The following is a 228,985-nucleotide window of genomic DNA, read 5'->3' as shown; positions in this document are numbered from 1 at the left end:
AAGCCGGTCACCCTCGGTCTCGACCTCAAGGGCGGCTCTCATCTCGTGCTCGAAGTCGATGCCGCCGGCCTGCGGCAGGCCCGGCTGAACACGCTTCTGGATGACATTCGCGGCGTGCTGCGCACCGAGCGCGTGCCCGTCTCCTCCGCCCGCATCGCCGGCGACGCCATCGTCGTCACGATCGCCGATGTGGACGCCCGCGGCCGCGTGGCTCCGAAGATCAACGCGCTCGCCGCTCCCGCAAGCCCGCTCGGCTTCGGCACGTCGTCTTCCGATATCGACGTCACCAGCACTGACGCCGCCATTACCGTGCGCCTGACCCAGGCCGGCCTCGACGAGCGCATGACGGCTGCCGTCGATCAGAGCCTCGAGATCATCCGTCGCCGCGTCGACCAGGTCGGCGTCGCCGAACCGCTCATCCAGCGCGTCGGCTCGGACCGCATCCTCGTCCAGCTGCCGGGTCTGCAGGACCCGACGCGCCTGCGTCAGCTTCTCGGCTCCACCGCCCAGATGAGCTTCCACATGGTCGACCAGACGGTCGATCCGAACGGTGTCGCGCCGCGCGGCGTCGATATCCTCGTCGGCGCCAACGATCCGGCGAAATATGCCGTCGAGACCCGCGTCGCCATTTCCGGCGAGCGTCTTGCCGACGCCAAGGCTGGCTTCAACCAGCAGACCAACGAGCCGATCGTCTCCTTCTCCTTCGACGCACAGGGCGCACGCCAGTTCGCCGAAATCACTCGCGACAATGTCGGTAAGCCCTTCGCCATCGTGCTCGACGGCAAGGTGCTGACGGCACCCGTCATCCGCGAGCCGATCCTTGGCGGGCAGGGCCAGATCTCGGGCAACTTCACCGCCCAGGAAGCCACCGTTCTCTCCGCACTCCTGCGCTCGGGCGCTCTGCCGGCGCCGCTCACCATCATCGAGGAACGCTCCGTCGGCCCGAACCTTGGCTCCGACTCGATCCGCATGGGCATCTTCACCGGCATCGCCGGCTTCATCCTCGTCGTCACGCTCATGCTCGTGCTCTACGGCTCCTGGGGCATGATCGCCAATATCGGCCTGCTGCTGCACACGATCCTGACGATCGGCGTGCTCGGCATGCTCGGCTCCACGCTGACGCTGCCCGGTATTGCCGGTATCATTCTCGGCATCGGCATGGCGGTCGACGCCAACATCCTCATCAACGCCCGTATCCGGGAAGAGACCGCAGCCGGTGCCGGCGCCATGAAGGCGCTCGATGTCGGCTTCAACAAGGCCTATGCCACCATCATCGACAGCAACGTCACGACGCTTGCGGGCACCGTGCTGCTGTTTGCCTTCGGCTCCGGCCCGGTCCGTGGCTTCGCCGTCACCATGATGCTCGGCATCGTCATCTCCATGTTCACCTCCATCACCGTCGTCCGCCTGATGATGCGCGAAGTGGTTGTACGCCGGAAGATGAAGAAGCTCGACATCCCGTGGCTGTTCGGCAAGGTCCGGCATCTGCCGCACTTCTCCTTCATGCGCGGCCGCTACATCGCCATCGCGACGTCGGCCTTCCTGTCGATCAGCTCCATCATCCTGTTCTTCACGCCGGGCCTGAACTACGGGATCGATTTCGTCGGCGGTATTCAGGTGGAGACCACGTCGAAGACGACGCTCGACCTGCCCAAGCTGCGCGAAAACCTCGAAGGCCTGAACCTTGGCGAAGTCGCGCTGCAGGAATTCGGCCAGGGCACCTCGGTTCTCATCCGCGTTCAGCGTCAGCCGGGCGGCGAGCAGGAACAAACGGTCGCATTGAACGCCATCAAGGGCGCCGTCGCGAGCTCCATTCCGGATGCCTCGTTCGAGCGTACGGAAGTGGTGGGTCCGACGATCAGTGCGGAGCTTGCACGTTCCGGCTTCCTCGCCGTGTCGCTCGCCATGCTCGCGATCCTGATCTACATCTGGTGGCGGTTCGAATGGCACTTTGCCGTGGGCGCCATTGCGGTTCTGCTGCTCGACATCACCAAGACCATCGGCTTCTTCGCGCTGACGGGGATCGACTTCAACCTCACGGCCATCGCCGCGGTGCTGACGATGATCGGCTACTCCGTCAACGACAAGGTCGTGGTCTACGACCGCATGCGAGAAAACCTGCGCAAGTACAAGTCGATGCCTTTCTCCGAGCTGATCGACATGTCGATCAACCAGGTTCTCGCGCGATGCATCTTCACCTCCATGGCGACGGCCTTCTCGCTGGTTCCCATGGCCATCTGGGGCGGCGACGCGGTGAAGAGCTTCGCCTGGCCGATGATCTTCGGCGTCATCGTCGCGACCACGTCGTCGATCTATATCGGCGGCCCGATCCTGCTGTTCCTCAGCCGCTGGTGGAAGGACCGGGAAACGGCCCGCGCGGCGGGCCTCCCGGGAGAGCCGGTCAAGGGCTGAGGCATTTCCAGCCGCAGCGGGATCGCTGCGGCTCCGGGCCGTCCGCCCGACAACGAAACGTCATGAAAATTTCACAGGGCGGCCCATCGGGCCGCCCTTTTTTCGTGCGAAGAACACACTAGATTCGTCGTGCCCGTTGGACGTTCCCGCAGACACGATCGAATCAGCATAGATTTCCGAATAATGGCGGAATATGGAATGAGACTATCGATAACGGCGCCTTTGAGAGTTATTTTGGAATGAGATTGCGTCAGACATGATTTTGTAATTGACTTCCGGTATAGACTGCATTAGTTTCAAATCATCCGCAGAGACCACGGTCGGCGGTATGTTTCCAGAAGGCCCGTTTGGAACGGGTAGAGCCAGAGGAGAGTGCATGTTCGACATTGACCGTACCGCTTCCCTCCGCGGCTCTCGTTCCCTGTGTCGTAAAGCAGTGGCAGATCGGTGGATGTGTTCGCTTTCGCGAATGTGACCCCGGCATAAACCATCAAGACTTGCGAAACTGACAGACACTCCCGCCTTTGGCGCGGAAGGAGCGTTCACTATGGAAAAGAACACCATCAACGCGAATGCGACCGCCAACCGGCAGGTCATTGAGATCAACGGCGAAGCTGTTGGCGTGGTCGTACCCGATGCCGGCACGCTGAAGTTCGTCGCCGTGAAGTACCATGTCTGGGAACTCGACGCGCAGCGCTTCGCCACCGCAGACGCTGCACGCCATGCGGTCGTCGCTCATCTCGCGGGTGCTCGCGCACGGCCCGGCCGACTGGCTGAAATGGCCGCCTGATACTGGCTGCCATGCCCTCGATCCATATTCTTGCTGCTTTCCCGGTAAAAACCTCGCTCCGGGGTGCGCTGCCTATGTCTGGAATGCGCCAAACGTGATAGTGTGGCGCGGCAGCACGCCTGAATTGTCGGGTGTAGGCCTCTCAGGACGAGCACGCGGAATGTTGACGAAAAAGGGTAAGTACGGATTGAAGGCGTTGGTTGATCTGGCGCATCTGGATCCGGGTGAGACGGCGTTCATCACCGAAATTGCGACCCGCAACAATATTCCGAAGAAGTTTCTCGACGCGATCCTGCTCGAACTGCGCAATGCCGGCTTCCTGAAGTCGAAGAAGGGGCCGGGCGGCGGCTATTCGCTGTCGCGTCCCGCAGCCCAGATTCGCATCGGGCAGGTGGTGCGCACGCTGGACGGCCCGCTGGCGCCGATCCGCTGTGCCAGCCGCACGGCCTACGAGGTCTGCGACGATTGCAACGATCCCGAAACCTGCGAAGTGCGCCGCTCGATGACCATCGTCCGGGATGCGATGGCCGATATCCTGGATTCGATGACGCTCGAAGATTTTATCGCCAACCCCGAAAAGCACCGCGTGGCGCTGCCGGACGAAACGGTGGTCCAGCGCGTCAGCTGAGCTTTTTTGCACGGCGCCGCACAGAGGCGCTTTTACCGGGACGCAGCGATATGGCTGACTTGGTACGTTGAGGTTTACGCGTTGATCTTTCCCCGCGCAGGGAGTAACCCGCGTTGAGATTGCCGGGAGAGATACAATGAGCCTTAGATCGATCGATGCCAGCCTGACTGAGGACAGCGCGATTCTCGACTCCATCGGACGCTCGCTTGCCACCACGGTTGACGGCGTCAATGCGCTCGCCACCAGCTTTGCCAATGATGCGGTCTTCGCGCGCAATCTGGCCGATGCCGTGACGCTGATTGCCGATCGCAATGGCCGTGTCGTCGTCTCCGGCGTCGGCAAGAGCGGCCATATCGGCCGCAAGATCGCGGCCACCATGGCGTCCACGGGAACGTCAGCCTATTTCGTGCATCCGACGGAAGCCAGCCACGGCGATCTCGGCATGATCACCTCGGACGATCTGCTCATCCTGCTGTCGTGGTCGGGCGAAACGGTCGAGCTCGGCAACATGCTGGCCTATGCCCAGCGCTTCAAGGTGCCGGTGATCTCGCTGACCTCGAACCGCGACAGCCTGCTCGCCCGCCATTCCACCGTGCCGATCGTCATTCCCAAGGTCAATGAAGCCTGCCCCCACGGACTGGCGCCGACCACCTCGGCGCTTCTTCAACTCGCTGTCGGCGATGCGCTGGCGATAGCACTTCTGGAGCGCCGCGGCTTTTCGGCCGAGGATTTCAAGACCTTCCATCCCGGCGGCAAGCTTGGGGCGCAGCTTCTGCTCGTCGGCGAACTCGCACATCGCAGCGATGCCATGCCGCTTCTGCCGCTCGGCGCGCAGATGGGGCAGGCGCTGATCGAGATGTCCTCCAAGGGCTTCGGCGTCGTCGGCGTCGTTGGCAAGGACGGCAAACTTGCGGGCGTCATCACCGATGGCGACTTGCGCCGCCATATGTCGGACGGTCTCCTGCAACAGACGGTCGAGGCGATCATGTCGGTCAAGCCGCGCGTGATCTCGCCGCAGCTGCTGGCAAGCGCTGCCATGCAGGTCATGCAGTCGAGCAAGGTAACGGTGCTTTTCCTGGTCGATGAAACCGAGACGCCGGTTGGCATCCTGCACATTCACGACCTCTTGCGCGCCGGCGTCGCGTGACGGTTAAGGTCGCGGTCGTTTGACCGGGCGCTTGCGCGGCGGCGGATCGATGAAGGCATCGGGCTCGTTGACATCGCGCGCGAGAAGACGTGCGGCAATCGCCTCCGCACCGGCATCCGTCCCGGCCTTCGAGTAGAAATTTCCCCGAACCTGAATGGCGGCCGCGACGAGCCGGAAGAAGGCCGTGCAGACATCGGCATCCGGCAGGCGCGGCGTGCGCCAGAAGGCATCGAGCGGCTGTTGATCCGTCAGCCTGTCGATGTCGAACATCGCGACGCCCAGTACCTTCACCGGCTTGCGTTGCTGCAGCGCATGCAGCCCGACGGTGGAGTTGACGGTCACGATGCCGGCGCTGAGCCCGATCAGCGCGGCGAGATCCCCGCCATCGAGAAACGAGACGCGTGAACCGAGCCCGAGGGCCGCAGCCTTTCGCGCGACCGTTCCGGCCCAGTCGACAAGGCCGTTGTCGAGCGGATGGATCTTCACCGCGAGCCGCGCGTCAGGTGCGGCAAAACGCGAAAACGACGTCAGGACCTCGTCGATCGCCTGCTGCTGGTCGTGATAGGGCGAATGCACCCGAAGCTGGAAATCCGTCTGCAGTTGCAGGGGAAAGATGAACAGGGGGCCGTGTCCCGCTTCGAGAGCCGAGATCGTCGCCTGCGCTTCCCGTAGGCGCCGTTTCTCCTGCACGAGCCTGAGGATCCACCCTCCATATTCCAGCAGCGGATGGTAGAGCGCGTGGCGGCGATAATGCGGGTAGAGGAACCACAGAAACGCATTTGGCAGATTGTAGAGCAGGTCGTAGGCGGCTTCCGCCAGAAACGTCTGGGAATACCTCCGCGTCCAGTCGGGTTCGGGCACGTCACGGGCTGCCCGCAGGATGTGGTCGGGATCATCCGGAAAGTGCGAGTTGGTGGACATGCCGTCACGCTCGAGCGTCAGCCAGTCCGGTCGCAGGTATCCCATCTCGATGACGTAGATGTCGATCGAGAGCCGCTTCGCAGCCTCCGTCGCGACCCGGTGGTAGGGGCGTTCCTCGCCCAGAAGGACGAGGTCGGTCACGCGGTGGCGCGTCAGAAAATCGGCAATCCAGCCAGCCCACGCCTCCGGGCGCCCCCGAAACGCGTATCCGCCGCGCCGGCGCCAGAAGATCCGGTCGCCGATATTGAGGTTCACCCGCAGGCAGGCATGCCCCTGAGCTTCCAGCCGGTCGGCGATCTTCATGAAGAGCGGCGACGACGGTCCTTCGAGAAACAGGAACACCCGCTGTGCCGTGCCAAATGCGTGCGTGCCGCCGAGGGTCATCGCCGCCTAGTCCAGCTCGTCCTTGTGAAGGTTCGCATGCTTCAGCATGGCCTTCAGCAGGTTCCAGGGCTCTTCGTTGCGCGGGAACACGGGCCCCTGCTGCAGCGTGCGGGCCGCCGCCAGCGGCGTGATGAAATAATCGGTGCGCGGGTCCGGGAAGGGGTCGGCGAAGGATTTCAGCAGCGGCGCATGGTCGCCGTAGAACACGAGCCAGACCGGCCGGTCGAGCTTGTTCAGATGATCGACCAGCTGGCCGAGCGCCCTGTCCGACTGCTGCAGGATCTCCAGATAGATACTGACGGGATCGCTATAGCCGGGAACGCGGCCGGGCTCCCACGGGCCGTGATTGGCCATGGAGGCGACGAAGATGAAGCTGCCCTTGTCGTCCTTTTGCTTGTCCACTGCCTCAATCACCTTGCGCGTCAGCGCGGTATCGGAGACATAGGGCCCGTCGCGCGCCGGATCGTGATCGAACGCGTCCAGCATCGTCATCTCCTCGAAGCCGAGCAGCGGCATCGCCTTGTGGCGGAGGAAAAACGTGCGGTCATAGGGGTGAATGAAGTGCGTCCGCCAGCCTGCCTTCTTGAGCTTCGTCGGCCACACGACGTCAGTGTAGTGCCGTGCCCGGAGATAGGGGTAGCTGGCATCCACATGAATATCGTCGGGCTGCAGCCCGCTCAGAACGGCAAATTCGGTGCGCAGCGTATACCCACCCTCGAACACCGTCGCGATGCGTCCCCACTGCGTAGAGAGCTTCTGCAACCGGTCGATGGTCGGAAGGCGAATGGAGTTGACGCCGTAATGGCGCATGTCGAGGAAGGACTCCGACTGCCAGACGACGACGAGCGGCGCCTTGTTCTCCGCATCATGCCCGATGAGGTCGTTGACGGCGGCGAAGAAGGCGCCGGAAAGCTCGTTGACGATCTTCTCCCGGCGGACGCCGAGCCAGATGATGAAATGGAACACGACGGAGGAGAAGGTGCCGAAACGGACGGTGCTGACCTTGGCATCGGGCTTGCCGACGAGCCGCTGCACGAGGTCCGCCGTCGGCGTGTTGACCGGGCCCCAGAAGAGCGAGATCCAGGGCAGGGCGGCGGCGATGACCATCACCACGACATAGAACGGCTCGGCATGGTTCGGGAGCACGTTCGGCTCGAAATACATGTAGAGGCCGGACACGCCGAAGACATAGCCGAAAGCGACGAACCAAAAGACGATGTTCAGGGAGTTCGCATAGAAGATCGACTTGTATTTGAAGACATCCGCCACCAGCGCGATGTCGGAAAACACCAGGGGTTCGCGGATGAACCGGAACTTGGCGCGCGAGATCGCGGTGAAGATGATGAAGAAGCTCATGCAACCAGCGGCACCATACAGCGGGCGCCAGGAGATGGCGAAGAAGAACGCATAGATGATGGCGACGACCGGCATGCGGGCTATGCCGTCACGCAGCCCGTGCCACACAGTCCTGTTTGCCGGCATGTTGCGGCGGCGCTCGCGCGCGGGCAGAGCGAACCTGTCGGTGAACCACGCAACGAGGAACGAGAGCGTGAAGCAGACGAGGATCAACGAGACCGGATGATCGTGAAGCTGGAGCGATGTCGACGGCAAACGAAACCCTTCAATATCGCGGCGTGAGCGCCGTCACGTCGCGCCCGAGTTCTAGAGGCAATCACGATGGGTGACAAGCGTTGTCACGGTTCCGTTACTCTCTGTAGGCGGCGAATCTGCCGGTCGAAGTGCCAGTCGATGAGGGGGCGCACGAGCGGAGCGAGCCTCCCGAGCGCGAGAAGCGTCAGCCCGAAATAGATGTCGAAGCGCCCGCGATCGAGTGCCAGCACCATGTGGGTCGCCACCTGCTCGGCGCTCCAGGGCTTGACCTGACCCATGATCACCTCGGCTTCCGCCGGACGTGCTGCGCGTTCCCGCTCCAGTTGTGGTGTCTGGGTGTCGGGCGGGAAGCAGATGGAGACCGTGACACCCTTCGGCTTTGCTTCCGATCGCAAGGCCTCGGCAAAACCCCGCAGCGCGAATTTCGATGCGCAATAGGCGGCATATCCGGGAATGCCGATCAGCCCCGCGCCGGATGAGACGAGCATGATACGCCCCCGTCCGCGTGCGCACATCTGCGCATAGACGGCACGAACCGCATGGACGGAGCCGGAGAGGTTGACGGCGATCTGGCGATCGAAGTCGGCCTCCGTCTGGTTTTCGAAAGGGGAGGGCTCCACAATGCCGGCCGAGCAGATCAGGATGTCGCAGGGACCGGCTTCCGCTTCGCAGGCACGGATCGCCGCGCCCACGGTGTCCGCATTCGCAACATCCGCCGCGGCGATGTGAACGCGCCCTTCGTTTCCCTCGCGCAGTGCGATTTGCGCCGCTTCGAGCGCCGCCATGCCGCGCGCGATGAGAGAAACGCGATAGCCGCGATGAACATAGATCCGTGCGACGGCGAGGCCGATACCGCTCGATCCACCGGTGATGACCACATGTGTCATGCGACGCCCAGCGGTCTGGACGCGTGCGTCACCGAAGACCGTCGCGCCCGTTTCACCGGGCCGCCAGCAGTTTCATCATCTGCTGGATGTCGATGGAAGCCAGCCCGAAATTGCGGTCGGTCAGGTCTTTGAGCTTCTCCGCCGTCAGCGCCACCGTCTTGCGGATCTGCTCTTCGGTATGCTCGCTGGTGATGAAGAAGCGCAGGCGCGCCAGGCCTTCGGGCACGGCAGGGTGAATGATCGGAAGCGCATTGACGCCGGCCGCCAGGAGGTCGTTCGAAAGCTGCACCGCCCGCAGGCTGTCGCCGACGAGAACCGGTACGACGGAGAAACCGGCGCTGAGCCCGGTGTCGAGACCGGCTTCCTGCGCAAGCTTCAGGAACAGCGTTCCGTTGCGCCGGAGGGCTGCGGCACGCTGCGGTTCGCTCTCCAGAATATCGAGGCTGCCGATGGCCGCGGCCGTCAGCGCCGGTGCGAGGCCAACGCTGTAGACGAAACCGCCCGCCGTTGCCTTGAGAACGGACGCGAGCGCCGCGTTGCCGGCGATATAGCCGCCACAGCTTGCCGTCGTCTTCGACAGCGTGCCCATCCAGATATCGACCTCTTTCGGGTCGATGCCGTAATGCTCGAACGTACCGCGACCGCGACGGCCGAGAATGCCGAGGGAGTGCGCCTCGTCCACCATCAGCCAGAAGCCGTATTCCGCCTTGAGCTTGAGGATGGCCGGCAGGTTCGCCACGTCGCCATCCATCGAATAGATGCCTTCGACGACCACCAGGATGCGCCGGTAATCGCCGGACACCGTCCGCAGCACCGTTTCGAGGTCCTGGGCGTCGTTGTGCTTGAACAGACGACGCGTGGCGCCCGAAAGCTTGATGCCGGCAAGGGCGCTGTTGTGGATGAACTCGTCATGGACGACGAGATCCTTCGGGCCGAGCAGGCAGCTGATCGCCGCGACATTGGTCAGGTAACCGCTAACGAAGCAAACCGCAGCATCCACGCCGTAAAAGCGGGCGATCCGCTCTTCCAGCTCGCCATGCACCGGGCGCTCGCCGGCCACGAGGCGGCTGGCCGACGCCGAAATGCCATAGGTGCCGATCGCCTCGTTCGCCTTCTCCAGCACATGCGGGTGACGGTTCAGGCCGAGATAGTCGTAGGAGGCGAAGTTGATCAGCTCGCGACCATTGATGATGGTCGTCGCGCCGGCCGCCGTCGCATGGGCACGGTAGAAGGGATTGTCGATACCGAGCTGCGCGCTCGCCGCCTCCTGCGTCTGCACCTGCTTGTACTCCGGCAGGTCCTCGAACCGCATCTGCGTCCGGCGCACCGGTGTCGGAACCTCGCGTTCGGAGCGGGCCATCCGGTTGCGCTCGGACGACTGATGCGTGTTGCGCATCCGGTCGAGCAGGTTCTCCCGGATGCTGCTGTTCATCTTCGATGCGGCAGGTTGCCGGTCGTCGCTCATTGGCTTGCAGCTTTCTCCGGAGACGTCGCCTTATGGCGCTGGGTCAGTTCGCTCAGGATCTTGTCTTCCGTCGGCGGCTCTTCCTCGTCGCTTCCCTGGTCGCGCTTGCTGACCTTTTCGTACAGCTTGTGCGCAACGTCCCCAACGGTCGTATTGTCGGCGACGCCCGAGAGCGGCATGTCAAATCCCGTATTCTGCTGGAAGCTGATGCCGAGTTCAACGGCCATCAGACTGTCCAGCCCGATTTCCTTCAAGACCTTGTTCCGGGAGATCGTATCCTTGGAAACCCGCAGAATTGCGGCGATTTCGTTGGCCACAAGCTCATAAAGCAGATCTTCGCCCTCCTGCGGCGATTTGCCCTCGATCATAGCGACGAGATCGAGCGTGCTGCCGTCGCTGCTGCCGGTGTGCTGGTCGGCGGTGCGCATCACCACCTCGAACAGGGGCTGGCGAACGACCGGCAGATTGCGCGCGGCCGCCCAGTCGAACTCGGCAACCATGGCGGTCGCGGCATTCACCGTGCCGGGGTCGGCAACGATATAGGCTTCCACCTGGTCGAGCGCCGCCTGCGCTTTCAGCGCGGTCTTGCCGATGCGCTTCGACAGGATGTCGTTGACCTCGGTATTCTGCGCCAAATAGCCGGTATCGGCGATCGCGCCGAAGCCGATGGCGAGACCCTTCAGCCCCGCTGCCCGCCGCGCCCGCGCCAGTCCCTCGAGATAGCCGTTGGCCGCGACGTAATTGCCCTGGCCAGGATTGCCGACCAAGGTCGTTGCCGACGAGAACAACAGGAAGAGGTCGAGATCGTCCTTCCGCGTCAGGCTGTCGAGCACGGCAGCGCCCTTCGCCTTGGTGTCGATGACGGGGCGGTTGCGCGCCCGGTCGAGATTGGAGATCAGCGCATCGTCAAGCACCATGGCGGCATGAATGATGCCCTTCAGCGGGCCTTCGCGCCGCAGCGTTGCGAGCATCGCAGCCGTCGCATCGACATTGGTGATATCGCAGGCGTGAACGCTGGCAACGACGCCCTTGGCGTCCCAGCGCTGAATCGCATCCAGCGTGTCCGCATCGGCCACACCGCGACGGGTGGTGAGCGCGATCCGGCGGGCACCCTTTTCCACGAGCCAATTAGCGGCGGCAAGGCCGAAGCCGCCGATACCGCCGACGACCAGATGCACGCCGTCGCCGGACACCGTCATCCGCGCGCCAGCGGCTGCCGAAACGGAATCCCGGCCGGCAACAGGCGGAAGCACGACGATCTTGCCGATATGCCCGGCATTCTGCATGAGGCGGAAGGCATTGCCGATCTCGTCATGCGCGAAGGCACGATAGGGCAGCGGCACGAACTTGCCCTCTTCGAACAGCTGCCCGACCTCGGCGAAGATCCGCTTGGTCAGGTCCGGCTGGTTGACAAGCAGCTGGTCGGCATCGATGCCGAAATAGCTGATGTTCCGGCGGAACGGGCGAAGCCCGATCTTGCTGTCGGCAAAGTAGTCGCGCTTGCCGAGTTCCAGGAACCGGCCGAAGGGTTTGACCAGCGACAGGCTCTGCTCCATCGCCTCGGCAAAGAGCGAGTTCAGAACGAGATCGACGCCCTCGCCACGGGTCACGGCGCGAATGTCCTCCACGAAGGACAGCGAACGCGAATCGAAGACGTGATCGGCACCCAGCATCGTCAGGAAGTGACGTTTTTCGCGGGTGCCGGCGGTGGCGATCACCTTGGCACCGGCATGCTTTGCCACCTGCAGCGCTGCAAGACCGACACCGCCGGCCGCGCCATGGATGAGGATGGTCTCGCCGGCGCGGATGCGGCCGAGTTCGATCATCGCATAATAGGCCGTGAGGAAGGCGACGGGAACCGTCGCGGCGGCAACCGGGCTGACCGTTTCCGGCAACCGGGCGATGCCGGCGCGCGCGACCACGGCATGCGTCGAAAAGGCGGCCGAGGCCATGGCCATGACGGGATCGCCGATGGCAAGGTCCGTGATGTCACTGCCGAGCGCGACCACATGGCCGGAAAGCTCCATGCCGATGGTCGCACCGGCAAATCCGTCCTCCAGGGCCTCTTCCGGAAGAAGGCCCATGGCCCACATCACGTCACGGAAGTTGAGACCGGTGGCCGCGACTTCGACGACGACATCCGTCGGGCCGGGTTCCGGCAGGCTGGTGGCTTCCCACGCGATGCTGCCGACCTGCGAGGCCACACGCTGGCGGATGGTTGCAGCCTCGAACGACTGCGTCTGGCGAAGGGTGCCTTCGACCGGGCCGGGAACGGCACGGATCTCCTGCGCATGACCGTCGATGACGGCCCATTCGCGGTTCTCGTGTTCACTCTCGATCAGCGCTGCCGCAAGAGCGAGCACTGTCTCGACTTCAGACGGGGTCGCAGCGGGCGCGTCGACCGCGTGAAGATCGATCAGGTCGTATTCGTTCTGGAGAACGCGGCAGAAGGTCCAGACGCCGCTGTTCAGCGCAGACGTTGCGGCGACCGGCGATCCGCCCGGAGCAACCAGTGCCAGGTGCGGACGCTCGTCGCCCGTGGGTTCACGATCCGCATGATGCGCGCGGACGGCTTCGCCGAAGGCACTGAGCGACAGGACGATGGTCTGCAAATGCTCGGAATCCTCGAGCGTGTCCGCCGACGGCGCAGGCGACAGGTAGACCGCCCGGATGGCGCGCCCATGAAGCGCCTTGAACGCTTCGAGGAGCTGCACCTTGTCGGTCTCTTCGCCCGTGAGCGTCACGGGCACGATCGCACAGTCGGAAATGGATGCCGGCAAGGCGGCGGTCGCAGCCGCTGTCCCGAGCACAAGGATTGGGTGGTGCGATACGGGTGCCGAAACGTCTGGCGAGGCTGCGTCGAGCGCAGATCGGCCGGCTCTCGCCTCAAGCGCGATCAGCGCGCCATAGGCCCCTTCGCGATCATCGACGACGATATCAGCGAGCCTCAGGTCGGAAAGACATTTTTCCCACTGCGGTGCGGTTGCAAACCGACCGATCGGGAATTCCGGCGACTGGCTTCGGGCAAACCATCCGTCCGTCAGGCCATAGGCGAAATCGCTGAACACGGTCGGCGCTGTCGTCACGGCGATGAAGGCGCCGCCCGGGCGCAGGGCGTGACCGAGAATGCCACGAAGCGACGGATCTTCGTCCGCCAGGGCAAACAGCATCTCGGAGGCACTGACGACGATATCGACTGTCTTGACCGACGTGAACGCGTCCTTCTTCAGGACGGAGACGCGCGCATCGTCTTCGAACGCGATTTCAAGGTTGCGTTGCGCATTGTCGCGCGGCTCGATCACGGCAAGGCTTGCGCCATGGCGCACGGCAAGAGCCGCAAGGCGCCGCGTGAAACTGGCCGACACGGTGCCAAGCTCGATGATGCGAAGGCCGTTTTCGGCCGACGAGAGAGCCTGCTCCAGTGCCGCGTACACCATGTCGGTCCGCTGGCGGGTGGCCAGCGAGTGGACGGCCTGATGATCGAGCGTGGCCTCGCTGATGAAGCTCGTCGTCTGAACGACGGTGTCTTCGCCGCCCTGGCCGGAGAGTTCCGTAGCATAGAGCGCCGACAGGCGATCGAGCGCTTCCGTGTAGGCATCGTTGATCAGCACGGCCTCGACGGCGCGTGCGGCATTTTCGGCGTAGAGTTCCTTCAGGATTTCGCTGACCGGAGGCAGCGCGAAGTCCGCCGCCACTGTCCAGCGATTGTCGGTATGCTCTGCAAGGCCTGCATCTCCGAGAACGACGAGGCAGTTGCTGAGGAAGCAGCGGAAGCCGACATCGCCGGGCAGAAGCCGCATGTCTACCTGGTTGCCGCCGCGCGCGAGCTTCAGCGCGATTTCGTGGCAGGCCCGGTAGATGGCCGCGTTGAAGAGCAGCGTCGTGTTGTCGATCCCGTCGCCGCCATCGGCCGGCAGGAGGACAGCCGGCAGTGGTTTCGGCTGCGCGGGCCGCATGGCTGCCAGTGTATCGGAGGGCACGGCCTCGTAGTGGTAGGACAGCATGTCCAGCGTCTTGTGCTGGCGCAGATAGGTCCGGCGGAAGCGGCAGTCGTCGAATGCGGCGACGAGCTTGCCGTCCTCGCCGTAAAAGCGGAACTTGGCCTTGATGGAGTTCGCGCTGACACGCTCCACCTCGGCGATCGCCCGCTTGATCACCTGGCCCGAGGCTGCAAGCCGAACCGAGCCGAACCGAACGGGGATATAGGGTGCGCCGCCAGCTTCGCCGGTAAACCGGCCAAACAGCGCCACCATGCCGTGGAAGGTCGCATCGACGGAGATCGGATTGAGGCTGTAGGACACGAAGGGGTGTCCCGCCTCGGACGGCGTCTTCAGCTCGACATCGATGAACCGTTCGCCGAACGCGACGGCTTTCGACAGCAGCTGGAATCTCGGACCGTAATCCAGTCCGAACTGCCGCGCTGTCTCGTAGGCCTTCGCCGCAAGAACGGTTTCCGTCTTTTCGAGACCCTTGAAGTCAGGCCGGATGTGGTCGTTGCGCGCGATCGGCTTGCGGCAGCGGGCAACCGCATGCACCGCCCAGTCGTCTTCCGTCAGGCGCTCGCGCGAGCGGATTTCGATGTCGCCGGTTTCCGGTGACAGAAGCGTCGAGAGCTCCATGATCCTGGTGTCGCCGAGTTCCAGCGGGCGTACGATTTCAAGATTGGTGATCTCGACCTCGCTGGTGCCATAGAACTGCTGCGCCGCGGAGATCGCGATCTCGATGAAGCCGCTGCCCGGCAGGATGGACTTTCCATCGACGACGTGTTCGGCGAGATCCGGAAAGAGATGTCCGTCGATATGGTTCTTCCAGCTGCCACCGTTCAGATCGGCGCGCCAGCCGGCAAGCGTATAGGGAACGCGGGAGCCGCGGCCGAAGAGGTCGGCGCTATCGCTGGTGACGGCCGGCCGGAGTTCGGTCGGCTCGAACGGCAGCAGCGGCAGGCGCACGGACGCATTCCGCTTGCCGAAGAGGCGTGCCGGATTGCAGTCGGCACCATGCGCGATGGCGCGGGCCATGGCGCGCGACACCGGGTCGATCCCCTTGGCCGCAACTTCCTTCAGCAAGGTGGGCACCACGATGCCCGGCGCGGTCGCCGCCTTGATCGTTTCCTTGACGTAGGACGACAGGATCGGGCGTGGCGAGATTTCGAGGAACAGCGTGCAGCCGAGCGCGATGGCCGCTTCCGTCGCGGCCTGGAAGCGAACCGGCTCGCGCACGTTCTTCCACCAGTAGTCGACATCCAGCTGAGACCCGTCGAGGCGCTCGCCGGTGACGGTGGAGAGATAGGCGATCTCGGTGGTGCGCGGCGCCAGGTCCGGAATATCGCCCATGAAGGCTTTTTTGGCCTGGTCGATGATCGGGTGGTGGAACGGGTAGTTGATGTCGAGGATCTGGACCGGGATCTTCGCCTTGCGGGCGGCATCCCGGAACGCGGTCACTTCGGCCACGGGCCCCGAGATGGTCACGGAGTTGCGGGCATTGACGGCGGCGACGCAGACATTGGCGATGCCGTGCTTCTCTGCGAAGGCCTGAGCGGCTTCGTCGCCGAGCATGACGGCGGCCATGGTGCCTTTGCCGGCCAGCAGGTCCTGATGCAGCGAGCGTTTTGCGACGATCGCCACCGCATCGACCAGCGACAGGGCGCCGGCCGCATAGGCTGCAGCGATTTCGCCGACGGAATGGCCGAAAACGGCCGTCGGCTTGATTCCCATGGCAACCAGCGAATCCGACAGGGCTGCCTGCACCGCAAAGAGCAGCGGCTGGGCGATCTTGGTGTCGGCCAGCTTATGGGCAAGGTCCGGATCGGTCAGCAGCGCTGCGAGATCGAGGTCCGCGTGGAACTTGAACAGAGCGCTGATCGAGGTGAAGCACTGGCGGAAATGCAGGTTTTCGCGGAAGGCGTCCGCACCCATGCCGGCCCACTGCGAGCCGTTTCCGGAAAACACGAAGGCGACCTTCGCATCCCGCGTCACGGCTTCGCCGGTCTCGCCGAGATCGGACGCCGGAGCTTCGATATGGCTCGAAATAGCGCGGATGATGTCTTCGGGGTTCTCGCTGCGTGCCGCAAAGCGGTGGCGCATGGCCGTGCGGTTGGCACCGGACGCGGCGATGATGGCACGGGCTTCCTCGCGGGAGGCCTTGGCGAAGGACGACTTGTAGGCGCGCAGAAGCTCTTCGAGGCTGCTCGCCGTATGGGCGCTCGCCATGAACATATGACCGGAAGCCGCGTTGCGCTGGCGGTCTTCGGATACGGGCTCGGGATCGGAAATCACGACATGCGCATTGGCGCCGCCGAAGCCGAAGGAGTTGATGCCGGCGAGGCGCGCGCGCTTGCCGCGCAGAAGCTCGATCGGGTTCGCCGTGACGCGCACGTTCAATCCGTCGAAGTCGATGTTTTCGTTCGGCGTATCGAAATGCAGCGATGCCGGGAGATAATTGTTCTCGAGCGCCATGACGGCCTTCAGCATGCCGAAGAGGCCGGAGGCGGGCTCGGTGTGCCCGATATTCGACTTGATGGAGCCGATCGGTACCGGCGCGCGCCGGTTGGTGCCGATGACCGTGCCGATCGACCAGACTTCCGCCGGGTCGCCGACCTTGGTGCCGGTCCCATGGCCTTCGACGAAGGCGACCTGGTTGGCGTCGATATTGTTGCCTTCGTAGATCGACCGCAGCAGGGCTGCCTGGGACTCGCGCGACGGCAGCGAAATGCCGTTCGTGCGGCCGGCCGAGTTGGTGCCCGTCGCGACGATACGCGCGTAGCTGCGATCCTTTTCCTGCCGGGCCCGATCGGAGCGGCGCAGGACGAACACGACGCCGCCTTCTGCACGCACATAGCCAGCGCCGTCATTGTCATAGGCGCGGCACAGGCCTTCGGGCGACAGCATGCGCGCCTGCGCAAAGCCGACGAATGGCAGGGGATGAGCGAGAATATTGATGCCGCCGACGATGGCGGTGTCGATCTCTCCGGCATTCAGCGCCCGCATCGCCTGATCGAGCGCGACGATGGAGGACGAACAGGCCGTATCGATGGTCATGGACGGGCCGCTGAGCCCGAAGATGTGGGAGATCCGGTTTGAAATGACGGACAGCGTATTGCCGGTCATGAAGTAGGGGCCGGCAGCCGCCGGGTCTTCGACCGTGAGGTTCGCATGGTCGAGGCTCGACGCGCCGACATAGACGCCGACATTTTCGCCCTGGAGCGAGGTCAGCGAGATGTTGGCGTCTTCGACCGCGCGCCATGCCAGTTGCAAGAGAACGCGCTGCTGCGGATCCATATACATGGCTTCGCGCTGCGACATGCCGAAGGCGGCGGGATCGAAACCATAGATGTCGTCGATCACCCCAGCGGCAAACGAATAGGTCTTGCCGGGGTTGCCCATCTCGGGATGCCAGAAGCGAGCAAGGTCCCACCGATCCGATGGAATCTGCGTTACCGCACATTTGCCCTGCCGCAGAAGCCGGAAAAGCGCTTGAGGCGAATCAGCTCCCGGAGCGACGCAGGCGCGCCCTATGATTTCTGCTGTCATCTTTTATCGAACGCTCTGAACTGTCTGCGGTGTGACTTGCTGATTGCACTTGGGTCCCGAAAAATCAATCAGAACTTCTCCTGGATGGCAGTCCCTGCCTCGGGACTCGGACACAATGACTCTGTGTATGTGAGGTATAACTAAAACAAATATCGTGGATATATGCGTCTAAATTTTCAACTTTACGGCGCAACAGCCAGCGCCTTGATGAGTACAGCAACAAGCGGGCACGTTTGTCGAGTGATTCATTTTGTTTTCTACCGACCATAAAAGAAGAAAGACCTTCCTTGCATGAATGGAGGATGAATGTACTTCAAACAGGCGGTGGATGACCTGAAAATGTGCAGGTTTTAAGGCCTGCTGGATGGTGCCGACCGACAGGGGCCTCATGCGTATGGCCCGGGAATCCGCCCCCATGCCAAGCCTCTACGCGGCGGTGGTTAGCAGAAGGCCTCCCGCAATGCCATAGGATAGAGGCCTTCCCAGGGCCAAATGCTGCAATGCGGGATACAGGATCGAGCGTGGGGCGCGGTACGCATGCTCCGCGATCAGATCGTTACCTGTTCGCCGAGCTCCACCACCCGGTTTGCCGGCAGGCGGAAGTAGTCGGAAGGGTCGATGCCGATGCCGGCGAGCGCGATGTAGAGGCGATCCTGCCACTTGGGCAGACCGGAGTTCGGGTCGCTGATCAGGTTGCGCCGTCCGACATAAAACGACGTTTGCATGATCTCGAACTTGAAGCCTGCCTTCTTGCAGAGACCCAGCGCCTTGGACACGTTCTGGTCGTCCATGAATCCGAATGTGATCTGGATGCGGAGGAAGCGATCGGAAATCCGGACGAGTTCGATGCGGGACGCAGGCGGCACATAGGGCGTGTCGGCGGTGCGAACCGTCAGGATGACGTTCTGCTCGTGCAGGACGTGGTTGTGCTTGATATTGTGCAGCAGCACCGCCGGCGTCTTGTCGGGCACGCTGGTCAGGAACACGGCCGTGCCGGGAACGGCGACCGGGGCGTGATCGGACTTCTTCTCGATCGACCGGATGAAGGTTTCGAGCGGGATGTCGTTGCGCGCAGTCTTCTCGCGCAGGATCATCGAGCCCTTCCGCCATGTCCACATGATGACCATGATGGTGGCCGCCAGTAGGACGGGCACCCAGCCGCCATCATGGATCTTGAGGAGGTTGGCGGCGAGGAAGACCGTTTCGAGAAGCAGCAGCGGCAGGAGAACGGCGCCGGCGGCAACGGCGCTCCATTTCCACACCGAGCGCAGGAACTGGAACGCCATCAGCGTCGTCACCACCATCGCGCCGGTGACCGAGATACCATAGGCGGTCGCCAGCGACTCCGAATCCCCGAAGGTGAAGATGAGCACGAGAACCCCGACGAAGAGCAGCGTGTTGACGGCGGGAACGTAGATCTGCCCCGTATTCGTCTCGGAGGTGAAGGTGATCTGAAGGCGCGGGAGGAACCCGAGATGAACGGCCTGACGCGCGAGCGAGAAGGCGCCGGTGATGACGGCCTGGCTGGCGATGATGGTGGCAGCCGTGGCCAGAAGCACGATCGGCAGCAGCGCCCAGTCGGGATACATCAGATAGAACGGGTTTTCCGCTGCCTCCGGATGCGCCAGCACGAAGGCGCCCTGGCCGAGATAGTTCAGCGCCAGCGACGGGAAGACGAGGATGAACCACGCGACCTGGATCGGCTTGCGGCCGAAATGGCCGAGATCGGCATAGAGCGCTTCGGCCCCGGTGACGGTGAGGAACACCGCGCCGAGCACGATGAGCCCGACGAAGCCGGCATGGGTGATGAACCAGACGGCGTTGATCGGATTGAGCGCTTCGAGGATCGTGTAGTCGTCGCCGATATGCAGGAGGCCGCCCCAGGCCATGGCCAGGAACCAGAGAACCGTGATCGGCCCGAAGAAGTTGGAGACGGCAGCCGTGCCGCGCGACTGTACGGCGAAGAGGCCGACCATCATCGCGGCTGAGATCGGTAGGACGTAGCCGCTCAGCGCCGGTGTCACGAGCTTCAGCCCCTCGACGGCGGACATCACCGACAGCGCCGGCGTGATCATGGCATCCCCGATGAACAGGGCGGCGCCGATGATGCCCGCGAAGAACAGCACCGGCATGTAGCGGCCCGTCTTCTTCATCAGAAGGGCGAGAAGCGACAGCGTGCCGCCTTCGCCGTCATTGTCGGCGCGCAGGAGAAAGAGGACATATTTGAAGGTGACGATGATCGTCAGCGTCCAGACCATCAGCGAGATGAGGCCGATGACCTCGTTATGGCTGATGCCGTCATGCGAGAATGGGCGGAGCGCTTCGCGAAACGCATAGAGCGGGCTGGTTCCGATGTCGCCATAGACGACGCCGATGGATCCCATGAGCAGGACGAGAAATTTCTTCGTGCCTGCGGTGTCCTGCTGGGCAGGGCCGGCGGATGCGGTCATGGAATGCCAGACTTTCCTTCACGTCTCGCACCGGGCAAGACACGTTGCGTGCGCGAAACAGCTCGCTCGATACGTCCGTCTCGAGGCGCCAAGCGCCGTCTGTCACGGCGCCTGCGAGCCCAGGCGGACACTGTATCCCTGCCGTTTCGAACACACCGTTACAATTATTGTCCGGTCGCGAGCAAGCCCGAAGACGCGCCGCCCGTCGGCATCCCGAAATCTTGGCACAGGAGCGCTTGCGCATTCTGTTGCGCTGCACAAGAATAGGCGAATGCGCCACGCCGATCTCACGATCCTCGTCATCGATGAAAATGCCATCCGGTCCTCGATCATCGAGGAGGGCCTGCGCGAGGCCGGGCATCTCAAGGTCACGGTGATCCACGAGGTCAACGGCGTTGCCCGGATTATCGAGACGCTGAAGCCGGATGTCATCATCATCGACCTCGAAAATCCGAACCGGGACATGATGGAGCATCTCTTCCAGCTGACCCGCACCGTCAGCCGCCCGATCGCCATGTTCGTCGATCGTTCGGATACGGCCTCGATCGAGGCGGCCGTCGATGCCGGCGTTTCCGCCTATATCGTCGATGGGCTGCGCAAGGAGCGGGTGAAGCCGATCCTCGACATGGCCGTCAGCCGGTTCAACGCGTTCTCCAGGCTGCAGCGGGAACTAGCGGAAGCGAGATCCGCGCTCGAGGAGCGCAAGGTCGTGGAACGCGCCAAGGGCATCATGATGAAGATGCGCGGTCTCTCCGAGGAGGAGGCGTTCACCCTGTTGCGGCAGACCGCCATGAACGAGAAGAAGAAGATCGCCGATATCGCGCAAAGCGTCGTGACGGCGGCGGGTCTGCTGACATGATCGCTGCGTTCCGCTGCCGCCCCACAGACCGGAGGATACGCCCATGACGACAACGCTGATCTCCCCCGGCGCAGCGTCTGCGGCGCCCGGCGCTGCCCTTGCGGCACCGGCACGCGGTGCGAAGAGCGAGGGTGCACGCGTCCTCAGGGCCGGCTTCATTCCGCTTGTCGATGCTTCCGTGCTGATTGCGGCGGCCGAATTTGGTTTCGCGGCCCGCGAGGGACTGGCGCTCGACCTCGTGCGGGACGTGTCCTGGGCCAATGTGCGGGACCGCCTGGCATTTCGCCAGTTCGACATTGCCCATATGCTCTCGCCGATGCCCGTTGCCTCCATGCTGGGGCTCGGCTCCAATCCGTCGCCGACGATCACGCCGTTTTCGCTGGGGCGCGGCGGCAATGCCATAACGCTCTCGACCCGGCTCTTTGCCCGCATGCGCGACGCAGGCGCGCCGGAAGGCGCCGATGCGCTCGCGCATGCAAGGGTGCTCCGCCGCGTTCTCGACGGGATGCGGGATGCCGGCGAGGCGCCGCCCACCTTCGGAATGACCTATCCGTTCTCGTCTCACAATTACGAGTTCCGCTACTGGCTCGCCGCCGGCGGCATCGATCCGGACCTCGACGTGAAGCTCGTCGTCGTTCCCCCGCCGTTGACCTCCGATGCGCTGGCCGCAGGCGCCATCGACGGCTTCTGCGTCGGGGCGCCCTGGAATATGGTGGCGTCTGAACGCGGCGTCGGCCGCATCGTCGCCGCCAAACAGGACATCTGGCCGTCGGCGCCCGAAAAGGTCATCGGCATGCGGCCGGACTGGGCGGAGAGCCATCCCGAAACCGTGTCCCGCCTGCTGGTCGCGCTGGATGCCGCCGCCCGGTGGTGCGACAGGGGCGAAAACCACGACGAACTCGCAGCGCTTCTCGCGCAGCCGAACTACATCGCCGCTCCGGTCGATATCATCCGCCGGGTGCTCGCCGGCGAGTTCAGCCTCGATGATACCGGCGAGCGTCGGGTGATCCCGGATTACTTCACCTTCCATGGCGGCTTTGCGAACTATCCCCGGCCGAGCCACGCGCTCTGGACCTATAGCCAAATGCTCCGCTGGGGGCAGGCCGAGTGGTCGCCGGCGCTGGCGGAAAAGGCCCTCTCGGCCTACCGGCCCGATCTCTATCGCGCCGCTTTGGGTACAGGCCCCGCCGATGCCGATCTCAGGGCGGAAGGGACATCCTTCGGCGACCGCTTCATGGATGGCTTCACCTTCGATCCTCAGGCCATCCCGGATTATGTCGCCGCCTTTCCCGTCCGCTACGAGCGGGTTGCGGGCTCCTTCAGCGACGACGCCTGATGGTGACGATGCCGTTTTGCGATGCATGCATTTCGCTGCGTTGCAGGCATGTGGCTAGAAGATAAGCAAAGAGCAGATTGGTTATATTTCAAGCACGATCATGATTTTCTATTTGAAACAATCTGTTGATCAGGTTTCCAGCACTTGGCACGCCACTTGCTTGTAAGACACTGCTCAGTCAACGGCGATTGAAGCGAAAGAGCGCAAGACGCGCTCACCCAATGACACCGACGTCGCAAGGTTTTTGCTCCGGAGCTTCAGGCTCCTTGAGATGCATTTTCCGAGCGGCGTTTTTTTGTGCCGAAATTTCCCCGCTTCCGCCCGTTTCACCAGAGGATATCCTTCGATGACCCGCATTCCGACCCCGTCCCTGAGCCGCCGCTCGATCCTCAAGACCACGGCCACCGCAGCGCTCCTCACGGCCATGAAGGCTGCTTTCCCCAGTGGCGCCTTTGCGCAAGGCGCAGGGCCGGAAACCACCAAGGCAACGCTCGGCTTCATCGCGCTGACGGACAGCTCGCCACTGATCATCGCCAAGGAAAAGGGCTTCTTCGACAAGCACGGCATGACCGAGGTGAATGTCGTCAAGCAGGCGTCCTGGGGCACAACGCGCGACAATCTGGTGCTCGGCTCGGCCGGCAACGGCATCGACGGCGCGCATATCCTCACCCCCATGCCCTACCTCATCTCGGCCGGCAAGGTGACCCAGAACAACCAGCCGCTGCCCATGTCCATCCTCGCCCGGCTCAACCTCGATGCCCAGGCGATCTCCGTCGGCTCGGCCTATGCGGATTTGAAGGTCGGCATCGACTCGGGCGTGCTGAAGGAAGTTTTCGCCAAGAAGAAGGCCGAGGGCACGGCTGCCAAGGTCGCAATGACCTTCCCCGGCGGAACGCACGATCTCTGGATCCGCTACTGGCTGGCCGCTGGCGGCATCGATCCGGATACGGATGTCGAAACCATCGTCGTTCCCCCGCCGCAGATGGTCGCCAACATGAAGGTCGGCACCATGGACTGTTTCTGCGTCGGCGAGCCGTGGAATGCGCAGCTGGTCAACCAGGGCATCGGCTACACCGCGGTCAACACGGCCGAGATCTGGGACAAGCACCCCGAAAAATCCTTCGCGATGCGCAGCGACTGGGTCGAAGCCAACCCGAATGCCGCCAAGGCGCTGACCATGGCCATCATGGAAGCCCAGCAATGGTGCGACGACATGGCCAACAAGGACGAGCTGGCCGCCATCATCGGCAAGCGTGCCTGGTTCAACGTGCCGGCCAAGGACATCGTCGGCCGCCTGAAGGGTCAGTACGACTACGGCAACGGCAAGGTGGTCGACCAGAGCCCGCACCTCATGAAGTTCTGGGCCGACCACGCTTCCTACCCTTACCAGAGCCATGACGCCTGGTTCCTGACCGAGGATATGCGCTGGGGCAAATATGCACCGGACACCGACATCAAGGCGCTGATCTCCAAGGTCAACCGCGAGGACATCTGGCGCGCCGCCGCCAAGGATCTCGGCATCACCGACGTGCCCGCCTCCACATCGCGTGGGCTCGAGACCTTCTTCGACGGCAAGACCTTCGACCCGGCAAACCCGGAAGCCTACCTGCAGAGCCTGTCGATCAAGCGCTTCGCCTGACCGGACCCGATGGGCCGGCGCTGGTGGCGTCGGCTGCAACCCTCATTCTCAGGAGACCGGCATGTCCGTCACCAATCTGAACACGGCCCCCGCCAAGGCAAAGCCGAGCGCCCAGGTCGTCACCTTCTCCGCGCCGGCCAAGCGTCCGGCCCCATCGCAGCTCATGCGGCGCCTCTCGGCCATTGCAGGTGATCTCGTGCCGCCGCTCGTCACGCTGCTCGTGCTGCTGGCCGCCTGGGAGCTCATCTGTTCCTCCCCGACATCGAGCCTGCCATCTCCGACCCGGGTGATGGCCGAGAGCTGGGATCTCATCGTCCACCCCTTCTACATCGGTCAGGGCACCGATCAGGGCATGGCCTGGCACATCATGGCCAGCCTTCAGCGCGTGGCGGTCGGCTATGCCATCGCCGCCGTCGTCGGCATCGCCATGGGCGTGCTCGTCGGGCAAAGCCAGTGGGCCATGAAGGGTCTCGACCCGATCTTCCAGATCCTGCGCACCGTGCCGCCGCTTGCCTGGTTGCCGCTATCGCTCGCCGCCTTCCGGGACGGCAATCCCTCGGCGATCTTCGTCATCTTCATCACCGCGGTCTGGCCGGTCATCATCAACACCGCCGTCGGTATCCGCAATATCCCGCAGGACTACCAGAACGTCGCCAAGGTGCTGCGCCTTAACCAGTTCGAATATTTCGCCAAGATCATGTTGCCGGCCGCCGCTCCCTACATCTTCACGGGCCTGCGCATCGGCATCGGCCTGTCGTGGCTCGCCATCGTCGCGGCAGAGATGCTCATCGGCGGCGTCGGCATCGGCTTCTTCATCTGGGATGCGTGGAATTCGTCGCTCATCAGCGACATCATCGTCGCCCTTATCTACGTCGGCGTCGTCGGCTTCTTCCTCGATCGCTTCATCGCATTCATCGGCCGCCTGGTCACCCGCGGCACCGCAACGGCCTGAAGGAGGACGTTCCCATGGCAAAAAGCTATCTCTCCATCGAACTGGTCGACAAGTCGTTCGAGCGCAACGGCCAGGTCTCCGAAGTCCTCAAGCAGGTCTCGCTCGGCGTCGAAAAGGGCGAGTTCATCTCGATCATCGGTCATTCCGGCTGTGGCAAGTCCACGCTGCTCAACCTCGTCGCCGGCCTGACCAAAGTCACCAGCGGTGCGGTGCTGCTCGAAAATAAGGAAGTCTCCGAGCCCGGCCCGGAGCGCGCGGTGGTCTTCCAGAACCACTCGCTTCTTCCCTGGCTCACCGTCTACGAAAACGTGTCGCTTGCCGTCGACAAGGTCTTCTCCCGCAAGAAGTCGAAGGCGGAACGCCATGACTGGGTCATGCGCAATCTCGATCTTGTGCAGATGACCCATGCGAAGGACAAGAAGCCGTCCGAAGTCTCCGGCGGTATGAAGCAGCGTGTCGGCATCGCCCGTGCGCTCGCCATGGAGCCGAAGGTGCTGTTGCTCGACGAGCCCTTCGGCGCGCTCGATGCGCTCACCCGCGCCCACCTGCAGGATCAGGTCATGCAGATCCATGCGAAACTCGGCAACACCGTGCTGATGATCACGCACGACGTGGACGAGGCCGTGCTGCTCTCCGACCGCATCGTCATGATGACCAACGGCCCGGCGGCCCGCATCGGCGAGATCCTCGACGTGCCGATCGCCCGCCCGCGCAACCGCATCGAGCTGGCCACCGACCGCAGCTACCTGAAGTGCCGGGAAGCCGTCCTGAAATTCCTCTACGAGCGCCACCGCCTCGTGGAAGCCGCTTGAAGGAGAGGATGACATGAAACAGAAACTGGTCATCATCGGCAACGGCATGGCGCCCGGCCGCATGCTGGAAGAACTCTTCGAACAGGCCCCCGGCCTCTACGACGTCGTGATCTTCAACGCCGAGCCGCGCGTCAACTACGACCGCATCATGCTGTCGCCGGTCCTCTCCGGCGAGAAGCTCTACGAAGACATCGTCATCCATGGCGACGACTGGTACGCCCGCCACGGCGTGACGCTGCACAAGGGCGCGAAGGTCACCGGCATTGACCGCACCGCCAAGACCGTGACCTCGGCGAACGGCGTCACCGAGAGCTACGACAAGCTGGTCATCGCGACTGGCTCGCTGCCCTTCATCATCCCCGTGCCGGGACACACGCTGCCCGGCGTGCTGGCCTATCGCGATCTGGACGATGTCGAGAAGATGCTCGATGCCACCAAGCGCGGCGGTCGTGCCATCGTCATCGGCGCCGGCCTGCTCGGGCTTGAGGCCGCCTACGGTCTCAAGCGCCAGGGCATGGATGTCACCGTCATCCACATCATGCCCACCATCATGGAGCGCCAGCTCGATCCGCCGGCGGCCTACCTGCTTGAAAAGGCCCTGAACGATCGCGGCATCGAGATCATCACCAAGGCGAACACCAAGCGCATCGTCGGCGAGGACAAGGTCGAGGGCATCGAGCTTGAAGACGGCCGGGTGATCGAAGGCACCATCGTCGTGATGGCCGTCGGCATCCGCCCGGCAGCCCAGCTCGCCAAGGATGCAGGCGTCGTCACCAATCGCGGCATCGTGGTGGACGACGGCATGATGACGTCGGACGGCTCGATCTACGCGCTCGGCGAATGCGCCGAGCACCGCGGCGTCTGCTACGGCCTCGTCGCACCGCTCTACGAAAGCGCGAAGACACTCGCGGATCGGCTGATCGGCGGCGCGTCCGAGTATCGGGGCTCCGTCGTCAACACCAAGCTCAAGGTCACCGGCATCAACCTGTTCTCGGCCGGCGACTTCGCCGAAGGCGAGGACCGCGAGGAGATCGTGCTGCGCGACGCCACCGCCGGCGTCTACAAGCGCCTCGTGCTGAAGGACAATCGCATCGTCGGTGCCGTTCTCTACGGAGAAACGGCCGACGGCGCCTGGTTCTTCGACATGATCAAACGGGGAACCGACATCTCCGAGATGCGCGATACCCTTATTTTCGGCCAGGCCTATCAGGGGGGCAGCCCGCTGGACCCTACGGCGGCCGTTGCAGCCTTGCCGGATGATGCGGAAATCTGCGGCTGCAACGGCGTCTGTAAGAGCAAGATCGTCGGCACGATCAACGCCAAGGGCCTGACGTCGCTCGACGACGTGCGCGCCCATACCAAGGCCTCCGCCTCCTGCGGCTCCTGCACCGGCCTCGTCGAGCAGCTGATGGTGCTGACGCTCGGCGACAGCTACAACCCGGCGGCCGTCCAGCCCATGTGCAAGTGCACCGATCTCGGCCACGACGACGTGCGCCGCCTGATCGTCGCCAAGGGGCTCAAGACCATTCCGGCCGTCATGCAGGAACTGGAGTGGAAGACCTCCTGCGGCTGCGCCAAGTGCCGGCCGGCGCTCAACTACTATCTCGTCTGCGACTGGCCGGATGAGTATGCCGACGACTACCAGTCGCGCTTCATCAACGAACGCGTCCACGCCAACATCCAGAAGGACGGCACCTATTCCGTCGTTCCCAGAATGTGGGGCGGGGTCACCAATGCTGGCGAACTGCGCGCCATCGCCGACGTGGTCGACAAGTTCGAGATCCCCATGGTCAAGGTGACCGGCGGGCAGCGCATCGACCTTCTAGGCATCCACAAGGAAGACCTGCCGGCCGTCTGGGCGGATCTCGGCAAGGCCGGCTTCGTCTCGGGGCAGGCCTATGCCAAAGGTCTTCGTACCGTGAAGACCTGCGTGGGCACGGACTGGTGCCGCTTCGGCACGCAGGATTCGACCGGGTTCGGAATCCGGCTGGAGAAGTTCATGTGGGGCTCCTGGACACCGGCCAAGCTGAAGCTCGCCGTGTCCGGCTGTCCGCGCAACTGCGCGGAAGCGACCTGCAAGGACATCGGCGTCATCTGCGTCGATAGTGGCTACGAGATCCATTTTGCAGGCGCTGCCGGCCTCGACATCAAGGGCACCGAAGTGCTGGGCCTCGTCGCCACCGAAGACGAAGCCCTCGAACACATCGTGGCGCTGGCGCAGATGTACCGCGAGCAGGGCCGCTACCTCGAGCGCATCTACAAATGGGCAAAGCGCGTCGGGCTGGACGAAATCCGCCGCCAGATCATGGGCGACGCGGAAAAGCGCAAGGGCTATTTCGACCGCTTCGTCTTCTCCCAGACATTCGCACAGGTCGATCCCTGGTCGGAGCGCGTTTCCGGCAAGGACAAGCACGAGTTCAAACCCATGGCCGTCGTCGGCATGGCGGAAGCGGCGGAGTGATGGCGATGGAAACGAAGAACATCCGGGAAAGCGATGCGGCCGGTTTCGAGGCTGGTTTGGGCGTCAACTGGGTCGATATCGGCACGATTCACGACATTCCCCTGCGCGGTGCCCGCTGCGTCCGTACGCCCCAGGGCCGCATCGCCGTCTTCCGCACGGCGGACGATCAGGTCTTTGCGATGGAGGACCGCTGCCCCCACAAGGCCGGCCCCCTATCGCAGGGCATCGTCCACGGCACATCTGTCACGTGCCCGCTGCACAACATGGTGATCTCGCTCGAAACCGGTCAGGCGCAGGGTGCCGACGAAGGCGAGGTTCGCACCATCCCCATCCGCAACCGCGACGGCCTCCTGTCGATCGCGGTCGATACTCTCAGTCTCCTGGTCGCGGCGGAATAGGGGCCGGTATCAGCCCCTCATTCCCTGCCGGGACCTTCTCCCCGCAGGCGGGGAGAAGGGACATGCGGCAAGCGCTTGCTTCTATCTCGAAGGCTCATGATCGAGTCTGAGCCCGTGCCACAAATCCCTTCTCCCCGCTTGCGGGGAGAAGGTGGCGGCAGCCGGATGAGGGGCTACCCCTCGCGTCAACCTTGGGAAATATCGATGCCCGTAGAAACCAAGACCACCTGTCCCTATTGCGGTGTCGGCTGCGGCGTCATCGCTCGCGTCGAGGAGACCGGTGCGGTTTCGGTGCGGGGCGATCCCGATCATCCGGCGAACTTCGGCCGGCTCTGCTCCAAGGGCTCGGCGCTCGCCGAAACCATCGATCTCGACGGTCGCCTGCTCACGCCGCACATATCAGGCGCGCCTGCATCCTGGGATGCGGCGCTGGATCTCGTTGCCACGACGTTCGCTGACACCATTCGGCAGCACGGACCGGACTCGGTCGCCTTCTATGTCTCGGGCCAGCTCCTGACCGAGGACTATTATGTCGCCAACAAACTGATGAAGGGGTTCATCGGCTCGGCGAACATCGACACCAATTCCCGCCTCTGCATGTCCTCCTCGGTTGCCGGCCATCGGCGTGCCTTCGGGTCGGATACGGTGCCGGGCACCTATGCGGATATCGAGCTTGCCGATCTCGTCGTCCTCACCGGCTCCAACCTCGCCTGGTGCCACCCGGTCATCTACCAGCGCCTCGCCACTGCCAAGGCCGCGCGGCCGCAGATGAAGGTGGTCGTCATCGATCCGCGCCGCACCGCGACGAGCGATATCGCCGACCTGCACCTGTCGATTCTGCCCGACGGCGACACGGCCTTGTTCGGCGGCCTGCTCGCCGATCTTGCCACGAGAGGCATGCTCGACCGGGCTTTCGTCGACGATCACACGCAAGGCTTCGATGCGGCCCTCTCCCACGTCGCAGATCTCGGCATCGCCGACGTGGCGGAAAGCACGGGGCTCGATGCAGCGGATATCGAAGCCTTCTACGCGCTGTTTGCGGCCAGCGAGCGCGTCGTCACCTGCTACAGCCAAGGGGTCAACCAGTCTTCTTCCGGCAGCGACAAGGTCAATGCCATCATCAACTGTCACCTCGCCACCGGCCGCATCGGCAGGCCCGGCATGGGGCCGTTCTCGCTGACCGGCCAGCCGAATGCCATGGGCGGACGTGAGGTCGGAGGCCTTGCCAACATGCTCGCCGCTCATATGGCGATCGAGCGTGCGGAGGATCGCGACACGGTCCAGCGCTTCTGGCAGTCGCCTGTCATCGCCGACAAGCAGGGCCTGAAGGCCGTCGATCTCTTCCGCGCCGTCGCGGATGGCCGGGTGAAGGCGATCTGGATCATGGCGACCAACCCCGTCGTCTCCATGCCCGAAGCAGATCTCGTACGGGCGGCGCTGGTATCCTGTCCCTTCGTCGTCGTCTCCGACGTCATGGCCGAGACCGATACGACGGCGCACGCCCATGTGCTGCTGCCATCGCTCGGCTGGGGCGAAAAGCACGGCACGGTCACCAATTCCGAACGCCGCATCTCGCGCCAGCGGGCGTTTCTGAGCGCACCGGGCGAGGCGAAAGCCGACTGGTGGCAGATGGCTGAGGTCGCCCGGCGCATGGGCTTTGATACAGCTTTTGATTTTGCCGGCCCTGCCGCCGTCTTTGCCGAGCACGCCGCACTCTCCGCCTTTGAGAACGAGGGAAACCGCGATTTCGACATCGGCGCCCATGCCGATATCACGGTGGATACCTACGACGCGCTCGCGCCCTTCCAGTGGCCACAGCCAGCCGGCACGGCCCCGAATGCGGCCGACAGCCGTTTCTTCGCAGACGGTCGCTTCTACCATCCGGATGGCCGGGCGCGCTTCGTGCCCGTCATCCCCGCCCGGGATCAACGGACGACAGCGGCACATCCGTTTGCGCTCAATACCGGCCGTATTCGCGACCAGTGGCACACGATGACGCGCACCGGCAAGACAGCGCGCCTGACCGCGCATTTCGCCGAACCCTTCGTGGAGATCCACCCCGACGATGCCAAGGCGCTCGGTCTGACGCCGGCCGACCTCGTGGTGCTGGAAAGCCCGCAGGGACGGGCGGTGCTGCGCGCCCTCGTAACCCCGCGCCAGAAGCCGGGGCACCTGTTTGCGCCCATGCACTGGAACGACCAGTTCGCCTCCGCCGCCCGCATCGATGCGCTGGTGCCGGGGCTGGTGGATCCCGTGTCCGGTCAGCCCGCCTCCAAGCATGTCGCCGTCGCTGCCGCCAAGCTCGATGTCGGGCTCTACGGCTTTGCCATCTCGGTCGAAAAGCCCGAAATCTCCAAATCCTCCTCTCATCCGCTCGCCTATCACGCTCTTGCCCGGGCTGCCGGTGGCTGGCGGATGGAGTTTGCGGCTGCACCCCTGCCTCTCGGGGAGGAGGGCGGGGTGCAGGATCGCGACTGGACCGGGTGGAGTGTCGAAACGCTCGGCATTCCCCCCGGACTTGAACCCCTCGGCTACCGCGATGCCGTCACCGGCCATATCCGGCTGGCCTTCTTCGATGGCGAGCGGCTGCTCGGCGCCGTCTTCCTCAGCCCGCGCCCCGTGGCCGTCGCCAGAAACTGGGCCATTGCCCAACTCGGCGCCGTCCATTCCGATCTGCGGCGCCGCTTTGCGGTCGTCGCGGGCCGCCCGGGCGCCGAGGCGGTCGATCCCGGCGCCACGGTCTGTTCCTGCTTCAACGTCGGCATCAACCAGATCGTCACCGCGGCGGCCGGCGGATGCTGCACGGTCGAAGCCATCGGCAAAGCCCTCAACGCAGGCACAAACTGCGGCTCCTGCCGCGCAGAGATCAGGGAGATCCTCAATGGAACGCGTATCGCTGCTGCCGAATAACGCTACCGTCTCCTGCGAGGGTTTGCCCTCAAGGTCTACCCCTCGCGTCGAGGCGCTGGCAAAGCTTCCCGTCTTCTGGGGTCTGGAAGGCAAACGCGTCGTCCTTGCCGGCGGCACGGAAGGCGCGTGCTGGAAGGCCGAACTTCTCGCGGCCTGCGGCGCGGAGGTTCACGTCTACGCACCCGACGACACGCTTTGCGACGTCTTTGCCGATATGCTCCTGCTTCATGCTGAAGACAGCGCGGCAGGTCGGGCGCGTGGCACCTTCGTCCACCATCCACAGGCGTGGACCGCAGGCATCATGCCCGGTGCCGCTCTCGCCATTGCCGATTGCGAGGAGGAAGACGAGGCGCGCGCCTTTTACGAGGCCGCGGTCGCTGCCGGCGTGCCGGTCAACGTCATCGACAAGCCGGCGTTCTGCCAGTTCCAGTTCGGCTCCATCGTCAACCGCTCACCGGTCGTCGTCGCGATCTCCACCGATGGCGCCGCGCCGATCCTGGCGCAGGCGATCCGCCGCCGCATCGAGACGCTGCTGCCGCAGAGCATCAAGGGCTGGTCGATGCTGGCCCAGTCGCTCCGCGACGCTGTCAGTGCGCGTCTGCATCCGGGCCCGGAGCGGCGTGCCTTCTGGGAGCGCTTCGTCGATCGGGCTTTCACCAGCGTGCCGACACCCGAAAGTGCCGCGGACCTCGTGGCCGAAGCCGATCGTCTGGCCGCCGGGCGCAAGGAGACGCGCGGTGGACCCGGTTTCGGCAAGGTCACGCTGGTCGGCGCCGGCCCGGGCGATGCGGAACTGCTGACCTTGAAAGCCGTCCGCGCGCTGCAGGCCGCAGACGTCATCCTGTTCGACGATCTCGTCTCCGGCGATGTGCTGGAGCTGGCACGCCGTGAGGCCAAGCGCATGCTGGTCGGCAAGCGGGGCGGCCGCACCAGTTGCAAGCAGGAAGACATCAACGCGATGATGGTCACCTTTGCCAAGGCCGGCAAGACCGTGGTGCGCCTGAAGAGCGGCGATCCCATGGTGTTCGGCCGGGCCGGCGAGGAGATCGCCTGCCTGCAGGCGCACGGCATTCCGGTGGAGGTCGTGCCCGGCATCACCGCCGCCAGCGCGCTCGCCTCTCGCCTCGGCGTGTCCCTGACCCACCGCGACCACACCCACGCCGTCCGCTTCATCACGGGCCATTCGCGCAAGGGCTGCCTGCCGACCGATGTCGACTGGCGCGCCTGCGCCGACCCGCGCACCACGACCGTCTTCTACATGGGCGGCCGCACGGCCCCTGCCATTGCCGAGCGCCTGATGGCCGAGGGCATGTCCGGTGACATGCCGGTGGTCATCGCCTCCAACATCAGCCGGGCTGAGGAACGGCGCTGGCATGGCACGGTATCGACCATGCACATCGGCATCTCCGAGATCGGCTACGACAATCCGGTCCTCATCGGCGTCGGCAGCGTCTTTCCCAAGGCGTCCGCTGAAAGCCATGTAGTGGCCCCGGACGACAGTGCGGATTTCCAGCCACAGCGGATCGCTATTTAGCCGGCGACATATCATCGCTTACGGCGATGGCGGTGCCATCCCCACGCGGATCATGCGCACCGTCGAGCGTGCCATCCGCGTTCACCCGAATGATGCCCGCCTGTCCGGCGATCGGGCTTTGCGCGGGCAGGGGCGACAGCAAATGGCCGCGTGAGGCAAGCGTTTCGAAAACCGCCTCGCCTGCATCCACTTCGAGCTTCAGGCTGTCGCGGCTGTCGGAAAAGGTCTTGCCGAGAAGAAACCGCGGGCCGGCAAGCGCCTGTGCCGGATCTTCGCCGAAATCGATCAGCCGGGTGAGAAGCATGGCCAGCGTCTGCGGCTGCCCGTCGGCCCCTTGCGTTCCGTAGATGAGCGTCGGGCGCCCGTTGCGCAGGCCCATGCCGGGGTTGAGCGTGTAGAAGGGCCGCTTGCCCGGCGCCAGCACATTGGGATGGCCGGGATCGAGCGAGAAGGCGGCACCCCGGTTTTGCCAGAGAATGCCGGTATCGCCCACGACCACACCGCTTCCCCAGTCGAAATAGGTGCTCTGGAGCACGCTGACGCTGCGCCCCTCGGCATCCGTCGCGCCGAAGAACACGGTGTCGCCGGTGCGAAACACATGCGGCCAGGCCTGAGCCTGGGCGATATCGATAGCCTGCGCCCGGGCGGCGAGATGGCCGGGGTCGAGAATCGCATCGACACGCTGCTCGCTGACGTCGGGATCGGCAATCCCATGCCGGTCGAGAAAGGCCTGCTTCACGGCCTCGACGCAGAGATGCAAGTGATCGGCGCTTCCGGCCTCAAGTTCGGTTAGGTCGAAATGCGCGAGAATGCCCATGATGGCGAGCGTCGTCACGCCCTGCGTCGGTGGCGGTGGCGCCAGCAGTTCCACGCCGCGATAGACGAGGCTTGCCGGTGCCTCTTCCCGCGTTCGCGTCTCTGCTAGATCCGCTGCTGTCAGCGGAGATCCGGCCGCGCGCAACCCGTCTGCGATCGCCTGCGCCAGCAGCCCTTCGTAGAAGGCACGCGGCCCATCTTCCGCCAGCCGTTCGAGCGTGCGGGCAAGCTGCGGCTGGCGAAAGATCGCACCAACCTCCGGAGCAGTACCCCCGGGCATGAAAACCTCGGTAAAACCCGGCCAGCTCACGGCCTCCGCCTTGCGGAAGTCGAGCCAGAAGGCCTGCGACGCCGTGACCGGAAATCCGTCCTTCGCAAAGCCGACGGCATCGTCCAGCAGGCTGGCGAAGGTTCGCGTTCCGCCCCAGTGCCGCACGGAGTAGGCATGCGCATGCCCCCAGCTGTCCACCACGCAGGCGCTGGTCAGCGTCGAGCCCGCACCGCGAAGGGGAATGCCGGCCTCATTTCCGCTTCGCGCGGGCAGTTGCCGCGCCGCCTGCCCGATGCCGAGAAAGCAGGTCCGCCGGCCATCGGGATCGGCAACGATCCACACGGCATCGCCGCCAAGACCGCAGAAGTGCGGGTAGAGCACGGCAATGGCAGCGCCTGTCGCGATACAGGCTTCCAGCGCATTGCCGCCCTCCCGCAACACCCGTGCACCGGCTTCGCTTGCCAGAACATGCGGACTGGTGACCATGCCGTCGCGCCCGCGCGCAGGTTCCTTGCCCGCCATCCCAAACGTTTCCGTGGACTGCTGCCCGCTCATCGATTCATCGCCATCTCCGGCCTTGCGTTCCCGCGAAAACCCGTTTCAAGTTCGCCGATCCCTAGAGCGCCACGCGTTCATCTGAACGCGCAAAGGTCGCTCTACACTTTGAATCTATAGCATTTCTTGTTCAGGTGAATCGGCCTGAACAAGAAATGCTATGGGGTCTGCACCCGAGCGATCGCGAGGCAACAATGACCATCGATTTCGTGATCCGCAATGCCCGCCTGCAGGGAAGGGAAGGCGTAACCGATATCGCGTTCGAAAACGGCGTCATAGCCGGCATCGCCGAAAGCGCAACGCGATCCTTCGTCTGCGACGCGCCGGAACGCGATGCCGAGGGCCATCTCCTCTGTCGCGGCCTTGTGGAAACCCACCTGCATCTCGACAAGGCCGGCATCATCGGCCGTTGCACGCTCTGCACCGGTACGCTGGCCGAAGCCGTGGCCGAGACCTCGCGCGCCAAGGCCGCCTTTACGCAGGCGGACGTCTACGCAAGGGCCGCGGATGTCGTGGAGCAGGCGATCGTCAACGGCACGAACCGCATCCGCACCTTCGTCGAAATCGACGGACGCGCCGGCTTCCGCTCGTTCGAGGCGATCAAGCAGCTCCGGGCCGACTACTGCGCGCTGATTGACATCGAGATCTGCGCCTTCGCGCAGGAAGGTCTGACCAACGATCCGGGCACGCTGGAGATGCTGGATGCGGCGCTGCGGTCCGGCGCCGATCTCGTCGGCGGCTGTCCCTATACCGATCCCGATCCGCAGGCGCATATCGCCGCCATCTTCGACCTTGCCGAACGCCACGGCGTGTCCGTCGATTTTCATCTGGATTTTGATCTCGACCCGGAAGGCTCCAACCTGCCGACGGTCATCGCCGAGACGCTCCGGCGCGGGTACCAGGGCCGGGTCTCCGTCGGCCATGTCACGAAACTGTCCGCGCTGCCGCCGGAGGCATTTGCGGAGATCGCCCGGAAGATCGCGGAAGCCGGCATCGCCGTCACCGTCCTCCCGGCGACCGACCTCTTCCTCACCGGCCGCGCCGCGACGCATCTCGTTCCCCGCGGCGTCACGCCGGCCCACCGCCTCGCAAGCCTCGGCGTGCTCACCACCATTTCCACCAACAATGTGCTGAACCCGTTTACCCCGTTCGGCGACGTCTCGCTGCTGCGCATGGCCAATCTCTACGCGAATGTCGCGCAACTGGGCACGGAGCAGGCTCTCGCAGGCGTTTTCGATATGATCACGGTCAACGCGGAACGCCTGCTCGGCCTGAACGCCCTGCCGCCCGCCATCGGCGATCCCGCCACCCTCGTCCTCCTGTCGGCCCCCTCCGCCGCGCAGGCCATCGCCGGCCCGGCAACGGCCACGGCCGCCTGGAAGAATGGCCGCCAGACCTTCGAGCGCCCGCCACCCCAGCTCTTCCGTCCTATCTCGACAGTCTCACGCCACTGAAAGCGCAAACGTCCCACGGGAGAACAAGGAGCACGCCATGAGCGACAAGACGACAGCCGACCAGACATCGACGAACCCGACCGCAATCGACCGCGTTCCCGCGCGACTACGTGAGGCGAGCAGCACGCAGGCCGCCGAAGCCCCAGGCAACCCGCCCTTTGCAAGCCCGCCTCTCACCGAAGCCGACGCCGGCCTCCTGCGACAAACCTTCGACATCGCCCGCCGCGCCCAGACCCACGGCAACATGCCCTTCGGCGCGCTTCTGACCGGCCCCGAAGGCGAGGTGTTGATCGAAATGGAAAACGGCTACTTCCCCGACCTCGACGCCACCGCCCATGCCGAACGCCTGCTCGCGACCGAAGCCTCCAAACGCTACCGCGAACCCTTCCTCGCGACATGCACCATGTATTCCTCGGCCGAACCCTGCGCCATGTGCGCCGGCGCCATCTACTGGACCGGCATCGGCCGCGTCGTCTACGGCCTCTCCGAACACGCCCTGAAAACCCTCACCGGAGACCACCCCGACAACCCCACCATGGACCTCCCCTCCCGCACCGTTTTTGCCGCAGGGCAGAAGGCGATCGCGGTGGTGGGCCCGTGCCTGGAGGATGAGGCTGGGGCGGTGCATGTGGGAGCTTGGTGAACGGGCTGGGCTGGACGTATTGGACGAGCGAGATCAGTGATCCGCCACGACGCAAAACTGCAGAGTAACTTTGGGGAAATGGTGCCCGGAGGCGGATTTGAACCACCGACACGCGGATTTTCAATCCGCTGCTCTACCAACTGAGCTATCCGGGCATACCGGCTTCGAAGGTCTTTGCAGACCGTGGGGCTTTGGTTTTCCCCGGGAAGCGAGCGGGGTTATAACATCTTGTTCGGAGGTGTCCAGCGCCAGATGGCGTTTTTCTGACAGAAAATGCGTTTCGGGATCAACGTGTTGATAGAATTCAGGTTCTTGATGGGCTTCGGGATGCGAAGGGCCCGTTCGGCAAGGCCAAGGAGGCGATATTCCAGGATCGCATTGGGGGAGAGTGGCGCGCGAAGGATGATAGCCGGGCGTTCTGAAAGCGATGACGGTCATCGCGGCCCGAATGGCGGATCACAACGCAAGCGCACCCTTCATCAGGCGGTACGATCTATTCGTCGTCGCGCGTACTGTTCTGGAGCGTGTCGTCGGGGTTGTCCTCGTCCTGCGAGACGGGGATGGCGTAGGCGCCGGTCAGCCAGCGGCTGAGGTCGAGGTCGCGGCAGCGGTTCGAGCAGAAGGGGTAGTGCTCGCGGTGGGACGGGCGGCCGCATTCCGGGCAGGGCACGGTCTTGCGCAGGGGGGCGACGTTGGAGGCGGGTTTGGCCGATGTGGTGCCGGCGGCGTTTGCGGTGTCGTTGGCAGGCTTGGAGCCGCGTGGGGACTTGGGGGTGTCGTTGCTCATGGTGTCATCCTTCGAGCCAGGCATCATGCACGTTGAAGCCCTCGCCGGAGAGGAGGGCAACGGTTTCGGTCAGGGGCAGGCCGACGACATTGGTGTAGGAGCCGACGAGTTTCACGACAAAGCTGCCGGCAATGCCCTGAATGGCATAGCCACCCGCCTTGCCGCGCCACTGGCCGGAGGCGAGGTAGCTTTCGATGTCGTGCGAGGTCAGGCGGCGAAAGCGGACCTTCGTGTCCACGACCTTCTGTCGCACGGAACCATCCGGCGTGACGAGGCAGATGCCGGTATAGACGCGGTGGCTGCGGCCGGAGAGAAGGGTCAGCGCCGCCGTGGCCTCACTGACGCTCTCGGGCTTCTGGAGGATACGCCGGCCGACGCTGACGACGGTATCGGCTGCCAGCAGATAAGCGCCGCGCGCCTCGTCCATGCCCTTCAGCGCCGCCGTGGCCGCACGGGCCTTTTCGGCGGAAAGCCGCCAGGCAAGCGAGCGCGGATGCTCGGTGCGCCGCGGGGTCTCGTCGAGATCCATCGGCATCAGGCGTTTGGGCTCGATGCCCACTTGGGCGAGCAGCTCGACGCGGCGCGGCGAGCCGGATGCCAGGATAAGCGTCTGATCGTGTGCCATCGTCTGTCGTTTCCCGGATCTCTCCGCAAGGATCTCGACCGGAACCGGTTTCCAGGCACGAGCACCTGCGGCAGGCTACGTTGCGGAGCGGTGTGGTGCAGTCGACATTTGCGTCGAAACGGCGTTCGCAAGAAAATGGAGCGTCTTAGAGGCATCCCCTCGCGGGCGCCGTGGAAAGCCGGGCTGCAGCCCGATTGCGACCGAACCGCCGTAAACGGCAGCTATTCCATGGCCAGCGGTGCTTGCCCTGCCTGTGCCGCCCGCTTTACTTGAAGCGGTAGGTGATGCGGCCCTTGGTCAGGTCGTACGGGGTCATTTCCACCAGCACCTTGTCGCCAGCGAGAACGCGGATGCGGTTCTTGCGCATGCGGCCGGCGGTGTGGGCGATGATTTCGTGTTCGTTCTCCAGCTTGACGCGGAACGTCGCATTGGGGAGCAGTTCGGTTACGACGCCCGGGAATTCGAGGACTTCTTCTTTCGCCATTGACGATTTGTCTTTCCGAGTTTCATGAAGGCACTGGGCCTCTTTAAAAAATTTGCCGGAAACTACACAATCACCGTCCGTTTGTGAACAGCGGCGTTCCGGTTTTCGATCTTTCCGTCAGCAACCGGGGTTCGGCAACGGCAAAACGGCGTCTTTCGACGCTGCAGGCCGGGCACGATGGCGTCGACGAGGGTCCGTGCGGCCGCCGGAGAACGGTTGTCCTCGCATGCGCGGCTGCGCGTGACCCGCTCTATGGCATCTTGCGCGGCGATTGTCCAAGCAAACGATGCCGGATGAGCGTTTCCAGATGGTCGCGGACGTCGCGATAGGCCGCAAGGATCTGGTCGCGCGTGCCGCGGGTGGCCGTCGGGTCCGCCGTCGGCCAATATTCCACATCCACGGCCATGGAGCGGGTCAGTTCGAGCGCGGTGTGATGGGCCTCCGGGGCGAGGGTGACGATCATATCGAAATAATCGTCTTCGAGCTGGTCCAGCGTATGCGGCTCGTGTCGTCCCGCAGTCAGGCCCAGCTCGTCCAGCACGACATCGACGAAGGGGTCGCGTTCGCCGGTCTTTACGCCGGCGGATGCGATATAGGTGCCGGGCGGTAGCAGCGCCTTCGCCAGCACCTCGGCCATGGGCGAACGGATGGCATTCATGCCGCACATGAACAGCACCGATCGGGGTGGACTGGCGCCGTCGTCTCGCGGTTCAAGCCCCGGCGCCATCGCCTATCCCCGCCAGTAGAGCACGCAGACGAGGGTGAAGAGCCGGCGCGCCGTATCGAAGTCGAGCTTGATCTTGCCCGAGAGGCGATCCATCAGCGTTTGCGAGCCCTCGTTGTGAATGCCGCGCCGGCCCATGTCGATCGCCTCGATCTGGCTCGGTGTCGAGCTACGGATCGCCTCGTAATAGCTCTCGCAGATCATGAAGTAGTCGCGCACGATCCGCCTGAACGGCGTCAGCGACAGGATATGGGTGATGACGTCGCCACCGGCCTCCGTGGTCACGACGAGCACGAGCTTGCTGTCCATCAGCGACAGTTTCAACCGGTAGGGCCCGCCATCATGACCGATCGGCTCGAAACTGTTCTCCTCGATCAGGTCGAAGATCGCAACCGCCCGCTCATGCTCCACATCGGGCGTCGAGCGGCCGATCGTCTCGTCCAGCACCACGTCGCAGAGGCGAAAGGCGGGCAGCTGGCTCATCCCGCCTCTCCAAGGTTGAGGCGGATCGCGACGGAGCGCGCATGCGCCTCCAGCCCTTCCGCGCGGGCAAGCGCGATGGCGGCGGGGCCGAGGTCGCGCAACTCGTCCGGCCCGAGCCGGAGGATCGAGGTGCGCTTCATATAGTCGAGCACGCCGAGGCCGGAGGAAAAGCGGGCCGAACGGGCCGTGGGAAGGACATGGTTGGAGCCGCCGACATAATCGCCGATGACCTCGGGCGTGTAGCGCCCGACGAAGATCGCCCCGGCATTGCGGATCTGCGGGATCATTGCATCCGCGTCGGCCAGCGCCAGCTCGAGGTGCTCGGCGGCGATCCGGTTGGCGAGCTCCGGCGCGGTCGTGAGGTCCTCGACCAGAATGATCGCGCCGAAGTCGCGCCAGCTGCTGCGTGCCGTCTCGGCCCGGGGAAGCGTGGTCAGCTGCCGCTCGACCGCGCGCTCGACCGCATCGGCGAAATCGACGTCGTCGGTGATGAGGATCGACTGCGCGCTAGGATCGTGCTCGGCCTGCGCGAGCAGATCGGCCGCAATCCAGTCGGGGTCGTTGTCCTTATCCGCGATGACGAGCACTTCGGAAGGACCGGCGATCATGTCGATGCCGACGGTGCCGAACACCTGCCGCTTGGCCGCCGCGACATAGGCATTGCCGGGGCCCATGATCTTGGCGACCGGCGCGATGGTGGCCGTGCCGTAAGCGAGAGCGGCGATGGCCTGGGCGCCGCCGATCCGGTAGATCTCCGACACGCCGGCCATGCGAGCCGCAGCCAGCACGGCGGGATTGATGTTTCCGGCCAGTGCCGGCACCACCATGACTACGCGCGGAACGCCTGCGACCTTGGCCGGCAAAGCGTTCATCAGAACGGAGCTCGGATAGCTCGCGGTTCCCCCGGGGACATAGAGGCCGACGGCATCGATCGGGGTCCAGCGCGAGCCGAGACCGACACCCATGGCATCGGTATAGATGTCGTCCTTCGGCAGCTGGCGGGAATGGTGCGCCTCGATCCGCACGGCTGCGACCTTCAGTGCGCCCAGCACTTCGGAGGGTACGGCCTCGATGGCGGCGTCAATCTCTTCGGCTGTTACGGCCATGGGCGTGGTGGAGAGGTCGAGCTTGTCCCACTTCAGCGTATATTCGACGAGCGCCGCATCGCCCCGCTCGCGCACGTCGGCGATGATCCGGCGCACGGCGAGGTCGACATCTTCGGACACCTCCCGCTTGGTGGTGAGAAAAGCCGCAAAAGCGGCCTCGAAATCGGAAGCGCGATGATCGAGGCGAATGGCCACTGGGTCTTTATCCTTCGTGTCGGCTGACGTCGTTGAAATGCGGGCCTATCAAGCAAACCGGCACCGTTCGGGTCGTCGGCCGCACCGGCCGCTCCCCGTCAGGCGCGGGCCCACACCGTCTCGGCTTTCCGGCTCAGCTTTCCGGATGATGGGGCCTGAAAGCGGTTTCCCACGCCCCGCCGGTATCCGCAAGCTGTACCTCGATACATTCCACATTCAGCGCGATCGTCGCGTCGCCGGCCAACACCAGTTCCAGCACGCCATCCGGGCCTTCGCCCTTCGGCTCGAACCGCAGCGCAAGCAGCGAGAGCACGGCATCCGTGTCCGTTCGCGAAAAGCCGATGGAGCGCACCGATGTCACCCGGTGAAAACCGATCACGGCGCGGCGGCGCTCATTCGTCTTCTTGTCTGCGGTTCCGGTTTTCCCATCAACCGTCTTTTCCCAGACGAAGCGGTTCACCACCAGGGCAAAGGTGCCGGTTCGCGGCGCATAAGAGATGCCCTCGACCTTGAAGACCGCATCCTGCACATGAGCGGAGACGATCTCGAGGTCCTGCGCGTCCAGCGCCATGAGCTTCAATGTGTCCATGCGATCCTACCTGTGCGGTTCTGCCTGCCGGGCCATCGGGTTCCGTGGTCCTGTAGCAGAGATAGGTCGCGGCTCATCCTTGCGCAACGGGCCTTGCGCAACGGGCCGTGCGCAACGGGCCGCGACCGGCATCGCATCAGTCGGTGACGCGCTCGACGATGGCGCCGCAACGGGTCAGCTTTTCTTCCAGCCGCTCGAAGCCGCGATCCAGATGATAGACGCGCGAAACGGTCGTATCGCCTTCGGCCACGAGGCCCGCAATGACGAGCGATACGGAGGCCCGAAGGTCGGTCGCCATGACCGGCGCACCCTTGAGGCGCGGCACGCCCTCGATCTTCGCCGTCTGCCCGGACAGCGTGATGCGCGCGCCGAGGCGGGCGAGTTCCTGCACATGCATGAAGCGGTTCTCGAAGATCGTCTCGGTGATGTGCGAAACGCCACTGGACCGCGTCATCAGGCCCATGAACTGCGCCTGCAGGTCGGTCGGGAAGCCGGGGAAGGGATCCGTGACCACATCGACCGGCTTGATGCCGCCGCCATTGCGATAGACCCGGATGCCGGTTTCCGTCGGCGTGATCTCCGCGCCGGCGCGGCGGATCGCTTCCAGCGCCGTATCGAGCAGGCTCGCATCGGTCCCTTCGAGGATCACGTCGCCGCCGGTCATGGCCACGGCCATGGCGTAGGTGCCGGTTTCGATACGGTCGGGCAGGACCCGGTGGCGCGCGCCCGAAAGGGACGTGACGCCTTCGATGGTGATGGTAGAGGTGCCGGCGCCGGTGACCTTTGCGCCCATGGCATTGAGGCAGTTCGCGAGATCGACCACTTCCGGCTCGCGCGCGGCATTGCCGATCGTCGTCGTGCCATTGGCAAGCGTCGCCGCCATCATCATGACATGCGTCGCGCCGACGGAGACTTTCGGAAACACATAGCGCGCACCGATGAGGCCGCCGGTCGGCGCCGTCGCATTGATATAGCCGCTGTCGATCTCGATGTTCGCACCGAGCGCGGCAAGGCCCTCGATGAACAGATCGACCGGCCGCGTGCCGATGGCGCAGCCGCCCGGCAGCGATACGCGGGCTCTGCCCTCGCGCGCCAGAAGCGGGCCGATGACCCAGAAGCTCGCCCGCATCTTGGAGACCAGCTCATAGGGTGCCGTGGTATCGACGATGTTGCGGCAGGTGAAGTGGATCGTGCGGGCATAGCTTTCGCCCTGCCGCTCGCGCCGGCCATTGACCGAAATGTCGGCGCCGTGATTGCCGAGGATGCGGATCAGCTGCTCGACATCGGCCAGATGCGGCACGTTTTCCAGCGTCAGCGTGTCGTCCGTCAGGAGCGATGCGATCATCAGCGGCAAGGCGGCGTTTTTGGCGCCGGAAATCGGGATGATCCCGTGAAGCTCGTTGCCACCGGTAATTCTGATGCGATCCATGATCGGTCCTCGTCAGGGCTATGGAGCCCCTGAATGATAGATGTGCCGTTCGTCGGCAGGAAAGACGGCTTCCATAAAGCAAGCCACGGCAAATGAGAAGCGACCCGCAGAACGCCGAGGCGCAAGCGGGTGTATCGCCAATGCTGGAGTCCTAAAAGAAGGGTACCGCGCGCTATTATCTCAAGGATTCGTCCGGATTTACGGCAGGATGCCGGTTTGCTCAACAATCGCGATCGGCATCGCTCGCCCTCTCGCACGCGATATCGGCAACGCGATCCGATTCGGTTTGCGTCGAGAATGGCTTCCCTTCTATTTTTCCGCCGAACCAATGCCTCCGACAGGACGGTCGCCCTCGGTCGTCGAAGCGGCATCACGGGACGCCTCACCGCCGGCCGCCGGCAGCCCCGCGGCCTCGTCGGCATCGCCCGCCCGCCGGGCACGCCCCTGCTGCTTGCGGCGCTGAAGGTTCTCCCGCAACGTCCGCGCCGCCCGTTCCCGCCGAGCCTGCGCCTGCCGCTCCGCCTCACTCATCCCGTCGCTCCCCTCTTTGCCTCACGTTATCGCCTGCACTGAACGATCGATGGTACCAAGGCTACCTATCACTGCTTTACCAAGCAGCCTTCCTACGAAATCACCACGCTTCGCGAAACCCGCGTCCCGCCCTGCCGTCATTCAAATCCGACCAAACACAAGAAAACCGCACCATCCGCCTTGCGCTCCCCGAAAACCTATGGCAATAGGCCCTCGCTCCGACACGGTCGCCAACACGCCGCCGCTGTTTTCAGTGCTGCTATAGCTCAGGGGTAGAGCACTCCCTTGGTAAGGGAGAGGCCGAGAGTTCAAATCTCTCTAGCAGCACCATTCTCCCCGACGAACTGATCAAACAAAATCCAGGCCCACCGAAGTCGCGTGCCGCGTACGATCCCGCCGTTTCAGGTGTCGAGTCGGTCCCTGAACACGTCTGCGGCCTCACCGACGACGGTGATCACGCAAAAAAAGAGCCGGCTTTTGACCGGCTCCTTCTCAGGCTTCACGAACTGTTTCCGGCGATCAGAAATCCATATCGCCCATGTCGTCGCCCATATCCGCACCGACATCTTCCGCCGGAGCTTCCGCCTCAGCCGGCGTTTCCGCCGCGTTGGCTTCGTTGCCGGAGAACATGCTGCCGATGGCGCTGCCGAGCAGCATGCCGCCGGCGACGCCCATGGCGGTCTGGGCGGCACCCTGCAGGAAGCCGCCGCCGCTGCGCTGGCCCTGCTGGGCCGCACCTTGGTTGCCCCAGGGGCTATTCGGCTGGCCGTTGGGCTGGCCGGCCGGCGGCTGGCCCATGGCCGTGCCGGTTTGGCCGTAGGCGCCTTGCTGCGGCGCTTGCTGTCCGTAGGCGGCGGCGGGTGCCGCGCGGCGGGCAGGGGTGGCCTGGCTTCCGCCGCCGAACAGGCTGGAAAACAGCCCGCCGGAGGAGCGGCTTGAGGACTGGCGCTCCAGTTCCTGGATGCGCTGCTCGGCTGCGGCAAGGGCCTGATCCTGCACCACGATGGTCTGCGCCATCAGGTAAGGGGCCGTCGGCTGGGCCGCGATCTTCTGGCCGATGAAGGCATTGGCCTCCTGATCGAGCTGGCCGGATTGGCGCTCGACCTCGGCAATGCGGGAGAAAAGCCCGTCGATCGCCTGGCGGTCATTGCTGTCCATGGTGATGTGTCTCCGTGATCTCATACGCAACAGGGTTGTTGCAGGGGTCTGGTCGGATAGGGCCCTCCCGGCCATCGAGGCCGGAAGGGAAGATATGTCGACTATTCGCGCTCGCCGGTGAAGTTCAGCAGGAGCTGGAAGATGTTGACGAAGTTCAGGTACAGCGACAGGGCGCCGAAGACGGCGAGCTTCTGCTGCGATTCCTGGTCCATGTTCTCGGCGAACTGTGACTTGATGTTCTGCGTGTCGTAGGCGGTCAGGCCGACGAAGACGACGATGCCGATCACCGAGATGGCGAACTGCAGGGCCGACGAGCCGAGGAAGATATTGACGACCGAGGCGATGACGACGCCGATCAGGCCCATCATCAGGAACGAGCCCATCTTCGACAGGTCGGCCTTCGTCACGTAGCCGTAAAGGCTTGTCGCGCCGAACATGGTCGCGGCGATGAAGAAGGTGCGCGCGATGCTCGTTCCGGTGAATACGAGGAACACGGACGCGAGCGACAGGCCCATGACGGCGCAGAACGCCCAGAACATCGCCTGTGCCGCGCCGGCCGACATGGTCTGCAGGCGGAACGACAGGAACAGCACGAAGCCGAGCGGTGCCAGCATGACGACCCACTTCAGGGGCGTCTGGAAGATCGGCACGTAGAGCGCCGGTGTCGTCCCGACGATGAAGGCGACGAGGCCGGTGACCACGAGGCCGAGGCCCATATAGTTGTACACCCGCAGCATGTGCTGGCGCAGGGCCTGGTCGAGGAAGGCGCCGCTTTGCGCCGTTGCGCCGTAACTGGGGCCGGGATTGCTGAAGCTCATCGAGGTTCTCCTTGATAGATGAGAAAGTGTGAATGGCTCTGGCGCCGGGCGGGCCAGAGGTCAGTAAAGGGTTTTAGACAGGCGCTCCGCCGTCTGCGCCAGCTTGGCCTCGCCTGTGGTGCCACCGGGCGCGGCCACCAGCGCATAGGCCACGTCGCCGATCTGCCAGTCCGCCGCCTCGATGCCGTCGATGGCGTAGGTCTTGACAGGCCGCACCGAGAACGCCCCGGGGCGCACGGCAAAGAGCGACATCTGCTCCTTGTCCGGCGTGCGGATCGCAAGCTCGACGCTCGGGCCGAAGCGTGAGGGGAACACCTGAACGTCCACCACGGTCCAGCTTTCGGGCAGGGCCGGCATGATGATCGCCGTCGCCGCGCGAATGTCCTCGCGGTCGTAGGTCTGCACCTCCGGCTGCGATGTCATGGTCTCGCGGATCTCCGCCGTGCGGTGGGCGCGAACGGCCTCTTCCACATGCGCGGGTGGCGGCTCGGATGCCACGACCTCGGTCACCTGGAACGGACCGAAGCTCGTGCTGGCAACCCAGCCGGCACCCACGAGAAGGGTAACCGCCGCCACCTTCTGCAGCTGCTGACTGACGCGGGGAAAGCGCAGGCCGCTTTCCAGCCGGCGCGCCGCATCCCGGGTTTGCCGCGTGCCGCCGGGATCGACGGTCGCCAGCAGCGACAGACGCAGCTCGCCGCGCAGATGCAGATCACCCATCACCCGGGCAGCGGACTCCGGGTTCTGCGCCAGATGCGCCTCGACCTGAAGCCGGCGCTGCGGCGTCAGCTGGTTGTCCACATAGGCATCGAGGTCGCTGTCGAGGATCGGGTCAGCCATGGTCATTGTCGGTGCCTCCAACGATCTTGAGGTGGGTCGGCGTGCGATCTTCCTCGAAGGCGCGCAGGCGGGCCCGCGCGCGGGAAAGGCGCGACATCAGTGTCCCCACGGGAATATCGAGAACGCGCGCGGCGTCCTGGTAGGACATCTCGTCGATGGCGACGAGATGGAGCGCGGCGCGCTGCTCTTCGGGAAGGCTGAAGAACGCCTCGCGCAATTGCCCGAGACGAACGACATCTTCCGCACCGCCATGATGCAGGCCTTGCGAAAGCAGAGCCGCTTCCTCCACGCGCCGCGTCTGCGAGCGCTTGCGGCGCAGGCTGTCGATATGCGTGTTGTGAAGGACGGACATCAGCCAGGTCCGCAGGTTCGCACCCTGACGAAAGGTCGGCCGGCGCTCATAGGCGCGCATCAGTGCGTCCTGCACCAGATCCTCGGCATCGTCGGGATTGCGTACGAGCGAACGGGCATAACGCCTGAGAGCGCCGAGCTGGCCGATGACATCGAAGGGGCTTTTCCTGTCGTCCATGTGAGATATACGCATGGCGATGGCGCTCTATTCCATGCCTTCCGAAATATTTTTCGCAAGCGCGAGATTCCGCGAAGGAATCTTCGCATCCGCTAATGGACAGCGGTTCACACCTCTGTCATGAGGTTTATTAACGCGTCGATGATATGCTCACGAAATCAGGGGCCTCGGCACTTGGGGATGGAGAGGCCTTGGAGGAGGCCGTTCCGGAAACGCGATAAGTCGATCGGGAAAAATTGCGCGGCATGCAGAGGCATCGGCCGCGCTGAGGGAGGAGTTGAACATGGCCACACATATGATGCGCACGCTGTTGAACACCATGGCGTTCCTCGCCGTCCTGACGGTTCTCGGTCTCTGGGCTTTCCTGTAGGGTCCTGTCGAGGGCCTCCCGAGACGAGAGATCATCTGACCTCAGGGATAGAGATAGTGCCTCTCCCAAGCGTCATGCGGGATCTGGCTGCCGATCTCATATTTGAACGATCGCACATCGATGTGATCAGGACCGGTGGTGCAGCGGAATTTCAGCCGATACCATTCTCCCTGGCTGCGAAAGACGGCGCCGGGCGCGGTGATGGTGTTGGTGGCCGTCACCGGATCGCCGAACGCGTAAGCGATGACCTTATCGGGCCGGTACTGCGTCTTGTCCTTGTTGATGCGCTCCATCGCTTCCGTATCGCAGCGCTGCTCCAGCCGTGTGGCGGGATCGAGTTTCTGGAACTGGCGAACGAGCGTCTGATCCATGGCGGCAGCCGAGGTGGCGGTGCATGCCGCCAGCAGAGCCGACAAGGCAATCCTGTTCATGCGTTGATTCTCTCACTATCGGTCGGAACCGCCGCTTCAAGGCAATTTTCTTGGCCATTCGATGGCTGAAACAAGGCGGGGGCAGCGGTCGGCTCGAATGTGCGTATGAAATGACGCACACGCAATGGCGTTAGCCGTTGTTTCGAAAGGTCTTTTCACGAGCCTCCGCAATCCGCCCGATTTATGTCGAGGCGGTCACGTCGATCCACTCTGCTCCGGTGATGTCGGCCATGCGCTCGGGCGAAATCCGCACGGCGGCATTGGTGGCGCCTGCCGCCGGCACGACGATGTCGAAGGCGCGCAGCGAGACGTCGCAATAGACCGCAAGCGGCTTTGGCAGACCGAAAGGGCAGACGCCGCCCACCGGATGGCTCGTCTCTGCTTCCACGTCGGCAAGGTCGAGCATCCGGGCTTTGGTGCCGAACCGCGCCTTGAATTTCTTGTTGTCGATGCGCGCTTCACCGCCCGTGACGATCAGGATCACCGCGTCTGCGACCCGGAGCGCCAGTGTCTTGGCGATCTGCGCCGGCACGACGCGATGTGCCGCCGCCGCCATGGCAACGGTCGCCGTGCTCTCGTCGAGAACGATGACCTCGAGGTCGGGCGACTTCTCGGCCAGGAAGGCGGTCACGGAAGATAGGCTCATGAGGCTGTCCGCTCTCTCAAAGGTTCGTCGTTTGCCAGCCTGTGTCAGGCGCTGACACGAAAAGGCGGGCCGTTGAGCCCGCCTCCAGCATTGCTGTCGCCGATTTTTTCAGTCGTCGTTTGTTGCGTCAAGGTCTTCCGGGCGCGTGCCCTCCTGACCGTGCGGCAGGTAGCCGTGGCTTGTAAACCAGTTCTCGAGAATGGCGGCGATGGCCGCGTCGCGGCTGTTGATCTCCGGATGGTCGGAAATGAACGACGCGAGGGCGGCTTCGATTTTGGGGTCTGTCGTGCTGGACATGATGCCTCTTCCTCAGGCTCGTTTGATCACGCGGATGAGCACAAGCAGGATGATCGCGCCAAGGGTCGCATGGATGATGGCCGCGAGAATACCGCCGCCGATCACGAAACCGAGACGCGGGAACAGCCAGCCTGCGATGAAGGCGCCGATGATGCCGACGATGATGTTGCCGAACAGGCCGAAGCCGAAGCCGGACACGATGAGGCCGGCGAGCCAACCGGCCACTGCGCCGATCAGGAGGAAGATGAGGATGCTTTCGATACCCATGGATGGTTCCTTTCCGAATGGATGAACCAGGAGATAGGGCAGCGCGCGCGCCGGGTTAGATCTTCAGCAACAGGAAATGTTGAGATGAAGATTGTCCCGAAGACGGCTCAGAGGATGCGCGAGGGAAGCGCGACGCGGCCGTCGTCGATGTTGAGAAGGACGGAGATGGCAACGAGCGTCAGGCATGCGATGAGGGTGGCGCTCAGTCCGAGAACAATCATTGCCCGTTTCCTTTTCGCGTCATCATCATGATGTCCGCTGGATCCCTCCCTGGAAGACGCGCACGATGCCGGAACGACCTCATCGCGCCGTCCAAGACGCGGTCGCCGGGCAGCTGGGTGTCGCGCCGGAAGTGTCCTCTTTCTATGCGCGCGAGACCACGGCCACAATTGCGAGGAATGGGGGATGAAAACCTGTGCCGACAGGCGTTTGCGCCCTTTCCGGCACGATCTTTCAGCGTTCTGTGGATTAGGGAGGTGGCGTTAACTTTCAAGCAAGGAATTAACCATAAACATGGTCCCTACACGTCGAAGCGGGGACCCCTTAATCCCCTCCCGGGCATGATGCCGATCCGACGAGCCGGTCCCAACCCGGTATGTGACGTTAACGGGGCCTATGCTCCGTTCTCGGACAAGCAGGCATCATATGGCGCCATCGGGCGCACATTCTCATTTCATTCGGCAGGCGGTGATGGTCACCGGCCCTGACGGGAGACATACCGGGACCGGGGACAAACGTGGGACAGGAAGCCGTGGCAGACCAGAACCGGAGGGCGCAGGCAGGAAGCCTGGTCGAGCGCCTGCGGTTTGCCGGGCTGGATTCCAGCGAAACCGACATCCTGCGTCGTCACCGCCAGGCCCTCCAGCCGCAGGTCGATCTCGCTCTGCGCGACCTTTTCCAGCGCCTTCAGACCTTCCCCGAAGCCTCGCGCCATTTCTCCAGCGACCGTCAGATCGACCGGTTGCACGACCTCCACGCCTCTCATTGGGGCGTGTTGACGGATGCGCGGTTCGACAGTCTCTATGCCGAGCGCGTCAAGGTGCTGGCCGATGCGGAAAGCCGCATGGGCCTCGATCCCCGCTGGCAGATCGCCGGCCACGGCGTCATCCTCGAGCGGCTGATCGTCTCCGCCATCGAGGCGTTCTGGCCGAAATCCATGCTGGCGACCGGCAAGGGCAAGCAGCAGGAACTGACGGACCTTATCTCCGCCCTCATCCGCACCGTCTTCGTCGATACGGAAATCGGCGTGACCCTTCGCTTCAACGAACAGCGCCAGACCCATCAGCGCCAGCTGGCGGAAACGCGCGCGACGTCGGAAGCCGAGTTGCTCGCAGCCTTCACCGGCATCGCCGAGGCACTGGCCGCGGGCGACGTCTCTGCGCGCACCCCGGCCGACGTGCCGGAAGCGGCCGTGCCGCTTGCCCGGTCGCTGGATGCCGCCCTCGACACGATCGAGGCGAACCTGCGCAATCTGGACACCGGGATCTCCTCTTCGGCCACGGCCAGCGAGACAATGACCGCGGGAACCGAGCGTCTGGGATCGGCCGCGCAATCCGAAGCGGCGGCGCTGGATTCTGTTGCCGAACGGCTGGAAGCCCTCGTTATCAGGGTTCGCGACAGCGCACGGGAAAGCTCCGCGGCTGAAAAGGCCGTTGCGGCGACGGGACATTCCGTCGAGCGCAGCGGCGAGATCGCCGGTCTTGCGATTGCGGCCATGGCCGACATCGAATCCTCCGCCGAGAAGATCGGCCAGATCATCGGCGTGATCGACGAGATCGCCTTCCAGACCAATCTCCTCGCGCTGAATGCCGGTATCGAAGCTGCACGCGCCGGCGAAAGCGGTCGCGGTTTCGCAGTCGTCGCCCAGGAAGTCCGGGCACTCGCCCAGCGTTCCGGCGATGCGGCCCGCGAGATCAAGCAGCTCGTCACGGGCACCAAAGCCCAGGTCGATGCCGGCGTCGAACGCGTCGGTCGCACGCAGGCCGCCATCGGCAGCATCGTCGAGCAGGTCCACGGCATTCAGTCGGCCATCACTGGCATTGCCCGTCAGTCGGGTGAGGATCTGTCCAGCCTCGAAGACCTGCGCACCGAGATCGGCCGCTCCGGCCGCGCGCTTGCCGGTCTCACCAGCGATGCCGAACGCACGGCGGCTGCCGGTCAGACGGCGCGCATGGTGACGATCGAGCTTGGCGAAACCATTCGCCGCTTCACGCTGCGCTCCGCAAACACGGGCGCACGCGCGGCAGACAAGATGATGGCCGCCGCCACGCCGCCGCGACAGGCTCTGCCTGCGCAGGTGGCGAGGGCGGAGGCTTTTCTCGAAGACGAGGACGACATGGCCTTCGGGCGCGTGTCGGCATGGGGGCGATCATGACGATGTTCCCGGCTCTGCGTCCATGCCCGTTCCGCCTGCGTGACACCGGTCCTGCCGGCCATCGCAATGCGGACGGTTTCGTTCGACAGGTCAATCTCCTCCAGGTGACACAAGGAAAGGCGCCGTGATGGCCCCAAAGAAAGCCGCATCGAAGACGCTCAATCTCGCGCCGGTCCTCGACCTCAATGAGGCCAGCGTCCTTCATCGCAAGCTGACGGAGATGCGCGGCAGCAACATCGTGGTCGACGCTTCGGCCGTGGAGCGGGTCGGAGCGCTCTGCGTCCAGGTGCTGATGGCCGGTGCCAAAAGCTGGGAAGAGGACAAACACGCCTTCACCATTTCCAAGGTGTCGGACGCTTTCACCAAAACGACGCAGCTCATCGGGGTCAATGTCGACCATCTGATGGCTAAGGAGATCTGAAAATGAAGAAGAAGGTTCTCACCGTGGACGATAGCCGGACGATCCGGAATATGCTCCTCGTGACGCTCAACAATGCCGGTTTCGAAACCATTCAGGCCGAAGACGGCATCGAAGGTCTCGAAGTCCTCGAAGACTGTAATCCCGATGTCATCGTCACCGACATCAACATGCCCCGCCTCGACGGCTTCGGTTTCATCGAGGGCGTCCGCCGCAACGAGAAGTACCGCGCCATCCCGATCCTGGTCCTGACCACGGAAAGCGACGCGGAAAAGAAGAACCGTGCCCGTCAGGCCGGAGCGACCGGCTGGATCGTCAAGCCCTTCGATCCGACAAAGCTGATCGACGCCATCGAGCGCGTAACCGCTTAAAAAACCCTCGCCAGGATTCCAGCTATGGATATGAATGAAATCAAAGAGATCTTCTTCCAGGAATGTGAAGAACAGCTCGCAGAACTGGAATCCGGTCTCCTTCGTTTGAATGACGGGGATCGCGATCCGGAGACGGTCAATGCGGTCTTTCGTGCCGTTCACTCCATCAAGGGTGGCGCGGGCGCCTTCGGGCTGGATGATCTGGTCTCGTTCGCTCACGTGTTCGAGACGACACTGGATTGCGTTCGCTCCAACAAGCTGGAACCCACGCAGGAGGTTCTGAAAGTCATGCTCAAGTCGGCCGACGTCCTGGCCGACCTGACCAACTGCGCCCGCGACGGCGGCAGTGTGGATGAAGCGCGCTCCAAGCAGCTGATCCGCGAACTCGAAGCACTGGCCCACGGCACACCCCTCCCGGGAGCCGCAGAGGCTCCCGTGGCCAAGGCTGCCGCCAAGCCCGCAGCCGCCAAACCGGCGCCGGCTGCTCCCGCTCCGGCTCCAGCCGCAACCAATGACCAGGGCTTCGTGCCCGTCGCCTTCTCGTTCGACGACTTCGGTGACGACGCCGCTGCCGAACCGGTCGCGATGCCGACTTTCGAGATCTCCTTCAAGCCGAACGCCGATCTCTATCGCAAGGGCAACGAGGCGACGCTGCTCCTGCGCGATCTCTCCCGTCTCGGCGAGATGAGCATTCTTTGCGACATGGACAGCCTGCCGTCGCTCGATGGCCTGAACCCGGAAGACGCCTACTTCTCGTGGAAGATCTCGCTTCGCACCGACAAGGGCGAAGATGCGATCCGCGGCGTGTTCGAATTTGCCGAATGGGACTGCGAACTCTCTGTGGCCGAGCTTGCCGAAGGCGAGCAGCCGGTCGCGGTCGAAGGCGACGCCCCGATGCAGGCCGTACCCTTCGATCTGTCGATCCTCGACGAGGAGCATGAACATCCCCTCGGCGTGGTCGAGGAAGAAGAACAGATCGCCGCCGGCGAGCGCGAAGCCACGATCACGGCGCTCGAAACCGCCAGCAACGTTCTGAACCTTGCCAGCGCCGCCGCCAAGGCTGCCGATGCGAAGCAGGCGCCCGCTGCAAACGCCGCCAGTGCGCAGCAGGCCGCAGCCGCAGGCCAGACGATCCGCGTCGATCTCGATCGCGTCGACCGCCTGATCAACCTCGTGGGCGAGCTCGTCATCAACCAGGCGATGCTGTCGCAGAGCGTCATCGAGAACGACGCCAACGGCACGTCGTCGATCAATATGGGCCTCGAAGAGCTGCAGCAGCTCACCCGCGAGATCCAGGACTCGGTCATGGCCATCCGCGCCCAGCCGGTGAAGCCCGTCTTCCAGCGCATGGCCCGTACCGTGCGCGAAATCGCCGACATCACCGGCAAGTCGGTGCGCCTGGTCACCGAGGGCGAGAACACCGAAGTCGACAAGACCGTCATCGACAAGCTCGCCGAGCCGCTGACGCACATGATCCGCAACGCGGTCGATCACGGCCTGGAAATGCCGGAGAAGCGCATCGCGCTCGGCAAGAACCCGGAAGGCACCGTTCGCCTGACCGCCAAGCACCGCTCGGGCCGCATCATCATCGAACTTGCCGACGACGGCGCCGGCATCAACCGCGAACGCGTCCGCCAGAAGGCGATCGACAACGACCTGATCGCGGCCGACGCCAACCTGTCGGACGAGGAAATCGACAACCTGATCTTCCACGCCGGCTTCTCGACCGCCGAGAAGGTCTCCGACCTTTCCGGCCGCGGCGTCGGCATGGACGTGGTCAAGCGCTCCATCCAGGCGCTCGGCGGACGTATCAACATCTCGTCGAAGCCCGGCCAGGGCTCCGTCTTCACCATGAGCCTGCCGCTGACGCTGGCCGTGCTCGACGGCATGGTGGTCACGGTCGCCAACCAGACGCTGGTCGTGCCGCTGACGGCCATCGTCGAAACGCTGCAGCCGGATGCCGCCTCGATCCATTCCTTCGGTGCGACACAGCGCCTGATCTCGATCCGCAACTCCTTCTGCCCGCTGGTCGATGTCGGCCGGATCCTCAACTTCCGCGCCACGCAGGCCAATCCCGTCGAGGGCGTGGCGCTGCTGGTGGAATCGGAAGGTGGCGGTCAGCGCGCGCTGATGGTCGATGCGATCCAGGGCCAGCGCCAGGTCGTGATCAAGAGCTTGGAGGCGAACTACACACACGTGCCCGGCATCGCCGCGGCGACCATTCTCGGTGACGGCCGCGTGGCGCTGATCCTGGATGTGGACGCCGTGGTCGCCGCCTCCCGCGGCCAGCCCCTCAGGCTGGAATCAGCCCTGTCCGCTGTGGGATAAGCCATGACGACGCTCGCAAACACCATGACCAGCGGTGCCCGCGAACTGATCGCCTTCAGGATCGGCGACCAGGAGTTCTGCGTCGATATCATGTCGGTGCGCGAGATTCGTGGCTGGACGCCTGCGACGTCGATGCCACATGCGCCGGGCTACATGCTCGGCGTCATCAACCTGCGGGGCGCGGTCCTGTCGATCATCGATCTGGCAGCGCGCCTCGGAATGAACCCGGCCGAACCGACCGTTCGGCATGTCATCATCGTCGCTCAGTCCGGACAGAGGATCGTCGGGCTGCTGGTCGAGGCGGTGTCCGACATACTGAGCGTGACGAACGACAACATACAGCCGACGCCCGATGTCAGTTCCGACTTCGAGCGAACCTTTGCCCGCGGCATCTTGGCCATCGAGAAGCGCATGATCTGCCTGATCGAACTGGACGCCGTCTTCCCTCACACCGAAAGCGAAGCCGCATGAGCAGAATGGCCGCCTTCGACACGAAAGCGTCGCCCGACGAGTGCCTGGCCAGCGGAGAATATCCGCTGACGCGCCGCGATCTTTCCGAGATCGCAGCGATGATCTATGCTGATGCCGGCATCTATCTGAACGAGACCAAGGCCTCGCTCGTCTATTCGCGCCTGTCGAAACACATCCGCAATCTTGGGCTCGGTGGCTTCCGCGAGTACTGCAACCTCGTGTCGTCCCCAGCCGGTGCCGCCGAGCGCCGGGACATGCTCTCGCACCTCACCACCAATTTCACGCGGTTCTTCCGCGAGAACCATCATTTCGAGCATCTGCGCGACACGGTCCTGCCGGGACTGATCGCGCGTGCCAAGGCCGGCGGCCGCGTGCGCATCTGGTCTGCCGCCTGTTCCGATGGGCAGGAGCCCTATTCGATCGCGCTGACCATCCTGTCGGTCCTGCCCAATGCGGCAGAATACGACATCCGCGTCCTGGCGACCGATATCGACCCGAAGATCCTCGCGATCGCCCGGGCCGGTGCCTACGACATCAACGCGCTGGAAACGGTTACACCGCAAATGCGCAAGCAGTTCTTTTCCCAGACCTCGGTCAACGGCCGCGAGAAGTGGCAGATCGACGACAAGGTCAAGCGGCTCATCACCTTCAACGAACTGAACCTGATGGCGCAGTGGCCGTTCAAGGGTCCGTTCGACGTGATCTTCTGCCGCAACGTCGTCATCTACTTCGACGAGCCGACGCAGATGAAGATCTGGTCGCGGTTCTCGACGATGCTGGATGGGGGAGGGCACCTCTATATCGGTCACTCCGAACGCGTCTCAGGCGATGCGAAGGCCGTGTTCGACAATATCGGCATCACCGCCTACCGCTATACCGGCAAGCACGGGGGAGGCCGCTCATGACCGCGCCCGCTCGCGTCCTCGTCGTCGATGACAGCGCCACCATGCGCGGTCTCATCACGGCCATCCTGAATGCCGATCCCGCCGTCAACGTGGTCGGTCAGGCGGCTGATGCCATGCAGGCGCGCCAGGCCATCAAGGATCTCGATCCCGACGTCGTCACGCTCGACATAGAGATGCCCAACATGAACGGTCTCGAATTCCTCGAGAAGATCATGCGGCTGCGCCCGATGCCCGTCATCATGGTCTCCACGCTGACGCACAAGGGCGCGGAAGCCTCGGTCGCGGCGCTTGAGATCGGCGCTTTCGACTGCGTCGGCAAGCCTTTGCCGGGCGATCTGCACCCCTTCGCCGACCTTGCCGAAAAGGTGAAGGCGGCGGCGCGCTCGCAGCGCAAGTTCATCATATCCGGCAACAAGGTCGCAGCACCGAGTGCCGCGAACACCAATGCGACGGCGGTCGACTACCGGGCCGCCCGCCGGATCATCGCCATCGGGTCCTCCACCGGGGGGGTGGAGGCCCTGATCAACGTCTTGCAGAAGTTTCCGAAGAACTGCCCGCCGACGGTGATCACCCAGCACATGCCGGTCACCTTCACGAAGAGCTTTTCGGAACGTCTCAACCGGCTCTGCGCCCCGACGGTCGAAGAGGCTGTCGACGGCGCCAGGCTTGAGATCGGCAAGATCTACCTTGCCCCAGGGGGCGATCGTCACCTCCAGGTGGTCAATCCGTCGGCACCGACCTGCCGGCTGATCGACCGGGAGCCTGTCAACGGACATCGCCCGTCCGTGGACGTTCTGTTCGATTCTGTGGCGGATCTCGCCGGACGCAATGGCATTGGCGTCATCCTGACGGGCATGGGGCGCGATGGCGCCTCCGGCCTTCTGCGGATGCGCCAGGCCGGGGCCCGGACGTTCGGCCAGAATGAAAAGACCTGTGTGGTCTATGGAATGCCGAGGGTGGCCTACGAAATAGGCGCCGTCGAAATGCAACTGCCCCTCAACTCCATCGGGGAGGAAGTTCTGAAATGCGCCGCGACCCGAAGGGAAGGAACTGAATAAATGTCTATCGCCGAAAAAATCAAAGTGCTGATCGTCGACGATCAGGTTACCAGCCGGCTTCTGTTGGGCGAAGCGCTCCAGCAGCTCGGCTTCAAGCAGATCACCGTTGCCGCCGATGGCGAGCAGGGGGCCAAGATCATGGCGCAGCAGCCGCACCATCTCGTGATCTCGGACTTCAACATGCCGAAGATGGACGGCCTCGGCCTGCTTCAGGCCGTTCGCACCAATCCGGCAACCAAGAAGGCCGCCTTCATCATGTTGACGGCTCAGGGCGACCGTGCCCTCGTCACCAAGGCTGCGGCACTGGGCGCCAACAACGTCCTGGCCAAACCCTTCACCATCGAAAAGATGCGGGCGGCGATCGAAGCCGTGTTTGGAGCACTCAAATGACCTTAGACGCTGCGGTTAAGCGCGTGCATGTCATCCAGGGCGAGTACAAGGTCGTCACGGACCCGGACGTGGTTCTTTCGACGATTCTCGGCTCCTGTGTGGCTGCCTGCATGCGTGATCCCGTGGCAGGCGTGGGCGGCATCAACCATTTCCTGCTGCCCGGTTCCGCCGAAGCGATGTCATCGGGAGGAGACGCCACGCGATATGGCGTCCATCTCATGGAATTGCTGATCAACGGACTTCTCAAGAAAGGCGCGCGGCGCGACCGTCTTGAGGCCAAGATCTTCGGCGGCGCCAAAACCATTGCACGCTTTTCCAATGTCGGTGAGCAGAACGCCCTGTTCGCCCGCCGCTTCCTCCAGGACGAAGGTATCCCCATCGTCGGCGAGAGCACGGGCGGCGAGCACGGCCGCAAGCTGGAATACTGGCCGGTCACCGGCCGGGCCCGTCAATACGCCCTGACCGGCGTCGAGACGCAGAAGACCGTGGCCCAGGAGCAGCGCCCGGTCCCGGCTCCCAAGCCCGCAGACAATTCGATCGAATTCTTTTAATCAGCAACCGCGCCGTCCGGCGCGCGGTCAGGGGACATCATATGCAGAGCGAGCGAAAAGAGCACCCCGGCGACATGGACGAGGCCCTGCCGGACGTAATGATGCGTGTCGTCTCGGAACTGCACGACGTCGCCTATCTCATCGAGCGGATCGAGCCGATGCTCGGCGAGATCGCCGGCGATCCGCAGGCCAATGCGGCCCACCGCATCCAGGTGCTGCAGGGCATCGACCTTGCGGTCCAGAAGACGCGCGGGCTGGCCGAGTTCATCGACACCATCACCGCGGCGCTTCCGGAATCCTGGCTGGTCGATATCTCCACGGCGCTGAACCTGGTGAAGCTGGCGGATATGCAGAAGTCGCTTGCCAATGGCCTGCGCCACGGCCATTCGCAGCCGCTGACGGAAGCCGCCGGCGATTTCGAAGCCTTCTAGCAAAAACGACCGTCTCCAGGCCAAAAACAGCGGCAAAACGCACCTCCGGTTACAGCCGAAGGTGCGTTTTGCCGTTTTAGAATCTCTCGAAATACTGACGCTCGCGGGGGCGAACGACAAGTTCGCGCAAGCTTCGCATCCTATTCTCCAAACGGGTCAGATGGATCTATGCCCGCATTTGCGAGAGTTTTCGCCAGATGCGGCCGGATCGGATCTCAATGTTGGGACTGCGCAATGAAGCTTCGTCCGTGCAATCTCGCACGGTGAAGTGCGCTACTGGGTGCGAAACAGAATGAATCTGTTAGAACAACTTTCGTCGGTCACGAAAAATTTGAAGAGCCTGGGGCAGGGCAAGCTGATCGCGCTGGCGGCAGCAGCCTTCGTAACGATCGGGCTCGTTCTGGCAGCCGGGCTCTACGTCAACAAGCCGGCCTACGAGACGCTCTACGTCAACCTTGAATCGGGCGACCTGAACCAGGTCAGCATGGCGCTGGCCGAGGGCGGTATCCCTTTCGACGTCGGCACGGATGGCAAGAGCGTTCAGGTTCCGGTCGGCACCACGGGCAAGGCCCGCCTGTTTCTCGCCGAGCGCGGCCTGCCCAACAGCGCCAATGCCGGTTACGAACTGTTCGACAATGTCGGCTCGCTTGGCCTGACGTCGTTCATGCAGGAAGTCACCCGGGTCCGGGCCCTGGAAGGCGAAATCGCCCGCACCATCCAGCAGATCTCCGGCATCGCTTCGGCCCGCGTCCACATCGTGATGGCCGACCGCGGCAGCTTTCGCAAGACCGAGCAGAAGCCGACCGCCTCCGTCATGATCCGCGCCAGCTCGACCATCGGTCGCAACGCTGCAGCCTCCATCCGCCATCTCGTCGGCTCGTCGGTTCCCGGCCTGTCCATCGACGACGTGACCATTCTCGACAGCGCCGGCCAGCTGCTCGCCTCCGGCGACGATCCGCAGAACGGTGCGATGAGCCAGTCGCTCTCCATCGTCCAGTCCGTGCAGGGCGAAATCGAGAAGAACATCGACAAGGCCCTCTCGCCCTTCCTCGGCGTCGACAACTTCCGCTCCAGCGTCACCGCACAGCTCAACACCGATACGCAGCAGGTTCAGGAGACCACCTTCGATCCGGAATCGCGCGTCGAACGTTCGACACGGGTCACCAAGGAAGAGCAGAAGTCGAGCCAGCAGCAGGCGGACAATGCTGCGACCGTTCAGCAGAACGTGCCGCAGGCAGCCCCCAAGAGCGGTGGCGCCGGGCCGCAGTCAAACGATCAGGCCGAGAAGAAGGAAGAGCAGACCAACTACGAGATCAATTCGAAGACGGTCGCCACCACCAAGAACAGCTACAAGGTTGAAAAGCTCTCCGTCGCCGTCGTGGTCAATCGCGGCCGTGTCGCCGCCATGGTCGGCGAAGGCGCGGACCAGGCAAAGATCGACACCTATCTCGCCGATATGCAGAAGATCGTGGCGTCCGCCGTCGGCATCGACGCGGCCCGCGGCGACGTGGTGACGCTGACCGCCATGGACTTCGTCAACAACCAGCTGCTCGATACGCCGGTCGAAGGCCCGAGCATTATGGAAACGCTGACGCGCAATCTCGGCGGCATCATCAACGCCCTCGCCTTCATCACGGTCGCCGTCCTCGTGGTCTGGATGGGCCTGCGTCCTCTGGCCCGCTCCATGGGCTTCGGCGGACCGGGCACCCTCACGGAAACCGAGGCCGTCGGCCTCGAACTCCCCGACTTCTCGCCGGCCCCGGGGGGTGCTGCAGGTGGTGCGCTCATGGAAGGTTTCGGTTCGGATTTCGGCTTCGACAGCACGGACGACCTGCTCAGCCTTGGCGAAGACGGCGGCGACTTCAACCGCCGCGTCAAGGAGGGCCCGGAACGGCGGCTGGCGCGTATGGTCGAGATCAACGAGGAACGCGCTGCCAAGATCCTGCGCAAATGGGTCGCAGAAAAAGCCGCCTGAGGCCAAAAAACAAAGCAGACGAAAAAATCCGCCCCTTCGGCGGATTTTTTTCGTTCGGACCTGACAGTGGCATGACAAAGAAACGGCGGTGGCTCGTCTGCCGGTCGACGGGCCTGGAAAGGTCCGGGCGACGATGGCCGGAGTCTTCATGTCGTTTCCGCAGTGTCCTGTCTGCGTCGCCAGAGTCGCCGCGGCGCACCGGGGATTCCTCTATTTAACCATTTGGTTATTTTTTTATGTGGAAAGACGACTTTGCTTGCTTGCGGATGCTCTTCGACTCCGGGCGCGGGAAAATTGATTGTGTCACTTCAAGAAAAATTCTTCCAGAAACTGGTATAGTTGTCAAAGTTGCTAGGTGTGTGCTTACGGGCTCTCCCTATTGTGCTCGAAATCGTTTTGGTGCAATTGCGCAACATGATCCCCTCAAATACAAATCCGATTCGCCACTTGATTCATTGGACGCGCATTTTCAGCATGCTGACGGCTCTGAAAAACACGATTTCTCTCCGGTTCCGGCTCTGAGAGCCCATGATGTCGCAGAGAAAAATGAGCATTAACAAAGCGATAATTTGTTTGTTCTCGTTTGTTCACGGTCGGCGACGGTTCTGTGATGCTGCATTTACGAATCACTTCAGGTTATTAACAAAAAGTAAATCCCGATAAGCTGGCAGTAGTTTTTTGAGTTCGGGCCTGTATAGTTTTAACAGTGATTCGCATGATGATGTGTGCTCGCCGGGGAATGCGGATCCCCGGCCGTGTCGCTGCCCTCCGGCAGCGCGCGTGCGCAGATCGCATGACCGGATCCACACGGGGAAAATATCATGGAAGCTCTTCAGACGGAGATTGCGGGTCGATCTGTGCCGGTCGCCTCGATGCGAACGGCAATGGGCGGATCGAGCCTTGCTGTTCACGCCGGCCAGCCGGCGCCGGCAAGCTCGACCGGTCACCCTGCTGCAAAGCGCCAGCTTCTGGAGAAGCTCGGCGATTATGCGGCGCGCGGCCAGCTCAACAAGGCGCTTGCGGCCCTGACGGATTATGTCGGCGCCAGCCATTATCTTCTCGCGCGCTACGACCTGTCGCAGGATAGCGGCCTCGACTTCGTCATGGTTTCGGATTGGCCCTTCGATGTGGTCAAGCGGCTGGGCCAGGTGATGCAGGGGCTTCACGCCAAGACCAACGAGCAGGAAAAGTGCCTGTCGCTGCTGCATCCCGTCTTCATGCGTCTTCCCGAAGAGGCCGTTCTTGGTCGCGGCATCAGCCGCGAATATTGCGCCATCACCTTTTCCATCGGCCGGCTCCGGCTGTCGCTGATGCTGCTCTTCCCGCAGGACCTGATCCTGTCGCGGGAAGGTCTGCGTGACATCGGTCTGCTCACCGGTTATTTCGCCAGCCTCGCGCGCGAAACGTCGCTGCGCTCGGAACGCGATTTCGACCTGACGGAACGCGAACTCGAATGCCTCTCGTGGATCGCGGAAGGCAAGACCAGCGAGGAGATCGCCCTCATTCTTGGCATCTCGCGCAATACCATCAACAACTACATCACCAGTGTCATGCGTAAGACGGCGACCAAGACGCGCTCGGAAGCGATTGCCTGCGCGGTCCGAAACAACCTCGTATAGGAACGCCGATGGTCATCTATATCCCAGGGGGTCGAAGCGGCGATGACAGCCGCAACGGCCGCCAGACCCGGGCCTCGCGTACAGCCACTCTGGTCGCCCGCCTGCAGGTGATGCAGAAGGATATCGAAGCCCGCAACTTCGCCGTCTTCCGAATGAACGGAAACGGCCTGCCGGCGTCGCGCAAGCTGACATGCGTTCTCGACAACTGGGGAACGGCGGCGGAAGAGATGACGCATGACGTCGTCTCGACCTATGGCGACGAGATGAAGCAGCACCTCGATATCTCGCTTCTGCCCCTCCTGTGGAACGGCGCAGACAATCGGCAGACGGCGGAGACGATCGATTTCGACCGCTTCGTGCTCCGCATGAAGTCGCGCACGCTTCCCTATGCCGGCATCGCCTTTCCCGTGCGCCTCGGCGCGCAGGGCAATGGCTACGTCGCCTTCATGGCGCCATCGCTCGATCTGACCAGCGAGGTTATTCTCGATCTCCACGGTCGCAGCTGCCACGTCATGACCGATCTGTTTGCCTCCGACGAGCGCCGCCTGCAGCCGGCCGAGGCGCTGAGCGAACGCGAGATCGGCTGCCTGCAGATGGCCGGGGACGGGTACATCAGCGAAGAGATCGCGGAAAAGATGGGCCTGTCGGTGCACACCGTGAACGCCTATCTGGGTGCGGCCACCGCCAAGCTCGATTCCGTCAACCGCATCCAGGCGATCGCCAAGGCGATCCGCCTTGGCTATATCAGCTGAACTGCCGGTTCCGGCCCGCTTTTAGAGCATTTCCAGCCGAAGCGGGATCGCTTCGGCGTCGGACAATGCGGCAAAAAAACAGCTCTAGCTGGCCATCGCCGTGGGATAGGATTTGATGAACTTGGCCGCGTCCAGGCTACGGGCGAGGAACGCCGTGTTCTCTTCCGGATCGACGGACGGCTTCTTGAAGGCGATATGGTTGATCTCGATGGCGGCCGAGTTGTCGCGCAGCGCGAGTTGCGCATAGACGGTGACGCCATCGGGCTTCAGTTCGAGATCGAGCACGATTTCCGGATTGCGATTCCAATCGAGCATGTAATTGCCGCCAATGCCGAAATTGACGGTACCCGGAACGAAGTAGAGCTCGGCCGCCGACGATACCAGGTCGGCGAGGCTGCCGTGCGATTCATAGCGCAGGAGCGCAATGAAGTCGGCGGCATCGATGAGACGAAGTTCGGTCGCGACCGGACGGATGGCATCCGCAACGATCTTTTCGCGCTGTTCGGAATATTCGCATTTTTTCATCGCAATCAGTTCATCCGTGTCGGGTTCGATTTCGTTGCGTAGACCCGGTGGATGAGTTCGGCGACCGCCTTGTAAAACACCGGTGGAATGACACTATCCACCGAGACTTGCGCAAACATTGAGCGTGCGAGGGGCGGGTCCTCGAAGACGGGGATGTTGTTTTCCTCCGCAAGGGCGCGAATGCGCAGCGCCACGAGGTCCTGCCCCTTGGCAACCACGACCGGAGCGTCCCCTTCTTCCCGGACATAGCGTAGCGCCACGGCAAAGTGGGTTGGGTTCGCAATCACCAGCGTTGCGCGCGGAACGGAGGAAATCATTCGACGCCGCGCACGGTCGCGTGCGATGGAGCGTAAGCGAGCCTTTACAATAGGATCGCCCTGCGTCTGCTTCATTTCCTCCTTCACCTCCTGCTTCGTCATGCGCAGCTCGCTGTGCCAGTGATGCCGCGTCCAGAAAAAGTCGGCGATGGCGATCGCCGCCGTCGAAAAGAGGACGACGTTCATGATCTTGTTGAAGTCGCGGCCCATGATCTCGAAGATCGTGATCGGGTCCGAGAACATCGCGTCGAGCGTCGCGTAGAAATCGTCCCAGAGTGTCAGCGCGACGATGCCGGAGATGACGGCGATCTTGAAGAAGGATTTCGCGAACTCCACGAGGCCGGGCAGGCTGTAGATCCGGCCCACCCCGGCAATCGGCGAGATCCGGTTCAGTTTCGGGGCGATTCGGTCGAAGACGGGGCTCGGCAGGTTCTGCAGGATCGACGATCCCACACCGAACGCGATCATCAGCACGAACACCGGCACGACCAGCGCGCCGGAGGCCCAGAGGAGCTTCGATATCAGGGCGGACGCGTCGTTCGACGTGGTGATTCGCCAGGCGTCCGGCTGCTCGAACACATCCTTCAGCGCTTCGGCCATGCTGCGGAACCCGTCCGGCAAAAAGAAGACCACATAGATGTAGATGGCGAGCGTCGAGGCGAACATCGTGACCTCGCGGGAAAACGGCACGTTTCCCTTCTCGAGGGCATCGTTGATCTTTTTCTCGGACGGCAATTCGGTTTTGCTGTCTTTATCCTGATCGTCCGACATGAAAACGGCCCTTCACGATATCGCGCCTGTGCCGGGACCGATCATCTCGTGCCGGCTGGCTTTGTCGCCGATGTTGTGGGCTGACGGGCACCGTCTGGCAAGAGCCTCGTCTTTCCCCGTCTTCCAAAGGTCGGTCCAGCCGGCCTTTCGGGAGGCAGCGCGTTCCGAAATGCGAAAGCCCGCCGCAACGCATGTTGCAGGCGGGCTTTGGAGATCTCGGGGTCGACCAGTTTAAGCGGCAACGGCTTCCTTCGGCTTCAGTTCGATCTGGCCGCTGGCGGCCAGGCGAATGGCTTCCTGCGTGACGGAGCGGCGCGCAACCGCGATGTCGCGCGGATTGATCCCGGCGTCGCCCGAACTCAGATCCGACTCGATCATGCGGCGCTGGCGGGCGCCGATCGAGGCGAGCACGCTTTCGCGCATCTCCATGCTCGAACCGCGGAGTGCCATGGTGATGATGTCGCCGGCGATATCGTTGAACAGAGCCACGCGGCTCTTCTGCGGCATAAGCAGGATGTCGTCGAACAGGAAGATCTTCGGCCGGACCTTCTTGACCGAATCCGTGCTGATCGATTCGAGCGAGGCGAGCAGCGTGTCGACGTCGCTCTTCTCCATCTCGTTCATGACTTCGGCGATCTTGACCGAACCGGCCGAGTTGCGCTCGGAATCCATCTGGCGCAGCAGTTCGATGACGCGCGTCTCGATGATCGCAGCTGCCTTCGGCGCCACGTTCTTCATGTTGACGGTTCGGTTGATAATGTCGGCACGTCCGGCTTCCGGCAGCTGCAGCAGCACCTTGGCGCCGAAGGTGGAGGGCATCATCGACAGGATGTAGGCGATCGTCTGGGGATGTTCTTTGGAAAGATGCTGCGAGACGAAGACCGGATCGGCATCCTGCAGCCGGTCCCAGATGCTGGTCTCGTAGGATTGGAACGCCGTGCGGCGACCGAGAAGACCATCGACCTCGTCGGGTGTCAGGCCCTCTTCGAGGATGGCCTCGATCGCCTTGGCATTGTCCATCAGGCCTGCACCTTCGGTGAACAGGTCTTCGAATTCGTTGACGAGGATTTCGAGCTCGTGCGGCTCGATGGATCGCAGCGTCTGCGCGGAGGCGATGATGCCTTGCAACTCGCTCTGCGTGAAGAATTTCAACAATTTCCCGGCAATCGGCTTGCCCATGCTCAACAGCACGGCCGCAGCCTTGTCCATCTGGGTCAGGGGGCGCGTCAGCGCCGATGCTTCGAAATCGTCGTAATCCATCATGGATCCTTCCTGTGCGGCGTCGCTCTCGGTCACGCCGCCGAAACGCTTTTCATCTGCTGCGGTTGTCTCCAGGCCGTGATGGCCCGGAAGGAATGCAGTGCCCTTGCGGGATGTGAAAGCCGGCCATCATGACCGCCTTTCTTCAGTCTCATCCGGCCCTCAGGCCTTCTTTCCGCTGTTGACCTCGATCAGCCTGACGCCGAACCGGGTATCGTCGTCCTCGAGAACCGTGATCTCGCCGCGGCCGATGACCCGGCCGTTGACCATGATCTCGACCGGCTCGCCGATCTTGCGGTCGAGAGCGATCGTCGCGCCCTCCGTCAGACCCATCAGGCCGGAAACCTGCATCCGGCTGGATCCGAGCACGATCTGCACATCGATCGGGATGTCCATGATCAGATCGAGATTGCCATGCATCGTGGCGCCGGCCGTTGCCGAAGGCGTTGCGAAGCTGTCGTCGAACGAGGTGTCGCCAAAGGCCGTCGCGGCACTTGGCGCAGGCTCGGCAAAGCTGCCGGCAAACGGGTCGTCGTCGTCGCCGATCGCGCCGAAATCGCTCATGAAGTCGGGAGCCGCCGCCGGGGCCGCGCCGAAGTCCATGTCGAAGTCCGTCTCCGCAATGCCGCCCTCGGCATCCGTTTTCAGGACGCCGCGCAGATCGTCGATAGCCTGATCGAGCTCGGCATCGCCGGTGACCGCGCTCTGGTCTTCTGTCAGTGGTGCTGTCTTGGGTGCCATGTCGAGAGTATTCCAGTTGAAACTTGCCCCAAGCCTGTCGTGGCGTGGGGGACCCGTGGATTAGCGCGTGAGATGCTGAAGAAGTTCGTCTTCCGTGCCGTACGTGTCCTTGACCCGCACGGTATAGCGGGCGCCCGAGCGTCCGAATTCGCAGACATAGAGATCGCGACCGTTCGCCTTCACATCGACGCGGACGTCCTTCGGGTCGTGGAAGGGGATGACGTCGCCGGGCTTGAGCTGCGTGATCGCGGCGAGGGTCAGTTCCTCGAGCTTGATATGCGCCTGCAGCTCGACCATGGAGCGGCGAACCTGTTGCTCGACCTGTTCGGCCCAGGCCGTCTTCTGGCGGCGCGCCTGTCCGATGCCCTTGGGAAACACGATCGTGGTTTTCAGCAGTGTCTGCTGCGGCACGAGGATCGAGAATGTGGACAGGACGGGCCCGACGCCAAGGGTGATGTTCACGCAGGCCGCGTAAACGTCCTCGGCATCCTTGTCGGGCGCCGGCCGGCTCTCGGCATTATAGGCCTTGCCGACGATCGGCTCGAAGCCGCCTGCTGCATTCACCGCGGATTTCAGAACGCCCGCGACCTTTTCGAAGACGATGGCCGCCACGTCGAGCTCGATGCCCGACAGGTTGCGCGGCTTCGGCTCCTCGATGGACTCGGCCGGCGAACCCAGCAGCATTTCCATCATGGTGATGATGGCCGGGCTATCGCAGCTGATGGTGAAGTCGCTGCACCAGTTGCGCAACAGACAATCCGAGAGTGCCACCCCGTCGCCGAGCTTGCGGATCAGCGCGCTCTTCAGGCCCGTGTCGAACCCGGCATAGCCGATGGTCAGGTCGAGCCCGGTTTCGCTTTGCAGCAGATCCGGCAGGAACTCGCCGAAGACCTGGCCGAGATCGGCGCAGATCTTGCCGATGGTCTTGTCGTCGCCGAGCGCGCCGGTCATGCGCGCCAGCAGTCTGCGATCGAAGGAGTAGATGTTCTCGCTGGTCATGGATCAGGCCGCCTTGCTCTCGCCGCCACCGCCGGGGTTCATCATTTCCTGCTCGACCGCGTCGATCGACGGACGCTCGTAGGAGGAAATCGTCTTGCGGCCGTATTCGAGCGCCACCTGCGGCACGGAGCCGTTCATGTAGGCGAGGAGCGTCTGCTTGACGATAATGTAGAGGCGGTTCTGCTTTTCGCGCACATGCTTGACGTTGGCGATCAGCGGGCTGACGATGCAGTAGGACAGGAAGATGCCGAGCATGGTGCCGACGAGGGCGGCCGCGATCTTGCCGCCGAGAACTTCCGGGCTCTCGGTGATGGCGCCCATGGCCTTGATGACGCCGAGAACGGCCGCGACGATGCCGATGGCGGGGAAGGCGTCGCCCATCGTTGCCAGCGAATTGTACGAATGCATCTTGTCGTGGGTGATGGTGTTGATTTCCTCGTCCATCAGCGCCTCGATCTCGTGGCTGCGGGCATTGCCGATGATGATGAGGCGGACGTAGTCGCAGATGAAGGCCGTCAGGTCCTTGTTCTTCAGAACGGTCGGTGCCGACTGGAAGATCGCGGATTCGTCCGGGTTGTCGATGTGGCTTTCGATCTCGTTGCGCGACTTGGTGCGCAGGTCGCGCATGAGGCTGTAAAGCACGCCGAGCGTATCGAGATATTCGCGCTGCTTGGGTACCTTGTGCTTGAAGGCTTCCACGAGCGCCTTGCCGGCGTCCTTCACCGTCTTCATGGAGTTGCCCATGATGAAGCCGCCGATGCCGGCGCCGCCGATGATCACGAGCTCGAACGGCTGGTTGAGAACGGCCATGTGCCCGCCCATCGCAATGAAGCCGCCGAGAATACAGCCCATTGTCATGACGAGTCCGATGATGATGTTCATGTCTCTACCTGCCGCAGTGGTGGATTGTGGGGTCCATCCCTAGGGTCCGATGCTTGCGTGAGGCTGGTTGCAACCCGCGGAAAGTTCGACAGGTTCGCGCAAGGAGCATGGTTCAGCTTGGCGGTGAACAGAAGCCGGCCCCAAGCCGTGCGCTTCGCCTTCGGGGACATGCCGTGACCACCACCTTCACCAGCTACAGGCAGATAACGGCCGACCTGACGACGTCGCTGAAGCGCGTCACGGAGAAGCCCGACGTAGCGCGGGAAACCGAATATTATCTCGCCCATATCGGTAATGTGAAATCGATCGACGACTTCTTCGCCGATCCGCGCCTTTACGATTATGCCATGAAGGCCCATGGCCTCGAAGACATGGGCTATGCCAAGGCCTTCATGCGCAAGGTGCTGACCGAAGGTGTTGCCAGTGACGATGCCTTCGCCAACAAGCTTTCCGACAGCCGCTACACCGATCTCGTGAAGTCGCTGAACTTCGCCGCGGACGGCGCGGCCGCCACCGCCTCCGACAAGGCCCGCAAGGGTGTGACGGAGAAATATGCGCGCCAGACGCTGGAGCAGGATGCGGGCGAGGATAATGCCGGCGTTCGCTTGGCCCTCTATTTCGAACGCATGGCGCCCGGCGTCACCAATGCCTTCGGCCTCCTGGCCGACGAGGCGCTGGCGCAGGTCGTGCGCACGATCATGCAGGTCCCCGACGCCTTTGCCGCCGCCGATATCGACAAGCAGGCCGACGCCGTCTCCAAGGCGATCGACCTCAAGGATCTGCAGGATCCGCAGAAGATGTCGAAGCTGATGGAGCGCTTCACGGCGCTCTGGGAGCTGGACCATGCCACGAGCAATTACGATCCCCTGGCCCTTTTCGGCACGCAGAGCGGCTTCGGCATTTCGTCCGATCTGCTCCTGTCCATCAACACTTTGAAGCTCGGAGGTCGATGAGCATGCAAACCGGTCTGTACGTCGGCGTTTCCTCGCAGATTGCGCTTGAAAAGCGCATGAACACCCTGGCCGACAATGTCGCCAACTCCACCACCGTCGGCTTTCGCGCCACGGAAGTGAAGTTCAACACCGTACTCGGCGATACCCGGCCGACCAAGGTCGCTTTCGTCGGCGAGGGTGCGGAGTTCCTGAACACCTCGTCGGGCGGTCTGTCCCATACGGGCAATACGCTCGATGTCGCCATCAAGGGCGATGCCTGGCTGTCCATCGAAACACCGGCCGGCCCGGCGCTGACGCGCGACGGACGTTTCTCCCTGACCGAAACCGGCGATCTCGTCACCCTGCGGGGTTACCCGGTTCTCGACGCGGGCGGTGCTCCCATCCAGCTGAACGCCAATGCTGGCGAGGTCGTCATCGGCAACGACGGTTCCATTCGCCAGAACGGCAACCAGGTGGCGGCCCTCGGCCTCTCCGAGGCCAACTTCGCCAACGGTTTCCGTCGCTACGACAATTCCTCCGTGATCCCGACGACCGCTCCGGAGCCGGTCGTCGATCGCATGGACGTCGGCGTAATGCAGGGCTATGTCGAGGAATCCAACGTCAATCCCGTTCAGGAGATGTCGCAGCTGATCACCGTCTCGCGTGCCTTCGAGAGCATCGCCTCGCTGCTGCGCGACAGCGAGACCTCGCTGGATGAGGCGATCAAGACGCTCGGTGGCAGCAAGTGACCGTCATCAGCGACCAGCCGCTCGACGTCCGGCAGGCATCGACGGCATTGTCGGCGCTCGCCGGTCTCGTCGATCGGTACTCCAAAGCCGAACATGCCGTTGCGCCCGGCGGCCATGTCCAGACCATTTCGCCCGGTCACTACACCGTCAGCGGCCTGTCGCGCCATGTTCGCCTCGGCGAGTTCGTCGCCCACAAGAGCGCGACCGGCATCCATCTCGGCGAAGTCGTCAAGGTCGAGCCGGAAACCGTTGTCGTCTGCCCGATCGAGCCGGGCGAGCCGATCGGCATTCACGACACGGTCATCCGCAAGGGCGCCTTCCGCGTCGCCCCGACCGCCAGCTGGTGCGGCCGCACCATCAATTCGCTCGGTGAGCCGATCGATGGCCGCGGGCCGATGATGCAGGGCGACGTCCGCCGCGCCATTTCCACCTCCGCGCCGCCGTCCATGACGCGCCAGCGCGTCGAGCACGGCTTCCGCACAGGCGTTCGTGCCGTCGATATCTTTTCGCCGCTCTGCCTCGGCCAGCGTCTCGGCGTCTTCGCCGGCTCCGGCGTCGGCAAATCGACGCTTCTCTCCATGCTCGCCCGCGCCGATGCCTTCGACCGCGTCGTCATCGCGCTTGTCGGCGAACGTGGCCGCGAAGTGCGCGAATTCATCGAGGACACGCTCGGCGACAATCTGAAGAAGTCGGTCGCCGTGGTCGCCACCAGCGATGAGAGCCCGATGCTGCGCAAGATGGCGCCGCTGACGGCCATCACCATCGCCGAGCATTTCCGAGATCAGGGCGACAACGTCCTCCTCATCATCGACAGCGTGACCCGCTTCGCCCACGCCATCCGCGAAGTGGCGACGGCGTCCGGCGAGCCGCCGATCGCGCGCGGCTATCCCGCCTCCGTCTTCACGGAGTTGCCCCGTCTTCTCGAACGCGCCGGTCCCGGCCCCGAAGGCACGGGCACCATCACGGCGATCATCTCGATCCTCGTCGATGGCGACAACCACAACGACCCAATCGCCGACTCCACGCGCGGTATTCTCGACGGTCACATCGTCATGGACCGCAGCTTGGCCGAAGAAGGCCGCTATCCCCCGATCAACCCGCTGTCCTCCGTCTCGCGTCTCGCGCGCAAGGCCTGGACGCCGGATCAGGAAATGCTGGTCTCGCGGCTGAAGTCGCTGATCCACCGCTACGAGGAAACCCGCGACCTCCGCCTCATCGGCGGCTACCGCGCCGGCTCGGATCCCGACCTCGACATGGCTATCAAACAGGTGCCGGTCATCTACGACATCTTGAAGCAGACACCGGGCGAACGCCCTGCTTTCGACGCCTTTACCGACCTCGCCAATGCGCTGAAGGCCGGAGCGGGCGGACAGCAGGCGCGGCGCTGACGACGGGAAGGAGGCCGGCATGAACGACATGGACGCAGACGAAATCGTCAGGCAGCGCAAGCAGAACGATCGCATGCCCATTTTCGACAAGGCGCTCGTCGGCACGGGCATCGCCCTTGCGGGCCTTGCCATGTTCTTCCCGTGGTACGCCTTCCTCAATCAGGAGAAATTCGCGCTTCCCGCCCTCTGGAACGGCGCCACCCGGGATCTTCCCGAAAAGATCGGCACGCCGGGCATGGCGTCCGCCCCGGAGGCCTCTCCGTCTGAGACGCCGCAGACACTGGCTGCGGAAACCCAGGCAGCCGTCGATCGGCTCATCACCGCAACCGTGCCCGCGCCTGCAGCGAAATCGGGAGAGCCCGCCGAGCCGATGCTCGACCAGCCCTTGCCCGGATCGATCACCTTCAAGCTCGTCCACGTCGCCGGCGGTCGCGCCCTGATCGAGGATGTCAGCGGCATGTATATCGTCCGGGTAGGCTCGCCCTTGCCGGACAACAGCCGGCTTGCCACGCTCGAGGAGCGCGATGGCAGCTGGGTGATGATCACGTCCCGGGGAGACGTCTTCAAGGCGGAATGACACGTTCCGCCCTTCCTCATCTTCCGCTTGCATGATGCTTGCACAGGCTCGGCCATCGCCATCGATGGCTTGCAGCGCCATTTGCGTTCTCGTGAACCACTTGGCGCTCGCCCGGAGCCTCGCCATGACGGCCTTTTCACAGTTTGGTCGAAGGCCGTTTTCGTGCGCTCTCACGCGCCGAAAGCCTGCAAATCCGCGCCAGTCCCACGCAAGTTTACAAGCCTAGTGTCTCCAGCAACAAGCATGGAGTCGCATGATGCAACCTATTCAGCTGTTCGAACTGGCATCGAGGCAAGCGCAGTGGCTCGCCGTCCGCCAGAATGTCGTCGCAGGCAACATCGCCAACGCCAATACGCCACACTACGCATCGAAGGACATCAAGCCCTTCGATAGCGTCATGAAGGAAACCGGCTTTCAGCTGGCAGCCACCAATCCCGCGCATTTTTCGAGCGGTCCCATGAGCAACCAGATCACCGAGACCTCGCTGATCGACGATGGCGAAGTCCAGCAGTCGGGCAATAGCGTCGAGATCGAGAAAGAGCTCATGAAGTCCGGCGAGGTGAAGCGGGATTATGAACTCAACACCGGTCTCGTGAAGTCCTTCCATCGCATGATGCTGATGGTCGTCAGGAAGTAATGGCCATGGATCCTCTCGTCTCCGCTCTCAAAGTCGCAGCCTCCGGTCTCGAAGCCGAGTCCACCCGCCTGCGCATCGTGTCCGAAAACATCGCCAACGCCCGCTCGACCGGCGATACCGCCGGTGCCGATCCCTACCGCCGCAAGACGATCAGCTTTGCCGCCGAAGTGGATCGGGCCAGCGGGGCTTCGAGCGTCGAGGTCCAGAAGCTCGGCGTCGATCAGTCCGACTTCAGCGTCGAATTCGACCCGGGCAACCCGGCCGCCGACGACAAGGGCATGGTCAAGCTGCCCAACGTCAACGTGCTGATCGAAATGGCCGACATGCGCGAAGCCAACCGTTCCTACGAGGCCAACCTGCAGACCACCAAGCAGGCGCGCGACCTCATTTCCCAGACAATCGACCTTCTGAGGGCTTCGCAATAATGATCGACGCAATCAAGACCATCGGTGCCGCGCTCTCTTCCGCCACCGAAAGCACCACGAACGCCACGAGTTCCGCAGCCTCCATGGCCTCGCAGGCGCTCGGCAGCACGTCACCGGCCGGGCAGAGCTTCTCGGAGGTCTTCAGCGGCATGGCATCGGAGATGAGCAACTCGCTGCGCTCCGCCGAAACCTCGTCCATCGCGGGGATCAGCGGCAAGGCAAACACCCGCGAAGTCATCGATGCCGTCATGAGCGCCGAACAGTCGCTTCAGACCGCCATCGCCATCCGCGACAAGATCGTCACCGCCTATCTCGAAATCGCCCGTACACCGATCTGAGGCGCGGATCTAAAGGAATAGTACCATGAAGGCTCTCTCCATTGCCGCCACCGGCATGAACGCCCAGCAGCTCAACCTCGAAGTGATCGCGAACAACATCGCGAACATCAACACGACGGGCTACAAGCGGGCGCGCGCCGAGTTCTCCGATCTTCTCTACCAGACCGAGCGTGCCGCCGGTGTACCCAACCGGGCAAACCAGGCGGTCGTTCCGGAAGGCGCCAATGTCGGCCTCGGCGTCCAGACCTCGGCCGTACGCAACCTGCACATCCAGGGCAGCCTCGTTCAGACGGGCAACGATCTCGACATGGCGCTCGTCGGCCGCGGCTGGTTTCAGGTCGAAACGCCCGATGGCGAGACGGCTTACACCCGTGCCGGTGCCTTCAACACCAATGATACAGGCCAGCTCGTCACCATCGACGGCTACACGGTCGTCCCCGGCATCACCATTCCGCAGGGGGCCGCACAGGTCACGGTCAGCACGTCCGGGCAGGTCATGGCGCTCATCGACGGCAGCAGCATTCCCCAGACGGTGGGCCAGCTGACGATCGCCAACTTCATCAACGAAGCCGGTCTCGCGCCGCAGGGCGACAACCTCTTCAAGGAAACGCCGGCATCGGGTGCCGCCGTCGTCGGCTCGCCGGCCGATCCGGGCTACGCCCAGATCAAGCAGAAGTATCTCGAGGCGTCGAACGTCGATCCGGTCAAGGAAATCACCGACCTCATCTCCGCGCAGCGCGCCTACGAGATGAACTCGAAGATCATCCAGGCGGCCGACGAGATGGCCTCCACGGTCAGCAAGAACCTGAGATAAGCGGCGAAAACGCGAAAGGAGCGGCAGACATGATGTTTCGCCCGATGAACAGGCTGGGGAAGGAAAGGTTGGCGGCGCGCTTCGTGCAGCACGCCACCCGGCGCCTGCTTGCCACGATGCTGTGTGCTGCCGCCTTTTCGACGATGACGACGACCGGCGCGAGCGGTCAGGCCGGAAGTCAGAGCAGCAGCCAGAGCGGCGCCCGGACCGCCTCCAAGACGGCCGTCATCCCCACGGAAACCATCTATCCCGGCCAGACCATCGAGGAGACGCACCTGCAGGTGGTCGCCGTCACCAATCCGGACCTGTCGGGCGACTATGCCTCCGGTCTCGATCAGGTCGTCGGCAAGGTCACCAACCGCACGCTTCTCGCCGGCCGCGTCATCTTCGTCGCCGGGCTGCGCGAGCCTTATGCCGTGGAACGCGGCAAGGCCGTGCGGATCGTCTATTCGAACGGCTCGCTGACCATCACGGCCGGCGGCTCGCCGCTCGACAATGCCTCGGTCGGCGACCTCATCCGTATCCGCAACACCGATTCCGGCATGATCGTCTCGGGCACCGTCATGGCAGACGGCACAGTACACGTGGTGGCAAAATGATCGTTTCCATGGCACGGCGCCTCATCGCGGTGGTTGCGGCGCTGGCTCTCAGCCTGCCGCTCAACCTCACCCTCGGCGTCGATACCGCATTCGCCGCAGCCCGCATCAAGGATGTGGCCTCGCTGCAGTCGGGCCGCGACAACCAGCTGATCGGCTACGGCCTCGTGGTCGGCCTGCAGGGCACGGGCGACAGCCTGCGCTCCTCGCCCTTCACCGAGCAGTCGTTGCGTGCCATGCTGCAGAACCTCGGCATCTCCACGCAGGGCGGCGAATCCCGGTCGAAGAATATCGCGGCCGTGCTTGTCACCGCCAACCTGCCACCGTTCGCAAGCCCCGGCAGCCGTATCGACGTGACCGTAGGGTCGCTCGGCGACAGCACCTCGCTGCGCGGCGGCACGCTGGTCATGACGTCTCTGTCGGGTGCCGACGGACAGATCTACGCGGTGGCCCAGGGGTCCGTCGTCGTCACCGGCTTCAGCGCCGAAGGCGATGCCGCGACGTTGCAGCAGGGCATCACGACGGCCGGCCGCGTGCCGAACGGCGCCATCATCGAGCGCGAGCTGCCGGCGAAGTTCAAGGACGGGGTCAATCTCGTTCTCCAGCTCCGCAATCCCGACTTCTCCACCGCCGTCGGCATGGCCGCGGCCATCAACCGTTATGGGCGCGGACAGTTCGGCGGCCAGATCGCCGAAGCTCGCGACAGCCAGACCGTGGTCATCGACAAGCCCAAGATGGCCGATCTCGCCCGCCTGATGGCGGATGTCGAAAATCTCGTCATCGAGACGGATGTCCCCGCCCGGGTCGTCGTCAACGAGCGGACCGGCACGATCGTCATCGGGCAGGACGTGCAGATCTCGCCGGTGGCGGTGAGCTTCGGCACGCTGACGGTGCAGGTCACCGAAACGCCGACGGTCGTCCAGCCCGAACCCTTCTCGCGCGGAGAAACCGCCGTCGAGCCGAACACGCGGATCGACGCTACCGAGGCCGGCGGTAAGGTCGCCATCCTCAACGGATCCAATCTGCGCACGCTCGTCTCGGGCCTGAATTCGATCGGCGTGAAGCCGGACGGCATCATTTCCATTCTCCAGGGCATCAAATCGGCCGGTGCCCTCCAGGCGGAGCTCGTTCTGCAATGACCGCAACACACACGCTTTCCCCACGCCTGCGCCAGCTTCTTATCGGTGCTGCAGCCACGCTCGTCCTGACGATCCCGGGCGCCTTCGCCCAGGAGGTCGCCGCACCGTCCGGCACGGGTGCCCCCCAGGGCGGCGAGATTCAGCAATTTTGCACCAACATTGCGGATGCCGCCCGCGACCAGCGCTACCTCCTGCAAAAGCAGCAGATCGAACAGTTGCAGGCGGGCGTCGACGAGCGCATCGCGCTTCTGGAAAAGAAGCGTGCGGAATACGAGGACTGGCGCAAGCGTCGCGACGAATTCCTGAAGCAGGCCGAGCTCAACCTCGTCGATATCTACAAGACCATGAAGCCGGACGCAGCGGCGAGCAAGCTCACTCTGGTCCGCTCGGAAATCGCCGCCGCCGTCATCATGAAGCTGCCGCCCCGCCAGTCGAGCCTCATCCTCAGCGAGATGAGCGATGAAAAGGCGGCCATTCTGACCAACATCATTTCCAGTGCCGCCGATCCGAACACATCGAAGGAACCGTCATGAACATTCGCCTTTCGGCCGCTCTGGCTGCAAGTCTTCTGACCGGTTGCCAGTCGTCGCTGCACGACGTCGGTCGTGCCCCGGCCATGAGCCCGATCGGCAGCGGCCTGCAATATACGCAGACGCCGCAGCTCGCGATGTATCCCAAGGAGCCGCACCAGGTGGCGAGCGGATACTCCCTGTGGAGCGACCAGCAATCGGCGCTCTTCAAGGACGCCCGCGCCATGAAGATCGGCGACATCATCACCGTCGATATCCGCATCGACGACAAGGCGAGCTTCGACAACAAGACCGACCGCAAGCGCACCAACGACAGCGGCTACAATGTCGGCGCTGCCGGCAATTCCCAGACGAGCGATTTCGCCTGGAAGGGCAATCTCGATTACGGTTCCAACACCTCGACGAAGGGGGAGGGGACGACGGAGCGCTCCGAAAAGCTCGTCCTTCTCGTTGCCGCGGTGGTCACCGGGGTGCTGGAGAACGGCAACCTGCTGATCAGCGGTTCGCAGGAGGTCCGGGTCAACCACGAACTCCGCATCCTCAACGTTGCCGGTATCGTCCGGCCGCAGGACGTCGATGCGAAGAACATGATCTCCTACGACAAGATCGCCGAGGCCCGCATCTCCTATGGCGGCCGTGGTCGCCTGACGGAAGTGCAGCAGCCGCCCTGGGGGCAGCAGGTCATGGACATCATATCGCCGCTCTGATCGCCGCTGCGCAGACCCGCAAGGGTGGGCAGGAAGCGGATCGGACGGACATCTGGAAGGCACAAGCGAGGCTCTGATGGACGAGATCGAAGGCGGCGCACCGCCGAAAAAGAAAAGCGGCATGGTCATGACCATCGCGGCGATCGCCATCGTCTCGGTGCTCGGCGCCGGCGGGGGCTGGTTCCTCGGGGGCATGCTGGCGCCCGAACCGCTGACCTCGGACGAGGCGCGGGTACTGGAAGAGGCAAAGGCTACCATCAAGGCCCGGGAAGCGGCGGAGGCGGCCAACGAGGCAGCTCCGGCGGGCGGCGAGCATGGCAAGGCCAAGAAGGAAGACGAGGAAGGTCTCCCGAAGGCCTCGACGGAGGCCAATGGCGTTCTCCAGCTCGACCCGATCACCACCAACCTGTCCTATCCCACGGAAAACTGGATCCGGCTGGAACTGGCGCTCCTTTTCAAGGGCACACCCGACGTCGCCATGGCGCAGCAGATCCACGAGGATGTCGCCGCTTATCTGCGCACCGTCTCCCTCCAGCAGATCGAGGGCCCCCGCGGGTTTCAGTATCTGAAGGACGATATCCAGGAACGGGTTGACCTGCGCTCCGAAGGGCGCGTAACGAATGTGATCTTCAGAACATTCGTGGTCCAATGATTCGTCTGGTCGCATTCATAGCCGCCATGGTTGCCATGACGGGGATCGCAGGGGCCCAAGGGTTTCCCTCCCAGATCTTCAACCAGCCGATCGACGGCTCCGCGGCCTCGTGGATCATCCGCACGTTCGGGCTCCTGACGATCCTGTCGGTTGCGCCCGGCATCCTCATCATGGTCACGAGCTTCCCGCGCTTCGTCATCGCTTTTGCGATCCTGCGCACCGGCATGGGCCTTGCGACCACGCCGTCGAACATGATCATGGTCAGCCTCGCGCTGTTCATGACCTTCTACGTCATGGCGCCCACCTTCGACCGTGCCTGGCGCGAGGGCGTCGATCCGCTGATCCAGAACCAGATCACCGAGACCGAAGCGCTCACCCGCATCAGCGAGCCCTTCCGCGAGTTCATGCTGGCCAATACCCGCGACCGGGACCTTCAGCTCTTCGTCGATATTGCCCAGGAAAAAAACCAGACCGTGGTCGTGGATGGCCGCGTCGATCTGCGTGCCGTCATCCCCGCCTTCATGATCTCCGAGATCCGGCGTGGTTTCGAGATCGGCTTCCTGATCATGCTGCCCTTTCTCGTCATCGATCTGATCGTGGCGACCATCACGATGGCGATGGGCATGATGATGCTGCCGCCGACCTCCATTTCCTTGCCCTTCAAGATTCTCTTCTTCGTCCTGATCGACGGCTGGAACCTGCTCGTGGGCAGTTTGGTGCGCTCGTTTAACTGACCTTTGCGGCGTGGTTAACCAAGTATTGCGCAGCACGGTATATTTAGTCTTAATGGCTTTTTCAAATACCTGTTTTCATTGATTAATTTTCCGGAGCCGCGTCGTTTTGTGGCCCGTCGAACCCGTGCCCCAAAAAGGTGGATTTAAGCAAATCGCAAGCTTTGACTGCGATATTCACCCTACATGACGGGTTTGGTTCTCCTGAGGAATAACAGGTACCGAGTGGCATGATGCCGAACCGTTATCACCGGTAAGTTAGTCCGGTATGTCCCTAAGTTTTTTGTTTTTTGTACCTTAGAGGGACAGTCTAATGACGAGCATCAATACCAACGTTTCTGCAATGGCAGCACTCTCCACGCTGCGCACGATCAACAACGACATGGAGTCGACGCAGTCGCGCATCTCCTCCGGCCTCAAGGTCGGCCAGGCTTCCGACAACGCCGCTTACTGGTCGATCTCCACGACCATCAAGTCGGACAACAAGGCGCTTGCAACCGTACAGGACGCCCTCGGCCTCGGCGCTGCTAAGACCGACGTCGCCTACACGGCCATGGACGCTTCCATCAAGGTCGTCGACGAAATCAAGGCCAAGCTGGTCGCTGCCAGCGAGCCGGGTGTCGACAAGGCCAAGGTTCAGAAGGACATCTCGGAACTCCAGAACCAGCTGAAGTCGATCTCCAAGTCGGCCGCCTTCTCCGGCGAAAACTGGGTTCAGGGCACTGCAGGCGCGACGAAGAGCATTGTCGGCGGCTTCAACCGTGACTCGAGCAACGCCGTCAGCCTGACGACGCTGGATTTCGACACGACGAAGAGCCTCCTGGTCGAAGTCGACGCAAGCGGGGTCCCCGCTGTTGGTGGTACTGCAGGAAAGTTGACGACCGACATCGCCGGGCTTGCTACAGCCAAGAGCGTCCTGACACTGGATATCTCGACGCTGGATACGTCCGAACTTAAGCTCGCGATTTCCGGCGTGGACAAGGTCCTGCAGGGCATGACCGATGCCGGCGCCGATCTCGGCGCTCTTAACAAGCGTATCACGTTGCAGACGGACTTCGTCAGCGACCTGACGGCATCCTTCACGAAGGGCGTTGGCCGCCTTGTCGACGCCGACATGAACGAAGAATCGACCCGCCTCAAGGCTCTGCAGACGCAGCAGCAGCTCGGTATCCAGTCGCTCTCGATCGCCAACTCCGACGCACAGAACATCCTGTCGCTCTTCCGTTAATCGAAGCGGAAGGCCTGTAAGGGTCTGGACAAAACGAAAAATAGAAAAGGCCGCGTCTCGCAGGAGGCGCGGCCTTTTCTGTCGTCTGATTCGATTTTTTTTCCGCTTTAGCTGTTCCTTAACCCTGATGGTGTTTTCTGTGGTCATCGAAACAGCGGGTTAACCAAGAGATTTAACACGTTAGCAGGCATGAAGCTGGCTGCTGTTTCCCGGTAAAGGCCGGAATGTCCCTTCCATATTTTCCTGTTCAAGAGGGGCAGATTACAATGACGAGCATTCTGACAAATTCTTCCGCAATGGCGGCACTCTCCACGCTGCGCCAGATCGGCTCAGACATGGAGACGACACAGGGTCGCGTTTCCTCCGGCCTCAAGGTCGGCGTCGCCGCCGATAACGCCGCATACTGGTCGATCGCAACGACCATGAAGTCCGACAACAAGGCACTCGGAACCGTCCAGGACGCGCTTGGCCTGGGCGCTGCAAAGACCGACGTCGCCTATACGGCGATGGACTCTTCGATCAAGGTCGTCGATGAAATCAAGGCCAAGCTGGTCGCTGCCAGCGAGCCGGGCGTCGATAAGGGCAAGGTTCAGAAGGAAATCACCGAGCTCCAGAACCAGCTGAAGTCGATCTCGAAGTCTGCCGCCTTCTCCGGCGAGAACTGGGTTCAGGGCACCGCAGGCGCAGTGAAAAGCGTTGTTGGCGGCTTCAACCGAGACAGCGCCAACAATGTCAGCTTGACCACGCTGGACTTTGACACGACGAAGAGCATCCTGATCGAGGTTGACGGAACGACGGGTCTGCCTGCTGCCGGTGGCACTGTTGGAAAGCTAACGACCGACATTGCCGGACTGGCCGTACCCAAGAGCGTTTTGACGCTCGATATCTCGACGCTGGACACTGCGGAACTGAAGCTTGCCATTTCCGGTGTCGATAACGTTCTCCAGGACATGACCGATGCCGGCGCCGACCTCGGCGCTCTCAACAAGCGTATCGACATGCAGGCCGATTTCGTCAACGATCTCAGCTCGTCCTTCGAAAAGGGCATCGGCCGTCTGGTCGACGCCGACATGAACGAAGAATCGACCCGCCTCAAGGCCCTGCAGACTCAGCAGCAGCTCGGCGTACAGTCGCTCTCGATCGCCAACTCCAACTCGGAAAACATCCTCTCGCTCTTCCGTTAAGAGACCAAGGATACGGCGCTCCGGCGTCGTTCGATCCGACCAGGCAAAAGCCGCTCTCGCAAGAGGGCGGCTTTTTTCGTTGTCGAACAGGGACTTAACGAATTCGTCATCTTCGTTTAAATCTGTTCATGAAGATTGACGCACCGGCGCGTCATTTAAACCTTTGTTAACCATAACGGGATTAAATCATTCTTAACACGACGAGCTGCCGATCGGGTAAATTGGGCAGTGTGCATGACGCCGTTTCGTCGCAGCAGGCTTTCAGCCGCATGTCCCCGACGTTTTGACAAAAGGGCAAACCCCAATGACCAGCATCATGACCAATGCCGCCGCAATGGCGGCTCTGCAGACCCTGCGGACGATCAATACCTCGATGGAAGAAACGCAGGCGCGTGTCTCCTCGGGCTACCGCGTCGAAACTGCAGCCGACAATGCCGCCTATTGGTCCATCGCAACGACCATGCGCTCGGACAACATGGCGCTTTCGACCGTACAGGACGCGCTGGGCCTCGGCGCCGCCAAGGTCGATACCTCCTATTCGGCCATGAGCTCCTCGATCGACGTCATCAGCGAGATCCAGTCGAAGCTCGTCGCGGCCAGCGAGCCGGGCGTCGACAAGTCCAAGATCAACAAGGAAATTACCGAGCTGAAGAACCAGCTCGCCGCCGCCTCGCAGTCCGCCTCGTTCTCCGGCGAAAACTGGCTTTACAACGCCAATACGGCCGCTGTCGGCGTCAAGTCGATCGTTGGTTCCTTCAACCGCTCGTCGGATGGCTCGGTTTCCGTCACGACGCTCGACTACGATACAGCCACGTCGATCATGATCGACCTGAAAGATCCGTCGCGCGGTCAGTTGACCAAGGACATCACGGTCGATCAGCCGGACGGTCTGGGCGGAACGACGTCAGCCACCTACCACCTGATCGCTGCACAGGGCGGCGTCGCTGCGCCTGGCACAGTGATCGAACTGAAGACCTCGACGACGCCGCAGGAAATTGCGGGGATGCTTTCCGCGGTCAATTCGATCCTGTCCGGCCTGACGGACGCGGCCTCGACGCTCGGCGCCATCACCAAGCGCATCGACCTGCAGGAAGGCTTCGTCGCCAACCTGATCGACGTGATCGACAAGGGCGTCGGCCGTCTGGTGGATGCCGACATGAACGAGGAATCGACCCGCCTGAAGGCGCTGCAGACGCAGCAGCAGCTCGGCGTCCAGTCTCTCTCGATCGCCAACACCAATTCCGAAAACATCCTGCGCCTCTTCCAGCAGTAAGCCGAGACAAGGCCTCCCTTCGCGGGGAGGCTGTCATTCGCCGGAGCCGCGGTCATCGGCTTCGGTGGATCGGTTGGACCGCGCTATTGCCCGAGCGCGGTCCAACACCCTTCAACCCTCGCACAAGTTTGACCCGCTAGTCTCCTCTCGCAGCCCCGTCTCTGGCCGTGCCCTTTTCAGGCGCGCGGTCGAGGCAGAAGATCCCGCTTGTCGCGGGAAGGGGCCGCCGGTGCATCCTGTCCTTGCACTGCCGCTTGCAGCCTTCCGGATCCCGTTCCGCCTGTCTGCTCAACGAGATGTCCGGGCTCTGCTGACACGGCACGGGCCCAGAAGGAGACGGTCGGACGTGCCCATGACCCGTTGTTTCGGCCCCGAAAGCCTGTTGTTCCCAGCCTGCACCGCCACCATGCGCACCGATGCGCAGCGGCCGATGCCGGAGATGCAACGATGACGGCGCCGCTTTCCCGATATCTCAAGGATTTCAGCGCGCCCAAGGTGGACCTGACGCGCGTGCCCAAGACGTATTTCCACGAACTCGAAGAGCCGATCTCCCGCGATACGCGCCCGGTCGCGAAGCAGCCGCCGGAGCCGGTCATCGATATCGAGGCCGAACGCCAGAGCGCCTATGGCCGCGGCCGCGAGCATGCCGAAATGGAAATGCGCGCCCGCCACCAAGCCGAGATCGCCGCCTTGCGGGCCGAACATGAAGCCGAGTGCGAGACGATTCGTGAACGACTGGAAAACGAGGCCGCCGCGATGATCCATCAACGCTTCAGCGAGATCGGCTCGCTGCTCGCCGACATGATCTCCGAGCAGACGGCCCAGGTTCTCGCGCCGATCCTGCAGGAGCAGCTGACCGAAAAGGCCATCGAGTCGCTCGCCATCGCGATCCGGCATTCCGTCGATGGCGATGCTGTGAAGATCACCGTGCGCGGCCCGTCCCGGATGTTCCAGGCGCTCGAGGCGCGTCTCTCCGACACGGAGGTGACCTTCCGCCACGTCGAAACGGACGACATCGACCTCTCCGCCGAATTCGGCGATTCGATTCTGATGACCCGGCTATCGGCCTGGGCTGATACCGTGCGGAAAGTGATAGCATGAGCGAGAGCAACAGCCATCACGGCAAGAATGAAATCATCATCATCAAGCGGCATGCCCCTGCCCATGGCGGCAGCCATGGGGGCGCCTGGAAGATCGCCTATGCCGACTTCATGACCGCCATGATGGCATTCTTCCTGGTTATGTGGCTGATCAACGCCTCTAACCCGAAGACCAAGGCCGCCATCGCCTCCTACTTCAATCCGGTCCAGCTGACCCAGCAGGAACCGGCGGAAAAGGGCGTCAAGGCGCCGGCGAAAGACGCAAAGGGCGAGGAGACGCAGTCGCGATCCAAGGTCGATGGCGACCAGCCGAAAAGCGGCGGATCGGCCAAGACCGGCGAGGATGAAGCTGCGACATCGGGCGAGGAAACCAAATATTCCGACGCCGATTTCTTCGAGAATCCCTATTCCGTGCTGTCCGAGATCGCCAACGAGGTCGGCCGCGAAACCAATATCAGCTCGAAAGGGGACGGCGGAGCCTCGACCTCCGGCCCGGCAACGGGTGCCGAGGGCGGAGAAGCCTATCGCGATCCCTTCGATCCGGATTTCTGGACGAAGCAGGTCGAACTGAAGAAGATCGCCGACGCCGGTTCGAGTGCCGCCGACAAGGCGGGCAACGGTGCTGCGGAGAATATCAGCGACGGCAAGAGCGATGCCATGGCGGCTGCGAACGATCCCGCAACCCCGAAGGCCGCGCCGTCTGTTGCCGAGACCAAGGCTGCGACGGATCTGAAGGAGGCCATCGAGAAGGAGATCGGCGCCGCCGCCGGCAAGCTTGCCGAAGGCCTCATCGTGACGCCGACCGAAGGCGGGCTGCTGGTCTCGATCAGCGAGCAGAGCGATACCCCGATGTTCGGCCTGGGTTCGGCCGTTCCGGAGCGCGCGACGGTTCTCGCTATGGAGAAGATCGGCAAGCTGCTCTCGACCCGGACCGGCGCGATCGCCATTCGCGGCCATACCGATGGGCGGCCGTTCAAGTCGGGTGGCTACGACAACTGGCGCCTGTCGGCCGATCGCGCGCAGAGCGCCTATTACATGCTGATCCACGGCGGCCTTGCCGAAAACCGCGTCAGCCAGATCAGCGGTTTTGCCGACCGGCGCCTGCAGGTTCCGACGGATCCGAACGCGGCTGCAAACCGGCGCATCGAGATCCTCGTCCAGACGAACCAGGGCTAGGCCATGAAGAAGGCTCTCCGCTCCGTTCTGCTCGGCGCATGCGCATCGCTCGTCTCGCTGTCGGCCGTTTACGCCGCAGGCAGCGAAGACGACAACCTGCCGCCCTACAAGATGATCCGCTCGCTGCAGCACGTTCAGGACAGCGTGGTGCATGGCGATCTCTCCTCGGCCGATATGCAGCAGTTCATGCTCGGTGCCATCGAAAAGCGCCTGATGACGGCCGATCGAAGCGTCTTTGCGGATCCCCGCAATGTGGACGCGGCGCTGATCTACGCCATGAGCGGGGGCAACCCGAAGACGCTCGCCTACCTAGCCAGTCGCGACATCGACGGCAATTTCGACAATCGCGTCACCGATGCCCTGAGCCATTACCTGAACGGCAAGGGCGGTCTGATCGTGGAGATCATGTCGAAGACGATGGACGAGTACAAAAATGCGCCGATCGGACCGTATCTTTACCTCGTCTATGGCAATGCGGTCGCTCAACAGGATCCCGGCAAGGCTGTGAAAGCCTATGACTGGGCAAGACTTGTGGCACCGGGCACCAATATCGAGGAAGCAGCCCTGCGCCGTTCCCTCATGCTGACCACGCGTGCCGGCAATGTCGACCGGGCGCTGGCGTACTCGCTTGCCTATACCCGCCGCTTCATGACGTCGCCTTATGCGGGCCAGTTCGCGGATATCTTCGTGGAGCTTGCGGTCGCCAATTACGGCGATGAAAAGCGCCAGAAGATCGAGGAGATCCTGTCTTTCATGGACAAGCCGCGCCAGCGCGAGATCTTCCTGCGGATTGCGCGGAACGCTGCCATTGCAGGGCTGAAGCCTCTGACGAAACTTGCCTCGGAACGCGCAGCGGCGCTATCCGCTGCGGCGGATATGGAGCCGAACGCTCTCGCCACGTTCTATTCCGGTCTCGTAAATGTGCCGTCGACCGGCATCCTCGACGCCGTCAAGACTATCGAAGCCATTCCCGATGCCGAACTTTCTGCGCGCGATCGCAGCTTGAGGGAGGCAGCCCAGGCCGTTGCACGGGAGGTGCTGCGTGCTCCGGTTGCGGATGTGCAGGCCAGTGCCGACAGTTCAGCACAAGCCAGCGCTGATATGCTGGCTGCACAAACGCCATCTCCCGAAGCCCTGTCGGGATCCGGCAGCAGCGACAGCCCCTTTGCAGCCCCCGCGACGCCAACGGCATCCGAGGCTGCGCCCGCCGAGCCCGAGACATCGGCTTTGACGGATATCGATCCGGCGCTGGCGACGTTTCTAACGAGCGGGAAGAGCAAGCTGGGCGAGATCGACGCGCTGCTGCGGGAGGATATGTAGACATGAGATCCCTTGATGACGCGCTGCCGGCAGCCAAAGCTGCCCGCGCGAATGTTTCTGCCGTCAAGAACCGCCCTGGCGAAGGCGAAGGCGGCGCAGCCTTTCGCAAGACGTTCGCCGATCTCGGGCACGCACGGGATACGAACGCGAAGACGCACGCGTCGGCCGGCCACACAAAGACTCAGCCGGATGAGCCGGCACAAATCACGACAACCGGTTCGTCTGCACACACCAGACAGGTCGGCAAGGCGGATGCTGTGCAAACGCGCACAGCCGAAGACTTTGCTTCGACATCGAAGGACGCTGAGGCAGAGTCTGACCAGACGCCACATGCATCTGTCGCTCACGGTGCAGGCGCATCGAAGGATAGGAATTCGGCTGTCTCGTCTGCGACTCCTGCCGGGAAGACCGACGCGCTCGCTCTCCTGTCTATCGTGACAGCACCGCAATCTCAGGACGCAGACGGCGAAGCAGCCGTTCCGCCATCCTCGTCCGACGAAGCGACAAGCGAAAGCCAGACGGCGCTCCCCAAGACGACACAGACGGTTGCGACCGCAACGCTTTCCGCCACCCTCGCGCTGAAAGCTATCAAGGCCGACCCAGAAGCAGATAGCGCCGGAACGGCTGCAGGTGCTGCGACAGTGCCGGCGGACGATGAGAAAAAGGTCAGAGCCGGTAAGAGCCCCAATACGGCAGAACCGAAAGTGGCAGCTCCGATTCTTGTCGAAAAGACGCTTGAGACACTGACGACGGCGGTCACATCCGAAACGGTGCAGAAGCCGGGATCCGACGCGCCTGCCACCGTGCGTGTGGCAAGGGCGCCCGCCGGGTCGACATCAACCGATGCACGGACAACGGCCGGGAACCAACCTCCCGCAGTGGTTGATTCAGACTCTCTTCCAGTCCTGGCGATACCTGCGCATCTTCAAGCTGTTGCCCCTGAAAAGATCGGCGTGACCAAGGCATCGGACGTTGTCGAGCCTGCTGCTGACAAGCTATCTCCGCACGTCGCAGCATCGTCTCTCGTGCGCCAGACAAAGCAGGTAGCGACCGAGACGACGCCGGAGCCTGCGGAGGATACCGCAGCAGCAGCACCCGCCCCAGAGATGGATATTCGCAGCCTCATGGCCATTCTCGGCCCGGTCACGGCACAGCCGGCGGTGGATGCGTCCGCCAAGGGGGAAAGCAGCGAGTCCGAGGTGAGAATGCCGGGCCTGAAGGTGACGGGCGACAGGGCAAGCATGCCCATGGCCTCAATGGCCGCAGCCGATTCATCGGCACTGCCGACATCGACGGATGGCACCGATCAGGTCTTCCGCTTCGCGCGGGCGGATGGCAAAGTGAGCCCGATCTCTCTGCGAGCGGATGCCGACCGGCCCGCTTCCACGGCATCGAACGATCAGGCGAACACCAAGACCGAGACCGTCATCGTGCTGGATGCCCGGCGCTATCTCGGCATCGCACCGACGCTTGGCAACCCGTTACCGATGACGGCCAACGCCCAGGCGGTTGCCGCCGCGATCACGGGCAATGGTGATCCGACGCAGGCGCTCCAGGCGAACACAGGTTCACAGGCCGCCACCGGCAAGGTGGTCAACACGCTCAAGATCCAGATGCACCCGATCGACCTCGGTCTCGTCACGGCCACGTTGCGCCTGCGCGACGACGAGTTGCAGATCGATCTTCGTGTTCAGACGGGCGACGCCTACCGGCAGCTCACCAACGATCAGGATGCGATGATCAAGGCGCTTCGCGCGCAGGGCTTCCAGGTCGATCAGGTCAATGTAATCTTCACCCCGTTGGACAGCGCCGGTGGAAATGACGGCTCGGGGCAACCGCAGAGCAACCAGCAGCAGCCGTCGCAGAACGGGCGGGACAGCCAGGGCGGCCTTGCGGCAGGCAATGGCGGAGAAGGCCGTAATGGCGGCGACGGCCGCGATGGCGCGGCGGGACAGCGGAGTGCAGATGACGGGCGGACCAGACAAGACACGCTTCGTGAAACGCCTGCGGCACCTCAGCCTGGCCTGTCTGACGAGCTTTATTTCTAGTGCTCCCATGGTCGCACACGCCGCATCCGGCTCGGATGCCGGCCTGTGCGAAAGCCAGATCGTCGCTGCAGCCGCCAAATACGGCATTCCCGAAGGCATCCTTTATTCGGTCGGACTGACGGAAACGGGCCGCAAGGGCTCGCTGCAGCCTTATGCCATGAACATCGATGGCAAGGCCGTGTTCGCGTCGAGCGCAAGCGAGGTGCTGCAGAGGTTCGAGACGGCTCGGGCAGGGGGTGCAAAGCTTATCGATCTCGGTTGTATGCAGATAAATTATCGCTACCATGGAGAGAATTTCACCTCACCCGAAGCGATGCTCGATCCGCGTGCAAACGTCGAATATGCCGCACGCTTCCTTGCAAATCTCCATGCCCGCCACGAGACCTGGACCATGGCCGTCGCGCGGTATCATGCCGGTCCGAACAACGATCCTGCCCAGAAGCGATATGTCTGCCGCGTGATCGCAAATCTGGTCGCGACAGGTTATGGAAAATGGACGCCGAACGCCGCGTCCTTCTGTCGTTGAATGTCCGTTAATAACAACCTATACGATTTTAAACCGATGATTTGTTGCAATGCACGTGCAGGTTCTTCGTTGCAAAAATAAGGCACGTGCAATGGCGATCATTAACACGCGTTAACCTTTCCACAGAATTAATAGTCGGTGTATCGAAATGAGCCACTACATCTTGATCAAATCGGTGCGGGGACCCTGAGCTAGTACCATTTCTACCCACCAAAAGCCTCTAATTGTGACGAGGCGCCACGATTCGTACCAATGACGTATTGGAAAACACCATACTGATTCGGAGCGGACGAATGATCGTAGTGGTTGATGAACGTGAACTTGTAAAAGATGGATACACCTCTCTCTTCGGACGGGAAGGCGTACCCTCCACCGGGTTTGATCCCAAGGAATTCGGCGACTGGGTCTCCACCGCCGCCGACAGCGATATCGATGCTGTCGAGGTGTTCCTGATCGGCCAGGGCGAACGGGCCATGACGCTTCCCCGCGCCATCCGTGATCGTTCCACAGCCCCGGTCATCGCCATCAGCGATACGCCGTCGCTGGAAGCCACGCTCGCCTTCTTCGACTGCGGAGTCGATGACGTCGTGCGCAAGCCGGTCCATCCCCGCGAGATCCTCGCCCGTGCAGCGGCCATCCGCCGCCGCCTCAAGTCCCTGTCCAACTACACCGATATCGGTGCGATCCGCGTCTTCTCGGACGGTCGCGATCCCGAGATCGAAGGCGATACCTTCGCCTTGCCGCGCCGCGAGCGCCGCATCCTGGAATATCTGGTCGCCAACCGCGGCCGTCGCGTCTCCAAGTCGCAGATCTTCAACGCGATCTATGGCATCTTCGACGAAGACGTCGAAGAGAACGTCGTCGAGAGCCACATCAGCAAGCTGCGCAAGAAGCTGCGCAAGAAGCTTGGCTTCGATCCGATCGATAGCAAACGCTTCCTGGGCTACTGCATCGACTGGAGCTGAGCCTCCAACGTCTACCCCGGTTTCCAAAGGAGCCATGGGGTCTTTCGAAAGCGAACGACGAGGGTTCGCAATCGGGAGACGCCATGGCTCCTTTTCATTTCAGACGGCTGATTTTCCTCAGGAAATTTCGTTCGATCCTTCGTCTCTTCAGCCGGGATGGGCAGCCTGAACAGGTTCACGCAAGGCTTGCTTCCTAGTGTCGCCAAGACGAACGAAACGAGGATTGGACATGAGTCTCTTTGGAATGATGCAGACCGGCGGTTCCGGCATGAACGCACAGGCCAACCGCCTTAGCACCGTCGCGGAGAACATCGCGAATGCCAGCACCACTGGCTACAAGCGCTCATCGACGGAGTTTTCCTCGTTGATCCTGCCAGCCACGGGTGGAAGCTACAATTCCGGTGGTGTCGAGACGAAGGTTCGCCGCAGCATCGAGAACGAAGGCGCCACGGTCACGACGACCTCCGGCTCCGACCTGCGGATCAACGGCGAGGGCTTCTTCGTCGTATCGGACGCGACCGGCAGCCCTTTCATGACCCGCGCCGGCGCCTTTACCAAAAACGAAGACGGCAACCTGATCAATTCGGGTGGTTACGCCCTTCAGGGTTATGCCTATGTCAATGGCCAAGCGCCGACGGCTGTCGCCAACAGCTTCGACGGTCTGACGAACATCAATCTCTCGTCCGGGGGCCTGACGGCAACGGGCACGACGGTTGCAGCCTTCGGTGCAAACCTGGACTCACGGACGACGGCAGGTGCTGATGCATCCACGACCTCGTTGAGCGTCTACGACACGCAGGGCAATGCGCGCGTCCTTGATATTTCCTACACGAAGAGCGGGACCAACGCCTGGAACGTCGCCGTGACGGATCGCGCCAGCGGTGACTCGCTTGGTACGACCACGATGGCCTTCGGAGAAGACGGCAGCCTGACGACGTCGCCGGTCACGGTCACGACGGCCGAGAAGACGTATGCTGGCGCCAAGCTCAACGAGATCACGATCGATCTGTCCAAGACGACCCAGCTGGGTTCCGCCTTTACGCCGGTCCCCGGAAACAAGGACGGGAACGCGCCGAGCGCCGTTGCCGGCTTCGAGATCGACAAGGAAGGTATCGTTTACGTCCGATACGCAAACAACGATCTGGATCCCCGCTATCGCCTGGCCCTCGCAACGGTCCAGAGCGTCAACAACCTCGAGCCGCAGACCGGCAACGTCTACCTGGCAGGGGCCTCCTCCGGCGAGGTTTCCGTCGGGTACGCAGGTACCGGCCAGTTCGGCGGGGTTCAGGATAACGCTCTTGAAGGCTCCAACGTCGATATCGCTGACGAACTGACGGCGATGATCGAATCCCAGCGCAGCTACACGGCAAATTCCAAGGTCTTCCAGACAGGCGCCGACCTTCTGGACGTCCTGGTCAACCTCAAGCGCTGATCTAGAAAAGGACGGGCTCCGTCATGTCTCTCGCTTCTGCCATTACCACGGCTCAGACGATCTTCAGCAATACCGGCAAGCAAACGGCCATCGTATCGCAGAACATCGCGAATGTCGGCAGTGCCGACTACTCGCGTCGTCTCGCCATGATGGGCGTAGACAACGACGGACAGCCTTATCTCAAGGTGCAGCGCGCCCAGAACGACGCGCTGTTCAAGCAGACCGTTGCCAGCATCTCGGACGATGCGGGGCAGTCGAGGCTGTTGTTCGGTCTCCAGCAGATACAGTCCGCCTTTGGCGGCGCGGATTATCCGACGTCGCCATCGACCTACATGACTGCGTTCCGCAGCAGCCTCCAGACGTTTGCCGCGTCGCCCAGCAGCATTACGATCGCCAGATCCGCCGTGGCGGACGCGCGAGACGTTGCAAACGCTTTGAACTCCGCCTCCACAGTCGTCGATCAGGTCAAGGCGACGACGGACAAGGAGATCGGCGAGCAGGTCGTGCAGCTCAACGAATATCTCTCGGCCTTCGAGAAGGTGAACTATACCGTCATCGGAATGCTGGCCAATGGCAAGGATGCGAGCGATGCGCTCGACAAGCGGGACTCGCTCCTGAAGTCGATTGCCGGCATCGTTGGCATCTCGACCACCATGCGCCAGAGCATGGATACCGTCATCTATACGAGCGATGGCAGCGTGCTCTTCGAGACGTCGGCACGCAAGGTCGAACTGGTCGGCAAGGACGGGTCTTCGTCTCCGCCGTTTCATGTGGAGATCGACAATGAAGAGCTGAAGCCCGGCACCGGTGGCAATACCACCGCGCAGGGAACGCTCGCGGCTCTCTTTCAGCTGCGCGACGATATCGCACCCATGATGCAGAACCAGCTGGACGAGATCGCCCGCGGTCTCATCGTCTCCTTCCGCGAGACGGACCAGACGATACCGGAGGAAAACCGGGAGCCGGGAGTGCCGGGTCTGTTCATCGACTCGAGCAGCACGGACATGCCGACGGCAGGCACGATATCCACAGGTCTCGCCGGACGCATCAAGATCAACGCTGCGGTCGATGACAATCCCATGCTGCTGCGGGACGGCGGTTTCAACAACACGTCCACCTCAACGAACTACACCTACAACAGAGACAGTGTTGCGGCCTATACCGGTCGCCTCGACGGTCTCATCGAACAGATGGGAACGCCGCAGGCGTTCGACGCCACGGCGGATATCGGCGGAACCGCAACCGTCATGGGCTATGCCTCCAACTCGATCGGCTGGATCGAGCAGCTGCGCAAGGCGGCAACGTCTGCCGACGAGACCAAGGGCGCCATGGTGGCGCAGATGCAGCAGACTCTGAGCAACGAAACCGGCGTCAGTCTCGACGAGGAATTGTCGCTGATGCTCGATCTCGAGCAGTCCTACAAGGCGTCGGCAAAGCTGTTGACCACGGTGGACGAGATGCTCAAATCCCTGCTGGACATGGTGAGATAAGATGAAGACGTCATTCATTTCCAATCTGGCGGTCCAAAACGCACTGCGGCTCAGCGTCCAGCGCGGCCAGTCTGAAGTCGTCAAGCTCCAGCAGGAAGTAACGACCGGCATTCATGCCGATCCGGGTGCGGCTCTTGGTTCCAGCGCGGCGCGGCTTGTCAGCCTGAAGGACGAGCTGCAGCGCCTGACCAACATTAAGGACACGAACGCACTCGTAACCCAGCGTCTCTCGACATCGCAGCTTGCCGTCGAATCGATGCGCAAGGCGGGCGAGGAAATGAACACCACGCTGGTGGGTAGCATGGGCGTCGACGACGCCTCGCGGCTTGGCAACACGAAGACGGCGCTCACCTCGACGTTCAACGCGTTCTTCGTGGCGGCAAACTCGCAGTCAAACGGAGAATACCTTCTTTCCGGTCTTAATTCCGACGCCAGGCCGCTGACGCCTTATGCAGAGAACGCGGCCGCCAAGCAAACTTTTGCCGATGCGTTCGAAAGCTTCAAGCTGGAGAACAACAGCAATCCCGCCAACGCGACGATCACGGGCTACCGCGACCTTTCCGCCGATCAGATGAAGGACTTCATCGATCGCAAGATCGTGCCGCTCTACGTGGGCGATACGAGCGCCGGTGAAAAGGCGGTCCCCGATCAGTGGATGACGGATTGGTCGCAGGCCTCGGACAAGAATGTCCAGAGCCGCATTTCCGGATCCGAAGTCGTATCGACGACGACGAACGCCAACGAGGCGGGTGTCCGTAAGATGGTGCTGGCCTCCATGATCGCCGACCAGCTGCTGACCGAGGATCTCTCCAGCCAGGCGCGCCAGGTCGTCAACCAGACGGCGCAGAACTATACCCAGCAGGCGATTTCCGGCTTGATCAGCATGGGAAGCGATCTCGGCACGTCCGAGGGGCGCGTCGGCAAGGCCAATGCGTTGCTGGACTCCCAGACGAAGCTGCTCACCACCCATGTCAGCGACCTCGAGGGTGTCGATCCCTATGAGGCGACCACGCGGATGAAGGCCCTGATGACGCAGATCGAGACGTCTTACACGCTCACGTCGCGAATGCAGCAGTTGAGCTTGATCAATTTCCTCTGATGCGAAGAGGCCTTAGACAAACATGAGGGATGTCTGAATGTATCAGTTTTCGTATGCCGAGATCATGGAGGACGGCGTTGCCGACTCCAAGGATCGTGAGCGACAAGTCCTCGACCGTTCGATAGCACTTCTCGCATCTGCCAGCCTGCAGAAGGGGTACTCCCGAGAAGCAATCGAAGCGGTCTACTACACGCGGCGCCTCTGGATCCGTTTCATCGAGGATCTGCGCGCGCCCGACAATCAGCTGAACGAAGAGCTGCGTGCCAATCTCATCTCCATCGCCATCTGGATTCTGAGCGAAACCGAGAAGATCCGCAAACGCGAATCCTCGAACTTCCAGGGCATCATCGACATCACAACCATCATCAGGGATGGACTGAAATGAAAAGCACACTGCGTATCTCGCTGAAGTCGGGCGAACGGATCTTTGTGAATGGCGCCGTTCTGCGGGTCGATCGCAAGGTGGCGGTCGAATTCCTGAACGATGTCACCTTCCTACTCGAAAACCACGTCCTCCAGCCGGAGGACGCGACCACCCCGTTGCGTCAGCTCTATTTCATCGCCCAGATGATCCTGATCAATCCGGAAGGTGCCGAGCAGTCGACCATCATGTTCCGCAAGTCGATCGTCATGCTGCTGAATTGCTTCAAGAACGACGAGATTCTGTCTGAACTGAAGCGCGTCGACGGTCTCGTCATGCAGGGTCGTGCCTTCGACGCCCTGAAGGCGATCCGCGGTCTCTACCCGATCGAGGACAAGATCCTCAACGCCCAGGAAATGGCGCCGGCGATGATCGAACACATTCGCAAGGAGATTGCACCATGGCGGTAGCTATTCCGGTCGGCGCTGCGGCAGCGACCACCACGACGACGAACACCACGGCCAAGGACGCGGCAACCGCGTCCACCAAGGCCAGCCTCAACTATGACAGCTTCTTGAAGCTGCTCGTCGCCCAGATGAAGAATCAGGATCCGACGCAGCCGATGGATAGCACCCAGCAGATCTCCCAGCTCGCGACCTTCTCCCAGGTCGAGCAGACCATCCAGACGAACACCAATCTGGAAAGCCTGCTGCAGCGTACCTCGCTCTCGGAAGCCAATGCCGTCATCGGCAAGACGGTGACGAGCGCGGACGGCAAGACGACTGGCGTGGTCAAGGAGGTCACGCTATACTCCGACGGAATCGTTGCGCTTCTCGAAAACGGCACCAAGCTTCCCATCGGTCCTGGGGTTTCGGTAAAGTAGCGGTCTCGGTCCAGGAATTGGTCCGATCCTCCGTGGTGAAGTGATACTGCAATGAATGAGGCCGACGCTCTCGACATGGTTCAGACGGCAATGTGGACGGTGGTCGTGGCATCGGGCCCGCCCGTTCTCGCCGCCATGATCGTCGGCCTCGTCGTCGCCCTGATCCAGGCGCTGACGCAGGTTCAGGAAATGACGCTGACCTTCGTTCCGAAGATCCTGGCGGTCCTCGTGACCGTCGCCATCGCCGCGCCGTTCATCGGCTCGCAGGTCTCGATCTTCACCGACATCGTCTTCTCCCGCATCCAGACCGGCTTCTGATCCCTCTTCGGGATCACGCAAGGCATCGATGGCGCCGTCCGTTTCGCGTCGCCAGCCATCCCCGCGCAAGCTTGGACACCTAGAACTGTCGGCATATGGGGCGACAGGTATGAATGTCGCCCGCCTCTCATGACGAGACGGACATTCCGATGGCACAACCTCCTGCAATAGTAATCCCCAAGATCGCCCCGAATGGGCGCGATGTCGGCTTCGCGCTCGGCATCGTCGCGATCCTGTCGATCCTCTTCCTGCCGATCCCGCCCTTCCTGATCGACATGGGTCTGGCCTTCTCTATCGCCTTCTCCATCCTCATCCTGATGGTGTCGCTCTGGATCCAGCGGCCGCTCGATTTCTCGTCCTTCCCGGTTATTCTGCTGATCTCGACCATGATCCGCCTCGCGCTGAACATCGCGACGACGCGCGTTATTCTCTCGCACGGGCACCAGGGGCACGATGCGGCCGGCGGCGTCATTGCGGGCTTCGCCGAACTCGTCATGGGCGGCGACTTCGTCATCGGTCTGATCGTCTTCCTTATCCTGATCACGGTGAACTTCATCGTCATTACCAAGGGTGCCACGCGTATCGCGGAAGTCGGCGCCCGCTTCACCCTCGATGCCATTCCCGGCAAGCAGATGTCGATCGACGCCGACCTGTCGGCGGGCCTGATCAACGAGAAGGAAGCGCAGCATCGCCGGCGCGAGCTGGAGGAGGAAAGCTCCTTCTTCGGCTCCATGGACGGTGCCTCGAAGTTCGTGCGCGGCGATGCGGTCGCCGGCCTTCTCATCACCGGCATCAACGTGTTCGGCGGCATCATCATCGGCTATTTCCGCCACGGCATGTCGATCGGCGAAGCGGCGGACGTGTTCGTCAAGCTATCGGTCGGCGACGGTCTGGTCTCGCAGATCCCGGCCCTGATCGTCTCGCTGGCCGCCGGCCTTCTCGTGTCGCGCGGCGGCACCTCGGGCTCCACCGACCAGGCGGTCGTCGGCCAGCTCAGCAACTATCCCCGCGCACTGATGGTGGCGGCGGGCCTTTTGGCCATGCTCTCCATCATCCCTGGTCTGCCCTTCATTCCCTTCGCCACGCTCGGTGTCGGCATGGCCGCCATAGCCTATATCATCCCGCGCCGTGCTGCAGCCGCAAGTCAGCTGAAGCGCGAACAGGATCTGCAGACGGCAGCCCAGGTCAAGGACAGCGAGAAGGACAGCGTCAAGTCCGTCCTCAAGACCGCGGAAATCGAGCTGCTGCTCGGCAAGCAGGTCTCGACCCGCCTGCTCGGCGCCCATCAGGAACTCGCCTTCCGCGTTGGCAAGATGCGCCGCAAATTCGCCAGCCAGTACGGGCTCATCGTTCCCGAGATCAAGGTCTCCGACGACATCGCCGTGCCGGACAAGGCCTACCATATCCGCGTCCACGGCACGACGATCGCGTCGAATACGGTGCGTGTCGGCGAAGTCATCGTCGTCACTGGCGGTGGCCGTCGTCCGACGGTTCCCGGCGACGATATCCGCGAGCCCGCCTTCGGCATGCCCGCCGTCTCGATCCTCGAAACCTTCACCGAAGACCTCAAGCGTGAGGGCTTCCACCCGATCGACAACGTCTCCGTCGTGCTGACGCACCTGTCGGAAGTCATCCGCAACAACCTGCCGCAGCTGCTGTCCTACAAGGACGTCAAGATCCTCATCGAGCGTCTCGATCCGGAATATCGCAAGCTCGCAGACGAGATCTGCACCTCGCACATGTCATATTCGGGCCTGCAGGCCGTGCTGAAGCTGCTGCTTGCCGAGCGCGTCTCGATCCGCAACCTGCACTTGATCCTCGAAGCGGTCGCCGAACTCGCCCCGCATGTCCGCAAGACCGAGCATATCGTCGAGCACGTCCGCGTCCGCATGTCGCAGCAGCTCTGCGGCGATCTCTCCGACAACGGCACGCTGCGCGTGCTGCGCCTCGGAAACAAATGGGACATGGTGTTCCACCAGGCGCTGAAGCGCGACGCCAAGGGCGATATCGTCGAGTTCGACATCGATCCGCGCCACCTCGAGGAATTCAGCGAGGAGGCGACCCGCGTCATCCGCGAACATCTCGACCGCGGCATGCCGTTCGTACTGGTATCTTCGCCCGAATCCCGCTCTTATGTCCGCATGATCATCGAACGCCTGTTTGCCACGCTGCCGGTCCTCAGCCATGTCGAGCTCGCAAAGGGGCTCGAGATCAAGATCATCGGCTCCATTTCATGATAACAGACCCGGAAGGCACGGTGCTGGCGCTGTTTGCGGCGTTCTGCCGTATCGGCGCCTGCATCATGGTCATGCCGGGTTTCTCGTCGGCCCGCGTCTCGGTCCAGATCCGCCTCTTCACGGCGGTCGCGATCTCTATGGCGATCCTGCCGCTGATGTGGAACGACATCTATCCGCAGATCTCCGGCAAGGGTCACACCTATATCTATATCATCACCACCGAGATCGTCATCGGCAGCGTGATCGGCCTCATCGCCCGCTTCTACGCGCTCGGCCTCCAGTTCGTCGGCACCGTGCTCACCATGATGATCGGTTTCACCGCGCCGCCGGCCAGTGACGTGCTGGAAGACTCCTCGGAAAACCAGGTGACGAACATGATCTCCTTTGCCGGGCTCATGGTGCTCTTCATGCTCGATTTCCATCATGTGATCTTCGAGTCGATCTTCGACAGCTACAGGGTCATGCCGCTCGGCGTCGGATTCGATCCGCAGGGCATCCTGATCACGATGACCAATGCGCTGGAAATGACCTTCATGATCATGCTGCGCCTGTCGAGCCCGTTCATCATCTATGGCCTGCTCTTCAACGTGGCGCTCGGCATGGTCAACAAGCTGGCGCCGCAGATGCCGCTCTACTTCATCTCCGCGCCCTACCTCATCATGGGCGGGTTGTTCCTTCTCTATCTGGGCATCGCCGCCATGCTGCGGCTGTTCGCCGATGGCTTCGCCGTCGTCATGCAGGGAATATAGACATGGCCGGAAACCGCTCCGACAAGCTGAAGCGCCTCGTCGCCGTCCAGCGCCATCTCGAACAGATGGCGGAAAACGAGCTTTCCGAAACCGCCCGCCAGCGCCGCGAACTCGCGACCACGATCGACGTCGTGGCCGACGCCATGGGCTCGGCGAAGCCTCTCCACGCCATGTTTTCCGGCCACTACGCGTCGCAACTCGGTCGCCTCGCCCAGAAGGACCAGATGCTTGAGGGTATCCAGCAGGTGCATGAAGCGCGCGTGCTCAAGGAGCGGGCGAAGGGCGACCGGCTGGCCGAGCATATGAAGGATGCCCGTGCGCTCGAAGAGCGCGCCGAGGCGGATGATGCCATCTACGATCTCATCGACCAGCACGTCATGCATGGCGCGCCAGCTTCCGGTAAGCTTGACCACTCATAGTGGCCCCGGTCGGCAGGATGCGACGGTCTCGTTTCATCCAGCCAAATATCTGATTTTCATCGCGGATTTTCAGCCTCTCTCAGCGGGCTGCAGGCTGCATGACGAAGGAAGCACCCGGATGGCCATTTCTCCTCCGACCGATCTGGTGATGGATGTCCTGCGCGCGGCCGATCCGACGCAGGTCAAAGAGGCGCAGGCGCGTCTGCAGTCCAACCGGGCCGCCTTCCGCGCGTCGAGCCTTGCGGAGACCGGCAATGGTTTTGCCAACACGGTCGCGATCCTCAACCAGAACCAGGGCGGTTCCGGCCTGGGGAATATCGACAACCGCGCCGAGCCGAAGAAGGTGCCGGAAACCTATCGCAAGTTCGAGGCCATGGTGCTCCAGAACTTCGTCAAGTCGATGATGCCGAGCAACAGCGAGGACGTCTACGGCAAGGGCACGGCCGGCGACATGTGGAAGAGCATGATGGCCGAGCAGATCGGCAACGTCATGGCCAAGGGCGGCGGCGTCGGCATTGCCGCGAGCATGGTGGCCGATGGCGCCGGCGGCACGAGCATGACCAATCGCGTCAGCGCGCAGCTCGATGGCAACAGCGCCAACATGGCCCAAAGCATGGTGCAGGAATATCAGCGCAAGGCGCTGGACGGCTTCCGGGCGAGCGACGCACTGTCCTCGAAAGGCAGTGCGGAGTGATACGGCTTCCGGTTGATCAGACCGGAAACCGTATTCCGTCCAGTGAAAATCTGGCCTTCCGGCCAGAGATTTTCGATGGTTCTTGTTTCCGGTTCGCGGAACGCGATCAGCCGGAAACGGAATAAGAGGACGCCCGGCCCTGAGGGGGCCGGCGCAGCGACGCGGACCGGCTGCCGGCATCGTCCAGATGCTCCGGCCGCCGGCAGAGGTTCATGTTTCGCACGTGGCGTCACAGGGTTGGGCCCAGACGTCGAGACGCGCGGAAAATCGGGAATGCAGGCGCAGGGTGAGCGGCGAAATCCACCCGAGTGCCGTACCAAGACGGGAGACGTTCTATGGAAATTCAGGCTTCGGGCGATGTGCGGATCCGCAACATTCTGGGTCGGCTCGAGATGATCCTCGACAATGAGAACGCCCGGATCGGCGTCGATCCCACCTTCGACCTCAAGGCGTCCAACCTGCGCAAGAGCCGGTGCCTCTATGAGCTGACCATGCTCAACCGCCGGCAGGCAGCGCCGACCGACGTGTCGCCGTCCTACCTGTCGCAGGCCAAGCATATCCGCAACAAGCTGGCGACCAATTCCGAAAAGGTCGAGGCCCATCTGGAGGCCTGCCGCTCGGTGGTCGAGCTGCTGAAGACCGCGGCGCAGGACGCCGATGCCGATGGCATCTACTCCGAAGAACAGTTCCGTTACGGCGCGATGGTATGATCAAGCTTCTTCTCACCGGCGTCTGGGTCGCAGGCATCACGCTCGGATCGGTCTATGTCTCGATGCGTCACGCCTCCGCACCGGTGGAATCCAGTGAGGAGCAGGCCCGGCTCGCCGTGCAGGAATACGTTCCCGGCGAGCTGATCACGGTCCCGGTGCTCCGCGATGGCGGCGTGCAGGGATACTTCCTGACGAAGCTCTCCTTCGCCGTGGACAAGACGAAGGTGAAGACGCTGCCGGTTCCCTTGAAGGAGACCGTCACCAACGCGCTGTTCGATATTCTCGTCGGCAAGCAGCTGATCAATGTCGAGGACAGCAAATCCTTCGATCTCGCCAACTTCAAGTCCGTCGTGAAGGCGGGCCTGAACGAGCAGATGAAGGAAGAGGTGATCTTCGAGGTGCTGGTCGAACAGCTCGAATATCTTTCCAAGGCCGATGTCGCGCGCGTCGCAAATCGCGAAAGCCGCAAGCAGCCGGAGCCGGTCGCGATCGTCGATCGCAACGGCAACACCGCACACGACGTCATCCCCGGTGCGGCAGAGAAGGCAGCCGCCGGCCATTGAGTCGGTGGACGCATCTTCCGTCACGGGCCTGTATCACCTTGAAACGATCGAAGAGCCGTCGCCGGGCGGGAAACATCGTTTCCCCGGCCGCCATGCTTGCTCTTGCTCGCCTTTTCACAGGATCGTCGTAAACGGATCCTGAATTCGGGAAAAGGCTTTTGATTGAATGGTTTAAACGCGATTTCAGACCGCTTTGCTATTGTGCCGTCAATTGATCCGAGGATCGTGACCGCACAGGCATCCGGGAATATCCGTTCTCGTCACAGCCCGCTCCGTCTCCGCTTGACCGCGACGACGAGCGAGAGCAGGGACAGGGAATGAGGACGGTGCTCGTGCGGCGCGATGCTCCTTGATGGAGGATTGCCCGCATGAAATATTTTCCGCCCGTCTCGATCCAGCCGTCCCACCGCGACATCCTCGACCTCGCGGTCTGCGATTTCGAATGGGAGGAAGCTTTCACCTTCGTGGACGAGGTCGCCTCGTTGCCGATCGGGCAAACGATCATTTCCTTCCTGAATGCCAACAATGCCAATTACATGATGGAAGACCCCGACTACCGCGCGATCCTCGAGCGGCATGTCGTGCTGCCGGATGGCCATGGCGTCGATATCGCCTCCAAGATCTTTCATGGCAAGCCGTTCCCCGCCAATCTGAACGGCACCGATTTCGTGCCGGCCATGCTCACCTACATGCGCACGCCCCGCCGTGTCGCCATGGTCGGCGCGCGCGCCGATGTCCTGCAGCGGGCTGCCGAGAATTTCGCCAAGCATACGCCCTGGCACACGTTCATTCCGGTATCGGACGGCTACTTCGATCCGTCCGAATCCGATGCCGTCATGGCGAAGGTCCGCAAGGCCAGCCCCGATATCCTGCTGATCGCCATGGGCACGCCGCGCCAGGAAAAGTGGATCGACCGCTATGTCGGCCCGGGGCATGCCCGGCTCGTGCTCGGTGTGGGCGCATTGTTCGATTTCATCGCCGGCGAAGTGCCGCGTGCACCCGAATCCATCCGTCGCATGCGCCTGGAGTGGCTCTACCGCATGACCATCGAGCCGCAACGCTTGTGGAAGCGCTACGTCATCGGCATCCCGGTCTTCCTGCGCTTCGTTCTCTGGCGCAAGCTGACCGGGCCGCGCACGGCACGCACCCTGCCGGCCCGGCGGGTCGCATCGCTGTAACGATATCGTCCCGGTTCGAGCAAAAACGGTGCACCGGAGAACGATCTTCCGGTGCAGGCCCATGTCGGCCTTGAAATCCTCGTGAAGAACAGCTTAGGACGCATTGAGGCGATCTGCTGGCGTTCGCGCCCTATATGTCCCTCTGGACGAACCACATCCGCGAGGGCCTGATGAGCACCGTTATCGATGGAAAGACCGTAGCCGCCGCCGTTCTCGACCGCGTGAAGACAGCGGCCAGCACGCTGGAAGAAAGCCACTGCGTCAAGACGGGGCTTGCCGTCGTCATCGTCGGCAACGATCCGGCCAGCCACACCTACGTCTCCTCCAAGAGCCGGATGGCCAAGGAATGCGGTTTCGTATCCGTCCAGCACACGCTGCCGGAGGAAACCACCCAGGACGATCTCGCCGCCATCGTCGATCGCCTCAATGCCGATCCAGCGATCCACGGCATCCTCGTGCAACTGCCGCTGCCGCCGCATTTCGATGCCGACCCGATCATCCAGTCGATCCGGCCGGAAAAGGACGTGGACGGACTGAATGTCGTCAATGCCGGAAAGCTCGCGACCGGTGACCTCAAGGGCGGTCTCGTCTCCTGCACGCCGGCCGGCGCCATGGTCTTCGTTCGCCAGACCCACGGCGCCGATCTCTCGGGCCTTAATGCGGTCGTCATCGGACGCTCCAACCTGTTCGGCAAGCCGATGGCAGCCCTGCTGCTCGCCGCCAACGCGACCGTGACGGTCGCCCATTCGCGCACGCGGGATCTGCCCGCCGTCTGCCGCAATGCGGATATTCTCGTTGCCGCCGTCGGCCGGCCGGAAATGGTGAAGGCGGATTGGGTCAAGCCCGGTGCCACCGTCATCGATGTCGGCATCAATCGCATCGCGGCGCCCGAGCGGGGGGAGGGGAAAACCCGCCTCGTCGGTGACGTCGCCTTCGCCGAGTGCAAGGATATCGCTGCGACCATCACGCCCGTCCCCGGCGGCGTCGGGCCAATGACCATCGCCATGCTGATGGCGAACACCGTCATCGCCGCCCACCGCGCGGCCGGCGTGGAAGCGCCGAGCTTCTAATCTTTGATGTCAGCTCCGCGGCGCCGGCTTGGTCGAGTCGCGGATGATCAGTTCCGCCTGCCAAACCTCGTGCTCCAGCGCATCTTCCGGGCTCAGCACATGGGTGATCAGCCGTTCGGCGACGCGGGCGCCCGCTGCCCGCAGCGAGGACTGCGTGGTCGTCAGCGGCACGTTGAAATGTTCCGGTTTCAGCAGCGGTAGCACGTCGTCATGCGCGATCAGCGAGACGTCGTCGCCGACCTTCAGCCCGGCGCGGTTCAGGGCCCGGACGACGCCCAGCGCCATGACCGTGCTGGAACAGAGAATGGCAGTCGGCGGCCGGGCATCGGCCAGAAATGCCGTCGTTGCCCGAAACCCGTATTCGTCCGTCATGAAGTCATGGGCGATCAGAACATCCTGCGTTTCCAGCCCTGCTTCCTGAAGAGCCGCCAGCATGCCCGCTTTCCGGCGCATGGCGAAGGTCAGGTGTTCCTGCCCGTTGATCAGCGCAATGCGGCGGTGCCCGAGCGAGATCAGCAACTGCGTCGCCTCGTAGAAAGCGCCCTCATTGTCGATGTCGAGGAAGGGATAGTCCTCGCCCTGACCGATCGCCCGGCCGTGCACCAGATAGGGGATCGGCAAAGAGCGCAGCATCTCGATCCGCGGATCGTCACGACGTACGGAGGCTATGAAGAGCGCATCGACATTGCCGCTGGCCGCCAGCCGTCGGAAGGTCGTCTCTTCCTCTTCCGGCGCACTTGGATTGATGACGAAGTGAAAGTCGTGACGAACGGAAGCTTCCCCAAGTCCGGTCAGGAAGGCGCTGAAATGCACGTCCGTATCGATATCGGGAGCGACCGTCATCACGAGGCCGATCGAGGCGGCACGGCCGGTCGCCAGCCGCTGCGCGGCGCGGTTCGGCCGATAGCCGGTGTCGCGCACGGCCTGCAGCACGCGCTCGCGCGTTTCCGCATTCACCTCCGGATAGCCGTTCAGCGCCCGGCTGACCGTCGTCTGCGACAGACCGAGCATCTCGGCCAACTGTCTGAGATTGACGACCATCCTCCAAAACTCCCGCCAAAGCGCTTCGATACCCTCCTCAAAGCGGTATGATTGCTCATTACCATCAAAGGCGTGGCTGCGCAAAACGGTTCTCGCTTTGCCGCACTGCAAACCTTCGCTGCACTGCAAATTAACAACTTACGATGGACAGGCATGCAAAACCTCTTGACTTGCCGCCTCGACCAATGATTTCTTACGCTTCTCAAAGCGCTTTGAAAGCGGCCATCAAGGAAAGATGCCGGCAAGGTGCAGCGGTTTTTCGGGAGGAAACACGTGAAGACCAAACTGATCCTGGGCGCAGCTGCGCTTGCTCTTATCGCAGGAACCGCCTCGGCGGCGGAGCTGAAGTTCAAGCCGGGCGAAGACGCCAAGTTCAACTGGAAGAGCTACGAGGACTTCAAGTCCGGGCATGACCTCAAGGGTCAGTCGCTGACCATTTTCGGCCCCTGGCGCGGCGAAGACCAAGTCCTGTTCGAAGCCGTGCTCGACTATTTCCGCGACGTCACCGGTGCCGACGTGAAATATTCGTCGTCCGAGAACTACGAGCAGCAGATCGTCATCGACACGCAGGCGGGCTCGCCACCGGATGTCGCGATCCTGCCGCAGCCGGGTCTCATCGCCGACCTCGCCTCGAAGGGCTACCTGACACCGCTCAGCGAAGGCACGGACAAGTGGCTGCTCGACAATTACGCCGCCGGCCAGTCCTGGGTCGATCTGTCGACCTATGCCGGCAAGGACGGCCAGAAGGCGCTCTACGCGTTCCCCTACAAGATCGACGTCAAGTCGCTCGTCTGGTACGTGCCCGAGAACTTCGAGGATGCGGGCTATGAAGTGCCCAAGACCATGGAAGAACTGAAGGCCCTGACCGACAAGATCGTCGCCGATGGCGGCACGCCGTGGTGCATCGGTCTTGGTTCCGGCGGCGCGACCGGCTGGCCTGCGACCGACTGGGTCGAGGACATGATGCTGCGCACGCAGCCGGCCGACACCTATGACAAGTGGGTCTCGAACGCCATTCCGTTCAACGACCCCGCCGTCGTCGGCGCGATCGACGAGTTCGGCTTCTTTGCCAAGAACCCGAAATATGTCGATGGCGGCACGCAGGCGGTCTCGTCCACCGACTTCCGCGACAGCCCGAAGGGCCTCTTCGCCTCGCCGCCGAAGTGCTACCTGCATCACCAGGCATCCTTCATTCCGTCCTTCTTCCCGGAAGGCACCAAGGTCGGCGAAGACGCGGATTTCTTCTACATGCCGCCTTATGCCAGCAAGCCGGAACTCGGAAATCCGGTCCTCGGTGCCGGCACGCTCGCCATGATCACCAAGGACACGCCGGCCTCGCGCGCCTTCCTCGACTTCCTCAAGACGCCGATCGCGCATGAAGTCTGGATGGCCCAGTCGAGCTTCCTCACCCCCTACAAGGGCGTGAACCTCGATACCTACGCCAATGCGCCGATGAAGAAGCAGGGGGATATTCTCCTCAACGCCACCACCTTCCGCTTCGACGGCTCCGACCTGATGCCCGGCAAGATCGGCGCCGGTGCCTTCTGGACCGCCATGATCGACTATGTCGGCGGTAAGCCGGCAGCCGATGTGGCGACCGACATCCAGAAGTCCTGGGACAGCATCAAGTAACGACCGTTTCGCGACGTCGCGCGCCGCCTGCCACCATGGCAAGTGGCGCGTGCGGGTTCGATCTTGTGGGTGGACGACGGTCGGCCGCGCCGCGGCCTGAGGGGGGAAACATGCAGCAATTGTTGATGGCTGTGGTAACGATGGTGGCCGGCGTTCTCGCCTGCGCTGCCTATTTCTACGGAACGAACCTGATCCTCGACCTCATCTTCCCGTCAAAGGGTCGATCGGGCGCCAATGCATCGCGCAATCTGCGCATCAGCAACGCCATCCGCCCCTGGCTCTTCCTGTTTCCGGCGCTCTTCGCCATGACGATCTACCTCATCTATCCGGTTATCGAGTCGGTCTGGCTCTCCTTCCACGATCGTGCCGGGCAGAATTTCGTCGGCGGCGCCAACTATGTCTGGATGATCAATGACGGCGAGTTCCGCCAGTCGATCTTCAACAATTTCCTCTGGCTGCTCGTCGTCCCGGCGCTCGCCACCTTCTTCGGCCTGATCATCGCGGCTCTGACCGACCGCATCTGGTGGGGCAATATCGCCAAGACCTTGATCTTCATGCCTATGGCGATCTCCTTCGTCGGCGCCTCCGTCATCTGGAAGTTCATCTACGACTACCGCGCTGCCGGCACCGAACAGATCGGCCTGCTCAACGCCATCGTCACATCGCTCGGCTTCGAGCCGCAGGCCTGGGTCACCATCCCGCTCTGGAACAATTTCTTCCTGATGGCGATCCTCGTCTGGATCCAGACCGGTTTTGCCATGGTCATCCTGTCGGCGGCTCTGCGCGGCATTCCGGAGGAAACGGTCGAGGCGGCGGTGATCGACGGGGCGAACGGCTTCCAGATCTTCTTCAAGATCATGATCCCGCAGATCTGGGGCACCATCGCCGTCGTCTGGACCACCATCACCATCCTCGTCCTCAAGGTGTTCGACATCGTGCTGGCGATGACCAACGGGCAATGGCAGACGCAGGTTCTGGCCAATCTCATGTTCGACTGGATGTTCCGCGGCGGCGGCGATTTCGGCCGCGGCGCGGCGATCGCCGTGGTCATCATGCTCCTCGTCGTGCCGATCATGATCTGGAACATTCGCAATGCTGCCAAAGAGATGAAGGGACACTGAGATGATCGCATCGAAACGCTCCCCGCTCGTCCTCTTCGTCCATCTCTCGGTGCTGCTGCTGGTCATCCTCTGGACGATCCCGACGGCCGGCCTCCTCATCTCGTCACTGCGCGACAAGGACCAGCTGGCCGTCTCCGGCTGGTGGACGGCGTTGTCTACCTCCAGCCAGAACCTGACGGTGCGCGCACCGGGTCCGGAAGCGCAGCAGCAGCGCGACGGCAAGTTCGTCATATCCGGCAACGCGCTCGACAATCCCGGCGCCAAGGTCTCCGCCTTCGGCTTCCGCACGCAGGAACCGGCCGCCTTCGAGCCCGGCCAGACCGCGACGCTCAACGACGGCGAGCGCCTGACCGTGCAGGAGGACGGCACATACGAGATCGTCTCCGACGTTGCCATGGAAGGCTCGCGCGGACAGCGCATCTTCGTTCAGGCCGCCGTCCCTTCGCGCTTCACCTTTGACAACTATCGTGAAGTGCTGAATGCGGAAGGCATCGGCGCGTCCTTCATCAACTCGCTCACCGTCTCCATTCCCTCCACCATCATCCCCATCCTCGTCGCGGCCTTTGCGGCCTACGCCCTTGCCTGGATGCCGTTTCCCGGCCGCACCGTCCTCATCGCCATCGTCGTCGGCCTGCTGGTCGTACCCTTGCAGATGTCGCTGATCCCGCTGCTCAAGCTGTATAACGGCGTCGGCGCGTTCCTCGGCGTTCCCGCCAAGACCTATGTCGGCATCTGGCTCGCGCATATGGGCTTCGGCCTGCCGCTCGCCATCTATCTGCTGCGCAACTATATGGCCGGTCTGCCGCGCGAGATCATGGAGTCTGCCAGGGTCGATGGCGCCAGCGATTTCGACATCTTCGTCAAGATCATCCTGCCGCTGTCCTTCCCCGCACTCGCCTCCTTCGCCATCTTCCAGTTCCTCTGGACATGGAACGACCTCCTCGTCGCTATGGTCTTCCTCGGCACAGGCAATAACGAGCTCGTGCTCACCGGCCGCCTCGTCAACCTGCTCGGCTCGCGCGGCGGCAACTGGGAAATCCTGACGGCCTCCGCCTTCATCACCATCATCATTCCGCTCCTCGTCTTCTTCAGCCTGCAGCGCTATCTCGTGCGCGGCCTGCTGGCGGGATCCGTCAAGGGCGGTTGATCCCACTCAGGCGAACTGAACCATCGTCTCCCGAACCCACCCGTCCAAGGACCCGCCCCCTTCCATGAGCCTACCCCTTCGCAAGACCCAGACCGAACAGACCTCCACCCTGCTGCCCGCCGACCGCGACTGGTGGCGGGGCGCGGTGATCTACCAGATCTATCCGCGGTCCTATCAGGACAGCAATGACGACGGCATCGGCGATCTCAAGGGGATCACGCGCCGGCTGCCCTACATCGCCTCGCTGAATGTCGATGCCATCTGGATCTCGCCCTTCTTCACTTCGCCGATGAAGGATTTTGGCTACGACGTCTCGAACTATAACGGCGTCGATCCGATCTTCGGCCTGCTGTCGGATTTCGACGACCTGATCGCCGAGGCGCATCGTCTGGGAATCCGGGTCATGATCGACCTCGTGCTCTCCCACACATCGGACCAGCATCCCTGGTTTGCCGAAAGCCGCTCCAGCCGCTTCAACCCGAAGGCGGACTGGTACGTCTGGTCGGACTCCAAGCCCGACGGCACGCCGCCTAACAACTGGATGTCGATCTTCGGCGGTTCGGCTTGGGCTTGGGACCCGACGCGGCTGCAATATTACATGCACAACTTCCTGACTTCGCAGCCGGACCTGAACCTTCATAACACCGAGGTGCAGGACGCGCTGATATCCGTCGAGCGCTTCTGGCTGGAGCGCGGCGTCGATGGCTTCCGCCTCGACACGATCAATTTCTACTTCCACGACCTGCAATTGCGCGACAACCCGGCGCTGGCGCCTGAGCGCCGCAATGCCAATACGGCCCCGGCCGTGAACCCCTACAACTATCAGGAACATCTCTACGACAAGAACCGGCCTGAAAACATCGCCTTCCTCCAGCGCTTCCGCGCGGTCATGGACGAGTATCCGGCGATCGCCGCGGTAGGCGAGGTGGGCGACAGCCAGATCGGTCTCGAAATCGCCGGCCAGTACACATCCGGCGGCGACAAGATGCACATGTGCTATGCCTTCGAGTTCCTGGCACCCGATCCGCTGACGCCGGCGCGCGTCGCCGAGGTACAGCACGCCTTTGAGCGGGCAGCACCCGAAGGCTGGGCCTGCTGGGCGTTTTCCAACCACGACGTCGTGCGCCATGTCTCCCGCTGGGGGCAGGGCATCGCGGATCACGACGCCCACGCGAAATTCCTCGCCAGCATGCTGATGTCGCTGCGCGGCTCCGTCTGCATCTATCAGGGTGAAGAACTGGCGTTGACCGAGGCCGATCTCGCCTTCGAGGATCTGCAGGACCCCTACGGCATCCAGTTCTGGCCCGACTTCAAGGGCCGCGATGGCTGCCGCACGCCGATGGTCTGGGAGGCCGATGCGCAGAACGGTGGCTTCGGCGATGGCCGGCCCTGGCTGCCGGTGCCGCCCGAGCATCTGCCCCGCGCCGTCTCGGTGCAGGAGCAAGACATGCGCTCCGTGCTCCACCACTACCGCCGCTTCCTCGCCTTCCGTCGCCAGTACACGGCGCTGGCCAAGGGCGAGATCGCCTTCAAGCCCTATGCAGCGCCGATCCTCGGCTTCGAGCGGAGCCATGGCAACGAGACGCTGCTGTGCCTGTTCAACATGAGCGGCGAGACGGCATCGGTCGAACGGCCAGCCGAGCGGCTCGAGGTGCTGACCGGCCACGGCTTCGCCTCGGAACTCGGCGACAACAGCATTACACTACCCGCCTGGAGCGGATTTTTCGCGCGGATCGTCTGACGATCACAATTGAAGTGAACGGGGAGGGACCCATGTCCGGACTGGAACTACGCAAGATCCGCAAATCCTATGGTGCCGTGGACGTCATCCACGGAATCGATCTGACGATCGAGAAGGGCGAGTTCATCGTCTTCGTCGGCCCGTCCGGCTGCGGAAAATCGACACTGCTGCGCATGATCGCCGGGCTCGAGGAGATCACCGGCGGCGAGATGTTCATCGAGGGCGAGAAGGTCAACGACACCCCGCCGTCGAAGCGCGGCATCGCCATGGTGTTCCAGTCCTATGCGCTCTACCCGCATATGACGGTCTACGACAACATGGCCTTCGGCATGCGCATCGCCAAGGAAAGCAAGGAGGAGATCGACCGCCGCGTCCGCGCCGCCGCCGATATCCTGCAACTCACGCAATATCTCGACCGCCTGCCGAAGGCGCTCTCCGGCGGCCAGCGCCAGCGCGTCGCCATCGGCCGCGCCATCTGCCGCGACCCCAAGGTCTTCCTGTTCGATGAGCCCCTGTCGAACCTCGATGCGGCGCTGCGCGTCGCCACCCGCATCGAGATCGCGCGGCTGAACGAGCAGATGGCCGACACGACCATGATCTACGTCACCCACGACCAGGTGGAGGCGATGACGCTTGCAGACCGCATCGTCGTCCTCTCCGGCGGTCATATCGAGCAGGTCGGTCCGCCGCTCGAACTCTACGAGCGCCCCGCCAACCTCTTCGTCGCCCAGTTCATCGGCTCGCCCGCCATGAACATCATCCCCGCCAGGATCGTCGCAACCGGCGCCCAGACGACGGTCGAACTCGTCGGCGGCAAGCGCGACATCCTCGATATCCCGACGCCCGATACCGAAAGCGGCCGGCAGGCAAGCTTCGGCGTCCGCCCCGAAGACCTTCAGATCACCACCGGCGACAGCTTCCTCTTCGAAGGCACCGTTTCCATCGTCGAGGCGCTGGGCGAAGTCACCCTCCTCTACATCGAAGGACTCGTTCCCGACGAACCGATCATCGCCAAACTCGCCGGCATCCAGCCGATCAAGCGCGGAGAGCGCGTCCGCTTCACCGCAGACCGCGCCAAGCTGCATCTGTTCGACGGGGAGGGGAAGACGTATCGGCGTTAAGCCATCGATCACAGTCGCGAATGCTTTTGCCGGAACCAAACCCGTCGTCTGCGAATTGGGTGGGGCAACACAGCAAAGGATTTCCGCATGGCGTATATCGATGCAAAGGACGGCACAAAACTTCATGTCAAGGATATGGGGCAAGGCCGTCCCGTCGTTCTTATCCATGGCTGGCCTCTGACCGGCGATATGTTCGAATATCAGACCGTAGCCCTGCTCGAAGCAGGCTACCGCGTCATCACCTATGACCGCCGCGGCTTCGGCCAGTCGGGCCATCCAGCGACCGGCTATAATTACGATACCTTCGCCGACGATCTGGCGAGCGTCATCGAGGGGCTTGACCTGCAGGATGTCTCGCTGGTCGGCTTCTCCATGGGCGGCGGCGAAATCGCGCGCTATCTCTCCCGCCACGGCGCGTCGCGCATCGCCAAGGCCGTCCTCGTGGCCTCCGTCGCTCCGTATCTTCTCAAGGACGAGAGCAACCCGGATGGCGTCGATGCCAGCGTGTTCGAGGATATGAAGACGCAGATTCGCGAGGATCGTTTCGCCTTCCTGCAGAGCTTCGCAAAGACGTTCTACGGTGTGGGACTGGTGAGCCGTCCCGTCAGCCAGGGTGTGCTCGACTGGTCCTTCGTACTCGGAGTCATGGCCAGCCCGAAGGCTACGATCGACTGCGTCATGGCTTTCGGAACCACCGATTTCCGTCCGGACCTCGCCTCGTTCACTATCCCGACGCTCGTCATTCACGGCACGGCAGACAAGACCGTTCCCATCGATCCATCAGGCCGCGCCGCCGCGAACGGCATCGCCGGTGCGCGACTGATCGAGTATGACGGCGAACCCCACGGTCTGTTTGCAACCGTGCCGGACCGGTTGAACAAGGATCTGCTGGAGTTTCTGGCATAAAACAAAAGAGAGCGCGCCGATGATGTCGGCGCGCTCTCTGTCATGAACGGAACGAGTTCTCCGCTGAGATGTCGCCTTTAAGCCGCCTCTCGAACCAGAATATCGACGTGTAGGCCGGCTCTTGCAAGCAGGGTTACCATCGTGTCGATCGAGAACAAGGTAATTCTCCCACGCATAAGATCGGAGATGCTTGGGCGGGGAATGGCCAATCGGTCCGCAGCCTCGGCCTCTGTCCAGCCTTCCCTACGGATATGCTGCTCAAGGGCCCCCATCAGTTTTGACCGGAGCTTCAGGTTCTCAGCTTCCGCGGGGTTATCCTCGATTGCATCCCAGACACTTGCAAATGTTTCATCACTCATGGGTCGAGTCCCTTGACCAGGTCGCGATAGCGCTGCGTCGCGAGGTCCAGATCTATCTTGCCTGTCTTCTGCGTCTTTTTCTGGAAGCAATGTAGCACGTAAACCGCATAGGCAAACCAGGCGACATAGATGACACGGAAAGCACCGGATTCATCCCTCACTCGGATTTCCTGGACGCCCTTGCCGATGGTTGGCATGGGCTTCCAGTCGGAGGGCGGCTGGGCGTTCTGCACCTTCTCGAGTTGATAGCCAGCTTCACGCCTGACCGCATCTGGGAAGGCCCGCAGATCTCGAAGACTGTTGCTGCAGAACGTGAGAACCTTCATTCGTTAAATATACAAGGCACCGTATATTCGCGGAATCTGCATCAGTACAAATTAATGAAAAAACACGCTCGCCCCGTGTTCCGCAGCCCCCGTCATCGCCCGGAACGGTGCGAACAGCTCCCGGCCCATGCCGAATTCGTTGCCGGAGAGGTCGGCTTCTGCCGGCTCGCGCGCGTCCAGTTCTGCGTCCGACACCAGCACGTTGATCTTGCCGGTCGTGGCATCCAGCCGGATGATGTCGCCTTCGCGGATCCTGGAGATCGGGCCGCCGTCCTTGGCTTCGGGGGTCATGTGGATGGCAGAGGGGACCTTGCCGGAGGCGCCGGACATGCGGCCGTCAGTGATGAGGGCGACCATCTGGCCGCGATCCTGCAGGATGCCCAGCACCGTCGTCAGCTTGTGCAGTTCCGGCATGCCGTTCGCCTTCGGGCCCTGGAAGCGGACGACGGCGACGAAATCGCCCTCGAGCTTGCCCTCCTTGAAGGCGTCGTTCAGGCTCGCCTGATCGTGAAAGATCTTGGCCGGCGCTTCGATGATGTGGCGCTCCGGCTTGACGGCCGAGATCTTGATGACGGCCTTGCCGAGGTTGCCGGTGAGCATCTTGAGGCCGCCGGTCGCCTGGAAAGGCTTGTCGATCGTGGCGAGCACCTTCGGGTCGTGGCTGACGTCGGGCGCGCGCTCGCGGGCGACCGTGCCGTTCTCGCCGAGCTTCACGTCGATCGCATAGGCTTGAAGTCCATGGCCGAAGACGGTGCGGACATCCTCATGGATCATGCCGTTCTTCAGCAACTGGCCGATGAGATAGCCGATGCCGCCGGCAGCGTGGAAATGGTTCACGTCCGCAAGGCCGTTGGGGTACACGCGGGCGAGCAGCGGAATGATGTCGGAGAGTTCCGAAATATCCTGCCACGTCAACATGATGCCGGCGGCGCGCGCCATGGCGACGAGGTGCATCGTGTGGTTGGTCGAGCCACCCGTCGCATGTAGGCCGATGACGCCGTTGACGATGGAGCGCTCGTCGATCATCTCGCCGGCGGGTGTGAATTCATTGCCGAGGGCGGTGATCGCGAGCGCCCGCTTGGTCGCCTCGCGCGTCAGCGCATCGCGCAGCGGCGTGCCGGGATTGATGAAGGAGGCGCCGGGCATGTGGAAGCCCATGATCTCCATGACCATCTGGTTGGAGTTGGCCGTGCCGTAGAAGGTGCAGGTGCCGGGCCCGTGATAGGACTTGGATTCGGCATCCAGCAGCTCGTCGCGCCCGATCTTGCCTTCGGCATAGAGCTGGCGCACGCGGGCCTTTTCGTCGTTCGGCAGGCCCGTCGTCATGGGACCCGCGGGAATGAACACGGCGGGGAGGTGGCCAAAGGTCATAGCGGCGATCATCAAGCCGGGCACAATCTTGTCGCAGACGCCGAGATAGACGGTGCTGTCGAACATATTGTGCGACAGCCCGATACCGGCGGCCATGGCAATGAGGTCGCGCGAAAAAAGCGACAGCTCCATGCCGGGCTGCCCTTGCGTTACGCCATCGCACATGGCGGGAACGCCGCCGGCCACCTGCGCGATGCCGCCGGCTTCCGCCGCCGCTTCGCGGATCATCGCCGGGTAGGTCTCGAACGGCTGATGCGCCGACAGCATGTCGTTGTAGGAGGTGATGATCCCGAGATTGGGCACGGTGTCTCCCGACAGCGCGACCTTCTCGGAGGGGGAACAGACGGCAAAGCCATGCGCGAGATTGCCGCAGCCGAGCACGGAGCGGTGCACGCCTTTGGCGGCGGCGTTGCGCACCCGGTGCAGGTAGAGTTCGCGCGATGGCTTGGAGCGCTCGACGATGCGGGCGGTGATGGCTGCGATGCGGGGATCGACGGTCATGGCCTATCCTTCCGGGGCCGCTCGGCCCCTGTCTCAGATGTGGATCATCGGTTTCGGCGCGAATGAGCGCCGGTTGTGTCAAGTCTCGCGCGATGGGCCGGTGACCGTGACGGCACCCCTGTTACGGTGCCCAGAAAATCGCGACCGGCGAGGCGGTACGGCGCAGGATGGCGCGGATCGGCATGTCCGTTTCCGGGCCGTCCCCTTGCGCCGTCTCCAGCACCGTCTTCTTGGCGTCGCCTTCGATATGCAGCACCAGAAGCCGCGCATCCTCAAGGCTGGTAAACGTGTAGGTCAGTCGCGGCTCGCCGGCCCCGTCCGCCTGCATGGTCATCACGCCACGTGGTGTCTGCGGGTCGAGCGCCTCGGCAAGGCGGGATCCGCCTGGAAAGAACGAGGCCGTGTGCCCGTCGCCGCCCATGCCCAGCACCACGACGTCGAAAGGCCGGCCGATCCCGGCCGTTTCCTTGGTCGCGGTTGCCGCCGACTCATCGGCCGTGGCCGTGGGGTAGTAGAGCGGCTGGAAGGCGGCGGCCGAAGCCGCGCCCGTCAGAAGATTGTCGCGCACCAGCTTTTCGTTGGAACGGTCGCTGTCGGGCTCGACGAACCGCTCGTCCACCAGCGTCACGGTGACCTTGGTCCAGTCGAGCGGCGCATTCGAAAGCGCCTTGAAGAACGCCTTGGGCGTCGAGCCGCCGGAAACGGCGATGGAGGCCGATCCGTCTCTGGCAATGCCGGCGGAGAGAGCGTCGGCAACGGCCTTCGCCAGGTTTTCGGCAAGTTCTGCCGAGGTCTCGAAGGTGTGGAGCGTGGCGGTCATGGCTCAGACCACTTCATGCCAGGTGCGGCCGTCACGCTCGATGAGCGCGATCGCCTGGCTCGGACCCCAGGTGCCGGCCGTGTAGGACTGCGGCTTCTGGCCCACTTCGTCCCAGGCCTTGAGGATCGGATCCACCCAGCGCCATGCGGCTTCCACCTCGTCGCGACGCATGAACAGAGTCTGGTTGTTGCGGATCACGTCGAGCAGCAGGCGCTCATAGGCGTCGGCGCTGCGGGCATTGAAGGATTCCGCAAAGGTCATGTCCAGCGAAACGTTGCGCAGGCGCATGCCGCCCGGGCCCGGGTCCTTGATCATCAGCGACTGCTTGACGCCTTCGTCCGGCTGCAGGCGGATGATCAGCTGGTTGGCTTCCACGCGGCCGGCCGCGTCGTCGAAGATCGAGTGCGGGATCGGCTTGAAGGAGATGACGATTTCCGACATCCGGGTCGCCATACGCTTGCCGGTGCGGATGTAAAAGGGAACACCTGCCCAGCGCCAGTTGTTGATCTCGGCCTTGATGCCGACGAAGGTCTCGGTGTTGGACACGCCGCCTTCGAGCTCTTCGAGGTAGCCCTTGACCGGGCCGCCGGCAGACGCACCGGCCTTGTACTGGCCACGCACCGTCATCTTCTCGACATTGGCAGCGGTGATCGGCTTCAGCGCGCGCAGCACTTTCAGCTTCTCGTCGCGCACGGCTTCCGCATTCATGGATGGCGGAACCTCCATGGCGACGAGGCAAAGCAGCTGGAGAATGTGGTTCTGCACCATGTCGCGCAGCGCACCGGCCGTGTCGTAGTAGCCGGCGCGGCTTTCAAGGCCGACGGCTTCTGCCACCGTGATCTGGATATGGTCGATATAGGACGAATTCCACAGCGGCTCGTACAGCGTGTTGGCAAACCGCAGCGCCATCAGGTTCTGTACGGTTTCCTTGCCGAGGTAGTGGTCGATGCGGAAGATCTGCTCTTCCTTGAAGACCTTGCCGATCGTGTCGTTCAGCTCCAGCGCGGAGGCGAGATCGCGGCCGATCGGCTTTTCCACCACGATGCGGGTGGTCTTGGTGATCAGCTTGTGGTCGCGGATCTTCTCGGAAATGGCGCCGAAGATGCCGGGGGCGACGGCGAGATAGAAGGCGCGGACGCGGTCCTTGGCCTCGTCCAGCAAGGATTTCAGCTTGTCCCAACCCTGATCGGACTTGGCATCGACGGAAATGTAGTAGAGCCGGTCGGTGAACGTCTTGACCTGCGCCTCGTCGTACTCGCCGGCCTTCAGGTGTTCCTTCAGCGCCGCGCGGCCGAACTGGCGGTATTCCTCGTGCGTCATCGCGGTGCGCGAGGCGCCGATGATGCGGGTCGGGTCGGTCAGCTGGCCATCGAGCTGGCGGTGGTAGAGGGCAGGAAGGAGCTTCCGCTCGGCAAGATCGCCGGTGCCGCCGAAGACGACATAGTCAAAGGGTTCGACGGGAATGATCTGGCTGCTCATGGGATATCGATCTCTCTCAGGTCGGGCGTTTTATAATCTAATCGATTTAAAGGCGCTAGTGCTGCGTTGCAAAAAATGCGCCGGGGGGTGGGTCAGAGCTTGTCGCGCAAAGCATACCAAGTGAGCGCCAGGAACAAAAGCGGCGATCGGAAACGGCGACCGCCGGGGAAGGCGGGAACGCGCAGTTCCTTCAAAAGGTCGAGATCGCCACCGCGTCCGAGCACGAGATCGGCATAGAGCTTTCCGCAATGATTGGACAGCATGACGCCATGGCCGGAAAACCCGCCAATGGTGGTGACGCCGGGCATCACCTCGCGCACGAAGGGCTGGCGCGGCATGGTGATACCGACGGACCCGCCCCAGGCATGGGTCATCCGCACGTCGGCAAGGTCCGGGTAGATCTCCGCGATCTGCCGCCGGATATGCGTGGAAATGTCGCGCGGATTGTCGGCCGTATAGGCTTCACGACCGCCGAAGAGCAACCGCCCGTCGCGCGACCGGCGGAAGTAGCGCACCACGAAGCGGCTGTCGGCAACGCTCTCGCCCCCCGGGAGAACGGGCGATGCATCGCCTAGCGGCTCGGTTGCGCCGATGAAGGAGCGGATCGGCATGACATGCGAAGCGGTTACCGGCTCCAGCGTGCCGATATGGGCGTTGCAGGCGATCAGCGCCCGGTCGGCGCGGATCGTGCCGCGCGCGGTTTCCACGAGCACCTTGCCCTGGGACAGCCGGATGTTCGTGGCATTGCTGTTCTCGAACAGCTGCGCGCCTGCCGCCTGCGCGGCGCGGGCGAGCCCCACCAGCAGCTTCATCGGCTGGATATGGCCGGTGCCGGTGTCGCGGATGCCGAGCACGTAATGCCGCGATCCCACGCGTTTCGCCGTCTCCGCGGCGTCCATCATCTGCATGTGCGGATAGCCATAATCGCGCGCCATGCTCTCGACATAGGCCCGGTAGTCCCTCTCGGAAGAAGCCTTGTGCGTCACCGAGAGGTGGCCCGGCTGGTACTCCATGTCGATGTCGTGGCGCGCGGCGAAGGCGAGGAGACCGCGCTTTGCATCCTCCGCCATGTCGAAGAGCGCTTTGGCGCGCTCCCGGCCGTACTGCTTTTCAAGCTCGTCCACCTCGGCACGCTGGCCGGTGCCGAACTGCCCGCCATTGCGCCCGGACGCCCCGTCGCCGAACCGGCAGGCGTCGATCAGAACGACCCGTACCCCGCCGGCGGCGAGGTTATAGGCCGCCTGAAGGCCGGTGAAGCCCCCGCCGATAACGGCGACATCGGCCGTCATGTCGCCGTCGAGCGTCGGATAGACCGGACGCTCGCCGACGGCATCCTCGTACCAGGAAATGCCGGGCGAGATCGGGCTCTGCCACTGTGCCTCGGAGGTCATGGCAAGGCTCACACGTTGAGAAGCAGATATTCCCGCTCCCAAGGGCTGATCACCTGCATGAACGTCTCGAACTCCCCGCGCTTCACGCCGGCATAGATGGCGATGAACTCGGCCGAGAACACGTCGTGGAAGGCGGGTTCCGCTTCCAGTGCTGCGACAGCCTCCAGAAGACCGCGCGGCAGCTCGATCGCCTTGGTGTTGACGCTGTCGTCGGCCGGTGCCGTCGGCTCCAGACCTTGAGTCAGGCCGAGATAGCCGCAGCCGAGCGAAGCCGCGAGCGCCAGATAGGGGTTGGCGTCCGAACTCGGCAGCCGGTTTTCCACGCGCCGTGCGGCCGGTTCGGAATCCGGCACACGAAACGCCGTCGTCCGGTTGTCGTAGCCCCAGGCGTTGTTGACCGGTGCCGACATATCCGGCGTCAGTCGGCGATAGGAATTCACATAAGGCGCCATCATCGACAGCGCCTTCGGGATATAGGTCTGCATGCCGCCGATGAAGTGGAAGAACTCCTTGGAGGCCGTGCCGTCCGCGTTGGAAAACAGATTGCGGCCGGTGTTCACCTCCACGATCGACTGGTGGATGTGCATGGCCGAGCCCGCTTGGCTCTGCATGGGCTTGGCCATGAAGGTCGCGTAGATCCCGTGCTTCAGCGCGGCTTCGCGGATCGTGCGCTTGAACAGGAACACCTGGTCGGCCAGCTCGATCGGGTCGCCATGCCGCAGGTTGATCTCGAGCTGCGCCGGCCCCTCTTCGTGGATCAGCGTGTCGATCTCCAGACCCTGCTTTTCGGAGAAGTGGTAGATGTCGTCGATCAGTTCGTCGAACTCGTTGACGCCGGCGATCGAATAGGCCTGCCCACCCTGGATCGAGCGGCCCGAACGGCCCTTCGGCGGATGCAGCGGATAGTCGGGATCGTCGTTCTTGGCGACGAGGTAGAACTCGATCTCAGGGGCGACGACCGGCTTCCAGCCCTTCAGCCGGTAAAGCTCCAGCACATGCTTCAGCACGTTGCGCGGCGTGTAGGGCACGTTCTCACCCTTGGAGCCGGCGATATCGCAAATCACCTGTGCGGTCGGGTCCGTTTCCCAGGGAACGACGGAGAGCGTGGAAAGATCCGGCACGAGTTTGATGTCGCTGTCGCGGCTGTCATAGCGGAAATCGCCCGTTTCCTCTGGGTACTCGCCCGAAATCGTGTGCCGGTAGATGGCGGAAGGCAAAGCGAGCGAGGTGTTGGAGGTGAACTTGGAGGACGGCATCATCTTGCCGCGGGGAACGCCGGCAATATCGGGGGTGATGCACTCCACGTCTTCGATACCCCGGACCTTCAGCCAGTCGGCGGCTTCCTTCCACGTCTTCACCCCGCGCGGCGCCTGAAGGGCGGACGGGATCTTGTTGCTTTTACCAGATTTCGTCGTCGTGTTAGCGATCGTTTTCTTCGCAGGCATAAATCACCGGGGTTCTTTCGGATATTGCTTATCATAGACGGTGTTTGACGATTGGCCAGCTTGCAGAGCGCGAAAATGCTGGAGATTGGATGCCGTTGACGTTATCGCGGCATCTTGAACGAAAAGGAGACGTGCGTGGCAAAGAGCTTCGACGTGGTGATCATCGGCGCGGGCGCGGCGGGAATGATGTGCGCGGCGGAAGCCGGGCGCCGGGGCCGCAGCGTGCTCGTTCTCGATCACGCGAAAGCGCCGGGCGAAAAAATCCGCATCTCCGGCGGTGGTCGCTGCAACTTTACCAACCTCCATACGGCACCCGCCAACTTCCTCTCGCAGAACCCGCATTTTGCCAAATCCGCGCTTGCCCGCTACACGCCGCGCGATTTCGTCGCCCTCGTCGAGCGGCACGGCATCGGCTGGCACGAAAAGACGCTGGGCCAACTCTTCTGCGACGATACCGCCCGCGACATCGTCCGCATGCTCATGGAGGAGATGAAGGCGGCCGGCGTCGTGCTCCGGCTGGGCACGGAAATTGCCTGTGTCGAGGCCTCTGCCACGGGCTTTCGCGTCGGTCTTGCCGAAGAGACCATCGACGCCCGCGCGCTCGTCATCGCCACCGGCGGCAAGTCGATCCCGAAGATGGGTGCCACCGGCTTTGCCTATCGCATCGCCGAGCAGTTCGGCCTGGCGCTGGTCGAAACGCGCCCCGGTCTCGTGCCGCTGACGGTGGCCGATGCGGCGAAAGAGAGCCTTGGCGCGCTCGCGGGTCTCGCGGTCGATGTGCGCGCCGCCTGCGGCAAGACGACGTTCAACGAAGCCATGCTCTTCACCCATCGGGGCCTGAGCGGACCGGCGATCCTGCAGATTTCGTCCTACTGGCGCGAAGGTGAGGAGATCCGCGTGGCCTTCGAACCCGGCACCGATCTGGGCGCCCTGATGAAGGCGGCCCGCCGCACACAGGGCCGGCAGGCGGTGCAGACCGTGCTTGGCGAACACCTGCCAAAGCGCCTTGCGCAGCATCTGGCGACGGAAGCGGGGCTTCTCGACCGCCCGCTGGCCGACCTCTCCGACAAGGCGATCGACGGGCTGGTGGCGCTCGTGTCCGGCTGGTCGCTGAAACCCGCGGGGTCGGAGGGTTATCGCACGGCGGAGGTCACGCTCGGCGGCGTGGATACCCGCCATCTCGATTCCCGTACCATGATGGCAAAGGCCGTTCCCGGACTTTTCTTCATCGGGGAATGCGTCGATGTCACCGGCTGGCTCGGCGGTTATAATTTCCAGTGGGCCTGGGCCTCCGGCTTCTCCTGCGGCCAGGCCGTCTGATCCGGTACGTGCCCGCGATGCCGAAAGCGTGAAGGTGCTTCAGCCCTTGTTAACGAAACTGTCCGACCCTACCTGACGAATGGGAACGGATTGTCCCGCAGCGGCACGGTTTTCGCATTTTTAACGGGTGCGACAGAAAGTGGCTGGTGGATCGTCTCAACCGGGTCTATTCTCTTCGGACGGAAGGACATGAAATCATGAACCAGCATAGCCGACGCAATGCCCGTGCCATCGCCATCACCAAGGCCGATGAAAGCCGTACACAGAAAATCCTGGCGCTGACCTACACGGCCGCTGCCGTTCTGACAGCCGCCGCTGTTATCGGTCTCTCCACCCTCGGATCGTTCTAAAGCGGTCGCAAACGGGCGAACATGTTTCTGGCTGCATCGAGAGCTGCAGCCTGATATCCTGCGCGGACAATGACGCGCGTTGGTCGTTTCCCCAAGTGAGGCGGCCCGTCAATCGGTGCACCTGTACATCTCCAGAACCGGCGGCCCCTCAGGGGCCATTTCTTTGAGGTCTGTCTGGCCGCGAGGACGGTCGAGGTGCGTCCCTCCCGTTTGCCATGCCGACATGGCAGGTGCGTGACAATGTCTTGCGCTGCTTACATGAAATTAACGCATCTCGTCCAAGCTGCACCCATTGAGGAGCAGGCTTGGACGACGCGACCGGAGGGCTGCGGCGTCCTGCAATGATTGCGAAGCGGCTGGCGGTATCCCCGCATTCTATCAGACCATGATGACGGCCTGACATGAAGCGCACCAAAGAAGCCGATGGCGGCTTGGGGGGAGGCGGATGCAGGCCCTGCAAGCCAGGACGCGCCCATGTTCATCGACAAGATCCTTGCCCGCTTCAAGATACAGACGAAGGTTCTCTTCTTCATCCTGCCCTTCGTCGTCAGTATCTGCGCCGTGGGCCTGACCGGGCTTTACGCATCCGGCTTGCTGCAGGGGCGCATGGAAATCTCCAACAGCGTGCTCCAGTCGCTGTCCGGCTTCCGCGACGTCTACGCCGGCATGAACGCGTTCCTGACGGACGCGAGCGAACAGACGCGCGACGACGTCGTCCTCAAGATCACCAGCCAGGAGGCGGTGCTCAACGGGACGCGCGCCCAGATGGAAAACAGCGAGGGCGCGAGCCAACTCGACAGCGCCATCGCCGGCACCGCGAAGATCCGCGAGCGCGTCGGCGAACTCTGGAAGTTGCATGAGACGGAAGTTGCGCTGCGCACATCCATCACCAAAAGCATCCGTCTTCTCCTCTCGACGCAGGGCAAGCTGATCGAGGAGGCGACCTCCGTCGAGCAGCGCGTGCGCGACGACGAGACCAAGGCGAAATCGCTCCTGCGCGAAGCCGAGCGGCTGACCGCCTCCAGCGACATCCTCACCGGCCTCACCTCCGATTTCGCCCGCGCCCCGACGCCTGAAGCCAAGATCAAGGTGGCGCGTGATGGCCAGGCCGCGCTCGAACAGGTTCTCACCCAGATTGGCACGGCGCTTCCGGCCAACCAGAAGGCCGTGGCCGACACGTTCAAGGCGACCATCGGCGAGATCCGCACGCTGACCAACAATGGCGACCTGAGCGATGAAAACGCCAAGGCGATCGGCCGGCTGGTCGCGCGCTTCCGCCAGGCCAGCATCCAGTTCCAGACCGCGGCCACCGCGACGATGCGCAATGCGACGGCGACGTTCGGCAAGCTCGATGCGCCGCTGATCAAGGCCAACAAGATCCTCGAAAACGCACGTGCCATCGTCACCGCCGTTTCCGGAATCCGGCTTGCTGCCAGCAGCTTCCTCGAAACGTCCCAGCAGACGGACCAGGCGCGCCTTGCCCGCGAGGTCAACGTGCTCAATCAGGAAGTCCTCAACATCGCCTACACGGCGCCCGAAATGCCCTTCTTCGCGGGCCTTGCGGCAACCGTCCAGCCGGTCGCCGGCAAGATCAAGTCGGACAGCATGTCGCTGATCGGCGTCAGCGCGGGGCGGCATAAGGAATTCGCCGACGCGGCAGCCGATATCGACCAGATCTGGCAGCAGCTCGTCGGCTTTGCCGAGGACCAGAAGACCAATGCGGCGATCGAGCGCGAAAAGGCCAATCAGGTGTCCGTCTTCGCAACCGCCGGCGGCGTCGTCATCGCCCTTCTCGCCGGCATCGCGCTGGTGCTGACGCTGAAAGGTCCGATCGGCCAGATCACCGCCGCCATGCGCCGGCTGGCCGAAGGGGCGCTCGACACGCGCATCGACGGCGACGCCCGTCAGGACGAGATCGGCGACATGGCCCGCGCGCTCGGCGTCTTCAAGGAGAATGCTCTGTCGAAGGTGCGCATCGAGGCGCAGAGCGAGGAGCAGCGGCTGCAGGCCGATGCCGAGCGCAGCCGCAACGATGCCGAGAAGCAATCGATGGACAGCCAGATCGATTTCGCGGTCAGCCAGCTCGCCGCGGGCCTTGGGCGCCTTGCCCAGGGGGATCTGTCGCAGCAGATCGAGACGCCGTTCAACGGCCGCCTCGAACAGCTGCGCATCGATTTCAACGGCTCGCTCGTTCGCCTGCAGGATACGCTCCTGCAGATCCGCAACAATGCCGTCCTGATCCAGCGCAGCGGCAACGACATGCACGCCTCCGCCGACAGCCTGTCGCGCCGCACCGAGGCGCAGGCCGCCTCTCTTGAGGAAACCGCGGCTGCCGTCGATCAGATCACTGTCACGGTCCGCTCGTCAGCCGAGCGCGCCCATGAAGCCAATGTCGCCGTGTCGCACACCAAGAAGAGCGCCGACGGCTCGGGCGTCGTCGTCACCAATGCGATCTCGGCCATGAGCCGCATCGAGGATGCCTCGCGCCAGATCGAGCAGATCATCGAGGTCATCGACGAAATCGCCTTCCAGACCAACCTTCTCGCGCTCAATGCCGGCATCGAGGCGGCGCGGGCAGGGGAGGCAGGCAAGGGCTTTGCGGTGGTCGCGCAAGAAGTGCGTGAACTCGCCCAGCGCTCGGCTGGTGCTGCGCGCGAGATCAAGGGGCTGATCAACAAGTCCACGCTCGAAGTGACGGCGGGTTCGCAGGCGGTCAAGGAGACCGGCGCCGTGCTCGCCTCCATCAGCCAGCAGATCGTCACCGTCAGCCAGCACGTGGACATGATCGCCACCGCCAGCCGCGACCAGGCCTCCGCCCTCCACGAGGTCAACGGCTCCGTCAACCAGATGGACCAGATGACCCAGCAGAACGCCACTATGGTCGACGAAGCCACCACCGCCAGCCGCAACCTCGCTGAGCAGGCCGACACCCTGATGCAACTGGTCGAACAGTTCCGCCTGGAACCTGCGACCGGCCACCGCATGGGGCGTGCTGCCTGAGGGTAGCGATGGACCGCAGGTCGAAATGCAAAACGCCGGGCTCAGTCCCGGCGTTCTTCGTTGGGGCATCTGGTTTTCGATAACCGTTTGCAGAGTTTACGAAAAAAAGGCCCTCTCTGCCCTGCCGGGCATCTCCCCCACAAGGGGGGAGAAGACTTGACGCGAGCCCGCTCGACATCTCAAGGAACGTTCAAGGATAAGGCTGGGCGCGTGCTACGAGTCCTCTCCCCCCTTGTGGGGGAGATGCCCGGCAGGGCAGAGAGGGTCTTCCTCGCCACCGGATCCTGCGCATCCTCACCATGCCTCGCTCACCCTGCAGCAAACGCCGCGCGCTCATCCCGTTCCCGCTGGATCTGCTGGCGGCGGGAGACGATGGAAGTGATGAGGACGCCGGTGGCGACGATGCCGATGAGGATGGTGCAGGCGGCGTTGATCTCGGGCGTGACGCCGAGGCGTACCTGGCTGTAGATCTTCATCGGTAGCGTGGTCGCGCCGGGGCCGGAGGTGAAGCTGGAGATGACGAGGTCATCGAGCGAGAGCGTGAAAGCGAGCACCCAGCCGGAGAAGACGGCAGGCGCGATGACGGGCAGCGTCACCTGAAAGAAGGTCGCGGTCGGCGTTGCGCCGAGGTCGAGGGCGGCCTCCTCGATCGACCTGTCGAAGCTCGCCAGCCGAGACTGGATGACGACCGCGACGAAGCACATGGTGAAGGTGATGTGCGCGATCGTCAGCGTCCAGAAGCCGCGATCGAAGCCGATCGCGACGAAGAGCAGCAGCATCGACAGGCCCGTGATCACCTCCGGCATCACGAGCGGCGCATAGATCATGCCCGAAAACAGCACCCGGCCGTGAAAACGCTGGTAACGCGTCATGGCAAGAGCGGCGAGCGTGCCGAGCACGGTTGCGACGGTCGCCGAGAGCAGGCCGACGCGCACCGTGACCCAGGCGGCATCCATCAGGGCCTGGTTGCGGAAGAGCTGCCCGTACCATTGTGTCGAGAACCCAGCCCAGACGGTGACGAGCTTCGACGCATTGAACGAGAAGACGACGAGCAGCACGATCGGCAGATAGAGGAACGCAAAGCCGATGACAATCGAGGCGATGTTGAAGCGGGACCAGCGGTTCATGGCTATCGGCCCTCGCGATCGAGGCGCGACTGCGCATTCTGGAAGAACATGATCGGCACCACGAGGATCATCAGAAGGATGGCCGCGACCGCCGAAGATACGGGCCAGTCCCGGTTGGCGTTGAACTCGTTCCAGAGCGTCTTGCCGATCATCAGTGTTTCCGAGCCGCCGAGCAAATCGGGAATGACGAACTCGCCGACGGCGGGAATGAACACCAGCAGGCAGCCGGCGACGACGCCCGGCAGCGACAGCGGAAAGGTGATGCGCCAGAAGGCCGAGATCGGCGTGCAGCCGAGATCCTGTGCGGCTTCCGTCAGGCTGTGATCCATCTTTTCGAGCGTGGAATAGAGCGGCAGCACCATGAAGGGCAGGTAGGAATAGACGATGCCGATATAGATTGCGGTATTGGTGTTGAGGATGATCAACGGCTCGCTGATCAGTCCGACGGACAGCAGAAGCTGGTTGAGCAGGCCTTCTGGTTTCAGGATGGCGATCCAGGCGTAGACGCGGATGAGGAAGCTCGTCCAGAACGGCAGGATCACCAGCATCAGCAGCGTCGGGCGCAGCGTCGCAGGCGCCTTCGCCATGCCGTAGGCAATGGGATAGGCGATGAGCAGGGTCAGCGCGGTCGAGATCAGCGCGATCGTGAGGCTGGAAAGGTAGGCGTTCGTGTAGAGCGCATCCTCCGTCAGCCAGACATAGTTGTCGAAGGAGAACTGCCGGATATTGTCGATGAAGCCCGAAAGGCCGTCCGCCCAGGCGAAGACAGGAAGGTAGGGCGGCATGGCGATGGCGGCTTCCGACAGCGAGATCCGCAGCACGATGACAAAGGGGATGAGGAAGAAGACCAGCAGCCACGCATAGGGGATGATGATCACGAGACGGTTGACGATGGCGGGGAGCAGCCTGTTCATCGGGCTCAATCCTTCAGCACGACGCCGGCATCCCGGTCGAACGAGATCCAGACTTTCTGGTCGTAGCCGAGCGGGTCCTCGACGGCGCGCACCGCATTCAGCGACGATGCCTTGACGACTTTGCCGCTGTTCAGCTTGACGTGATAGACGGTCATGTCGCCGAGATAGGCGATATCCCAGAGCTCGCCCTCCGCCGCGTTGACGGGGCTTCCGGCCGGCACCTGCCGCCCGACGCGGATCTTTTCCGGGCGGATGGCAAAGCCGGCTTTGGCGCCCTCGCTCGGATGTTCGCTGCTGGCCGCCTCGATGGCAAAGCCCGCATCCGCCTCGATGCGGATTTCGGAGGCCTGCGCCCGCGAGACCGTGCCGTCGAAGATGTTCACGTCGCCGATGAAGTCGGCCACGAAGCGGGAGTTCGGCGCCTCGTAGATCTCGGCCGGCGTCGCCACCTGAATGACCTTGCCATGCGCCATCACGGCGATGCGGTCGGCCATGGTCATCGCCTCTTCCTGGTCGTGCGTCACGACGACGAAGGTGAGGCCCAGATCCTGCTGCAGGTCCATCAGCTCGAACTGGGTTTCCTCGCGCAGCTTCTTGTCGAGCGCGCCGAGCGGTTCGTCGAGCAGCAGCACCTTCGGCTGCTTGGCGAGCGACCGGGCCAGCGCCACGCGCTGCCGCTGGCCACCGGACAGCTGGTGCGGCTTGCGCTTGGCGAACTGCTCCATCTTCACGAGCTTCAGCATCTGCGTCACGCGCTCGGCGATCGCCGGTTTCGGCATGCCGTCCTGTTTCAGCCCGAAGGCGATGTTGGTCTCCACCGTCATGTGCGGAAACAGGGCATAGGACTGGAACATCATGTTGACGGGGCGGCGATAGGGCGGAATGCCTGCCAGATTCTGCCCGTCGAGGATGATCTCGCCCGAGGTCGGCTGCTCGAAGCCGGCGAGCATCCGCAACAGCGTCGATTTTCCGCAGCCGGACGCGCCGAGCAGGGCGTGGAATTCGCGCGTGTAGATATCGAGCGAGAGATCGTCGACCGCGACGAAATCGCCGAAGCGCTTGGTGACGTTGCGAAAGGAGATAAAGGGTTTGGACGAGGGATCGGTCCAGGGAGAAAAGGAGCGGCGAATGCTGCCAAGAGACTTCATGAAGGGGTTCCCGATGGGCCGCAAGGCCGCGTGAGCTGAAGAGAGGACGCCGCAGGATGGAAAATGCCCGGAACTTAGGAGAACCGGGCATTGAAGGAAGGACTTACTGACCTGTGAGAACCCGGGTCCAGAGGCGTGTCGCCACGCGCTGCGTTTTCGGGTCCCAGGGAGAGATGGTGTAGAGCTTGGCCATCGTCGCCTCGTCCGGGTAGACCGCGGGATCCTCGAGAATGTCCTTGGAGACGAACTTTTGGGAGGCCTTATTGCCGTTGGCGTAGAAGACGTAATCGGACGCCTTCGCGATCACCTCCGGCTTCATCATGTAGTTGATGAAGGCATGGGCCTCTTCCAGATGCGGTGCATCGGCGGGGATCGCCATCATGTCGAACCACATCTGCGCGCCCTGCGACGGGATGGAATAGTTCACCTCGACGCCGGCCTTGGCTTCCTCGGCGCGCGAGCGGGCCTGCAGCAGATCGCCGGAATAACCGAAGGCGATGCAGATATCGCCATTGGCGAGCGCATTGATGTATTCGGACGAATGGAACTTGCGGATGAAGGGGCGTGCCTTCAGCATCAGCTCGCCGGCCTTGTCGAGATCTGCCTGGTCGTGGCTGTCGGGATCGAGGCCGAGATAGGTGAGGGCGGATGGCAGCACGTCCTTCGGCGCATCGAGCACGTAGATGCCGCAATCCTTGAACTTCGCGGCAATCGCCGGATCGAACAGGACTTCGAGGCCGGGCCGCGCGTCGGAGCCGAGGATTTCCTTGGCCTTGGCGACATTGTAACCGATGCCATTGGTGCCCCACATATAGTCCACGGCATATTCGTTGCCGGGGTCGTAGCGGGCGGTGCGCTGCATCACCATGTCCCACATGTTGGCGATATTCGGCAGCTTCGACTTGTCGAGCTTCTGGAACACGCCGGCCTTGATCTGGCGCTGGAGAAAGTCGGCCGTGGGAACCACGACGTCGTAACCGGTGCCGCCGGCCAGAAGCTTGGTCTCCACGATCTCGTTGGAATCGAACACGTCGTAGACGACCTTGATGCCGGTTTCCTTGGTGAAGTCCTCAAGGATGCTGGCATCGATGTAGTCGGACCAGTTGTAGACATTGACGACGCGCTCCTGCGCGCTCGCAAACCCTGCGGATCCGGCCAGGACGAGGCCAGTGACCAGGCTGACGAACTTCAACGACATGCTATTCCCCTTTATTGTTCGCGGCCTCAGCCGCGTAACGAAAGGTTAAGCAGCTTTCCATCGAAGCTCAAGACCTTTCGCACCCGCGAACGACGCCCGCGAGGGACATCCACGGGAACCGCCGCAGACAGCGTTCGTCTTTCGTTACTGGAAGTCGAAGACGCTCAGCCCGGCCACCATTTCATCGAGCCCGAGGGGGCGCGTCACCGGCGGTTCGGCGCGCGCAAGACAGCCCTGGCGCTCGCAGAGGCGACAGGCGGTGCCCGCGGCAAGCGGCGGCGCGGGCACGGCGGCATAGACCGTCTCGCCGGCCTGTCCCGCCTCGCAGCCGAGCAGAAGCGCGGTGCGCCGCACGCGCTCGTTGAAGCCCGAACGTGGCCCGTCCGTCGTTCGCGCGACGAGAAGGAAGCTGGCGCCAGCCGGCATCTCGGCGCGCTCCACCAGGATCTGCCCCGGCTGGGCGAAGGTCGCATGCAGGCTCAGTTTCACGCATCCGCCGCCGAAGGCCCGATGCGGAAAGCCCGCCGCGCCGCGCGCGCGCAGCCGGTTGCCGGCATGGTCGATTTCCAGAAGGAAGAAGGGAGGCCCGAGCGCACCGCTTCGCTGCAACGTCACCATGCGACTTGCCGCCTGCTCGAAGCTCACCCGCATGCGCACCCGCACGAGGTCTATATCGAACTGCACGCGCCGACAGATGTCGAGGAAGGTGCCGTAAGGCATCATCAGCGCCAGCGCGGCATAACGGGCCAGCTCGAACCGGGCGATGCGCCGCGCTTCGCCGGAGGTGAGCGGCAGAGCCGCCAGCTCTTCGGCAAGCGCCTCCGGCATGGCGAAATGCGCAGCCTCCATGGCGATTTCGCAAAGCTGGTCCTCGGCCGACAGGCGTTCGGACAGGAACAGGCGCAGCGAATGCCGATCGAACCGGCGGCGAAGATCCGGCATGACGTGGATCGGCAGGGTGCGCACCGCGAGCCCATGGTCGCGCCGCAGCCAGTCCTTCAGCGCCGTCTGCAGGTCGTCTCCGGGTGCCAGCCGCTGATGAAACGCCTCGGCTGCCGCATCGAGCCGCGCGAAATGATAGGGCCGGGTCTCGAAGATCTCGCGCACCTCGTCCATCGGCAGGCGGGCGCCGCTGAGGGCTGCAGCCTGATCCTGGCCGGACAGCAGGCTCGTCAGATCCTTCAGTCGGGAGCCCTGTTCCTTGTAGGCCCGGTAAAGCTTGATCAGCCCCATCGCCGCATTCGGCGCCGCTTCCGCGATCTCGATCAGCTCCTGATCACCCGGCAGCTCGCCCGAAAGCAGCGGATCGGCGAATACGGCGCGCAGCTCGCCCAGGCTGTCGGAGGCCTGCCCGCGCAGTTCCGCAAGGTCGATCTGGTAGACGGCGGCCAGCTTCAGGAGCAGCTGCACCGTCAGCGGGCGCTGGTTGCGCTCGATCAGGTTGAGATAGGATGGCGAGATCCCGAGCGCCTCGGCCATGGCCGTCTGCGTCAGCGACAGTCCGTTGCGGATACGGCGGACACGCGGCCCGGCAAAGATCTTGTTTTCGCTCATGACAAATTTTACACCGCGACCGACCAGTGAGCCTTTGACTACTTTTACAATATTACAGACCTGTGATGTAAAAGACAAGACAGTATAACCTCTTTCGGGGTCGCAATACCCTGAAACCATTGGCGAAAAATTCGATCATTCGGTACATCTCTCTGCAGGGATCACGGAGGATCTGGAGACGGTCCCCAGGTGATCGATGCGAGAGGAGGATCTCATGACGAAACTTGACACGACGGTGTTTTCCGCTTCGGCCGGCGGCTTTGACAAGGTCGTGCGGATCATTCCGGTGGACGATGTGGCGCGCCTTCCTGGCTCCGTCGCCCATCGCTCGACGCTGGCAAGGAACGGCGCGAACCGCCTCTGGAAGCGTCTCCGCGAGGAAGCCTCCTTCACAGGCCTGGACGTCCTGTCCGGCAACCAGGCAAAGCAGGTGGTTCGCGCCCGCCTTCCGATCGACGGTTAGACGTCGGCACACCCTATCCGAACCAAGGCCCGGAATTCCCGAGAGCCCGTAACGCCTAAAGACCCATAATTCCTCAGGAAAGGACGACCACAATGACGATCCAGACCCGCGTCAAAGAACGCGCAGACGAACAGGCATCCAGCATGACCACCGACCAGCAGGCCGCGATCCGTATGGTCGCCAACGACCTGCACCGCCTGAACCACACCATCATGAAGGCTGTCGAGGCTGGTGTTTCGGTCGAGCTCGTCCGCTCCGCCCGCCATCACGCCGGCGAAGGCAACTGGGGTGACCTGATGATCCCTGTCATCGTTACCCAGAGCCGTGGCTGATACCGCCACCGGCTGTGATCGAAGGCCCGGCAAGACCTCTGCCGGGCCTTCGTCATGAGGTCCGGTCACCTCTCACGTCGGGGTTCGACACGCACAACGTGAGCGGCTCGGCGTGAAATCGGCAAGGGTTCGCCAAGGTCCGTTTACCCCGTGCGACGACGTGTTATAGATCGAGTGCCGCGTATGAGGGGAACATGATGCATTCCGACCAGCCGCTCTGGACACCATCGCAAGCCTCCATCGAAGCGCAGCCGTTGACGGCCTTCATGGCGCTCTGCAGCAAGCGGCACCGCGTGCATTTTGCCGATGTCGATGCGTTTCACGCTTGGTCCGTGGCCGACCGTGCCAGTTTCTGGAGCGATCTCTGGGATTTCTGCGGCATCGTCGGAGACAAGGGCGCCCGCGCGCTGGTCGATGACGGCCATATGACACAAGCCCGCTTCTTTCCCGATGCCAGCCTCAACTTCGCCGAAAACCTTCTGCGGAAAACCGGCAGTGACGATGCCATCGTGTTCCGCGGCGAGGACAAGGTCTCGTCCCGTCTCTCCTGGGATGCGCTGGCTGCGCTGGTGTCCCGCCTGCAACAGGCGCTGGTCGCGCTCGGTATCGGCGAGGGCGACCGCGTTGCCGCCATGATGCCGAACCTGCCGGAGACCGTTGCCCTGATGTTGGCGACAGCGTCGCTCGGCGCCATCTGGTCGTCCTGCTCACCTGATTTCGGCGAACAGGGCGTGCTCGACCGTTTTGGCCAGATCTCGCCAAAGCTGTTCATCGCCTGCGACGGCTACTGGTACAATGGCAAGCGCCAGGATGTGTCGGAGAAGGTGAAGGCCGTGTCTGACCGGCTCGGTATTCCCGTGCTCGTTATTCCCTATGCGGGAGAGGCTGATGCGCTGGTCTCCAAGCTCGGCGACGGCCGCACGCTGCCGGATTTCATCGCCCCGTTCGAGGCGCAGGCCCTGTCATTTCGCCGGCTACCGTTTTCCCATCCGCTCTACATCCTCTTTTCCTCCGGCACCACGGGCGTGCCGAAATGCATCGTGCATTCGGCCGGGGGCACACTGGTCCAGCATCTGAAGGAGCACGTTCTGCATTGCGGGCTGAAGGACGGCGACCGGCTGTTCTACTTCACCACCTGCGGCTGGATGATGTGGAACTGGCTCGCCACCGGTCTCGCCGCCGGCGTCACCGTGTGCCTCTATGACGGCTCGCCCTTCTATCCCGATGGCTCGGTCCTGTTCGACTTTGCAGAGGCCGAACGCTTCACCGTCTTCGGCACCTCGGCGAAATATATCGATGCCGTTCGGAAGTCCGGGCTAACGCCAAAAGAGACTCACGATCTCTCGGCGCTCCGCGTCATGACCTCGACGGGGTCGCCTCTGTCGCCGGAGGGCTTCACCTTCGTCTATGAGGGTATCAAGTCCGATATCCAGCTCGCCTCCATCTCCGGCGGCACCGATATCGTCGCCTGCTTCGTGCTCGGCAATCCGCTGAAGCCCGTCTGGCGCGGCGAGATCCAGGGGCCGGGACTGGCGCTCGCCATGGATGTCTGGGACGACGAGGGACGCCCGATCAGAGGCGAGAAGGGGGAGTTGGTCTGTACCAAGGCGTTTCCGAGCATGCCGATCATGTTCTGGAACGACCCTGATGGCGCCCGATACCACGCCGCCTACTTCGATCGCTTCGACAATATCTGGTGCCATGGCGATTTTGCCGAGTGGACCGCGCATGGCGGCATCGTCATCCACGGCCGCTCGGATGCCACGCTCAACCCCGGCGGCGTCCGCATCGGCACGGCGGAGATCTACAATCAGGTCGAGCAGATGGAGGAGGTCGCCGAGGCGCTGTGCATCGGGCAGGATTGGGACGACGACGTGCGCGTCGTGCTGTTCGTGCGCCTCGCCAGCGGCGTCGCGCTCGATGACGATCTGGTCAAGGCGATCCGCACCCGCATCCGCACCGGCGCCTCGCCCCGCCACGTCCCCGCCAAGATCATCGCCGTCGCCGACATCCCGCGGACCAAGTCCGGCAAGATCGTTGAGCTCGCCGTTCGCGACGTGGTGCACGGCCGGCCGGTGAAGAACAAGGAAGCGCTGGCCAATCCGGAAGCGCTGGATCTCTATGCCGATCTTGAGGATCTCAAGACCTGAGACAGGCGCGAGCGTCGAGGCTCCGAAGTCCCATTGTGAAGTAAGCCCTCTAATAAATAACGACGGCCGAAAACATGCGCTTTCCGCCGGAAAGCCCTCCATAGAGGTTGCATCGTCTCTTTCAACGACAAGATTGCAGGGAGCGGTTGTTAAGTCTTCCTTATCGTCCGCACCGTCATGGTTGGGCTCTCGCAGATCCATGACAGACCTTGCGCCGGCAAAGCCGGATCTCCGACATGATGTCGATTGTACGTGTTCGAAAGCACTCAACTTGAGGCAGACCGATGGCTGCCTCCCTTTCGAACCGCGGTTTCCGCGAGAGCAATCAGTTGGCCAGAACCCGCTGCGACGGGAACGTGATTTCCACCAGCGTGCCTTCGTTCGGCGCCGAGTTGATGGCGAACAATGCGCGGTTGGCTTCCGCCATCGCCTTCGTCAGCGGCAAGCCCAGCCCCGTACCCTCGCCACGCATGCGCGTGCCGGTCGTCACCTGCCGGAAAGGTTTCATGGCCTGTTCAAGCTCGGTCCGCGTCATGCCGACACCGGTGTCGCGGATGCGCAGCATCACGCTGCCATTTGCTTCGTAAGCTGTGGACACCACGATCTGCCCGCCGGCCGGGGTGAAGCGAATGGCATTGGCAAGGATGTTCAGCGCGATCTGCTTGATCGACCGGTTATCGGCAACAACGCTGGGCACCGAGGTCGACAGCGACGTGCGGATGATGACGCGTTGGGCATTGGCCTGCGGCTGCACCAGCGAAACGGCTTCCGAAACCGCCTCGTTGATCTCGACGGCGGCAAAGTCCAGCTCCATTTCGCCGGCTTCGATCTTCGATATGTCGAGGAGATCGTTGACGATATCCAGTACATGGCGACCGGACCGGCCGATATCGCTGGCATATTCGATATAGCGCGCACTGCCGATCGGCCCGAAATGCTCGCTCGCCATCATGTCGGAAAAGCCGATGATGGCGTTGAGCGGCGTGCGGATCTCATGGCTGACGCGCGCCAGAAAATCCGTCTTGTGCGCATTCGCCGTTTCCGCCGCCCGCTTGGCGCTGCGCAGTTCTTCCTCCGTGCGCTTCCACTGCGTGATATCGCGAATGACGGCGCAATAGCCGCTGGAAGACGACAGGCGACCCATGGTCATGAACAGCGGAATGAACCCGCCCGACGCCTCCCGGCCGATCACTTCGCGTCCGTCGTTGAGCACGCTGGCAACGCCGTGGCCGGCAAGACCCGCGAGATAATCCATGACCGCACGCTGGCTCTCATGCGCAAACAGAGTGGCAAACGGCTTACCGATCACATCGGCATCATTATAGTTGAACAGCGCATTGGCGGAGCGGTTTAGCGACCGGATATCGCCATCCGTACCCATCACCACGACGCCGTCCGTTGCCGTTTCCAGGATCGCGCGCAGCTCCTCGGTCTCGATCTGAAGCGCCTCCACCCGCGCTTCCGCGTCCGCGATTGCAGCCTGATCCGCAATCGATGACGAACCTGCCTCGACTATTTCGGGTGCGTCCGCATGGCTTTCGGCGATATCCGTAACACGCTCGCCTTCGAGCAGCCCTTCGTCCTCAACGGGCGCGGCATCGGCCGGCAGCGTCTCGACCAGAACCAGCGACATCATCAGCGCCACGCCCTTGTCGTCGAACGGAATGGCCTGCAGCCGCGCCGTCACAGGCACAAGGCGGCCGTCATTGCGGATCATCATCATCGCGCCCGGGGGTACGTCGAGAATACCTTCGTCTTCGCCGACGAACAGAGCGTCGATACCGCCCTCCACGCGCAGATCCTGCAGCGTGTGGTAGCCGGTCAGTTCGAGAAAAGCGGCATTCGCATGATAGAGTTCGTCGCCGCTATGGATCAGCACCGCGCTCTCCATGCGATCGATCATCGCCGGACTCAGCACAACATCCTTGTCACCAGCCTCGTCGTCGGCCCCGAGCTCGCCGGCGGCAACAGGTTCGAGAACCTCTTCCGCGGGCACGTCGGCAGCGTCCACCGCTGGCGTCTCCTCATCCGCAGTCAACGCCGCATCGTCTTCAGCGTCCGCGGCTGGCCTATGATCGTCGGCATCCGCAACGTCCTCGGCAGCGTCAGCGGGCTTGTGCTCATCGCCATGCTCGGGTTCGGTCGTAGCGACGGTATCATCACCAGCCGCCAAGGTCTCATCCGCGTCCGAGGTGGCGTCGCCCGCTGCCTCGACCTCGTCAGGCGCGCCGGCGACCGCTTCTTCCGTTATCGCGTCCTCGGCCCGCACATCGTTCTGACCGACCTCGGCGCCTGTCTCCAGATCTGCCGCAGACCGTTCAGCATCCGTCTCGCCTTCGACCGGTGATCCTGCCGGCTCCGTGCGCTTGCCGAAGGTCGTCGTCAGCTGACGCGCAATCTCGCGAAAGGCCGCCTGTTCGCTTCGCGTCAGCGTCTCGGTGCTTACCGGGCGCGCATCGTCTATCGGAACGATCTTGTCCGAATGGCGCCGCGATGGCGTCTCCACCAGCTTCAGCGCCGGACGTTCGCCCATGAAGGGATCGCGCGGAAGGCCATCCTCAAGGGGGACGAGGTCATCGGCAACGGTGTCGGTTGTGTCAGTCGCGTCGGAAGAGGACGGGTCCTCATCCGCCGCAACGAAGAACGAGCCGTCATCCTCCAGCGTCTCGCGCTGCGCATTGGAGGCAAAGTCCTCGTCCGGCAGAGCAGGGGTCTCGTCCAAAGCCTCGCCGAGAACCTCCGCATCCTGCGCCGGCTCCACATCCTCCGCGACGGTCGGCAGACCGGCAAGATTGAGTCCACGCGCCGACGGGTCCGCGACCGCATCGGACACCCGCACGATGCCGAAGCCACGGAAGCCGTCGAATTCCCGGTTGCGCGAGTAGGTCGGCAAGGCGGCGAGATCGACCGGAACGCACAGCGCTTCGCCTTCGACCGGCCACAGCACCGTCTTGCCCGACCATGTGTCGCGCCGGTTCAACAGCTCCACGATGGCTCCATCGGGATCGAGCGCGAAGCGCGCGGCGAGATCGGCAAAGCTCTGCCCCAGAACATCGGCAGCCTGCGGGCCGACCGCCAGCGCGAACTCGCGCGAGATCTCGCTGAAACGCCCGTCCGCCCCGATCTTCCAGACGAACCGGATGGACCGCATGGCGGGATCGAAGGCGAAAGCCGCGGGCTCCGCAACGGCAACATCGTCACTGCCGCTCGCATCGCCCTCGGCATGGGTCTTCGCGGTCAGGTCATCGGACGCGGCGACCTCGTCGCCTGCGGCGTCGATAACCTCGGAAGACGTTTCCTCGACGTCCACGCCGACCGGCTCAGCCTCCTCAACGACATCGTCAAGGCCATTATGCGCGTCCGTAGCCGGGACATCCTGGTCCACGTCCGTCACATCGACGTCAGCGGCCTCATCGACAACCGGCAGCACATCCGCAGGCTCGTCCGCCACGGTTGTGTCCTCGACCAGATCCAGCGCCTCGTCGTCCGACGCAGCCGTGGCGATCGTCTCATCATCCTGCTCGATGTCGCTTGACGAACCATCAGGCGCGACATCCAAGCTATCGACAGGCTCGAAAACATCGGCCGCGACCTCTTCAGCTTCCACATGGCTGTCGCGCACCTCGACATCGGCGATATCAACCGCTTCGGACACGTCCAGATCGGCGGCTTCAGCGCTCGCCGGCGGCTCCGCGGCAGCGGCCGCCGCTTCCGCCGGCACGCTGACGTCGCTCGTCGCATCCATATGCCCGAGAATCGTCTCCACCGCGAAAAGCAGGTGCAGCGCCGGATCGGCCGAAACCTTGCCGATAGCTGCCGGCAGCGTTCCCTTACCCGTGGGTACGGGGCGCTTCAGCAGCCAGTCGCTATCGCGACCGACGGCTTCGACCAGCGACAGCAGCGTCTGCTGCGTCATGCCGAGCGCCGGAAACTGCGGCGACGAGGCGAGCACGGCCCCCGCGCCATCGAGCACCGCCATGTGCGTATCCGGATCGTCGAAACCCGAAATCATCCGCGCGGCCATCTCCGCCACCGGCACGGGACGGCCGGCACGGGATGGCGCAAGGCGCGGTGCGGTGAAGAGGATCGCCCGTTCGCCGGCACGCACGTCGATCAGTGCGAGTTCGGCATTCACGGTCACGCTCTGGAACCCGGCGGACATGCGCATCAGAAATCGGCGCGTCTCCCCCGCCTCGCGCAACTGGCGCGCGGTCGATTGCAGCTGGCGAAAGGCGACGCTCGCAGCGCTCGGCCCCCCATCCAGAAAGTCATAGATCGAGCCCAGCCCGAAGAGAGCCGCACCCTCGCCATTCGACCAGAGCACCCGCGACAGATCCGGGGCAAACAGAATGGCCGCATCGCCACGCGCGAAATGATCCCGCACACGTTCATGAACGGCAATGTCGATGAAGGGGTAGGATTTCACGGGCATTCTTCTATCCGGCTCTGGCGGAGGTCTCGGGTCTCCGGATGCGTTAATAGACTATTAATATCCGCGACCCCCGAAAGGGTCCAGCTTGAGCATCGTTTTCGCAGTGAAAACCGCCCTCTTTCCTAACGCAAGGTTAATGTAACGAAATGATGCATGGTGCAGTGCAAAAATATGTTGCAGTGCATCATAAATTGCCGTAGAAGGCAGTAAGAACCCGAAATCCGCCGCTATGAGCCGACGCCAATCAGGACACTCCGATGACTCAGGACATCTTTTCCATTTCGAATTTCGACCCGAACAAGGTCACCGAAACCTTCCGCGACTTTGCCGAGAAGGGCGCGACGCAATCGCGCGAAGCCTATGCGAAAATGAAGACGGCCGCCGAAGAAGCAGGCAAGACCATCGAAGCCACGGTCGAGAGCGCCCAGTCCGGCACGGTCGAGCTGAGCCTGAAGGCGATCGACGCGCTGCGCACCAATGCCGAAACGTCGCTGTCCCACATGGAAGCGCTGATCGCCTGCAAATCCCTGTCGGAGGTCTTCGAACTTCAGACGGCCTTCATCCGCAAGCAGGCCGAGCTGGCCATGGAACAGGCCCGCGGCATGCAGGAAACCACCCGCAAGGTCGCCGAAAACCTGGTCAAGCCGACCAAGGACGCCGCCGAAAAGGCCCTGTCCAGCATCCCCCGCGCCTGATCTTGCCGTCGGAAAAGCCCCGTAGATCCAGAACCGGACGGGAAACCGCCCGGTTTTTTGGCCAAAAGTCGAAGTTCGGACTTGCCAAACCGAACCCATGGCCGTAATGACGCGACCAAGCGACATGCTTGTTCGTGCGGTTGTAGCTCAGTTGGTTAGAGCGCAGGTTTGTGGCACCTGAGGTCGGAGGTTCGAGACCCCCCAACCGTACCATTTTTCTTTGACAGAAAGTCCATATCATACAGAGAGTTGCGCGGGATTTGCGCAGCCGAGCTGTGTTTGGGTTTCTAAAAAGTTTCCCTGTAAATTCCCGTATGGAACACGTCTGGAACAGGCGGATACGTTGTTACTGCTTTTTCTCTGTCTTTCTGAGCGCTTCCAGAACTTGATGAGCGCTATTCCCGATTAGCGGCTGAGAACGATTCAAGTTGAAATGCTGGGAGGTGTGCTGTCGGTGGGGTTGTGCTAACTCAAAGGCGTCGATTCTCATCAGGGGCAGAGCCGTGCTTAAAATCAGCGACATCTATATGGGCAGTATCGACGCTAAGAACGAATTGCTTGAGGGGACGGATGAAGAGGCGCAAAGCTTCCTAGCCGCATTCGTTGTGCCACCCTCGCTGTCGATCGACAAATTTTACAAGAAGCTCAAGTACTACGTTGTAGGATTGAAGGGGACAGGAAAAACCGCACTCCTGCGCTATATTGCACTCAAGCTGGAATCTCAGGGATCAAAAACCCAGATGATTCTTTTCAAATCTCAAATCAAGGAAGAGCTTCGAAAAGACTTCTCTAAAGCGGCTAGAGTAAAGCTTACCGAAGATAACATAGATAGTTTCGATGGGACGGATTTTGAGGCTGTCTGGCGGTGGTTTATTTACAGGAAAATTGTAGAGGCGGTGAGAGACCACTCTACTGGTTTTGTTGAGCAAAATGAGCAGTTCGAGAAGTTTTCAGAGCTCGTTAATGCAGACACTTACGGCGATGACAAAAAAGGGCTGCTGGCGCGATTAATACCCAAGATCAAGAAAGGGCATATTGAGATTAGCCATTCGCCTAAGTTAGGCCTCGATCTCGAATGGGATTCAGAAGGCAAAGCAAACGTCGACTTCAATGCACTTGTTCAAAAGGCCGACGAGGCATTTTCGAGCTTAACAGGATCAAACAACCGCCTTAATATACTCTTCGACGAACTTGAGCTAAACCACAACACGGAAAAGCAGTACAAACGAGACTCTCAGCTAATCCGAGATCTTATTGTTTCTGTGGAAAGCGTTAATGCTGTAGCGAAAGCCAAAAAAATTAATATCTGCATCTATGCGGCGATACGTTCAGAAGTTGTTAATTCTGTAGAATCACTCGGCAAGGAGGTAAATAAACCAATTTCGGACTTTGGGACTGAAATCCTGTGGAATAAGCCCGGAGTTGATTCCTCTCAGCAGCCTTTGCTCAACATCATTGAGCAGCGGATAAACATTGCTCGTGAAAAAACTGGCTTGGACAAACTTACGTCACAGGAAGTATGGAGGCAATATTTTCCTGATAAAATCATTAAATTACAACCTCAGGTTTATATACTGCACAATTCGTGGTACCGTCCGCGGGACATTGTTCGCCTGCTATTGATCGCACAAGATCAAGACACAACCGCGACGTTTTTCAGCGTACAGGCTTTCGAGGCGATCCGTAAGAAATACTCAACTGCTAGCTGGGTCGAGATGACCGAGGAGCTTAGATCGAAGTACAAGCCCTCCGAGATCGATGGCATAAAATCATTATTCTATGGATTTAAGGGTATATCCACGGTTGGTGAATTGAATGCTCGTTCAGTAGTTGTTGGGCTTGAAAATACTGACGCGAAAGAACTTTTCAAGAAATACAGCGTGCAGGAGATATTGCGTGACCTTTTCAGAATCGGTGTTATTGGAAATATCGATCCCGGCCACAATCGAAACATGCGGTTTTCGTTCCGCGGTGATGATGAAATCATTTTTTCGAAGGAAATATTCGTTCACAACGCTCTGAGAGCTCACCTTTCGCTGCAGTATGGGCGCGATTGAACTTACTTAGGCCTACCTCTTAGAGCTGATGCTTAGGAACCGCAGGCGGATAAGCTGTATTCGGTCTATACATTTCACTTTTCTTTGCTTTGGTCTTCGCCGGTAGGCACTATTCGGGTATTCGTCTGAGTACCCACACTTGGCCTACCAATTCGCGCATCGAGCTCTACAGCCGTTCCCGCAAGGACGGGCGGACGACGGACTATGTCTTTGACAAGGTCACCCGGGTTCCCGCGGCATCGGTTCATGTGCCGTCGCCAAAACCTCCCGAAGTCGTGTACGGCCTCCATCCCGATGCGGCTGGGCGCCACACAACGACGCCGAAACGCGCATAACGTCCGGCGCACCAACGAAAAACGCCACCCGCGAACTCTCGCGGATGGCGTTTTCCTCACGTCTCGACGTCCGTTCTAACCGATCAGAAATCTTCCCAGGTCTGCTGCACCGCGGCGTTGCCGGAGAAGGAGCGGGCGATCTGGGCGGTCATTTTGCGGGCAGGGGAGGCTGCCGGGCGGTGTGTGGCATTGGCGGCGGCGACAGGGGTCGTGGTCCTTGCGGACGAACGTTTGGCGTCGCCGAACTGGAAGCGGCTGATGAGGTCGCGCAGGCGTTCGGCTTCGCCGGCGAGTGCTGCGCTGGCGGCATTGCTTTCTTCCACCATCGCCGCGTTCTGCTGCGTCACCTGATCCATCTGGTTCACGGCCGTATTGACCTCGGACAGGCCGACCGACTGCTCACGCGCCGAGGTCGCGATCGCGTCCATGTGCTGGTTGATGCTGACGATGTAGTCCTCGATGGTCTTGAGGGCTTCACCGGTCTGGCTGACGAGCTTGACGCCGCTCTGCACCTCGACCGAGGAATTGCGGATCAGGTCCTTGATCTCCTTGGCGGCCTTGGCCGAGCGCTGGGCAAGTTCGCGCACTTCCTGGGCGACCACGGCAAAACCCTTGCCGGCTTCACCGGCGCGGGCAGCTTCCACCCCGGCATTCAGCGCGAGCAGGTTGGTCTGGAACGCGATCTCGTCGATGACGCCGATAATGTTGGCAACCTGATCGGAAGACTGTTCGATCTTCTGCATGGCATCGACGGCATTGGCGACGACCTTGCCGGACTGGCCGGCGCTGGCATTGGCCTGTACGGCGATCGAACGGGCTTCCTCGGCGCGCTTGGAGGAGTTGGTGACATTGGCGGTGATTTCGTCGAGGGCCGCGGCGGTTTCCTCGAGCGAGGCTGCCTGCTGTTCGGTCCGGCGCGAAAGGTCGTCGGCGCTCTGGCTGATCTCGCGGGTTCCGGTGTCGATCTGCGTGGTCGCCTGGGCGACGGAGAGAAGTGTGGCGGACAGCTGGCCGATCGCGCCGTTCAGGTCGTGACGAAGCGCCTCGAAATCCGGTGCGAATGCCTGGTCGAGCTGGAAGCCGAGATCGCCGGAGGCCAGACGGCGCAGGCCGGTGGCAAGGCCGGATGTCGCCTGCTGCATGCGCTCGCGGGCGGATGCTTCGGCTTCGGCCGTCAGGCGCTCGCGCTCGGCTTCCGCATGGGCGCGGGCGGCTTCCGCCTCCTGCTCGAGCCGCTTGTTGCTGATGGCGGACTGGCGGAACACTTCGACCGCTCCGGCCATGTCGCCGATTTCATCCTTGCGTTCGGTATTGCCGGGATCGATGTCGGTCTGCCCGGCGGCCAGCTGGCGCATGGCCTGCGTCATCACACGGATCGGACGACCGACGCTGCGCACGAGAACGATGGCGGATGCGATGAGGATGAGGATGATCGCGGAATTGATGGTGAGGGAGACCGTGCGGGCCTGCGCGACCACCGCTTTCAGCGATGCTTTCGCCTCGGCCGTGATCCCGGTGGCGTCTTCCACCGCGTCGTTGATGAGCTTGCTGGTGGTTTCCGCGACCTTCGTGTTGTCGGCGGCGGTGGTAGCGACGGCGGCCGACATTTCCTCGGCCGTCAGCTTGCGCCCGCCGACCTTCTGGAACGCCAGAAGGAGGTCCGCGGAGCGCTTGTCCGAAATCGTCTTGTAGTCCGTCAGCCGCGCTGCGATCTGCTTCAGCGTATCGCGCTCCGGCGCGACCTGGAGGGGCTTCTGCATGCCGGCCATGCCATTGTCGAAATAGGTCTTCACATCGGCCGTCGCCTTCCCGGTTTCGGCCTCGCTGTTGACGAGGCGCAGGCCACGCGAGGCGAACCGCATGTTGCTCAGGGCGAGCTTCGCATTGACGACTCCGTCGAGAACGATCTGCTCCCGCTCAAGAATAGCATTGGCTTCTGCCGTCCTCGCATCGCTGATCAGCTGATTGGAAATGATGCCGAGGACGAGCAGGATACTGATCCCGGACGTGATCATCAATTTGGTGCCGACCTTGGCATTCTGGAAAATGGACATGGGCTCTCTCAACGTGTGTTGGGGGGCAAATCTGGGGAATGGCAGTGTGATCCGACGCCAGTGACGTGCGAAAGCGCCCGGACGACCGAAAGGCCGACGGTACAAGCGATACGTCATGTTCTGGATGGGATCGTACGGGCATCATGCCTGCAACCGACCAGTGTAGTTCTATTGTGGTAGTCTAAACAAAGTTTGAATTTAAAATCCCTAATATATGGGGTGTGCAGCGCTTTATCGCTGGGGTGCGACGACGGATCGCTAGGTGGGGCGCGTAGAGATCCGGCAACCCGGAAGCGGGCATGGTCTCGGGAACGCGCCCACGCGCTTCAACATGGCACGAAAAAACCGCACATGAGCGGTGTTTCACACGACATGCATCGGGAGGACCATGAGGGCGCTTTGCATGAAGCAGGGAAACGGGCGGGGTGCTCCATCCCGCCCGTCCTGTTCTGGAACGATCGATATCAGCGAATGCAGGGATATTCGCAAACGTAGCCGGGGCGTGCCGGGTTACGCCGGTCGTCATCGCGGTCGCGGCGATAGCCGTTGTCGCCGGCATCCCGGTCGGCCTGTTCGCGGCGCACGCGGCGGTCGTCGCTATAGCGGTCGCGCCGGTCGTCCCGTGCACGCTCGTCGCGGTCGTAACGGTTGTCGCGATCATAGCGCGGACGGCGGTCGCGTTCGGTGTAGACCGGCACGCGGTAGATGTCGGGTCGCGATTCCCGGATATAGACGCCGCTTGCCGAATAGCGGGGGCCGCTATCGTAGCGAGCACCGTCATCGACGCAGCCGGCGAGGAGGGCGGTGGAAGAGAGAAGAAGAACCGACAGGACGGCACGCATGGGGTCAACCTTTCAAGGGGGCAATCTGCAAAACGACAAGCGCCAGAAACACGATACACGTCGCCGCCCAGAGCACCAGAGAGACGTCGTCATGCTATCTGCGCTCTCAAACATGAACGGCAGCCGAACATCGCCCTCTTCGGACGCAGCAGGATTGCCAAACCCTCCAGGCTGATGCATGGAGCGTCCGAACAGGGATATGCATCAGCCCTTGTAAAGAACAAGTCTGAGGACAGGGGATAGGGAAGGCGGACTTAGGGTCCGGCAAAATGCCCCGCTCCCTCATGCAATCCGGCTGTGCCAGGGAATGCGCTGCCCGGCGATCATGCCGCGCGGCAGATCGGATCAACACAGGCGCGCATTCGGGCATCGGTCAGAACCCGGCCGGAGAAGCCAAGAAAGGACGCCCATGACAGATGGCAACACGTCTACCGTCCGCAAGCGGATCGTCCTGCATTTTCCGGGCTTCGAGCCTCTGGATGCCCATGCGCATCTGGCGCGTTTTGCGCGCGCGGCCGTGCAGAGCACGCATGTCTGGGGCCTCTACTTCCATGTCGGTCCGCTGGTGGAGACCACGGAGGTTCCCTGCTTCGATGTCACGGCCACCGGCCAGGGCCACCACACGGAAAGCCGCATCCACATCTTCGACCATCACCGACTGGTGGCGCTGCTCACGGACAAGCCGCTTCACCGCCGTCTCATGGCCGGATATGCGAGCGCCGTGCAGGTCGTTCGCCACGGCGGGCTGACCGGCTATTTCCGTCATGCCTGGCGCTTCGGCCTCTTCTTCATCTTCCCGTTCCTGCTGGTCGCGCTCGCGTTTCTCGCCTCGATCGGCTTTGCGCTCGCGCCCCTTCTCCTCGGGCTGCCCGCCTGGAACCTCCTCTGGAGCACGCCGGCCGCTGTTGCGCTCTTCCGGTTCGTGCTGATACCGCAGGCCGAACGCCTCCATACCCTGCATCTCTTTGCCGATTGGGAACTCGCCGTCGCCATGGCCGCGCTCGATCGGCCGGAGGTCGATCTCTGGCTGGAGGCGGCGATCGACGCCGCCCGCAAGGTTCTCGTTGAAGCCCGGGACACCGGCTGCGATGAGGTGCTTGTGACGTCCCACAGCATGGGCTCCACCATCGCCGCCCATGTCATCGGCGCGCTCTTGGAGCGGGAGCCGGAGCTGATGCAGGGCCGCCGCATCGTGTTCGTCACGCTGGGCGGGGCCATCCTGCAATGCGCGCTGCTGCGACCCGCCACCCGCCTGCGCGCCCGCGTCGGGCTTCTGGCGCGCGCGAGCGGGATCGACTGGCTGGAAGTCCAGTGCCTGACGGACTCCATCCATTTCTATAAGGCGCCCGTGGTGGCGCTGTGCGGCCATGGGGACGCACCGCCGGCGCGCATCGTGACGATCCGGCTGAAGCACATTCTGTCCGCGGAGCGCTACAAGCGCATCAAGCTCGATTTCCTGCGCGTGCACCGGCAATATGTGCTGGGCCCGGACCGGAAATCCTCGTTCGATTTCACCCTCATGACCTCGGGCCCCCTGCCGGCCTTCGACTTCGCATCCTTCTCGCAAGCCGCGATGCCGGAGATCCCGGTCATCGACGCCCCGGGTTCCGAAGGTCCGGCGGTTCGCGGGCAGGCTGGGTAGGCGCCCGGCCATTTCTCTCTCGCGCGGTGCGGCGCGATATGGTTTATCCCTGTCTGGAGGCCTGGTAGACGGCCCCGACCACGAGAAGGATGCCTCATGACCGCCCGCTTCGATGTCGCTATTATCGGTCTCGGTGCCATGGGCAGCGCAGCGGCAGCCCATCTTGCCGCGCGCGGCGTTTCGGTGATCGGGTTCGATGCCTATTATCCCGCCCACGGGCTCGGCTCCTCCCATGGCGACAGCCGCCTCATCCGCCTCGGCTACTTCGAGGATCCGTCCTACGTGCCGCTGCTGCAGCGCGCCTATGCCAACTGGCGGGCGATGGAAAGCCGGCTGCGCGAGGACATTCTCACCATTACCGGCGTGCTGCAGATCGGCTTGCCGGACAGCAAGATTGTCAGCGGCACCCGCAAGAGCAGTGAGATGCACGGGCTGGCGTCGGAGACGATCGATGCGAAGGCCCTGCGCGCCCGCCATCCCGCCTTCGCAATCGATGACAACGAGATCGCCGTGCTCGACCCGCAAGGTGGATACCTCCGGCCGGAAGCGGCCGTCATGGGCTACGTGAAGCTCGCCGCGACCGATGGTGCGGCCCTGCATTTCGGGGAAAAGGTCACCGCCATCCACCCGGAGGCCGATGGTATCTCGATCGAAACCGTCACCGGCCGCTATAGCGCTGGCAAGGTCATCGTCGCCACGGGATCCTGGATCACCGACCTCGTGCCGGATCTCGCCGGCAAGGCCGTGCCCATCAAGCAAGTGGTCGCGTGGTACCAGCCGAAGGATGGCTTCATCACCACGCCGCAGCGCATGCCCGCTTTCATCCGCGACGAGGGGGATAACGGTTCGTATTTCGGTTTCCCGGCCATTGGCGTCGATGGCATCAAGGTCGGGCGTCACGCGCATTTCATGGAGCCGATCGACCCGCATGCGCCCAATCCGCCGGTCAATGAGCGCGATACGGATCTGCTCGACGCCTTCGTCCGCCACCGCCTGCCGACGGCCGCTGGCAGACGCGTGCGCGCGACGACCTGTCGTTACACCATGCTGCCGAGCGAGGATTTCCTGATCGACCTCCTGCCGTCCGACCCGCGCATCGTCGTCGCCTCGCCCTGTTCCGGGCACGGCTTCAAGTTCACGAGCGTGGTCGGTGAAATCTTGGCGGACCTCGCCCTCGATGGTGGCACGCAGCTGCCGATCGACGCCTTCTCCTTTGCCGCAATGGACCGTTTCATCGCCGCGAAAGGCGCGAGCGCGGATCTTGAAAACCCGACGCTTTGAGCTTGGCGCTCAAAGCCGGAGGGCGCGGGGGACTGGCGGTTAAACCGCATCGATCCGGATGAGATAGACGGTCACCGGCTCGTCGGCCGTAAGAGCGACGTCGCTATCGAGCAGCATCGCGTCGAGACGGCCGAGCCGCACCGGACCCACGCTGAGATGGCCGAGTGACAGCAGCATCTGCGTCCCGCCATGCCTCTGCACCGCCGTCGCCCCGTCGATCACGCGCCGCTCGACGGCATGCACGAAGGCCCCACGGCGGGTCATTACGTTGAGATCGGTGATGGCACCATCGACGAGCGTCGCCTCCGTCGCGGCATCCGCAGGAAACGCATGAGGCGCATCGCGCGCCGTCAGCGTCACCGGCGCCCGGCCTGATATGTCCAGCACCATGCCGTGACCGTCGAGGATCGACAGCGTCCGGTCCACGCCCGGAAAGACCGAAAACGGGCCGTCCGTCGCCACCGAGGCCATGCTGATCCGCCAACCGAACGTCTCCATGGAGGCGTCTGCCGGAAAGACGGCGATCTCCACCGTCTCGCCGCCGCCGTTCTTCCACGGCATGCGGCGGTGGTCGCTGTTGCGAAAGACCGTCATGGGGTGTCTCCGGAGGAAAGAGCCGAGAGCGAACGGCAGGCGCGGACGCCTGCCGTTCGTGCGATCAGTTGCCGAGAATGCCCGGCAGGCGCAGGCCCTTGTCGCGGGCGCAATCGAGCGCGATGTCGTAGCCGGCATCCGCATGGCGCATGACGCCGGTGGCCGGGTCGTTCCACAACACGCGTTCGATGCGACGGTCGGCATCCTCGGAGCCGTCGCAGCAGATGACGACGCCCGAATGCTGGGAAAAGCCCATGCCAACGCCGCCGCCGTGATGCAGCGACACCCAGGTCGCGCCCGAGGCGGTGTTGAGCAGCGCATTGAGGAGCGGCCAGTCCGACACGGCATCGGAGCCGTCCTTCATGGCTTCGGTCTCCCGGTTCGGCGAGGCGACGGAGCCGCTATCGAGATGGTCGCGGCCAATCACGATCGGTGCTGCGAGTTCGCCGGTGCGCACCATCTCGTTGAAGGCAAGGCCCAGCCGATGGCGATCGCCCAGGCCCACCCAGCAGATACGCGCCGGCAGGCCCTGGAAGGCGATGCGCTCGGCGGCCATGTCCAGCCAGTTGTGCAGGTGCTTGTTGTCGGGCAGCAGCTCCTTCACCTTAGCGTCGGTCTTGCGGATGTCCTCCGGATCGCCGGACAGGGCCGCCCAGCGGAACGGGCCGATGCCGCGGCAGAACAGCGGGCGGATATAGGCCGGCACAAAGCCTGGGAAGTCGAAGGCGTTCTCGAGCCCCTCGTCCTTGGCGACCTGCCGGATATTGTTGCCGTAGTCGAAGGTCGGAATGCCGGCCTGCTGGAAGGCGAGCATGGCCTCCACATGGTCGCGCATCGAGGCGCGGGCAGCCTTTTCCACGGCCTTCGGATCGCTCTCGCGCTTCTGGCGCCATTCGGCCATCGTCCAGCCCTTGGGCAGGTAGCCGTTGATCGGATCGTGGGCCGACGTCTGGTCGGTGACCATGTCCGGCCGGATGCCGCGGCGGACCATTTCGGGGAAGATGTCGGCGGCATTGCCGAGCAGGCCGACGGATTTCGCCTCGCCGGCGGCCGTCCAGCGTTCGATCATCTCCATCGCCTCGTCCAGCGTGTCGGCGCGCGCATCGACATAGCGGGTGCGGATGCGGAAATCGATGCTGTCGGGGTTGCACTCGACCGCAAGGCAGCAGGCGCCGGCCATGACGGCGGCCAGCGGCTGCGCGCCGCCCATGCCGCCGAGCCCGCCGGTCAGCACCCAGCGTCCGGTGAGATTGCCGTCGTAATGCTGGCGCCCGGCTTCCACGAAGGTCTCGTAGGTGCCCTGCACGATGCCCTGGCTGCCGATATAGATCCACGAGCCCGCGGTCATCTGGCCGTACATGGCCAGTCCTTTCTTATCGAGCTCGTTGAAGTGATCCCACGTCGCCCAATGCGGAACGAGGTTGGAATTGGCGATCAGCACGCGCGGCGCATCCTTGTGGGTGCGGAAAATGCCGACCGGCTTGCCGGACTGCACCATCAGCGTCTCGTCTTCCTCGAGGTCCCGCAGCGATGCAACGATCTTGTCGAAATCCGCCCAGGTGCGCGCCGCCCGGCCGATGCCGCCATAAACGACCAACTCGTGCGGGTTCTCGGCGACCTCGGGGTCGAGATTGTTCATCAGCATCCGCAGCGGCGCTTCGGTCATCCAGGATTTCGCGGTCAGCTCGGTGCCGCGGGCAGCGCGGACGTCGCGGATATTGTGGCGCGGGTTGGTCATCGGTTTCCCCTTTTATGAGTGTGCGAGCGTAGGCGCGATCGTCGCGATGCGCTCCAGAATGTCCTTGAGATGGCGGCGAAGCGGCTCGGCCTTGGCAGGATCATAGGCGAAGGGCGGTGCTTCGGTGGCCAGATGCGTGGATTGCGCCAGCTCCATCTGGATGACGTGGACGCCCTCGCTGGGTCGTCCGTAATGCCGCGTCGTCCAGCCGCCCTTGAAGCGGCCGTTGAGCACGCTGTCATAGCCGGCGGCAGCGGCGGAGACGGTAACGGCAGCCGCCTCGATCTCCGGCGCGCAGGTCCGGCCATTGTCCGTGCCGATGTTGAAGTCCGGCAGCTTTCCTTCGAACAGGAAGGGAATATGCGAGCGGATCGAGTGGCAATCATAGAGAATGGCCACGCCATGCAGCGCCTTCACCCGCGCGATCTCGGCGGCAAGGGCCGCATGATAGGGCTGGTGGAAGGTGTGCAGACGTGCCGAAATGTCCTCGGCCGTCGGCGCAGCACCTTGCCTCCAGATCGGTACGCCGTCGAAATCGGTCTCCGGCACAAGCCCCGTGGTGTTCTGCCCGGGATAGAGGCTCCCGCCCTCCGGATCGCGATTGGCGTCGATCACGTAGCGATGGAAGGTGGCGCGCACGGTTGTCACCTCCGCCAGCAGCCCGTCATAGAGCGTGTGGATGTGCCAGTCGGTGTCGGCAAGGATACGGCCATTGTCGTTCAACCGGGCGGCAATGTCGGAAGGTACGTCCGTCCCCGTGTGGGGGAAGGCGAGGATGACCGGCGAGTTGCCCCGTGTGATCTCGAAAACGGACATGTCAGGCCTCCAGAACCGGCAGGATGCCGTGGGATACCGCAGCGTTCAACCGGCCATCGGCCACGATGTCGCGCGCGGCCTTGAGGTCTGTCGCCATGTAGCGGTCGGTTTCGAGCGTCGCCACGACGGTGCGGATGGCGGCGATAACGTTGGACAGCTCCGGGCTCGACACCAGCGGAGCACGGAAATCGATGCCTTGCGCCGCCGTCAGCGCCTCGATGCCGATGATGGAGAAGAGATTGTCCGTCATTTGTAAGAGCCGCCGCGCGCCGTGGCAGGCCATGGACACGTGGTCCTCCTGATTGGCGGAGGTGGGCGTCGAATCGACGGAGGCCGGGTGCGACATCTGCTTGTTCTCGCTCATCAGCGCGGCCGACGTCACCTCGGCGATCATCAGGCCGGAGTTCAGCCCCGGCGTTTTCGCGAGGAAGGCCGGCAGGCCGTAGGAGAGGGCGGGATCGACCAGAAGCGCGATGCGCCGCTGGGCAATGGCCCCGATCTCGCAGACCGCAAGAGCGATCTGGTCGGCGGCAAACGCCACGGGCTCGGCATGGAAATTGCCGCCGGAGACGACGGAGTTGTCGGAGAGCACGAGCGGATTGTCCGTCACCGCATTGGCTTCGATCTCCAGCGTGCGGGCGACGGAGCGCAACAGGTCGAGGCAGGCGCCGTCCACCTGGGGCTGGCAGCGGATGCAATAGGGGTCCTGCACCCGCTCGTCGCCCTCGATATGGCTTTCGCGGATCACCGAGCCCGCAAGCAGGCCGCGAAGTGCCGCCGCCGCATCGATCTGGCCCCGATGGCCCCGCAGCGTATGGATATCGGGATGGAACGGTGCCGAAGAGCCCATGGCCGCATCGGTCGAAAGCGCGCCGGTGATCAGTGCCGATTGCGCGGCGCGATGCGCCCGGAAGAGGCCGGCCAGCGCCAGCGCTGTCGAAACCTGCGTGCCGTTGATCAGCGCCAGACCTTCCTTGGCCGCGAGAACCACGGGAGCAAGCCCGGCCCGCTCCAGCGCGGTGCGCCCGTCGAGCCGTGCGCCCTCGAAGACGGCCTCGCCTTCGCCCATCATCACCGCCGCCATGTGGGCGAGCGGCGCGAGATCGCCGGATGCGCCGACGGAGCCTTTTTCCGGAATGACGGGAATGACGCCCTTTTCCAGCATGGCCTCGATCAGCCGTACCAGCGCCAGCCGCACGCCGGAGGCACCGCGACCGAGCGAGACGAGCTTCAGCGCCATGATCAGCCGGACGATGTTGTCGGCCAGCGGTTCGCCGACGCCGCAGCAATGCGATAGGATGAGGTTGCGCTGAAGTGTGGCGACATCGGCGGCATCGATGCGGATGCTCGCCAGTTTCCCGAAGCCCGTATTGATGCCGTAGACGGGCGCGTTGCCACCGGCGATCTCGGCGATGCGCGCCGCAGCCTTCTCGATGCCTGCATCGAAGGAGGGATCGAGCCGGGCAGGCTCGCCGGTCCAGTAGAGCGTTTCAAGGGTGGAAAGGGGCACGGAGCCCGGCTGCAGAACAAGCGTCATGGCGAAGTCCTAAAGGTCTGGCGGGGCTTGGCCCGCGCCATCAGTGTCCGTTGTAAATGCGGGCATGGAGCGGGTTGAACCCCATGCGGTAGACGAGTTCGGCGGGGCGGGTTACCGACCAGATGGCGAGATCGGCCCGCTTGCCGACTTCCAGCGTTCCCACCTCGTCGACGAGCCCCAGCGCCCGAGCCGCCTCGCGTGTCACGCCGGCAATGCACTCCGTCACGGTCATGCCGAACAGGGTCGCGGCCATGTTCATGGTCAGGAGCAGGGAGGTCAACGGCGATGTGCCCGGATTGTTGTCGGTGGCGATCGCCATCGCGACGCCGGCCTGCCGGAAGAGATCGATCGGCGGCTTCTTTGTTTCTCGGATGAAGTAGAAGGCACCGGGAAGGATGACGGCCACCGTGCCGCTCGCCGCCATCGCCTGCGCCCCGGCCGCATCGGTATATTCCAGATGATCGGCCGACAGCGCGCCATATTCGGCAGCAAGGGATGCGCCATGCAGGTTGGAAAGCTGATCCGCGTGCAGCTTGACCGGCAGGCCATGGGCCTGCGCGGCATTGAACACGCGCCGCATCTCGTCCGGCGAAAAAGCGATCCCCTCGCAGAACCCATCCACCGCATCGGCAAGGCCATCCGCAGCAAGCGCCGGCAGCATCTCGTCGGCAACCTTGGCGATATAGCCCGTGCTGTCGCCCTTGAACTCGGGCGGCAGGGCATGGGCGCCGAGAAAGGTCGTGCGCACGGTGACGTCGCGAAGAGCGCCGAGCCGGCGCGCAGCCCGTAGCGTCTTGCGTTCATGGGCAAGGTCCAGCCCATAGCCAGACTTGATCTCGATGGTCGTCACGCCCTCGGCCATCAGCGCATCGAGGCGGGGCAGGGATTGCGCGACGAGGTCGTCCTCGCTCGCCTCCCGCAGCGACCGCACGGAGGAAACGATGCCACCGCCGGCACGCGCAACCTCCTCGTACGTTGCGCCGGCCAGCCGCATCTCGAATTCGTTCGCCCGGTCGCCGGCATGGACCAGATGCGTATGGCAATCGATCAGCCCCGGCGTGATCAGCCGCCCGCCGCAGTCGACGACATAGCCGGCAGCAGCGTGCGGAAAGGGAAGGTCCGCTTCCGGCCCGGCATAGACGATCCGGCCCTTCGAAACGGCAATCGCACCCTGTTCGATGAGGCCAAGGCCGGGCAAGGTGGGGTCGAGCGTGGCAAGCTGGGCATTTTGCCAGAGCGTGTCGCAGGCCGAGATGCCCAACACTGCCGATGGGGACTTCATGGAAGACATTGCTTTTCCCGCCTTTCCTTCGCTCGTCATTATGTATATACAAATGATAACGGAGCGCAAGCCTCATTCTGAAGCTGCGGCGCGGCCAATATCGGGAGCAGAGCGATGGAAAGCCAGGCAGTGACGGGACAGGTAACGGGAAAGACGGATACGATCTTCGCGGCATCGGCCCTCCTGCCGGACGGCTGGCATGACAATATCCGGATCTCGCTTGCCGACGGTCGCATCGTATCCGTCGAGGCCGATGCCAAGCCGGTTGCCGGCGAGGAGCGCCACGCCGTCCTCGTCCCTGGTATGTCAAACCTTCACAGCCACGCCTTCCAGCGCGGCATGGCGGGGCTGGCCGAAGTGCGCGGTCCCGGCGCCGACAGCTTCTGGAGCTGGCGCACCGTCATGTATCGCTTCGCCCTGACGATGACGCCCGAGCAGGTGGAGGCGGTCGCGGCCCAGCTTTATATGGAAATGCTCGAACAGGGCTTCTCCCGCGTCGGCGAGTTTCACTATCTGCACCACGCGATCGATGGCAGCCCCTATGCCGATATCGCCGAGATGGCCGTGCGCATCACTGCTGCCGCATCCGAAACGGGGATCGGCCTGACGCTTCTGCCGGTGTTCTACGCCCATTCCACCTTCGGCGGTGCGGCGCCAAGCGAAGGCCAGCGACGCTTCATCAATACGCTCGACAGCTTCGCCCGCCTGCTGGAGGGATGCCGCGCAGCTGTGGCCAGCCTGCCTGCGTCGCGCGTTGGCGTCGCCCCGCACAGCCTGCGTGCGGCAACGCCGCAGGAGATCGCGGCGGTCGTTGACATGGCCGGGGAGGGGCCAATCCATATCCACGTCGCCGAGCAGGTGAAGGAGGTGGAGGACTGCATTGCCTGGTCCGGTGCGCGCCCGGTCGAATGGCTTCTCGACCATGTCGGGCTCGATCCGCGCTGGTGCCTCATTCATGCGACGCATATGACCGATGACGAGACGAAGCGCATGGCGAAGAGCGGCGCGATTGCCGGCCTTTGCCCGATCACCGAGGCCAATCTCGGCGACGGCACGTTCAATGCCACCGTCTTCGGTGCGGCCGGTGGCCGCTTCGGCATCGGCTCGGACAGCAACGTCCTGATCGGCCTGCCCGACGAACTGCGCCAGCTCGAATATTCCCAGCGCCTCCTGCACCGCTCCCGCAACGTCATGGCGGCAGCCGGCCAATCGACGGGACGCGCCCTGTTCGATGCTGCGGGGGCCGGCGGCGCCATCGCGCTCAGTGCGGCCTCTCCGTTCGGGCTCGTGGCGGGTGCTCCGGCCGATTTCGTTTCGCTGTCGATGCCCGATAGCGGCGCGCGCCACGATGCCGTGCTCGATGCCTGGCTGTTTGCCAACGGCACCCGGCCGGACAGCGTCTGGGTCGCCGGCAAGCGGCAGGTGACGTCAGGGCGCCATCATGCGCGCGACCGGATATCGGATCGATTCCGTCGGGTGATGAAAGAACTCTCGGCGTAGAACCCGCATAAAAATCGGGGCGTTCTCCCGAGATATCACGGCAGTGCGTTAAACAGGTATTAACCTTTCACGTCGCGCTGCACGCCGGACAGGGCCGTGTTAAGATCCCGTTCACGTTTGCGCCGCTAAAGTCGTTCTGTTCGATGGAGAACCGAGGCGCATGATGCGCAGCTCGAAAACAATGGTGGATGAAGTGCATGACGTGCGAAGCTAATCTGGCAATTCCGGCCGGCACGGTCGGAATTGCCATGATGATCCCCGTCCTCCGCTGATCCCCGAACCCCTCAGATGAAGATCGCATGCTCCGCAGCGACGAGTTCCTGCAGGAAATCGACCACGGTCCGCACGCGCAGCAGGTCCCGCGCGCTCTCGTGATAGGTCGTCCAGTACGCCCGCCGGATCGTCGCATCGGGCAGGATACGGCATAATTCGCCATGCTGACGCGCGATGTAATTGTGCAGGATACCGATGCCGGCGCCGGATCGCACGGCCTCCGTCTGCCCCGTCGCACTCGAAATCTCGAAGCCCGCATCCCAGTTGCGCATCACTTCGCCGGTGAAGTCGAGCGAGGCCGTCCAGAGAAGATCCTCGACATAGCCGATCCGCCGATGCCGCTTCAGCGCCTCGATGCTCTCGGGCGTGCCGTTCTCCTGCAGATAGGCGTCGGACGCGTAGATGCCGAGCGTGTAGTCGGTAAGCTTGGACGAGACGAGCCGACCCTGCTCCGGCCGCTCGAGCGTGATGGCGATATCCGCCTCGCGCTGTGACAGCGAGAAGGAGCGGGGCACCGGCACCAGCTGAATGCGCAGGGCCGGAAAACGGGCCGTCAGCCGCCCGAGACGCGGCGCGAGAAACGACACGCCGAAACCGTCCGGCGCCCCGATCCGCACGGTGCCTGCGACCGCCGTATCGACCCGGCCGACATGCGCCTGCGCCGCCAGCATCTCCGTCTCCATCCGCTCGGCGGCGTGAAAGAACACCTCGCCCTCCGCCGTCAACTCGCAGCCATTGGTCCGCCTCACGAGCAGCCGTGTCTTCAGCGCCTCCTCCAGCGCCGTCACCCGTCGGCTGAGCGTCGCATGGTTGACGCCCACCCGTTTGGATGCCGAGAGGATCTGCCCCGTTCGGGCGACGGCGAGAAACATCCGCACATCGTCCCAGTTCACGGCATCAGCCTGTCTTGTGTCGATTTCTGCACAACAGTTCCTGAATTTCGCACGTTGATTTGTGTAGACTGTAGTGCGATCGTCGCGCCAACAGCAACGACAATCTGGAGGAGACAGCCATGTACGAGATCGGTCATTTCATCGGCGGCAAGACGGTTGCCGGCACCAGCGGCCGCACGAGCAATATCTTCAATCCGGCAACGGGCGAAGTGCAGGGCACGGTGGCGCTGGCCAGCGACGCGGAACTGGCAGCAGCCGTCGAGAACGCCAAGGCTGCCCAGCCGAAATGGGCTGCGACCAACCCGCAGCGCCGCGCCCGCGTGTTCATGAAGTTCGTCCAGCTCCTGAACGACAACATGAACGAGCTTGCGGAACTGCTTTCGCGTGAGCACGGCAAGACCATCGATGACGCCAAGGGCGATATCGTCCGCGGTCTCGAAGTCTGCGAATTCGTCATCGGCATCCCGCATCTGTCGAAGAGCGAGTTCACCGAAGGCGCCGGCCCGAACATCGATATGTACTCGATCCGCCAGCCGGTCGGCATCGGCGCCGGCATCACGCCGTTCAACTTCCCGGGCATGATCCCGATGTGGATGTTCGCCCCGGCGATTGCCTGCGGCAATGCCTTCATCCTGAAGCCGTCCGAGCGCGATCCGTCCGTGCCGATCCGCCTCGCCGAACTGATGATCGAGGCAGGCCTGCCCGCCGGCATCCTCAACGTCGTCAATGGCGACAAGGGCGCGGTCGATGCGATCCTGACGCATCCCGATATCTCCGCCGTCTCCTTCGTCGGTTCCACGCCGATCGCCCGCTACGTCTATGGCACCGCGGCCATGAACGGCAAGCGCGCCCAGTGCTTCGGCGGCGCCAAGAACCACATGATCATCATGCCGGATGCCGACCTCGACCAGGCTGCAAACGCCCTGATGGGCGCCGGCTACGGCTCGGCCGGCGAGCGCTGCATGGCGATCTCCGTTGCCGTTCCCGTCGGTGAGGAAACCGCCAACCGGCTGATCGAGAAGCTGACGCCCATGGTCGAGAGCCTGCGCATCGGCCCCTATACCGACGACAAGGCCGATCTCGGGCCCGTCGTCACCAAGGAAGCGCGCGACCGCATTCTCGGCCTGATCGACAAGGGGGTGGAAGCCGGTGCCAATCTCGTCGTCGATGGCCGCGGCTTCAAGCTGCAGGGTTATGAGGACGGATATTTCGTCGGTGGCTGCCTGTTCGACAACGTCACGCCGGATATGGACATCTACAAGACCGAGATCTTCGGCCCCGTCCTCTCTGTCGTCCGCGCCAAGACCTACGAGGAAGCGCTCGACCTGCCGATGAAGCACGAATACGGCAATGGCGTCGCGATCTACACCCGCGATGGCGATGCGGCCCGCGACTTCGCCTCCCGCATCAACATCGGCATGGTCGGCGTCAACGTTCCGATCCCCGTTCCGCTCGCCTACCACTCCTTCGGCGGCTGGAAGTCCTCGTCCTTCGGCGACCTCAACCAGCACGGCACGGACTCGATCCGGTTCTGGACGCGCACCAAGACGATCACCAGCCGCTGGCCTTCCGGCATCAAGGACGGCGCCGAATTCGTCATGCCGACGATGAAGTAATTTCCGTCTTTTGTGACTGTCGTGAAAGGGCCCTCGCAAGGGGCCCTTTTTTCATGAGCATCTTTCTCGACATTTCTTCTTTTTGGAATTGTTCCAAACTGGCAGGCGTTCTATATGTAGGGAAGACAGGGAGTGGCGATCTGGGATTCGCCTGCGTCCGAGCATCGGAGTGAAGAATGCGCCTGACCAAGCAGACCAACTATGCCGTTCGCATCCTGATGTATTGTGCTGCAAACGAAGGGCATCTGAGCCGCATCCCGGAAATCGCCAGGGCCTATGGCGTGTCCGAGCTGTTTCTGTTCAAGATTCTCCAGCCGCTGAACAAGGCCGGCCTCGTGGAAACGGTTCGCGGTCGCAATGGCGGCGTGCGCCTGCCCAAGCCCGCTTCGCAGATCACCCTGTTCGATGTCGTCAAGGTGACGGAAGACAGCTTCTCGATGGCGGAATGCTTCGATGCCGGCGAAGTGGATTGCCCGCTGGTCGACAGCTGCGGCCTGAACACGGCCTTGCGCAAGGCGCTGAACGCCTTCTTCGACGTGCTCTCGCAATATTCGATCGACGATCTGGTCAAGTCACGTCCGCAGATCAACTTCCTGCTCGGCATCGACCCGCTTCCCTACGTCGCTCCGGCGGCACAGCCCCAGACGGCTGCCTGAGGGCAGCCTCTCCGGAAGACCGGCACACGTCGAGTAAGGAACGACGCGTCTCCAGCAGCAGACGCGTCGTTTTCGTTTCAGGACTTCACGAGATATTCCTGCAGCAGAAATTCGATGGCGGTCGGGTCGAGCTCTGCCTTGTCGAGGCGGAAATCGACGCCGAATTCCTGGAACGACTGAAAATACGCGTCGTCCAGCGAGCCGGAGATCACGCCGACGGGGCCGATGAAGCCCTTCTGGCGGATCTGCGGCACCGTATCGCGGAAGTCGCCATGCGGCGGAAGCCGGTTGTCGACCAGCACCATGGAGACAGGCGTGCCCCGCTCGAGCAGGGGCAGGGCCGCTTCGATCGTCTCGCAGTAATGCAGCTGGATGGCGAAGGCCTGAACCTTGCTCATCAGCCGCCGGAGGATCACATGCTCGGCAGGTTCGTCGTCGATCAGAAGAATTTGAACAGGTGTGGGCATCGACATGAATGTTCCGTTATCTCTAAATATCTAAAATAATTGTCGTTTTATATCTTTCGGGGCTCGATCGCCCCAAATACGATCATTGGATAATTTGTTCCCTGATGGCCTTGGCAACCATTTGCGTCCGATTGACGACATCCAGTTTTTTCAGGATCGTCGCCGTATGCGAGTTGATCGTGTGTTCGGAAACCGAGACGATGAGGGCAATTTCGCTCGCCGTCTTTCCATGTGAAATCCACCGGAGAATTTCCGTCTCCCGCGCCGTCAGCCCCATTCCCGCCCGCGTTGCCAGCACGAACCGATAGAAATAGTCGAACGCCGTGATCGAGTTGTAACAGAGCTCGACGTGGCAGGTACGATCGATGTCGTCGTTATCCCCGAAATAGAGCACGACATAGCGCGTGCCGACGATGCTGTGGACAGGCACGCAGGCCACAAGGTCGAAGCCGATCTGCGCCAGGAAATCCGTCCCGGCATTCGAGGTCGCGGCGTCGTCCATGGAGGCCGACCATACGGAAGGCACGGTGGATGCGTGAAGGCTCTTGAGAAGCAGGCAATCGGAAAGCCTGTAGCGCCGGTCATACTCCTCCGTCAGCCCGGGCGGCAGGTCGTGCAGCACCAGTCGCGTGGTCAGAAGAGCAGGTTCGGCCTCCTGGCCGAGCTGCAACACGCCGAAGTGATCGAACCCGGCGCCGAGCGCCAGCATGTGGAAAATCCGGAAGAAATCGACGCGGTTGAGCGCTTTCTCAAGATCCTTTTGAAAATCGTAGCGTCTGCAACTTTCCAGCAACGCGCCCACGTCGATGATGCCCCCCTGGCTCCCGGAATACTAGCTTAGCGGGCAATTCGCGCTTGGCAACTCCCCTAAAAAAGGTGAAACCCGCTCGAAATGGGAAACGCCGTGCGCCTTCCGGACATGAAGCGATCTCTCGCGTGGCACGCCGACCCTTTCCACGGACGACAAGGCTCGGACAGCAAAGCGCGCGCATCGCAAGGTCGGAGATCCGGAATGACGTCGCGTAGATGTCTTATATCTTGGATAAATTTTCCAACTGGACAAAAGAATGGAGCGGGTTATTGCATTGCCGCAGCAAATGTCGTTCCTTTCCGGTCTGACCGGTTGCGGCTGCGATCCGGATCATTTGCGAATAAGAATGTTTCAAGAGAACACAAGAAAACTGGGAAAACGGTGATGAAAAAGCTCTCTACTCTTCTCGCGGCGACGGCTGTCGTGACGCTGATGGCCGGCAGTGCCTGGTCGAAGACGCTGGTTTATTGCTCCGAGGGCTCGCCCGAAGGTTTCGACTCCGCGCTCTACACGGCCGGCACCACGTTCGATGCCTCCTCGCGCACGGTCTACAACCGTCTTGTCGAGTTCAAGAAAGGCAGCACGGAAATCGAGCCGGGCCTGGCCGAGAGCTGGGAAATGTCGGCTGACGGGACCGAATATACGTTCAAGCTGCGCCCGGGCGTCAAGTTCCAGACCACCGACTTCTTCACGCCGACCCGCGAGCTGAATGCCGACGACGTCATCTTCTCGTTCGAGCGCCAGTACAAGGCCGACAATCCGTGGAACAAGTATGTCGCCGGCGCGACCTACGAATACTTCAGCGGCATGGGCTTTCCCGAGCTGATCAAGTCCATCGAGAAGGTCGACGACCTCACCGTCAAGTTCGTTCTCAACAAGTCCGAAGCGCCGTTCCTCGCCAACCTCGGCATGGACTTCGCCTCCATCTATTCCAAGGAATATGCCGACAAGCTGCAGGCCGACGGCAAGATGGAGATGATGAACCAGCAGCCGCTCGGCACTGGTCCCTACACCTTCGTCGCCTACCAGGCCGACGCCGCCATCCGCTACAAGGCGAACCCCGACTACTGGGGCGGCAAGCAGAAGATCGACGATCTCGTCTTCGCCATCACGACGGATGCCGCCGTGCGCGCGCAGAAGCTGAAGGCCGGCGAATGCCACATCATGCCGTATCCGAATGCAGCCGACGTTTCCGAGTTGCAGAAGGATGAGAACCTCACGGTCCTCAAGGAAGAAGGGCTGAACGTCTCCTACCTCGCCTACAATACGCTGGTTGCACCGTTCGACAAGCCGGAAGTGCGCAAGGCGCTCAACATGGCCGTCAACAAGCAGGCGATCGTCGATGCCGTCTTCCAGGGCGCCGCGACCGTTGCCAAGAACCCGATCCCGCCGACGATGTGGTCCTATAACGACGCCGTCGAGGACGACAAGTACGATCCGGAAGCCGCCAAGAAGGCGCTCGAAGCCGCCGGCGTCTCCAACCTCAAGATGAAGATCTGGGCCATGCCCGTGTCGCGTCCCTACATGCTGAACGCCCGCCGTGCGGCCGAACTCATGCAGGCCGACCTTGCCAAGATCGGCGTCGAGGTCGAAATCGTCTCCTACGAATGGGCCGAATACCTGAAGCTCTCCTCCGACAAGGCCCGCGACGGCGCGGTCATCCTCGGCTGGACCGGCGACAATGGCGATCCGGACAACTTCCTCGACACGCTGCTCGGCTGCACCGCGGTTGGCGGTAACAATCGTGCGCAGTGGTGCAACAAGGAGTTCGACGACCTCGTCAAGAAGGCCAAGCTGACGCCGGACCAGGCAGAGCGCACCAAGCTCTACCAGCAGGCCCAGCTCGTCTTCAAGAAGGAAGCGCCCTGGAACACGATCGACCACTCCCTGGTCTTCATGCCGATGAACAAGAAGGTCTCGGGCTACGTTCAGGATCCGCTCGGCATCCACCGCTTCGACGGCGTTGATATCGCCGAATAAAATCGCCACGTCCGCCGCATCCGCGGTGTCTCCGGCGGTCCGATTGTCTTCGGGCCGCCGGTTTTGCAATCTTACGGAACGCTCATGCTGCGCTTCATTTTCGGGCGGCTCGCCGTCCTCATCCCGACCTTCGTCGGGGTTTCCATCATCGCCTTCTCCTTCATCCGCCTGCTTCCCGGCGATCCCGTCATGCTGCTCTCCGGAGAGCGCGTCATGGCGCCGGAACGGCATGCGCAGATCATGGCGGAGCTTGGCCTCGACCGGCCGATGTATGTCCAGTATTTCGACTATCTCACCGGCCTGCTGCAGGGCGATTTCGGACGCTCCATCATCTCCAAGCGCCCTGTCATCGATGACTTCATGACGCTGTTTCCGGCGACCATGGAGCTTGCGATCTGTGCCATCATCCTCGCGATCTGTCTTGGGATCCCGGCAGGCGTGGTGGCGGCGGTCAAGCGCGGCACCTGGCTCGACCAGACCATCATGGGCACGGCACTCGTCGGCTATTCCATGCCGATCTTCTGGTGGGGTCTGCTGCTCATCATCTTCTTCTCGGGAACGCTTGGCTGGACGCCCGTCTCGGGCCGCATCTCGTTCCTCTATTTCTTCCCGCCCGTCACCGGCTTCATGCTGATCGATAGTCTGCTGTCCGGCCAGAAAGGCGCGTTCAGCTCCGCCGTCAGCCACATGATCCTGCCGACGATCGTGCTCGCCACCATTCCGCTCGCGGTCATCGCGCGCCAGACGCGCTCTGCCATGCTCGAAGTGCTGAGCGAAGACTACGTCCGCACCGCCCGCTCCAAGGGCATGTCGCCGTTCCGCATCATCGGCGTGCACGCGCTGCGCAACGCCATGATCCCGGTTATCACCACCATCGGCCTGCAGATCGGCGTGCTGCTCGGCGGCGCGATCCTGACCGAGAGCATCTTCTCTTGGCCGGGCATCGGCAAGTGGATGGTCGATAGCGTCTTCAAGCGCGACTATGCCGTCGTGCAGGGCGGCCTCATGATGATCACGCTCGTGATCATGTTCGTCAATCTGATCGTCGACCTTCTTTACGGTTGGGCGAATCCCCGCATCCGGCGATAGGAGACGCGACCGATGTCATCTGTCGAAACCAAATCCGTATCCCCCGCAGCGGCAGCTGCCGCCACCCCGTCGGCGCCGCCCTCAGGCTTTGCCGAGTTCTGGTTCTATTTTTCCAGCAATCGCGGCGCCGTGCTGGGTCTTGGCATCTTCGTGATCATCCTGCTGATGGCGATCTTCGCGCCACTGCTGACCGCCCATGATCCGATCATCCAGAACCGCGACGTCCTTTTGCTGCCGCCGGTCTTTGCCGAAGGCGGCCGCGCCGAGTATCTTCTCGGCACCGATCCTGTCGGCCGCGATATCCTGACCCGCCTGATGTACGGCGCGCGCTTCTCGCTGTTCGTCGGCCTCATCGTCGTCACACTGTCGGTGGTGGCGGGCGTATTGATCGGCCTCGTCGCCGGCTTCTTCCGCGGCACCACCGACACCATCATCATGCGGTTGATGGACATCATCCTCGCATTCCCGTCGCTTCTGCTGGCGCTTGTGCTCGTCGCCGTGCTCGGCCCGGGCCTCGTCAACGCCATGATCGCCATCGCGCTCGTCAACCTGCCGCATTTCGTGCGCCTGACGCGTGCCTCCGTCATGACGGAGCGCAACAAGGACTACGTCATCGGTAGCCAGGTCGCGGGTGCCGGCACGCTACGCATCATGTTCGTCACCATCCTGCCGAACTGTCTGGCGCCGCTGATCGTGCAGGCGACACTCGCCTTCTCCGCCGCCATCCTCGACGCTGCGGCGCTGGGCTTCCTCGGCATGGGCGCCCAACCACCGACGCCGGAATGGGGCACGATGCTTGCCGAAGCGCGCGAATTCATCCAGCGCGCCTGGTGGGTCGTCACCTTCCCCGGCCTTGCCATTCTCATCACCGTTCTCGCCATCAACCTGATGGGCGACGGCCTGCGCGATGCGCTCGATCCCAAACTGAAGAGGTCCTGATGCCGCTTCTCGATATCCAGAACCTCACCGTTGAGTTCCAGACCTCCACCGGCACCTTCCGTGCGGTGGATGGCGTCTCGCTCACCTGCGACACCGGCGAAATCCTGTCGATCGTCGGCGAAAGCGGCTCCGGCAAGTCCGTCTCCATGCTCGCCGTCATGGGCCTTCTGCCCTGGACCGCGAAGATCACCGCCGACCGCATGGCCTTCAACGGCCAGGACCTCTTGAAACTTTCGCCCCGCAACCGGCGCAAGATCATCGGCAAGGACATGGCGATGATCTTCCAGGAGCCGATGTCGAGCCTCAATCCGTGCTTCACGGTCGGCTTTCAGCTGGGCGAAAGCCTGCGCATCCACATGGGCCTCGACCGCGCCGCGCGCCGCGCCCGCTCGATCGAGCTTCTCAAGCTCGTCGGCATTCCCTCTCCGGAAGACCGCTTGTCGAACTTCCCGCACCAGATGTCGGGCGGCATGAGCCAGCGCGTCATGATCGCCATGGCACTCTCCTGCAATCCGAAGCTCCTGATTGCCGACGAGCCGACGACGGCGCTCGACGTGACCATCCAGGCCCAGATCCTCGACCTGCTCGTTCGCCTGCAGAAGGAAAACGGCATGGCGCTGGTGCTGATCACCCACGACATGGGCGTGGTCGCGGAAACCGCCGAGCGTGTGCAGGTGCAATATGCCGGCCAGAAGGTCGAGGAGCAGCCGGTCAAGGCGCTCTTCCGCGATCCGCATCACCCCTATACGGCGGCCCTTCTCGCGTCGCTTCCCGAACGCGCGCAGATCGGCGAGCGTCTGCCCTCCATTCTCGGCGTCGTGCCGGGCCAGCATGATCGCCCGCAAGGCTGTCTGTTCTCGCCGCGCTGCGCCTTCGCCACCGATCTCTGTTCGCGCTCCGTTATGCGTCAGGGCCCCGAGCTCGGCCGCGCGCTATGCAACTATCCGCTTATCCAAGGTATTCCGCAGAACCACCCGACGATGACCGTCGAGCTTGCAGGGGAGGGCACGCGATGAGCGAGACCGCATCCAGACCCGTCCTCGAGGGCCACGACCTCCAGCGCTTCTATTCCGTCTCCCGCGGCATGTTCAAACCGGCGGCGACCGTGCGTGCGTTGAACGGCGTATCTTTCTCGCTCCATTCCGGCCGCACGCTGGCGGTGGTCGGCGAAAGCGGCTGCGGCAAGTCCACGCTCGCCCGCCTTGTCACCATGATCGAGGATCCGAGCGGTGGCGAACTGCTGATCGACGGCAAGCCGGCCCGCGTCGGCGATGCCTCGCTGCGCAGCCTCGTGCAGATCGTCTTCCAGAACCCATACGGCTCGCTCAACCCACGCCAGAAGGTCGGGTCCTTGCTGGAAGAGCCCCTGAAGATCAACACCACCGACGACGCAGCCACGCGCCGGGCCAAGGTGGAGGAGATGATGCGCAAGGTCGGCTTGCGGCCCGAGCATTACGACCGCTACCCGCATATGTTCTCCGGTGGCCAGCGCCAGCGCATCGCCATTGCCCGCGCCCTGATGCTGCGGCCGAAGGTGCTGGTGCTGGACGAACCGGTGTCCGCGCTCGACCTGTCGATCCAGGCGCAGGTGCTCAACCTGTTGATGGATCTGCAGAAGGAGATGGGACTTGCCTACCTCTTCATCTCGCATGGCCTGTCCGTGGTGCGCCACATCGCAGACGACATCATGGTCATGTATCTCGGCAGCCCGGTGGAAACAGGGACGGCGGAAAGCGTGTTCACCAACCCGCAGCACCCCTATACCGCAGCCCTCCTGTCGGCGACCCCGGTCGCCAATCCGGAAGGCAAGCGCCAGCGCATCCAGCTGCAGGGCGAGCTGCCGTCGCCGCTCAACCCCCCGAGCGGCTGCCCGTTCAACCCCCGCTGCTGGCGTGCGACGGATCTCTGTCGCGAAAAGATGCCCGCGCTCGACGGCCCGGCCGATCATCGCTTCGCCTGCTACCACCCGCTTGATGACGCTCCGCCTTCCGTCCCGGCAGGTTGACGTTCGATCGGCTTCTGACAGGCGGATGACGGCAAGACATCGGCATATCTCCAGCGGTTCGCCCTTGGAGATTGCTGATGCGCCGCCTGCTCCGTCTTGTGCTTCCTCTTCTGCACCTCGCACTTCCCGCGGGCACGGCGCTCGCTGGTGGCCCGAAGGCGGATTGCACGCGGGAACCGCAGGCGCACTGGATGAGCCGCGAGGCGATCTCCCGCAAGGCCGTGGCCGCGGGTTATCCCGATATCCGGCATGTCCAAGTCATCGGCTCCTGCTACGAGATCGAGGCCCTGACGGCGCGCCGCCTGCAGGCCGATGTCGTCATGGACCCGATGACCGGCGACGTCGTCGCGGCCTCCATGAGCAACGGCCCGCAACGATGATGCGGGAGGCGCTGTTGCGGGGCACAAAAGCTGATACGGTCGGCGTGTTTCCAGATCCGCTTTTCCAACATGTGAGACAGATGCATGCGGCTGCTGCTGGTTGAAGACAGTCCCCGGCTCGCCGAGCTTCTGGGCGAAACCGTCCGCGATGCCGGCTGGCGCCTCGATGTCGTGACGACGATCGCCGACGCCACGGTGACGCTGACGCTACGCGAGCATGACCTCATCCTGCTCGATCTCGGCCTGCCCGACGGCAACGGGCTCGAACTGCTGCGCCAGATCCGCAAGACCTATAAGGACCTGCCGGTCCTCGTCATCACGGCGCGCGGGTCGATCGAGGAGCGGATCGAGGGCCTGGATGCGGGCGCGGACGATTACCTCGTCAAGCCGTTCCACCACCGCGAGTTCCTGGCGCGCTGCCGCGCCATGCTGCGGCGCAGCCCAACATCGTTGCAGCCGGTGCTCGAATGCGGCCATCTGCGCTACGATCCCGCCATGGCGGAGCTTTCCTGCAGCGGTACCATCGTCGCGCTGCCGCCGCGCGAGCGGGCGCTGGCCGAACTGCTGATGCGCGATGCCGGCCGGGTGGTGCAGAAGCGCAAGTTGGAACTGGCGCTGTCGGAATTCGGCGAGGAGATGACCGCCAACGCGCTGGAGCTTGCCGTGTCGCGCCTGCGCAAGAAGCTGCTGCCGTTTGAGACCGGCGCCGATCTCGTCACCGTGCGGGGCGTCGGCTACATGCTGCAGGCCGCGCCATGAACGCCGTGCGGGATCGCTCCCTGATCGGCATCGTCTCGCTACGCATCGTCACCTTCACGGTGCTCGCCATGATGCTGGAGTTCGGCATCGTGCTGGCCGAATACTGGTCGAACGATGCCGATCTCGGCGGCTTTCTCATCGGGCAGGAGGCGGAAACGCTGGCCGAAGGCATCGTCGTCGCCAAGGACCGCATCTCCTTCCAGATGCCGCCGGCGCTCGCCGAACGCTATACGATGCGCGAGGACGAGACTGACGGCGATATCTTCGTCCGGGTCCGCACCTCCGCCGGCGAAGTCCTGTTTTCCAATTGCGAGGCGCTCTGCCAGCGCCACTTCCTGCCGATCGAAATCAACCCGCCGACCTTCTGGCAGCGCGAGATCGCGCCCGGAAAGCCGCTCAGCGTCGCCGGTGGGCGCTCGTTCCGGTTCGGGACACAGGAGGTGTTCGTCGAGCTTGCGGTCCTGCGCGATCCCCACGGCTTCGTCACCAGCGTGCTGCTGCACGAGCTGCGGGATCATCTGATCATCCCCATGCCGCTGATGTTCGGTCTCGTCGCCGGCGCCACCATTCTCTCCGTCCGGCGCGCGCTGAAGCCGGTGGTCGAAGCCGGCAAGGCGGCAGACGCCATCGATCCGCGTGCGGCCTTCAATCCGCTCTCGACGGAGGGCATGCCGCGCGAGATCGCCAATTTCGCCAATGCGGTCAACCGGCTGTTGGTGCGCGTCGCCGACCTCATCCAGGCGCAAAAAATATTCTCCACCTCCATCGCTCATGAAATCCGAACGCCGGTCGCCGTCGTCCGCATGGAGCTGGAGCGGATCGACGACCCCCGTGCGCGCAAGGCCGAAAAGGACTTGGAGGCGTTGACTCACATGCTGGAGCAGCTGACCTCGCTCGCCAGGCTCGACGTGGTCGATGCCGCCTCGTTCAAGCCGGTGTCGCTGGCGGGGCTTGCGAGCGATGTCGTCGCCCAGCTCGCGCCCTTCGTCTTCAACAGCGGTCGCACGCTCGAATTCGTGGAGGAGGGCGGCGGCGAGATCCGCGCCGTGCCGGCACTGGTCGAAAACACCATCAGCAACCTCGTCGAGAACGCGGTCAAGCACACGCCGAAGGGCACGCGCATCTCGGTGCGCACGGCGGAGACGGGCCTGCTGGAGGTGGCCGACGATGGCCCCGGCTTCGGACGCTCCCCCAGCCACATCCTCGACGGCGGGCGGATCAAGAGTTCGGACGCACTCGGCGTCGGCCTGAAGATCGTGGAGCGCATCGCCGAACTGCACGACGCCGCGCTGACGGTTGACTCGCGTCCCGGGGAGGGGACGCGCGTGCGGCTCGAATTCCCCCCGTCACCTGCGCCGGTTTAAACGCGGGAACGCGACGAACTTTTCAGCCGGAAGGTTTTCCTGAGGCCTGTTCTCCTGTAAGCCCCGATGCGTCTGCGCTTCGGCGTCAACGCATTCGAGCAAGAGGAATTTCACCATGGATATCACACGCTTCGAGACCGGCCCGCGCATGAGCCAGGCCGTCGTTCACAACGGCACGGTCTATCTCGCCGGCCAGGTCGGCAATGCCGGCGACGACGTCGCAACCCAGACGAGCCAGGCTCTGGCCTCGGTCGATCGCCTGCTGGAACAGGCCGGCACCGACAAGACCCGCATCCTCAACGCCACCATCTGGCTGGCCGACATGGCCGACTTCCCGAAGATGAATGCCGTCTGGGACAAGTGGGCACCGCAGGGCAACACGCCGGCGCGCGCCACGGGCGAAGCCAAGCTCGCGACCCCGGAATACCTGGTCGAAGTCATCGTTATCGCCGCCCTTTAATGTGCGGACGCCGGGCGACGACACCGTCGCCCGGATACGCCTGCGGCATTGAAAGCAATCCTAGTTGCCGATCCGCGCCATGCCGCTCTCGCCATTGTCGCGCACCCACTTCACCTTGTCGGCGCCGGTTGCGGTCAGGTCGAAGCACATCTTCGCGCCCTTGTACCAGGTAGTGAACTGCTGGCAGAGCTTGTCGTCGGCGATCCACCATTTGCCGGTGTCGCTCGGCTGGATCAGCTTGCCGATCCCAAGCGCCTTGCCATCCCCATCCACCACGCCTGACGTCCGGTAGTTCAGCGGAAACTCTCCGCCCATCGGCGCTTCGAGATAGATCGTGCGCCCGATGATCTTGTCGCGGATGTCGGCCTCGGTCATGCCGGCCGCAACGGCTGCGGTGCTGCCGGAGGCCAGTAACAGGCTGATGGAGAGAAGGAATCTGTGCATGGCGCGCGCTCTCGGTTCTTTGTTCGTCGAGACGTACGCCGCCGGAAATGTCCCGGATCACAAGCTTCGCGAAAGCTTGGGAACAATTTGGCAAATCGGGCCGTTGTTAGGCCAGAATTAACGTTTTCACACATCGAAGGACGCCCCCATGCTTTACTGGCTGCCCAGGCTCGGCCTGATCCTGCTCGTCTGCGCCGCACTTGCCGTCGGCGTCGTCTCCGCAACATCCGACGACGTGGCAAACACGCTGCTCGTCGTTCTCTTGGGTCTCGGCCTCTTCTCGCTGACCCTGCGGATCTTTCCGCCGGAAAAATACTGATCCTGCCGAATGTAGAAGCGCCCACCGAAAAATACCATTTTTGGTGGAAAATGGTGGGCCTTCAGAGCGTTACGGGAACTTTTCTCCCGTATCCGGATTGACGGACGTCCCGGCTATCAGGTCATGCTCGTTGAGCATTGCAAGACCGCAAATGTGGGGCGTCAGGCAAGATACCGCGGCAGCTTTCGGCCCGCGCTCATTGCGAGTGGAGGTCAAAGATGAATTCTGCCATACCGGAGCGAGCCTTGTTCAAGGCGAAGAAGAAAGCGCACATCGAAAACCCGCCGCCGTCCGAGGCGACGGCACTGGCCGATCCGAAGACCGGCCTCGATCTCGTCGTCGCCTGGAGCATCGTCGGAACATTCGTCATCCTCATGTCCGGCGTCATTTACACGCTTGAATCCATCCTGATGCCCGTCACGCTGGCAATCGTCGTCGGTATGGTGCTGGGTGTTGCGGCCGACAGGCTCTCGCGCTTCGGCCTACCGCCCATGCTCGGTGGCCTGTTCTTCGGCATCGTCTTTGTGGTGCTGGTCTTTTTCCTCGTTAATGCCTTGATCGAGCCGATCTCCACGCTGACCGCCAAGGCGCCGGTGATGATGGAAGACGCGGTCCAGCGGTTCCTGCCCTTCTTCGAGCGGTTCGAATGGGTGAAGCGCGCCATCAACGGCGCGAACGAGAAGGCGATCTCGGATATGGTCATGGCCAATGCCGGTTCCATGCTGGGGCTGGTCGCCACGGGCCTTACGCCCGCCTTCGTCCAGACGCTGATCTTCCTCGCAGCCCTTGGTCTGTTCCTCATCGGCCGCGCGCATCTGCGCAAGACCATCATCCTCGCCTTCGCCACACATGAGCGCCGCCTGACGGCCATCCGCGTCATGAACGCCACGGAGAGTGCGGTGGGCTTCTATTTCTCCACCGCCAGCCTGATCTATATCTCGCTCGGCACGATCACGGCGCTCATCGCCTTTGCCGGCGGGCTCTCGGGCGCGGTTCTCTGGGGTCTCTTCGCCTTCGTGTCGAGCTTCATTCCCTATCTCGGCGTTACCGCCATGACGATCGCGCTCACCTGCGCCGGCCTGATGACGCATGACAGCATGATCATGGCACTGTTGCCGGCTGCCTGCTTCTTCCTGCTGCATCTGGTCATGGAAAATCTGGTGACACCGGCGATCCTTGGGCATCGCCTGGAGATCAACCCGTTCCTGATCTTCATCGCCATCATCTTCTGGACATGGATGTGGGGTGCCGTCGGCGCGATGCTGGCCATGCCGCTCGCGCTCATCGGTCTCACCATCTTCAACGAGGTCCGCACCCGGCCGCCGGAACGCCAGCTGCCGGGCTAATGAGCCTCTCAGGCCTCGCCGGCGGGGGCGTTCTCGTTGAAGAACAGCGCCTGGCTGATCAGCGCCTTCACCATGTCGGGGTTGAACGGCTTGGTCACGAGGAAGGCCGGTTCCGGCTTTTCGCCCGTCAGCAGGCGCTCCGGAAACGCGGTGATGAAGATCACCGGTACGGTCGCCGTCGAAAGAATCTCGTTCACCGCATCGATACCGGAGCTGCCATCCGCAAGCTGGATGTCGGCCAGAACCATCTTCGGCGATGTCCGCTTGAACAGCTCGACCGCCTCGCTATGCGTGCGGGCGATGCCGGCCACGCCGTGGCCGAGGCTGCGCACCATATCCTCGATATCCATGGCGATCAGCGGCTCGTCCTCGATGATGAGGATGTCGGTCACGACCTGACGGGCAATGTCCGTCGACGCCTGCTGGATCAGTCCGGCCACGGCATCCGGCGTCACGCTCAGAATTTCCGCGGTCTCATCCGGGCTGAAGCCTTCGACAGAGACGAGCAGGAACGCCTTTCGCGCATCGGGCGAGATCCGCGCCAGATTGGCGGCGGCCCGCTTTTCCCAGGCATAGGGCGAGTTCACTGCCTCTTCGTCGATCTTGATGGTGATCGTATCGAACAGCGAGCAATAGAGTTTGAAGACGCTGACCCGGTCGCTCGACGCCTTGGGGAACAGGTCGATATTGGCAATCAACGCTTCGAGGACGGCCGCGACATAGGCATCGCCCGACGTCTGCGAGCCCGTGATGGCGCGGGAGAAGCGGCGGACATAGGGAAGGTGTGCGGCGATCCGCATGGAAAGTGACATGAAAGACGTCCTTCGATATATTGGCGCCGAAACCGGACAAAGTTAGATCGTTCGACGAGTCGAAACAGGGACGTTTGACCATGTTTCCCGTCGTGTGGAAAGTTTGATCGGCAAGAATTACAAAGCATGAGGGCGACGTGATCAATTTGAGGATGCCGACAGGCCGCACCGGGACGAGCGCGATCGGATTTCGGACGAAACGGACCTGACATCATGGCGGATATGACAAACCCCAAACCCGGCCCGGTCCTGCAACATGCGGAGACCATGGACCCGAACAGCCAAATCGTCTCGAAACTGAGAGCCCTCTACAGTGCCGTGGAACGGGAACCTCTTCCCGATGCGTTTCTCGATCTCCTGCAGCAACTTGACAGCGTCGAGGACGCGCGCAAGGGCTGACGAAAGAGCGAAGCCTCAGATGAGCGACACAAAAAAACGGGCCGAGGCCCGTTTTTCCGTTTCAGTCTATGACCGAAAGATCCGATCAGCAGGAGGCCGTATAGCGGCGGCCGTTACGGTCGCGGTAGATGCAGCGGCCCGGTTCGTTCGCCTGACCGATCAGCGCGCCGGCAAGGCCGCCAACGCCAGCGCCGATCGCTGCGCCACGGACGTTGCCCGTTGCCACGCCGCCGATGATGGCACCCGATGCGGCGCCGATGCCGGCGCCGCGTTCCGTCTGGGTGCAGGCTGCGAGCGGCATGATCAGGGCGACGACGAGAAGAGCTTTTTTCATGGTGATATCCTCCGGTTCAACTTGGTGTGGATGGCCCTCTGGGAAAGCCGAGGTTTTATATGCGTCCCATAAGGACCAACACAAGAAGGATAACGACCACCAGGCCCAAGCCACCGGAAGGTCCGTAGCCCCAGCTGCGGCTGTGGCCCCACGTCGGCAGAGCGCCGATGAGCAGGAGTACGAGGACGATCACGAGAATGGTGCCGAGCATTGGCGGTTCCTCTTTGGGTTCATTCGGAATGCCGAGCTATAACGCGCGTTTCTCTCTTTTGTTCCAAGCACTGATCATACCAGTTTGATGCCCGCATCCGGGAGCCGTTCACCGACCTGCCTCCAGCGCGGTCTGCGGCCTCGCCTTGGGAACAAATCCTGCCCTGGCTGCGTTGTGGGGGCTGTGTGGATGAAGGGATAATGTGGTGTGGCAGGTGGCCGGCGCGGAATCAGCGACGTATCCAGCGTCACCAAAGGGGTGATGCCATCACCTCCGCAACACGAAGTCGGCCATGACGGCCGCCGGCACGCGCATCAAGCGGCGTTTCGCCTCCCACATGTTCTCTCTGTTCCAGAATACAGTCCGAGACCGCACATGCCGACAAGGCGTCGCACGCGCCTCGCAGCCCCAGCCCTTTATTCAATTCTGTCTCATCGTCTTACGTTTTAAGGAGCAATCCGATGCTGAAAACCCTTCTGGCAAGCACAGTTCTTGCTGCCGCTCTCGCCGGTACCGCACTGGCGCAGCAGACGCCGGCGGCACCCGCAACAGCACCGGCAGCCTCTGCCCCTGCGGCATCACCGTCTGCCGCCGCAGGCGACGATATGCTCGCGTCCAACGTTATCGGCAAGACGGTCTATACCGGCGTTGACGAGGAAGGCGAAGCGATCGGCGAGGTCAAGGATGTCGTGATCAATGCGGCCGGCGCCACCGAAGCGCTCGTCGTCGGTGTCGGCGGCTTCCTCGGCATCGGCGAAAAGGATGTGGCCGTCAATTTCGATCGCGCCTCTTGGTCGGAGCGTGATGGCGCCAAGATCCTCGTGGTCTCCATGACCAAGCAGGATCTGGAAGCCGCGCCCGCCTTCCAGCGCAAGGCTGTCATGGATGGTGCCGTTACCAAGGATACCGCGGCGACGACGCCTGCAGCATCCACGGACACTGCGGCCAAGCCGCTTGCAACGCCGGAGAATACGGAAGTCCCACTGGATGCCGCCGGCGCCGAACCGACCGTTCCGCAGACCGGTACCACACCGGAGATGACCGATCCGGATCTGGCGCCTGACGCGGCGATCACCGCGACGGTCGAGCCCACCGATGAGCTGAAGCCGGTCGATGCCGCCATGCTGTCGGCCGACAAGCTGATCGGCACGCCGGTGAAGGTGGCCGACGACACAAAGATCGGCGAGGTCGGCGATGTGATTCTGGCGAAGGACGGCAAGCTCGAAGCCTACATCATTGATGTCGGCGGCTTTCTCGGCATCGCGCAGAAGCCGGTGGCGATGAGTGCCGCCAATATTCAGGTGATGGCCGATGCCAAGGGCGCGATGACGATCTACTCGCCCTACACCAAGGAGCAGCTGGAAACCCAGCCCGCCTACGACGCTGCCGCCTACAAGGCCAATCCCGGCAGCATCGTGCTCGCCAACCCGAAGCCCTGATCGTGTGAGGACAAGGCGGCTGATCGCTCAGCCGCCTTTTTCATGTTCGCCGGTTGTCATCACCCATCTCCAGACAACAAAAAAGGCGACCCACCGGGCCGCCCTCACGATGTCTGTTGAATAAAAATCAATGCCGCTCGCTGCGGTCTTCCGACGAATCCAGCGCATCCAGCAACTGCTCGAACCGCCCATCCGTCGCCGGCATCTGACCGTTGAAGTAGAGATCCTTCAGCGTTTGGCCGATGTGAAGGTTCTTCTCGCTCGACCGCGATGCAGGCCGCGCCGAGGCCGCAACGGACTTCCAGATATGTGCGTTCGATACGGTCATGTTGGTGTCTCGCCTCAATGATTCGTGAACTCAACGCCTCGTGCACGGTGAAGTTCCGCCAATCCTGTGGCAACGTCGTGTCAAAATGAACCAGTGCGCCAGTTATGGTAAATGAATACTTAAATGTCGTTGCTCCGCAGGGGTTGGCGGGGAGGCGCTTTGTGGCCGCGACGAAGGGGCGAATGCGCCGCTAGAAGATCCCGATTTTTCCAGCTGTTACCTCCGGCCTCGTACCGCGCAGCCATCACATCAAGCCTGCCGGCCGTATTCGCATTGCACGCACTGAGGGAACAAACGATATTGTGATGCGTTAGTGAGCATGAGTTAATCGGAGAAAGAAACCATGTTGTACTACGCACTTGTTTTTCTCGTTGTTGCTATCATCGCAGGTGTTCTCGGCTTCGGCGGCGTTGCGGGTGCATCTGCCGGTATTGCGCAGATCCTGTTCTTCCTGTTTCTTGCCTTCCTCGTCATCTCGCTCGTCGCAAGCTTGATGCGTCGCCGCACCTGAGGTTTGTCAGAAACGACGTACGGATAGCATTGGAAAGGGAGTGGTTCGCCACTCCCTTTTTCGTTGTGCGGAGAGCGCCCCGAACAGCGAATTCCTGATCAGACCTGTTGCGGAACGTCCGGAAAATGCTGACATAGGCGCGAAGACGCGACGCGCTGGGAACATGGAGTTGAGCACGATGAAGACGGATGTGGCGGTTCTGGGTGCGGGGATTGTCGGCCTGTCCACGGCGATCCATCTCGCACGGCGTGGAAAATCGGTTCTGCTCGTCGATCGCCGTGGGGCAGGGGAGGAGACCTCTTTCGGCAATGCCGGCCTCATCCAGCGCGAGGGCGTCGTGCCCTACGGCTTCCCGCACGATTTCGGCGCTCTGTTCCGCTATGCCCTGAACAACACGATCGAGGCCCATTACCACCTGAAGGCCCTCCCGGGTCTGGTGCCGTTTCTGGTGCGCTACTGGTGGAATTCAGGCTTTACCCAGCACCAGCACATCGCAAGGCTCTATGCGCCGCTGATCGAGAACTCGATCACCGAACATGCCGACCTCATCAAGGCGTCCGGTGCCGACAACCTCATCCAGCGCGATGGCTGGATGAAGGTTTTCCGCACGGATGCCGCCCGCGATGCTGCCTATAAGGAGGCCGAGCGCCTGTCGGCCGGCTTCGGCGTCAATCACCAGAAGCTGTCGCCGAGCGATGTCAAGGCACTGGAACCCTCGATCCGCATCGACCTTGCCGGTGGTCTGCGCTGGACCGATCCGTGGTCGATCCGCGATCCCCATAGCCTGAACAAGGCCTACCTCACCTATTTCCAGTCCCTGGGCGGGCGCCTGGTCGCGGGCGATGCCGCAACGCTCGAGCACGTTCTGGAAGGTCCCGGCTGGCGTATCGCTTCGCCGGATGGACCGATCGAGGCGGCGGAGGTCGTCGTGGCCCTCGGTCCCTGGGCGGACACCGTCACCCGCAAGCTCGGTTACCGCTACCCGCTCGCGGTCAAGCGTGGCTACCATATGCATTACGGCACGCAGGAGGGCGAACGGTTGAACAACTGGGTGCTCGACGCCGAGAAGGGATATTTCCTCGCGCCCATGCTGCGCGGAATCCGACTCACGACCGGCGCCGAGTTCGCGACCCGCGATGCGCCGAAGACGCCGGTGCAGCTCGCCCGTGCCGAGCGCGTCGCCCGCGACTTCTTCCCGCTCGCCGAGCGCCGCGACGAAGAGCCGTGGATGGGTGCGCGGCCCTGCACCCCGGACATGATGCCTATCATCGGCAAGGCGCCGCGGCATGAAGGCCTGTGGTTTGCCTTCGGCCACGCCCATCACGGCATGACCCTCGGCCCCGTCACCGGCCGTGCGCTGGCCGAAAAGATGACCGGCGAACGCACGACCATCGTCGATCTCGGCCCCTATCGTCCGGAACGCTTCGTCGCCTGAGCGCACGTCTTTGCAACGCCGGCTCCCATCAAGCGACCTCGCGATGCGGACAAGTTTGTTTGATGTCGGGCACGGAACGATAGGGCGCTCCTGCCGTTTCCCCGTCGCTGCAAACGACAGGCCGTCGTGGCCGCCACGAGATGGGCTGACGGGGCACGGCGGCGGGAGATAGACATGCAAAAACAGATCGTTGAGATTGCCGGCGAAGCCGTCGGCACCTTGATGCCGCACGCGCGCGGCTTGCGCTTCATGGCCGTCAAGTTTCACGTCTGGCCGCTGGATGGCGAGGTCTATGCCGATCCCGCCACAGCGCATCGGGCCGTCACCGCCCACATCGCCGCAACCCGCGAGGCCATGGCCGACCGCGTTCACTGATGGCGAGATCGGCGGAAAAAGAGGTCAGGGTTCGCTGTAACCGGAGGCATGAATATCGAGCCGATAGGTGCCGGGATTTGCAGAAAACATGAGGGCGCCTTCGACCTGAGACTGAGCGGGCACATAGTCGATCGTCACCTCCCGCGTCTCCACCTCCTGCTTTTCACCATCCAGCAGCCGTCCCGTCACGGGCACGCCTGCAGCCGTCTTCTTGCCGGCATTGGAGACGATGAAGGAAACCTCGAAGCCCTGCACCGTCGGCCTTTGTGTGGTGATGGTGACGCTAAGCTCCGGTATCGCGTCCTTGGCGGTAAGGCCGTGGTAAAGAATCATGCCGGTCATGGTGGCGACGAGCGCCGTGGAGAGAAGACCGGTGGTCCACTCGATCCAATGCGGGTGGCGGCGAACGACCTTGCGGCGGGAACGTGCCATCAGAACCTCACAGGATCAGCCGTGCGGCGGCTGCGCCGATCGCGCCGGGAAAGCCGAGCACGATGGTGGACATCAAGGCAGGCATAGAGCCTGACCCGTCCAGTCTGCCGAAACTCCACAGGCAATAAAGGCTGACCAGCAGCGCGATGACATAGCCCGGCAGGGTGAACCGGATCAGCGCGTGCCATCCCGGCGTATCCTCCAACTCGTGCCCACCCTTGAACGAGACGGCATAGACGAACGCATGCATGACGAGGATCGACAGGGCGATGGTGGCCAGCGCATGCCACGGCGTCATTTTGTAGGAGATCAGGATCATCTCTTCCGTCGGCGCCATGTTGAGGTTGAGAAACAGCGCACCCACCGCCATCATGAAAAGCTCGGCGCCATAGCCGCTGTCCGGCTCATCTTCCGCGTCGTCGGGATCCGTGCCGAGCTGACTGCGGCCGAGAAGCGCGCCGATACCGGCGGCAACGGCCTGCAGTGCGATCTTGCCGAGGAAATCCTGCTCGGCCGTCTCCGGCGTCAAAAGCTTGAACAAAGTGAGGATCATCGCGCTGGCGAGAATGCCGATCGCATAGGCGATCATGGCATCGCGAATATCCTCGCGCCAGGAAAACGTCTTCTCGAAACCGATGCGATGCGCGATGCCCACAAGCAGGGGCACGGTAATGACGAGAAGCAGAGCGAGCCGGAAGCGATCCATGGCAAAGCCGAGATCCCACATCTCCATCGTCATCTGCATGGGCAGAGCAAAGAGGAGCGCGCCCGCAATGCCGCGCCCGAGCCCGGTGACGAACGCGGTCGTATGAAACGGCGCCCCGCGCGCCTCGTCCACATCCTCCATCGTCACCCCCAACGCGCCAAACACAAAACTGCGCGGCCCACAGGACCGCGCAGATAAATCCAAGGTTCATAGTCCGACACGCCGAGCGTAGGCAAATGCTTATGCAGCGGCGCCACCTAGGCAGCTCACACTCCGGCAGGATCTCAATCGTTCAACCCGCTCGGGAATGCCGCATCGACGGCAATCGTCGTCAGGTCGTTCCGCACCTTGGAGATGCCGGGAATGCGGTATGCAAGTTCCTCGACAGCACGACGATCGGCTGCCGTCTCGACCTCACCGGACAGTTCGGCAACGCCACGCAGAACTTTGATCTCAACGGCGGATGTGTCGATCTCATGCTCTTCAAGCGCATTGGAAAGCGCCTCTTCCATGCCGTCATCATCGGTGTCGGCCTCCGGATCGTCCCGCAGGATATCCGGACCGCCATGGCCGATCCGAGCCGTTTCGTCCGATCTCTCGAAGCCAGGATTACCCGACTCGTCGAAACTCTCCGGCGTCTCGCCATAAGACCGGTTAGCGACATCGGTCGGCGAACCGGACACGTCGTCGGCATAAGGCCAGCCGTCCTTGAGGTCGCGGTCTTCATAATCACGATAGTCTTCTTCGCGGCGTGTGGTCTTCTCGATCATCGTCGGATCCTCGATCTGGTCGTTTCACCTGGGTAAACCGCTGAGCAACGCTTTGGTTCGACCGGACGGCTGATTATGTCACGCCACCGGCCCGCACGCGCGCCTCGTCCAGACGATGACGGTTGCTCAGCGTGGGGTGGGCGAGGAGCAGACGCCTACCGTCGATATGCGGTCGAGCATCTCGCTCGGATAAGCGAGTCTCTCTGCATCCTTACCGACCCGGGCAACGCGTCAGCGTGTTGAAGGAACCCGCCAATAAAAAAGCGAGACCTTCCGGCCTCGCTTTCATTATTCTCTTAAAGCACTTACCGTGCTTCACGCCTGACTTACGGAGCCGTGCTCGGCGTAGTACCCGTTGCCGGAGCCGTGCCGGTGGCCGGAGCGGTATCCGTTGCAGCCGGCGGCGTTGCCGGGGTGACCGGAGCCGTCTCAGCCGGGGCAGTTGCCGCTGGCGGGGTCGCGGTCGGCGCCGTTGCAGGGGCCTGCGTACCGGTGGCGGCAGGCGCGTCTGCTACCGGCGGTGTTGCCGTCTGGCTGGCAGGTGCGGGCTGTATCGCCGTGTCGGACGCGTCATTCGACATTTCCGCAGGCAACCATACCAGCAATGCCAGTACGAGACCGGCAAGCAGAATGATCAGAACCGGCCAGTTGCTGCGACGGGCCCGCGCGGTCGGTGCTGCCGGATCCAGCGGACGCTGGGCCAAGGGATCGCCCATTGGTGCCGCCGTCACCGGGTCAATCCCGGCGGTTGGGCGCATCGTCGCCGCGTCTGTGCGAGCAGCCTGCTCGGCTCTCGCCGCATCATCGGCGGGCCAGGACGTGGGATTTGCGGGGCGCTTTTCGTTCGGATCAAAACGCTGGTTCATGACAGCTTCCTCCTTGTGGTTTCGCCGAATACCGGCACATGAGGAGAAAACGCGCTGTCGAAGCTTAAGTTCCTGGCAGGCACCCCAGGCCCGTTCGCCAAGCAGGGCAAGCGCAAAAAGCTAGCGGCAGAGTTCTACCCCGCCGCTCGATTCTCACCGTTCGAAATTATTCTTGGGAAAAACGTCAGTCCTGCTCACGCACACCTGGTGTCGCTTCCCGCTGATCGGCATCTTCCAGATCGGAACGCACCAGAAAAACGTCCCCCTTCAACCGAACCGCCTCCCGACGCGCAGCCGCCGACATCACATCATCCGGCTCCACATCATCGCCTCTCAACTCCGCCTCGCTCCCGATCGGCGTCACATCCTCGTCGTGAATATCGAGATTGCGGTCCGTATGAGCCTTTTCGCCAGCCAGGTCTTTGTCGGCCATTTCGCTTCTCCTTGGTTTCCTGATCGAAAACGCTGGTTGGAAGCCAATGTTCCGGGAAGGAATTGGCCGCTTTGTCCCATCGGCAGGTAGCCAGCAAAGAAAGGTAGCCCGCGAGATGCACGCCGCTTAGGGCCGCATGGCATCAGGTCGCCAATGATGCCGATACGGGGTCCGGCATGACGAAAATAATAGCCAAAAATGGAATTTAACAAGATTTGGCTGGGGAACCTGGATTCTCACTGACTTCTTAAGGGCTTAGCTGAGACCCTGACTTCGCTGTGTTTCTCCGGCCGCAAACGACCTTGGATGCCGCCTTTGTGCCCTGGCTTTGGACCTCAGTCAAGCGGAAGGGCCCGCGGCAATAATTTCCGCTATTCGATTTCTAACTAGCAACCTGTCGGACATGGCTCGAATGGCTAAATTGCACCCAATTGTCGATGAGCAGAACAGCGCAGCGGCCACTCGCATTCAGTGTCCCCGTCGGTTCGACCTTCACGCCCGCGCGCAACGGTGAGTCATCACCGCGGCTCAACCGAACGACGGATCAGGGGCCGGCGGCGGGTTGTCCGCACTCGGTGACATAAATGAACATTGAGTAGCAATCGCCGGACACGGAAACATTTTCCGCTTCGCGCCTGCATGTCGGACATTGAGGCCTAGCCCCGAAGGTACTCGAAAGCGGACATGCCCCTATGATAGTGTCATGCACCTGCGCGCCGAAGCGGTGTTTTGACACTCTGTGGAAGCTTACCAGGGCACCACCGCCCCGTCGAAGTAGAAGCCGCCTGTCGGTCCTTTCCCATCCAGCGTCGCAAGCCACGCGATGCCGCTTGCAGCCTGTTCCACCGTCCTGTAGCCGGAATGACCGTTGAAGTCCGTTGCTGTGTAGCCGGGATCGGCCGCGTTCACCTTGATGCCGGAGTCCGCAAGTTCCTTGGCAAAAGCCACCGTTATGGCGTTGAGAGCCGTTTTGGAGCTGTTGTAGCCGAGGATGTTGACGCCGTAGAACTGATTGTCCGGGTCCGAGAGCCAGCCAAGGGACCCGAGGCCGCTGCTGACCATGACGATGGTTGCATTCCCCGCCTTCTTGAGAAGGGGGAGAAAAGCCTGGGTCACCAGAACAGGTGCGAAGACGTTGGTCTCGTAAATGTGGCGGATGTCATTGATGGACTGCTGAGAGGGTGGGACCATCTGGCCGGGAATGCCAGCATTGTTGATGAGCACATCCAGCTTGCCATCTTCTGTCAGCACGCGATCAGCCGCCTGCCTCACCGATGCCTCGTCAGTCACGTCAATGACAATAGGCCTTGCCTCAACGCCTTGGGCAGACAGCAAGCGTAAAGCCTCTTCGCCGCGTGCGGCATCCCGGCTTCCAAGCCATACGCTGTAACCCTTGTGTCCAAGCTGGCGCGCGGTTTCAAACCCGATGCTTTTGTTCGCACCTGTGATCAACACTGTTTTCTTGTACATCATATTTTCCTTTTTGATCGGCAAAGGCTGCCCGATCGACTGAGAGATAGATGCTGGAATGGCTTTCGATAACCACCCGATCCGTGCATATACTGATCGCTATGGCGAACAATGAAGACATTTCCGGCTTTGACGACCTGGCAGTGTTTCTCGACATCTGCGACACTGGCGGCTTCCGGAAGACCGCGCAGCGGCTTGGGCTGTCGCCGTCTTCGGTCAGCGAACGCGTGAAGCGCCTGGAGCGGCAGGTTGGCGTCCCGTTGCTGACAAGGACTACGCGGAGCGTTTCACCAACGGATGCAGGCCGCTCGCTGGCGGAACGTCTTTTGCCGCTTTATTATGAAGCTCGTGCTGCCCTGAAAGATGCTGCAAGTTCTCAGCGCGAGGTGCGCGGCCTGCTGAAGCTCAACGTGACTGGAGCAGTCATGGTAGACATCCTGCCGCCGCTGGTTGGCCGCTTCCTTGAAATGCATCCTGGCGTGCGCATGGAGTTCGTGGTCGAGGATAGACTTGTGGACGCCGTCGCCGCCGGATGTGATGCAGGCATCCGCTATGGCGAACATCTCGCTCAAGACATGATCGCCGTACCGTTGGGCCCGCGCAGACAGCGGTGCGCACTCGCCGCAAGTCCATCGTACCTTGCGGGTCGAAGAAGGCTTCTGCATCCAAAGGATGTGCTTGATCACGAGTGCATCCGACTTAGATTCTCCAGCGGGGCTTACGTGCTCTGGGAGTTCGAAAGGGAGGGCGAAGCGCTCACGGTCGATCCACAGGGACGGCTGGTCGTAGGGGTGGATGCCGCCGCCGCCGCAATTGATTTCGCCCGATCCAGCCGTGGCCTGATCTACACGTTCGAAAACTGGTTGCAGCCACACTTCGCTTCTGGCGACCTCGAACCAGTTCTGCCGGAATGGTGGACGACCTTCGACGGTCCCAGCCTGTATTTCTCCCGCAGGTTCATGCCCGCGCCGCTGAGGGCATTTATAGATTTTGTTGGCTCAGAAAGGAGAGATTAAGTCCAACGGAGATCCGCAGTCTGCGTTGGTCCGACAAGCGACTGCCGCTTTGCGCCCTCATTTCAGCCATCCACCGGGCCTCGGCCGAATACCGAAAGCAGATCTTCTTTTTTGGTCGGTACTACTGCCGAAATGGGGTGGTTTTCCGCCTGTCCGCTTACTGCTGCTACTCGTAGATAGCTGACATTCAGTTGCTCCCGACGGGTTCGGCGACACCCAAATTTGAGTCCAATCGATCGGCCCCAAAGACAGCGCCACAAGCAGCGAACATGCCACCAAGCCAATTCGGCGCGGACTGTTGCTCGCGCCGAAAATGGCGATTTTGGACCCAGCCGTCTCTAGCGGCTGGCGAGGACCGGGCTGGCCGTGCCCTTCAGACCCTCGACCACAACCAGCCGCGGCTCCTTGCCCGCCGTCGGCTCCCTGGGGGCGCCGATCGTGCGCACCGGACCGATGCTGGAGGCCATGCCGGCGCCCTTGTCGTTGGTCTTCAACACCACGACGGGCTCGTCCTGTCCTTCGAAGAATACGCCGTACTCCGTCATCGGCTTCAGTTTGGCGATGCTGACGTCGATCGTATCGACGAGCCCGAGATTGCGCGAGACGACCATGCCGGAGCCGGTGGCGCCCTCGGGTGCCTTCAGCGAGAGCGTCAGGTTCTCCGGACCCGTTTTCAGCGGCATGAGGTTCTGGGTTCCCGCACCGTCGGGCACCGCGCCCGGCACGAAGACGAGGGCCTGCGGGGCCTGACCGATCGGGATCTCGGCCACGACCTTCTGCTTGGCCGTGTCGATCACGTCGACCTTGTCGCCGTTCTCCAGCCCGACGAAGATGCGGCTGCCGTCTTCCGATCCCCAGATGCCGTGCGGCAGGGCGCCGACTGGGATAGTCGCGACGAGCTGCGTTGTCTCGCCGGGCCTATAGACCTTCACGACGTTCTCGCCGCCGATCGTCACGTAAACCAGCGTCTCGCCGTCCACCGTTCCGAAGCCGAGATGGTTGGAGACCGGCCCGCTGTCGATCACCTCCTTCACCTCGAGCGTCCTGGCATCGACGCGTGTGACCTTACCGACGTCCTTGTGCGTCAGCCAAACGCTGCTGCCGTCCGGGCTCACCTGCACGAAGGGCACGAAGGGCGAGACGACGGGGATCCGCTTCACCAATTTATGGCTCGCGACGTCGAAGACCTCGAGCACCGGGTTGAACGAGTTGGCGACGAAGGCGAGCTTGCCGTCTCGCGAGAACTTGGTCATGCCGGGGCCGCTTGTCGTCGGGATGCGGCCCGTCTCCTTGAAGGTCGTGGCATCGATCACCGAGAGGTAGTCCTCGCCGCGCACCGTCGCCCAGACTTCCCTCCCGTCCGGCGTGAAGAAGGCCTCGTGCGGGTTGCGCCCGACATAGGTCGTGCCCTTCACGGCATTGGTCGCCGTGTCGATGAAGGTGACGGAGTTCGTCACCGTCGAGACGACGACGAGCGTCTTGTGGTCCGGCGAAAATCCTAGGCCGTGGACGTTGACCTCGCCCTTGTAGAGGGGGCTCAGAACGTCCGGCCGCGGATTGCCGAGCCGGATCTGGCCCAGAAGCTTGTTTGAGACGGGGTCGATGACCGAGACCGTGTTGGAGTTCTGGTCGGCGGTGTAGACGCGGTCTGAGGCGGCGGGCAGCGCGAAGGCCGATGTCGAGACGAGGAGCGCGGCGGCGAGAATGGCGATGCGGGTCATGGGGTTGTCTCCGGAACGGGCTTTGGTTTGTCGGCAGATGCGGCGAGCATCGAGCGCATCAGCGTAATCTCGTAGGTCTGTTCGGTGATGATGGACTGCGCGAGGTTGCGGATCGCTGGGTCCCGGGTCGAGCCGAGGACGGCCTTGGCCATGTCGATCGCGCCCTGGTGATGCGGGATCATCTGGGACAGGAAGTCGTGCTCGGGATCCCCGGTCACCGGAGCCGACATCATGCCGGCGTGCATCCTCTCCATCGCCTCCGCGGTCGCTTCGGCATAGTGTGGACCGTCGGGCGTGGCCGGCACCATCGGCGAGTGCTGATGGGCGTGCGCGTCCTGCGCCTCTGCCGAGGAGAGTGACACCCCGGCGAAGGCCAGGGTCAGGAAAAGCGTCTTCAGCATGGAATCACAAGGTCCTCGAAGTACGGGTTCGACAAAAAGACGCTTGCGGAAGCCTTTTATTCCCGTGGCGGCAAAATTTATTCGGGGCGAAGCGCCTGAAGGATTAATCGCCTCCATCGATCGAAATGACCAAAACAACGCGTTGGATCGAACGATTCCCGTTGTGTATGGTCCCCAGCAGGATAAGGACCCCGCCAATGACCTTCGAACAGATGCGTGCCGTCACCCTCGGCCTCCAACCGCTGTCGCGCCTCGACAGCCCGCGCGAGGTCGTGCGCCAGTTCACCCCGAACTGGTTCGCCGCCACGATGGGCACCGGGATCCTGGCAATCGCGCTCTCGCAGTTCCAGGCAGACATGCCGATGCTGCATCCGGTGGCCGAGGGCCTCTGGATGTTCAACATCGCGTTGTTCACACTCTTCGCCGGCCTCTACGCCGCCCGCTGGATCTTCTTCTTCGACGGGGCCAAGCGCATCTTTGGCCATTCCGTCGTGTCGATGTTCTTCGGCTGCATCCCGATGGGCCTCGCCACCATCGTCAACGGCTTCCTGATCTTCGGCCTGCCGCGCTATGGTGAGGTCGCAGTCAGGATCGCAGGGACGCTCTGGTGGATCGACATTGCGATGGCAGCAGCCTGCGGGGTTGCCATCCCCTTCATGATGTTCACCCGGCAGAGCCACTCGATCGACCAGATGACGGCGGTCTGGCTCCTGCCGGTGGTCGCGGCCGAAGTCGCCGCCGTCTCCGGCGGCTTGCTCGCGCCGCATCTCGTCGACCCGCATTCACAGCTCGTGGTGTTGACGCTCTGCTATGCGCTCTGGGCGCTGTCGGTGCCGATCGCGCTCAGCATCCTTGTCGTGCTCCTCCTGCGCATGGCCATCCACAAGCTGCCGCACGCCAACATGGCGGCGTCGAGCTGGCTGGCGCTCGGACCGATCGGCACTGGCGCGCTCGGGCTGATGACGCTGGGCGGCGCGGCACCCGCGATCCTTTCCGCCAACGGGCTGGAGCGTTTCGGCGCGTTTGCGGAAGGGCTCGGCTTCTTCGGCGGTCTGCTCCTTTGGGGTTACGGGCTTTGGTGGCTGGCGATGGCTGTGCTCGTGACGCTGCGCTACCTGCGCGATGGCCTTCCCTTCAACATCGGCTGGTGGGGCTACACGTTCCCGCTTGGTGTCTATGCCGTGACTACGCTGAAGCTCGGCACCCTTTTGCCGATCGCTGCCATCCACGTCTTCGGCACGTTGCTCGTCGCGGTGCTGGCGCTGCTTTGGCTGATCGTCGGCACGAGGACGGTGCGCGGCGCCTGGAGGGGAGATCTCTTTGTCTCGCCCTGCCTCAAGGCCGACTGAGAGAAGGAGGGGCATCCGCCGGCGGTCGGTCGTTGAGGAACGCGGCGACGCCAGCACGGAACCGGACGGCGCCGCCCTGGGCGGGGTGGCGCACGTAGGTGGCGGGGATACCGAGCCCGTCCGCCGCACGCTGCGCCACCCGGCCGATGCAGAGGATTCGGCGCGGCGCGAAGATCGCGACGATTATCTCCAGCACCTTCCGATGTTCGGCGATCTCGGTCCAGGTGGGCGTCCGGTTGCGCAAGGGCAGAACGCCGCGATGGGGATGGAAGAGCACCGCGTTCCAGAACAGCGGCAGCGGGTCGGGTATCGCGTTCCAGATCTCCAGGGAGGTTCCAGACTCCGGTGTCGGCAGGGTCTCGCGGGTCGCCCGCGCCAGCGGCGGATCGAGGCCGAGCCGCTCCGACAGGTCGGCGAGCCGCCGGTCACCGGTGAACGGCACGCCCGTCCGACGCGCTCCGAAGCGCGAGGGCGCTTCGCCGAGCCAAAGGTCACGGACGCCGCGATCCGCCAACGCGGCGAGATAGCGTTGAAGATTGCGACGGCGAGTCACCGGCGCGTCAGCGTCCTCAATCTCCGCGTCGAACCCGGCATAGGGGTTGAACAGGTTGGCCTTGCCGGGCAGCGCCGCGAGACGCTCGACGATCGCGTCGACTGAATGTCGTCCGGACGTGGTCGATCCATCGATCACGCCGGCGGCACCTTGATCGTCGGCAGCTCGGCGAGAAAGGCGGCGACGGCGCGGCTCGAGTGACGGTCCCTCGCCAACACCGAATAGAACCCGCGCGACGGCAGGTCGAAGGGTAGCGCCACCAGTGTCCCCGTGCGAAGGGCGGCATCCGCGACCACGGCGGGGAGGATCCCGACGCCGGCGCCCGCCTCGATCGCCGCGCGCACGGCCTCGTTCGAGGGCAGTTCGAGTTCGACCGACAGCGCGGTGAGATCGACACCGAAGGCTTCGAGCGCACCTTCGAGGATCGCGCGGGTGCCCGAGCCTCGTTCGCGAAGCACCCAGCGCGCCGATGCAAGATCCCCGGCCGCGACGGGAGACCCAGAGCCTCTGTGCCCTGATGCCGCGACCAGCATCAGCCGATCATCGGCGACGCGTTGCGTGCCGAGCCGGACATCGCCGAGCTCGTCCTCCACGAAGCCGAGATCGGCCGTGCCATCCAGCACCGCCTCGGCCGTGCGCGCCGTGTTGGCGATGCTCAGCCGAAGTTCGATGCCGGGATGGCGGGCCTTGAAGCCCGCGAGCACCGGCGGCAACCAGTGGTTCGCCACCGTCTGGCTGGCGACGATGCAGAGACGACCCCGCTTCAGTCCGGCAAGTTCGGAAAGCATGAGGCCGGCATCCTCGGCCCGCGCAAGCACCGCGCGGGCCTCGGGCAAGAACAGGCGCCCCGCTTCGGTCAGTTCGATCCGTCGTCCGACGCGGTCGAACAGCCGGACATCGTGGCGCTCCTCCAGCGCAGCGATAGCGGCGCTCGTCGCCGACTGCGTGAGGTTCAGCGCCTTCGCCGCCTCCGTTACATGCTCGCGCTCGGCCACGGCGACGAATACGCGAAGCTGGTCGAGCGTCACAGCGTATCGCCGGAAAGGCTCGGCGCCGAGCGGTTCAGGCTGTCGTAGACGGCGGTCGCCACCTGCATCAGCCGCTCGCGCGGTGCCTCGGCCGAGACAACGTAGCCAAGGCCGGCGTCGCGCCAGAAGAAGGCGGAGATGCCGTCCTCCTCGACGAACTGGAACGACGTCTCGGCCTTCTCGTCGGTCTTCACGAAGAGCGTCAGACGCGTGCCCTGGTCGTCATCGTACATCAGCATCGCGGCAGGACCTGCGCCCGCAGGCAGCAGGCGCCCACCCATCAGCCGATATCCGAGCCCTGTCAGGTCCGGAGCCGACAGCCGCGTTCCAAGCCGCTTCGACAGCCATTGCAGGAGATGCGCCTCCTCGTTCGCGCGCACTTCGACGGGATGGACCACCTCGACCACGAAGGTGCGATGCGCCGCGATTGCCTCGTCGGCCATGACCGCCACGCGAGGCATCTGCGGCGGCACGCGCAGGACGTCGTTCGCCAGCCACCCGCCGGAGCTGCCGAGGATCAGCCAGCCCATGACAGCCGCGAGGCGCAGACGCGTGACAGCAAACCGACCGCGCCGGGCCTCGCGGATGTTGGCGATTCGTAACCGCGCCGGGATCGGCTCCCCGGCCTTGAAGGCAAGGCGTTCGCGCAGTGTCCGGGCGATCTCGCGGTCGCGATCGAGGGCCGCGGCGATCTCCGGTCGCTCCGTGAGATAGGCCTCGACTGCGGACAGCCGCTCGGCCTCGAGCCGTCCGTCCACATAGGCTTGCAGGTCGTCCTCGCCGACGGGCGTGTCCCTGCGGCTCATTTGACTCTCCTCAAGGGCGCGCGGATCCCGGTCTCCAGGATGGCGCGCAGCTTCTCACGCGCCCGCGACAGGCGCGACATGACCGTGCCGACCGGAAGCCCGATCACCCGTGCCGCCTCGTCGTAGCTCATGTCTTCGACGCTGACGAGAAGGAGGACGGTGCGGTGCTCTTCGCTGAGCGCATCGAGCCCAGCCAGGACGTCGCGGAGCCCGGCGCGACCGTCCTGGTCGCCGTCCACCGCCGGCGGCGAGGCCATCTCGTCGAGCGCCACGTGGGGCCCACGCCGCTTGTGCTGGCGCAGGCCTGAGATGTGGAGGTTGCGCAGGATGGCGAATAGCCAGGCGCGCAGGTCGCCGTCGGGCCGGCGCAGGTGCCAGCGCCCGACGGCGCGCTCCAGGCAGTCCTGGACGAGATCGTCGGCGGCGTCGCTGTCGCGCACCAGCGCATAGGCATAGCGCCTCAGGCCCGGAATGAGCGGTTCGATCCGCGCCGCGATCTCGTCGGTGGACATGCCTTACTTCTCCAGCGCGGGGTCGATCTGCCAGATCTCATCGGTGAGCGTGCCGTCCCGGAACATCATGACGTAGCGCACCGGGATCTTGTTGTCGTTGGCGAAGACGACATCGGCGACGACGGTGGCGCCCTTCGAGTTCACGCTCTCGCGCATCTCGACGATGGTGGCCTTGAGGCCCGTCTGCGCCTTGGCGAACTTTGCCCAGGTCGCGACGATCTCGGGGCCCGTGTAGGTGCCATCGAGCGGCCCCCCGACCCAGTGAAGCGTTGCGGACGGGGCATAGGCGGCGGTGACCGCGGCGCTATCGCCCTTGGCGATCGCTTCGATATGCGCCTTCGCCATGTCGCCGGCGGGACCCGCAAGCGCGGTCGAAGCCGCGGCGGAAAGAATGGTGATGGCTGCGAAAAGGGTCTTCATGGCTCGGTGTCCTTCGGTTCGGCCGCGATTGGCCAACGGAAGACGTTCTGCAACGGCGCTTATTCCCAAAGGACTAAAAATTAGAGACGAGCAGGTTCAGTTCGGCGTTCAGACGCAACGTCCGCTAACGGCGGCAAGCTGAAAGGGCGTCAAACGACTCCGAGGCGTCGGAATCGGTCATGAAGGTCTCTCACGCTCTATGGCAGCTAATTCTTCCTTGAGCTCCAGAACCAGTCGGTCTGCTCACGGCCCCGAGGCGGAAATAATTTCCGCTTTGCGCCCTCATTCCGGTCGCCCAGTGAGTAGAAACTCTCCCTGAAAGCGGACATACACCTCTTTCGAAGAAGCTATAGCGTACGAAGGCAAAACGGTTGAACTGCCATGCTTGGGAGCAAACAAAGACAGTGCTGCCTTACGTCTTCCATTCTACAACGGAAACATGCAGGGTGTCGTCTGTAATGCCGGATGCCCTATTGCACGCACCGCGCGAATCTGTATAGCCGAGAGTGATGGAACGTAGAATCCGTAAGTCGATCGGTTTGGACCTCAAAAACATTGCCCGCGGGGACCGGGGTTACAGGCCGTTTCGATGGAAGATTTCCCAATTGCTTTCCGATACCTCGGCCATCTCAAACTTGAATTCGTTCCTGCGAAAGAAGCTCCTTTTTCTTAAACCGGACGAGGCATTCACGGCGTTAGAACTCTCAAAGAAAGACTTCTTGTTTCTTTGCCAGCTCAACAAAACCGATCGCAGTGCTGTGAGTTACCTCGATCTGTTATGCGATTATGTCGAATACAACATCGACATGTATCGAGATATCGATGAGTTCGACAAACTCCTTTCGACCGCGGTCCTGTCAGGAGGTCTTGATACAGATATCGCCTCGGAATTTTCTGGTGAGTCGCGCGGAAGGTCCCAATGTGTTTTCGTCATGAAGGCTTACTGCGCACTTTTCGGTAGCAATAACGAAGATATCTCGCAGTATTTCGGCGCCGGGATGTATGCTGACTGGCTTCGCCAGCGTCTCCTCTATCCGTTGAGCTACTACTTCACCGCGGAGCCGGACTCCGACCATTTCGACTTCTTCCTGAAGCAGCTTTTTGCCGACACCGATATACTGAACGCGGAGAGAGAGGTCATCCAGACCTTGATCGACGACAATCACGTGATCAGCGCCTCAGCATCGCACACATTCTATCTCGCTCTACTTGTTCACCCGTACGACGCCGTCATATTGGTCGCCAGATTCTACGAAGCTGTCCTGGCCAGTTGTGCAGCCCCTTCGCCGGAAGAGGTGCGTTTGCTCAGCAAACTCGCTGGAACCACTCGAAACTCCCGCTTGAACGCCATAGTCGACCACGTATCAGGCGCTTCGATCGCTACGGAGATAGACGGAACATCCGCAGTCTTCTCGACGCTTGGGCTGACCTCGGAAACGGCGGAATTCTATCGTGCCGTGTTCTCGCTGGAGGCCGGGTCGGGACCGCAGATCAGCAGGCCGCTTCTCGAGACGCTCTATCGCCTTCGTTTCGAGAAGTATCCAGACATAGCGGATTTCCACGAGCTGTCTTCCTGGACCACGAGATATAGTTTCTCTACCGCCGGGAGAGTTCTACGGGTCTTCATGACTTCGCTCTACATGTGGCCCCGTCAAAATCTCGTGACCGAGTTCTTCGACCTGTTCACACAGATCGCGCTTTTCGGGGCACTGACGTCCTGGACCGCGACCTCGCCCCGCGGATACGCATTCCTTCGACACACCCACGCGTGCGGACGCCTCGTCAACAGTGTTCAGGAGATCGACGGTCTGATTGAAAAGCAGGTCGCTGTCATTGCCGCCACCGGAAGGCGATGGATCAAGGTTTTCCATTGGGGACAGCGTCGGAACGAGGCCGAATTCCGTTTCAATGAATGGTTTGAAGCGATCCGCGTGAATATCCCGCTTTTCGGTACGCAGCGGTACCTTTCGGGCATCGACTGGACCACATTAGATACGATCATCGACACTTACCGGATCAAGCCGTTCCTCAAGAACCGCGATGCCATTTTCGTGCTAATGCTCCGCCAGAGTGAGGAGCGTCGGCATGACTCAGCCATCCTGCGCTTCGCGATGCGGCCCTGGGCAGAACAATTCCCTCGCGTCGATGTGTTCGCTGACGCACTAGCGGTAGAGTACGGGGCTGCGTCGATCGTATTCCTACGGCGCTTTTTGACCGCCGATGAAATACTGCATCTGAATCTGGAGAACAATTTCACTGCTGCGATAAGCGAACGGATGAACGCCTTAGAAGCTCTAGTTAAAAAATTCAAGTTTTCGGAAGATACGATCACTGGGCAGGAACTCGAGAAAGAACAGAAGGCGGTGATCAGCGTCCTGTCCTTGATGAGCGTCAACGCGAACCAGTTTGAGATCAATTGGGACACGATCAAGAACGAGGCGCTCTCCGCGACGGCGGACATCTACAAAGCCTACATTCCTCTCTCGAAAAAATACAACTCCCTAGATATTATATCGCAGGCGCAAACCAAGTTTTCACATTATTTTTCGAACAAGCAAAGCGCCAGCTATCTGGCGCGGAACAACGAAACCTACATTGCGCAGATGGCATTCCAGGCCATCGAAGTCTTTTTTTCCAACCCGGCGCATGGGATCGAGTCGGTACTTGCGATACGAATTCGACACGACAACATCCGCCGCGAATTTGATCGGTCGCTTGAGGCGGCAAGGCTGGCATTTAACCTCCGTCTTCCGGTGAAGAACGCGATGTTCGCGATGTATAGAGAGGTCGTGTCCCTGACGGTCCGCGACTGGGTCCGGAGATATATGCACACGGGTCGCAATTCACCCGAGACGGCGCTCTTTAACTTCGTGCCCAGCCAGGCCGACCTCGACGCCTTCATCAAGGGGTTCGCGCAGACGAACTCGCAGGAAGACCTGATAGACGCGGTCATCGAGTGGATCCGATCGCGACTGGACGTGTTCCTTGGAGAGGCCCAAGAGTTGCTCTCAGGCGAGCTCGTGCACAACCTCAAAAGTGTGATCGAGGCGGCTTCCGCCGATGCGCGCTCGACGCGTTCGCCGTCGGATGTCCTAGCTGCAGAACGGGTCGCGCTTCAGGCCATCAACAAGACCGCGGTGGAACTTCGGGAATGGTTCAAGTCCCCAGCGCACGCGCGTGACAAGTCAATTAGTTTCGCGGAACTGCTGCTGGCGGTGGAAGGTCGGTTTGAACAAGAGGTTCAGAACGATGAAATTGCTTTCCCGCGTCTTTCGCAACAGTTTCAGGGTGTTGAGGTCTTGCCTCAGAATATCCGCAATCTCTTTGTCGCCATGTCGGAGTTGACGCTGAACGCAGTCAAGTACGGATCTGGGAACAAAACCCGTTTGCGGATCAAACCCATTAAATCCAGTGGAAAGATGCTGGTACTCTTCTCGTCGCCGAGACGGGGTGACGATGACGCGGAGTGGACCATTGAAGGCAGGCCTTCGGGTAGTTACACCGAAGGCATATTCAACAGCGGAAACACGGGACTTGAAAAAGTTGCCTTCCTCGCTGCCTCCGTTATCGGGGAACCGTCTCTGATCAAGATCTACAAGCGCCGCAAGGCTTTCCACATCCTGCTTCCCGTAGGCACCTGCGCGTGATGAAGATTTTGATCGTAGAAGACCGTGACGACAAGTTTGAAGATATTGCGCTGGTAGCGCGGCCTTCGTGCCCGCAAGGTTCGTCCTTTCACCGGTCGACCACTTCTGTTTCGGCGATCGACGAACTCGGCCGTTGCCCCTGGTCTCTTCTGCTTCTGGACATGTCGATCGACATCCGATCGGGCAAAGTGAATGTCGCTAGAGGGGGCCATGCTAATTTAGGTGGTCTCGACATCATCGAATACCTCTACCTCTTCGAGGTGAGTCTTCCGACTATAATCATCACGGGTTTCGACTACTTCGAAGCAGCGCGCTCCGAAGAGCGGATGACGGAACTTGTGGGGTTGGACAAGATCGCAGCGACCGCTGCCGCCAAGATTGGCAAGAATTTCCTTGGCGTGGTCCGCTATCAAGACACCGGATGGAGAGACGATCTCCAGAGCCTGATTATGAACTGGAGAGCTTGAATGAGGGCCTTGGTCGTCCATGACCGCGAGGAAATCGCGTCGAAGATTAGCGCGCTGCTGGTTGAATGCGGCTGCGAAGAAGGTGACGTCGCAGTGGCGGACGACGTTCGGTCGGCCACGGAGAAACTCCGCAACGACATGTTTGACATCGCGATCCTGGACCTCACGCTTCAATACAAAAAAGGCCGAGGCATTCCGAGCTACGAAGTTGTTGAGAACCTACTTGTCGAAATCTTTCAGACGGAAACGCTCCATATCCCGGCAGACATCATTGGGATCACCAAGGAACCAAGCGCCGTATCGGCCGTGTCGAAGACGATCGGCTCCCACGTCCTCGCGGTGATCGAAGAGGATGATGGAGGGACGTGGAAAGAAGACCTTCGCGACAAGCTCTCCTACGCTAAACGCGTTTCGAAGGCGCGCCAGCTAAGCCGCAACAGTCGGTATGATGTCGATCTCTGCATTATCACGGCTCTGGACAGCGAGATGGCTGCGTACAATCAACGGCTGACCCTCGTAGATTGCGAAGAGATGCAAGGCGTGAAGCGTTTCGCCTTCACTTCCTCTGACGGCAGGAATCGAAGAGGCGTAGCGTTCGCGATTGGGAGGGCAGGCCAGTCCTCCGTCGCATCCGCGACGCAGGTGCTCCTTTTGCAATACAGGCCCAAACTTATAGTGATGTCCGGGATATGCGGCGGCATGCCAGAAAAGGTCAAACTGGGCGATATCGTTCTTTTCCAGCAGGTCTTTGACTGGGATTACGGAAAATGGGCCATCGAGAAATTTCCCGAAGCCATGGCCGGGGTGACCGACGTGGAAATCGTGAACGAAGACAGCTCGATCACCCATGGCCGGAGAACTTTTTATGCCCGTCCCACGCCGCTTGCGGTGGAGCACCCATCGGTCACTTCCGCATGCCGCGCCATGCGGACCTCCGGATACAAGTTCTCCCACGAGGAAATTACAACCATCAAGGGTCTAGCGCCCAACTACGACCTGACCTCTCCGCAAGTCCGATACGGACCGGTGGCATCGGGCGGAGCGGTAATAGCGGACGAGTACATGATACCGAGGATAAAGAGCCTCAACGAGGATATCCTGGCGGCTGATATGGAGGCTTACGGCCTCTATTACGCGGCGAAGAACACCAACGTCGTCAAACCCATGTTCATATGCGTAAAGTCCGTCTCGGACTACTGCGATAGTAAGAAAAACGACGGTGTCCACGAGGCCTGCAATTTCATCTCAGCAAAGGTCGCCCTTGAACTGAGCGACCAAATCCTGACGGCCAGTCAGGCTCCATGACGTAATTGTCTTTCGACTACCGAGTTGTATGTAAATCGGCAACGGAAGCGCGGGGCTGAACTTGACCCCGAGTAACAAATAGCACGCTGATATCAGGTATTCGAGGTGGTTTTCTGGCAACGGACCGTCGGCTGTCGGCCCCCTTGCGGAAATGATTTCCGCTATGCGCCTTCATTCTCGCCGTTCTGACCTGATTCTTCATTGCCCAAGAGCTGACATTTTATAGCGCGCAGCAGTGTCAAGTCACGCGACCTAGAACCTGAGTTCTGCTAGACGGTCTGTGATCAGTGACGGGTGGAAATGCAATGACAACAACAGCACGTTCGCAGCGCTATGCTCGCGAGTTAGTTCCAGCACTAAGGCGCAGTAGAGCGGTGAGGACATGCGCCGGCGTCCACTTCTTGTCGAAATCAACCGACCCTTTGGCCATCCTCGATAGTGTTGGCGATCTGCGGTGTCCATGACGATGACTGTCGCCGAGTATCTTGCTGCCACTGAAGTGGTGTTCTGCCTCGACACCAACATCCTGATCGAATTCCGCTCACTGGCCGAGCTGCCTTGGAAAGAGCTTGCGCCAAACGCGACCTCGATCCGTCTTATCGTGCCAACCAAGGTCGGCACCGAGATGGATCAGCACAAGTTCAGCAGCGGCCGCTTGCGCAAGCGCGCCGCCGATTTCGCCGAACTGGCGCGCCGCATCGAGGATAGTGGAGACCGTCCGGTACGACTGTCGACGCCTGACGCCAATATTGCGGTGACGATCGAGTTCGGGCCGCTCTACCGCACCAAGGACCTTGATGGAGAGCGATTCGATCTTGACGATCCCGACAACCGTGTTGTCGCCGAAGCGACCGTAATCGCCCGAGACATTCCCGACCTGATCCTGCTTGCGGACGATAGTCTCCCTATTCGCCTGGCACGTCATGTCGGATTGCTTCATGTCAGGCCGCCCCGCACTTGGCGCCGGCCGGCAGACGGAGACGAGCGGGACGAGACCATCGCCGATCTACGGCGGCAGCTTGGTCCGCAACCGAACCTGGTCCTCAACTTCCCCGCCACAGCCGACCATAACCGCCGACATGACCTCGTGTCGCCGCCAGATGGCATCTGCGAGGACTGCGTCGACCGCATCTACCGCACGTCGCTGGCACTTGATCCGGAAGTGCCCCGATCAACCCTTGAGGCGAGATATCCCAGTGCGCGTCCCATGAGTTTGGGGGCCTACCAGATACCGAGCATTACGCCGGTCGGGGCTGTGTCTAGCGGCATGCTGGATCGCTACGAACAGGAATTCGACAGCTACCGGCGCCACCTCCATATCTGGGCGAGCGGCCTGCCCAAGATCTTAAGCAAGCCAGGCGTGATACGCCCCATCGATATCGAAATCAGTAACGAGGGAGATCGCGCGGCCGACAAGGTGCATCTTGAAGCAACATTATCCGGCCCGTTTCATTTCCTGGCCATCGACCATTTCGACGTAGCGCTCGAAGATCTGCTGGAGGTACCCCACGTGCCCAAGCCGTATCTGACACCCTATTTCGGCGACGGCCCCGGCCTCGGCACGCCGCGTGTTGATGCGTTTTACCCCCTTGATGAACCCGACGACGATGACGCCGACCCGAGTCGGAGGATATCCTGGCGCTGCGAAGAATTGCGCCAGGGCGTGCGGTTTACTTTGCCCTGCATCGTCGTTGCCGAGAAAGCTGAGGCCCAGGGCGCGCTTGTGGTCACTGCCCGTGGGGCCTTCCAGGCCAAGGCGGTTACCTTGACCGCACCTCTCAAGGTATCCGCGCTGCCGCACCCTGGGCCCTTTGCGAACTATCTCCTCGACCACCTGGCTTTGGTGCCGTTGCACTACCGTCGGGCACTGGCCGCAGAACTTTCGGTAACTGGCCGGCCCTGTACTTGCGCTGGCACTCAGGCTTGAACCCGAAGAATGGTCTGGAACGAACCGTCCGACCGCCTCGATCTGGTTTCGTCAAGGATTGCGGCAGACATGCCGCTTGCCAGTTGGCGCCCAGATAGAATAGCCCGTGGCCGGGCTTCGATTAAGCTACCCGTCGATCGGTTGAGCCTTTGAATGGCGGGTAGGCGCGCCCCTATTAGACGATCGACCTGCCTGTTGGGCATCCAGAAAGCCGCCGCTATTGGCAGCAAGTGATCTTGAAGCAAAGCAGAACTTTTCAATGCTCTGCTTTGCCGGACAAAGCCTTTGCGAGCGCGTCGACAGCTCGCCTCCCGAGCTCATCGGCAGGTCGTTTCAACATAGCGAGCCGTCTTTGTGCGGTGCCTATGCCTAAGAAATCCTCGATTGTGTTAAGCCGGATGGAATCCACGCTTCGTGAAACGAAGTCGCCCATCGTGTGACTGGTTCCCGTGGTCATTAGCCGTTTCAATAAAGTAACAAAGACCTCATCCGTTTTGACGGTGGCCTTAACCCAGTTTCGCGGTTCGTCCAAACTTTCGGTGTAGTCTCTCCAGCGGTAGAGCAATGAGCCGAGGTCGGAATCTTCGAGGAGCTTGTCCGGTGTCGTTGCGCGCTCTCGTATTTGCCGAACCCATTCAGCTTTCATCTCCTCAACTGTCTCCCTCTCAAGCTTAGGTTCGATACGCGAACCTTCCTCTTGCGACTCCGGGTCATTGAGGTGGATGATCGTAGCGGCGACGGACAATGCTTTGGTCGATCGGAACGCCGCGAGTGTAAGCGCTCCTCGCTCCTCCTTGGAGAGCCGATCAATGTACCAGCTTATCGCTCGCCAAGCGGAGGTCCACGGCGACCCAAATGGCGTCGCACTATGGTCGACAAGCTTCTGAGCGATTTCAAACATTGCTGGTAAGAGTACAGACGCCGTTGCAGTCGGAAGTGTTTCGACGGAATCATCAAGCCTCGATGCAAGAGAGCCTAGCAGCTCTCGACTTTCGACACTTTTGATTGCCTCGCTCAGCAGTTTTCCGTCTCCTGATATCTCAAGAAGGTCCGAAAACTCGTTCTCCGACATTTCACCTTGCGGGGTTTGCAGTTCAAAGTAGCGGGGAAAATATCTGGCCGTGCAGACGCGCTTGGCCGAGTTCCAGGAACTTAGCCAATCATTCCCATAGTGCGACCCACCAAAGGCCCATTCGGTTTTCGGAAATAGCTGCTTTATCGCCGCTTCGGCGAACGGTTGTCGTTGCGGATCAAGCGATGCAATCTGTTCTTTGATTCTGCTACGGTTGTCATCATCGGCGCGATCATCGCGGAAGCGTCCGTTTTGGAGAAACAAATCCCGGTCTCGGAAAATGGCAGAGTGTAGATCAGGTTCGAAGACCCTTAACGCTTCAAGGACAAGGAAGTCGACAACATTGACTTCCATCACCTGTCGACCCGTATGAAGCGGAAGGTGAATGGCAACGGACGAGACGTACCGTCGCGCATCGCGTAGGTTTTCTACATAGGGTTGGATGGCGCCAACCAACGCGTTCCCCCACCTGACGACTTCAAAGCCGTTTTCGGCGACTGCATAGGTGCCCATCAGTTGGTCTAGGTCTTTTGTCATTATGGAATGGACCATCGGCTTTGAAACAGCCGGCAAGTCGAAATTGGCCTGAACGATCTTTTTGAGAAACTCGCGGCCTTGCCCATTTGCGATAGGATCGAGCGCACGTTCAACGATGCTTGGTTGGAATAGCAGCACGAACACAATGTTCGGAAGATTTGCGTTGACCTTGATTTGGCGTATGAGCGATCGGATTTGCTCCGGTTCCAGCCTATCGATGTCATCAACGAAGATCACGAGCGGCTTTTCCAAACCCCGCAAACTGGATTCAAGGTCAGCGCGGATCTTGTCGACTGGCTCGGCCCATCGATCTTTTCCAAAGTAAAGCAGCAACCATCCGACGACCGGAAGCACAATACTTGCACCGGTTAGCCATCTAGCGACCGTCGCTGCCTCGGGCAATGACCATCCAATAGACGTCGCCAGCGCCACTACCGATGCATTCGCCAGGACGAGAGTGATGAGAGGCGCGTTCGCGCCGAGCTTCTTTACTGAGCCGGCGCTCCCAGTGAGCGTTGAGCCATAACGTCGGAACATCGCGGCGCGCTTTCCCGCATTCGAGGACAGTGCTCCACCAATTTTGTCCGCGATTTGCTGAAACAGAGCCTTGGCAATAGCCTCACCGTCACCCCACTGCCATGGATTGAAGTCCATCCAGTCAGCCGAGCCTTCGCGGCTGCCGAGTTGCTCTATGACGAGGTTCTTGAGTGACGTTTTCCCGGCGCCCCATTGACCTCGAACCGCGAAAACGCGGCCTTCCTCCAAACTCAGTTCAGACAGAATAGTCGCGATGCGTTCCGCGAAACTTACACGGCGAAGTAAGTCTTGACCTGACGCTTTGATTGGTACATCAGCTCCGATTTCAGTGGGACCGATGTCTTTCGGCACTTCCCTTTCCCCCGTCAGAAAGCGAAAGAAGGCAGAGAAGACCATTCGATGTCATCCATTCTTGATCGGGTGATTTAACGTCTTTTCTACTGGTTTCGGTAGCAGATAACCAGGGACCTCGGAAAGTTGATGTCGGCTTATCGCCGAACAAATTCACAAGCTGCCTGACAGAATACGGCCCCATTGCAGTCATTGCCTGCGGGCCCCAAGCTACCCTCTCCGTCGTCCTTTAAATGTGGCCAGTTGGCCCGCATATTGTCAAAGACGCAGCCTAAGTTCCTTGGAAAACGCCACTCTTTGGTCAGGGAGAAAGTCTCTGATTTGAAGCGCAAACTGGTCTAAAATAGTTCGCCCAGGTGGCCGAGATTCACACACGATTTTAGGGTGTTAACGGAAAGGCCTTGAAAATTCATCTATCTTCCCATCGCGAGCGACCTTTAGATGTCATCTTGTGCCCTGGCTTTGGGCATCAGTCGACAGCATGGGCACGCGGCAATAATTTCCGCTTCCCGCCTCAGTTGCGGTGCCGCAACGGCCAGTTTTTCGATCTGCAGGATAAGTTTTGGCCCGGACACAGTGATCTTCGAAAATCGGATACTATGCAATTTCGTATCCGCCATCCTTTGAGAGTTCCGGGAGAGCGGCCCCCTCTCGATTGAACATCGCGGCCATTGCATTCTGCACCGGATTGATGGTTGAGCGGCGACTATCGTTTTTCAGCATGGCCTGTAGTTGATCGGCGTCATCGTCCGTGTCGCCCATGGGCCATAGAACACTTTTCGCCAGATTCCGCTTTTTCGTCATCAAGCTGTTCAAAAGGCAATCGAAGGAATGCTCCTGGAAGGCCGGGTGAATGGCCATCGGCATATGCACTGTCACAGGTTTCGTTTGGCCGATCCGATGCACACGATCGTTGCACTGTTCCTCAACGGCAGGGTTCCACCAGCGCGATAGATGAATGACATGAGTCGCGGCGGTCAAAGTCAGGCCGGTTCCCGCTGCTTTCGGCCCGAGGACGAGGAGATCAAACCCTCGATCATTGGCAAGGTGTCGCTGAAAGCGGTTGACGATTTCCTGACGCCGGTGGATCGGAGTGGAGCCGTTAATCAGATCGACCCGCTCCAGTCCGAAGACATGTTTCACCAGGCTGATGAAGCGGTGCTGCATCTGAACGTGTTCGATAAAGACAAGCGCACGCTCACCTCTCCCCCGGATCGTTTCCAGCACGGAGAAGCAGGAAGAAAGGCGGGCAGACATCTCAATGAAGGCTTGGGCCTCCTCAGAGGCCGTAATAGCGGGATGGACCGAAACCGTACGAATGTGGTGTAGCATCTTTAGGGCGCCGCCTCGGCTGCTTGTCGCGAGTTTCAAGCGGGCATCTTCGTAAGTCCGCGAGTGATGTTCGGGCATAAGCCGCGGCCGCAGAACTCTCCGCTTAATCGGCAGATCACGAGCGACGTTTTCCTTAAGACGGCGCCGCGCCATGGGTGGATGACCGTCCTTTCCACTGAACACGAGGTTGCTCAGTTCGCTCATGTTTCCTTCGTCAGGGCTTTTGAATCGCGCCCGGAAATCGCGAAGTGTACCAAGTGGTCCTGGAAACAGTTGCTCGAAGATGGCCCAGAGGTCGATAGTCGTATTTTCGATCGGGGTGCCGGTCAGGCCGATGTGGAAATCCGCGTTCACGGCGACACCGGCTTTCGCGCGCAGGCTGACTGGGTTCTTCAAGGCCTGAATTTCGTCGAACACGGCCACGCTGAAGGGGATGGCGCCCAGTGAGTGCTGATAATTCGTGAGCGTCGTGTAGGTCGTCAGCACCCAAAAGTCATGTCCGCGGCCTTGGCGGATCGCATCTTCCAGAAATCCGAGTTCGAGAAGTGAATCGCCGAACTCTGTATCCATTCCCCGTGCACCAATCTTCTTCATTGCGCCCGTCGCACTGCCATAAGCCCTTCGAGCGGCTCAGAGCACTTGCAGACGGCATCGACTGGATCCTGAGGTGGCAGCAGGCGGAGGCCGCGAAGGTCGACAGTCAGGAGGCCAAGAAACAGGCCCACCGGCGATATCAGGATGCCGTTTTGGAACTCAGCAAGGCATATGCACTTGCCTCTGCGAGTGATGATGCCGCCGAGATCAGGGATGAAGTGGGCTTCTTCCAGGCTGTTAGAGCCGCGCTCGTCAAGACCACGGCCACCGGCAAGATCTCCGATAGGGCAAAGTCATTGGCTGTCGAGCAGCTTCTCAATCAGGCTGTGGCCAATGCCGAGATTGTCGACATCCTCAAAGCTGCGGGCCTCGACAGTCCCGATATTTCCGTTCTTTCCGACCAATTCCTCGCCGACATCCAGAAGATGGAGAAAAAGAACCTTGCCCTGGAGGCGCTGAAAAAGCTGCTGAACGGCGAAATCAAGAGCCGCTCGAAATCCAACGTGGTTGAGGCCAAAACCTTCTCTCGTCGGCTAGAGGAGGCCGTAGCGCGTTACCATGCCAACGCCATTTCCACCGTCGAGATGATCCAAGAACTCATCGCCTTGGCAAAGGAGATGCAGGCTGCCTCCGCCCGTGGCGAAGAGATGGGGCTAACTCCAGAAGAAATTGCCTTCTACGATGCCTTGGCGGGCAATGACAATGCCGTTGAGGCAATGGGCAGCGAGCAACTTCGTGTCATTGCCCACGAACTCGTCGAGCAGATGCGCGGCTCGGTCACCGTCGACTGGCAGCACAAGGCAAGTGCGCGAGCGAAAATGCGGATTCTGGTGAAGCGCATTCTAAAACGGTTCGGCTATCCGCCGGACTTGGAGCAGGAGGCTGTCCAGACGGTACTGGCTCAGGCGGAACTGCTGCTGCAAGAAATCGCTGTTAAGTAGATTATTGATCGTACTCGCCGGAAATAATTTCCGCTATCATCCCTTGAAGACCGTGTTCCGATGATGCCTCAGAAACTGGGAATGCGGCCGGTCTTCAAACCGATCTGGCAAAATCAAGCGGAGATCAGAATTGATCAACCTTCGCGCCGTATCCGGAACAGATCCCTCGGCAATGAGAATGCTGTAGTCGTCGTCGACAGAAATCAGCCCTCTATCGAACATCCAATGCACTGTTCCGGACAAAGCGATGCCGTTGCGAACACTATCGGGGCCGTTGTCGGCAACGGGACGGATGTGCGCAGCCTCGACTTCGGAGCGTCCGCCGCCGTTGATGAGTTTGAGGCCGGTGACGGCGCATGTATCGCGGTACGCAGTCTTGATCGCGGCGGAGAATGCACGGTCCCTGAACGGCCTCTGCACGACTTGGGATATGAGCCGGCGCTCCACGAATTCAGGCTCATAGGCAACCTGGTTCTGCTCGCGAAACCCGTCATTCGCCTGTTCGGCAGGGTCAGGAACCGGCCGAGTCCGGTCTTTGACGCCGAGGACATGGGCGAAGCCCGCAGCTAGGATCAGGTCGTATTCGGTCTCGGGCATGGTCCGCACCGCGCGACCAAAAGCACCTTTGTTCGTCGAACCATCGGCCTTTTGGAGCCCGCTTTCATAGTAGTGGCTGCCGTCCTTGAATGGCACGTCATGATCGAACGGAAGAAAATCCTCGATGAGCGCGTAAAAGTGGTCCGGTTTGGACGGATCTGAGATGATGGAAGCTATGCGTGCCGTCGCGAAGTAAGCCTGCTTGCCTCCTGTACGCATCAGGTCGCCGCTCGGACGCCGTGGTTCGTAATAGACAATCCAGTCCGATAGAGCGGCCTCGACCTGACGCAGATACGTCCTTGGAAAATGATAGCGCTGCTCAGGCAGGTCGTCATAGGTCGGATCGATTTTCGTCGTCAGTACCGCTTTCGTCATCGCGCCGTCTCCTGCCCTGAAGCGGTCTACCAGGCGCGTAGATGTGGCGAAATAGCAATCCTCAGCATCGCAGTGGCGGTAACACCTGTTACGCCTGAGCCTCACTCTTTTGGACGGCATGGCCCCCGGCACTCTCCAAACCACCTTCATCAACGTCTCACCAGGACAAAAGGCGGCCTTAGATACTTGAAGTATCTCTCACAGCAAAATAATTTTTTTCAGTTATTAATACGGTTAATTTTGGCAAGAACGAAGGTTAGTTATAAGTATATGCAGGCGCTTTTCTTTGGCGTGCAGACTGATGAAATTTGACAAGCGTATGATTTAGAACGACAATAAGTGAATTCACAGTGCGAAAGCGTTGTGGTGATCTGAAACGCGTTTGAAGGATAATCATATGAACGCCACCATCACGACTACCAAGTTCGACTACGATGCATACGATATCATTGAGGATGATAAAAGGAGACTTGAAGATAGCGCATCCCATATCTACCAGCTCGGTCGGAAATCGACAGAGCAGGCCTTTCAACTTGGCGAGCATCTTGAGCATGCCAGTGAGCTTCTTCCAGAAGGTTCATTCGGAAAGTGGGTTGGGAAGCGATGCGGGATGACAGAGCGTCACGCGCGAAATTTCCGCGCAATTCATCGTGTCCTCGCGCCATACCGGCCTCGACTGGTCGATCTTGGCGTCAACTCCACGGTGCTCGTTCGACTGACGGCGGCAACGGATGATCAGATCGAGGCTGCCATCGATCTGTGCAGAGCGAACGGGTCGATCAAGGTCAAGGACGTGCAGGCGATCCTGGCTATGGAAACCGACGACAAGCCGACGCCGACAATCGACCCTGCGGATGTCGGCGGTGTAGATGGCCTCAAAGCATTGATTGTCGCGAAAGTGCGGGAAGGGCTTCGGCTGTTCCTCATGCACGTTGCAGAGATTCAAGCCAAGATCACCGCAGCGCTTTCTGGCAAACGCGTGGTCAAGTCAAAGCTTGCCGACGAGGTTGTGGTCGTTACCCGTCTTGCGAAGGCGGAACTCAAGAGTTTGGCGTTGTTCGTACAGCCGGGTGGGTTCGATCCGAGCGTCGTGTGGGACACCACCTTTGCAAATGGAAGTCACTGGGCTCGAGTATTCAGTGTTCTCCAAGACTTGGGCGGCATCGATAGCTGGCCAGAAGCGACAAAGGTTCGTTCTTGGCTAGAGGTGGACGTTCTTCCGGCTCTCGACTGGGCAACCGCGAAAACCAAGATGCCGGTCTGGCTGGATTCAGCCGCCATCACTCCGTCCGACGTCAGCGGCGTCACTGTGGTGCCTGAAGATGGCAAGATCGCTACCCAGGCCCCAGAATCCAAGCACCGGCAGACGGAGCTCGCGCTGAACAGTGCGTTCAATTCCGGACACCGGGCGGTTGCTCGCAGTCCCGCTGTAGCCGATGTTAAGACTAAGGCTTGGCCGTCGCTCGTATCGGCTCACGCTGACGACGACGAGACTTTGGGAGCCTTCTTCTCAAAGGAGGATCTTGGGTCGGATATCGAGACGCGCGATTTCCCCCAACTGACGGCCTCAGACATCTTGCCGGCCCATTCGCTTTGAAGCGAGTATCGGGAGCTGACATCGTTAGCTCCCGGAAACACTTACCCGTAAGCACCTATCAACCTCGTGAGCCCGAAATTAACCGTGTTCGGGCTCTGTTCTCATCGAGCTCACCGAGGTCCTTGAGATCCAGGTATGGTCCTGTCATCTCTAAACGCGTTCCAGACGGGAACATGAACGGCCCGAGCCGGTGCGCCAACACCGACAAGGGCCTGACCCTCCGCCTTCTTAGAAAAGGAATCGGGCTATGAGTACCCATACTGCCTCTGTCTCTACCGGGGAAGCTCCCCAAACCCTTCGCCGTTTCGGCATCCGTGCATCCGTTACGGCCGTCGAGCCGCCAGCGCTTCGGCGCTTCCCGCACAGCGTCCGCTTCGCAGAGGTCGAGGCCGACCTCGAGCTTCTGCTCGACAAGGCGATTGCCGCGATTGCCGATGGCGAGCCTGCTGATGACGAGATCCTCGGTCACTACGTCCATGTCGCCTCTCTGGTCCGCGCCATCAGCTTCCGGGAAGGCAAGCTCCTGGAACAGGCAGTCGAGCGCCTATCGAAAGCGAACCCGGATCTCATCGTGCTGACGCAGTCGATCAAGCTTCCACTCGTGAAGACGGCGATTGAGGCGATTGCCGGAAACGCCTGGCATGATCTCGATGGCATTAAGCTCGACTGCGAGGCCCCGGCTAAGGGATCCTACACCCCGGACTTGATCATCGTGAACCGCGCCCGGCACTCGGCTTCTATCTTGGATGTCAAGCGTTCGCTCGCGTCCTACGGCGACACGAGCCGGCTGGAGGAGTTGAAGGCAAAAATGATGGCGGCTGCGATGATCCTGCCGGACTGGCTGTACAAGACCCAAAAGCGGACCATGGTCGATACGGTTGGTGTTGCCATTGTCGATGGCGCAAGCCGTCCGAGCAGTCATGAGACCGGCATCTGGGCCTTGTCGGAGATCGACGACCTGCTGGAGATCGATGGTGCGGCAGCCTGCATGGCCGAGCTTCGCCGTCGCTTCGGCATCCGGGTGCAGCAGCTTCTCGAAGCGGAGGCCCGCAAGGCGCTGGGTCTGGCCGGGGTGGCACCGGCCGCCATCACGGGCGTTCCACCAGCCGGGATCCGTCGGGCGATGATCAACCTCAACGCTCTTGGGTCTAACAGCGACGATGGCGATGAGGATGTCATCCTCCCCTTCGAGGCTGACGAGCAGGATGAGCCCGCGGAGGATCTGCCGCCGATCCGCCAGCCACAGCGCATCCGCGTCGGCTTTGCCCGTCGGCTGCTCGATAGCTGACCGACCGCTGACTGTGCTGCGGCGTGAGGACATGTCCTGTCGCGCCTCCAGCCTTTCATCTCGCATCATCCCCCTTCTATTGCCGCCGTCCCTATAGGACGCTGCGTGCGGAGCTTTGTCCCCATGTCATCCTCAGACACATCCCTGCCTTCATCCCGACGGTCCACAATCCGCTGCGATGCCGCCGAGGCGGAAACACAGACTTCATCCGTCTGTGAGCGCCATCTTGATCCTGCCGTGCTGATCGGCCTGTCTCTTGCCTATGCCCGGCGACGAGCAGCGGTGCCTGCAGCAATCGCCTTGCCGTTGACGGAGCTTGCAGCCAAGGGTGATGCCACCTGCCGCCTTGTCTCCGACTGGCTTGCGACGCGCTCGAACTCCGCGTCTCGACCCTCTTATAGCCGCGGCCGCGCGCGCTCGCGGTTTCCCAAAACGGCAATTATTGCCGCGACCGGGGAGGGTACCCGATGAACAGATTGTCCCGTTTGTTTGTCCGTCGCCTGCGTCATCTTGCAGCCCGCGATACCCGCCGTCATGCCTCGGCGAATGGCTTGATCGCCGTGTCGAGCATCGACGTGCAAGGCCATCTCGTGCGGCGCTACACCCCGGCCTTTAACACCGGCTCGCTGACATTCAACCGGTCCGCGGATCTTGCCTGGCTGACCCGGACCTTCGGCTCGCTGTTACTGGACGCTGTCAAGCCGGAGGCCGATGGAGCGGCCGCCGTTGTCGCGCAGTCGACCACCAAACTGTCCGGCACGCCTTCCAGGGCGGTCAGCCTGCGAGCAGACACAGCCCTCGATCTCCCAGAACCCATTCCCGACCGGCGTGCGTACGCCACGACGCTGGTCGGCTTGGCAGCGCCTCCCGTTCATGTCGCACATCTTGCTACCGCCTTGCTCATCGCCCGCGCCATCACCTCATTCCGCATGACGCTGCGACGCGTGGTCGAGATCATCCGGCGACCGGCCCCAATCATCGTCCTGCGATCACAGGTGGAGGGGACACAGGACGCGTTCTTGCGGCTGATCGAGATGACTGGTCTTGTCCCGTCAGGTCCCTATGCAGGTCTGTCCGGCGACAGTTTCTATGAGCGCGACGTCGGTGGCTTTACGGACATGGCCCTTCGACGCCGCTTCGTGTTCTTCCAGGGAAAAGAAACTGGCCGCGAAAGCCGGGCCATGAAGCGCGGGCTGGCGGCTGTGCTTGGCAAAGAGGATCCGATCCTTGCCATCGCGCACCACGTCACCGACATCCCAGACCAGATCTCGGCGGCAGCCGACTTGCATCTCGATGCCGGCGCGGTCGATCGGGCGTTCGTGGTCGATCTCTTCGAAGCGGTCTATGGCGATGTCGACGGTATGGTCTTAGATAACCCCCATCTCAGGGCGTTCGATGCGAGTGTGTTGACGCTTGACGATCTCGCCCTTGCGCTGCGACCCGGCCGACCGCGGGATGAGGCTCTGGTTGCCCTCCGCCAGCTTGCTGCGTGCAAGGTTCAGGGCGAACGCGGTGAGGATACCAGGGACAATCGAGATAGGTTCCCAACTGAGCCCGCGACAGGGCAGGGGACAGCGAGGGAAGGGAAGAAGGCTTCGGCGGCTCCCTCGTCCAGGAAAGGCAAACCGTCAGGCGCTGAGGTTATTCACCCGCAACCTACTCCCGGCGACCGTGCAGAGGGCGGCAAGCCACCGGTGACCGTCGAGACCCTGTCGGGCTATGGCGCAGCGCGAACCTGGGCGCTCGATCTCGGACGCGATCTTGGTGACTACCGAACCGGCGACCTCGGCTGGGACGAGATGAGCACCAAGCTGTTGCTGTCTGGCCCGCCAGGAACCGGCAAGACCAGCTTCGCACGGGCTCTGTGCAACACCTTGCAGGTCCCGCTAGTGGTGACATCGGTCTCGACCTGGCTGCAGGGCGGCCATCTCAACGATGTCATCGACCGGATGTCGCGAACCTTCGCCGAAGCGCGCGATCACGCACCATGCATTCTGTTCATCGACGAGATCGACGGGATCGGGAAACGGGTCGATCCCAACCGCGAGTACAGCGAATACTGGAACGCTATCGTCAACAAAATGCTCGAGCTGCTCGATGGCGCAGTCAGATGCGAGGGTGTCGTTGTGGTCGGTGCGACGAACAGGCCCGAGCAGATCGACAAGGCAATCAAGCGTTCCGGCCGGCTGGAGACGCATATCGAAATCCCCAAACCCGACATTCCGGCACTGGCCGGGATCATCGCCCATCATCTCGGCAAGGACGTCGATGTGGTGCTGCAGACTGCCGAGCTATCGAAGCGGCAATGGATCGATACGGCGGTCGGAAATGCCCTTGAGGAAGAGACGTTCGGTGCGCCCGTTGATACCGATCAGGAGGGAGCCCGAGCATGACACCCATCTCCTCGATCATGACGACAACGTCGAACGCTTCCGGCCTTCAACCGACGGATGCCTTGGCCCCGGAGACCGCGCCGCTGTTACGGCAGCTTGCAACCCGCGCGATGGGCATGACCGGTGCGGATATCGAGCGGATCGTCCGGCAAGCCCGGTTGACGGCACGCCGCGAGAAGCGGCCGTTGCGCTATGATGATATCGAAGCCGGCCTTCGCAATCACCGACCGACCCTGCCCTACGATGTCAGATGGCGCTACGCGATCCATGAGGCGGGCCATGCCGTGGTGCATCACGCGCTCGGTCTTGGCGATGTCACCGGACTGACGATCGACGCCAACGACGGCGGTTACAACATCCTGAACTTCAGCGGCGGCAGCGCGGGCACGCTTGCTTGGCATGAAAACATGATGGCTATGCTGATGGCTGGTCGGGCGGCCGAGTTGCTTTTGCTGACGTCAGCTTCCACGGGATCGGCAGGTGCTGACCACTCCGATCTCGCCAAGGCGACCGACCTTGGACTGGCGATGGAGACAAAGCTTGGCTTTGGCGGCGTTCGGCCGCTGCTGTATTTATCGCATCCCGTTCCGGAACAGGCACTGACCTCTGATCGGAATCTGGCGAACCGCGTCCACGTCCGCATCGAGACAGGGCTGGAGCTGGCAATGGAGGTGATCAAGCTCAATCGGCCGCCAATGGACGCCCTGGTGAGAGCCCTGTTCGGTGCCCAGGCACTGGACGGTCCGGCAGTCATGGCGATCCTGCGGAGGTCCTATGACTAGCGGTGCATCAGGATAACAGCCTCAAAAGCTCATTGTTCTGATACAGATGTCTCGGAGCAATGGGGGCGCAGAGGTATGACCATTTCGGTGATCGCGCACTGTGACTGGAGCATCGACATGTCCAAACGTTGGATGGCGGTCGCGGTCGCGGCGCCGCAGAGCGGCTGGGTCATCGGCGTGCCTGAGCCTGTCGGCGACACTGCGTCACTGATTGATCGCCTGCAACGTCGTGCTGTCATCGGAGGCTCAGTGTTGGTTGGCTTCGACTTTCCAATCGGCTTGCCGCGATCCTACGGGCAGAAAACCGAATTCAAGTCCTTCCGGGATGCGTTGGCAGGGTTCGGCAAGGGAGCTTGGTCTGATTGGTACAAGGTCGCAGAACACCGCGACCAGATCTCGGTCCATCGTCCTTTCTATCCGATGGGTCCGGGCGGAACGAAACGCGCGCATTTGCTGGAGGGACTTGGGGTCAACGAGACCGCGGATCTGTTGCGGCGATGCGAGCGTTCGACGGCTGATCGCCAGGCGGCGTGTTCACTGTTCTGGACACTCGGCGGCAATCAGGTCGGCAAGGCAGCTCTGGCCGGCTGGCGCGAAGTCATCCTGCCGCGCCTAGACAACGTTGGCCTCTGGCCGTTCGATGGCAGCTTGCTGGAATTGACCGCCGTGCATCCCGTAGTCCTAGCTGAGACCTACCCAGGCGATGTCTACGCCCAGCTCGGCATTCCGCGCCGACCGGTGTGGAGCAAGCGGCAGCAGTTCGGCCGTCGCGCTGTCGGCAACCACCTCCAACGCTGGATCACGCGGCGAGCGCATGTGGATGCCTCAGCCATTCTCGAACTCATCGAAGATGGATTCGGTTCGGATAAGACCGGCGAAGACAGATTCGACGCGACAGTCGGACTCTTGGGCATGATCGATGTCGTCACTGAAGCAAGGCCAGAAGGCGCCCCGACCGACGATGCCGTGAAAACATGGGAAGGCTGGATTTTGGGGCAGGCCAGCTCTCGCGGCGACCTGACTTGAAGCGAGTCGACTTTTGGCAAACTCAGGCTGATGTGCCTGCAACTTGAAACACATTGCGATCATTCGATTCTAAACTGCGGATTTCTGATTCAAGCTTTTGCGCAAGCGATTCCGCAAACGCCGTTTGCAGCCGCTCGGAGCCGTGTAACTCTCCATGACGTGCAGGCACGTTGACTCAAATTGCGTTTGTTCGATTCAAAACTCGGCTGAACCGATTCCAAGTTCCGGAATTCCGATTCACGCGGAAACGCCTTGCGCCGGTGGGGCGGTCCTCTGACCATTGGTAGGAGCCAACAACGCAGGAGGACATATGACCCGGAAATCTGAAGCGGTGCGGAACCGTGAGCAGAAGGAGCGACAGCGCACACTGAGGGCGAAGCAGAAAGCAGAGAAGCGACCGGGCCGTGATGATGTGGCGCGCGTTCTTCTGCATTGGTTCATCCGCGGTGCAACGGTGAAAGGTCGCGAGCATGAACTCGACCGCACCGGAGAGATCATCGTCAAGAGACTGGTCGAACAGGGGTTCGACGAGGCCGCGTCCTACGCCGTCTTCGATGCCCTCGTCGATAAGTACGGAGGCAATGCCTGGGGCTTTCGAAGGAAACCGCATCTTCTCTATCCGCCAGAGGTCAATCAGGATGAGTGATTGCCAGGCCGCTTCAGCTTGCCTGTTTCTCCCGTAAGTCGCCCCGACTGGTGCAAACGGCGTTCAAGTGACACGACTGTCTTCCCCCCATTACTTCTTAAAACGCCGTTTGATTCTGAATCGTTTTTTTCAAGAGATAGCTGACTGGCTCGGCGACACGCTACGTACGACCGGGATTGTCCAGTCTGTAGCGCAACCCGCCGAAAGCTTCCTCGGACGGAGCAGAGGTATGAGACGTCAACGGTCTTGAGCAGCTATGGGACGGGCTGCGGCGCACGATGTACGCATAGGCACAGTGAGCACTGCCGAGGAAATGATTTCCGGCCGGCTTGCTGGTTATTTACGACCCGGTCGTGCCCACGGCGGCGGTTGTTTCTTTCTAACCCACGGCAGTAGATTGATGTCTCGAGGCTGGATATCGTCCGTAATGATCGGAAACTTTGCTAGGGCATCGCGCATCAAGGAAATACCGGCAACATCGGTATATCGATTGTTGGTTTCACCGTCGCTCAGTCGTCCGGAAAGGTCATCGATGATCGCCGGAGGAACGCCCCTCTGTTTCAGACTGTTGGAAAGGCCGTGCCGAAGTGCGTGAAGCGAGCGCTGCCAAAGAGCCTCACCGAGCGACTGCTGCATCACCGGTATGAATTGATCGTAAAAGCGATCGCCTGGATCATTCTCCGTCAAATGTGAGAATAGATCTGGGAAGAGCGCGTCGTATCCAAGCTTTTTGATCTCGGTCCTGTATTGGAGGAAATTCAATCGGATGAGTTCATCCGGCAGCGGGAGCAGCCTGTGTGATTGGATGGTCTTGATACGACGAAGCTCATTAGCCCGGACATCGACAACCCAGCCGTTTTCTGTCTCATACACATCATTCACCCCCAGGCCGGCGAGCTCCTTACGGCGCGCACCGAGGTAAACGAAAAGCAGCGGCATATAGAAAAGGCTGTCGTGATACACGACGTCGCCAGATTTTTCCCGCTCCTCCCAGCCAGCGCATCCTGTGAATATAGGGGCAGAGAAAATCGGTTTGATATCCGCGGGTGTAGGCTTGTACTGTTGGGTTCTGATTGAACCGGGCTTTGGCTTCTTTGGTCGAACGCCTTCGAACGTCCAGTCGAGAATATTGAACCCGTTACCGCGAAGATGCTGGAGGAATGTCTGAAGATTGGCAAAGTGCTTTCGGATGGTCTGGGCACTCAATCCCACCGGGGATTTTGCTCCCGATGCTTCAGCGTCCGCTCTCATCTGCAGACCTTGCTTGCGCAGGTCGGCAGTTGACAGAGCTCGGAGCTGCGAGCTTTGCCCCCATCGTGTCGGTATGTCGTTGAAGTGCTGCCGCAAACGGCCGATGTGATATTGCGTGATCTGTCCAGAATGCGCGACGTCGTGTTCCTGAAGGACGCCGGTGAATATGCGCACAAGAGCGCGCGCGTCATTTGCTGTCGCCGCCTCCCACTCGTCCTTCTTGTTCTTGACCAGGTTCTCGCACTCTTGGGTGAAAGCTGAGATGGGCAGGTCGACAAGCGTAGAACGCGCAACCTCTCCGAAATCTACGTTCCTGAGCTCCTCCTCAGGTGGCGTAGAGAGAAGTGTGAGATCGGGTGCAGTATGAGTAAGCCGAAAAGGCACTGCCTCTGAGTCTGCAGACGACGCCGAGGCTTTCGTTTGATGGGGTTGGTCCGATGACTGGTCTGCAGTTTCTCGAGGCGGTGATCCGCCCGTAAGTTCACTGAGGTTTTTGTCGGCTAACGGGTAGCGCTCGTCCGTCGCCATCAATGCATCTGCTCGACCACGGAAAATATTCATAGCTGTCCGCTCTTGGTTGAGCGCGCTGTCCGGGATCTCGAACTCCTTCATGATGGCACGAAGGCGATTCTCGTGTCCCTTATGAAGAAATTGAGATCTGGCCGAAGCGTAGTCTGCTTTGATGTTGGCGATATGTGCGTCAGGTATCCCGTTCCTGTCCAGCAGGGCGCGCCCTGGGCATCCATCGTCCAGAGTAAGCAGGGTATGGGGCCCGAAGTTCTCAAGCAGCCGGTACGCCCAACCGTTCTCCAGGTCCATCTCCACGTCTGTGATGTCATGGGGTCTTCCGCGACGACGGGCCGCAAAGGCGATGCCCTCGAGATGATCCATCATCTGGTCTCGTTCGGCCGCACACAATCTTGCCAACTGATCCTTCGTCGTCGTTCCTGCCATCGATCCTACCTTCAAGTCCGCTAGAAGGGTGTTGAGGCGCCTCGCCATCATATGTGCCTTTCTATGATCGGAGGCCTGAAGAGAGAGTGAAAGCCGGCTGCCTGCTGGGCAGAGGAGGAAACTGCGCGGAATCCGCGGCCGCCAATAAAAGATATTTCCCCGACGGATGAGGTTCTCGACGTGGTGACGAACCGTCATGAGGCTCTAGCCCTTTGAACGACCCTCAGTGTTGCCCTCGCGCGAAGCGATGGACACCACCTTTGGGCATCAGTTCTGGGCATCAGGTCGCAGTTAATGCCCAGAACGGGATCCAAAAAGGCCGAAAAAACAAGAAATTCAGGGAAAAATGAGAAAGCTGGCTGGGGAACCTGGATTCGAACCAGGACTAACGGAGTCAGAGTCCGTGGGTCTACCGTTAACCTATTCCCCAACGCGCGGGCTGTGCCCGTCGGTGTGCCGGGCTTATAGACAAAAGGAGGCGGGATGCAAAGGGGGTTTTTGAAAAACTTTGCGGGATGGTCGAATGGGGTGGTTTTTGTTTTGGGAACCGGAAGGTTTCAGGGGGAAACGGGGCGGTTTGGCGGGGTGGATTGTCGTTTAGGAAAAAGCAGTTGGCGAAAGGCGGGCGCGCTGGTAGAGTCGGGGCAACGAAAATCGAGAGAGCGTCTTGAGCGACCTGTAAGGCTTCGCGCGACGCGGTGGTAAGATCAGTGAAAGACCCCGAGCACGGCGATACGCCGTATGAGAGCGGGGCGTCGGCAGCGGCCGGAAACCAGGGGCAATCCATCCCCGGGTCCGGCAAAGCCAAGCGCAGGCGTCGTAAGGCGGCGCGCAAGGGCTCCGCACATGCCAGCTCCCCACATAACCAAGGCCCCTCCGTATCTGGAGCAGGCCATTCCGGACAGACCGTTCTGGACGGCGAACCCGTGCGCAAACGCAAGCGGCGGCGGCGGACGAAGTCCGCGTCTCCAGGCTCTGCGCAGGGGCGTGGCGCTTTGCATGGCGATGGTGCGGTTCACGGCGCCGACATCAAGGCGTCCGGTTCGGACGCGCATGTTCGCGGCCCTCAAACACAGGATGGCCCGGCACGTGATCTCCAGGCGCGTGATGCACGCGATGGGGATGCGCATCGTAGCGGCGCGTTCGAGGGTTCGCGTCCCGCTTCCGGTCGCCGGTCGGGCGAGCGACGGGACGAAGCGGGTAGTCATGGTCATGCGGGTGGCGGCGCAGGTGCCGCGGCACAGGATGCAGGTGGTGCGGCCGGCGCTTCGCGCAGCCATCCCGATGGCGGCTCGGCGGCACAGGGCGCGTCCAGTGGCAACGGTTCGAAGCCCGGGCAGGGACGCGGGGCGGAACCGGCCGGCAAAGGCCACCGCAATCACAAGCATCGTCATCGCCGTAATGCCCAGGCGCGTCCGCTGCAGGGCACGGATGTCGTAAGGTCCGGGCGCGACCGCGTCGGCGCGCCCAGTAGTGACGGTCGCGCGTCGGCGGGGCAGAGGCAGGGCCGCAATCCGGGCGTCCAGGGCGGTGCCGGGACGGCGGCGCATTCGGATTCCGGTTCGCAGGCTGGCGCGTCCGGTCGCCCGGTGTCGCAGCAAAGCGGCCATTCCGGGCATCAGCGTTTCGAACAGGGCACCAATCAGGGCGGAGCCCGTGGTGGCCCGCACGCGAATGCGGCGATCAACAAGACATCCGGTCATGCGGGCCACGGGCGCGGCGCCAATGGCGCCGGGCAGGGCGGGCATCATGGATCGGTTGCGGAGGGCGGGTACGCCGCGCGGCCCGGCCCCGGCTTCAACGCCGGAAACCGTGCCGCAGCCTCCAACGGGCGCATGGATACGTTCGAGAGCGACGATTCCGGCCCGCCGCCGCTGTATGCCGCGCTCGATCTCGGCACCAACAATTGCCGTCTCCTGATCGCGCAGCCGACGCGACCGGGGCAGTTTCGCGTCGTGGATGGCTTCTCCCGGATCGTGCGGCTCGGCGAGGGCCTTGCGGCCAGCGGACGCCTGTCCGAGGATGCCATGAACCGCTCGGTCGAGGCGCTGAAGATCTGCGCGGCGAAGCTTGGGCACCGCAACATCCGGCGTGCCCGGCTGATCGCGACCGAAGCCGCCCGTGCTGCCGAAAACGGCGTGATCTTCATGGAGCGCGTGTCTGCGGAAACCGGGCTCGAGCTCGAGATCATCGACCGGGAAACCGAGGCGCGGCTCGCCGTGTCCGGCTGCGCATCGCTGGTCGGGCGCGAGGCGCGCTCCGTGGTGCTGTTCGATATCGGCGGCGGCTCGTCGGAAATCGCCGTGCTGCACATCGGCGATAACAGGTCGAGCCGGCTTGCCAATCACATCACCCACTGGACCTCGCTGCCGGTCGGCGTGGTCACGCTGTCGGAGCGGCACGGCGGCCGCGACGTCACGCCGGAAAGCTTCGAGGGCATGATCCGCGAAGTCTCCGGCATGCTCGATCGCTTCGACTGCCCGGAGATCGAGGCCGTGCGTGCGGCCGACGATTTCCACCTCATCGGCACGTCCGGCACGGTCACCACGCTTGCCGGCGTCCATCTCGACCTGCCGCGCTACGACCGCCGCCGGGTGGATGGGCTGTGGCTGTCGGACGACGAGGTCTCCGCCATGCAGGCGCGTCTGCTCTCCTGGGATTTCGCGGCGCGCGCCGCCAATCCCTGTATCGGGCCGGATCGGGCGGATCTCGTTCTGGCCGGCTGTGCCATTCTGGAAGCCATTCGCCGGCGCTGGCCGTCGACCCGCATGCGGGTTGCCGATCGCGGGCTGCGCGAGGGCCTTTTGACGGATATGATGGCCGATGATGGCGTCTGGCGCCGCGGTCGAGGCCGCCGCCTGTCGCGTCCCGGCCCACAAACTGGCTCCGAGGAGGGCCGAAGCTCATGACCAAGCCCCCCATCGGCGGCAATCGGACCGGACGCAAACTCGGGCAGAGGGTGAAGAAGGGCAAGCTGAAGGCGTCGTCGCGGCGCTGGATCGAGCGCCACATCAACGACCCCTATGTGCAACGCGCCCAGCTGGAAGGCTATCGCGCCCGTGCGGCCTTCAAGCTCCTAGAGATCGACGAGAAGCACAAGATCCTGACCGGCGCCAAGCGCATCATCGATCTGGGCACGGCCCCCGGCAGCTGGTCGCAGATCGCCGCCAAGGTCACGAGCTCGACGGATACGGACCCGCGCGTGGTGGCGATCGATTTTCTCGACGTCGATCCGCTGCCCGGCGTCATCATCCTGAAGCTCGATTTCCTCGATCCCTCCGCTCCCGACGCCATTATGGATGCGCTGGGCGGCACGCCGGATCTCGTGCTCTCCGACATGGCGGCCCCCACCACCGGCCACCGCCAGACGGACCATATCCGCACCATGCACCTCTGCGAGGTCGCGGCCCACTTCGCCATCGATGTGCTCGGCCCCGGGGGGCACTTTCTCGCCAAGACCTTCCAGGGCGGCACGGAGCGCGAGCTTCTCAACCTGCTGAAGCAGAATTTCCGCCAGGTCCTGCACATCAAGCCGGCATCGTCCCGCGCCGAATCGGTCGAGATGTTCCTACTGGCAAAGGACTTCAAGGGCCGGCGCGAGGGCATCTCGGATCACGACGATCTTCGGGCGGAAGGTCAGACCTTTCGGGACGAGCGCGAGGATGTGACGGAACACGACGACGAGGGCTGAGCGGATGCTGCTCTACGTCACCGTCGGTTCGAACGATCCGGTCCGCGCAGGCACGTTCTACGATGCTGCGCTGGCCCCTCTCGGCCTGGTCCGCCGGCAGGAAAGCGGCTCCGATATCGGCTATGCGCATCCCGATGACAGCCGGTGCCGCCTCTGGGTCGTCGCGCCCTATAACGGGCGACCGGCAAGCTTCGGCAATGGCGTGACGATCGCACTGGAAGCAGCCAGCCGTGCGGCGGTGGATTCGTTTCATGCGGAAGGCCTTCGGATGGGCGGCACATGCGAAGGCGCGCCGGGCCTTCGGCCGTTTCATGCCTCGTTTTACGCCGCCTTCCTGCGCGATCCCGATGGCAACAAGATCGCTGCGGTTTGCGAACGCGCAGAGTAGTTACTTCCCCCCAAGCGACTCCAGCTGTGCCTCACCCTTCTCCCGCGCTGCGGCGCCGTGGCCGGACACTTCGGCGCCGGCGGTTTTCGCCATGCCGATGAAGGGGATGACGGAGGTGAGGGTGATGGCGGAGATCAGCATGAAGGCGAGCTGGAAATCGCCGAGTTCCAGCTGCGTGCCGGTCCAACGGTTTTCCACTTCCAGAATAGCACCGGCCACGGCGACGCCGAGCGCCAGGCTCATCTGTTGCAGCACGGCGCTCATGGCGGTCGCCTTGCTGGCCATGGCGTCGGGAATGTCGGCGAAGGAAAGCGCGTTGATGCTGGTGAAGAAGAACGAGCGGGCAAAGCCGGCGATCAGCAGCACGAGGCACATGACGATATAGGGCGTGGCCGGCGTGAAGAGGCCGTTGACGAAGGTCAGGACGGTGCCGATCAGCGCCGCGATGATCAGCGTCGTGCGAAAGCCGGCGAAAACGAGCACGCGCTTGGCGAAGAACTTCGTCGTCAGCGCGCCGATGGCGCCGACGAAGGTGATCATGCCCGACTGGAACGGCGACAGGCCGAAGCCCACCTGCAGCATCAGCGGCATGAGGAAGGGAATGGCACCGATGGAAATGCGGAAGAGCGTGCCGCCGATGGCCGCAGCGCGAAAGGCGCTGTCCTTGAAAAGGTTAAGATCGAGCAGCGGTGCCGGGTGGTGCCGGGCGTGGCGGACGTAGAGAAAGCCGCAGAGAATGCCGATGCCCGCCGCAATCGCGCCGACGCTCGGCGGCAGGGCCGGCAGGCTCATGACCGACAGGCCGAACATTGTGCCGGATGCGGCGATGGCGCTGAGGAAGAAGCCGGTGACGTCGATCGGTGGCGGGCGGTCGCTGATAACCTCGGGAAGGTAGATGCCCGACAGGATATAGCCGAGAATGCCGACCGGCACGTTGATGATGAAGATCCAGTGCCAGGAGAAATAGGTGGTGATGAAGCCGCCGAGCGGCGGGCCAGCGAGCGGCCCCGTCAGTGCGGGAATGCTAAGCAGCGCCATCGCGCTCACCAGTTCGCTGCGCTGCGTGCTGCGCACCAGCACCAGCCGCGCCACGGGCGTCATCATCGCGCCGCCCATGCCCTGCAGGAAACGCGCGCCGACGAAGGAGACGAGATCGCCGGAGATGGCGCAGAGAATGGAGCCGACGATGAAGACGAGGATGGCCGAGCGGAAGATGCGCTTGGCGCCGAACCTGTCGGCCATCCAGCCGCTCAGGGGAATGAAGATCGCGAGCGACACCATGTAGGAGGTCAGCGCCAGCTTGAGCGTGATCGGACCGACGCCAAGGTCTCGGGCGATGGCGGGCAGGGAGGTCGCGATGACCGTGGAGTCCATCTGCTCCATGAAAAGAGCGACGGCGAGGATCAGCGGAACGATGCGGTTCATGCGAAGGCAAGCCTTTTCGACGGCCTCTTGGGCGCCCGGCGGAGAATGCCGGGAATGGCCGCTACGGTAGGGGAGCAGATGCCGGTGCGCGGGGGCATGCGGTCTTGCGAGGTTGTATGGCGAGGGAGATAGAAACGGAAACACGAAAGTCCCGTGTCCCGTCTCACGCAATAGTCAACTTCCTGTGAAGGCGTAACGCGCGTTCTGTCAAGGCGTGCGTCTTGCGCTACCTTGGCCGCTTCTGCCGGCGGATCACGCACGAAGCGGGACGCTTCATGGTCGGATGCGGACGACCATCCTCCGCGGCTGGGCCTTGCGGCTTAAAGACAAAGGAAACGATCGATGCACGGATTTTCCCTCGGCCGACGCGCCCTCTTTGCTGCAACCGCCATCGGCGCGCTGGCCGCGCCCCTCATCATGAAGCGCGCTGCCTTTGCGCAGGATGCGGCCGGAAAGGGTGCGAAGGAAACGCCGAAGGCCACGACGGGCGGCAAGAGCTCAAGCTTCAAGCTCGGCGATTTCACCATCACCGTCGTTAGCGACGGTCTGCGGCTCGCCGACAAGCCGAGCGAGACCTTCGGCATCGACCAGCCGCCGGAGGCCGTGGCCGCACGTCTGGAAAAGAACTTCCTGCCGACCGATCGCTTTGCCAACGGCTTTTCGCCTGTGGTCGTGGAGACCGGGTCGGAGGTCGTGCTGTTCGACACCGGCAATGGCGAGGCAGGACGCGCCGCCGGCACCGGCCTGCTGCTGGAGGGCCTGCGGACGGCTGGCTATCCGCCGGAAAGCATCACGCTCGTGGTTCTCACCCACATGCATGGCGATCATATCAATGGCCTCATGGACGGCGGCAAGCCGGCCTTTCCCAATGCGCGCTATGTGATGGGCGAAACGGAACTCGCCTTCTGGAAGGATCCGGCCCGCGTGGGGTCGCCCGCCGAGGGCGGGCACAAGGCGGTGCTGAAGAATGTCGTGCCGCTGGTGGAAAAGGCGACGCTGATCGGCGATGGCGCCGATGTCGCATCGGGAATCACGGCCATCGCCGCCTTCGGCCACTCGCCCGGCCACATGGTCTTCCGCGTCTCCTCTCAGGGCAAGGATCTCATGCTGACGGCCGATACGGCCAATCACTATGTCCTGTCGCTCCAGCAGCCGAATTGGCAGGTGAAGTTCGACATGGACAAGGAAGAGGCCGCAGCGTCGCGCCGCAAGGTGTTCGACATGGTGGCCTCAGAGCGGCTGCCCTTCATCGGCTACCACATGCCGTTCCCGGCCGTCGGCTATGCCGAGAAGCTGGACGCCGGCTACCGCTTCGTGCCGGCGTCGTATCAGCTGTATCTGTGACGGTTGATGGCCTGTGTCCTTCGACGCGGGCAGCCCGTCAGGCGGCGTACATCTCGTCGCGCAGCGAGCGCAGCATGCCGGTCATGCGGTCGCGAATGTCGTCTTCCAGGAAGATCACGCCAGCGGCTTCGAAGTCGCTGTGCAGCCGGTCGATGACGCCGTTCGGGTTCTCCACGCCGGCCTCCACGATGCCACGGGCATAGGCTTCGGCATCCGGTGTGTCGATCATGACAGCGGCCCACAGGCCGATCAGCGCGTTACGGCGCGCTTCGGCGCGAAAGGTCAGTTCTTCTTCACGTACAAAACGTGTTTCCTGAGCGTGGGCTCGCTTGCGCAGTGCGGTCATCGTGTCGGTCCCTGTTTTTCTCTGTTTCGCCGGTCGCCCTTCTTCCGAGGCGCCGTGAGGAGAGGTCTACCGGACGCAGCTTAATTCCGATCCAAAAGGCACGGCTAATAGAATCTGAAAATGCTTCTCCACCTGTCTTGCGGGACCGCTCCGGGCTCGCCGGGCTTTTTCTGTTTCCATCCCGTCACATCCGTGTTACGTGCCCTCGCCAACTTCCATGAAACACTTGCCGTCATTCCCCTCCCAGGATGACCGGCAGGCGACGCTCCCGCCGGAACCCCGTCCGTCCGGGCGCCTTTCACATTTTTAAAGGAATTGGCCCATGGCGCGCATCATCGAAACGGCTACCGGTCTGGAGGCTCTGACCTTCGACGACGTCCTCCTGCAGCCCGGTCACTCCGAGGTCATGCCGGGCCAGACGAACATCGCCACCCGCATCGCCCAGGATATCGAGCTCAACCTGCCGATCCTCTCGTCCGCCATGGATACGGTGACGGAAGGCCGTCTTGCCATCGCCATGGCCCAGGCCGGCGGCATCGGCGTCATCCACCGCAATCTCTCGCCGGTCGAGCAGGCCGAGCAGGTCCGTCAGGTCAAGAAGTTCGAGAGCGGCATGGTCGTCAACCCCGTGACGATCGGCCCGGAGGCAACGCTTGCCGACGCGCTCGGCCTGATGAAGACCTACGGCATCTCCGGCATTCCGGTCGTCGAGAATGCCGGCAAGGGCAACAAGCCCGGTCGCCTCGTCGGCATCGTCACCAATCGCGACGTCCGCTTCGCCTCCGATCCCGGCCAGCGCATCTATGAGCTGATGACGCGCGAAAACCTCATCACGGTGAAGGAAAACGTCGACCAGCAGGAAGCCAAGCGCCTGCTGCACACGCACCGCATCGAGAAGCTGCTGGTGGTGGATCCCGACGGCCGATGCGTCGGCCTGATCACGGTCAAGGACATCGAGAAGTCGCAGCTGAACCCCAATGCCTCCAAGGATGCGCAGGGCCGCTTGCGGGCCGCAGCCGCCATTTCGGTCGGCGATGACGGGGTCGAGCGCGCCGAACGCCTGATCGATGCCGGCATCGACCTCATCGTCATCGACACGGCGCATGGCCATTCCCAGCGCGTTCTCGATGCCGTCACGCGCGTCAAGACCATGTCGAACTCGGTCCGCATCATGGCCGGCAACGTGGCGACCGCCGATGGCACCAAGGCGCTGATCGACGCGGGCGCCGACGCCGTCAAGGTCGGCATCGGCCCGGGCTCCATCTGCACCACGCGCATCGTCGCCGGCGTCGGCGTGCCGCAGCTGGCCGCCATCATGTCGGCCGTCGAGGCCGCCCGCGCAGCCGATATTCCCGTCATCGCCGATGGCGGCATCAAGTTCTCGGGCGACCTTGCCAAGGCCATCGCGGCCGGCGCGTCCGCCGTCATGATCGGCTCGCTGCTGGCCGGCACGGATGAAAGCCCGGGCGAAGTCTTCCTCCACCAGGGCCGCTCCTTCAAGGCCTATCGTGGCATGGGCTCGGTCGGCGCCATGGCGCGCGGCTCCGCGGACCGCTACTTCCAGGCGGAAGTGCGCGACACGCTGAAGCTCGTGCCGGAGGGTATCGAGGGCCAGGTGCCGTACAAGGGCCCGGTCTCCGGCGTCCTCCACCAGCTGGCCGGCGGCCTCAAGGCCTCCATGGGCTATGTCGGCGGCAAGACCCTGAAGGACTTCCAGGATCGCGCCACCTTCGTCCGTATCTCGGGTGCGGGCTTGCGCGAAAGCCATGCCCACGACGTGACGATCACCCGCGAAAGCCCCAACTATCCCGGCGCGTGATCGTTGGTATGACCTGAACTCGGGAGGGAGCCGCACGCAAGCCGCGCGGCTCCCTTTCCTTTAGCAGGACCTCACCTACTTCTCCCGGACATATCGAACCGATCATCAGGCGAGGAGACCAAGCCGCATGACCAATACTGCCATGATCTGGCCCGTGATCGCGCAAGTCCTGCTGGTTTACATCGTCTATGGCCTGATGGGAAAACGGCGCTTCGGCGCGGTGCGGCAGGGAACGGCTCGCGCCCGCGATTTCCTGATCCCGTCGGTCGAGCCGGAAACGAGCGCCACGGTCGCGCGCAACCTCACCAACCAGTTCGAGCTTCCCGTCCTCTTCTGCTTCGTCTGCACGCTTCTATATGTCACCGATGGCGTGTCCATCCTGACGGTCTCCGCGGCATGGCTCTTCGTCCTTTCCCGCTATGGCCATGCCTTCGTGCACGTCACCTCCAACCGGCTGATGCTCCGCCACAGGCTGTTCGTCGCCGGCCTTTTCCTCAATGCGCTGCTCTGGCTGCTGCTCGCGATCCACATCGTCTGATCGTTCGGCACATTTCCCGGACCTGCCGGCTTTACCCCGTGCGCGAAGCGATTATCGTCCAAGCTGTGGCCACGACCACCGGGCATTGAGGGAGAGCAACATGAAACTGAAAGACAAGGTCTGCATCGTCACCGGCTCTGCCAGCGGCATCGGCCGGGCCATCGCCGCGCGATACGTCGGCGAAGGCGCCCGCGTCGCCATCGCCGACCTGAAGCGGGAGGTGTCGGACGCCACCGCCGCGGACCTCACCGCCTCCGGGCCCGGGGAAGCCATCGGCCTTGCCATGGACGTGACGTCGGAGGATGCGGTCAATGCCGGCGTTGCCGCTGTGGTGGAAAAATGGGGTCGCGTCGATGTGCTTGTCTCCAACGCGGGCGTCCAGATCGTCCACAAAATCGAGGATTTCCCGTTCGAGGACTGGAAGAAGATGCTGTCCATCCACCTCGACGGCGCCTTCCTCACCACCAAGGCCTGCATGCCACACATGAAGCGCCAAGGCGGCGGCGCGCTGATCTACATGGGCTCCGTCCACTCGCACGAAGCCTCGCCGCTGAAGTCGGCCTATGTCACCGCCAAGCACGGCTTGCTCGGTCTCGCGCGCGTGGTCGCCAAGGAAGGCGGCCCGCATGGGGTGCGCTCCAACGTCATCTGCCCCGGCTTCGTCAAGACGCCGCTGGTGGAAAAGCAGATCCCGGAACAGGCGAAGGCGCTGGGCATTTCGGAGGAAGAGGTCGTCAAGCGCGTCATGCTGGGCGGCACTGTCGATACCGAGTTCACCACCATCGAGGATGTGGCCGAGGTCGCGCTGTTCCTCGCGGGTTTCGAGACCAATGCCCTGACCGGCCAGTCGCTGATGGTCAGCCACGGCTGGGGTATGCGTTAGGTTTTTCAGCTCATTCGAGCAGCTTCGCCGAGGCGTCGATGACGACCTCGGCGAGCGCCCGGTGATCGGCGGTCCGGCGCGACCGGCCACGCCAGACGAGCCCGATCTGCCGCGATGGCTGCGGCTCGGCGAAAGGCACGATGCGCATGCGGCTGCGGCCGCGCTCTTCCTTCACCGCAATCTCCGGAATGAGCGTGATGCCCATGCCATGGCTCACCATCTGCAGCAGCGTCGCCATGGAGGTCGCACCGTAATTCGCCACCCGCCGCCCGGCCGACGCGCCGCAGACGGCCAGCGCCTGGTCGCGCAGGCAGTGGCCTTCCTCCAGCAGCAGCAACCGGTCGACATCCACCTGCGCCTCCGTCATCGGCGACATCAGCACGGTGCTCTCGTCGTCCGCCGTGGCGATGAGGAACCGGTCCTGGAACAGCAGCAGCGTTTCCAGCGTCTCCTCGTTCTGCGGCAGCGCCACGATGGCGCAGTCGAGCCGCCCGGCCTTTACATCGTCGACGCAGCCCGAGGTGAGCAATTCGCGCAGCTCGATTTCGAGCTTGGGAAACCGCTCCCGCAGCATGGGGATCAGCACCGGCACCAGATAGGGTGCGACGGTGGGGATGATGCCGAGCCGCAACCGCCCTTCGAGAATGCCGGTGACCTGCCGCGCCCGGTCGTAGAGGGCATCGACCGCCCGCAGGATCGCCTGCACCTCCGGCAGCAGCGCCTCTCCCTGCCGCGTCAGCAGCGCGCCGGCACGGTTGCGCTCGAAGAGGGCAACGCCGAGGTCCTTCTCCATCTCCGCGATCTGCGCCGAAAGCGCCGGCTGGCTGACATTGACCATCTCGGCCGCGCGGCCGAAGTGGCGCGTGGTGGCGAGAGCATCGAAATAGCGCATTTGTCGGACGGTGAGCATGATCGGAATTTCCTATCGAACATTACAAGAAATACAATTGGAAATTATCGATCCCGGATGCGAGAAGAGGATCTGGCGTCTGATATCTGACGCATGTCGCATTTTCGGCATGTTGGACGATCAAGATGAGCCTCAGGCCCAACGGCCGGAGAGGCTCCAGAGGCCTTGCAAGCGGAATTGGGTGAGCAAGATCTCGATGAGAGACTTGCAAGCCGAACGTGCCGGAGCGCCCATGTGCCCCGGCGATGAACGAGCGGGACCGGCATGACCGGGCCCGACATGTCCAGACAGGAGGACGAAATGACTGATCGCCCGACAATGACGACGACCGCCGGCGCGCCCGTGCCGGACAACCAGAACTCGCTGACGGCCGGCCCCAAGGGCGGCATCATGCTTCAGGACTACCAGCTGATCGAAAAGCTGGCCCACCAGAACCGCGAGCGTATTCCGGAACGCGCTGTGCACGCCAAGGGCTGGGGTGCCTATGGCACGCTGAAGATCACCGGCGACATTTCCAAATACACCAAGGCCGCCGTTTTCCAGCCGGGTGCGGAAACCCCGATGCTTGCCCGCTTCTCCACCGTTGCCGGTGAGCAGGGTGCAGCCGACGCCGAGCGCGACGTGCGCGGCTTCGCACTGAAGTTCTACACGTCTGAAGGCAACTGGGACCTCGTCGGCAACAACACGCCGGTGTTCTTCGTCCGCGACCCCTACAAGTTCCCGGACTTCATCCACACGCAGAAGCGCCACCCGAAGACCAACCTGCGTTCGGCAACCGCCATGTGGGACTTCTGGTCGCTCTCGCCGGAAAGCCTGCATCAGGTCACCATCCTGATGTCCGACCGCGGCTGTCCTACCTCGCCGTTGCACATGAACGGCTACGGCTCGCATACCTTCTCGTTCTGGAACGATGCCGGCGAACGTTACTGGGTGAAGTTCCACTTCAAGACCCAGCACGGCCACAAGTTCTACACGAACGAAGAGTCCGAGCAGGTCATCGGCAAGACGCGCGAATCCTATCAGGAAGCGCTGTTCGGCTCGATCGAGGAAGGCAACTATCCGCGCTGGACCGTTCAGGTTCAGATCATGCCGGAACTGGATGCCGACAAGACCTCGTACAACCCGTTCGACCTCACCAAGGTCTGGCCGCACAGCGAATATCCGCCGATCGAAATCGGTACGATGGAGCTGAACCGCAACCCGGAAAACTACTTCGCGGAAGTCGAGAACGCTGCCTTCTCGCCGTCGAACATCGTTCCCGGCATCGCGTTCTCGCCGGACAAGATGCTGCAGGCCCGCGTGTTCTCCTATGCCGACGCACACCGTCATCGCCTCGGCACGCATTACGAGCACATCCCGGTCAACCAGCCGAAGAACCCGGTCCATCACTACCATCGCGATGGCCAGATGAACACGTTCGGCGGCATTCGCACCGGTAACCCGGATGCCTATTACGAGCCCAACTCGTTCAACGGCCCGGTCGAACAGCCCGCAGCCGTCGAACCGCCGCTGCGGATCGATGGCGACATGGCCCGCTTCAACCACCGCGACGGCAACAACGACTACGTCCAGGTGACGGCGCTGTTCAACCTGTTCGACGCCGACCAGAAGTCCCGCCTGTTCTCCAACATCGCAGCCGCGATGGGCGGCGTCCCCGGCGAGATCGTCGAGCGCCAGCTCGCCCACTTCAAACTGGTCCATCCCGACTACGAAGCCGGCGTCCGCGCCGCCCTCAACAAGGCGCACGGCTACCAGGCCGACACCATCAGCGCCGACCAGCCCGCCGCCGCCGAGTAATCGGCATCAGGGTTTTGGTATCAAGGAACCGGGAGCGGAGACGCTTCCGGTTTTTTGTTGTGGGGTGGGAGGTAGGAAGCAGTAAGCAGTAAGCAGTAAGCAGTAAGCAGTAAGCAGTAAAAAGAAAGACCCTCTCTGGCCTGCCTGCCATCTCCCCCACAAGGGGGGAGAAGACTCGTGGTATGCCTACCTCATCACGATGGAACGTCTCTTGCGGGAAAGGGAGTTCAGCCCAGGATCTTCTCCCCCCTTGTGGGGGAGATGCCCGGCAGGGCAGAGAGGGCCTTCCTTTCTATTTTTCTATCTCAACACCTCAAACGACCTCAACCATGCTCCACCGCCGCCGCCGCACCAGCTGCCTCCGCGCTGGCCTCCGCTTCGCTCTTCACCCCATTGAAAAACGCATTCAGCGAAACCGAAACGATCGCCGCCAGCAGGATCCCGGACTCCAGCAGCGGGTGCAGGTCATGCGGCAGGGCCTTGAAGAAGGTGGGGGCGACGATCGGGATCATGCCGAAGCCGACGGAGATGGCGACGACGAAGAGGTTGTTGGCGTTGGTGCGGAAATCGACGGTCGCGAGGATGCGGGCGCCCGTGGCGGCGACCATGCCGAACATCACGAGACCGGCGCCGCCGAGCACCACCTGCGGCACGGCTTCCACCAGCGCCGCCATCTTCGGCAGGAGGCCAAGTACGATGAGGATGCCGCCGCCCGCGATCGTCACCCAGCGGCTGCGCACGCCGGTGACGCCGACGAGGCCGACATTCTGGGAGAACGAGGTGTAGGGAAAGGTGTTGAAGATGCCGCCGATCAGCGTGCCCAGGCCGTCGGCGCGCAGGCCGCGCGTGAGCGCTTCGCGGGTGATCTTCCGGCCGGTGATGTCGCCCAGCGCGAGGAACATGCCGAGCGATTCGATCATCACCACGATCATGACGATGCACATGGTGATCGAGGGGACGAGGTGGAACTGCGGCATGCCGAAGTGAAACGGCAGGATGATGCCGACCCAGGCGGCCTGACCGACCTTGTCGAAATGCATCATGCCAAGCACGCCCGCCAGCGCGCAGCCGGCGACGATACCGAGGAGAACCGCGATGTTGCGGGCAAAACCTGTGGTCCAGCGCAGCAGCGCGAGGATGACGAGGAGCACGAAGAAGGCAACGGCCAGTCCCGGCAGCTGCGCATAGTTCGGGTTGGGAAAGGCGCCGGGTACACCATCGACCACCTTGATCATGGTCGGCTGGCCCCCGCCGGCCCAGTTGATGCCGACCCGCATCAGCGAGAGCCCGATGACGAGGATGATGGTGCCGGTGACCACGGGCGGAAACAGCGGCAGCAGCCGCGAGATGAACGGCGCGACCAGAAGGCCGAAGAGGCCGGCGACGATGACCGAGCCGAAGATGCCGAGCAGCCCCACATCCGGCGCGTTCGCCATCGAGAGCATCGGCCCGAGCGAGGCGAAGGTCACGCCCATCATCACCGGCAGGCGAATACCGACGCCGGGAAAGCCGAAGCACTGGATGAGGGTGGCGATGCCGCAGGCGAAGAGATCCGCGCTGATGAGGAAGGCGACCTCCTCCGGCGCGAGATTGAGCGCGCGGCCGACGATCAGCGGCACGGCGACGGCGCCCGCATACATCACGAGCACATGCTGCAGCGCCAGCGGCGCAAGAAGGGTGGGGGCAAGCTTCTGGTCGACGGGATGGACTGAGGCGGTCATGGATCGCTCCGCTACGGCATCGCCCGCTCGAAAACGCTGGAACGCCCAACGAGAAAGCCATGCACCGGTTTCAAGATCCGCAGCAGAATGCCCTGACGATGGACACGGCGTGCTGCAGGCAGGCTCGAATATGCGATCAGGGTTCGACTGTCCGGCTTTATCAGCGCCTGCGCTGCCCTTCGGCTACGCAGATCCCGATATCCTCGAGGCTCATCGGCTGCAAACGCCGATGCACCCGAAAATGCCGTCACTCCCGTCTTCCCGATTCCATGTCTGCTAGACACCCGGTGTGCGACACATGCCGCGCATCAGGCCCCCAGAATGATGCCGGGAACCGCTGCCAGTCCCCGTTGAAGTCAGTATGGCGCAGGCCGAAGAATGCGTCCAGAGGTTGATGTCAGGATGTGGATATCTTTGAAAGGGAAGCCTCTGGGCGCCTTACCAGCCGGAGAGAAGCTGGTTCTGCCGGGCCCGGGGAATGCGTGTGAGGCCCTTGAGGTCGCCGTCCAGATCGTCGCCCGTCACCTGCGGCGTGATGTTGTCGAGGCAGGCGGTGATGTGGTTGCTGATGGCGGTGGAGAGCGACGGCGAGAGGCCCGGCCGCTTCATGATGCCGATCTGCACGGGGGCGAGCGCGGGAAAGCCGTCGGCTTGACTCAGCACCTTCATGCCGCTGCGAAGTGCGGATTCCGGCAGCACGGAAACGGCCATGCCGGCGAGGACGGCGGCTGCGACAACCGTCGAGGACCAGCTCGTGAACAGGATGTTGTATTCCTTGCCGGTCGCATCCAGCGCCGAGCAGGCGGCTTGGCGCCACTGGCAGTCGCGCTTGCCCACGGCCAGCGGCACCGAGGCATTTTCCGATAGGGGATGATTGGCCGAGCTGACCCAGCAGAGCGGCTCCGTGCGCACGACGTCGGACGCGCGAATACGCGGATTGTGGGTGACGAGCGCGATATCGAGCTCGCCGCGCGCGATCTTTTCGGCAAGGTCCACCGAGGGTTCGCAGACGATGAAAAGCTCGACGTTCGGATGGGTCTTGGCAAAGCGGACGATGATTTCCGGCATGTAGCGGTCGGCATAGTCGTCGGGCGTCCCGATGCGCAGCGTGCCCTCCAGCCGGTTGTCGTCGAAGGCGGCGACGGCCTCGTTGTTGAGGCGGATCATGCGGCGGGCATAGTTGAGCAGCTTTTCGCCCTCGGTCGTCAGCCGGTTGCCGCGCCCGTCCTTGGCAAACAGCGCCTTGCCGATCCGCTCTTCCAGCCGACGCATCTGCATCGACACGGCCGATTGCGTCTTGAACACCCGCTCGGCCGCCCGGGTAAAGCTTCCCGTGTCGGCGATGGCGACGAAAGTCTGGAGCTGGTCGAGGTCGAGAGGAGAGGCCATGGCGGTGCCTATAAGTTTGTTTGATGAATACCATTAGAAACATTCGTTGGACTGATCAATATCGATTTGCGACTGTCGGGCTGCAAACAACGTCTTCTTAACCCCCGCAGCGCCAATGCTTCGGTCAACCTCCATCCAACCTGCGTCCGCTCAAGGACGTGGGATGTCCGACCCGTGCCTTTTCAGGAGCAAAGCCAATGCGCACGCCAGATACCGCCCTTGATCTCACCCTCGCCGGCAAGCCGGCCGTGCTGCGCCTGTCCGCACTGACGCAGGGTCTCGTGACGGTTTGGCGCCTCCTGAAGAACCACCGCGCCGCAGGCCATCTGCACGACCTCGACGACCGGCAGCTCGCCGATATCGGCCTTAGCCGGAACGATGTGCGCGACGCCACCATGTCGGCCTTCTTCGAGGATCCGAGCCGGCATCTGACCACGGCCGCCCGCGAGCGCGCCAACCGCTATTACCGGGATGCCCGCTCCCGCTGACACCCGACGCCGCCGCCGTGAGCCCGCCCCGATCAAAGGCCGGTGACGGCGAGGCAAGCCTCTTTGGTGCCGCGTGCTCTCCCCGGGCATGCGGCGCCCGGATGGTGCGGCCGCTCGCATCATCCGCGTTCCCCGCAGGGTTATAGCCAACGACCCTGCCGCTTGCCCGGCGCTCCGATCCGTTCGGCGCCGGGCTTTTTTATGCGCGAATGCCGGGGTCTCAGCTTTTGGGCTGGAACGGCTTGAAAAGGCCGTCGATCGCCTTCTGATATTCCTTCTGCGCCTCGATGCCGCTGTCGAACATGGTGTTGAACATATCGACGACAGGGGCCTTCGGCGCCGGCGGGGCCTCGGCCGGCTTTGCCTGGCCTTGACCTTGGCCGGGAGCTTGGGGCGAGGCCATGCTCATCATGTCCTGAAAGGCCTTCATGAACGGGTTGCCGGCAAACATGTCCGGTGCGGCCTGCGGCTTTTCCGGCGACTTCGGCGGGGTGAAGAAGGCCTGCATCGCCTGCGTGAAAGGGTTGTCGAAGGGGTTCGGCATGGCCGGGGGCTCCTTCTTGCGGGCAAGGCCGATCGTCTCCAGCCAGGTCTGCATCGCCGGGCCGAACGGGTTGTCGCCGAAGGAGGGCGGCGCGCTCATCTGCCCGGTCGCCTGCTTGAACAGCCCGCCCATGATGGCGCTCGCCACCACCGGCAGCATCTGCCGGTAGATGTCCTGCCCGATCCCGGTCAGCTGCGCGGCTTGTGCCGCCACGGCGCCCGACATGTCCTTCGAGCCGAAGATCTGCCCAAGCGCTGCCTGCCCGTCGGCCAGCCCTTGCGGGGTGAAGGCCTTGGTCATGTCCTCGAAATATTTGGCATAGCCGCCGCTGCTCATCGAAGCGAGAAACGTGCCGAAGTCATAGGGGTTGGCGGCGTTGGTCTTCAGCCCGGCGGAAAAGGCGGGCATCAGCGCGGCCGTCGCCTTGGCCATCTGCTCCTGCGCCAGCCCGAACTGCTGCGCCATGACATCCATGGCACGCCCGTTCTGTGCCTGCATCATCATGTCGAATAGGGGGATCATCGTCTCATCCTTGTTGCAGGCAGCGCTCTCTGCTGCACTATAACGGGAAAAAGACGTTAGGAAATTGCTTTCTAACCCAGGTCGCCGGATACCGCGCCGCTCAGTAGGCGTAGTCCTTGAAC

204 protein-coding genes, 4 tRNA genes and 2 pseudogenes (2 of these 210 cut by a window edge) are annotated in these 228,985 nt (G+C 62.5%); 125 read left to right on the top strand and 85 right to left on the bottom strand.

The features are described from left to right. The 4 genes from secD to G8E10_RS01310 form a co-directional block, all read left to right on the top strand. Positions 1-2,412 carry the 3' portion of a protein translocase subunit SecD gene (gene secD / locus G8E10_RS01325; protein WP_132446149.1) on the top strand. The gene continues 123 nt to the left of window position 1, outside the view, so 2,412 of the gene's 2,535 nt are visible here — the last part of the coding sequence; its start codon lies beyond the left edge, outside the window; it ends in the stop codon at positions 2,410-2,412. Between the two features lie 547 nt (positions 2,413-2,959). Beyond that, the gene (locus G8E10_RS01320; RefSeq protein WP_110800165.1) at positions 2,960-3,202 is read left to right on the top strand and encodes a hypothetical protein; all 243 of its coding nucleotides are present in this window, start codon (positions 2,960-2,962) and stop codon (positions 3,200-3,202) included. 160 nt (positions 3,203-3,362) lie between these two features. Beyond that, a complete protein-coding gene (locus G8E10_RS01315) occupies positions 3,363-3,830 on the top strand; it encodes an RrF2 family transcriptional regulator (RefSeq protein ID WP_132663936.1) in 468 nt (155 codons plus the stop codon). A 136-nt stretch (positions 3,831-3,966) separates the two neighbouring features. After that, on the top strand, positions 3,967-4,977 hold the full coding sequence (locus G8E10_RS01310) for a KpsF/GutQ family sugar-phosphate isomerase (RefSeq protein ID WP_110800164.1): 1,011 nt from the start codon (positions 3,967-3,969) through the stop codon (positions 4,975-4,977). Here the strand turns inward: G8E10_RS01310 and G8E10_RS01305 are convergent. From G8E10_RS01305 to G8E10_RS01280, 6 genes and pseudogenes are all read right to left on the bottom strand, one after another. Continuing rightward, positions 4,947-6,282 (bottom strand): annotated as a pseudogene (locus G8E10_RS01305) (capsule biosynthesis protein). The gene G8E10_RS01310 and the pseudogene G8E10_RS01305 sit on opposite strands and share 31 nt — an antisense overlap. 6 nt (positions 6,283-6,288) lie before the next feature. Then, positions 6,289-7,893 (bottom strand): LTA synthase family protein, encoded by a 1,605-nt coding sequence (locus G8E10_RS01300; RefSeq protein ID WP_132663932.1) that lies wholly within the window; start codon positions 7,891-7,893, stop codon positions 6,289-6,291. A gap of 83 nt (positions 7,894-7,976) precedes the next feature. Beyond that, the gene (locus G8E10_RS01295) at positions 7,977-8,780 is read right to left on the bottom strand and encodes an SDR family oxidoreductase (protein ID WP_167126149.1); all 804 of its coding nucleotides are present in this window, start codon (positions 8,778-8,780) and stop codon (positions 7,977-7,979) included. 52 nt (positions 8,781-8,832) lie between these two features. Next, positions 8,833-10,245 (bottom strand): aminotransferase class I/II-fold pyridoxal phosphate-dependent enzyme, encoded by a 1,413-nt coding sequence (locus G8E10_RS01290; RefSeq protein WP_167126146.1) that lies wholly within the window; start codon positions 10,243-10,245, stop codon positions 8,833-8,835. After that, entirely contained in the window at positions 10,242-17,774 is a 7,533-nt protein-coding gene (locus G8E10_RS01285) for a type I polyketide synthase (RefSeq protein WP_167126143.1), read from the bottom strand. Before G8E10_RS01285 ends, G8E10_RS01290 begins: the two co-directional genes overlap by 4 nt. Before the next feature lie 548 nt (positions 17,775-18,322). Then, positions 18,323-20,224, bottom strand: coding sequence for a potassium transporter Kup (locus tag G8E10_RS01280; protein ID WP_110800159.1), 1,902 nt, complete (start codon positions 20,222-20,224; stop codon positions 18,323-18,325). Positions 20,225-20,495: 271 nt separating this feature from the next. Here G8E10_RS01280 and G8E10_RS01275 point away from each other — a divergent pair, with 271 nt between their 5' ends. The 9 genes from G8E10_RS01275 to cysG all read left to right on the top strand — a co-directional run bounded on the left by G8E10_RS01275 (position 20,496) and on the right by cysG (position 33,125). Then, on the top strand, positions 20,496-21,083 hold the full coding sequence (locus G8E10_RS01275) for an ANTAR domain-containing response regulator (protein WP_132446159.1): 588 nt from the start codon (positions 20,496-20,498) through the stop codon (positions 21,081-21,083). A 43-nt stretch (positions 21,084-21,126) separates the two neighbouring features. Next, positions 21,127-22,419 carry a CmpA/NrtA family ABC transporter substrate-binding protein gene (locus G8E10_RS01270; protein WP_167126138.1) on the top strand — a complete coding sequence of 431 codons (1,293 nt, stop codon included), beginning with the start codon at positions 21,127-21,129 and terminating at the stop codon, positions 22,417-22,419. 346 nt (positions 22,420-22,765) lie between these two features. Further along, on the top strand, positions 22,766-24,058 hold the full coding sequence (locus G8E10_RS01265) for a CmpA/NrtA family ABC transporter substrate-binding protein (protein WP_167126135.1): 1,293 nt from the start codon (positions 22,766-22,768) through the stop codon (positions 24,056-24,058). Positions 24,059-24,119: 61 nt separating this feature from the next. Beyond that, positions 24,120-25,010: a nitrate ABC transporter permease gene (gene ntrB / locus G8E10_RS01260; RefSeq protein WP_132711469.1), complete on the top strand. Its 891-nt coding sequence runs from the start codon at positions 24,120-24,122 to the stop codon at positions 25,008-25,010. Between the two features lie 14 nt (positions 25,011-25,024). Beyond that, positions 25,025-25,822, top strand: a complete 798-nt coding sequence (locus G8E10_RS01255) for an ABC transporter ATP-binding protein (RefSeq protein WP_132663922.1) — start codon at positions 25,025-25,027, stop codon at positions 25,820-25,822. Between the two features lie 13 nt (positions 25,823-25,835). Further along, positions 25,836-28,283, top strand: coding sequence for a nitrite reductase large subunit NirB (nirB, locus tag G8E10_RS01250; protein ID WP_167126132.1), 2,448 nt, complete (start codon positions 25,836-25,838; stop codon positions 28,281-28,283). A gap of 56 nt (positions 28,284-28,339) precedes the next feature. Continuing rightward, complete coding sequence (gene nirD, locus G8E10_RS01245; protein ID WP_110800598.1) at positions 28,340-28,681, top strand: nitrite reductase small subunit NirD; 342 nt, start codon at positions 28,340-28,342, stop codon at positions 28,679-28,681. Between the two features lie 204 nt (positions 28,682-28,885). Then, on the top strand, positions 28,886-31,591 hold the full coding sequence (locus G8E10_RS01240) for a nitrate reductase (RefSeq protein WP_167126129.1): 2,706 nt from the start codon (positions 28,886-28,888) through the stop codon (positions 31,589-31,591). After that, positions 31,563-33,125, top strand: a complete 1,563-nt coding sequence (cysG, locus tag G8E10_RS01235; protein ID WP_167126126.1) for a siroheme synthase CysG — start codon at positions 31,563-31,565, stop codon at positions 33,123-33,125. Before G8E10_RS01240 ends, cysG begins: the two co-directional genes overlap by 29 nt. On the opposite strand, the gene G8E10_RS01230 is transcribed toward cysG, so the two are convergent. Then, positions 33,118-34,698, bottom strand: a complete 1,581-nt coding sequence (locus G8E10_RS01230; protein WP_167127072.1) for a gamma-glutamyltransferase family protein — start codon at positions 34,696-34,698, stop codon at positions 33,118-33,120. The genes cysG and G8E10_RS01230 overlap by 8 nt on opposite strands. Before the next feature lie 263 nt (positions 34,699-34,961). Here G8E10_RS01230 and G8E10_RS01225 point away from each other — a divergent pair, with 263 nt between their 5' ends. Both G8E10_RS01225 and G8E10_RS01220 read left to right on the top strand, forming a co-directional pair. Further along, positions 34,962-36,221, top strand: coding sequence for an amidohydrolase family protein (locus G8E10_RS01225; RefSeq protein ID WP_167126123.1), 1,260 nt, complete (start codon positions 34,962-34,964; stop codon positions 36,219-36,221). Between the two features lie 196 nt (positions 36,222-36,417). After that, positions 36,418-36,864 carry a nucleoside deaminase gene (locus G8E10_RS01220; protein ID WP_245420020.1) on the top strand — a complete coding sequence of 149 codons (447 nt, stop codon included), beginning with the start codon at positions 36,418-36,420 and terminating at the stop codon, positions 36,862-36,864. 79 nt (positions 36,865-36,943) lie between these two features. Here the strand turns inward: G8E10_RS01220 and G8E10_RS01215 are convergent. The 10 genes and pseudogenes from G8E10_RS01215 to G8E10_RS01170 all read right to left on the bottom strand — a co-directional run bounded on the left by G8E10_RS01215 (position 36,944) and on the right by G8E10_RS01170 (position 43,817). After that, a tRNA-Phe gene (locus tag G8E10_RS01215) sits at positions 36,944-37,019 on the bottom strand. A gap of 338 nt (positions 37,020-37,357) precedes the next feature. Continuing rightward, positions 37,358-37,570: pseudogene (yacG, locus tag G8E10_RS01210) on the bottom strand (DNA gyrase inhibitor YacG); the annotation flags it as partial. Between the two features lie 85 nt (positions 37,571-37,655). Further along, positions 37,656-38,276: a Maf-like protein gene (locus G8E10_RS01205; RefSeq protein WP_132446183.1), complete on the bottom strand. Its 621-nt coding sequence runs from the start codon at positions 38,274-38,276 to the stop codon at positions 37,656-37,658. A gap of 265 nt (positions 38,277-38,541) precedes the next feature. Then, complete coding sequence (infA, locus tag G8E10_RS01200; protein ID WP_004435948.1) at positions 38,542-38,760, bottom strand: translation initiation factor IF-1; 219 nt, start codon at positions 38,758-38,760, stop codon at positions 38,542-38,544. Between the two features lie 250 nt (positions 38,761-39,010). Next, on the bottom strand, positions 39,011-39,487 hold the full coding sequence (locus tag G8E10_RS01195; protein ID WP_110727022.1) for an arsenate-mycothiol transferase ArsC: 477 nt from the start codon (positions 39,485-39,487) through the stop codon (positions 39,011-39,013). Positions 39,488-39,490: 3 nt separating this feature from the next. Further along, a complete protein-coding gene (locus G8E10_RS01190) occupies positions 39,491-39,967 on the bottom strand; it encodes a UPF0262 family protein (protein WP_110800050.1) in 477 nt (158 codons plus the stop codon). Beyond that, entirely contained in the window at positions 39,964-41,268 is a 1,305-nt protein-coding gene (gene hisD, locus G8E10_RS01185) for a histidinol dehydrogenase (RefSeq protein WP_167126117.1), read from the bottom strand. Before hisD ends, G8E10_RS01190 begins: the two co-directional genes overlap by 4 nt. Positions 41,269-41,401: 133 nt before the next feature. Beyond that, positions 41,402-41,857: a DUF2948 family protein gene (locus G8E10_RS01180; RefSeq protein WP_110732961.1), complete on the bottom strand. Its 456-nt coding sequence runs from the start codon at positions 41,855-41,857 to the stop codon at positions 41,402-41,404. A gap of 136 nt (positions 41,858-41,993) precedes the next feature. Further along, positions 41,994-43,286: a UDP-N-acetylglucosamine 1-carboxyvinyltransferase gene (gene murA / locus G8E10_RS01175; RefSeq protein ID WP_110727017.1), complete on the bottom strand. Its 1,293-nt coding sequence runs from the start codon at positions 43,284-43,286 to the stop codon at positions 41,994-41,996. Between the two features lie 309 nt (positions 43,287-43,595). Next, the gene (locus G8E10_RS01170; protein WP_167126114.1) at positions 43,596-43,817 is read right to left on the bottom strand and encodes a hypothetical protein; all 222 of its coding nucleotides are present in this window, start codon (positions 43,815-43,817) and stop codon (positions 43,596-43,598) included. Positions 43,818-44,072: 255 nt separating this feature from the next. Between G8E10_RS01170 and G8E10_RS01165 the strand changes: the two genes are divergently transcribed. After that, positions 44,073-44,147: transfer RNA gene (locus G8E10_RS01165), tRNA-Thr, on the top strand. Positions 44,148-44,336: 189 nt separating this feature from the next. Here the strand turns inward: G8E10_RS01165 and G8E10_RS01160 are convergent. From G8E10_RS01160 to G8E10_RS01125, 8 genes are all read right to left on the bottom strand, one after another. Beyond that, entirely contained in the window at positions 44,337-44,975 is a 639-nt protein-coding gene (locus tag G8E10_RS01160) for a DUF2076 domain-containing protein (protein WP_167126111.1), read from the bottom strand. A gap of 101 nt (positions 44,976-45,076) precedes the next feature. Further along, the gene (locus tag G8E10_RS01155) at positions 45,077-45,793 is read right to left on the bottom strand and encodes a Bax inhibitor-1/YccA family protein (protein ID WP_167126108.1); all 717 of its coding nucleotides are present in this window, start codon (positions 45,791-45,793) and stop codon (positions 45,077-45,079) included. 60 nt (positions 45,794-45,853) lie between these two features. Continuing rightward, positions 45,854-46,639 carry an anti-sigma factor family protein gene (locus G8E10_RS01150; RefSeq protein ID WP_167126105.1) on the bottom strand — a complete coding sequence of 262 codons (786 nt, stop codon included), beginning with the start codon at positions 46,637-46,639 and terminating at the stop codon, positions 45,854-45,856. Beyond that, positions 46,626-47,162 carry a sigma-70 family RNA polymerase sigma factor gene (locus tag G8E10_RS01145; protein WP_092986559.1) on the bottom strand — a complete coding sequence of 179 codons (537 nt, stop codon included), beginning with the start codon at positions 47,160-47,162 and terminating at the stop codon, positions 46,626-46,628. The genes G8E10_RS01150 and G8E10_RS01145 overlap by 14 nt, the downstream gene beginning before the upstream one ends. A gap of 411 nt (positions 47,163-47,573) precedes the next feature. After that, positions 47,574-47,963, bottom strand: a complete 390-nt coding sequence (locus G8E10_RS01140; RefSeq protein ID WP_132446195.1) for a DUF930 domain-containing protein — start codon at positions 47,961-47,963, stop codon at positions 47,574-47,576. Between the two features lie 181 nt (positions 47,964-48,144). After that, entirely contained in the window at positions 48,145-48,609 is a 465-nt protein-coding gene (locus G8E10_RS01135) for a YbaK/EbsC family protein (RefSeq protein WP_167126102.1), read from the bottom strand. Between the two features lie 108 nt (positions 48,610-48,717). Further along, entirely contained in the window at positions 48,718-48,906 is a 189-nt protein-coding gene (locus G8E10_RS01130) for a hypothetical protein (RefSeq protein ID WP_110727004.1), read from the bottom strand. 12 nt (positions 48,907-48,918) lie between these two features. Continuing rightward, positions 48,919-49,173, bottom strand: coding sequence for a GlsB/YeaQ/YmgE family stress response membrane protein (locus G8E10_RS01125; RefSeq protein ID WP_092932100.1), 255 nt, complete (start codon positions 49,171-49,173; stop codon positions 48,919-48,921). A 736-nt stretch (positions 49,174-49,909) separates the two neighbouring features. On the opposite strand from G8E10_RS01125, the gene G8E10_RS01120 reads away from it, so the two are divergent. The 13 genes from G8E10_RS01120 to visR all read left to right on the top strand — a co-directional run bounded on the left by G8E10_RS01120 (position 49,910) and on the right by visR (position 62,816). After that, positions 49,910-51,547 carry a methyl-accepting chemotaxis protein gene (locus G8E10_RS01120; RefSeq protein WP_167126099.1) on the top strand — a complete coding sequence of 546 codons (1,638 nt, stop codon included), beginning with the start codon at positions 49,910-49,912 and terminating at the stop codon, positions 51,545-51,547. Positions 51,548-51,674: 127 nt separating this feature from the next. Next, positions 51,675-51,968, top strand: a complete 294-nt coding sequence (locus tag G8E10_RS01115; protein WP_132446202.1) for an STAS domain-containing protein — start codon at positions 51,675-51,677, stop codon at positions 51,966-51,968. 2 nt (positions 51,969-51,970) lie between these two features. Continuing rightward, complete coding sequence (gene cheY1, locus G8E10_RS01110) at positions 51,971-52,336, top strand: chemotaxis response regulator CheY1 (protein ID WP_062470377.1); 366 nt, start codon at positions 51,971-51,973, stop codon at positions 52,334-52,336. A gap of 24 nt (positions 52,337-52,360) precedes the next feature. Next, positions 52,361-54,664 carry a chemotaxis protein CheA gene (locus G8E10_RS01105; protein WP_167126096.1) on the top strand — a complete coding sequence of 768 codons (2,304 nt, stop codon included), beginning with the start codon at positions 52,361-52,363 and terminating at the stop codon, positions 54,662-54,664. A gap of 3 nt (positions 54,665-54,667) precedes the next feature. Continuing rightward, positions 54,668-55,135: a chemotaxis protein CheW gene (locus G8E10_RS01100; RefSeq protein WP_132711442.1), complete on the top strand. Its 468-nt coding sequence runs from the start codon at positions 54,668-54,670 to the stop codon at positions 55,133-55,135. Next, positions 55,132-56,040 carry a protein-glutamate O-methyltransferase gene (locus G8E10_RS01095; protein WP_132446206.1) on the top strand — a complete coding sequence of 303 codons (909 nt, stop codon included), beginning with the start codon at positions 55,132-55,134 and terminating at the stop codon, positions 56,038-56,040. Before G8E10_RS01100 ends, G8E10_RS01095 begins: the two co-directional genes overlap by 4 nt. Continuing rightward, a complete protein-coding gene (locus G8E10_RS01090) occupies positions 56,037-57,098 on the top strand; it encodes a protein-glutamate methylesterase/protein-glutamine glutaminase (protein WP_167126093.1) in 1,062 nt (353 codons plus the stop codon). The genes G8E10_RS01095 and G8E10_RS01090 overlap by 4 nt, the downstream gene beginning before the upstream one ends. Next, positions 57,099-57,488 (top strand): response regulator, encoded by a 390-nt coding sequence (locus tag G8E10_RS01085; protein WP_062470356.1) that lies wholly within the window; start codon positions 57,099-57,101, stop codon positions 57,486-57,488. After that, complete coding sequence (gene cheD / locus G8E10_RS01080) at positions 57,485-58,039, top strand: chemoreceptor glutamine deamidase CheD (RefSeq protein ID WP_062470351.1); 555 nt, start codon at positions 57,485-57,487, stop codon at positions 58,037-58,039. Before G8E10_RS01085 ends, cheD begins: the two co-directional genes overlap by 4 nt. Positions 58,040-58,080: 41 nt before the next feature. Then, positions 58,081-58,470, top strand: coding sequence for a chemotaxis protein CheT (cheT, locus tag G8E10_RS01075; RefSeq protein ID WP_110726993.1), 390 nt, complete (start codon positions 58,081-58,083; stop codon positions 58,468-58,470). Between the two features lie 292 nt (positions 58,471-58,762). Continuing rightward, complete coding sequence (gene fliF, locus G8E10_RS01070) at positions 58,763-60,445, top strand: flagellar basal-body MS-ring/collar protein FliF (RefSeq protein WP_132446208.1); 1,683 nt, start codon at positions 58,763-58,765, stop codon at positions 60,443-60,445. Positions 60,446-61,317: 872 nt separating this feature from the next. Further along, entirely contained in the window at positions 61,318-62,064 is a 747-nt protein-coding gene (gene visN / locus G8E10_RS01065; protein ID WP_132664517.1) for a transcriptional regulator VisN, read from the top strand. Between the two features lie 8 nt (positions 62,065-62,072). Further along, positions 62,073-62,816, top strand: coding sequence for a transcriptional regulator VisR (visR, locus tag G8E10_RS01060; RefSeq protein ID WP_167126090.1), 744 nt, complete (start codon positions 62,073-62,075; stop codon positions 62,814-62,816). Positions 62,817-62,900: 84 nt separating this feature from the next. On the opposite strand, the gene G8E10_RS01055 is transcribed toward visR, so the two are convergent. The 6 genes from G8E10_RS01055 to motA all read right to left on the bottom strand — a co-directional run bounded on the left by G8E10_RS01055 (position 62,901) and on the right by motA (position 68,311). Then, entirely contained in the window at positions 62,901-63,341 is a 441-nt protein-coding gene (locus tag G8E10_RS01055; protein ID WP_092932120.1) for a hypothetical protein, read from the bottom strand. Positions 63,342-63,346: 5 nt separating this feature from the next. Further along, positions 63,347-64,429 (bottom strand): flagellar biosynthesis protein FlhB, encoded by a 1,083-nt coding sequence (flhB, locus tag G8E10_RS01050; RefSeq protein ID WP_167126085.1) that lies wholly within the window; start codon positions 64,427-64,429, stop codon positions 63,347-63,349. 231 nt (positions 64,430-64,660) lie between these two features. Then, positions 64,661-65,692: a flagellar motor switch protein FliG gene (fliG, locus tag G8E10_RS01045; RefSeq protein WP_092935971.1), complete on the bottom strand. Its 1,032-nt coding sequence runs from the start codon at positions 65,690-65,692 to the stop codon at positions 64,661-64,663. A gap of 159 nt (positions 65,693-65,851) precedes the next feature. Beyond that, positions 65,852-66,430 (bottom strand): flagellar motor switch protein FliN, encoded by a 579-nt coding sequence (fliN, locus tag G8E10_RS01040; RefSeq protein ID WP_167126082.1) that lies wholly within the window; start codon positions 66,428-66,430, stop codon positions 65,852-65,854. A 60-nt stretch (positions 66,431-66,490) separates the two neighbouring features. Then, positions 66,491-67,429, bottom strand: coding sequence for a FliM/FliN family flagellar motor switch protein (locus G8E10_RS01035; RefSeq protein WP_110800030.1), 939 nt, complete (start codon positions 67,427-67,429; stop codon positions 66,491-66,493). Positions 67,430-67,432: 3 nt separating this feature from the next. After that, positions 67,433-68,311 carry a flagellar motor stator protein MotA gene (gene motA, locus G8E10_RS01030; RefSeq protein ID WP_092932128.1) on the bottom strand — a complete coding sequence of 293 codons (879 nt, stop codon included), beginning with the start codon at positions 68,309-68,311 and terminating at the stop codon, positions 67,433-67,435. Between the two features lie 173 nt (positions 68,312-68,484). On the opposite strand from motA, the gene G8E10_RS01025 reads away from it, so the two are divergent. From G8E10_RS01025 to folD, 38 genes are all read left to right on the top strand, one after another. After that, positions 68,485-69,264 (top strand): DUF1217 domain-containing protein, encoded by a 780-nt coding sequence (locus G8E10_RS01025; protein WP_110800148.1) that lies wholly within the window; start codon positions 68,485-68,487, stop codon positions 69,262-69,264. A 2-nt stretch (positions 69,265-69,266) separates the two neighbouring features. Continuing rightward, positions 69,267-69,992 (top strand): flagellar basal-body rod protein FlgF, encoded by a 726-nt coding sequence (gene flgF / locus G8E10_RS01020; RefSeq protein ID WP_110800029.1) that lies wholly within the window; start codon positions 69,267-69,269, stop codon positions 69,990-69,992. A 5-nt stretch (positions 69,993-69,997) separates the two neighbouring features. Continuing rightward, positions 69,998-71,380, top strand: a complete 1,383-nt coding sequence (gene fliI / locus G8E10_RS01015) for a flagellar protein export ATPase FliI (protein ID WP_110727797.1) — start codon at positions 69,998-70,000, stop codon at positions 71,378-71,380. Positions 71,381-71,399: 19 nt separating this feature from the next. Continuing rightward, positions 71,400-71,957 carry a flagellar protein gene (locus G8E10_RS01010; RefSeq protein WP_167126079.1) on the top strand — a complete coding sequence of 186 codons (558 nt, stop codon included), beginning with the start codon at positions 71,400-71,402 and terminating at the stop codon, positions 71,955-71,957. A gap of 256 nt (positions 71,958-72,213) precedes the next feature. Further along, positions 72,214-72,594: a flagellar basal body rod protein FlgB gene (flgB, locus tag G8E10_RS01005; protein WP_092935977.1), complete on the top strand. Its 381-nt coding sequence runs from the start codon at positions 72,214-72,216 to the stop codon at positions 72,592-72,594. A 5-nt stretch (positions 72,595-72,599) separates the two neighbouring features. Continuing rightward, the gene (gene flgC / locus G8E10_RS01000) at positions 72,600-73,019 is read left to right on the top strand and encodes a flagellar basal body rod protein FlgC (RefSeq protein WP_092935979.1); all 420 of its coding nucleotides are present in this window, start codon (positions 72,600-72,602) and stop codon (positions 73,017-73,019) included. Next, on the top strand, positions 73,019-73,357 hold the full coding sequence (gene fliE / locus G8E10_RS00995; RefSeq protein WP_110800027.1) for a flagellar hook-basal body complex protein FliE: 339 nt from the start codon (positions 73,019-73,021) through the stop codon (positions 73,355-73,357). Before flgC ends, fliE begins: the two co-directional genes overlap by 1 nt. Positions 73,358-73,382: 25 nt before the next feature. Beyond that, positions 73,383-74,171, top strand: a complete 789-nt coding sequence (gene flgG, locus G8E10_RS00990) for a flagellar basal-body rod protein FlgG (RefSeq protein ID WP_110800026.1) — start codon at positions 73,383-73,385, stop codon at positions 74,169-74,171. A 29-nt stretch (positions 74,172-74,200) separates the two neighbouring features. After that, positions 74,201-74,770, top strand: coding sequence for a flagellar basal body P-ring formation chaperone FlgA (gene flgA, locus G8E10_RS00985; protein WP_281517364.1), 570 nt, complete (start codon positions 74,201-74,203; stop codon positions 74,768-74,770). Positions 74,771-74,778: 8 nt separating this feature from the next. Then, positions 74,779-75,906: a flagellar basal body P-ring protein FlgI gene (locus G8E10_RS00980; protein WP_167126076.1), complete on the top strand. Its 1,128-nt coding sequence runs from the start codon at positions 74,779-74,781 to the stop codon at positions 75,904-75,906. Beyond that, a complete protein-coding gene (locus tag G8E10_RS00975) occupies positions 75,903-76,439 on the top strand; it encodes a MotE family protein (protein ID WP_167126073.1) in 537 nt (178 codons plus the stop codon). Before G8E10_RS00980 ends, G8E10_RS00975 begins: the two co-directional genes overlap by 4 nt. Continuing rightward, positions 76,436-77,143: a flagellar basal body L-ring protein FlgH gene (gene flgH, locus G8E10_RS00970; RefSeq protein ID WP_113149157.1), complete on the top strand. Its 708-nt coding sequence runs from the start codon at positions 76,436-76,438 to the stop codon at positions 77,141-77,143. Before G8E10_RS00975 ends, flgH begins: the two co-directional genes overlap by 4 nt. Positions 77,144-77,219: 76 nt before the next feature. Then, positions 77,220-77,795, top strand: a complete 576-nt coding sequence (locus G8E10_RS00965) for a flagellar basal body-associated FliL family protein (protein ID WP_110732953.1) — start codon at positions 77,220-77,222, stop codon at positions 77,793-77,795. After that, positions 77,792-78,529 carry a flagellar type III secretion system pore protein FliP gene (gene fliP / locus G8E10_RS00960; RefSeq protein WP_092932144.1) on the top strand — a complete coding sequence of 246 codons (738 nt, stop codon included), beginning with the start codon at positions 77,792-77,794 and terminating at the stop codon, positions 78,527-78,529. The genes G8E10_RS00965 and fliP overlap by 4 nt, the downstream gene beginning before the upstream one ends. Positions 78,530-78,839: 310 nt before the next feature. Continuing rightward, positions 78,840-79,754 (top strand): flagellin N-terminal helical domain-containing protein, encoded by a 915-nt coding sequence (locus tag G8E10_RS00955; protein ID WP_132711432.1) that lies wholly within the window; start codon positions 78,840-78,842, stop codon positions 79,752-79,754. A 266-nt stretch (positions 79,755-80,020) separates the two neighbouring features. After that, positions 80,021-80,938 (top strand): flagellin N-terminal helical domain-containing protein, encoded by a 918-nt coding sequence (locus G8E10_RS00950; protein ID WP_132711430.1) that lies wholly within the window; start codon positions 80,021-80,023, stop codon positions 80,936-80,938. Positions 80,939-81,242: 304 nt separating this feature from the next. Then, positions 81,243-82,211, top strand: coding sequence for a flagellin N-terminal helical domain-containing protein (locus G8E10_RS00945; RefSeq protein ID WP_110800021.1), 969 nt, complete (start codon positions 81,243-81,245; stop codon positions 82,209-82,211). 447 nt (positions 82,212-82,658) lie between these two features. Then, on the top strand, positions 82,659-83,312 hold the full coding sequence (locus G8E10_RS00940) for a hypothetical protein (protein ID WP_132663857.1): 654 nt from the start codon (positions 82,659-82,661) through the stop codon (positions 83,310-83,312). Further along, positions 83,309-84,487, top strand: a complete 1,179-nt coding sequence (locus G8E10_RS00935; RefSeq protein WP_167126070.1) for a flagellar motor protein MotB — start codon at positions 83,309-83,311, stop codon at positions 84,485-84,487. The genes G8E10_RS00940 and G8E10_RS00935 overlap by 4 nt, the downstream gene beginning before the upstream one ends. A 3-nt stretch (positions 84,488-84,490) precedes the next feature. Then, positions 84,491-85,807 (top strand): chemotaxis protein MotC, encoded by a 1,317-nt coding sequence (motC, locus tag G8E10_RS00930; RefSeq protein ID WP_167126067.1) that lies wholly within the window; start codon positions 84,491-84,493, stop codon positions 85,805-85,807. A 953-nt stretch (positions 85,808-86,760) separates the two neighbouring features. Next, complete coding sequence (gene fliK / locus G8E10_RS26210; protein ID WP_343289616.1) at positions 86,761-87,855, top strand: flagellar hook-length control protein FliK; 1,095 nt, start codon at positions 86,761-86,763, stop codon at positions 87,853-87,855. Between the two features lie 7 nt (positions 87,856-87,862). Beyond that, on the top strand, positions 87,863-88,381 hold the full coding sequence (locus tag G8E10_RS00920; RefSeq protein WP_132446228.1) for a transglycosylase SLT domain-containing protein: 519 nt from the start codon (positions 87,863-87,865) through the stop codon (positions 88,379-88,381). Between the two features lie 293 nt (positions 88,382-88,674). After that, entirely contained in the window at positions 88,675-89,346 is a 672-nt protein-coding gene (gene rem / locus G8E10_RS00915; RefSeq protein ID WP_092932161.1) for a transcriptional activator Rem, read from the top strand. 229 nt (positions 89,347-89,575) lie between these two features. Further along, complete coding sequence (locus G8E10_RS00910; protein ID WP_132446230.1) at positions 89,576-90,778, top strand: flagellar hook protein FlgE; 1,203 nt, start codon at positions 89,576-89,578, stop codon at positions 90,776-90,778. Positions 90,779-90,801: 23 nt separating this feature from the next. Beyond that, positions 90,802-92,268: a flagellar hook-associated protein FlgK gene (gene flgK, locus G8E10_RS00905; protein WP_110800015.1), complete on the top strand. Its 1,467-nt coding sequence runs from the start codon at positions 90,802-90,804 to the stop codon at positions 92,266-92,268. 1 nt (position 92,269) lies between these two features. Beyond that, complete coding sequence (locus tag G8E10_RS00900; protein ID WP_110800014.1) at positions 92,270-93,367, top strand: flagellar hook-associated family protein; 1,098 nt, start codon at positions 92,270-92,272, stop codon at positions 93,365-93,367. A 37-nt stretch (positions 93,368-93,404) separates the two neighbouring features. Beyond that, complete coding sequence (flaF, locus tag G8E10_RS00895; RefSeq protein WP_110726959.1) at positions 93,405-93,752, top strand: flagellar biosynthesis regulator FlaF; 348 nt, start codon at positions 93,405-93,407, stop codon at positions 93,750-93,752. Beyond that, positions 93,749-94,198, top strand: a complete 450-nt coding sequence (flbT, locus tag G8E10_RS00890; RefSeq protein ID WP_092932171.1) for a flagellar biosynthesis repressor FlbT — start codon at positions 93,749-93,751, stop codon at positions 94,196-94,198. Before flaF ends, flbT begins: the two co-directional genes overlap by 4 nt. Continuing rightward, positions 94,189-94,611 (top strand): flagellar hook assembly protein FlgD, encoded by a 423-nt coding sequence (flgD, locus tag G8E10_RS00885; protein WP_110800013.1) that lies wholly within the window; start codon positions 94,189-94,191, stop codon positions 94,609-94,611. Before flbT ends, flgD begins: the two co-directional genes overlap by 10 nt. A 51-nt stretch (positions 94,612-94,662) precedes the next feature. Next, on the top strand, positions 94,663-94,929 hold the full coding sequence (gene fliQ, locus G8E10_RS00880) for a flagellar biosynthesis protein FliQ (RefSeq protein ID WP_062595080.1): 267 nt from the start codon (positions 94,663-94,665) through the stop codon (positions 94,927-94,929). Positions 94,930-95,078: 149 nt separating this feature from the next. Then, entirely contained in the window at positions 95,079-97,166 is a 2,088-nt protein-coding gene (gene flhA, locus G8E10_RS00875) for a flagellar biosynthesis protein FlhA (protein ID WP_110800145.1), read from the top strand. After that, positions 97,163-97,915 carry a flagellar biosynthetic protein FliR gene (fliR, locus tag G8E10_RS00870; protein ID WP_110800012.1) on the top strand — a complete coding sequence of 251 codons (753 nt, stop codon included), beginning with the start codon at positions 97,163-97,165 and terminating at the stop codon, positions 97,913-97,915. The genes flhA and fliR overlap by 4 nt, the downstream gene beginning before the upstream one ends. 2 nt (positions 97,916-97,917) lie before the next feature. Then, positions 97,918-98,334 carry a hypothetical protein gene (locus tag G8E10_RS00865; RefSeq protein ID WP_092932179.1) on the top strand — a complete coding sequence of 139 codons (417 nt, stop codon included), beginning with the start codon at positions 97,918-97,920 and terminating at the stop codon, positions 98,332-98,334. A gap of 118 nt (positions 98,335-98,452) precedes the next feature. After that, positions 98,453-99,028, top strand: coding sequence for a rod-binding protein (locus tag G8E10_RS00860; RefSeq protein WP_167126064.1), 576 nt, complete (start codon positions 98,453-98,455; stop codon positions 99,026-99,028). 335 nt (positions 99,029-99,363) lie between these two features. Then, positions 99,364-99,738: a hypothetical protein gene (locus G8E10_RS00855; protein WP_167126061.1), complete on the top strand. Its 375-nt coding sequence runs from the start codon at positions 99,364-99,366 to the stop codon at positions 99,736-99,738. After that, a complete protein-coding gene (locus G8E10_RS00850) occupies positions 99,735-100,301 on the top strand; it encodes a hypothetical protein (RefSeq protein WP_110726950.1) in 567 nt (188 codons plus the stop codon). Before G8E10_RS00855 ends, G8E10_RS00850 begins: the two co-directional genes overlap by 4 nt. Positions 100,302-100,669: 368 nt before the next feature. Beyond that, on the top strand, positions 100,670-101,479 hold the full coding sequence (locus G8E10_RS00845) for a WecB/TagA/CpsF family glycosyltransferase (RefSeq protein ID WP_110800010.1): 810 nt from the start codon (positions 100,670-100,672) through the stop codon (positions 101,477-101,479). 170 nt (positions 101,480-101,649) lie between these two features. Beyond that, complete coding sequence (gene folD, locus G8E10_RS00840) at positions 101,650-102,549, top strand: bifunctional methylenetetrahydrofolate dehydrogenase/methenyltetrahydrofolate cyclohydrolase FolD (RefSeq protein ID WP_167126058.1); 900 nt, start codon at positions 101,650-101,652, stop codon at positions 102,547-102,549. 9 nt (positions 102,550-102,558) lie between these two features. Here the strand turns inward: folD and G8E10_RS00835 are convergent, their stop codons facing one another. Further along, on the bottom strand, positions 102,559-103,590 hold the full coding sequence (locus tag G8E10_RS00835; protein WP_167126055.1) for a LacI family DNA-binding transcriptional regulator: 1,032 nt from the start codon (positions 103,588-103,590) through the stop codon (positions 102,559-102,561). 273 nt (positions 103,591-103,863) lie between these two features. On the opposite strand from G8E10_RS00835, the gene G8E10_RS00830 reads away from it, so the two are divergent. From G8E10_RS00830 to G8E10_RS00805, 6 genes are all read left to right on the top strand, one after another. Further along, a complete protein-coding gene (locus tag G8E10_RS00830) occupies positions 103,864-105,222 on the top strand; it encodes an ABC transporter substrate-binding protein (RefSeq protein WP_110732944.1) in 1,359 nt (452 codons plus the stop codon). Between the two features lie 110 nt (positions 105,223-105,332). After that, on the top strand, positions 105,333-106,343 hold the full coding sequence (locus tag G8E10_RS00825; protein ID WP_167126052.1) for a carbohydrate ABC transporter permease: 1,011 nt from the start codon (positions 105,333-105,335) through the stop codon (positions 106,341-106,343). A gap of 1 nt (position 106,344) precedes the next feature. Beyond that, a complete protein-coding gene (locus G8E10_RS00820) occupies positions 106,345-107,490 on the top strand; it encodes a carbohydrate ABC transporter permease (protein WP_110726942.1) in 1,146 nt (381 codons plus the stop codon). Positions 107,491-107,554: 64 nt separating this feature from the next. Continuing rightward, positions 107,555-109,231, top strand: a complete 1,677-nt coding sequence (gene bglA / locus G8E10_RS00815; protein WP_110800005.1) for a beta-galactosidase BglA — start codon at positions 107,555-107,557, stop codon at positions 109,229-109,231. Positions 109,232-109,263: 32 nt separating this feature from the next. Beyond that, complete coding sequence (locus G8E10_RS00810; protein ID WP_110726938.1) at positions 109,264-110,352, top strand: ABC transporter ATP-binding protein; 1,089 nt, start codon at positions 109,264-109,266, stop codon at positions 110,350-110,352. Positions 110,353-110,439: 87 nt separating this feature from the next. Beyond that, complete coding sequence (locus G8E10_RS00805) at positions 110,440-111,258, top strand: alpha/beta fold hydrolase (protein ID WP_167126048.1); 819 nt, start codon at positions 110,440-110,442, stop codon at positions 111,256-111,258. 77 nt (positions 111,259-111,335) lie between these two features. Here G8E10_RS00805 and G8E10_RS00800 read toward each other — a convergent pair whose 3' ends face one another. The 7 genes from G8E10_RS00800 to G8E10_RS00770 all read right to left on the bottom strand — a co-directional run bounded on the left by G8E10_RS00800 (position 111,336) and on the right by G8E10_RS00770 (position 118,950). Continuing rightward, positions 111,336-111,617: a helix-turn-helix domain-containing protein gene (locus G8E10_RS00800; RefSeq protein ID WP_167126045.1), complete on the bottom strand. Its 282-nt coding sequence runs from the start codon at positions 111,615-111,617 to the stop codon at positions 111,336-111,338. Further along, on the bottom strand, positions 111,614-111,943 hold the full coding sequence (locus tag G8E10_RS00795; RefSeq protein WP_167126043.1) for a type II toxin-antitoxin system RelE/ParE family toxin: 330 nt from the start codon (positions 111,941-111,943) through the stop codon (positions 111,614-111,616). The genes G8E10_RS00800 and G8E10_RS00795 overlap by 4 nt, the downstream gene beginning before the upstream one ends. Positions 111,944-111,994: 51 nt before the next feature. Further along, on the bottom strand, positions 111,995-113,815 hold the full coding sequence (gene edd, locus G8E10_RS00790; RefSeq protein WP_167126040.1) for a phosphogluconate dehydratase: 1,821 nt from the start codon (positions 113,813-113,815) through the stop codon (positions 111,995-111,997). Between the two features lie 121 nt (positions 113,816-113,936). Then, a complete protein-coding gene (gene pgl, locus G8E10_RS00785; RefSeq protein ID WP_167126036.1) occupies positions 113,937-114,635 on the bottom strand; it encodes a 6-phosphogluconolactonase in 699 nt (232 codons plus the stop codon). Between the two features lie 3 nt (positions 114,636-114,638). Further along, on the bottom strand, positions 114,639-116,114 hold the full coding sequence (gene zwf / locus G8E10_RS00780; RefSeq protein WP_110800001.1) for a glucose-6-phosphate dehydrogenase: 1,476 nt from the start codon (positions 116,112-116,114) through the stop codon (positions 114,639-114,641). Between the two features lie 92 nt (positions 116,115-116,206). Continuing rightward, a complete protein-coding gene (locus tag G8E10_RS00775) occupies positions 116,207-117,505 on the bottom strand; it encodes an NAD(P)/FAD-dependent oxidoreductase (RefSeq protein ID WP_167126033.1) in 1,299 nt (432 codons plus the stop codon). Between the two features lie 8 nt (positions 117,506-117,513). Next, the gene (locus G8E10_RS00770; RefSeq protein ID WP_167126030.1) at positions 117,514-118,950 is read right to left on the bottom strand and encodes a glutamine synthetase family protein; all 1,437 of its coding nucleotides are present in this window, start codon (positions 118,948-118,950) and stop codon (positions 117,514-117,516) included. 135 nt (positions 118,951-119,085) lie between these two features. Between G8E10_RS00770 and G8E10_RS00765 the strand changes: the two genes are divergently transcribed. The 3 genes from G8E10_RS00765 (at position 119,086) to G8E10_RS00755 (ending at position 123,620) form a co-directional block, all read left to right on the top strand. Beyond that, the gene (locus G8E10_RS00765) at positions 119,086-120,270 is read left to right on the top strand and encodes an aminoacetone oxidase family FAD-binding enzyme (protein ID WP_167126026.1); all 1,185 of its coding nucleotides are present in this window, start codon (positions 119,086-119,088) and stop codon (positions 120,268-120,270) included. 197 nt (positions 120,271-120,467) lie between these two features. Next, entirely contained in the window at positions 120,468-120,620 is a 153-nt protein-coding gene (locus G8E10_RS00760; protein ID WP_167126023.1) for a hypothetical protein, read from the top strand. A 474-nt stretch (positions 120,621-121,094) separates the two neighbouring features. Further along, entirely contained in the window at positions 121,095-123,620 is a 2,526-nt protein-coding gene (locus tag G8E10_RS00755; protein ID WP_167126020.1) for a methyl-accepting chemotaxis protein, read from the top strand. Between the two features lie 308 nt (positions 123,621-123,928). On the opposite strand, the gene G8E10_RS00750 is transcribed toward G8E10_RS00755, so the two are convergent. The 5 genes from G8E10_RS00750 to G8E10_RS00730 all read right to left on the bottom strand — a co-directional run bounded on the left by G8E10_RS00750 (position 123,929) and on the right by G8E10_RS00730 (position 129,561). Further along, positions 123,929-124,747, bottom strand: a complete 819-nt coding sequence (locus G8E10_RS00750; protein ID WP_110799997.1) for an ABC transporter permease — start codon at positions 124,745-124,747, stop codon at positions 123,929-123,931. A gap of 2 nt (positions 124,748-124,749) precedes the next feature. Beyond that, positions 124,750-125,661: an ABC transporter permease subunit gene (locus G8E10_RS00745; RefSeq protein ID WP_167126017.1), complete on the bottom strand. Its 912-nt coding sequence runs from the start codon at positions 125,659-125,661 to the stop codon at positions 124,750-124,752. 5 nt (positions 125,662-125,666) lie between these two features. After that, entirely contained in the window at positions 125,667-126,809 is a 1,143-nt protein-coding gene (locus tag G8E10_RS00740) for an ABC transporter ATP-binding protein (RefSeq protein ID WP_110799995.1), read from the bottom strand. Between the two features lie 103 nt (positions 126,810-126,912). Beyond that, the gene (locus G8E10_RS00735) at positions 126,913-128,007 is read right to left on the bottom strand and encodes a polyamine ABC transporter substrate-binding protein (protein WP_167126014.1); all 1,095 of its coding nucleotides are present in this window, start codon (positions 128,005-128,007) and stop codon (positions 126,913-126,915) included. Positions 128,008-128,151: 144 nt separating this feature from the next. Continuing rightward, entirely contained in the window at positions 128,152-129,561 is a 1,410-nt protein-coding gene (locus tag G8E10_RS00730; protein WP_132446260.1) for a helix-turn-helix domain-containing protein, read from the bottom strand. Between the two features lie 214 nt (positions 129,562-129,775). Here G8E10_RS00730 and G8E10_RS00725 point away from each other — a divergent pair, with 214 nt between their 5' ends. The 3 genes from G8E10_RS00725 to G8E10_RS00715 all read left to right on the top strand — a co-directional run bounded on the left by G8E10_RS00725 (position 129,776) and on the right by G8E10_RS00715 (position 132,506). Further along, positions 129,776-130,024 (top strand): hypothetical protein, encoded by a 249-nt coding sequence (locus G8E10_RS00725; protein ID WP_167126011.1) that lies wholly within the window; start codon positions 129,776-129,778, stop codon positions 130,022-130,024. A gap of 92 nt (positions 130,025-130,116) precedes the next feature. Then, positions 130,117-130,356 (top strand): SMc00767 family acetate metabolism repressor, encoded by a 240-nt coding sequence (locus G8E10_RS00720; RefSeq protein WP_110726909.1) that lies wholly within the window; start codon positions 130,117-130,119, stop codon positions 130,354-130,356. Between the two features lie 197 nt (positions 130,357-130,553). Next, positions 130,554-132,506, top strand: coding sequence for an acetoacetate--CoA ligase (locus G8E10_RS00715; RefSeq protein ID WP_167127066.1), 1,953 nt, complete (start codon positions 130,554-130,556; stop codon positions 132,504-132,506). Positions 132,507-132,831: 325 nt separating this feature from the next. On the opposite strand, the gene G8E10_RS00710 is transcribed toward G8E10_RS00715, so the two are convergent. Continuing rightward, a complete protein-coding gene (locus G8E10_RS00710; RefSeq protein WP_167126008.1) occupies positions 132,832-136,938 on the bottom strand; it encodes an ATP-binding protein in 4,107 nt (1,368 codons plus the stop codon). Between the two features lie 257 nt (positions 136,939-137,195). Between G8E10_RS00710 and G8E10_RS00705 the strand changes: the two genes are divergently transcribed. The 3 genes from G8E10_RS00705 (at position 137,196) to G8E10_RS00695 (ending at position 139,690) form a co-directional block, all read left to right on the top strand. Then, entirely contained in the window at positions 137,196-137,633 is a 438-nt protein-coding gene (locus tag G8E10_RS00705; RefSeq protein ID WP_110799991.1) for a phasin, read from the top strand. A 136-nt stretch (positions 137,634-137,769) separates the two neighbouring features. Beyond that, positions 137,770-137,846 (top strand) — tRNA-His (locus G8E10_RS00700). A 290-nt stretch (positions 137,847-138,136) separates the two neighbouring features. After that, the gene (locus G8E10_RS00695; RefSeq protein ID WP_167126006.1) at positions 138,137-139,690 is read left to right on the top strand and encodes a P-loop ATPase, Sll1717 family; all 1,554 of its coding nucleotides are present in this window, start codon (positions 138,137-138,139) and stop codon (positions 139,688-139,690) included. Positions 139,691-140,108: 418 nt separating this feature from the next. Here G8E10_RS00695 and G8E10_RS00690 read toward each other — a convergent pair whose 3' ends face one another. Both G8E10_RS00690 and G8E10_RS00685 read right to left on the bottom strand, forming a co-directional pair. Then, the gene (locus G8E10_RS00690) at positions 140,109-142,079 is read right to left on the bottom strand and encodes a methyl-accepting chemotaxis protein (RefSeq protein WP_281517363.1); all 1,971 of its coding nucleotides are present in this window, start codon (positions 142,077-142,079) and stop codon (positions 140,109-140,111) included. A 464-nt stretch (positions 142,080-142,543) separates the two neighbouring features. After that, a complete protein-coding gene (locus G8E10_RS00685) occupies positions 142,544-142,921 on the bottom strand; it encodes a hypothetical protein (RefSeq protein WP_167126002.1) in 378 nt (125 codons plus the stop codon). Between the two features lie 409 nt (positions 142,922-143,330). Here G8E10_RS00685 and G8E10_RS00680 point away from each other — a divergent pair, with 409 nt between their 5' ends. Together G8E10_RS00680 and solA are read left to right on the top strand one after the other, a co-directional pair. Then, positions 143,331-144,563: a hypothetical protein gene (locus G8E10_RS00680; protein WP_167125999.1), complete on the top strand. Its 1,233-nt coding sequence runs from the start codon at positions 143,331-143,333 to the stop codon at positions 144,561-144,563. Between the two features lie 96 nt (positions 144,564-144,659). After that, entirely contained in the window at positions 144,660-145,844 is a 1,185-nt protein-coding gene (solA, locus tag G8E10_RS00675) for an N-methyl-L-tryptophan oxidase (protein WP_167125996.1), read from the top strand. Positions 145,845-145,883: 39 nt separating this feature from the next. Here solA and G8E10_RS00670 read toward each other — a convergent pair whose 3' ends face one another. The 5 genes from G8E10_RS00670 to hutI all read right to left on the bottom strand — a co-directional run bounded on the left by G8E10_RS00670 (position 145,884) and on the right by hutI (position 151,811). After that, the gene (locus tag G8E10_RS00670; protein WP_167125993.1) at positions 145,884-146,438 is read right to left on the bottom strand and encodes a HutD/Ves family protein; all 555 of its coding nucleotides are present in this window, start codon (positions 146,436-146,438) and stop codon (positions 145,884-145,886) included. 64 nt (positions 146,439-146,502) lie between these two features. Further along, complete coding sequence (gene hutU / locus G8E10_RS00665; RefSeq protein WP_110799984.1) at positions 146,503-148,176, bottom strand: urocanate hydratase; 1,674 nt, start codon at positions 148,174-148,176, stop codon at positions 146,503-146,505. A gap of 12 nt (positions 148,177-148,188) precedes the next feature. Then, positions 148,189-148,992, bottom strand: a complete 804-nt coding sequence (gene hutG / locus G8E10_RS00660) for an N-formylglutamate deformylase (RefSeq protein WP_167125990.1) — start codon at positions 148,990-148,992, stop codon at positions 148,189-148,191. Position 148,993: 1 nt separating this feature from the next. Continuing rightward, entirely contained in the window at positions 148,994-150,529 is a 1,536-nt protein-coding gene (gene hutH / locus G8E10_RS00655) for a histidine ammonia-lyase (protein WP_167125987.1), read from the bottom strand. A 40-nt stretch (positions 150,530-150,569) separates the two neighbouring features. Further along, positions 150,570-151,811 (bottom strand): imidazolonepropionase, encoded by a 1,242-nt coding sequence (gene hutI, locus G8E10_RS00650; protein ID WP_167127058.1) that lies wholly within the window; start codon positions 151,809-151,811, stop codon positions 150,570-150,572. Positions 151,812-151,925: 114 nt separating this feature from the next. Between hutI and G8E10_RS00645 the strand changes: the two genes are divergently transcribed. Then, positions 151,926-153,311 (top strand): formimidoylglutamate deiminase, encoded by a 1,386-nt coding sequence (locus G8E10_RS00645; protein ID WP_167125984.1) that lies wholly within the window; start codon positions 151,926-151,928, stop codon positions 153,309-153,311. 284 nt (positions 153,312-153,595) lie between these two features. On the opposite strand, the gene G8E10_RS00640 is transcribed toward G8E10_RS00645, so the two are convergent. Continuing rightward, positions 153,596-154,477: a LysR family transcriptional regulator gene (locus G8E10_RS00640; protein ID WP_132446281.1), complete on the bottom strand. Its 882-nt coding sequence runs from the start codon at positions 154,475-154,477 to the stop codon at positions 153,596-153,598. Positions 154,478-154,596: 119 nt separating this feature from the next. Between G8E10_RS00640 and G8E10_RS00635 the strand changes: the two genes are divergently transcribed. Together G8E10_RS00635 and rirA are read left to right on the top strand one after the other, a co-directional pair. Beyond that, positions 154,597-156,093, top strand: coding sequence for a CoA-acylating methylmalonate-semialdehyde dehydrogenase (locus G8E10_RS00635; protein WP_132711386.1), 1,497 nt, complete (start codon positions 154,597-154,599; stop codon positions 156,091-156,093). Between the two features lie 176 nt (positions 156,094-156,269). Continuing rightward, positions 156,270-156,749, top strand: coding sequence for an iron-responsive transcriptional regulator RirA (gene rirA, locus G8E10_RS00630; RefSeq protein WP_110726892.1), 480 nt, complete (start codon positions 156,270-156,272; stop codon positions 156,747-156,749). 77 nt (positions 156,750-156,826) lie between these two features. Here rirA and G8E10_RS00625 read toward each other — a convergent pair whose 3' ends face one another. Further along, the gene (locus G8E10_RS00625) at positions 156,827-157,222 is read right to left on the bottom strand and encodes a response regulator (RefSeq protein WP_132446285.1); all 396 of its coding nucleotides are present in this window, start codon (positions 157,220-157,222) and stop codon (positions 156,827-156,829) included. A 76-nt stretch (positions 157,223-157,298) separates the two neighbouring features. Beyond that, positions 157,299-157,925, bottom strand: coding sequence for a helix-turn-helix domain-containing protein (locus G8E10_RS00620; RefSeq protein WP_167125981.1), 627 nt, complete (start codon positions 157,923-157,925; stop codon positions 157,299-157,301). Positions 157,926-158,411: 486 nt separating this feature from the next. Between G8E10_RS00620 and G8E10_RS00615 the strand changes: the two genes are divergently transcribed. From G8E10_RS00615 to G8E10_RS00575, 9 genes are all read left to right on the top strand, one after another. Beyond that, positions 158,412-160,007, top strand: coding sequence for an ABC transporter substrate-binding protein (locus tag G8E10_RS00615; protein ID WP_110799976.1), 1,596 nt, complete (start codon positions 158,412-158,414; stop codon positions 160,005-160,007). A gap of 84 nt (positions 160,008-160,091) precedes the next feature. Beyond that, a complete protein-coding gene (locus G8E10_RS00610) occupies positions 160,092-161,096 on the top strand; it encodes an ABC transporter permease subunit (protein WP_167125978.1) in 1,005 nt (334 codons plus the stop codon). Between the two features lie 12 nt (positions 161,097-161,108). Continuing rightward, positions 161,109-162,035, top strand: coding sequence for an ABC transporter permease subunit (locus tag G8E10_RS00605; RefSeq protein ID WP_110799974.1), 927 nt, complete (start codon positions 161,109-161,111; stop codon positions 162,033-162,035). Beyond that, positions 162,035-163,051, top strand: coding sequence for an ABC transporter ATP-binding protein (locus G8E10_RS00600; RefSeq protein WP_167125975.1), 1,017 nt, complete (start codon positions 162,035-162,037; stop codon positions 163,049-163,051). The genes G8E10_RS00605 and G8E10_RS00600 overlap by 1 nt, the downstream gene beginning before the upstream one ends. Continuing rightward, positions 163,048-164,040: a peptide ABC transporter ATP-binding protein gene (locus tag G8E10_RS00595; RefSeq protein WP_167125972.1), complete on the top strand. Its 993-nt coding sequence runs from the start codon at positions 163,048-163,050 to the stop codon at positions 164,038-164,040. The genes G8E10_RS00600 and G8E10_RS00595 overlap by 4 nt, the downstream gene beginning before the upstream one ends. 77 nt (positions 164,041-164,117) lie before the next feature. Beyond that, positions 164,118-164,420, top strand: coding sequence for a PepSY domain-containing protein (locus G8E10_RS00590; RefSeq protein ID WP_167125969.1), 303 nt, complete (start codon positions 164,118-164,120; stop codon positions 164,418-164,420). A gap of 84 nt (positions 164,421-164,504) precedes the next feature. Next, positions 164,505-165,179 carry a response regulator transcription factor gene (locus G8E10_RS00585; protein ID WP_167125966.1) on the top strand — a complete coding sequence of 225 codons (675 nt, stop codon included), beginning with the start codon at positions 164,505-164,507 and terminating at the stop codon, positions 165,177-165,179. Next, positions 165,176-166,543, top strand: coding sequence for a sensor histidine kinase (locus G8E10_RS00580; RefSeq protein ID WP_167125963.1), 1,368 nt, complete (start codon positions 165,176-165,178; stop codon positions 166,541-166,543). The genes G8E10_RS00585 and G8E10_RS00580 overlap by 4 nt, the downstream gene beginning before the upstream one ends. A gap of 115 nt (positions 166,544-166,658) precedes the next feature. Further along, positions 166,659-167,003, top strand: a complete 345-nt coding sequence (locus tag G8E10_RS00575; RefSeq protein ID WP_092932278.1) for a RidA family protein — start codon at positions 166,659-166,661, stop codon at positions 167,001-167,003. 60 nt (positions 167,004-167,063) lie between these two features. Here the strand turns inward: G8E10_RS00575 and G8E10_RS00570 are convergent, their stop codons facing one another. Then, positions 167,064-167,447: a hypothetical protein gene (locus tag G8E10_RS00570; RefSeq protein ID WP_167125960.1), complete on the bottom strand. Its 384-nt coding sequence runs from the start codon at positions 167,445-167,447 to the stop codon at positions 167,064-167,066. A gap of 148 nt (positions 167,448-167,595) precedes the next feature. Here G8E10_RS00570 and G8E10_RS00565 point away from each other — a divergent pair, with 148 nt between their 5' ends. Both G8E10_RS00565 and G8E10_RS00560 read left to right on the top strand, forming a co-directional pair. Then, complete coding sequence (locus tag G8E10_RS00565) at positions 167,596-167,766, top strand: hypothetical protein (protein WP_092932282.1); 171 nt, start codon at positions 167,596-167,598, stop codon at positions 167,764-167,766. Positions 167,767-167,984: 218 nt separating this feature from the next. After that, positions 167,985-169,112 (top strand): AI-2E family transporter, encoded by a 1,128-nt coding sequence (locus G8E10_RS00560; protein WP_167125956.1) that lies wholly within the window; start codon positions 167,985-167,987, stop codon positions 169,110-169,112. Between the two features lie 8 nt (positions 169,113-169,120). On the opposite strand, the gene G8E10_RS00555 is transcribed toward G8E10_RS00560, so the two are convergent. Beyond that, positions 169,121-169,924: a response regulator gene (locus G8E10_RS00555; RefSeq protein WP_132446303.1), complete on the bottom strand. Its 804-nt coding sequence runs from the start codon at positions 169,922-169,924 to the stop codon at positions 169,121-169,123. 213 nt (positions 169,925-170,137) lie between these two features. On the opposite strand from G8E10_RS00555, the gene G8E10_RS00550 reads away from it, so the two are divergent. Then, on the top strand, positions 170,138-170,323 hold the full coding sequence (locus tag G8E10_RS00550) for a NepR family anti-sigma factor (protein ID WP_132446305.1): 186 nt from the start codon (positions 170,138-170,140) through the stop codon (positions 170,321-170,323). A gap of 85 nt (positions 170,324-170,408) precedes the next feature. Here G8E10_RS00550 and G8E10_RS00545 read toward each other — a convergent pair whose 3' ends face one another. Then, a complete protein-coding gene (locus G8E10_RS00545) occupies positions 170,409-170,657 on the bottom strand; it encodes a glycine zipper domain-containing protein (protein ID WP_132663790.1) in 249 nt (82 codons plus the stop codon). Between the two features lie 55 nt (positions 170,658-170,712). Further along, entirely contained in the window at positions 170,713-170,868 is a 156-nt protein-coding gene (locus G8E10_RS00540) for a DUF3309 family protein (protein WP_082477169.1), read from the bottom strand. Positions 170,869-171,329: 461 nt separating this feature from the next. Between G8E10_RS00540 and G8E10_RS00535 the strand changes: the two genes are divergently transcribed. Continuing rightward, a complete protein-coding gene (locus G8E10_RS00535; RefSeq protein WP_167125953.1) occupies positions 171,330-172,307 on the top strand; it encodes a PRC-barrel domain-containing protein in 978 nt (325 codons plus the stop codon). A gap of 127 nt (positions 172,308-172,434) precedes the next feature. Here the strand turns inward: G8E10_RS00535 and G8E10_RS00530 are convergent, their stop codons facing one another. Further along, entirely contained in the window at positions 172,435-172,635 is a 201-nt protein-coding gene (locus G8E10_RS00530; RefSeq protein ID WP_110799964.1) for a hypothetical protein, read from the bottom strand. Positions 172,636-172,978: 343 nt separating this feature from the next. Here G8E10_RS00530 and G8E10_RS00525 point away from each other — a divergent pair, with 343 nt between their 5' ends. The 3 genes from G8E10_RS00525 (at position 172,979) to G8E10_RS00515 (ending at position 174,956) form a co-directional block, all read left to right on the top strand. Next, entirely contained in the window at positions 172,979-173,146 is a 168-nt protein-coding gene (locus G8E10_RS00525; RefSeq protein ID WP_167125950.1) for a DUF1328 domain-containing protein, read from the top strand. 178 nt (positions 173,147-173,324) lie between these two features. Continuing rightward, positions 173,325-174,581 (top strand): NAD(P)/FAD-dependent oxidoreductase, encoded by a 1,257-nt coding sequence (locus G8E10_RS00520; protein ID WP_167125947.1) that lies wholly within the window; start codon positions 173,325-173,327, stop codon positions 174,579-174,581. A 174-nt stretch (positions 174,582-174,755) separates the two neighbouring features. Next, positions 174,756-174,956 carry a hypothetical protein gene (locus G8E10_RS00515; protein ID WP_167125944.1) on the top strand — a complete coding sequence of 67 codons (201 nt, stop codon included), beginning with the start codon at positions 174,756-174,758 and terminating at the stop codon, positions 174,954-174,956. Between the two features lie 24 nt (positions 174,957-174,980). Here G8E10_RS00515 and G8E10_RS00510 read toward each other — a convergent pair whose 3' ends face one another. From G8E10_RS00510 to G8E10_RS00485, 6 genes are all read right to left on the bottom strand, one after another. Further along, positions 174,981-175,388, bottom strand: coding sequence for a TIGR02588 family protein (locus G8E10_RS00510; RefSeq protein ID WP_167125941.1), 408 nt, complete (start codon positions 175,386-175,388; stop codon positions 174,981-174,983). Between the two features lie 7 nt (positions 175,389-175,395). Continuing rightward, entirely contained in the window at positions 175,396-176,235 is an 840-nt protein-coding gene (locus G8E10_RS00505) for a TIGR02587 family membrane protein (RefSeq protein ID WP_167127055.1), read from the bottom strand. Positions 176,236-176,378: 143 nt separating this feature from the next. Next, on the bottom strand, positions 176,379-176,864 hold the full coding sequence (locus G8E10_RS00500; RefSeq protein WP_167125938.1) for a BON domain-containing protein: 486 nt from the start codon (positions 176,862-176,864) through the stop codon (positions 176,379-176,381). A 326-nt stretch (positions 176,865-177,190) separates the two neighbouring features. Next, complete coding sequence (locus G8E10_RS00495) at positions 177,191-177,730, bottom strand: hypothetical protein (RefSeq protein WP_167125935.1); 540 nt, start codon at positions 177,728-177,730, stop codon at positions 177,191-177,193. 184 nt (positions 177,731-177,914) lie between these two features. Further along, a complete protein-coding gene (locus tag G8E10_RS00490; RefSeq protein ID WP_167125932.1) occupies positions 177,915-178,163 on the bottom strand; it encodes a hypothetical protein in 249 nt (82 codons plus the stop codon). A gap of 747 nt (positions 178,164-178,910) precedes the next feature. Continuing rightward, positions 178,911-179,636, bottom strand: coding sequence for an SDR family oxidoreductase (locus G8E10_RS00485; RefSeq protein ID WP_207903324.1), 726 nt, complete (start codon positions 179,634-179,636; stop codon positions 178,911-178,913). Positions 179,637-179,683: 47 nt separating this feature from the next. On the opposite strand from G8E10_RS00485, the gene G8E10_RS00480 reads away from it, so the two are divergent. Further along, complete coding sequence (locus G8E10_RS00480) at positions 179,684-180,649, top strand: LysR family transcriptional regulator (protein WP_343289613.1); 966 nt, start codon at positions 179,684-179,686, stop codon at positions 180,647-180,649. Positions 180,650-180,987: 338 nt separating this feature from the next. Here the strand turns inward: G8E10_RS00480 and G8E10_RS00475 are convergent, their stop codons facing one another. Together G8E10_RS00475 and G8E10_RS00470 are read right to left on the bottom strand one after the other, a co-directional pair. Then, positions 180,988-182,370 carry a YncE family protein gene (locus G8E10_RS00475; RefSeq protein WP_092986779.1) on the bottom strand — a complete coding sequence of 461 codons (1,383 nt, stop codon included), beginning with the start codon at positions 182,368-182,370 and terminating at the stop codon, positions 180,988-180,990. Then, positions 182,367-182,771, bottom strand: coding sequence for a DUF305 domain-containing protein (locus G8E10_RS00470; protein WP_165916872.1), 405 nt, complete (start codon positions 182,769-182,771; stop codon positions 182,367-182,369). Before G8E10_RS00470 ends, G8E10_RS00475 begins: the two co-directional genes overlap by 4 nt. Before the next feature lie 197 nt (positions 182,772-182,968). Here G8E10_RS00470 and G8E10_RS00465 point away from each other — a divergent pair, with 197 nt between their 5' ends. After that, positions 182,969-184,120, top strand: a complete 1,152-nt coding sequence (locus tag G8E10_RS00465; protein WP_062595833.1) for a TDT family transporter — start codon at positions 182,969-182,971, stop codon at positions 184,118-184,120. Here G8E10_RS00465 and G8E10_RS00460 read toward each other — a convergent pair. Genes G8E10_RS00460 through G8E10_RS00440 form a run of 5 tightly spaced genes read right to left on the bottom strand, consistent with a single transcriptional unit; the run spans position 184,107 to position 187,439 of the window. Then, on the bottom strand, positions 184,107-184,811 hold the full coding sequence (locus G8E10_RS00460; protein ID WP_062595834.1) for a uracil-DNA glycosylase family protein: 705 nt from the start codon (positions 184,809-184,811) through the stop codon (positions 184,107-184,109). The two genes, G8E10_RS00465 and G8E10_RS00460, sit on opposite strands and share 14 nt — an antisense overlap. After that, the gene (locus G8E10_RS00455; RefSeq protein WP_062595835.1) at positions 184,808-185,701 is read right to left on the bottom strand and encodes a LysR family transcriptional regulator; all 894 of its coding nucleotides are present in this window, start codon (positions 185,699-185,701) and stop codon (positions 184,808-184,810) included. The genes G8E10_RS00460 and G8E10_RS00455 overlap by 4 nt, the downstream gene beginning before the upstream one ends. Beyond that, on the bottom strand, positions 185,698-186,507 hold the full coding sequence (locus G8E10_RS00450) for an anti-sigma factor family protein (RefSeq protein WP_092986781.1): 810 nt from the start codon (positions 186,505-186,507) through the stop codon (positions 185,698-185,700). The genes G8E10_RS00455 and G8E10_RS00450 overlap by 4 nt, the downstream gene beginning before the upstream one ends. Continuing rightward, positions 186,504-187,019 (bottom strand): sigma-70 family RNA polymerase sigma factor, encoded by a 516-nt coding sequence (locus G8E10_RS00445; RefSeq protein ID WP_062595837.1) that lies wholly within the window; start codon positions 187,017-187,019, stop codon positions 186,504-186,506. Before G8E10_RS00445 ends, G8E10_RS00450 begins: the two co-directional genes overlap by 4 nt. A gap of 3 nt (positions 187,020-187,022) precedes the next feature. Next, the gene (locus tag G8E10_RS00440; RefSeq protein ID WP_167125929.1) at positions 187,023-187,439 is read right to left on the bottom strand and encodes a nuclear transport factor 2 family protein; all 417 of its coding nucleotides are present in this window, start codon (positions 187,437-187,439) and stop codon (positions 187,023-187,025) included. Between the two features lie 509 nt (positions 187,440-187,948). Here G8E10_RS00440 and G8E10_RS00435 point away from each other — a divergent pair. From G8E10_RS00435 to G8E10_RS00420, 4 genes are all read left to right on the top strand, one after another. Next, entirely contained in the window at positions 187,949-191,086 is a 3,138-nt protein-coding gene (locus G8E10_RS00435; protein ID WP_092986783.1) for a hypothetical protein, read from the top strand. Continuing rightward, a complete protein-coding gene (locus G8E10_RS00430) occupies positions 191,086-191,553 on the top strand; it encodes a hypothetical protein (RefSeq protein ID WP_092986785.1) in 468 nt (155 codons plus the stop codon). Before G8E10_RS00435 ends, G8E10_RS00430 begins: the two co-directional genes overlap by 1 nt. After that, entirely contained in the window at positions 191,554-192,858 is a 1,305-nt protein-coding gene (locus G8E10_RS00425; protein ID WP_092986787.1) for a phosphorylase family protein, read from the top strand. A 460-nt stretch (positions 192,859-193,318) separates the two neighbouring features. After that, the gene (locus G8E10_RS00420) at positions 193,319-194,785 is read left to right on the top strand and encodes a hypothetical protein (protein WP_092986789.1); all 1,467 of its coding nucleotides are present in this window, start codon (positions 193,319-193,321) and stop codon (positions 194,783-194,785) included. A gap of 256 nt (positions 194,786-195,041) precedes the next feature. Here the strand turns inward: G8E10_RS00420 and G8E10_RS00415 are convergent, their stop codons facing one another. Beyond that, positions 195,042-197,327, bottom strand: coding sequence for a KAP family P-loop NTPase fold protein (locus G8E10_RS00415; protein WP_132446323.1), 2,286 nt, complete (start codon positions 197,325-197,327; stop codon positions 195,042-195,044). A 552-nt stretch (positions 197,328-197,879) separates the two neighbouring features. Then, positions 197,880-199,208 (bottom strand): DEAD/DEAH box helicase, encoded by a 1,329-nt coding sequence (locus G8E10_RS00410; RefSeq protein WP_092986793.1) that lies wholly within the window; start codon positions 199,206-199,208, stop codon positions 197,880-197,882. Here G8E10_RS00410 and G8E10_RS00405 point away from each other — a divergent pair. Then, positions 199,190-200,149 (top strand): DUF3387 domain-containing protein, encoded by a 960-nt coding sequence (locus tag G8E10_RS00405; protein WP_244529147.1) that lies wholly within the window; start codon positions 199,190-199,192, stop codon positions 200,147-200,149. The two genes, G8E10_RS00410 and G8E10_RS00405, sit on opposite strands and share 19 nt — an antisense overlap. A 36-nt stretch (positions 200,150-200,185) precedes the next feature. Here G8E10_RS00405 and G8E10_RS00400 read toward each other — a convergent pair whose 3' ends face one another. Continuing rightward, positions 200,186-201,121, bottom strand: coding sequence for an HNH endonuclease (locus G8E10_RS00400; RefSeq protein WP_092986795.1), 936 nt, complete (start codon positions 201,119-201,121; stop codon positions 200,186-200,188). A 397-nt stretch (positions 201,122-201,518) separates the two neighbouring features. Between G8E10_RS00400 and G8E10_RS00395 the strand changes: the two genes are divergently transcribed. The 6 genes from G8E10_RS00395 to G8E10_RS00370 all read left to right on the top strand — a co-directional run bounded on the left by G8E10_RS00395 (position 201,519) and on the right by G8E10_RS00370 (position 208,853). Then, positions 201,519-202,718, top strand: coding sequence for a hypothetical protein (locus G8E10_RS00395; RefSeq protein WP_092986797.1), 1,200 nt, complete (start codon positions 201,519-201,521; stop codon positions 202,716-202,718). Positions 202,719-202,965: 247 nt separating this feature from the next. Next, positions 202,966-204,006 carry a hypothetical protein gene (locus G8E10_RS00390; RefSeq protein ID WP_244529148.1) on the top strand — a complete coding sequence of 347 codons (1,041 nt, stop codon included), beginning with the start codon at positions 202,966-202,968 and terminating at the stop codon, positions 204,004-204,006. 560 nt (positions 204,007-204,566) lie between these two features. Beyond that, positions 204,567-206,399 carry an ATP-binding protein gene (locus tag G8E10_RS00385; RefSeq protein WP_343289687.1) on the top strand — a complete coding sequence of 611 codons (1,833 nt, stop codon included), beginning with the start codon at positions 204,567-204,569 and terminating at the stop codon, positions 206,397-206,399. A 62-nt stretch (positions 206,400-206,461) separates the two neighbouring features. Next, complete coding sequence (locus G8E10_RS00380) at positions 206,462-207,181, top strand: ATP-dependent metallopeptidase FtsH/Yme1/Tma family protein (RefSeq protein ID WP_281517362.1); 720 nt, start codon at positions 206,462-206,464, stop codon at positions 207,179-207,181. A gap of 75 nt (positions 207,182-207,256) precedes the next feature. Continuing rightward, a complete protein-coding gene (locus G8E10_RS00375; RefSeq protein ID WP_092986801.1) occupies positions 207,257-208,207 on the top strand; it encodes a DUF429 domain-containing protein in 951 nt (316 codons plus the stop codon). A 310-nt stretch (positions 208,208-208,517) separates the two neighbouring features. Next, complete coding sequence (locus G8E10_RS00370) at positions 208,518-208,853, top strand: hypothetical protein (protein WP_092986803.1); 336 nt, start codon at positions 208,518-208,520, stop codon at positions 208,851-208,853. 336 nt (positions 208,854-209,189) lie between these two features. Here G8E10_RS00370 and G8E10_RS00365 read toward each other — a convergent pair whose 3' ends face one another. Together G8E10_RS00365 and G8E10_RS00360 are read right to left on the bottom strand one after the other, a co-directional pair. Continuing rightward, positions 209,190-211,058: a tyrosine-type recombinase/integrase gene (locus G8E10_RS00365; protein ID WP_244529152.1), complete on the bottom strand. Its 1,869-nt coding sequence runs from the start codon at positions 211,056-211,058 to the stop codon at positions 209,190-209,192. 356 nt (positions 211,059-211,414) lie between these two features. Then, positions 211,415-211,488, bottom strand: a tRNA-Gln gene (locus G8E10_RS00360). Between the two features lie 988 nt (positions 211,489-212,476). Here G8E10_RS00360 and G8E10_RS00355 point away from each other — a divergent pair. From G8E10_RS00355 to G8E10_RS00345, 3 genes are read left to right on the top strand one after another with little or no spacing between them, the layout of a single operon-like run. Further along, positions 212,477-213,967 carry a Ppx/GppA family phosphatase gene (locus tag G8E10_RS00355; RefSeq protein ID WP_167127052.1) on the top strand — a complete coding sequence of 497 codons (1,491 nt, stop codon included), beginning with the start codon at positions 212,477-212,479 and terminating at the stop codon, positions 213,965-213,967. Then, positions 213,964-214,749 (top strand): RlmE family RNA methyltransferase, encoded by a 786-nt coding sequence (locus G8E10_RS00350; RefSeq protein ID WP_110726859.1) that lies wholly within the window; start codon positions 213,964-213,966, stop codon positions 214,747-214,749. The genes G8E10_RS00355 and G8E10_RS00350 overlap by 4 nt, the downstream gene beginning before the upstream one ends. 4 nt (positions 214,750-214,753) lie before the next feature. Continuing rightward, positions 214,754-215,137: a VOC family protein gene (locus G8E10_RS00345; protein WP_110799959.1), complete on the top strand. Its 384-nt coding sequence runs from the start codon at positions 214,754-214,756 to the stop codon at positions 215,135-215,137. Here the strand turns inward: G8E10_RS00345 and G8E10_RS00340 are convergent, their stop codons facing one another. After that, positions 215,138-216,562 carry an MFS transporter gene (locus G8E10_RS00340; protein ID WP_132446329.1) on the bottom strand — a complete coding sequence of 475 codons (1,425 nt, stop codon included), beginning with the start codon at positions 216,560-216,562 and terminating at the stop codon, positions 215,138-215,140. Between the two features lie 342 nt (positions 216,563-216,904). Here G8E10_RS00340 and G8E10_RS00335 point away from each other — a divergent pair, with 342 nt between their 5' ends. Beyond that, the gene (locus tag G8E10_RS00335; RefSeq protein WP_167125923.1) at positions 216,905-217,906 is read left to right on the top strand and encodes an MBL fold metallo-hydrolase; all 1,002 of its coding nucleotides are present in this window, start codon (positions 216,905-216,907) and stop codon (positions 217,904-217,906) included. 37 nt (positions 217,907-217,943) lie between these two features. Here G8E10_RS00335 and G8E10_RS00330 read toward each other — a convergent pair whose 3' ends face one another. Next, entirely contained in the window at positions 217,944-218,252 is a 309-nt protein-coding gene (locus G8E10_RS00330; protein ID WP_167125920.1) for an ATPase inhibitor subunit zeta, read from the bottom strand. Positions 218,253-218,574: 322 nt separating this feature from the next. Here G8E10_RS00330 and guaB point away from each other — a divergent pair, with 322 nt between their 5' ends. The 3 genes from guaB (at position 218,575) to G8E10_RS00315 (ending at position 221,492) form a co-directional block, all read left to right on the top strand. Continuing rightward, positions 218,575-220,071 carry an IMP dehydrogenase gene (gene guaB, locus G8E10_RS00325; RefSeq protein ID WP_110799955.1) on the top strand — a complete coding sequence of 499 codons (1,497 nt, stop codon included), beginning with the start codon at positions 218,575-218,577 and terminating at the stop codon, positions 220,069-220,071. A 127-nt stretch (positions 220,072-220,198) separates the two neighbouring features. Further along, positions 220,199-220,609 carry an MAPEG family protein gene (locus tag G8E10_RS00320; RefSeq protein WP_167125917.1) on the top strand — a complete coding sequence of 137 codons (411 nt, stop codon included), beginning with the start codon at positions 220,199-220,201 and terminating at the stop codon, positions 220,607-220,609. 100 nt (positions 220,610-220,709) lie between these two features. After that, complete coding sequence (locus tag G8E10_RS00315) at positions 220,710-221,492, top strand: 3-hydroxybutyrate dehydrogenase (RefSeq protein WP_167125914.1); 783 nt, start codon at positions 220,710-220,712, stop codon at positions 221,490-221,492. 10 nt (positions 221,493-221,502) lie between these two features. Here the strand turns inward: G8E10_RS00315 and G8E10_RS00310 are convergent, their stop codons facing one another. After that, complete coding sequence (locus G8E10_RS00310) at positions 221,503-222,402, bottom strand: hydrogen peroxide-inducible genes activator (RefSeq protein WP_110726848.1); 900 nt, start codon at positions 222,400-222,402, stop codon at positions 221,503-221,505. Between the two features lie 300 nt (positions 222,403-222,702). Between G8E10_RS00310 and katA the strand changes: the two genes are divergently transcribed. Next, on the top strand, positions 222,703-224,199 hold the full coding sequence (gene katA / locus G8E10_RS00305; protein WP_167125911.1) for a catalase KatA: 1,497 nt from the start codon (positions 222,703-222,705) through the stop codon (positions 224,197-224,199). A 323-nt stretch (positions 224,200-224,522) separates the two neighbouring features. Here the strand turns inward: katA and G8E10_RS00300 are convergent, their stop codons facing one another. Both G8E10_RS00300 and G8E10_RS00295 read right to left on the bottom strand, forming a co-directional pair. Next, positions 224,523-225,920, bottom strand: coding sequence for a nucleobase:cation symporter-2 family protein (locus G8E10_RS00300; protein ID WP_167125908.1), 1,398 nt, complete (start codon positions 225,918-225,920; stop codon positions 224,523-224,525). A gap of 438 nt (positions 225,921-226,358) precedes the next feature. Next, positions 226,359-227,309, bottom strand: coding sequence for a LysR substrate-binding domain-containing protein (locus G8E10_RS00295; RefSeq protein WP_110799951.1), 951 nt, complete (start codon positions 227,307-227,309; stop codon positions 226,359-226,361). 197 nt (positions 227,310-227,506) lie between these two features. Between G8E10_RS00295 and G8E10_RS00290 the strand changes: the two genes are divergently transcribed. Then, positions 227,507-227,797 (top strand): DUF1127 domain-containing protein, encoded by a 291-nt coding sequence (locus G8E10_RS00290; RefSeq protein ID WP_110799950.1) that lies wholly within the window; start codon positions 227,507-227,509, stop codon positions 227,795-227,797. Positions 227,798-228,017: 220 nt separating this feature from the next. Here the strand turns inward: G8E10_RS00290 and G8E10_RS00285 are convergent, their stop codons facing one another. After that, on the bottom strand, positions 228,018-228,863 hold the full coding sequence (locus G8E10_RS00285) for a DUF937 domain-containing protein (RefSeq protein WP_132663763.1): 846 nt from the start codon (positions 228,861-228,863) through the stop codon (positions 228,018-228,020). 100 nt (positions 228,864-228,963) lie between these two features. After that, positions 228,964-228,985, bottom strand: the 3' portion of a protein-coding gene (locus G8E10_RS00280; protein WP_167125905.1) for a glutamate--cysteine ligase. 1,352 nt of this gene lie beyond the right edge of the window; only the last 22 of its 1,374 coding nucleotides appear in the window; its start codon lies beyond the right edge, outside the window; the stop codon is at positions 228,964-228,966.

It is taken from the genome of Ferranicluibacter rubi (genome assembly GCF_011603255.1).
Lineage (GTDB): Bacteria > Pseudomonadota > Alphaproteobacteria > Rhizobiales > Rhizobiaceae > Ferranicluibacter > Ferranicluibacter rubi.
This window is presented reverse-complemented; position numbering and strand designations above follow the sequence as displayed.

What these genes read in the sequence shown, in the direction of transcription:
- G8E10_RS01320 (WP_110800165.1), top strand. Translation starts at nt 2,960, where the DNA reads ATGGAAAAGAACACCATCAACGCGAATGCGACCGCCAACCGGCAGGTC.
- G8E10_RS01315 (WP_132663936.1), top strand. Translation starts at nt 3,363, where the DNA reads ATGTTGACGAAAAAGGGTAAGTACGGATTGAAGGCGTTGGTTGATCTG.
- G8E10_RS01310 (WP_110800164.1), top strand. Translation starts at nt 3,967, where the DNA reads ATGAGCCTTAGATCGATCGATGCCAGCCTGACTGAGGACAGCGCGATT.
- G8E10_RS01295 (WP_167126149.1), bottom strand. Translation starts at nt 8,780, where the DNA reads ATGACACATGTGGTCATCACCGGTGGATCGAGCGGTATCGGCCTCGCC.
- G8E10_RS01290 (WP_167126146.1), bottom strand. Translation starts at nt 10,245, where the DNA reads ATGAGCGACGACCGGCAACCTGCCGCATCGAAGATGAACAGCAGCATC.
- G8E10_RS01285 (WP_167126143.1), bottom strand. Translation starts at nt 17,774, where the DNA reads ATGACAGCAGAAATCATAGGGCGCGCCTGCGTCGCTCCGGGAGCTGAT.
- G8E10_RS01280 (WP_110800159.1), bottom strand. Translation starts at nt 20,224, where the DNA reads ATGACCGCATCCGCCGGCCCTGCCCAGCAGGACACCGCAGGCACGAAG.
- G8E10_RS01275 (WP_132446159.1), top strand. Translation starts at nt 20,496, where the DNA reads ATGCGCCACGCCGATCTCACGATCCTCGTCATCGATGAAAATGCCATC.
- G8E10_RS01270 (WP_167126138.1), top strand. Translation starts at nt 21,127, where the DNA reads ATGACGACAACGCTGATCTCCCCCGGCGCAGCGTCTGCGGCGCCCGGC.
- G8E10_RS01265 (WP_167126135.1), top strand. Translation starts at nt 22,766, where the DNA reads ATGACCCGCATTCCGACCCCGTCCCTGAGCCGCCGCTCGATCCTCAAG.
- ntrB (WP_132711469.1), top strand. Translation starts at nt 24,120, where the DNA reads ATGTCCGTCACCAATCTGAACACGGCCCCCGCCAAGGCAAAGCCGAGC.
- G8E10_RS01255 (WP_132663922.1), top strand. Translation starts at nt 25,025, where the DNA reads ATGGCAAAAAGCTATCTCTCCATCGAACTGGTCGACAAGTCGTTCGAG.
- nirB (WP_167126132.1), top strand. Translation starts at nt 25,836, where the DNA reads ATGAAACAGAAACTGGTCATCATCGGCAACGGCATGGCGCCCGGCCGC.
- G8E10_RS01240 (WP_167126129.1), top strand. Translation starts at nt 28,886, where the DNA reads ATGCCCGTAGAAACCAAGACCACCTGTCCCTATTGCGGTGTCGGCTGC.
- cysG (WP_167126126.1), top strand. Translation starts at nt 31,563, where the DNA reads ATGGAACGCGTATCGCTGCTGCCGAATAACGCTACCGTCTCCTGCGAG.
- G8E10_RS01230 (WP_167127072.1), bottom strand. Translation starts at nt 34,698, where the DNA reads ATGGTCACCAGTCCGCATGTTCTGGCAAGCGAAGCCGGTGCACGGGTG.
- G8E10_RS01225 (WP_167126123.1), top strand. Translation starts at nt 34,962, where the DNA reads ATGACCATCGATTTCGTGATCCGCAATGCCCGCCTGCAGGGAAGGGAA.
- G8E10_RS01205 (WP_132446183.1), bottom strand. Translation starts at nt 38,276, where the DNA reads ATGGCACACGATCAGACGCTTATCCTGGCATCCGGCTCGCCGCGCCGC.
- infA (WP_004435948.1), bottom strand. Translation starts at nt 38,760, where the DNA reads ATGGCGAAAGAAGAAGTCCTCGAATTCCCGGGCGTCGTAACCGAACTG.
- G8E10_RS01195 (WP_110727022.1), bottom strand. Translation starts at nt 39,487, where the DNA reads ATGGCGCCGGGGCTTGAACCGCGAGACGACGGCGCCAGTCCACCCCGA.
- G8E10_RS01190 (WP_110800050.1), bottom strand. Translation starts at nt 39,967, where the DNA reads ATGAGCCAGCTGCCCGCCTTTCGCCTCTGCGACGTGGTGCTGGACGAG.
- G8E10_RS01180 (WP_110732961.1), bottom strand. Translation starts at nt 41,857, where the DNA reads ATGGACACATTGAAGCTCATGGCGCTGGACGCGCAGGACCTCGAGATC.
- murA (WP_110727017.1), bottom strand. Translation starts at nt 43,286, where the DNA reads ATGGATCGCATCAGAATTACCGGTGGCAACGAGCTTCACGGGATCATC.
- G8E10_RS01170 (WP_167126114.1), bottom strand. Translation starts at nt 43,817, where the DNA reads ATGAGTGAGGCGGAGCGGCAGGCGCAGGCTCGGCGGGAACGGGCGGCG.
- G8E10_RS01160 (WP_167126111.1), bottom strand. Translation starts at nt 44,975, where the DNA reads ATGGACAGCAATGACCGCCAGGCGATCGACGGGCTTTTCTCCCGCATT.
- G8E10_RS01155 (WP_167126108.1), bottom strand. Translation starts at nt 45,793, where the DNA reads ATGAGCTTCAGCAATCCCGGCCCCAGTTACGGCGCAACGGCGCAAAGC.
- G8E10_RS01150 (WP_167126105.1), bottom strand. Translation starts at nt 46,639, where the DNA reads ATGACCATGGCTGACCCGATCCTCGACAGCGACCTCGATGCCTATGTG.
- G8E10_RS01145 (WP_092986559.1), bottom strand. Translation starts at nt 47,162, where the DNA reads ATGGACGACAGGAAAAGCCCCTTCGATGTCATCGGCCAGCTCGGCGCT.
- G8E10_RS01140 (WP_132446195.1), bottom strand. Translation starts at nt 47,963, where the DNA reads ATGAACAGGATTGCCTTGTCGGCTCTGCTGGCGGCATGCACCGCCACC.
- G8E10_RS01135 (WP_167126102.1), bottom strand. Translation starts at nt 48,609, where the DNA reads ATGAGCCTATCTTCCGTGACCGCCTTCCTGGCCGAGAAGTCGCCCGAC.
- G8E10_RS01130 (WP_110727004.1), bottom strand. Translation starts at nt 48,906, where the DNA reads ATGTCCAGCACGACAGACCCCAAAATCGAAGCCGCCCTCGCGTCGTTC.
- G8E10_RS01125 (WP_092932100.1), bottom strand. Translation starts at nt 49,173, where the DNA reads ATGGGTATCGAAAGCATCCTCATCTTCCTCCTGATCGGCGCAGTGGCC.
- G8E10_RS01115 (WP_132446202.1), top strand. Translation starts at nt 51,675, where the DNA reads ATGGCCCCAAAGAAAGCCGCATCGAAGACGCTCAATCTCGCGCCGGTC.
- cheY1 (WP_062470377.1), top strand. Translation starts at nt 51,971, where the DNA reads ATGAAGAAGAAGGTTCTCACCGTGGACGATAGCCGGACGATCCGGAAT.
- G8E10_RS01105 (WP_167126096.1), top strand. Translation starts at nt 52,361, where the DNA reads ATGGATATGAATGAAATCAAAGAGATCTTCTTCCAGGAATGTGAAGAA.
- G8E10_RS01100 (WP_132711442.1), top strand. Translation starts at nt 54,668, where the DNA reads ATGACGACGCTCGCAAACACCATGACCAGCGGTGCCCGCGAACTGATC.
- G8E10_RS01095 (WP_132446206.1), top strand. Translation starts at nt 55,132, where the DNA reads ATGAGCAGAATGGCCGCCTTCGACACGAAAGCGTCGCCCGACGAGTGC.
- G8E10_RS01090 (WP_167126093.1), top strand. Translation starts at nt 56,037, where the DNA reads ATGACCGCGCCCGCTCGCGTCCTCGTCGTCGATGACAGCGCCACCATG.
- G8E10_RS01085 (WP_062470356.1), top strand. Translation starts at nt 57,099, where the DNA reads ATGTCTATCGCCGAAAAAATCAAAGTGCTGATCGTCGACGATCAGGTT.
- cheD (WP_062470351.1), top strand. Translation starts at nt 57,485, where the DNA reads ATGACCTTAGACGCTGCGGTTAAGCGCGTGCATGTCATCCAGGGCGAG.
- cheT (WP_110726993.1), top strand. Translation starts at nt 58,081, where the DNA reads ATGCAGAGCGAGCGAAAAGAGCACCCCGGCGACATGGACGAGGCCCTG.
- fliF (WP_132446208.1), top strand. Translation starts at nt 58,763, where the DNA reads ATGAATCTGTTAGAACAACTTTCGTCGGTCACGAAAAATTTGAAGAGC.
- visN (WP_132664517.1), top strand. Translation starts at nt 61,318, where the DNA reads ATGCGAACGGCAATGGGCGGATCGAGCCTTGCTGTTCACGCCGGCCAG.
- visR (WP_167126090.1), top strand. Translation starts at nt 62,073, where the DNA reads ATGGTCATCTATATCCCAGGGGGTCGAAGCGGCGATGACAGCCGCAAC.
- G8E10_RS01055 (WP_092932120.1), bottom strand. Translation starts at nt 63,341, where the DNA reads ATGAAAAAATGCGAATATTCCGAACAGCGCGAAAAGATCGTTGCGGAT.
- flhB (WP_167126085.1), bottom strand. Translation starts at nt 64,429, where the DNA reads ATGTCGGACGATCAGGATAAAGACAGCAAAACCGAATTGCCGTCCGAG.
- fliG (WP_092935971.1), bottom strand. Translation starts at nt 65,692, where the DNA reads ATGATGGATTACGACGATTTCGAAGCATCGGCGCTGACGCGCCCCCTG.
- fliN (WP_167126082.1), bottom strand. Translation starts at nt 66,430, where the DNA reads ATGGCACCCAAGACAGCACCACTGACAGAAGACCAGAGCGCGGTCACC.
- G8E10_RS01035 (WP_110800030.1), bottom strand. Translation starts at nt 67,429, where the DNA reads ATGACCAGCGAGAACATCTACTCCTTCGATCGCAGACTGCTGGCGCGC.
- motA (WP_092932128.1), bottom strand. Translation starts at nt 68,311, where the DNA reads ATGAACATCATCATCGGACTCGTCATGACAATGGGCTGTATTCTCGGC.
- flgF (WP_110800029.1), top strand. Translation starts at nt 69,267, where the DNA reads ATGCAAACCGGTCTGTACGTCGGCGTTTCCTCGCAGATTGCGCTTGAA.
- G8E10_RS01010 (WP_167126079.1), top strand. Translation starts at nt 71,400, where the DNA reads ATGAACGACATGGACGCAGACGAAATCGTCAGGCAGCGCAAGCAGAAC.
- flgB (WP_092935977.1), top strand. Translation starts at nt 72,214, where the DNA reads ATGCAACCTATTCAGCTGTTCGAACTGGCATCGAGGCAAGCGCAGTGG.
- flgC (WP_092935979.1), top strand. Translation starts at nt 72,600, where the DNA reads ATGGATCCTCTCGTCTCCGCTCTCAAAGTCGCAGCCTCCGGTCTCGAA.
- fliE (WP_110800027.1), top strand. Translation starts at nt 73,019, where the DNA reads ATGATCGACGCAATCAAGACCATCGGTGCCGCGCTCTCTTCCGCCACC.
- flgG (WP_110800026.1), top strand. Translation starts at nt 73,383, where the DNA reads ATGAAGGCTCTCTCCATTGCCGCCACCGGCATGAACGCCCAGCAGCTC.
- flgA (WP_281517364.1), top strand. Translation starts at nt 74,201, where the DNA reads ATGATGTTTCGCCCGATGAACAGGCTGGGGAAGGAAAGGTTGGCGGCG.
- G8E10_RS00980 (WP_167126076.1), top strand. Translation starts at nt 74,779, where the DNA reads ATGGCACGGCGCCTCATCGCGGTGGTTGCGGCGCTGGCTCTCAGCCTG.
- G8E10_RS00975 (WP_167126073.1), top strand. Translation starts at nt 75,903, where the DNA reads ATGACCGCAACACACACGCTTTCCCCACGCCTGCGCCAGCTTCTTATC.
- flgH (WP_113149157.1), top strand. Translation starts at nt 76,436, where the DNA reads ATGAACATTCGCCTTTCGGCCGCTCTGGCTGCAAGTCTTCTGACCGGT.
- G8E10_RS00965 (WP_110732953.1), top strand. Translation starts at nt 77,220, where the DNA reads ATGGACGAGATCGAAGGCGGCGCACCGCCGAAAAAGAAAAGCGGCATG.
- fliP (WP_092932144.1), top strand. Translation starts at nt 77,792, where the DNA reads ATGATTCGTCTGGTCGCATTCATAGCCGCCATGGTTGCCATGACGGGG.
- G8E10_RS00955 (WP_132711432.1), top strand. Translation starts at nt 78,840, where the DNA reads ATGACGAGCATCAATACCAACGTTTCTGCAATGGCAGCACTCTCCACG.
- G8E10_RS00950 (WP_132711430.1), top strand. Translation starts at nt 80,021, where the DNA reads ATGACGAGCATTCTGACAAATTCTTCCGCAATGGCGGCACTCTCCACG.
- G8E10_RS00945 (WP_110800021.1), top strand. Translation starts at nt 81,243, where the DNA reads ATGACCAGCATCATGACCAATGCCGCCGCAATGGCGGCTCTGCAGACC.
- G8E10_RS00940 (WP_132663857.1), top strand. Translation starts at nt 82,659, where the DNA reads ATGACGGCGCCGCTTTCCCGATATCTCAAGGATTTCAGCGCGCCCAAG.
- G8E10_RS00935 (WP_167126070.1), top strand. Translation starts at nt 83,309, where the DNA reads ATGAGCGAGAGCAACAGCCATCACGGCAAGAATGAAATCATCATCATC.
- motC (WP_167126067.1), top strand. Translation starts at nt 84,491, where the DNA reads ATGAAGAAGGCTCTCCGCTCCGTTCTGCTCGGCGCATGCGCATCGCTC.
- G8E10_RS00920 (WP_132446228.1), top strand. Translation starts at nt 87,863, where the DNA reads ATGGTCGCACACGCCGCATCCGGCTCGGATGCCGGCCTGTGCGAAAGC.
- rem (WP_092932161.1), top strand. Translation starts at nt 88,675, where the DNA reads ATGATCGTAGTGGTTGATGAACGTGAACTTGTAAAAGATGGATACACC.
- G8E10_RS00910 (WP_132446230.1), top strand. Translation starts at nt 89,576, where the DNA reads ATGAGTCTCTTTGGAATGATGCAGACCGGCGGTTCCGGCATGAACGCA.
- flgK (WP_110800015.1), top strand. Translation starts at nt 90,802, where the DNA reads ATGTCTCTCGCTTCTGCCATTACCACGGCTCAGACGATCTTCAGCAAT.
- G8E10_RS00900 (WP_110800014.1), top strand. Translation starts at nt 92,270, where the DNA reads ATGAAGACGTCATTCATTTCCAATCTGGCGGTCCAAAACGCACTGCGG.
- flaF (WP_110726959.1), top strand. Translation starts at nt 93,405, where the DNA reads ATGTATCAGTTTTCGTATGCCGAGATCATGGAGGACGGCGTTGCCGAC.
- flbT (WP_092932171.1), top strand. Translation starts at nt 93,749, where the DNA reads ATGAAAAGCACACTGCGTATCTCGCTGAAGTCGGGCGAACGGATCTTT.
- flgD (WP_110800013.1), top strand. Translation starts at nt 94,189, where the DNA reads ATGGCGGTAGCTATTCCGGTCGGCGCTGCGGCAGCGACCACCACGACG.
- fliQ (WP_062595080.1), top strand. Translation starts at nt 94,663, where the DNA reads ATGAATGAGGCCGACGCTCTCGACATGGTTCAGACGGCAATGTGGACG.
- flhA (WP_110800145.1), top strand. Translation starts at nt 95,079, where the DNA reads ATGGCACAACCTCCTGCAATAGTAATCCCCAAGATCGCCCCGAATGGG.
- fliR (WP_110800012.1), top strand. Translation starts at nt 97,163, where the DNA reads ATGATAACAGACCCGGAAGGCACGGTGCTGGCGCTGTTTGCGGCGTTC.
- G8E10_RS00865 (WP_092932179.1), top strand. Translation starts at nt 97,918, where the DNA reads ATGGCCGGAAACCGCTCCGACAAGCTGAAGCGCCTCGTCGCCGTCCAG.
- G8E10_RS00860 (WP_167126064.1), top strand. Translation starts at nt 98,453, where the DNA reads ATGGCCATTTCTCCTCCGACCGATCTGGTGATGGATGTCCTGCGCGCG.
- G8E10_RS00855 (WP_167126061.1), top strand. Translation starts at nt 99,364, where the DNA reads ATGGAAATTCAGGCTTCGGGCGATGTGCGGATCCGCAACATTCTGGGT.
- G8E10_RS00850 (WP_110726950.1), top strand. Translation starts at nt 99,735, where the DNA reads ATGATCAAGCTTCTTCTCACCGGCGTCTGGGTCGCAGGCATCACGCTC.
- G8E10_RS00845 (WP_110800010.1), top strand. Translation starts at nt 100,670, where the DNA reads ATGAAATATTTTCCGCCCGTCTCGATCCAGCCGTCCCACCGCGACATC.
- folD (WP_167126058.1), top strand. Translation starts at nt 101,650, where the DNA reads ATGAGCACCGTTATCGATGGAAAGACCGTAGCCGCCGCCGTTCTCGAC.
- G8E10_RS00835 (WP_167126055.1), bottom strand. Translation starts at nt 103,590, where the DNA reads ATGGTCGTCAATCTCAGACAGTTGGCCGAGATGCTCGGTCTGTCGCAG.
- G8E10_RS00825 (WP_167126052.1), top strand. Translation starts at nt 105,333, where the DNA reads ATGCAGCAATTGTTGATGGCTGTGGTAACGATGGTGGCCGGCGTTCTC.
- G8E10_RS00820 (WP_110726942.1), top strand. Translation starts at nt 106,345, where the DNA reads ATGATCGCATCGAAACGCTCCCCGCTCGTCCTCTTCGTCCATCTCTCG.
- bglA (WP_110800005.1), top strand. Translation starts at nt 107,555, where the DNA reads ATGAGCCTACCCCTTCGCAAGACCCAGACCGAACAGACCTCCACCCTG.
- G8E10_RS00810 (WP_110726938.1), top strand. Translation starts at nt 109,264, where the DNA reads ATGTCCGGACTGGAACTACGCAAGATCCGCAAATCCTATGGTGCCGTG.
- G8E10_RS00805 (WP_167126048.1), top strand. Translation starts at nt 110,440, where the DNA reads ATGGCGTATATCGATGCAAAGGACGGCACAAAACTTCATGTCAAGGAT.
- G8E10_RS00800 (WP_167126045.1), bottom strand. Translation starts at nt 111,617, where the DNA reads ATGAGTGATGAAACATTTGCAAGTGTCTGGGATGCAATCGAGGATAAC.
- G8E10_RS00795 (WP_167126043.1), bottom strand. Translation starts at nt 111,943, where the DNA reads ATGAAGGTTCTCACGTTCTGCAGCAACAGTCTTCGAGATCTGCGGGCC.
- edd (WP_167126040.1), bottom strand. Translation starts at nt 113,815, where the DNA reads ATGACCGTCGATCCCCGCATCGCAGCCATCACCGCCCGCATCGTCGAG.
- pgl (WP_167126036.1), bottom strand. Translation starts at nt 114,635, where the DNA reads ATGACCGCCACGCTCCACACCTTCGAGACCTCGGCAGAACTTGCCGAA.
- zwf (WP_110800001.1), bottom strand. Translation starts at nt 116,114, where the DNA reads ATGAGCAGCCAGATCATTCCCGTCGAACCCTTTGACTATGTCGTCTTC.
- G8E10_RS00775 (WP_167126033.1), bottom strand. Translation starts at nt 117,505, where the DNA reads ATGACCTCCGAGGCACAGTGGCAGAGCCCGATCTCGCCCGGCATTTCC.
- G8E10_RS00770 (WP_167126030.1), bottom strand. Translation starts at nt 118,950, where the DNA reads ATGCCTGCGAAGAAAACGATCGCTAACACGACGACGAAATCTGGTAAA.
- G8E10_RS00760 (WP_167126023.1), top strand. Translation starts at nt 120,468, where the DNA reads ATGAACCAGCATAGCCGACGCAATGCCCGTGCCATCGCCATCACCAAG.
- G8E10_RS00755 (WP_167126020.1), top strand. Translation starts at nt 121,095, where the DNA reads ATGTTCATCGACAAGATCCTTGCCCGCTTCAAGATACAGACGAAGGTT.
- G8E10_RS00750 (WP_110799997.1), bottom strand. Translation starts at nt 124,747, where the DNA reads ATGAACCGCTGGTCCCGCTTCAACATCGCCTCGATTGTCATCGGCTTT.
- G8E10_RS00745 (WP_167126017.1), bottom strand. Translation starts at nt 125,661, where the DNA reads ATGAACAGGCTGCTCCCCGCCATCGTCAACCGTCTCGTGATCATCATC.
- G8E10_RS00740 (WP_110799995.1), bottom strand. Translation starts at nt 126,809, where the DNA reads ATGAAGTCTCTTGGCAGCATTCGCCGCTCCTTTTCTCCCTGGACCGAT.
- G8E10_RS00735 (WP_167126014.1), bottom strand. Translation starts at nt 128,007, where the DNA reads ATGTCGTTGAAGTTCGTCAGCCTGGTCACTGGCCTCGTCCTGGCCGGA.
- G8E10_RS00730 (WP_132446260.1), bottom strand. Translation starts at nt 129,561, where the DNA reads ATGAGCGAAAACAAGATCTTTGCCGGGCCGCGTGTCCGCCGTATCCGC.
- G8E10_RS00725 (WP_167126011.1), top strand. Translation starts at nt 129,776, where the DNA reads ATGACGAAACTTGACACGACGGTGTTTTCCGCTTCGGCCGGCGGCTTT.
- G8E10_RS00720 (WP_110726909.1), top strand. Translation starts at nt 130,117, where the DNA reads ATGACGATCCAGACCCGCGTCAAAGAACGCGCAGACGAACAGGCATCC.
- G8E10_RS00715 (WP_167127066.1), top strand. Translation starts at nt 130,554, where the DNA reads ATGCATTCCGACCAGCCGCTCTGGACACCATCGCAAGCCTCCATCGAA.
- G8E10_RS00710 (WP_167126008.1), bottom strand. Translation starts at nt 136,938, where the DNA reads ATGCCCGTGAAATCCTACCCCTTCATCGACATTGCCGTTCATGAACGT.
- G8E10_RS00705 (WP_110799991.1), top strand. Translation starts at nt 137,196, where the DNA reads ATGACTCAGGACATCTTTTCCATTTCGAATTTCGACCCGAACAAGGTC.
- G8E10_RS00690 (WP_281517363.1), bottom strand. Translation starts at nt 142,079, where the DNA reads ATGTCCATTTTCCAGAATGCCAAGGTCGGCACCAAATTGATGATCACG.
- G8E10_RS00685 (WP_167126002.1), bottom strand. Translation starts at nt 142,921, where the DNA reads ATGCGTGCCGTCCTGTCGGTTCTTCTTCTCTCTTCCACCGCCCTCCTC.
- G8E10_RS00680 (WP_167125999.1), top strand. Translation starts at nt 143,331, where the DNA reads ATGACAGATGGCAACACGTCTACCGTCCGCAAGCGGATCGTCCTGCAT.
- solA (WP_167125996.1), top strand. Translation starts at nt 144,660, where the DNA reads ATGACCGCCCGCTTCGATGTCGCTATTATCGGTCTCGGTGCCATGGGC.
- G8E10_RS00670 (WP_167125993.1), bottom strand. Translation starts at nt 146,438, where the DNA reads ATGACGGTCTTTCGCAACAGCGACCACCGCCGCATGCCGTGGAAGAAC.
- hutU (WP_110799984.1), bottom strand. Translation starts at nt 148,176, where the DNA reads ATGACCAACCCGCGCCACAATATCCGCGACGTCCGCGCTGCCCGCGGC.
- hutG (WP_167125990.1), bottom strand. Translation starts at nt 148,992, where the DNA reads ATGTCCGTTTTCGAGATCACACGGGGCAACTCGCCGGTCATCCTCGCC.
- hutH (WP_167125987.1), bottom strand. Translation starts at nt 150,529, where the DNA reads ATGACGCTTGTTCTGCAGCCGGGCTCCGTGCCCCTTTCCACCCTTGAA.
- hutI (WP_167127058.1), bottom strand. Translation starts at nt 151,811, where the DNA reads ATGAAGTCCCCATCGGCAGTGTTGGGCATCTCGGCCTGCGACACGCTC.
- G8E10_RS00645 (WP_167125984.1), top strand. Translation starts at nt 151,926, where the DNA reads ATGGAAAGCCAGGCAGTGACGGGACAGGTAACGGGAAAGACGGATACG.
- G8E10_RS00635 (WP_132711386.1), top strand. Translation starts at nt 154,597, where the DNA reads ATGTACGAGATCGGTCATTTCATCGGCGGCAAGACGGTTGCCGGCACC.
- rirA (WP_110726892.1), top strand. Translation starts at nt 156,270, where the DNA reads ATGCGCCTGACCAAGCAGACCAACTATGCCGTTCGCATCCTGATGTAT.
- G8E10_RS00625 (WP_132446285.1), bottom strand. Translation starts at nt 157,222, where the DNA reads ATGTCGATGCCCACACCTGTTCAAATTCTTCTGATCGACGACGAACCT.
- G8E10_RS00620 (WP_167125981.1), bottom strand. Translation starts at nt 157,925, where the DNA reads ATGCTGGCGCTCGGCGCCGGGTTCGATCACTTCGGCGTGTTGCAGCTC.
- G8E10_RS00615 (WP_110799976.1), top strand. Translation starts at nt 158,412, where the DNA reads ATGAAAAAGCTCTCTACTCTTCTCGCGGCGACGGCTGTCGTGACGCTG.
- G8E10_RS00610 (WP_167125978.1), top strand. Translation starts at nt 160,092, where the DNA reads ATGCTGCGCTTCATTTTCGGGCGGCTCGCCGTCCTCATCCCGACCTTC.
- G8E10_RS00605 (WP_110799974.1), top strand. Translation starts at nt 161,109, where the DNA reads ATGTCATCTGTCGAAACCAAATCCGTATCCCCCGCAGCGGCAGCTGCC.
- G8E10_RS00600 (WP_167125975.1), top strand. Translation starts at nt 162,035, where the DNA reads ATGCCGCTTCTCGATATCCAGAACCTCACCGTTGAGTTCCAGACCTCC.
- G8E10_RS00595 (WP_167125972.1), top strand. Translation starts at nt 163,048, where the DNA reads ATGAGCGAGACCGCATCCAGACCCGTCCTCGAGGGCCACGACCTCCAG.
- G8E10_RS00590 (WP_167125969.1), top strand. Translation starts at nt 164,118, where the DNA reads ATGCGCCGCCTGCTCCGTCTTGTGCTTCCTCTTCTGCACCTCGCACTT.
- G8E10_RS00585 (WP_167125966.1), top strand. Translation starts at nt 164,505, where the DNA reads ATGCGGCTGCTGCTGGTTGAAGACAGTCCCCGGCTCGCCGAGCTTCTG.
- G8E10_RS00580 (WP_167125963.1), top strand. Translation starts at nt 165,176, where the DNA reads ATGAACGCCGTGCGGGATCGCTCCCTGATCGGCATCGTCTCGCTACGC.
- G8E10_RS00575 (WP_092932278.1), top strand. Translation starts at nt 166,659, where the DNA reads ATGGATATCACACGCTTCGAGACCGGCCCGCGCATGAGCCAGGCCGTC.
- G8E10_RS00570 (WP_167125960.1), bottom strand. Translation starts at nt 167,447, where the DNA reads ATGCACAGATTCCTTCTCTCCATCAGCCTGTTACTGGCCTCCGGCAGC.
- G8E10_RS00565 (WP_092932282.1), top strand. Translation starts at nt 167,596, where the DNA reads ATGCTTTACTGGCTGCCCAGGCTCGGCCTGATCCTGCTCGTCTGCGCC.
- G8E10_RS00560 (WP_167125956.1), top strand. Translation starts at nt 167,985, where the DNA reads ATGAATTCTGCCATACCGGAGCGAGCCTTGTTCAAGGCGAAGAAGAAA.
- G8E10_RS00555 (WP_132446303.1), bottom strand. Translation starts at nt 169,924, where the DNA reads ATGTCACTTTCCATGCGGATCGCCGCACACCTTCCCTATGTCCGCCGC.
- G8E10_RS00550 (WP_132446305.1), top strand. Translation starts at nt 170,138, where the DNA reads ATGGCGGATATGACAAACCCCAAACCCGGCCCGGTCCTGCAACATGCG.
- G8E10_RS00545 (WP_132663790.1), bottom strand. Translation starts at nt 170,657, where the DNA reads ATGAAAAAAGCTCTTCTCGTCGTCGCCCTGATCATGCCGCTCGCAGCC.
- G8E10_RS00540 (WP_082477169.1), bottom strand. Translation starts at nt 170,868, where the DNA reads ATGCTCGGCACCATTCTCGTGATCGTCCTCGTACTCCTGCTCATCGGC.
- G8E10_RS00535 (WP_167125953.1), top strand. Translation starts at nt 171,330, where the DNA reads ATGCTGAAAACCCTTCTGGCAAGCACAGTTCTTGCTGCCGCTCTCGCC.
- G8E10_RS00530 (WP_110799964.1), bottom strand. Translation starts at nt 172,635, where the DNA reads ATGACCGTATCGAACGCACATATCTGGAAGTCCGTTGCGGCCTCGGCG.
- G8E10_RS00525 (WP_167125950.1), top strand. Translation starts at nt 172,979, where the DNA reads ATGTTGTACTACGCACTTGTTTTTCTCGTTGTTGCTATCATCGCAGGT.
- G8E10_RS00520 (WP_167125947.1), top strand. Translation starts at nt 173,325, where the DNA reads ATGAAGACGGATGTGGCGGTTCTGGGTGCGGGGATTGTCGGCCTGTCC.
- G8E10_RS00515 (WP_167125944.1), top strand. Translation starts at nt 174,756, where the DNA reads ATGCAAAAACAGATCGTTGAGATTGCCGGCGAAGCCGTCGGCACCTTG.
- G8E10_RS00510 (WP_167125941.1), bottom strand. Translation starts at nt 175,388, where the DNA reads ATGGCACGTTCCCGCCGCAAGGTCGTTCGCCGCCACCCGCATTGGATC.
- G8E10_RS00505 (WP_167127055.1), bottom strand. Translation starts at nt 176,235, where the DNA reads ATGGAGGATGTGGACGAGGCGCGCGGGGCGCCGTTTCATACGACCGCG.
- G8E10_RS00500 (WP_167125938.1), bottom strand. Translation starts at nt 176,864, where the DNA reads ATGATCGAGAAGACCACACGCCGCGAAGAAGACTATCGTGATTATGAA.
- G8E10_RS00495 (WP_167125935.1), bottom strand. Translation starts at nt 177,730, where the DNA reads ATGAACCAGCGTTTTGATCCGAACGAAAAGCGCCCCGCAAATCCCACG.
- G8E10_RS00490 (WP_167125932.1), bottom strand. Translation starts at nt 178,163, where the DNA reads ATGGCCGACAAAGACCTGGCTGGCGAAAAGGCTCATACGGACCGCAAT.
- G8E10_RS00485 (WP_207903324.1), bottom strand. Translation starts at nt 179,636, where the DNA reads ATGATGTACAAGAAAACAGTGTTGATCACAGGTGCGAACAAAAGCATC.
- G8E10_RS00480 (WP_343289613.1), top strand. Translation starts at nt 179,684, where the DNA reads ATGCTGGAATGGCTTTCGATAACCACCCGATCCGTGCATATACTGATC.
- G8E10_RS00475 (WP_092986779.1), bottom strand. Translation starts at nt 182,370, where the DNA reads ATGACCCGCATCGCCATTCTCGCCGCCGCGCTCCTCGTCTCGACATCG.
- G8E10_RS00470 (WP_165916872.1), bottom strand. Translation starts at nt 182,771, where the DNA reads ATGCTGAAGACGCTTTTCCTGACCCTGGCCTTCGCCGGGGTGTCACTC.
- G8E10_RS00465 (WP_062595833.1), top strand. Translation starts at nt 182,969, where the DNA reads ATGACCTTCGAACAGATGCGTGCCGTCACCCTCGGCCTCCAACCGCTG.
- G8E10_RS00450 (WP_092986781.1), bottom strand. Translation starts at nt 186,507, where the DNA reads ATGAGCCGCAGGGACACGCCCGTCGGCGAGGACGACCTGCAAGCCTAT.
- G8E10_RS00445 (WP_062595837.1), bottom strand. Translation starts at nt 187,019, where the DNA reads ATGTCCACCGACGAGATCGCGGCGCGGATCGAACCGCTCATTCCGGGC.
- G8E10_RS00440 (WP_167125929.1), bottom strand. Translation starts at nt 187,439, where the DNA reads ATGAAGACCCTTTTCGCAGCCATCACCATTCTTTCCGCCGCGGCTTCG.
- G8E10_RS00435 (WP_092986783.1), top strand. Translation starts at nt 187,949, where the DNA reads ATGGAACGTAGAATCCGTAAGTCGATCGGTTTGGACCTCAAAAACATT.
- G8E10_RS00430 (WP_092986785.1), top strand. Translation starts at nt 191,086, where the DNA reads ATGAAGATTTTGATCGTAGAAGACCGTGACGACAAGTTTGAAGATATT.
- G8E10_RS00425 (WP_092986787.1), top strand. Translation starts at nt 191,554, where the DNA reads ATGAGGGCCTTGGTCGTCCATGACCGCGAGGAAATCGCGTCGAAGATT.
- G8E10_RS00420 (WP_092986789.1), top strand. Translation starts at nt 193,319, where the DNA reads ATGACGATGACTGTCGCCGAGTATCTTGCTGCCACTGAAGTGGTGTTC.
- G8E10_RS00415 (WP_132446323.1), bottom strand. Translation starts at nt 197,327, where the DNA reads ATGGTCTTCTCTGCCTTCTTTCGCTTTCTGACGGGGGAAAGGGAAGTG.
- G8E10_RS00410 (WP_092986793.1), bottom strand. Translation starts at nt 199,208, where the DNA reads ATGAAGAAGATTGGTGCACGGGGAATGGATACAGAGTTCGGCGATTCA.
- G8E10_RS00400 (WP_092986795.1), bottom strand. Translation starts at nt 201,121, where the DNA reads ATGACGAAAGCGGTACTGACGACGAAAATCGATCCGACCTATGACGAC.
- G8E10_RS00395 (WP_092986797.1), top strand. Translation starts at nt 201,519, where the DNA reads ATGAACGCCACCATCACGACTACCAAGTTCGACTACGATGCATACGAT.
- G8E10_RS00390 (WP_244529148.1), top strand. Translation starts at nt 202,966, where the DNA reads ATGAGTACCCATACTGCCTCTGTCTCTACCGGGGAAGCTCCCCAAACC.
- G8E10_RS00375 (WP_092986801.1), top strand. Translation starts at nt 207,257, where the DNA reads ATGACCATTTCGGTGATCGCGCACTGTGACTGGAGCATCGACATGTCC.
- G8E10_RS00370 (WP_092986803.1), top strand. Translation starts at nt 208,518, where the DNA reads ATGACCCGGAAATCTGAAGCGGTGCGGAACCGTGAGCAGAAGGAGCGA.
- G8E10_RS00365 (WP_244529152.1), bottom strand. Translation starts at nt 211,058, where the DNA reads ATGGCAGGAACGACGACGAAGGATCAGTTGGCAAGATTGTGTGCGGCC.
- G8E10_RS00350 (WP_110726859.1), top strand. Translation starts at nt 213,964, where the DNA reads ATGACCAAGCCCCCCATCGGCGGCAATCGGACCGGACGCAAACTCGGG.
- G8E10_RS00345 (WP_110799959.1), top strand. Translation starts at nt 214,754, where the DNA reads ATGCTGCTCTACGTCACCGTCGGTTCGAACGATCCGGTCCGCGCAGGC.
- G8E10_RS00340 (WP_132446329.1), bottom strand. Translation starts at nt 216,562, where the DNA reads ATGAACCGCATCGTTCCGCTGATCCTCGCCGTCGCTCTTTTCATGGAG.
- G8E10_RS00335 (WP_167125923.1), top strand. Translation starts at nt 216,905, where the DNA reads ATGCACGGATTTTCCCTCGGCCGACGCGCCCTCTTTGCTGCAACCGCC.
- G8E10_RS00330 (WP_167125920.1), bottom strand. Translation starts at nt 218,252, where the DNA reads ATGACCGCACTGCGCAAGCGAGCCCACGCTCAGGAAACACGTTTTGTA.
- guaB (WP_110799955.1), top strand. Translation starts at nt 218,575, where the DNA reads ATGGCGCGCATCATCGAAACGGCTACCGGTCTGGAGGCTCTGACCTTC.
- G8E10_RS00320 (WP_167125917.1), top strand. Translation starts at nt 220,199, where the DNA reads ATGACCAATACTGCCATGATCTGGCCCGTGATCGCGCAAGTCCTGCTG.
- G8E10_RS00315 (WP_167125914.1), top strand. Translation starts at nt 220,710, where the DNA reads ATGAAACTGAAAGACAAGGTCTGCATCGTCACCGGCTCTGCCAGCGGC.
- G8E10_RS00310 (WP_110726848.1), bottom strand. Translation starts at nt 222,402, where the DNA reads ATGCTCACCGTCCGACAAATGCGCTATTTCGATGCTCTCGCCACCACG.
- katA (WP_167125911.1), top strand. Translation starts at nt 222,703, where the DNA reads ATGACTGATCGCCCGACAATGACGACGACCGCCGGCGCGCCCGTGCCG.
- G8E10_RS00300 (WP_167125908.1), bottom strand. Translation starts at nt 225,920, where the DNA reads ATGACCGCCTCAGTCCATCCCGTCGACCAGAAGCTTGCCCCCACCCTT.
- G8E10_RS00295 (WP_110799951.1), bottom strand. Translation starts at nt 227,309, where the DNA reads ATGGCCTCTCCTCTCGACCTCGACCAGCTCCAGACTTTCGTCGCCATC.
- G8E10_RS00290 (WP_110799950.1), top strand. Translation starts at nt 227,507, where the DNA reads ATGCGCACGCCAGATACCGCCCTTGATCTCACCCTCGCCGGCAAGCCG.
- G8E10_RS00285 (WP_132663763.1), bottom strand. Translation starts at nt 228,863, where the DNA reads ATGATCCCCCTATTCGACATGATGATGCAGGCACAGAACGGGCGTGCC.